200 protein-coding genes, 5 tRNA genes and 2 pseudogenes (1 of these 207 only partly in view) are annotated in these 225609 nt (G+C 72.9%); 118 read left to right on the top strand and 89 right to left on the bottom strand.

Going from position 1 to position 225609, the window contains the following annotated elements:
• A partial coding sequence (locus LY05_RS07050) for an integrase core domain-containing protein (protein ID WP_148922614.1) occupies positions 1–343 on the top strand: 343 nt, incomplete at its 5' end.
• On the opposite strand, the gene LY05_RS15115 is transcribed toward LY05_RS07050, so the two are convergent.
• A complete protein-coding gene (locus LY05_RS15115; RefSeq protein WP_170258874.1) occupies positions 327–482 on the bottom strand; it encodes a hypothetical protein in 156 nt (51 codons plus the stop codon). The genes LY05_RS07050 and LY05_RS15115 overlap by 17 nt on opposite strands.
• Positions 483–645: 163 nt before the next feature.
• Here LY05_RS15115 and LY05_RS07045 point away from each other — a divergent pair, with 163 nt between their 5' ends.
• From LY05_RS07045 to LY05_RS07025, 5 genes are all read left to right on the top strand, one after another.
• Positions 646–1005 carry a hypothetical protein gene (locus tag LY05_RS07045; protein ID WP_170258872.1) on the top strand — a complete coding sequence of 120 codons (360 nt, stop codon included), beginning with the start codon at positions 646–648 and terminating at the stop codon, positions 1003–1005.
• Positions 1006–1081: 76 nt separating this feature from the next.
• Entirely contained in the window at positions 1082–1639 is a 558-nt protein-coding gene (locus LY05_RS07040) for a cupredoxin domain-containing protein (RefSeq protein ID WP_148922612.1), read from the top strand.
• An 88-nt stretch (positions 1640–1727) separates the two neighbouring features.
• Positions 1728–3551, top strand: coding sequence for a copper resistance system multicopper oxidase (locus LY05_RS07035; protein ID WP_148922611.1), 1824 nt, complete (start codon positions 1728–1730; stop codon positions 3549–3551).
• 4 nt (positions 3552–3555) lie between these two features.
• On the top strand, positions 3556–4248 hold the full coding sequence (locus LY05_RS07030) for a copper resistance protein B (protein ID WP_072746052.1): 693 nt from the start codon (positions 3556–3558) through the stop codon (positions 4246–4248).
• A 484-nt stretch (positions 4249–4732) separates the two neighbouring features.
• Positions 4733–9526 carry a calcium-binding protein gene (locus LY05_RS07025; protein ID WP_148922610.1) on the top strand — a complete coding sequence of 1598 codons (4794 nt, stop codon included), beginning with the start codon at positions 4733–4735 and terminating at the stop codon, positions 9524–9526.
• Positions 9527–9828: 302 nt separating this feature from the next.
• On the opposite strand, the gene LY05_RS07020 is transcribed toward LY05_RS07025, so the two are convergent.
• The 6 genes from LY05_RS07020 to hisB all read right to left on the bottom strand — a co-directional run bounded on the left by LY05_RS07020 (position 9829) and on the right by hisB (position 13077).
• Positions 9829–9905 (bottom strand) — tRNA-Arg (locus tag LY05_RS07020).
• 55 nt (positions 9906–9960) lie between these two features.
• A complete protein-coding gene (locus LY05_RS07015) occupies positions 9961–10320 on the bottom strand; it encodes a phosphoribosyl-ATP diphosphatase (protein ID WP_072746050.1) in 360 nt (119 codons plus the stop codon).
• On the bottom strand, positions 10317–11075 hold the full coding sequence (gene hisF, locus LY05_RS07010) for an imidazole glycerol phosphate synthase subunit HisF (protein ID WP_072746049.1): 759 nt from the start codon (positions 11073–11075) through the stop codon (positions 10317–10319). The genes LY05_RS07015 and hisF overlap by 4 nt, the downstream gene beginning before the upstream one ends.
• Before the next feature lie 29 nt (positions 11076–11104).
• Positions 11105–11827, bottom strand: coding sequence for a 1-(5-phosphoribosyl)-5-[(5-phosphoribosylamino)methylideneamino]imidazole-4-carboxamide isomerase (hisA, locus tag LY05_RS07005; RefSeq protein ID WP_148922609.1), 723 nt, complete (start codon positions 11825–11827; stop codon positions 11105–11107).
• 21 nt (positions 11828–11848) lie between these two features.
• A complete protein-coding gene (hisH, locus tag LY05_RS07000; protein ID WP_072746047.1) occupies positions 11849–12490 on the bottom strand; it encodes an imidazole glycerol phosphate synthase subunit HisH in 642 nt (213 codons plus the stop codon).
• Entirely contained in the window at positions 12490–13077 is a 588-nt protein-coding gene (hisB, locus tag LY05_RS06995; protein ID WP_072746046.1) for an imidazoleglycerol-phosphate dehydratase HisB, read from the bottom strand. The genes hisH and hisB overlap by 1 nt, the downstream gene beginning before the upstream one ends.
• Before the next feature lie 140 nt (positions 13078–13217).
• Here hisB and hslV point away from each other — a divergent pair, with 140 nt between their 5' ends.
• Complete coding sequence (gene hslV, locus LY05_RS06990) at positions 13218–13793, top strand: ATP-dependent protease subunit HslV (RefSeq protein WP_148922608.1); 576 nt, start codon at positions 13218–13220, stop codon at positions 13791–13793.
• Positions 13794–13840: 47 nt separating this feature from the next.
• Positions 13841–15169, top strand: coding sequence for an ATP-dependent protease ATPase subunit HslU (gene hslU, locus LY05_RS06985; RefSeq protein WP_148922607.1), 1329 nt, complete (start codon positions 13841–13843; stop codon positions 15167–15169).
• Between the two features lie 487 nt (positions 15170–15656).
• On the opposite strand, the gene leuC is transcribed toward hslU, so the two are convergent.
• From leuC to LY05_RS06965, 4 genes are all read right to left on the bottom strand, one after another.
• Positions 15657–17072 (bottom strand): 3-isopropylmalate dehydratase large subunit, encoded by a 1416-nt coding sequence (leuC, locus tag LY05_RS06980; protein ID WP_148922606.1) that lies wholly within the window; start codon positions 17070–17072, stop codon positions 15657–15659.
• A gap of 246 nt (positions 17073–17318) precedes the next feature.
• Positions 17319–18002 carry a CE1 family esterase gene (locus LY05_RS06975; RefSeq protein WP_249041876.1) on the bottom strand — a complete coding sequence of 228 codons (684 nt, stop codon included), beginning with the start codon at positions 18000–18002 and terminating at the stop codon, positions 17319–17321.
• 641 nt (positions 18003–18643) lie between these two features.
• Positions 18644–19450, bottom strand: a complete 807-nt coding sequence (locus LY05_RS06970; protein ID WP_148922605.1) for a DUF2927 domain-containing protein — start codon at positions 19448–19450, stop codon at positions 18644–18646.
• Positions 19447–20619, bottom strand: coding sequence for a DUF2927 domain-containing protein (locus LY05_RS06965; protein ID WP_148922604.1), 1173 nt, complete (start codon positions 20617–20619; stop codon positions 19447–19449). Before LY05_RS06965 ends, LY05_RS06970 begins: the two co-directional genes overlap by 4 nt.
• Positions 20620–21461: 842 nt before the next feature.
• On the opposite strand from LY05_RS06965, the gene LY05_RS06960 reads away from it, so the two are divergent.
• The 7 genes from LY05_RS06960 to LY05_RS06930 all read left to right on the top strand — a co-directional run bounded on the left by LY05_RS06960 (position 21462) and on the right by LY05_RS06930 (position 29473).
• Positions 21462–22337: a branched-chain amino acid ABC transporter permease gene (locus LY05_RS06960; RefSeq protein ID WP_072746040.1), complete on the top strand. Its 876-nt coding sequence runs from the start codon at positions 21462–21464 to the stop codon at positions 22335–22337.
• 4 nt (positions 22338–22341) lie between these two features.
• Positions 22342–23442 carry a branched-chain amino acid ABC transporter permease gene (locus tag LY05_RS06955; RefSeq protein ID WP_072746039.1) on the top strand — a complete coding sequence of 367 codons (1101 nt, stop codon included), beginning with the start codon at positions 22342–22344 and terminating at the stop codon, positions 23440–23442.
• The gene (locus tag LY05_RS06950) at positions 23439–24227 is read left to right on the top strand and encodes an ABC transporter ATP-binding protein (RefSeq protein WP_072746038.1); all 789 of its coding nucleotides are present in this window, start codon (positions 23439–23441) and stop codon (positions 24225–24227) included. Before LY05_RS06955 ends, LY05_RS06950 begins: the two co-directional genes overlap by 4 nt.
• Positions 24224–25051, top strand: a complete 828-nt coding sequence (locus tag LY05_RS06945) for an ABC transporter ATP-binding protein (RefSeq protein WP_072746037.1) — start codon at positions 24224–24226, stop codon at positions 25049–25051. The genes LY05_RS06950 and LY05_RS06945 overlap by 4 nt, the downstream gene beginning before the upstream one ends.
• 14 nt (positions 25052–25065) lie before the next feature.
• Positions 25066–26931 (top strand): AMP-dependent synthetase/ligase, encoded by a 1866-nt coding sequence (locus LY05_RS06940; RefSeq protein ID WP_072746122.1) that lies wholly within the window; start codon positions 25066–25068, stop codon positions 26929–26931.
• Between the two features lie 25 nt (positions 26932–26956).
• Positions 26957–28114 carry an ABC transporter substrate-binding protein gene (locus LY05_RS06935; RefSeq protein WP_148922603.1) on the top strand — a complete coding sequence of 386 codons (1158 nt, stop codon included), beginning with the start codon at positions 26957–26959 and terminating at the stop codon, positions 28112–28114.
• Between the two features lie 396 nt (positions 28115–28510).
• Positions 28511–29473 (top strand): ChaN family lipoprotein, encoded by a 963-nt coding sequence (locus LY05_RS06930; protein WP_148922602.1) that lies wholly within the window; start codon positions 28511–28513, stop codon positions 29471–29473.
• Positions 29474–29481: 8 nt separating this feature from the next.
• Here LY05_RS06930 and LY05_RS06925 read toward each other — a convergent pair whose 3' ends face one another.
• Together LY05_RS06925 and LY05_RS06920 are read right to left on the bottom strand one after the other, a co-directional pair.
• Positions 29482–32313, bottom strand: a complete 2832-nt coding sequence (locus LY05_RS06925) for a calcium-binding protein (protein WP_148922601.1) — start codon at positions 32311–32313, stop codon at positions 29482–29484.
• A 140-nt stretch (positions 32314–32453) separates the two neighbouring features.
• Positions 32454–32711 (bottom strand): sulfurtransferase TusA family protein, encoded by a 258-nt coding sequence (locus LY05_RS06920; RefSeq protein ID WP_072746034.1) that lies wholly within the window; start codon positions 32709–32711, stop codon positions 32454–32456.
• Between the two features lie 137 nt (positions 32712–32848).
• Between LY05_RS06920 and LY05_RS06915 the strand changes: the two genes are divergently transcribed.
• Together LY05_RS06915 and LY05_RS06910 are read left to right on the top strand one after the other, a co-directional pair.
• Positions 32849–34486, top strand: a complete 1638-nt coding sequence (locus tag LY05_RS06915) for a hypothetical protein (protein ID WP_148922600.1) — start codon at positions 32849–32851, stop codon at positions 34484–34486.
• A 97-nt stretch (positions 34487–34583) separates the two neighbouring features.
• The gene (locus LY05_RS06910; protein WP_148922599.1) at positions 34584–35474 is read left to right on the top strand and encodes a cytochrome c biogenesis CcdA family protein; all 891 of its coding nucleotides are present in this window, start codon (positions 34584–34586) and stop codon (positions 35472–35474) included.
• 134 nt (positions 35475–35608) lie between these two features.
• On the opposite strand, the gene LY05_RS06905 is transcribed toward LY05_RS06910, so the two are convergent.
• On the bottom strand, positions 35609–35872 hold the full coding sequence (locus LY05_RS06905; protein ID WP_072746031.1) for a ribbon-helix-helix domain-containing protein: 264 nt from the start codon (positions 35870–35872) through the stop codon (positions 35609–35611).
• Positions 35869–36078, bottom strand: coding sequence for a DUF4169 family protein (locus tag LY05_RS06900; protein ID WP_148922598.1), 210 nt, complete (start codon positions 36076–36078; stop codon positions 35869–35871). Before LY05_RS06900 ends, LY05_RS06905 begins: the two co-directional genes overlap by 4 nt.
• Before the next feature lie 138 nt (positions 36079–36216).
• On the opposite strand from LY05_RS06900, the gene argC reads away from it, so the two are divergent.
• The 7 genes and pseudogenes from argC (at position 36217) to LY05_RS06865 (ending at position 44179) form a co-directional block, all read left to right on the top strand.
• The gene (gene argC / locus LY05_RS06895) at positions 36217–37248 is read left to right on the top strand and encodes an N-acetyl-gamma-glutamyl-phosphate reductase (RefSeq protein WP_072746029.1); all 1032 of its coding nucleotides are present in this window, start codon (positions 36217–36219) and stop codon (positions 37246–37248) included.
• A gap of 93 nt (positions 37249–37341) precedes the next feature.
• Entirely contained in the window at positions 37342–37797 is a 456-nt protein-coding gene (gene ccmE, locus LY05_RS06890; RefSeq protein WP_072746028.1) for a cytochrome c maturation protein CcmE, read from the top strand.
• Positions 37798–37837: 40 nt separating this feature from the next.
• Positions 37838–38299 (top strand): annotated as a pseudogene (locus tag LY05_RS06885) ((2Fe-2S)-binding protein); the annotation flags it as partial.
• 170 nt (positions 38300–38469) lie between these two features.
• Positions 38470–40743, top strand: a complete 2274-nt coding sequence (locus tag LY05_RS06880) for a xanthine dehydrogenase family protein molybdopterin-binding subunit (protein WP_148922596.1) — start codon at positions 38470–38472, stop codon at positions 40741–40743.
• A 135-nt stretch (positions 40744–40878) separates the two neighbouring features.
• Positions 40879–42864: a heme lyase CcmF/NrfE family subunit gene (locus tag LY05_RS06875; RefSeq protein ID WP_148922595.1), complete on the top strand. Its 1986-nt coding sequence runs from the start codon at positions 40879–40881 to the stop codon at positions 42862–42864.
• Positions 42861–43379, top strand: a complete 519-nt coding sequence (locus LY05_RS06870; RefSeq protein ID WP_148922594.1) for a cytochrome c-type biogenesis protein — start codon at positions 42861–42863, stop codon at positions 43377–43379. Before LY05_RS06875 ends, LY05_RS06870 begins: the two co-directional genes overlap by 4 nt.
• Positions 43380–43402: 23 nt before the next feature.
• A complete protein-coding gene (locus LY05_RS06865; protein WP_148922593.1) occupies positions 43403–44179 on the top strand; it encodes an enoyl-CoA hydratase-related protein in 777 nt (258 codons plus the stop codon).
• A 64-nt stretch (positions 44180–44243) separates the two neighbouring features.
• Here the strand turns inward: LY05_RS06865 and LY05_RS06860 are convergent, their stop codons facing one another.
• Positions 44244–45761, bottom strand: coding sequence for a pyridoxal phosphate-dependent decarboxylase family protein (locus tag LY05_RS06860; protein ID WP_211356286.1), 1518 nt, complete (start codon positions 45759–45761; stop codon positions 44244–44246).
• Positions 45762–46089: 328 nt separating this feature from the next.
• Here LY05_RS06860 and dapF point away from each other — a divergent pair, with 328 nt between their 5' ends.
• The 4 genes from dapF (at position 46090) to LY05_RS06840 (ending at position 50489) form a co-directional block, all read left to right on the top strand.
• Positions 46090–47025 carry a diaminopimelate epimerase gene (dapF, locus tag LY05_RS06855; protein ID WP_249041884.1) on the top strand — a complete coding sequence of 312 codons (936 nt, stop codon included), beginning with the start codon at positions 46090–46092 and terminating at the stop codon, positions 47023–47025.
• Positions 47022–48371, top strand: coding sequence for a tRNA (N(6)-L-threonylcarbamoyladenosine(37)-C(2))-methylthiotransferase MtaB (gene mtaB / locus LY05_RS06850; RefSeq protein ID WP_083581092.1), 1350 nt, complete (start codon positions 47022–47024; stop codon positions 48369–48371). The genes dapF and mtaB overlap by 4 nt, the downstream gene beginning before the upstream one ends.
• A 107-nt stretch (positions 48372–48478) precedes the next feature.
• Complete coding sequence (gene ftsY, locus LY05_RS06845; protein ID WP_072746020.1) at positions 48479–49570, top strand: signal recognition particle-docking protein FtsY; 1092 nt, start codon at positions 48479–48481, stop codon at positions 49568–49570.
• Positions 49571–49580: 10 nt separating this feature from the next.
• Positions 49581–50489, top strand: coding sequence for an EamA family transporter (locus LY05_RS06840; protein ID WP_072746019.1), 909 nt, complete (start codon positions 49581–49583; stop codon positions 50487–50489).
• Positions 50490–50669: 180 nt separating this feature from the next.
• Here the strand turns inward: LY05_RS06840 and LY05_RS06835 are convergent, their stop codons facing one another.
• The 5 genes from LY05_RS06835 to LY05_RS06815 form a co-directional block, all read right to left on the bottom strand.
• Entirely contained in the window at positions 50670–52151 is a 1482-nt protein-coding gene (locus LY05_RS06835) for a right-handed parallel beta-helix repeat-containing protein (protein WP_148922592.1), read from the bottom strand.
• Between the two features lie 172 nt (positions 52152–52323).
• Positions 52324–52764, bottom strand: coding sequence for a type II 3-dehydroquinate dehydratase (gene aroQ / locus LY05_RS06830; protein WP_148922591.1), 441 nt, complete (start codon positions 52762–52764; stop codon positions 52324–52326).
• A 10-nt stretch (positions 52765–52774) separates the two neighbouring features.
• Complete coding sequence (locus LY05_RS06825; RefSeq protein WP_148922631.1) at positions 52775–53575, bottom strand: ABC transporter substrate-binding protein; 801 nt, start codon at positions 53573–53575, stop codon at positions 52775–52777.
• A 50-nt stretch (positions 53576–53625) separates the two neighbouring features.
• Positions 53626–54465, bottom strand: a complete 840-nt coding sequence (locus LY05_RS06820) for an ATP-binding cassette domain-containing protein (RefSeq protein ID WP_170258870.1) — start codon at positions 54463–54465, stop codon at positions 53626–53628.
• Complete coding sequence (locus LY05_RS06815; protein WP_072746016.1) at positions 54458–55165, bottom strand: ABC transporter permease; 708 nt, start codon at positions 55163–55165, stop codon at positions 54458–54460. Before LY05_RS06815 ends, LY05_RS06820 begins: the two co-directional genes overlap by 8 nt.
• 674 nt (positions 55166–55839) lie before the next feature.
• Here LY05_RS06815 and LY05_RS06810 point away from each other — a divergent pair.
• The gene (locus tag LY05_RS06810) at positions 55840–56493 is read left to right on the top strand and encodes a class II aldolase/adducin family protein (protein WP_148922590.1); all 654 of its coding nucleotides are present in this window, start codon (positions 55840–55842) and stop codon (positions 56491–56493) included.
• A 397-nt stretch (positions 56494–56890) separates the two neighbouring features.
• On the opposite strand, the gene LY05_RS06805 is transcribed toward LY05_RS06810, so the two are convergent.
• Together LY05_RS06805 and LY05_RS06800 are read right to left on the bottom strand one after the other, a co-directional pair.
• On the bottom strand, positions 56891–57457 hold the full coding sequence (locus LY05_RS06805) for an ActR/PrrA/RegA family redox response regulator transcription factor (RefSeq protein WP_072746015.1): 567 nt from the start codon (positions 57455–57457) through the stop codon (positions 56891–56893).
• A gap of 115 nt (positions 57458–57572) precedes the next feature.
• Positions 57573–58211 (bottom strand): SCO family protein, encoded by a 639-nt coding sequence (locus LY05_RS06800; protein ID WP_072746014.1) that lies wholly within the window; start codon positions 58209–58211, stop codon positions 57573–57575.
• Positions 58212–59015: 804 nt separating this feature from the next.
• Between LY05_RS06800 and regB the strand changes: the two genes are divergently transcribed.
• From regB to LY05_RS06770, 6 genes are all read left to right on the top strand, one after another.
• On the top strand, positions 59016–60497 hold the full coding sequence (gene regB / locus LY05_RS06795; protein ID WP_148922589.1) for a sensor histidine kinase RegB: 1482 nt from the start codon (positions 59016–59018) through the stop codon (positions 60495–60497).
• Between the two features lie 99 nt (positions 60498–60596).
• Positions 60597–62954: a PAS-domain containing protein gene (locus LY05_RS06790; RefSeq protein ID WP_148922588.1), complete on the top strand. Its 2358-nt coding sequence runs from the start codon at positions 60597–60599 to the stop codon at positions 62952–62954.
• A 112-nt stretch (positions 62955–63066) separates the two neighbouring features.
• Positions 63067–63585: a MarR family winged helix-turn-helix transcriptional regulator gene (locus tag LY05_RS06785; RefSeq protein ID WP_211356285.1), complete on the top strand. Its 519-nt coding sequence runs from the start codon at positions 63067–63069 to the stop codon at positions 63583–63585.
• 180 nt (positions 63586–63765) lie between these two features.
• The gene (locus LY05_RS06780; protein WP_148922586.1) at positions 63766–65094 is read left to right on the top strand and encodes a helix-turn-helix domain-containing protein; all 1329 of its coding nucleotides are present in this window, start codon (positions 63766–63768) and stop codon (positions 65092–65094) included.
• Between the two features lie 100 nt (positions 65095–65194).
• Positions 65195–66316 (top strand): flavodoxin-dependent (E)-4-hydroxy-3-methylbut-2-enyl-diphosphate synthase, encoded by a 1122-nt coding sequence (gene ispG / locus LY05_RS06775; RefSeq protein ID WP_072746010.1) that lies wholly within the window; start codon positions 65195–65197, stop codon positions 66314–66316.
• The gene (locus LY05_RS06770; RefSeq protein WP_249041875.1) at positions 66313–66795 is read left to right on the top strand and encodes a DUF1499 domain-containing protein; all 483 of its coding nucleotides are present in this window, start codon (positions 66313–66315) and stop codon (positions 66793–66795) included. Before ispG ends, LY05_RS06770 begins: the two co-directional genes overlap by 4 nt.
• Here LY05_RS06770 and LY05_RS06765 read toward each other — a convergent pair.
• The gene (locus tag LY05_RS06765) at positions 66740–67084 is read right to left on the bottom strand and encodes a hypothetical protein (protein ID WP_148922585.1); all 345 of its coding nucleotides are present in this window, start codon (positions 67082–67084) and stop codon (positions 66740–66742) included. The genes LY05_RS06770 and LY05_RS06765 overlap by 56 nt on opposite strands.
• An 87-nt stretch (positions 67085–67171) precedes the next feature.
• On the opposite strand from LY05_RS06765, the gene prfA reads away from it, so the two are divergent.
• The 6 genes from prfA (at position 67172) to LY05_RS06735 (ending at position 74500) form a co-directional block, all read left to right on the top strand.
• Complete coding sequence (gene prfA, locus LY05_RS06760) at positions 67172–68227, top strand: peptide chain release factor 1 (protein ID WP_148922584.1); 1056 nt, start codon at positions 67172–67174, stop codon at positions 68225–68227.
• Positions 68224–69114, top strand: coding sequence for a peptide chain release factor N(5)-glutamine methyltransferase (gene prmC, locus LY05_RS06755; protein WP_072746007.1), 891 nt, complete (start codon positions 68224–68226; stop codon positions 69112–69114). The genes prfA and prmC overlap by 4 nt, the downstream gene beginning before the upstream one ends.
• 249 nt (positions 69115–69363) lie before the next feature.
• Entirely contained in the window at positions 69364–70140 is a 777-nt protein-coding gene (locus tag LY05_RS06750; protein WP_148922583.1) for a DUF4167 domain-containing protein, read from the top strand.
• A 131-nt stretch (positions 70141–70271) separates the two neighbouring features.
• Positions 70272–71471, top strand: coding sequence for a baeRF10 domain-containing protein (locus LY05_RS06745; RefSeq protein ID WP_148922582.1), 1200 nt, complete (start codon positions 70272–70274; stop codon positions 71469–71471).
• Positions 71472–71624: 153 nt separating this feature from the next.
• Positions 71625–72665 (top strand): glycosyltransferase family 2 protein, encoded by a 1041-nt coding sequence (locus LY05_RS06740; RefSeq protein WP_148922581.1) that lies wholly within the window; start codon positions 71625–71627, stop codon positions 72663–72665.
• Positions 72662–74500 carry an FkbM family methyltransferase gene (locus tag LY05_RS06735; protein WP_148922580.1) on the top strand — a complete coding sequence of 613 codons (1839 nt, stop codon included), beginning with the start codon at positions 72662–72664 and terminating at the stop codon, positions 74498–74500. Before LY05_RS06740 ends, LY05_RS06735 begins: the two co-directional genes overlap by 4 nt.
• 22 nt (positions 74501–74522) lie before the next feature.
• On the opposite strand, the gene LY05_RS06730 is transcribed toward LY05_RS06735, so the two are convergent.
• The 3 genes from LY05_RS06730 to LY05_RS06720 form a co-directional block, all read right to left on the bottom strand.
• Complete coding sequence (locus LY05_RS06730) at positions 74523–75098, bottom strand: hypothetical protein (protein WP_148922579.1); 576 nt, start codon at positions 75096–75098, stop codon at positions 74523–74525.
• Between the two features lie 8 nt (positions 75099–75106).
• Positions 75107–75544, bottom strand: a complete 438-nt coding sequence (locus tag LY05_RS06725) for a hypothetical protein (RefSeq protein WP_148922578.1) — start codon at positions 75542–75544, stop codon at positions 75107–75109.
• 46 nt (positions 75545–75590) lie between these two features.
• Positions 75591–75667 (bottom strand) — tRNA-Arg (locus tag LY05_RS06720).
• 121 nt (positions 75668–75788) lie between these two features.
• Between LY05_RS06720 and LY05_RS06715 the strand changes: the two genes are divergently transcribed.
• A complete protein-coding gene (locus tag LY05_RS06715) occupies positions 75789–77234 on the top strand; it encodes an aldehyde dehydrogenase family protein (RefSeq protein ID WP_072745991.1) in 1446 nt (481 codons plus the stop codon).
• Between the two features lie 426 nt (positions 77235–77660).
• Here the strand turns inward: LY05_RS06715 and LY05_RS06710 are convergent, their stop codons facing one another.
• The 3 genes from LY05_RS06710 to LY05_RS06700 are packed head-to-tail and all read right to left on the bottom strand — an operon-like array spanning position 77661 to position 80121.
• Positions 77661–78365, bottom strand: coding sequence for a gamma-glutamyl-gamma-aminobutyrate hydrolase family protein (locus LY05_RS06710; protein ID WP_249041874.1), 705 nt, complete (start codon positions 78363–78365; stop codon positions 77661–77663).
• A complete protein-coding gene (locus LY05_RS15365; protein ID WP_148922576.1) occupies positions 78362–79369 on the bottom strand; it encodes an amidoligase family protein in 1008 nt (335 codons plus the stop codon). Before LY05_RS15365 ends, LY05_RS06710 begins: the two co-directional genes overlap by 4 nt.
• A 20-nt stretch (positions 79370–79389) precedes the next feature.
• Complete coding sequence (locus LY05_RS06700) at positions 79390–80121, bottom strand: SDR family NAD(P)-dependent oxidoreductase (RefSeq protein WP_072745989.1); 732 nt, start codon at positions 80119–80121, stop codon at positions 79390–79392.
• A gap of 183 nt (positions 80122–80304) precedes the next feature.
• Here LY05_RS06700 and LY05_RS06695 point away from each other — a divergent pair, with 183 nt between their 5' ends.
• Positions 80305–82173 (top strand): PHA/PHB synthase family protein, encoded by a 1869-nt coding sequence (locus tag LY05_RS06695; RefSeq protein WP_148922575.1) that lies wholly within the window; start codon positions 80305–80307, stop codon positions 82171–82173.
• Between the two features lie 50 nt (positions 82174–82223).
• Here the strand turns inward: LY05_RS06695 and LY05_RS06690 are convergent, their stop codons facing one another.
• The 3 genes from LY05_RS06690 to fabI form a co-directional block, all read right to left on the bottom strand.
• Complete coding sequence (locus LY05_RS06690; protein ID WP_148922574.1) at positions 82224–83855, bottom strand: long-chain fatty acid--CoA ligase; 1632 nt, start codon at positions 83853–83855, stop codon at positions 82224–82226.
• 318 nt (positions 83856–84173) lie between these two features.
• On the bottom strand, positions 84174–84680 hold the full coding sequence (gene gpt, locus LY05_RS06685) for a xanthine phosphoribosyltransferase (RefSeq protein WP_072745986.1): 507 nt from the start codon (positions 84678–84680) through the stop codon (positions 84174–84176).
• A gap of 29 nt (positions 84681–84709) precedes the next feature.
• Positions 84710–85525, bottom strand: coding sequence for an enoyl-ACP reductase FabI (gene fabI / locus LY05_RS06680; protein WP_072745985.1), 816 nt, complete (start codon positions 85523–85525; stop codon positions 84710–84712).
• 267 nt (positions 85526–85792) lie between these two features.
• Here fabI and pdxH point away from each other — a divergent pair, with 267 nt between their 5' ends.
• Complete coding sequence (gene pdxH, locus LY05_RS06675; RefSeq protein WP_072745984.1) at positions 85793–86440, top strand: pyridoxamine 5'-phosphate oxidase; 648 nt, start codon at positions 85793–85795, stop codon at positions 86438–86440.
• A gap of 127 nt (positions 86441–86567) precedes the next feature.
• Here the strand turns inward: pdxH and LY05_RS06670 are convergent, their stop codons facing one another.
• The 4 genes from LY05_RS06670 to LY05_RS06655 form a co-directional block, all read right to left on the bottom strand.
• A complete protein-coding gene (locus LY05_RS06670; RefSeq protein WP_148922573.1) occupies positions 86568–87509 on the bottom strand; it encodes a lysylphosphatidylglycerol synthase domain-containing protein in 942 nt (313 codons plus the stop codon).
• Positions 87506–88330, bottom strand: a complete 825-nt coding sequence (locus tag LY05_RS06665; protein WP_148922572.1) for a class I SAM-dependent methyltransferase — start codon at positions 88328–88330, stop codon at positions 87506–87508. The genes LY05_RS06670 and LY05_RS06665 overlap by 4 nt, the downstream gene beginning before the upstream one ends.
• Positions 88327–89514, bottom strand: coding sequence for a glycosyltransferase family 4 protein (locus tag LY05_RS06660; RefSeq protein WP_170258868.1), 1188 nt, complete (start codon positions 89512–89514; stop codon positions 88327–88329). The genes LY05_RS06665 and LY05_RS06660 overlap by 4 nt, the downstream gene beginning before the upstream one ends.
• A gap of 142 nt (positions 89515–89656) precedes the next feature.
• Positions 89657–90547 carry a LysR family transcriptional regulator gene (locus tag LY05_RS06655; RefSeq protein WP_072745980.1) on the bottom strand — a complete coding sequence of 297 codons (891 nt, stop codon included), beginning with the start codon at positions 90545–90547 and terminating at the stop codon, positions 89657–89659.
• 350 nt (positions 90548–90897) lie between these two features.
• Between LY05_RS06655 and LY05_RS06650 the strand changes: the two genes are divergently transcribed.
• From LY05_RS06650 to LY05_RS06620, 7 genes and pseudogenes are all read left to right on the top strand, one after another.
• Entirely contained in the window at positions 90898–91986 is a 1089-nt protein-coding gene (locus tag LY05_RS06650; protein ID WP_148922570.1) for an ABC transporter ATP-binding protein, read from the top strand.
• Between the two features lie 76 nt (positions 91987–92062).
• A complete protein-coding gene (locus LY05_RS06645; protein WP_148922569.1) occupies positions 92063–93190 on the top strand; it encodes an ABC transporter substrate-binding protein in 1128 nt (375 codons plus the stop codon).
• 176 nt (positions 93191–93366) lie between these two features.
• The gene (locus LY05_RS06640) at positions 93367–94635 is read left to right on the top strand and encodes an ABC transporter permease (RefSeq protein WP_148922568.1); all 1269 of its coding nucleotides are present in this window, start codon (positions 93367–93369) and stop codon (positions 94633–94635) included.
• 20 nt (positions 94636–94655) lie between these two features.
• Positions 94656–95501 (top strand): annotated as a pseudogene (locus LY05_RS06635) (ABC transporter permease); the annotation flags it as partial.
• Entirely contained in the window at positions 95498–96286 is a 789-nt protein-coding gene (locus tag LY05_RS06630) for a hypothetical protein (RefSeq protein WP_072745975.1), read from the top strand. The pseudogene LY05_RS06635 and the gene LY05_RS06630, both read left to right, overlap by 4 nt.
• A gap of 20 nt (positions 96287–96306) precedes the next feature.
• Positions 96307–97320 carry a glycosyl transferase family protein gene (locus LY05_RS06625; RefSeq protein WP_148922566.1) on the top strand — a complete coding sequence of 338 codons (1014 nt, stop codon included), beginning with the start codon at positions 96307–96309 and terminating at the stop codon, positions 97318–97320.
• Between the two features lie 59 nt (positions 97321–97379).
• Positions 97380–97874, top strand: coding sequence for a GAF domain-containing protein (locus LY05_RS06620; RefSeq protein ID WP_148922565.1), 495 nt, complete (start codon positions 97380–97382; stop codon positions 97872–97874).
• 236 nt (positions 97875–98110) lie between these two features.
• Here the strand turns inward: LY05_RS06620 and LY05_RS06615 are convergent, their stop codons facing one another.
• From LY05_RS06615 to LY05_RS06600, 4 genes are read right to left on the bottom strand one after another with little or no spacing between them, the layout of a single operon-like run.
• Positions 98111–98887, bottom strand: a complete 777-nt coding sequence (locus LY05_RS06615) for an SDR family NAD(P)-dependent oxidoreductase (RefSeq protein WP_072745973.1) — start codon at positions 98885–98887, stop codon at positions 98111–98113.
• Complete coding sequence (locus LY05_RS06610; protein ID WP_072745972.1) at positions 98884–99924, bottom strand: phosphotransferase; 1041 nt, start codon at positions 99922–99924, stop codon at positions 98884–98886. Before LY05_RS06610 ends, LY05_RS06615 begins: the two co-directional genes overlap by 4 nt.
• Positions 99921–100499: a MaoC family dehydratase gene (locus LY05_RS06605; protein WP_249041873.1), complete on the bottom strand. Its 579-nt coding sequence runs from the start codon at positions 100497–100499 to the stop codon at positions 99921–99923. The genes LY05_RS06610 and LY05_RS06605 overlap by 4 nt, the downstream gene beginning before the upstream one ends.
• On the bottom strand, positions 100499–101317 hold the full coding sequence (locus LY05_RS06600) for an SDR family oxidoreductase (RefSeq protein ID WP_072745971.1): 819 nt from the start codon (positions 101315–101317) through the stop codon (positions 100499–100501). Before LY05_RS06600 ends, LY05_RS06605 begins: the two co-directional genes overlap by 1 nt.
• 119 nt (positions 101318–101436) lie before the next feature.
• Here LY05_RS06600 and LY05_RS06595 point away from each other — a divergent pair, with 119 nt between their 5' ends.
• The 4 genes from LY05_RS06595 (at position 101437) to LY05_RS06580 (ending at position 105649) form a co-directional block, all read left to right on the top strand.
• Positions 101437–102147: a TetR/AcrR family transcriptional regulator gene (locus LY05_RS06595; RefSeq protein WP_148922564.1), complete on the top strand. Its 711-nt coding sequence runs from the start codon at positions 101437–101439 to the stop codon at positions 102145–102147.
• Positions 102144–103382, top strand: coding sequence for an acyl-CoA dehydrogenase family protein (locus LY05_RS06590; RefSeq protein WP_170258866.1), 1239 nt, complete (start codon positions 102144–102146; stop codon positions 103380–103382). The genes LY05_RS06595 and LY05_RS06590 overlap by 4 nt, the downstream gene beginning before the upstream one ends.
• Before the next feature lie 153 nt (positions 103383–103535).
• The gene (locus tag LY05_RS06585; protein WP_072745969.1) at positions 103536–104567 is read left to right on the top strand and encodes a zinc-binding dehydrogenase; all 1032 of its coding nucleotides are present in this window, start codon (positions 103536–103538) and stop codon (positions 104565–104567) included.
• An 89-nt stretch (positions 104568–104656) separates the two neighbouring features.
• Positions 104657–105649 (top strand): NAD(P)H-dependent flavin oxidoreductase, encoded by a 993-nt coding sequence (locus LY05_RS06580; RefSeq protein ID WP_148922563.1) that lies wholly within the window; start codon positions 104657–104659, stop codon positions 105647–105649.
• A gap of 94 nt (positions 105650–105743) precedes the next feature.
• Here LY05_RS06580 and LY05_RS06575 read toward each other — a convergent pair whose 3' ends face one another.
• Positions 105744–106745 carry an MBL fold metallo-hydrolase gene (locus tag LY05_RS06575; RefSeq protein WP_249041872.1) on the bottom strand — a complete coding sequence of 334 codons (1002 nt, stop codon included), beginning with the start codon at positions 106743–106745 and terminating at the stop codon, positions 105744–105746.
• A 197-nt stretch (positions 106746–106942) separates the two neighbouring features.
• Here LY05_RS06575 and LY05_RS06570 point away from each other — a divergent pair, with 197 nt between their 5' ends.
• From LY05_RS06570 to LY05_RS06550, 5 genes are all read left to right on the top strand, one after another.
• The gene (locus LY05_RS06570) at positions 106943–108628 is read left to right on the top strand and encodes an ArnT family glycosyltransferase (protein WP_148922562.1); all 1686 of its coding nucleotides are present in this window, start codon (positions 106943–106945) and stop codon (positions 108626–108628) included.
• A 204-nt stretch (positions 108629–108832) separates the two neighbouring features.
• A complete protein-coding gene (locus LY05_RS06565; protein ID WP_148922561.1) occupies positions 108833–109930 on the top strand; it encodes a polyamine ABC transporter substrate-binding protein in 1098 nt (365 codons plus the stop codon).
• 4 nt (positions 109931–109934) lie between these two features.
• The gene (locus LY05_RS06560) at positions 109935–111080 is read left to right on the top strand and encodes an ABC transporter ATP-binding protein (protein WP_148922560.1); all 1146 of its coding nucleotides are present in this window, start codon (positions 109935–109937) and stop codon (positions 111078–111080) included.
• Complete coding sequence (locus LY05_RS06555) at positions 111077–111970, top strand: ABC transporter permease subunit (protein ID WP_148922559.1); 894 nt, start codon at positions 111077–111079, stop codon at positions 111968–111970. The genes LY05_RS06560 and LY05_RS06555 overlap by 4 nt, the downstream gene beginning before the upstream one ends.
• The gene (locus LY05_RS06550; RefSeq protein ID WP_148922558.1) at positions 111967–112794 is read left to right on the top strand and encodes an ABC transporter permease subunit; all 828 of its coding nucleotides are present in this window, start codon (positions 111967–111969) and stop codon (positions 112792–112794) included. Before LY05_RS06555 ends, LY05_RS06550 begins: the two co-directional genes overlap by 4 nt.
• Before the next feature lie 45 nt (positions 112795–112839).
• Here the strand turns inward: LY05_RS06550 and ilvN are convergent, their stop codons facing one another.
• The 5 genes from ilvN to glyA all read right to left on the bottom strand — a co-directional run bounded on the left by ilvN (position 112840) and on the right by glyA (position 118729).
• Positions 112840–113409: an acetolactate synthase small subunit gene (gene ilvN / locus LY05_RS06545; RefSeq protein WP_072745963.1), complete on the bottom strand. Its 570-nt coding sequence runs from the start codon at positions 113407–113409 to the stop codon at positions 112840–112842.
• A 98-nt stretch (positions 113410–113507) separates the two neighbouring features.
• The gene (locus LY05_RS06540) at positions 113508–115262 is read right to left on the bottom strand and encodes an acetolactate synthase 3 large subunit (protein ID WP_072745962.1); all 1755 of its coding nucleotides are present in this window, start codon (positions 115260–115262) and stop codon (positions 113508–113510) included.
• Between the two features lie 385 nt (positions 115263–115647).
• Complete coding sequence (ribD, locus tag LY05_RS06535; protein WP_148922557.1) at positions 115648–116823, bottom strand: bifunctional diaminohydroxyphosphoribosylaminopyrimidine deaminase/5-amino-6-(5-phosphoribosylamino)uracil reductase RibD; 1176 nt, start codon at positions 116821–116823, stop codon at positions 115648–115650.
• A gap of 4 nt (positions 116824–116827) precedes the next feature.
• On the bottom strand, positions 116828–117292 hold the full coding sequence (nrdR, locus tag LY05_RS06530; RefSeq protein WP_072745960.1) for a transcriptional regulator NrdR: 465 nt from the start codon (positions 117290–117292) through the stop codon (positions 116828–116830).
• A 138-nt stretch (positions 117293–117430) separates the two neighbouring features.
• Entirely contained in the window at positions 117431–118729 is a 1299-nt protein-coding gene (gene glyA / locus LY05_RS06525) for a serine hydroxymethyltransferase (RefSeq protein WP_148922556.1), read from the bottom strand.
• Between the two features lie 382 nt (positions 118730–119111).
• Here glyA and LY05_RS06520 point away from each other — a divergent pair, with 382 nt between their 5' ends.
• From LY05_RS06520 to dnaE, 9 genes are all read left to right on the top strand, one after another.
• Entirely contained in the window at positions 119112–119900 is a 789-nt protein-coding gene (locus tag LY05_RS06520; RefSeq protein WP_148922625.1) for an NAD kinase, read from the top strand.
• 103 nt (positions 119901–120003) lie between these two features.
• Complete coding sequence (locus LY05_RS06515) at positions 120004–121335, top strand: AI-2E family transporter (RefSeq protein WP_211356284.1); 1332 nt, start codon at positions 120004–120006, stop codon at positions 121333–121335.
• Entirely contained in the window at positions 121332–122114 is a 783-nt protein-coding gene (locus LY05_RS06510) for a P-loop NTPase family protein (protein WP_148922555.1), read from the top strand. Before LY05_RS06515 ends, LY05_RS06510 begins: the two co-directional genes overlap by 4 nt.
• A gap of 129 nt (positions 122115–122243) precedes the next feature.
• The gene (locus LY05_RS06505) at positions 122244–124427 is read left to right on the top strand and encodes an RNA degradosome polyphosphate kinase (RefSeq protein ID WP_148922554.1); all 2184 of its coding nucleotides are present in this window, start codon (positions 122244–122246) and stop codon (positions 124425–124427) included.
• A gap of 105 nt (positions 124428–124532) precedes the next feature.
• Positions 124533–126032, top strand: a complete 1500-nt coding sequence (locus LY05_RS06500) for a Ppx/GppA family phosphatase (RefSeq protein ID WP_072745955.1) — start codon at positions 124533–124535, stop codon at positions 126030–126032.
• Between the two features lie 341 nt (positions 126033–126373).
• A complete protein-coding gene (gene proS, locus LY05_RS06495; protein ID WP_072745954.1) occupies positions 126374–127711 on the top strand; it encodes a proline--tRNA ligase in 1338 nt (445 codons plus the stop codon).
• A 130-nt stretch (positions 127712–127841) separates the two neighbouring features.
• Complete coding sequence (locus LY05_RS06490; protein WP_148922553.1) at positions 127842–129170, top strand: ABC transporter permease; 1329 nt, start codon at positions 127842–127844, stop codon at positions 129168–129170.
• Positions 129163–129852 (top strand): ABC transporter ATP-binding protein, encoded by a 690-nt coding sequence (locus LY05_RS06485; RefSeq protein ID WP_148922552.1) that lies wholly within the window; start codon positions 129163–129165, stop codon positions 129850–129852. Before LY05_RS06490 ends, LY05_RS06485 begins: the two co-directional genes overlap by 8 nt.
• A gap of 61 nt (positions 129853–129913) precedes the next feature.
• Positions 129914–133390, top strand: coding sequence for a DNA polymerase III subunit alpha (gene dnaE / locus LY05_RS06480; RefSeq protein ID WP_148922551.1), 3477 nt, complete (start codon positions 129914–129916; stop codon positions 133388–133390).
• 3 nt (positions 133391–133393) lie between these two features.
• On the opposite strand, the gene LY05_RS06475 is transcribed toward dnaE, so the two are convergent.
• Positions 133394–133870 carry a YbjN domain-containing protein gene (locus LY05_RS06475; RefSeq protein WP_170258863.1) on the bottom strand — a complete coding sequence of 159 codons (477 nt, stop codon included), beginning with the start codon at positions 133868–133870 and terminating at the stop codon, positions 133394–133396.
• Between the two features lie 247 nt (positions 133871–134117).
• On the opposite strand from LY05_RS06475, the gene LY05_RS06470 reads away from it, so the two are divergent.
• Positions 134118–134687 (top strand): rhodanese-like domain-containing protein, encoded by a 570-nt coding sequence (locus tag LY05_RS06470; protein ID WP_148922549.1) that lies wholly within the window; start codon positions 134118–134120, stop codon positions 134685–134687.
• A gap of 244 nt (positions 134688–134931) precedes the next feature.
• On the opposite strand, the gene LY05_RS06465 is transcribed toward LY05_RS06470, so the two are convergent.
• The 6 genes from LY05_RS06465 to LY05_RS06440 all read right to left on the bottom strand — a co-directional run bounded on the left by LY05_RS06465 (position 134932) and on the right by LY05_RS06440 (position 144783).
• The gene (locus tag LY05_RS06465; RefSeq protein WP_148922548.1) at positions 134932–137016 is read right to left on the bottom strand and encodes an ASKHA domain-containing protein; all 2085 of its coding nucleotides are present in this window, start codon (positions 137014–137016) and stop codon (positions 134932–134934) included.
• Positions 137017–137726: 710 nt separating this feature from the next.
• Complete coding sequence (gene recO, locus LY05_RS06460) at positions 137727–138437, bottom strand: DNA repair protein RecO (RefSeq protein WP_072745947.1); 711 nt, start codon at positions 138435–138437, stop codon at positions 137727–137729.
• Between the two features lie 593 nt (positions 138438–139030).
• Positions 139031–140215, bottom strand: coding sequence for a serine hydrolase domain-containing protein (locus tag LY05_RS06455; protein WP_148922547.1), 1185 nt, complete (start codon positions 140213–140215; stop codon positions 139031–139033).
• A 29-nt stretch (positions 140216–140244) separates the two neighbouring features.
• Positions 140245–141174: a class I SAM-dependent DNA methyltransferase gene (locus LY05_RS06450; RefSeq protein ID WP_083581078.1), complete on the bottom strand. Its 930-nt coding sequence runs from the start codon at positions 141172–141174 to the stop codon at positions 140245–140247.
• 52 nt (positions 141175–141226) lie between these two features.
• Positions 141227–143539 carry a tetratricopeptide repeat protein gene (locus LY05_RS06445; RefSeq protein ID WP_148922546.1) on the bottom strand — a complete coding sequence of 771 codons (2313 nt, stop codon included), beginning with the start codon at positions 143537–143539 and terminating at the stop codon, positions 141227–141229.
• Between the two features lie 146 nt (positions 143540–143685).
• Complete coding sequence (locus LY05_RS06440) at positions 143686–144783, bottom strand: zinc ABC transporter substrate-binding protein (protein ID WP_282957555.1); 1098 nt, start codon at positions 144781–144783, stop codon at positions 143686–143688.
• A gap of 117 nt (positions 144784–144900) precedes the next feature.
• On the opposite strand from LY05_RS06440, the gene LY05_RS06435 reads away from it, so the two are divergent.
• The 4 genes from LY05_RS06435 (at position 144901) to LY05_RS06420 (ending at position 147553) form a co-directional block, all read left to right on the top strand.
• Positions 144901–145440 (top strand): Fur family transcriptional regulator, encoded by a 540-nt coding sequence (locus LY05_RS06435; protein WP_148922544.1) that lies wholly within the window; start codon positions 144901–144903, stop codon positions 145438–145440.
• Between the two features lie 92 nt (positions 145441–145532).
• Entirely contained in the window at positions 145533–146276 is a 744-nt protein-coding gene (locus LY05_RS06430; RefSeq protein ID WP_249041880.1) for an ATP-binding cassette domain-containing protein, read from the top strand.
• Complete coding sequence (locus tag LY05_RS06425; RefSeq protein WP_072745943.1) at positions 146273–147079, top strand: metal ABC transporter permease; 807 nt, start codon at positions 146273–146275, stop codon at positions 147077–147079. Before LY05_RS06430 ends, LY05_RS06425 begins: the two co-directional genes overlap by 4 nt.
• A 141-nt stretch (positions 147080–147220) precedes the next feature.
• Positions 147221–147553, top strand: a complete 333-nt coding sequence (locus LY05_RS06420; protein WP_148922542.1) for a hypothetical protein — start codon at positions 147221–147223, stop codon at positions 147551–147553.
• Between the two features lie 121 nt (positions 147554–147674).
• Here LY05_RS06420 and LY05_RS06415 read toward each other — a convergent pair whose 3' ends face one another.
• Both LY05_RS06415 and LY05_RS06410 read right to left on the bottom strand, forming a co-directional pair.
• Complete coding sequence (locus LY05_RS06415; RefSeq protein ID WP_072745941.1) at positions 147675–149057, bottom strand: dipeptidase; 1383 nt, start codon at positions 149055–149057, stop codon at positions 147675–147677.
• Positions 149058–149125: 68 nt separating this feature from the next.
• Positions 149126–149599 (bottom strand): tellurite resistance TerB family protein, encoded by a 474-nt coding sequence (locus LY05_RS06410; RefSeq protein WP_148922541.1) that lies wholly within the window; start codon positions 149597–149599, stop codon positions 149126–149128.
• A 269-nt stretch (positions 149600–149868) separates the two neighbouring features.
• On the opposite strand from LY05_RS06410, the gene LY05_RS06405 reads away from it, so the two are divergent.
• The 23 genes from LY05_RS06405 to LY05_RS06300 all read left to right on the top strand — a co-directional run bounded on the left by LY05_RS06405 (position 149869) and on the right by LY05_RS06300 (position 170059).
• Positions 149869–149945, top strand: a tRNA-Asp gene (locus LY05_RS06405).
• Positions 149946–150139: 194 nt separating this feature from the next.
• On the top strand, positions 150140–150505 hold the full coding sequence (locus LY05_RS06400) for an NADH-quinone oxidoreductase subunit A (RefSeq protein ID WP_072745939.1): 366 nt from the start codon (positions 150140–150142) through the stop codon (positions 150503–150505).
• Entirely contained in the window at positions 150496–151050 is a 555-nt protein-coding gene (locus LY05_RS06395; RefSeq protein ID WP_072745938.1) for a NuoB/complex I 20 kDa subunit family protein, read from the top strand. The genes LY05_RS06400 and LY05_RS06395 overlap by 10 nt, the downstream gene beginning before the upstream one ends.
• Positions 151051–151074: 24 nt before the next feature.
• Entirely contained in the window at positions 151075–151680 is a 606-nt protein-coding gene (locus LY05_RS06390; protein WP_072745937.1) for an NADH-quinone oxidoreductase subunit C, read from the top strand.
• A complete protein-coding gene (locus LY05_RS15110) occupies positions 151677–151850 on the top strand; it encodes a hypothetical protein (protein ID WP_170258853.1) in 174 nt (57 codons plus the stop codon). Before LY05_RS06390 ends, LY05_RS15110 begins: the two co-directional genes overlap by 4 nt.
• Positions 151850–153055, top strand: a complete 1206-nt coding sequence (locus LY05_RS06385; RefSeq protein WP_148922624.1) for an NADH-quinone oxidoreductase subunit D — start codon at positions 151850–151852, stop codon at positions 153053–153055. The genes LY05_RS15110 and LY05_RS06385 overlap by 1 nt, the downstream gene beginning before the upstream one ends.
• 9 nt (positions 153056–153064) lie before the next feature.
• Complete coding sequence (locus LY05_RS06380; RefSeq protein WP_148922540.1) at positions 153065–153289, top strand: hypothetical protein; 225 nt, start codon at positions 153065–153067, stop codon at positions 153287–153289.
• Positions 153290–154291 carry an NADH-quinone oxidoreductase subunit NuoE gene (gene nuoE, locus LY05_RS06375; RefSeq protein ID WP_148922539.1) on the top strand — a complete coding sequence of 334 codons (1002 nt, stop codon included), beginning with the start codon at positions 153290–153292 and terminating at the stop codon, positions 154289–154291.
• A 35-nt stretch (positions 154292–154326) separates the two neighbouring features.
• A complete protein-coding gene (locus LY05_RS06370; RefSeq protein ID WP_148922538.1) occupies positions 154327–155022 on the top strand; it encodes a hypothetical protein in 696 nt (231 codons plus the stop codon).
• 147 nt (positions 155023–155169) lie between these two features.
• Entirely contained in the window at positions 155170–155397 is a 228-nt protein-coding gene (locus LY05_RS06365; protein WP_072745932.1) for a DUF5337 family protein, read from the top strand.
• 1 nt (position 155398) lies between these two features.
• On the top strand, positions 155399–156694 hold the full coding sequence (gene nuoF / locus LY05_RS06360) for an NADH-quinone oxidoreductase subunit NuoF (protein ID WP_072745931.1): 1296 nt from the start codon (positions 155399–155401) through the stop codon (positions 156692–156694).
• Positions 156695–156699: 5 nt separating this feature from the next.
• Complete coding sequence (gene nuoG, locus LY05_RS06355; protein ID WP_148922537.1) at positions 156700–158697, top strand: NADH-quinone oxidoreductase subunit NuoG; 1998 nt, start codon at positions 156700–156702, stop codon at positions 158695–158697.
• Positions 158694–159227 (top strand): hypothetical protein, encoded by a 534-nt coding sequence (locus LY05_RS06350; protein ID WP_148922536.1) that lies wholly within the window; start codon positions 158694–158696, stop codon positions 159225–159227. Before nuoG ends, LY05_RS06350 begins: the two co-directional genes overlap by 4 nt.
• Positions 159227–160249 carry an NADH-quinone oxidoreductase subunit NuoH gene (gene nuoH, locus LY05_RS06345; RefSeq protein ID WP_072745928.1) on the top strand — a complete coding sequence of 341 codons (1023 nt, stop codon included), beginning with the start codon at positions 159227–159229 and terminating at the stop codon, positions 160247–160249. Before LY05_RS06350 ends, nuoH begins: the two co-directional genes overlap by 1 nt.
• Positions 160250–160261: 12 nt before the next feature.
• A complete protein-coding gene (gene nuoI / locus LY05_RS06340) occupies positions 160262–160753 on the top strand; it encodes an NADH-quinone oxidoreductase subunit NuoI (protein WP_072745927.1) in 492 nt (163 codons plus the stop codon).
• Between the two features lie 106 nt (positions 160754–160859).
• Positions 160860–161474 (top strand): NADH-quinone oxidoreductase subunit J, encoded by a 615-nt coding sequence (locus LY05_RS06335; RefSeq protein ID WP_072745926.1) that lies wholly within the window; start codon positions 160860–160862, stop codon positions 161472–161474.
• Positions 161475–161488: 14 nt separating this feature from the next.
• A complete protein-coding gene (gene nuoK, locus LY05_RS06330) occupies positions 161489–161809 on the top strand; it encodes an NADH-quinone oxidoreductase subunit NuoK (protein ID WP_072745925.1) in 321 nt (106 codons plus the stop codon).
• A 4-nt stretch (positions 161810–161813) separates the two neighbouring features.
• Positions 161814–163781, top strand: a complete 1968-nt coding sequence (gene nuoL, locus LY05_RS06325) for an NADH-quinone oxidoreductase subunit L (protein WP_072745924.1) — start codon at positions 161814–161816, stop codon at positions 163779–163781.
• Positions 163781–165337 carry an NADH-quinone oxidoreductase subunit M gene (locus tag LY05_RS06320; protein WP_072745923.1) on the top strand — a complete coding sequence of 519 codons (1557 nt, stop codon included), beginning with the start codon at positions 163781–163783 and terminating at the stop codon, positions 165335–165337. The genes nuoL and LY05_RS06320 overlap by 1 nt, the downstream gene beginning before the upstream one ends.
• Positions 165338–165352: 15 nt before the next feature.
• The gene (nuoN, locus tag LY05_RS06315) at positions 165353–166798 is read left to right on the top strand and encodes an NADH-quinone oxidoreductase subunit NuoN (protein WP_148922535.1); all 1446 of its coding nucleotides are present in this window, start codon (positions 165353–165355) and stop codon (positions 166796–166798) included.
• Positions 166799–166801: 3 nt separating this feature from the next.
• Complete coding sequence (locus tag LY05_RS06310) at positions 166802–167569, top strand: biotin--[acetyl-CoA-carboxylase] ligase (RefSeq protein ID WP_148922534.1); 768 nt, start codon at positions 166802–166804, stop codon at positions 167567–167569.
• Between the two features lie 21 nt (positions 167570–167590).
• A complete protein-coding gene (locus tag LY05_RS06305; RefSeq protein WP_072745920.1) occupies positions 167591–168367 on the top strand; it encodes a type III pantothenate kinase in 777 nt (258 codons plus the stop codon).
• Positions 168368–170059 carry a ribonuclease J gene (locus tag LY05_RS06300; RefSeq protein ID WP_148922533.1) on the top strand — a complete coding sequence of 564 codons (1692 nt, stop codon included), beginning with the start codon at positions 168368–168370 and terminating at the stop codon, positions 170057–170059.
• A 318-nt stretch (positions 170060–170377) separates the two neighbouring features.
• On the opposite strand, the gene LY05_RS06295 is transcribed toward LY05_RS06300, so the two are convergent.
• Positions 170378–171061: a GntR family transcriptional regulator gene (locus LY05_RS06295; RefSeq protein WP_072745918.1), complete on the bottom strand. Its 684-nt coding sequence runs from the start codon at positions 171059–171061 to the stop codon at positions 170378–170380.
• 238 nt (positions 171062–171299) lie between these two features.
• Between LY05_RS06295 and LY05_RS06290 the strand changes: the two genes are divergently transcribed.
• The 6 genes from LY05_RS06290 to LY05_RS06265 all read left to right on the top strand — a co-directional run bounded on the left by LY05_RS06290 (position 171300) and on the right by LY05_RS06265 (position 177349).
• A complete protein-coding gene (locus LY05_RS06290; protein WP_148922532.1) occupies positions 171300–172052 on the top strand; it encodes an SDR family NAD(P)-dependent oxidoreductase in 753 nt (250 codons plus the stop codon).
• A gap of 68 nt (positions 172053–172120) precedes the next feature.
• The gene (locus tag LY05_RS06285; RefSeq protein WP_148922531.1) at positions 172121–173119 is read left to right on the top strand and encodes a sugar kinase; all 999 of its coding nucleotides are present in this window, start codon (positions 172121–172123) and stop codon (positions 173117–173119) included.
• Complete coding sequence (uxuA, locus tag LY05_RS06280) at positions 173116–174282, top strand: mannonate dehydratase (RefSeq protein WP_148922530.1); 1167 nt, start codon at positions 173116–173118, stop codon at positions 174280–174282. The genes LY05_RS06285 and uxuA overlap by 4 nt, the downstream gene beginning before the upstream one ends.
• A 172-nt stretch (positions 174283–174454) precedes the next feature.
• A complete protein-coding gene (locus tag LY05_RS06275; RefSeq protein ID WP_148922529.1) occupies positions 174455–175447 on the top strand; it encodes a TRAP transporter substrate-binding protein in 993 nt (330 codons plus the stop codon).
• Between the two features lie 94 nt (positions 175448–175541).
• A complete protein-coding gene (locus tag LY05_RS06270; RefSeq protein WP_072745913.1) occupies positions 175542–176042 on the top strand; it encodes a TRAP transporter small permease in 501 nt (166 codons plus the stop codon).
• Positions 176039–177349, top strand: coding sequence for a TRAP transporter large permease (locus LY05_RS06265; protein WP_148922528.1), 1311 nt, complete (start codon positions 176039–176041; stop codon positions 177347–177349). The genes LY05_RS06270 and LY05_RS06265 overlap by 4 nt, the downstream gene beginning before the upstream one ends.
• 101 nt (positions 177350–177450) lie before the next feature.
• Here LY05_RS06265 and LY05_RS06260 read toward each other — a convergent pair.
• From LY05_RS06260 to LY05_RS06230, 7 genes are all read right to left on the bottom strand, one after another.
• Positions 177451–177526: transfer RNA gene (locus LY05_RS06260), tRNA-Ile, on the bottom strand.
• 35 nt (positions 177527–177561) lie between these two features.
• The gene (hslO, locus tag LY05_RS06255; RefSeq protein ID WP_148922527.1) at positions 177562–178581 is read right to left on the bottom strand and encodes an Hsp33 family molecular chaperone HslO; all 1020 of its coding nucleotides are present in this window, start codon (positions 178579–178581) and stop codon (positions 177562–177564) included.
• 235 nt (positions 178582–178816) lie between these two features.
• The gene (gene argF, locus LY05_RS06250; protein ID WP_148922623.1) at positions 178817–179746 is read right to left on the bottom strand and encodes an ornithine carbamoyltransferase; all 930 of its coding nucleotides are present in this window, start codon (positions 179744–179746) and stop codon (positions 178817–178819) included.
• A gap of 41 nt (positions 179747–179787) precedes the next feature.
• On the bottom strand, positions 179788–180990 hold the full coding sequence (locus LY05_RS06245) for an aspartate aminotransferase family protein (RefSeq protein WP_148922526.1): 1203 nt from the start codon (positions 180988–180990) through the stop codon (positions 179788–179790).
• A gap of 379 nt (positions 180991–181369) precedes the next feature.
• On the bottom strand, positions 181370–181633 hold the full coding sequence (locus LY05_RS06240; protein ID WP_148922525.1) for a hypothetical protein: 264 nt from the start codon (positions 181631–181633) through the stop codon (positions 181370–181372).
• 128 nt (positions 181634–181761) lie between these two features.
• The gene (locus tag LY05_RS06235; RefSeq protein ID WP_148922524.1) at positions 181762–183054 is read right to left on the bottom strand and encodes an NAD(P)/FAD-dependent oxidoreductase; all 1293 of its coding nucleotides are present in this window, start codon (positions 183052–183054) and stop codon (positions 181762–181764) included.
• Positions 183051–184442 (bottom strand): glutamine synthetase family protein, encoded by a 1392-nt coding sequence (locus LY05_RS06230; protein ID WP_148922523.1) that lies wholly within the window; start codon positions 184440–184442, stop codon positions 183051–183053. Before LY05_RS06230 ends, LY05_RS06235 begins: the two co-directional genes overlap by 4 nt.
• Before the next feature lie 98 nt (positions 184443–184540).
• Between LY05_RS06230 and LY05_RS06225 the strand changes: the two genes are divergently transcribed.
• Positions 184541–185299 carry a glutamine amidotransferase-related protein gene (locus LY05_RS06225; RefSeq protein ID WP_148922522.1) on the top strand — a complete coding sequence of 253 codons (759 nt, stop codon included), beginning with the start codon at positions 184541–184543 and terminating at the stop codon, positions 185297–185299.
• Between the two features lie 652 nt (positions 185300–185951).
• On the top strand, positions 185952–187169 hold the full coding sequence (locus LY05_RS06220; protein ID WP_148922521.1) for a DUF2333 family protein: 1218 nt from the start codon (positions 185952–185954) through the stop codon (positions 187167–187169).
• Positions 187170–187218: 49 nt separating this feature from the next.
• Here LY05_RS06220 and LY05_RS06215 read toward each other — a convergent pair whose 3' ends face one another.
• Positions 187219–188019 (bottom strand): TetR family transcriptional regulator C-terminal domain-containing protein, encoded by an 801-nt coding sequence (locus tag LY05_RS06215; protein ID WP_148922520.1) that lies wholly within the window; start codon positions 188017–188019, stop codon positions 187219–187221.
• Positions 188020–188169: 150 nt separating this feature from the next.
• Here LY05_RS06215 and aptA point away from each other — a divergent pair, with 150 nt between their 5' ends.
• The 7 genes from aptA to LY05_RS06180 all read left to right on the top strand — a co-directional run bounded on the left by aptA (position 188170) and on the right by LY05_RS06180 (position 196071).
• Complete coding sequence (gene aptA / locus LY05_RS06210) at positions 188170–189498, top strand: omega-aminotransferase AptA (RefSeq protein ID WP_148922519.1); 1329 nt, start codon at positions 188170–188172, stop codon at positions 189496–189498.
• Between the two features lie 12 nt (positions 189499–189510).
• The gene (locus tag LY05_RS06205) at positions 189511–190761 is read left to right on the top strand and encodes a Zn-dependent hydrolase (protein WP_148922518.1); all 1251 of its coding nucleotides are present in this window, start codon (positions 189511–189513) and stop codon (positions 190759–190761) included.
• A gap of 115 nt (positions 190762–190876) precedes the next feature.
• Positions 190877–192337, top strand: coding sequence for a dihydropyrimidinase (gene hydA, locus LY05_RS06200; RefSeq protein ID WP_148922517.1), 1461 nt, complete (start codon positions 190877–190879; stop codon positions 192335–192337).
• 12 nt (positions 192338–192349) lie between these two features.
• A complete protein-coding gene (locus LY05_RS06195) occupies positions 192350–193180 on the top strand; it encodes an ABC transporter ATP-binding protein (RefSeq protein WP_072745900.1) in 831 nt (276 codons plus the stop codon).
• A gap of 27 nt (positions 193181–193207) precedes the next feature.
• The gene (locus LY05_RS06190; RefSeq protein WP_072745899.1) at positions 193208–194083 is read left to right on the top strand and encodes an ABC transporter permease; all 876 of its coding nucleotides are present in this window, start codon (positions 193208–193210) and stop codon (positions 194081–194083) included.
• 95 nt (positions 194084–194178) lie between these two features.
• Positions 194179–195021 carry an ABC transporter permease gene (locus tag LY05_RS06185; RefSeq protein WP_211356289.1) on the top strand — a complete coding sequence of 281 codons (843 nt, stop codon included), beginning with the start codon at positions 194179–194181 and terminating at the stop codon, positions 195019–195021.
• A 60-nt stretch (positions 195022–195081) separates the two neighbouring features.
• On the top strand, positions 195082–196071 hold the full coding sequence (locus tag LY05_RS06180; protein ID WP_148922515.1) for an ABC transporter substrate-binding protein: 990 nt from the start codon (positions 195082–195084) through the stop codon (positions 196069–196071).
• A gap of 410 nt (positions 196072–196481) precedes the next feature.
• Here the strand turns inward: LY05_RS06180 and LY05_RS06175 are convergent, their stop codons facing one another.
• Entirely contained in the window at positions 196482–197213 is a 732-nt protein-coding gene (locus LY05_RS06175) for a GntR family transcriptional regulator (protein ID WP_148922514.1), read from the bottom strand.
• A gap of 80 nt (positions 197214–197293) precedes the next feature.
• Positions 197294–197548 (bottom strand): HP1242/YdcH family protein, encoded by a 255-nt coding sequence (locus LY05_RS06170; protein WP_148922513.1) that lies wholly within the window; start codon positions 197546–197548, stop codon positions 197294–197296.
• Between the two features lie 170 nt (positions 197549–197718).
• On the opposite strand from LY05_RS06170, the gene LY05_RS06165 reads away from it, so the two are divergent.
• Together LY05_RS06165 and cbiB are read left to right on the top strand one after the other, a co-directional pair.
• The gene (locus LY05_RS06165) at positions 197719–198489 is read left to right on the top strand and encodes a gamma-glutamyl-gamma-aminobutyrate hydrolase family protein (protein ID WP_072745895.1); all 771 of its coding nucleotides are present in this window, start codon (positions 197719–197721) and stop codon (positions 198487–198489) included.
• Positions 198490–198505: 16 nt separating this feature from the next.
• Complete coding sequence (gene cbiB / locus LY05_RS06160) at positions 198506–199411, top strand: adenosylcobinamide-phosphate synthase CbiB (protein ID WP_148922512.1); 906 nt, start codon at positions 198506–198508, stop codon at positions 199409–199411.
• A gap of 12 nt (positions 199412–199423) precedes the next feature.
• Here cbiB and LY05_RS06155 read toward each other — a convergent pair whose 3' ends face one another.
• Positions 199424–200179, bottom strand: a complete 756-nt coding sequence (locus tag LY05_RS06155; RefSeq protein WP_211356283.1) for a sulfotransferase-like domain-containing protein — start codon at positions 200177–200179, stop codon at positions 199424–199426.
• Positions 200180–200302: 123 nt separating this feature from the next.
• On the opposite strand from LY05_RS06155, the gene LY05_RS06150 reads away from it, so the two are divergent.
• Positions 200303–201499, top strand: a complete 1197-nt coding sequence (locus LY05_RS06150) for an acetate/propionate family kinase (RefSeq protein ID WP_148922511.1) — start codon at positions 200303–200305, stop codon at positions 201497–201499.
• Between the two features lie 199 nt (positions 201500–201698).
• Here the strand turns inward: LY05_RS06150 and rsmA are convergent, their stop codons facing one another.
• The 6 genes from rsmA to lptF all read right to left on the bottom strand — a co-directional run bounded on the left by rsmA (position 201699) and on the right by lptF (position 209559).
• Complete coding sequence (rsmA, locus tag LY05_RS06145; RefSeq protein WP_148922510.1) at positions 201699–202571, bottom strand: 16S rRNA (adenine(1518)-N(6)/adenine(1519)-N(6))-dimethyltransferase RsmA; 873 nt, start codon at positions 202569–202571, stop codon at positions 201699–201701.
• A complete protein-coding gene (pdxA, locus tag LY05_RS06140; protein ID WP_148922509.1) occupies positions 202568–203749 on the bottom strand; it encodes a 4-hydroxythreonine-4-phosphate dehydrogenase PdxA in 1182 nt (393 codons plus the stop codon). Before pdxA ends, rsmA begins: the two co-directional genes overlap by 4 nt.
• The gene (locus tag LY05_RS06135; RefSeq protein ID WP_170258861.1) at positions 203746–204714 is read right to left on the bottom strand and encodes a peptidylprolyl isomerase; all 969 of its coding nucleotides are present in this window, start codon (positions 204712–204714) and stop codon (positions 203746–203748) included. Before LY05_RS06135 ends, pdxA begins: the two co-directional genes overlap by 4 nt.
• Before the next feature lie 59 nt (positions 204715–204773).
• Positions 204774–207251, bottom strand: coding sequence for an LPS-assembly protein LptD (locus LY05_RS06130; RefSeq protein ID WP_148922507.1), 2478 nt, complete (start codon positions 207249–207251; stop codon positions 204774–204776).
• A 68-nt stretch (positions 207252–207319) separates the two neighbouring features.
• Positions 207320–208429 carry an LPS export ABC transporter permease LptG gene (gene lptG, locus LY05_RS06125; RefSeq protein WP_148922506.1) on the bottom strand — a complete coding sequence of 370 codons (1110 nt, stop codon included), beginning with the start codon at positions 208427–208429 and terminating at the stop codon, positions 207320–207322.
• Positions 208426–209559, bottom strand: a complete 1134-nt coding sequence (lptF, locus tag LY05_RS06120; RefSeq protein ID WP_072745887.1) for an LPS export ABC transporter permease LptF — start codon at positions 209557–209559, stop codon at positions 208426–208428. Before lptF ends, lptG begins: the two co-directional genes overlap by 4 nt.
• Positions 209560–210158: 599 nt before the next feature.
• On the opposite strand from lptF, the gene LY05_RS06115 reads away from it, so the two are divergent.
• Both LY05_RS06115 and LY05_RS06110 read left to right on the top strand, forming a co-directional pair.
• Positions 210159–211643 carry a leucyl aminopeptidase gene (locus tag LY05_RS06115; protein ID WP_148922504.1) on the top strand — a complete coding sequence of 495 codons (1485 nt, stop codon included), beginning with the start codon at positions 210159–210161 and terminating at the stop codon, positions 211641–211643.
• A 20-nt stretch (positions 211644–211663) separates the two neighbouring features.
• On the top strand, positions 211664–212215 hold the full coding sequence (locus LY05_RS06110; protein ID WP_148922503.1) for a DNA polymerase III subunit chi: 552 nt from the start codon (positions 211664–211666) through the stop codon (positions 212213–212215).
• Positions 212216–212409: 194 nt separating this feature from the next.
• Here LY05_RS06110 and LY05_RS06105 read toward each other — a convergent pair whose 3' ends face one another.
• From LY05_RS06105 to LY05_RS06090, 4 genes are all read right to left on the bottom strand, one after another.
• Positions 212410–213003, bottom strand: coding sequence for a retropepsin-like aspartic protease family protein (locus LY05_RS06105; RefSeq protein WP_148922502.1), 594 nt, complete (start codon positions 213001–213003; stop codon positions 212410–212412).
• A gap of 99 nt (positions 213004–213102) precedes the next feature.
• Complete coding sequence (locus LY05_RS06100; RefSeq protein ID WP_148922501.1) at positions 213103–215016, bottom strand: ABC-F family ATP-binding cassette domain-containing protein; 1914 nt, start codon at positions 215014–215016, stop codon at positions 213103–213105.
• Positions 215017–215061: 45 nt separating this feature from the next.
• Positions 215062–215538 carry a hypothetical protein gene (locus LY05_RS06095; protein WP_148922500.1) on the bottom strand — a complete coding sequence of 159 codons (477 nt, stop codon included), beginning with the start codon at positions 215536–215538 and terminating at the stop codon, positions 215062–215064.
• Positions 215535–216608: an acyltransferase family protein gene (locus LY05_RS06090; RefSeq protein WP_148922499.1), complete on the bottom strand. Its 1074-nt coding sequence runs from the start codon at positions 216606–216608 to the stop codon at positions 215535–215537. The genes LY05_RS06095 and LY05_RS06090 overlap by 4 nt, the downstream gene beginning before the upstream one ends.
• Before the next feature lie 687 nt (positions 216609–217295).
• On the opposite strand from LY05_RS06090, the gene ndk reads away from it, so the two are divergent.
• Entirely contained in the window at positions 217296–217718 is a 423-nt protein-coding gene (gene ndk / locus LY05_RS06085) for a nucleoside-diphosphate kinase (protein ID WP_072745881.1), read from the top strand.
• A gap of 96 nt (positions 217719–217814) precedes the next feature.
• Here ndk and purN read toward each other — a convergent pair whose 3' ends face one another.
• The 11 genes from purN to hisD form a co-directional block, all read right to left on the bottom strand.
• Positions 217815–218438, bottom strand: a complete 624-nt coding sequence (gene purN / locus LY05_RS06080) for a phosphoribosylglycinamide formyltransferase (RefSeq protein WP_148922498.1) — start codon at positions 218436–218438, stop codon at positions 217815–217817.
• A complete protein-coding gene (gene purM, locus LY05_RS06075) occupies positions 218435–219517 on the bottom strand; it encodes a phosphoribosylformylglycinamidine cyclo-ligase (protein ID WP_148922497.1) in 1083 nt (360 codons plus the stop codon). Before purM ends, purN begins: the two co-directional genes overlap by 4 nt.
• Positions 219518–219744: 227 nt before the next feature.
• Positions 219745–219820: transfer RNA gene (locus LY05_RS06070), tRNA-Phe, on the bottom strand.
• 97 nt (positions 219821–219917) lie between these two features.
• The gene (locus tag LY05_RS06065; protein ID WP_148922496.1) at positions 219918–220106 is read right to left on the bottom strand and encodes a DNA gyrase inhibitor YacG; all 189 of its coding nucleotides are present in this window, start codon (positions 220104–220106) and stop codon (positions 219918–219920) included.
• Between the two features lie 247 nt (positions 220107–220353).
• On the bottom strand, positions 220354–221448 hold the full coding sequence (locus LY05_RS06060) for a ribonuclease E/G (protein ID WP_148922495.1): 1095 nt from the start codon (positions 221446–221448) through the stop codon (positions 220354–220356).
• 151 nt (positions 221449–221599) lie between these two features.
• A complete protein-coding gene (locus LY05_RS06055) occupies positions 221600–222214 on the bottom strand; it encodes a Maf family protein (RefSeq protein WP_148922494.1) in 615 nt (204 codons plus the stop codon).
• 4 nt (positions 222215–222218) lie between these two features.
• Complete coding sequence (infA, locus tag LY05_RS06050; RefSeq protein WP_072745875.1) at positions 222219–222437, bottom strand: translation initiation factor IF-1; 219 nt, start codon at positions 222435–222437, stop codon at positions 222219–222221.
• Between the two features lie 117 nt (positions 222438–222554).
• Positions 222555–223322: a CDP-alcohol phosphatidyltransferase family protein gene (locus tag LY05_RS06045; protein WP_211356282.1), complete on the bottom strand. Its 768-nt coding sequence runs from the start codon at positions 223320–223322 to the stop codon at positions 222555–222557.
• Positions 223323–223667: 345 nt separating this feature from the next.
• Positions 223668–224111 carry an arsenate-mycothiol transferase ArsC gene (locus LY05_RS06040; protein ID WP_148922493.1) on the bottom strand — a complete coding sequence of 148 codons (444 nt, stop codon included), beginning with the start codon at positions 224109–224111 and terminating at the stop codon, positions 223668–223670.
• 1 nt (position 224112) lies between these two features.
• Positions 224113–224604 carry a UPF0262 family protein gene (locus LY05_RS06035; RefSeq protein ID WP_148922492.1) on the bottom strand — a complete coding sequence of 164 codons (492 nt, stop codon included), beginning with the start codon at positions 224602–224604 and terminating at the stop codon, positions 224113–224115.
• A protein-coding gene (gene hisD, locus LY05_RS06030) for a histidinol dehydrogenase (protein WP_148922491.1) crosses the window boundary here: on the bottom strand, positions 224601–225609 show its 3' portion. The gene runs 311 nt beyond the window's last position; 1009 of the gene's 1320 nt are visible here — the last part of the coding sequence; the start codon falls outside the window, past its right edge; the stop codon is at positions 224601–224603. Before hisD ends, LY05_RS06035 begins: the two co-directional genes overlap by 4 nt.

The following is a 225609-nucleotide window of genomic DNA, read 5'->3' as shown; positions in this document are numbered from 1 at the left end:
TCTGCCGGTGAAGGCCGTGCTGACGGACAATGGTCGCGAGTTCTGCGGCACCGAGAACCACCCCTACGAGCTCTACCTCGACCTGAACGACATCGAGCACCGCCGAACGAAGGTCCGCAGCCCCAAGACGAACGGCTTCGTCGAGCGCTTCAACCGCACTGTGCTGGACGAGTTCTTCCGGGTGAAGATGCGCGAGACCTTTTACGAGACCGTGGAAGCGCTGCAGGCCGACCTCGACGCCTGGCTGGTGCACTACAATACCGAGCGCCCGCATCTGGGCTACCGAAACCAGGGCAGACGCCCCATCGAAACCGTCATGTCATTCGTCAGTCAAGAAGGTTAAGAGAACACCTTATCGTTGCCGTCCAGGCGAGGGCCTCGATCTCGGCTCTCCCGAAGGCCAAGAAGGGGTGCTTGACGGCGATGCGGCGCTGGATCCCGGCGGTCTGGGTCTCGCGACAGGTCGGCAGGGACGCAAGCATGGCGGCTCCGGGCGAGATGTGCCGTGCAGGACCGCGGACATCTTCCGCCGCGCAATCCGGCCGCGCGCCGGGCGGCCGCCTTGCCCGCGCGGCGGGCGCGCCGCGGGAAGGGTGAGAAAAAATGTCCATCCTCCCTTGACCTTCCCCCCGCTGGAAGCCGCATATGTCGCGCATGTTCGTGCTGCGCCGTCTCGTTGCGATTCTCGTCCTCGCCGTCATGACCGCCTCCGTCGCGGCGGGCGCGGCGTTCGCGCATTCCGGCGCGCACGCCCCCCGACCGGCCCACGCGCATGAAGCGGCCGGCGCCGAGGATTGCGCCGGCGCGGCCTGCCGGGCGCAGGAGGCCGCGGATCATGCGCGCGACTGCGCGACGGCGGCAGGACACTGTCAGAACCTGCTCCTGCGCGGCGGCCCGGCGCTGCCGGCGGCGGCGAGGAAAAGGTCCTTGCCGCGCTGGCCGAGCGCCGACATGCATCTTTCCGGCACGTCGCCCGAGGCGCAGACCCCGCCGCCTCGAAGCTGACCTTGCGTCATTGCGCCCGCGTCCCGGCTCGGCCCGAGTCGCGGGAAGACAAGGTTTCAGCTTCAACGAGGACGACATGAACAAGATCCATCTTCTGCGCGCCTTCGCGGCCGCGCTTCTGATCGCGCCGACCGCGGGGCTTGCCGGCGGCGCGCATTCCGGCGGCCATGGCCACGGCGAGGCGGCGCACGGACGGCCCGGCAAGGCCTCGGCCGCCGCGCGCACCGTCGAGGTCGTGATGCACGACAACTGGTTCGAACCCGAGTCGATCCAGGTCGCGCCGGGCGAGACGATCCGCTTCAAGGTCCGCAACGCCGGCGAGTTCGTGCACGAGTTCAACATCGGCACGCCCGCCATGCACGCCGCGCATCAGGACGAGATGCAGATGATGATGGATCACGGCGTGCTGAAGGGGGACTCGATCGACATGAAGGCCGCGAAGGCCATGCAGGCAAGCATGGGGCACGGCATGCATGACGATCCCAACAGCGTGCTGCTCGCGCCCGGCGAGACGGGCGAGGTCGTGTGGACCTTCCCCGAACACATGGACGGGACCATCGAATTCGCATGCAACGTGCCGGGCCATTACGGCTCGGGCATGGTCGGCGAAGTCGAGCTCAAGCACGGCCGCTGAGGCGGCCAACTTGGTTGTCGCTCATCACGGCGCGGCGCCCCGCGACGAGACGCCGCGCCCATTCGGGCAAAAACAAGGAAACAAGCGCATGCTTCTTGCAGGCACGCTCCGGGCCGGCGCGCTCGGACTCGGCCTTGCCGCGACCCTTTCGGGGGCGGCCGCGGCCGGAACCTATGACATCACCGTAGATCGCATCGCGATCGACGCCGGCAAGTTCGTCAAGAACGGCATCGGCTACAACGGCAGCCAGACGCCGACGGTGCTTCGCCTCAAGGAGGGCGAGGAGGCGGTCATCAGGGTCACGAACAACCTGTCCGAAAGCACATCGATTCACTGGCACGGCCTGATCCTGCCCTTCGATCAGGACGGCGTGCCGGGCATCAGCTTTCCCGGCATCGCGCCGGGCGAGACCTTCGTCTACCGCTTTCCGATCAGGCAGGCGGGAACCTACTGGTTCCACAGCCATTCGGGCTTTCAGGAGCCCGACGGCGCGTTCGGCGCCATCGTCATCGAGCCCAGGGCGCGCGAACCCTACCGCTATGATCGCGACTATGTGGTGCAGCTGACCGACAAGCACCCGCACTCCGGGGGGCGCGTGTTCCGCAACCTCAAGATGATGCCGGACTACTACAACCGCAAGCAGCGGACGTTGCTCGACTTTCTTTCCGACGCCGCGGAACGGGGCGTTGGCGCGACCCTGGCCGAGCGGGCGATGTGGGGCGCGATGCGGATGATGCCCACCGACATCGAGGACGTGCAGGGCTATGTCCCGATGATCAACGGCAGGAGCCCGGAGGCGAACTGGACCGGGCTTTTCGAGCCGGGCGAGAGGGTGCGGCTCCGGCTCATCAACTCCTCGGCGATGACCTACTACGACGTGCGCATCCCCGGCCTGAAGATGACGGTGGTGCAGGCCGACGGCAACGACGTGCAGCCCGTCACGGTGGACGAGCTGCGCATCGCGGTCGCCGAAACCTACGACGTGATCGTGCGGCCGACCGAGGCGAAGGCGTATTCGATCCTCGCCGAGTCCATGGGCCGCACGGCGATGGCCCGCGGCACGCTGGCCCCGCGCGAGGGCATGGCGGAGGAGATCCCGCCGCTCCGCGAACCGCCGCTGCTGACCATGGCGGACATGGGCATGATGGAGGGCATGGACCACGGCGACATGGCCGGGATGGACCATGGCGCGATGGCGGGCGCGAGGAACACCGACACGCTGTCCGAGTCCGACGGAGACGAGATCATCGGCGGTCATCCGACGCCAATGGATGCGGAGATGGATCATTCCGCGATGAGCGGGAGCCACACGATGCCTGACGGCTCGCAGATGTCCGGCATGGATCACGGCTCGATGGGCGGGATGGATCACTCCTCGATGCCCGGCATGGGCGGCGGCGATCCGTTCTACGCCCCCGGCAGCGGACTGATCCCTGAAGCGGCGAACGGCGGCAAGTTCCTCTCCTACGCCGACCTGAAGGCCCGCAAGCCGCTCTATCCGGACCGCGAGGCGACGCGGGAGATCGAGCTGCGCCTCACCGGCAACATGGAGCGCTACATCTGGTCCATCAACGGCGTGAAGTACGAGGACGCCGAGCCGATCCGGCTGCGCTACGGCGAGCGGGTGCGCTTCAAGTTCGTCAACGAGACGATGATGAGCCATCCCATGCACCTGCACGGCATGTGGTCGATCCTCGACACCGGCTCGGGCGCGCTCGACCCCGCCAAGCACACCGTCAGCGTGGCGCCCGGAACCACCGTCTACATGGAGACCGAAGTGGACGCGCCCGGCGAATGGGCGTTCCACTGCCATCTTTCCTATCACATGGCCGCGGGGATGTTCCGAAAGGTCGTCGTCGAAGGCGGCCCGACGGCCAGGGCCGCGTTCCTCGACGCCGTGCATGGAGGTTGAACCGATGATGCGTCATGCCATGGCGGCCCTCGCCCTCGCCCTTTCGGCTGCGCCGGCCTTCGCCGAGCCCCTCGTCTGGGGCGTGCGCTTCGATCGGCTTGAACGCCGCGTCAAAGATGGGTCGGATCTGCTGGCCTGGAGCCTGGACGCAAGCGTGGGCTCGGACGAGCTCGAATTCGTCTGGCGGTCCGAGGCCGAATACGATCTGAAGGCCGACGCCTTCGAGCGGCTGAGGAATCAGGCCCGGCTCCAGGTTCCGATCTCGGCCTTTTTCGACGCGGCCGCGGGGGTCATGATCTCGACCCCCAGGGGGCCCGACAGGGCGTATGGGGTGCTCGGGGTGCAAGGCCTCGCGCCCCAGTGGTTCGAGGTGAACGCCGAGCTGTTCGCCTCGGATCGGCCGTTCGCGCGTTTCGAGGCCGAGTATGAGGGATTGCTGACCAACCGTCTCACGCTTGAGCCGGCCCTCGAGCTCGAGCTGCCGCTGGCCGATGACGAGTCCGTCGGCTTCGGCGCCTGGGGGCCGAGGCTCGAGATCGGGGCGCGGCTGCGCTACGACCTCGTGGATCGCCTGTTCTCGCCCCATGTCGGGCTGCATTACGAGCGCGTCTTCGGCAGGACGGCCGATCTGCGCGCCGAGGATGGCGAGGCGCGCGACGCGCTGTTCTTCGTGATCGGCGCCCGCCTGATGTTCTGATCCCGCGCCCCGGCGGCGCTGGCCGCCGGGGCGTTCGCGCGCGGGCTTCCGGGCCGCGCGGGCGGCGGCGGCCGTCGCGCGGCGATTCGCCGCCGCGGCCGTCCGGCGACATGCGCGCCGCCGTCATCCGCCCCGTCGCCTGCGCCGTCGCTTGCGCCGCCTGCGCCCGGATGCGGGGCGGTGGTCGCGCGGCGGTGACGCAGATGCCTCGCCAGGTCCGGCGTTCCGTTCAAGATCAAACGGATGCGCCGATCCGCTCGAGCGGATGCGCAACATGAACAGCGCGGTCGCGATTGCAATGAAAGAGCCGCACGCGCCAGTTCGCGCCTTTGAAACGATTCCATGTTCGATGATGAATAAATGGTTTCTGGTTGACACAAAGTGACCAAGACTGGTCAGATGCAAGGTATTGTTGCGTTGCGGATGCCGGCCCCTTTCGGTCGCCTTCGATCGGCGCAAATCGATTTCGAAGGCGGAGGGAAGGATGCCGCACCAGCAGGGCGCGCCGCACAACCAGATTCACGAATTGCGCTCCGAGCTCGACCACGCGGTCGGCAACGCCGACAAGCTGATCTCGGACCTCAACATCATCGGCAACATCGTCGGCGCGGTCGGGGCGGCGTCGGGCTCGCTCGAGCTGGCCCATGCGCGCATGACGGGCACGCTGCGGCGGATGGACACGATCGAGAAGGTCGCCTTCGTCCTGTCCAAGCTGCCCGTGGTGGGGCCGCTGGGAAGCGGGGTGCTGTTCACGGTCAAGCGGCTGGGCGACCCGCTGGACCGCAGCGTCGGCCTTCTGGATCAGCTCGAAACGCCGCTCAGCACGGTGAACTCGGTCATCGGCGGGATCGCGCTGACCATCGGAACGGTCAACGTCTCGACCGCCGGCGTGCGCAAGATCATGCAGGACAAGTCGGATCTGCTGACGCGCATGGTCGGCGAGGGGCTGCTGCAGGACGACCAGCGCCTGGGGGAAAGCGATCAGGGATGGTATGAGTTCCTCGACCAGGCGAACGCCGACTCGGACGACGCGCTGGCCGCCTCCGAGCCGCTGCGCGAAGAGCTGGCCGCGCTGGATTTCAGCGTCTATCTGGAGATCTACGCGTTCTTCTCGGGCGTGAACCGGATCTTCGACGACATCGACGCCGCGCTCGATCCCATCGCCCCCGCGCTGGACGAGATCGACCGCGCGCTCAAGCCGGTGGACTGGGCGTTCGAGGCCGCCAGCGACGTGATCGACCGCGTCGTCCGGCCGGTGGTGGACGCGGTCATGGAGGCCACGGGGCTGGACGATCTGATCGACGAGCTGTTCGCCCAGCTCAACCCCGCCGCCGACCTGATGAACGAGATGAAGCGCAATCTGGAGCGCATGAAGGTCGAGCTCGAGGCGCCGGGATTCGCCGACGACGTGCGCGACTTCTACGACGGGCTGCGCGCCGATCTGTTCCCCGACGACGTAGCCTTTCCCGCCATCCGGGATCTGGGCGCGCTGATCATGGAGAACCCCGACGGCAGCCTCGTCGTCGCCGGGACCGACGGCGACGACACGCTGACGGGCACGCCCCTGGACGACGACTTCGCCGGCTTCGGCGGCGACGACGACATCGACGGCCGCGGCGGGACCGACCGGCTGCTGCTGCTGCACCGGATTGAGGATTACCGCCTCAAGCTGCTGGGGGATCGGGATCTGGGCCAGCCGCTGCTGGTCGAGGTGGCGGCGCGGGACGCGGCGATCATGTCCGAGGGCGTGGACCGGGCCCATGACGTCGAGCTGTTCAACTTCGCCAATCCCGGGCTGGGCGACGTGCCATGGCAGGCGGTCCGGCAGTTCGTCTATGTGGACGGCGGCTCGGCCGACGCCGTGGGAAGCGCGGGCGAGGACTGGCTGTTCGGCGACGGGCGGGCGAACCTGCTCGAGGGGCGCGGCGGCGACGACCGCCTGTTCGGCGGGGCGGGGAACGACACGCTCAAGGGCGAGGGCGGCGACGACCTGGTCTATGCGGGCGACGGCGACGACCTGATCGTGGTCGGCGAGGGCGCCGATCAGATCTACGGCGGCGCGGGCGTGGACACGGTGGTCATCGACGCCGCCGCCGGCGCGACGGTCGATTTCGCCACCTCCGCGATCGACTACGGCGCGGGCGCGGCCGGCGCCATGCGCGACGTCGAGATCGTGCGCGGCACGCGATGGGCCGACGTCTATCTGGGCGCCGACGGCGCGCAAAGCGTGCAGACGGGCGGGGGCGCGGACCGGTTCCTTTACGCCGGCGAGGGCGACTCCTTCGCGCATCAGCCCACGCCCTGGGGCGACAGCCCGGACAACCTGCCGCTCATGTCCTTCCGCCTCGGCGGCTATGAGGGCGTGCGCGTCGAAGTGCGCGCCGACCCCTACGACGACGAGAACTCGCAGGCGCGCCACTCGGCCAAGGACGCGCCGAATCCGCGCTCCGGCGACTGGACGGTGACCAATGTCGACCGCTTCGAGGGCACCAATTACGGCGACGTCTTCTACGCCTACGGATTCGGCCAAGGCGCCACGCGCGATCGCATCATCTACGAGCGATACGAGCTGGTCGACGGCGACATGGTGTTCCGCTACGTCAAGAACGGCTCGATCTTCATGGGCGGCGCCGGCGCGGACGTGTTCTTCGCCGCCAAGGCGGGCAGCGTCTTCGACGGCGGCGACGGGTTCGACCTGGTCAACTACAACCTCGACAACATCCGCTATCAGGAGACGCACACAGGACAGGGCGTGCAGGGCGTCGAGGTGGATCTGAGCCTTGGCACGGCGAAAAAGCTGCAATTCAGCGGCGCCGGCGCCGAGACGCTGGCCGACCGGCTGATCGGCATCGAGGGCGTGGTGGGCACGCGGGTCGACGACGTGCTGATCGGCGACAACGGCGCGAACTACCTGTTCGGCGATGAGGGCGGCGACGTGATCCGGGGGCTTGGCGGCGCCGACTACGTCGACGTGACCGAGCAGATCGACGGCGACATCGACGCCGGCTCGGGCGACGACATCGTGGCCATGGGGTATGTCGAACGGACCCGCGTCGACGGCGGGGCGGGCTCCGACACGCTCGAGCTCAAGCCCGGCCAGGCCTTCCGCCTTGACGCCTGGCACGAGCCCGACGTGATGGAAGAGGCCGACGACCGAACCCAGAACGTCTCGGGCTGGGCCGTTAACCTGACCGAGGGCAGCGCCTCGTCGCAATTCATGCAGCCGGGCGACGCCGACCCCTTCACCCATGTCATGCCCGTTCTCAACTTCGAGAACGTGTTCGGGACCGAGCGCGACGACATCCTTCTGGGCGACGCGAACGCCAACACCCTGACCGGGCGGGGAGGGAACGACCGGCTTGAAGGCGGCGCGGGCGACGACGCGCTGGACGGCGGCGCGGGGTCGGACATTCTGATCGGAGGCGACGGCGACGACTTTCTTTCGGGCGGCGACGAGAGCGGCGTGATCTTCACGGACGATTTCGGCGATCCAAGCATCACGCGGCTGAAATTCTTCCACGGCGGCTGGAACGACTGGTTCAACCCGGCAGGGCCCATCGAGGTGTGGGAGGCCGTGGCCGACGACGCCGATCCTTCCGACAGCCCCGTCGGCGGAACCATCAGCCCGCCGGCCGTTCCGGGGACCGGGCGGCGCGGCGGCATCGTCGATATCGACGGCTATGCCTCGCCGATGGACCAGATCTATCGGACGCTCGAGACGCAGGTCGGCGGTCTCTATCGCGTCACTTTCGCGATGTCGGACAGGCGCTCGACCCCCTACCCGCATTACGATCCGGGCGAGAGCCTGGAGGTCAACCTCAATGACGCCAGCGTGCTGAACGATCCGACCCTTGCGCGCGTCATGCCGGACGGATCCCTGGTCAGGCCGACGGCGCCCGGCGTCAAGCCCGGTGCCAAGAGCGGGCTGCAATATCTGAGCAGCGCCGCCGAGGACAGCTGGACCATCTACCAGTTCGAATTCACGGGCACGGGCGAGGACAAGCTGGCCTTCGCCGAGGTGTCCGAATTCGTGGACGATCAAGGCCGCACGATTGCCCTGACCAGCGACGGGTATGGCCCTCTGCTGGGCTTCGTCACCGTCGAGAGCCTTGGCCATGTGGATGAACTGACCGGAGGCGGCGGCGCGGATGTTTTCGCGCTGACGCCCGATGGCGGCGAGGATCGGATAAGGGACTTCACCCCGGGCGAGGACAAGATTTCGCTCGCGGCCTTCGGTGCGGCGTGGGCGGATGTCAGCTTCGAGCGGTGGAACGAATTTCGATGGATGCCCGAGAGCACCCAGGTTCTGGTGCGCGGTCAGGTGGCGGGCCTGGTGGTCGGCATGCTGCCCGAGGAGCTGGGCCGCGAGGACTTCATCCTTGCCGAAACCCGCTCGGGGCAGCGCTCGGTCCAGGGCACCGAGGGCGACGACCTGATGGACGGCCGCGACCTGTTCGGCGAGGACGGCGCCGGCGTCGCCTTCGCCGGCGGCGCGGGCGCGGACGAGCTGCTCGGCACCGATGCGCCCGACCAGCTCGGCGGCGGCGCCGGCGACGACCTTCTGGACGGGCGCGGCGGCGACGACGGGCTCGAGGGCGGCGGCGGCGACGACCGGCTGAGCGGCGGCGCCGGCGCGGACCGCATCGAAGGCGGGCAGGGGCGCGACGCGCTGTTCGGCGGCAAGGGCGCCGACCAGCTGTTCGGGGGCAGGGGGGCCGACCGCGCCTTCGGCGGCGGCGGCGACGACGCGCTGAACGGGTGCGAGGGCGACGACCGCCTGTTCGGTCAGCTTGGCGGCGACACGCTGGACGGCGCCCAGGGCCGCGATCGCCTGTTCGGCGGCGACGGCAACGACCTCTTGCGCGGCGGCGACGGGCGCGACGCGCTTTACGGCGGGCGCGGCGCGGACGAGCTGCGCGGCGGCGCGGGCGACGATCTGCTGTTCGGCGCCGAGGGGCGCGACCTTCTGTTCGGCGGCGTCGGGGCCGACCGGCTCGAGGGCGGCGTCGGCGACGACGTCATGTCCGGGGGCGGCGGCGGCGACGTCTTCGTCTTCGCCGACGGGCATGGGCGCGACGTGATCACGGACTTCGCCGCGCGCAGCGGGGCCGAGAAGCTGGACCTGTCGGGCGTCTCGGCGCTCGGGACTCTCGCCGAGGCGCTGAGCGCCGCGCGCCAGACCGCCGACGGGGTGCTGATCGCGACGGGCGAAGGCGACTCGATCCTTCTGCAGGGGGTCAAGCTGGGCCAGCTGGACGCGTCCGACTTCCTGTTCTGACGCGCCGTCCCCGGGCGGGCGCCATGGCGGCGATCCGCGCCCAGGGCCTCGGGCGGCGCGACGGCGCCGGGGGCGGGGGAACGGCGCCTGGCCCCATGCCCGGCCTTTCGCGCCGTCTGAACCATGCTTGCGGCGGGGCTGCGGCGGGGCTTTCGGCGGGCGCGATTGCGGCCGAAGAGGCGGCGCCGCGCCTTGCCCGGCGCGCCGGCTCGCGCGCAGGGCATGGCGATGAGGGGCGTTGGAGGCGCCGCGCCGGGGCTCCATGGTCCGGGGCCGAGGGCTGGCGGTCGCGGGCTGGGAAGTGGCGGTCCCGACAGGATTCGAACCTGTGGCCTCTGCCTTCGGAGGGCAGCGCTCTATCCAGCTGAGCTACGGGACCCGCTGGCCGGATTTCTAGAGGCTCGCCCGCCCCGATGCAAGCGCGAAGCGGCGGCTCAGCGCGGCTTGCGCGCCGCCTTCTCGGCCACGCCAGACACCCCCTCGCGGCGCGCCAGCTCGGCCAGCACCTCGTCCAGCGCGACGTCGCGCGCGGCCAGCATCACCAGCATGTGATAAAGCACGTCGGCGCTTTCATAGACCAGGTTCGCGCGGTCGCCCGCGGCGGCGGCGACGATGGCCTCGACGGCCTCTTCGCCGAATTTCTCGGCGCATTTGCCCGGCCCGCGGGCCAGCAGCGCGGCGGTGTGCGAGACGGCCGGATCGGCGCCCTTGCGCGCGGCGATGGCGGCCTCGAGCCGGCGCAGCACGCCGGGCGCGCCCGCGCCGCCTTCGGGGGGGCTGGCGGGGGCGCTCATGGCCGCACCGGGATGCCGGCGGCGCGCATGTGCGCCTTGGCCTCGGCGATGGTGTGGTGGCCGAAATGGAAGATCGACGCGGCCAGCACCGCCGAGGCGTGGCCCCTGGTCACGCCCTCGACCAGGTGATCCAGCGCGCCGACCCCGCCCGAGGCGATGACCGGGATCGACACCGCGTCGGCGACGGCGCGCGTGAGTTCGAGATTGTAGCCCGCGCGCGTGCCGTCTCGGTCCATCGAGGTCAGCAGGATCTCGCCGGCGCCGCGCGCCTCCATCTCGCGCGCGAATTCGACCGCGTCGATGCCGGTCGGCGTGCGGCCGCCATGGGTGAAGATCTCCCACCGCCCGGGGGCGACGGTCTTGGCGTCGATGGCCACGACGATGCACTGCGCGCCGAAGCGGTTGGCGGCGCGCGAGATCACCTCGGGGTCGCGCACGGCGGCGGTGTTGAAGCTGACCTTGTCGGCCCCCGCCAGCAGCAGCTGGCGCACGTCCTCGGGGGTGCGCACGCCGCCGCCCACGGTCAGCGGCATGAAGCACTGCTCGGCCGTGCGGCGCGCCACGTCGAGCAGCGTGCCGCGATTCTCGTGGCTGGCCGAGATGTCCAGAAAGCACAGCTCGTCGGCGCCCGCCTCGTCATAGGCGCGGGCGGCCTCGACGGGGTCGCCCGCATCGACCAGATCGACGAAGTTGACCCCCTTAACCACGCGCCCGTCCTTGACGTCGAGGCAGGGGATGACCCTGATCTTCAGCATCCTTGCTCCTTGCGTGCGGCGGCGCGGCGTCAGGCGGCCAGATAGGCGGTGGCCTCGGCCGGGTCGATGCGCCCGTCATAGATCGCCCGCCCCGAGATCGCGCCGTCAAGCGGCGCGCCGCATTCCTTGAGCGCGCGCAGGTCCTCCATCGAGGACACGCCCCCCGAGGCGATGACCGGGATCGACACCGCCCGCGCCAGCGCCGCCGTCGCGGCCACGTTGGGCCCCTGCATGGCGCCGTCGCGCTCGATGTCGGTATAGATGATCGCGGCCACCCCCGCATCCTCGAAGCGCCGCGCCAGGTCCAGCGCGCTGACGTCGGTGGTCTGCGCCCAGCCCTCGACGGCCACCATGCCGTCGCGCGCGTCGATGCCCACGGCGATCCGGCCCGGGAAGGCCCGCGCCGCCTCGCGCACCAGCGCCGGATCGCGCACCGCGACGGTGCCCAGGATGACCCGCGCCAGCCCCTTCTCGATCCAGCGCTCGATGGCGGCCATGTCGCGGATGCCCCCGCCCAGCTGCGCCGGGATCGAGACCCGCGCCAGGATCGCCTCGACCGCCGCCGCGTTGACCGGCGCGCCGGCGAAGGCGCCGTTCAGGTCCACGAGGTGCAGCCAGCGGCAGCCGGCGGCCTCGAAGGCGGCGGCCTGGGCGGCGGGGTCGTCGCTGAAGACGGTGGCCTTGTCCATCTCGCCGCGCAGAAGGCGCACGCACTGGCCGTCCTTGAGGTCGATGGCGGGGTAGAGGATCATCGGGCGTCTCCGAAGGGGCGGTCAGGGCCGCCAGAGCAGGAAGTTGGCGATCAGCCGCAGGCCGGTGCGCTGGCTTTTCTCGGGGTGGAACTGCGTGCCGGCGATGTTGTCGCGCCCAACCGCGGCGGCCAGCGGGCGCCCGTGCACGGCATGGGCCAGCAGATGCGCGCCCTCGCGCGGGACGAGGTGATACGAGTGCACGAAATAGGCGTGGTCGCCCGTCGCGATTCCGCGCAGCAGCGGATGCCCGGGCGCGTCGAGGATGAGCTCGTTCCAGCCCATGTGCGGCACCTTGAGCGCCGGATCGCCCGGCTCGAGGCGCGTCACCTCGCCCGGGATCCAGTCGAACCCGTCGGTCGGGCCGTGCTCGAGCCCGCGCGTGGCCAGAAGCTGCATGCCCACGCAGATGCCCAGGAAGGGAACGCCGCCGCGCAGCGCGCGCTCCTCGATGGCCTCGCGCATGCCGGGCAGGGCCTCGAGCCCGGCCTTGCAGTCGGCGAAGGCGCCGACGCCGGGCAGCACGATGCGGTCGGCGCGGCGCACGGCCTCGGGGTCCGAGGTGACCGTCACCGCGCCGGCGTCCAGCTCGCCCGCCATGCGCGCGAAGGCCCGCTCGGCCGAGCGCAGGTTGCCCGAGCCGTAATCGATGATGACCGTCGTCATCACAGCGCGCCCTTGGTCGAGGGCACCGCGTCGCCCTTGCGCGGGTCGGGCTCGACCGCCTCGCGCAGGGCGCGCGCCACGGCCTTGAAGGCGGCCTCGGCGACGTGATGGGCGTTGAGGCCATCCAGCTTCTCGACATGGAGCGTCACGCCGCCGTTCATGGCGAAGGCGGTGAAGAATTCGCGCACCAGCTCGACGTCGAAGCTGCCGATCTTCGGCGCGCTGAAATCCACCTTCCACACCAGAAAGGGCCGCCCGCTCAGGTCCAGGGCCGCGCGCACCAGCGCGTCGTCCATGGGCAGAAGGCACGCGCCGTAGCGGCGGATGCCGCGCTTGTCGCCCAGCGCCTGCCGCAGCGCCTGGCCCAGCGCGATGCCCACATCCTCGACGGTGTGGTGGTCGTCGATGTGCAGGTCGCCTTCGGCGCGCACCGTGATGTCGATCAGCGAGTGGCGCGCCAGCTGGTCCAGCATGTGATCGAAAAAGCCGACGCCGGTGCGGTTGTCATAGGCGCCGGCGCCGTCCAGGTCGATCTCGACCCGGATGTCGGTCTCGGCCGTCTTGCGGGCGATCGAGGCTTTGCGCATGGGCGGTCTCCGTTTCGGACGGGGGGGTTATAGCGCCCGGCGCGGCGGCGCGCCAGTGCGCGCGGGCGCGCGGGCGCGCGGCGGCTGGCGCGGGCGCGCCCGAGGGCCTATATCAGGGGCCGACCCGCAGGAGGATGACGATGACCCAGTCCCCGACCGACGCCGCCCGCTGGCATGGCACCACCATCCTCGCCGTGCGCAAGGGCGGCGAGGTGGTCGTAGCCGGCGACGGCCAGGTGACCTTCGGCGACACGGTGATCAAGGGCTCGGCGCGCAAGGTGCGCCGGCTCAGCGCGCCGGGGGCCGACCAGGTGGTGGCCGGATTCGCCGGCTCGACGGCCGACGCCTTCACCCTGCTCGAGCTGCTCGAAAGCAAGCTCGAATCGCGCCCCGGCCAGCTGGCGCGCGCCTGCGTGGCGCTGGCCAAGGAGTGGCGCACCGAGAAGCGCCTGCGCAATCTCGAGGCGATGCTGATCGTCACCGACGGCGCCGACCTGTTCGTGGTCACGGGCGCGGGCGACGTGCTCGAACCCGAGCACGACGTGGCGGCGATCGGCTCGGGCGGCGCATATGCCCTGGCCGCGGCGCGGGCGCTGATGGACACGACGCTCGACGCCGAGGCGATCGCGCGCAAGGCCATGGCGATCGCGGCCGAGATCTGCATCTACACCAACGGCGCCCTGACGCTCGAGCGCGCGCGCCCGGCGGCCGACTGACGCGCCGCGCCCCGCGCGGGCGCCGAGCGCAGACGAACGGAGATCCGATGACCGACCTGACCCCGCGAGAGATCGTGTCCGAGCTGGACCGCTACATCGTCGGCCAGTCCGACGCCAAGCGCGCCGTGGCGGTGGCGCTGCGCGCGCGCTGGCGCCGGCGGCGCCTGCCCGAGCCGCTGCGCTCGGAGGTCACGCCCAAGAACATCCTCATGATCGGCCCCACCGGCGTCGGCAAGACCGAGATCAGCCGCCGCCTGGCGCGCCTGGCGCGCGCGCCCTTCGTCAAGGTCGAGGCGACCAAGTTCACCGAGGTCGGCTATGTCGGCCGCGACGTCGAGCAGATCATCCGCGATCTGGTCGAGGTGGCCCTGGCCGAGACGCGCGCGCGCCGCCGCGAAGAGGCCCGCCCCCGCGCTCGCCAGGCCGCCGAGGAGCGCATCCTCGACGCCCTTTGCGGCGCCGGCGCGCGCGAGGCCACGCGCGAGGCCTTCCGCCGGCGCCTGCATGCGGGCGAGCTCGACGCGCACGAGGTCGAGCTGGAGCTGGCCGACCAGGCCAACCCCTTCGCCGCGCTGGACCTGCCCGGCCTTGCCGGCGGTCCGGGGCAGGGCGGCGCGCCGGGGGGCATGGTCAATCTGGGCGAGCTGTTCGGCAAGGCGCTGGGCGGCGGGCGGCGCGAGCGGCGGCGCATGACCGTGGCCGAGGGGCTGGAGGCGCTGACGCTGGAAGAGGCCGAGAAGCTGCTCGATCACGAAAGCCTTTCGCGCGAGGCGCTCGAGGCCGCCGAGCAGGACGGCATCGTCTTCATCGACGAGATCGACAAGATCTGCGCGCGCGAGGGCGTCCGCGGCGCCGACGTCAGCCGCGAGGGCGTGCAGCGCGATCTTCTGCCCCTGATCGAGGGCGCGGCGGTGACCACCCGCCACGGCGTCGTGCGCACCGACCACATCCTGTTCATCGCCTCGGGGGCGTTTCACCTGTCCAAACCCTCGGATCTCCTGCCCGAGCTTCAGGGCCGCCTGCCCATCCGCGTCGAGCTGCGCGCGCTGACCGAGGAGGATTTCGTGCGCATCCTGACCGAGACGGACAACGCGCTCACGCGCCAATACGCGGCGCTGATGGCGACCGAAGGCGTCGAGGTGACCTTCGCGCCCGACGGGGTGCGCGCCCTGGCCGAGATCGCGGCCAAGGTCAACCGCACGGTCGAGAACATCGGCGCGCGCCGCCTGCACACGGTCATGGAGCGGGTGTTCGAGGAGCTGAGCTTCACCGCCCCGGACCGGCCCGGCCAGCAGGTGACGATCGACCGCGCCTATGTCGAGGCGCGCCTGGCCGACCTTGCCGATTCGTCGGATGTGAGCCGCTTCGTCCTGTGACCCGCGCCGCGATCCGGGCCCGAGCCGCCCGGGCCTGACGCGCGCGCCGAAATGACGGCGCCGGGGGCGGCCAAGGGGACGCCGCGGCGCCGGCAAGGGCCAGGAACGCGGGGGCCGAACGTCGCCGCCGACGAATGCGGCGCCGCCGCGTGAAAACGCCCGGGCCCGGCCTCGGGGCGGTCGGACCGGCGCGGCGACGGCCGGCGGGGGCGGCGGAGGCATGGCAGCCATCGGCCGCCCGTCCGGCGCAGGACGCAGCGCGCCGCCGGCCTGTCGCCCGCCGCAGGACGAACGCGCGGCCCGCGAACCGCCCCGGCGGGAGGCTGCACGTCGGCAGCGAGCAGACGCCGCCGGACGCTTGACGCCGACGGTCGTCAGACCCCGCCAGCCCCCTCCAGATGCAAGACGCCGCCGCCCGGGGGGCGGCGGCGTTGCGCGCGGATCGAGCGCGCCGCGCCCCGGGGGCGGCGGCGCGGGGCGGCCCGCGTCAGATCAGGTCGCGCACATCCGTCAGCCGGCCGGTCACCGCCGCGGCGGCGGCCATGGCCGGGGACATCAGATGGGTGCGCCCGCCGCGGCCCTGGCGGCCCTCGAAGTTGCGGTTCGAGGTCGAGGCGCAGCGCTCGCCCGGCTTGAGCTGGTCGGGGTTCATGCCAAGGCACATCGAGCAGCCGGCCATGCGCCACTCGAACCCGGCCTCGATCAGCTTCTGGGCGATGCCCTCTTCCTCGGCCTGGGCGCGCACGAGGCCCGAGCCGGGCACGATGATGGCGCGCACGCCCTCCTTGACCTTGCGGCCCTCCATGATCCGCGCGACCTCGCGCAGATCCTCGATGCGGCCGTTGGTGCACGAGCCGATGAAGACCGTGTCGATCTCGATGTCGGTCAGCTTCATGCCCGGCGTCAGGCCCATGTATTCGAGCGCGCGGCGCGCGGCCTCGACCTTGCCGCCCTCGAACTCCTCGGGATGGGGCACGACGCCGTCGATGGGCAGCACGTCCTCGGGGCTGGTGCCCCAGGTGACCACGGGCGCGATGTCGGCCGCGTCGATCTCTACGATCTTGTCGTAATGCGCGCCCTCGTCCGAGCGCAGGGTGCGCCAGTAGGCCAGCGCGCGCTCCCAGTCCTCGCCCTTGGGGGCGTGGGGGCGGCCCTTGACGTATTCGAAGGTCTTCTCGTCGGGGGCGATCAGGCCGGCGCGCGCGCCGCCCTCGATCGCCATGTTGCACACGGTCATGCGCCCTTCCATCGACAGCGCGCGGATGGCCGAGCCGGCGTATTCGATGACGTGGCCCGTGCCGCCCGCCGTGCCGGTCCTGCCGATGATCGACAGCGTGATGTCCTTGGCGGTGACGCCGGGGGCGGTCTCGCCCTCGACGCGGACCAGCATGTTCTTGGACTTCTTCTGGATCAGCGTCTGGGTCGCCAGCACGTGCTCGACCTCGGAGGTGCCGATGCCGTGGGCCAGCGCGCCGAAGGCGCCGTGGGTGGCGGTGTGGCTGTCGCCGCACACGATGGTCATGCCCGGCTGGGTCCAGCCCTGCTCGGGGCCGATGATGTGCACGATGCCCTGGCGGATGTCGTCGACGCCGTAATACTCGATGCCGTTCTCCTCGGCGTTGCGCTTCAGCGTCTCGACCTGGATGCGGCTTTCCTCGTTCTCGATGCCCTTGGCGCGGTCGGGCGTGGTGGGCACGTTGTGATCGGGCACGGCGACGGTGGCGTCGGGCCGGCGCACCTTGCGTCCAGCCATGCGCAGGCCCTCGAAGGCCTGCGGGCTGGTTACCTCATGCACCAGGTGGCGGTCGATGTAGAGCAGGCAGGTGCCGTCCTCGGCCTGATCGACCACGTGGTCGTCCCAGATCTTGTCGTAAAGCGTGCGAGGTGCGGAGGAGGATGTCATCGCGGAAGTCTCCGTGGCGGGGGGCGTTCCGGCGCGTCGTCTTGCGCCGATGCGTGCTGTTGCGGCCGCGGCCGCGCGCGCCCTGGCTGGCGCGCCCGTTCTCAGAGCGCGCGCGCGCTGAGCGCGGCGGCGTGGAACCGCCAGGGCAGCCGGACGCGATCCGATATGCGCAGGAACGAGAACATGCGCCTTATCTACGTCCGCGCCCGCCGCGCCGCAAGCGTCAAACGCCGCGCGGGGGCCCGCTCAGGGCGCGATCTCGCGCCCCTCGAACCAGTCCAGCGCCAGCGCCGCCCATTCGCGCGGAACGCGATGCCCGCCCGGGTGAAGCGCCAGCGCCAGCTCGCCCCCGGCCGCGCAGTCGCGCCAGCGGCGCAGCAGCAGCGCGCCGCGGCGGCCGAAGGCGTCGGGGGCGTCGCGCGCGCAGCCGAACGCGGCCCGCAAGAGCGCAAGCCCTCGGAACAGGTCGCCCTGAACCAGGCGTCCGCCCGCCACCGCCCGTCCCTCGAGCGGAACCACGCGGTCGCTCCAGCCATGGACGTGGAGCAGGCGCGTCGGTCCCGCGCAGCGCGCCGGCAACGGGCGCCAGAGCAGGCCGGCCACGGGCGCATGGGCGGCGAAGGCGCCGGGGCGGACGCAGGCCATGCGCCAGACCATCATGCCCCCGCTCGAGAACCCGGCCAGAAGCATGCGCCGGCGGTCGAGGCCGAATCGCGCGGCGGCGTCGTCGGCGAGCGCGCTCAGAAAGGCCGCGTCGTCCCGCGCCGGCGGCGCGCCGCGCGCGTTCCACCCCCCGCCGCGATCCCCCGCAAAGCGCGGCGCCCCCTGCGGGGCGATGAAGGCGAGGCCGCGCGCCAGAAACGCCTCGACCAGCGGGCGGTTGCGCATGACCGCCGCCGCGCGCCCGCCGTGGCCGTGCAGGAAGATCACGGCCGGGCGCGGCGCGCTCGGGTCCCGTGCGGGGCGGGGCGCTGGGTCGGCGGGCAGGGCGATGAGATACTCGCCGCCGGCCGCGACGCAGGGCGCGTCCGCCCGGCCGCATTCGGCGCCCGCCTGCGCGAGCGCCTGGGCGGCCGCGGCCAGCGCCAGCGCAGCGGCGGGCAGGATCGCGGCGCGCAGCCGTCGGGCAAGCGCGGCGAGGGGACGGCGCGGCGCGCCTGCGCATCCGGGGCGCGAGAGTGGGCGCGGCGCCCGTCCGGCCCCTTGCGGCGGGGCGGCGGCCGCGCCCGAGAGCGGGCCTGTCCGCACCCGAATCCTCATCCGAACGGTCGCGGCGCAGCCAGGGGCGGCGGGCGCAGGCGGGCTGGGCGGACGTCGCCCGCGCCGATCTGGCGCGGCGGCGGCGTCCGCGCCCGCGGGCTGGCCGTCCGTCGCGGCGCAAGATCGGCGCGCGCCGGCGCGCGGCCCGTCCGTTCGTTTCCCGTCGGCGATCCTGCGCGGCGAAGGCTTCGCCCCTTGCGGCCCCGCGCGCCCGAGGGCGGCGGGCTTCGGCGCCTTGGAGTGGGTTCGGCGCGGGCGCGCGGCCGCCGTCTGGTCGGCCTCGGTCGGGGCCAGGGCCCGGGCGCGCGCGCTCATGAGTGCGGCGCGGCGCCCGCGCGCGGCGCCGGGTCGAAGTCGCGCACGTTCTCGGTCATCCTCCGCACCAGGCGCAGCGCCTGCGCGCGCGGCATGCCCGCGCGCAGGGCAGGGCGGTAAAGAAGGCGCAGGAGCGCCGCGCGCGTCGGCCGGTCGGGAGGCGGCGAGACGCGCGCGAAATCCAGCCCGAGCGCGGCGCTCAGCCCGTCCTCGAGGCAGGCGGCGCGGGTCCGGGCGGGGGCCTCGGCCGCGACGCCGATCACCGCGCGCCCCAGCGCGCCGCGGGGCGCGCCGGGGGCCTCTTCGGCCAGCGACGCGCAGGGGCCTGCGCCGGGCGCGCCGCTCAGCCACCGGCCGAAGGACGAGGCGGCGGCGCGCGCGTCGCCCGTGGCCGCCATTTGCGCGGCAAGGGCGCGGCGCAGCTCGGGCGGCAGGACGAAGATGCGGATCTCGGCCTGTTCGCCATCGGCCGAGCGCAGGTCCAGTCGGGTCAGGCGGCGCAGGCGCGCCATGGCCGCGCGCGCGGCTTCGACATCCTGCGCCTCGGGCGCGCCATGGAAGGCGACGCGGGCGGGCCCTTGCCACTTGCGCAGCGTCTGCGCGGGCGCGTCGGCGCCGCGCGCGCCTTCGGTTCCGGCCGCCTCGGCATCGGCCCCGGTCGCCGCCGCGAAGGCTGCGAACAGCGCCGGCCCCTGGCGAGAAGCTTCGGGCGCGCCGCGCCGGGCGTATTGCCCATTCTGCGCCGTGCAGCCCGCGAGCGCCAGGGCGACCGCCGCCGCCAGCGTCGCGGCCCGGCCGGTCATGCGCGCGCCCTCGGCCCCGCGCCTGGGCGCAGCGCGGCGCCCGGCGCGGCCTGGGCGTCGAAACGCCGGGCGCCGAAATCCTGGGCGGCCCTATCGCGGGCGGCCGAATGGCGGGCGGGCGCGACCTCGCCGGCGGCCGCAAGCTCGGCGATGATGCGGCGCACGATGGGCATGCCCTCTTCGGCCGTCATGCCGTGGCGCAGCCGCGGGTCGTAGAGGATGCGCAGCAACAGCTCGTCATGCCGGGTGAGGGCCGCGAATTCCTGATCGTCGTTGAAGATCGAGGGCCGCGCCTCGGGGTCGTCGTTCACCAGCCCCAGGATCTGGGTCAGCTCCTCGTGAATGCAGCTCAGGCGCAGACGGCCCGCCGTCTCGGCCTTGATGGCGACGATGGCGCGCTGGTCGCGCCCGGGGCCCTCGCCGCGCCAGCCGACCTGGCCGACGCAAGGATAGCTGTCGTCGCGCGCCCAGGCGGCGATGGCGTCCATGTTGCCGGGCATGCCGGCGGCCAGGATTCCCGCGGCGCGACGCAGCTCGGGCCCCGCGATCAGGATCATGACCCGCGCGCCCTCGTCCTGCGCGTCTTCATCGGGCGCGCGGCCGCCCCGGGCCGGCGGCTGATCGGGCGAGGACGCGCCGGGCGCGGGCGTGTCTGGCGCGGACGTGTCTGGCGCGGGGCGTTCGGAAAAGCGCAGCCCGGTCAGCGCCGAGAGGCGCGCGGTCAGCGCGCGAAAGGCGCGGCGGTCGTCCTCGCGCACGCCGTCGCCGGTCAGCGTCCACGTCACCTCGCCGTCCCACTTGATGAGCTGCGTCGGGGTCGGCGCGGCGATCAGGCCCGGGCCGTCGGCGAATTCCTTGTGAAAGGCGATGCGCTCGAAATCGCGCGCCAGATCCTCGGCGTCGAAGGGCGCGTCGGCCGGGTCGCGGTCGAGCCTGAGCAGCCCCTGGCGCACATGCGCGCGCTCGAGCGCGGCGTAGCGGTCGGCCAGGCTCTGCGCGCATCCGCCCGCCAGCGCCGCCAGCGCCGCCGCGGCGCACAGCCTGGCCGCGCGCGACGAAAGGCGGGGCCTTGCCGGGCGGCGGGGCTGCGCCGCGCGGCCGGGCGCCGGGGCGCGGGCGGGCGCAAGGGCCGAAAGGGCGGCGCGGCGCCGCCTGGCTGGATGCGTCATCGTCGTCGACTCGCTTTGCGGCCCGGGCGCTGAGCCGAGGCGGGCGTTCAGGAAACATAGCGTCGCCGCGCCCGCGGCGCCAGCGCGCGGGGGCGCGGTGCAGGGCGAGGGGGCGGGGACCGGGGCGAGGGACCGGGGCGAGGGGCCGGGGACGGGCGCGCGCAGATGGCGGCCGAGCGAGCGGGGCGGGCGAGGGCGGCGGGCGAGGGGCGTGCGCGGCGCAGCGGCGCCGTCATGGGCCGGCGGCCACCGGGGGCGGCGCGGCGGGGCCTTGGCGCTTGCGGGGATAGGGTCGGCCGCCGATGGACGCGAAGCGGCGGAGGCCGGCCATCGGGTCGGGCCCGGCGGGGCGATGGCGGCCCCTCCTGCGCTCGGACGCGGGCAAGCGAGGCGTGCCGGGCCGCCGCCGCGCGGCGCGGGCAGGAGCGCGGCCAAGGGCATGCGCAACGCCGCATGAGGCGGGGGGCGCGGCGATGGGAACGCGCCAGGGGCCGCGGCTGGCGCGCCGCCCGGATCGGGCGGGGCGGGCGAGGGGGCGAGAGCGGGTCGGCGGCCAGCGCGCGCGGCGCACCGGGCGGCACATCGGGCGGCGCATCGGGCCGATCGCTTGACCGGCGGGCGGAAACCGCCCAACATGACGCCGAGGAGCAGGTTCAGGCGGCGGCGTCGCCGCCTTTGCACCGCCCGCGGAAGCGGCGCGCGCAAGAAACTGGCCGACGGGGCGGCGAAACCCTCTGGACGCGCGGCGCAACTTCGCTATCGTCTGACATGAACGCGGAACATCGTTTCGCAACACGAACGACCGCGGGGCCGGAACCCCGCGGCGCGACAGGGAGGAATGCGTGGACTTCTCGCAACTGCTCGTCGGCGGGATCGCCAATGGGTGCGTCTATGGGCTCGTGGCCCTGGGATTCGTGCTCATCTACAAGGCCACCGAGGCGGTGAACTTCGCCCAGGGCGACATGATGATGCTGGGCGCCTTCATCGCCCTCCAGGCGGTCAACGAGGATCGCTGGGGGCTGCCCTTCGCGCTCGGCCTTGCGCTGGCCGTGGTTCTGATGGGCGCGATCTCCTGGGCGATCGAGGTCGCGATCATCCGTCGCCTGTTCGGCCAGCCGCAATTCGCCGTCGTCATCCTGACCATCGCGCTGGGCTTCGTGCTGCGCTTCGTGGCCGGCGTGATCTGGGGGCACGAGCCGCAGACGCTGCAGACCCCCATGGCGGGGCGCCAGTTCGAGCTGGGCCCGGTCTCGGTCGGCTATGACGAGGCCTTCGTGATTCTCGCCACGGCGGCGCTGACGCTGCTGCTCTACCTGTTCTTCGCGCGCACCAAGCTGGGCATCGCCATGCAGGCGGCCTCGCAGAACCAGCTGGCGGCCTATTACGTGGGCGTGCCGGTCAAGCGCGTCTCGTCGATGATCTGGGCGCTGTCGGGGATGCTGGCGACGGTGGCGGGGGTGCTGTTCGCGGCCAAGGGCTCGATCGATCCCAGCGCCGGGCTTCTGGGCATCAAGGCCTTCGCGGCGGCGGTGATCGGGGGCTTCGGCTCGCTGCCGGGCGCGCTGCTGGGCGGGCTGCTGATCGGCCTGGTCGAGACCTTCGCCGCCCGCTACGGCGCGGCCGGATACAGCCAGATCGCGCCCTACGCCATCATGCTGCTGGTGCTGGTGCTGCGGCCCAACGGGCTGTTCGCCCAGTTCGCCCAGAAGAAGGTCTGACGGCATGAAGTTCCATTTCAAGACCTCCTACGAGCAGGACATCCGCATCTTCGAGGACCGCGCCAAGGCGGGCTGGTACGGGCTTCTGGCGCTGCTGGCGGCGGCGGCGCCCTACCTTCTGGACGAATACATGCTGGGTGAGCTGACGCTCATGCTCATCTGGGCGCTGGCGGGGCTGGGGCTGATGCTGCTGGCCGGGCACACGGGCCAGCCGAGCCTGGGGCATGCCGCCTTCCTGGCCTGCGGCGCCTACATGGAGGTGTGGCTGGCCGAGCGCGGCGTGCCGTTCCCGATCTCGTTCCCGCTGGCGGGGCTCTTCGCCGGCGTGGTCGGCGCGCTGATCGCGGTGCCGGCCCTGAAGATGAGCGGCATCTACCTGGCCATCGCCACCCTGGCGGTGGGGATCATCACCGAGGACGTGATCATCCTGCTCGAGGACTTCACCGGCGGCATCGGCGGCGTCTATGCGCCCTCGATCACGCTGCTGGGGACCGACATCGACCGCTACGCCGATGGCGGGCGGCCCTTCTACTGGCTGTGCCTGGCGGCGCTGATCGCGGTCAATCTCATCTACCTCAACATCCTGCGCTCGCCCACCGGGCGCGCCTTCGTCGCCATCCGCGATTCCGAGGTCTCGGCCCGCGCCATGGGCGTGAACGTGGCGCGCTACAAGACGCTGGCCTTCGGGCTGTCGTGCTTCTTCACCGGGCTTGCGGGGGCGCTGCTGGCGCATTTCCTCGGAGCGTTCAACTACGAAGCCTTCCTGGTGCTGATCTCGGTGCAGATGCTGCTGATGGTCACCATCGGCGGGCTCGGCTCGATCCACGGGGCGTATCTGGGCGCGATCGTGGTGGTGTTCCTGCCGCAGGCCATCGTGCGCCTGCGCGAGCAGGTCGCCGAGCTGATGGGCGCGGGCAACGCCTCGATCCCCGGCCTCGACACGGGCGTCTTCGCCCTGGTGCTGATCGCCTTCATCCTGATCGAGCCGACCGGCCTTTACGGACGCTGGCTCAAGATCCGCACCTTCTTCGAGCTGTTCCCGCTCTACCGCAAGGACATGTTCAAGCGGCACAAGAGCTTCCTCAAGACGGAGCGGATGAAATGAGCCTTCTTTCGGTCCGCGACCTGTCCATCTCGTTTGGCGGCGTCAAGGCCGTGGACGGCGTCAGCTTCGACGTCGAGGAGGGCGAGGTCTTCACCATCGTCGGCCCGAACGGGGCGGGCAAGTCGACCATCTTCAACCTCATCTCGCGCTTCTACCAGCCGACCGGCGGCAGCATCGTCTTCGACGGGCAAGACATCACGCGCATGCGGCCCGACCAGATCGCGCCGCTGGGCATCGCGCGCACCTTCCAGAACATCGAGCTGTTCGAGCACTCGACCGTGCTGCAGAACCTTCTGGTCGGGCGCCATTCGCGCCGGCGCACCCACTGGCTCGAGGACATGTTCTTCCTGCCGCGCGTGCGCCGCGAAGAGCTGCGCCACCGCCGCCGCGTCGAGGAGGTGATCGACTTTCTCGACCTGCAGCCCTACCGCGACAAGATGATCGCGGGCCTGCCCTACGGCGTGCGCAAGATCGTCGAGGTGGCGCGGGGCCTGGCCTCCCAGCCCAAGCTGCTGCTGCTGGACGAGCCCGCCTCGGGCCTTTCGGTCGAGGAGACGCAGGATCTGGTCTTCTGGATCCAGGACATGAACAAGGACATGGGGCTGACGATCCTGATGGTCGAGCATGACATGAGCCTGGTCAACCAGGTGTCCGACCGCGTTCTGGCGCTGGCCGACGGCCGGCCGCTGGCGCTGGGAACCCCGCAGGAGGTGCAGTCCGATCCGCGCGTGATCGAGGCCTATCTGGGCGCCCCGGACGACGAGAACGAAGGAGAGGCGGCATGAGCGCCCCGGTCGCGACTCCCGCTCGCCCGCAGGCCGCCGCCGCCGATCAGGCGCCGGTGCTCGAGCTGCGCAACGTCGAGTGCTTCTACGGCCCGATCATGGCCATCCGCGGCGTCTCGATCGAGGTGCCCAAGGGCCGCATCGTCACCATCCTGGGGGCGAACGGCGCGGGCAAGACGACGCTCATGCGCACGATCTCGGGCGTGATGGACCCAGAGAAGGGCGAGGTGCTGCTCGAGGGGCGCGTGATCTCGGGGCTCGAGCCCGACCAGATCGTGCGCGCGGGCGTGGCCCATGTGCCCGAGGGGCGCGAGGTGTTCCCCTTCCTCACCGTCGAGGAGAACCTGTTCATGGGCGCCTACACGCGCCGCGACGGGGCCGAGGCGATCCGCGCGGACATGGAGATGGTCTACGGCTATTTCCCCATCCTGCGCGAGCGGCGCGGCCAGCCGGCGGGCACGCTGTCGGGCGGACAGCAGCAGATGCTGGCCATCGGCCGCGGCCTGATGGCGCGCCCGCGGGTGATGCTGCTGGACGAGCCCTCGCTGGGCCTGTCGCCGCTGCTGGTCAAGGAGATCTTCGCCATCATCCGGCGGCTGAACCGCGAGCAGGGCGTGACCATGCTGCTGGTCGAGCAGAACGCCAACGTCGCGCTGCGCGCGGCCCATTACGGCTATGTGCTGGAGCTGGGGCGCGTGGTCATGGCCGGCCCGTCCGAGCGCCTGCTGGCCTCGGAGGACATCCAGGAATTCTACCTGGGCGGGCACGCCGGCGCCGCGCCGCGCGGCCAGAAGCGCTGGAAGCGCAAGAAGTCGTGGCGGTGAGAGGGATGAACGACATGACCCAGGCAACCCGCACGGACGCGGCCATCGCTCCCGACGCGCCGATCCTGGTGGACGGCTGCGACACCATCGCGCGGCTGTTCGCCCATCGCTGCCGCGTCAAGGGCGACGCCGTCGCCCACCGCGAGAAGGAGCTGGGAATCTGGCGCGAATTCTCGTGGAACGACTACTACGACAACGCGCGCCTGATCGGCCTGGCGCTGGCGCGGCTGGGCATGGAGCGCGGCGACGTGGTCTCGATCCTGTCCGAGGACCGCAAGGAGTGGCTCTACGTCGACATGGGCGTCGTGTGCATGGGCGGCGTGACCAACGGCGTCTACACCACCGACAGCGCCGAGCAGCTGGCCTATCTGGTCAACGACAGCGGCTCGCGCTTCCTGTTCCTCGAGAACGAGGAGCAGCTCGACAAGTGGCTCGAGGTGCGCGACCGCATGCCCACCCTGGTCAAGGTCATCGTCTTCGAGCGCGAGGGCCTGCGCGGCTTCTCGGACCCCATGGTCATGTTCCATGACGAGCTTCTGGGCCTGGGCGCCGAGGCGCTGCAGGACCAGCCGCGCCGCTTCGAGGAAGAGCTGGAAAAGGCCCGCCCCGAGGACACGATGATGCTCATCTACACCTCGGGCACCACCGGGCCGCCCAAGGGCGCGATGATCACCCATCGCAACATGATCTACCAGCTGCACGCCGGGCTCGAGATCCTCGACTTCCGCGAGACGGACGAGCTCTTGTGCTTCCTGCCGCTGTGCCATGTGCTCGAGCGGCTGGTCTCGGTCGAGTTCCCGCTGGCCGCGGGCGTGGTGGTCAACTTCGCCGAAAGCCCCGAGACGGTGTTCGACAACCTGCGCGAGGTCTCGCCCCACTCGTTCACCGCCGTGCCGCGCCTTTGGGAGAAGATCTACTCGCGCATCCGCATCATGCGCTCCGAGGCGACGGCCTTCGGGCGCTGGTGCTTCGACCGCGCGATCGAGACCGGGCTCGAGGCGGTGCGGCTGCAGGAAGAGGGCAAGCCGCTGCCGCCCATGCTGCGCCTGCGCCGGGCCTTCTGGGACTGGGCGGCGCTGCGCAACGTGCGCGCGCTGATCGGGCTCGACCGGGCGCGGCGGGGCACGACGGGCGCGGCGCCGATCTCGCCCGAGCTGATCCGCTGGTTCGGCGCGCTGGGGGTGCCGCTGCTCGAGGGCTACGGCATGACCGAGACCTCGGGCGTGGCCACGGCCAACACGCTCGAGGACAACGTGATCGGCACGGTGGGCAAGCCGCTGCCGGGCACCGAGATCCGCATCTCGCCCGAGGGCGAGATCCTGGTGCGCGGCCCGAACGTCTTCAAGGGCTACTGGAACAAGCCCGACAAGACCGCCGAAACCATCGACGCCGAGGGCTGGCTGCACACCGGCGACGTGGGCCGGCTGGGCAATGACGGCGCGCTGACCATCACGGGCCGGATGAAGGACATCATCATCACCGCGGGCGGCAAGAACATCACCCCCGCCGAGATCGAAAGCCGGCTCAAGTTCAGCCCCTACATCGCGGATGCGGTGGTGATCGGCGACCGGCGCAAGTATCTGACGTGCCTCGTGATGATCGATCAGGAGAACGTCGAGAAATACGCCCAGGACCGGCGCGTGCCCTTCAGCGACTTCGCCTCGCTGTGCGCCGCTCCCGAGGTGCGCGAGCTGATCGCGGCCGAGATCGCCGAGGTCAACAAGGCCTTCGCCCGGGTCGAGCAGATCAAGGACTTCCGTCTCATCGACGTCCTTCTGACGGCCGAGGACGAAGAGCTGACACCCACCATGAAGCTCAAGCGCGGCTTCGTGGAGAAGAAGCACAAGGCGCTGATCGACGACATGTATGGCGCGCAATGAGCGCAGGTCCAACGGGAGAACAAGCATGAAACGAATTTTCGCCGCAGCCGCGGCCGCCGCGCTGATCGCCGGGCCGGTCCTGGCCGAGACGCAGGGCGTGACCGACGACGAGATCGTGATCGGCTCGCACACCGATCTGAGCGGCCCCTTCGCCGCCTTCGGCGCGCCCGCCACCAAGGCCGCGCAGCTCTATTTCGACGAGGTCAACGCCAAGGGCGGCGTGCATGGCCGCAAGATCCGCTTCGTGGTCGAGGATCACGGCTACCAGGTGCCCAAGGCGGTGCAGGCGGTCAACAAGCTGGTCAACCGCGACAAGGTCTTCGCCATGCTGCTGTCGCTGGGCACGCCGCACAACCTGGCCGCGTTCAAGATCCTGGACCGCAAGGGCATTCCGAACATCTCGCCGCTGTCCTCGGCGCGGCAGATGCTGCAGGAGCCGGCCGATCTGAAGTTCGTGGGCACCTCGTCCTATTACGACGGCACGCGCGCGGCCATCGGCTACATGGCCGAGCATGAGGGCGCCAAGTCGGTGTGCACCATGTTCATCCCCTCGGACTTCGGCGAAGAGATCCACCAGGGCGCCAAGGACGAGGCCGCCGCGCGCGGTCTGACCTATGCGGCCGAGACCACGCACAAGCCCGACGAGGTCGATTTCGTCGGCGCGCTGGGCAAGCTGCAGGCAGCCGGCTGCGACACCGTCGCCGTGGCGCTGGGGCTCAAGCAGGTCATCACCGCCGTGGCCACGGCCAAGAAGATCGGCTGGAACGACGTCAAGTTCGTGGGCTCGTCCGCGGCCTTCCACACCGTGGTCGCCAAGGTGCCCGGCGGCGTGACCGAGGGCTTCTACGCCGGCGCCGGCTGGACCGATCTCGAGGGCCGCATGGACGATCCCGTCGTCGCCGCATGGGTCAAGTCCTACACCGAAGCGACGGGCGAAAGCTTCCCGGGCACGGGCGCGATGCTGGGCCGCTCGTCGGCCGAGATCTTCGTCAAGGCGCTCGAGAAGGCCGGGCGCGATCTGACCGTGGAAAGCTTCAAGGCCGCGATGGAGTCGCTCGAGGGCTACGACCACATCCTCGGCGCCAATTACAGCTACGGACCCGACAAGCACGTCGGCAACACGACCGTCTACATCTCGAAGGTCGAGGGCGGCAAATGGGTGGTGGTCGGCGAGGTCAAGTGACCGCCTGACCGCGACGCCCGGATCGGGGCCCGGCCGCAAGGCCGGGCCCTTCGCGTTCGGGGGGCCTTCGCGTTCGGGGGCCTTTCGCATTCGGGGGCCCTTCGCATTCGGGGGCTGGCGCGCGACCCCCGCGAGGCGCGCCGCCCTTCGTCCGACGCGCCGCGCCCGCGCGCCGCCGCCGCCCGAGGCGACGCGCCCGTGCGCCACGCCGCGAGCTTCGTTCGCCGCGGATCCGGCGCAGCCCACCCCGCCGCGGGTCGGAGCGCCCCCGCCGCCTCGCCCGTGCGCGCCGCGCAGCCGCAACCTTGCCGCCGCTCGCGACTCGCGCCGGCGCTGCGGCCGGAAGGGCGGACCGCGTTCTGGACAAGGCGCTGCGCCCGCGCCACCATCGCGCGCATGAAACCGATCGAGCAGACCCCGGCGTCGGCGGCGCGCGCGGCGCATCGGCCCGGGCGGCGCGCCGTTCTGGCCGGGGCGCTGGCCTTGTGCGCCTGCGCGCGCGCGCCGCGTCCGTCCCTCGGCGCGTCGGCCGCCGCCGGGGCCGCCGACGACGCGCTGCGCATCGAGGATCTGCGCGCAAGGCGTCGCCTGCCCGGCCTTGCGGCGCTGGCCGATCTTGCCCGCGGCGCGCCCTTGATCGTCGTCGGCGAGATCCACGACAACCCCGCGCATCAGCGCAACGCGGCGCGGCTGGCGCGCCTTTTGAACGTGGGCGCCGTGGCGCTCGAAATGCTGCCCGAGGGAGACGAGCCGCGCGCCGAGGCGCTGCGCGCGGCCGGGGCGCCTCGGGCCGGGCAGGAGGCGCCCGAATGGGCGCGCTACCTGCCCATCCTCGGAGCCGTTCCCGATGCGGCGGCGATCGGCGCCGGCGTCCCGCGCGAGAGGCTGCGCATGGCCGCGCGCCAGGGGGCGGCGGCCGCCTTCGGCCCGGATGCGGCCCGTTTCGGCCTGGACGCGCCGCTGCCCGAGGAGCTGGCGGCGCCGCTGCGCGACGAGCTGCGCGCCAGCCATTGCGGCCTTGCGCCCGAGCGGATGATCCCCGCCATGCTCGAGGCCCAGCGTCTGCGCGACGCGGCCTTCGCGCGGGCGCTGCTTCGCGCGCGCCAGGCGGCCGGCGGGCGCGCGGCCATGCTGGTGACGGGCGACGGGCATGCCCGGCGCGACCGAGGCGTGCCGCGGGCGCTGGCGCTGGCCGCGCCGGGGCTGCGGGTCTTCGTCATCGGCCAGTTCGAGGCCGCGCCCGGCTTCGGTCCGCCGGCCGGGGTCGGGGCGCTGTTCGACGCCATGATCCTGAGCGCGCCGGCGCCGCGCGCCGATCCCTGCGCGCAGCTGCGCGCGCGCGGCCCGATGCGCGGGTGAGGGCGGGATCAGGAGAACAGGAAATCGTCGGCGTGCAGAAGCCGGTGGTCGAGATCCAGCAGGACGATGACCACGTTTCCCGCCTCGATGATCGCGTCCTCGCCCTGCTGGCGGATGTCGAGCGCGCCGAAATCCGGGGCCAGCCCCTCGAGGGAGAGGACATCCTCTCCGGGCGTGAAATCGGCGATCGAGTCGCGTCCGTCGCCGCGGGCGAAGACGAAGACGTCCGCCCCCGCGCCGCCCAGCAGCAGGTCGGCGCCGGCCCCGCCGGCGATGCGGTCGCGCCCGCCGCCGCCCTCGAGCCGGTCGTTTCCCGCGCCGCCCCAAAGCTGATCCGCGCCGGCGCCGCCGGAAATCTGGTCGGCGCCGCCGCCGCCCCAAAGCTTGTCGTTTCCGCCGCCGCCCTCGATCCGGTCGCGGCCGCCGCCGCCCCAGGCCTTGTCGGCGCCGCCGCCGCCGGCGATGCGGTCGTCGCCGTTCCCGCCCAACAGCTGATCGGCGCCGGCGCCGCCCCACAGCGCGTCGGCGCCGTTCTTGCCGCGCAGCTCATCCGCGCCGCCGCCCCCCCACAGCTGATCGCTTCCGCCGCCGCCGTCGATCTGGTCGCGGCCGCCGCCGCCCCAGGCCTTGTCCGCCCCGGCGCCGCCGAAGATGGCGTCGTCCCCGGCGTCTCCCCACAGCTTGTCGGCGCCGCCGCCGCCGCGCAGCGCGTCGTCCCCGTCGCCGCCGCGGATCTCGTCCGCGCCGCCGCCGCCGCTCAGCGCATCGGCGCCGGCCCCGCCGGCGAGAACGTCGTTCCCGCCGCCCCCGTCCAGCGCGTCGTCGCCTGCGCCGCCGGTCAACGCATCGGCGCCCGCGCCGCCCTCGAGACGGTCCGCGCCGGCCCCGCCGGTCAGCGCGTCGTCGCCGTCGCCGCCGATCAGCGCATCGTCCCCGTCGCCGCCGTCGAGAACGTCGTTTCCCGCGCCCCCGTCCAGCGCGTCATCGCCCGCGCCGCCCGTCAGCGCGTCGGCGCCCGCTCCGCCGAACAACGCATCGGCGCCGTCGTCGCCGTCGAGCGCATCGTTCCCCGCGCCCCCGTCAAGGCGGTCGTTCCCCGCGCCGCCAAGCAGCGCGTCGGCGCCGTCGCCGCCGGACAGGACGTCGTCGCCCCCGCCGCCTTCCAGGCGATCCGCGCCGGCCCCGCCGTCGAGCGCATCGTTGCCGTCGCCGCCGAGCAGCAGATCGGCGCCGTCGCCGCCGTCCAGCTCGTCGTTTCCCGCGCCGCCGTCCAGTTCGTCATCGCCCGCGTCGCCGGCCAGCGAGTCGTCGCCCTCGCCGCCCGTCAGCCGGTCGTCCCCGTCGCCGCCCTCGAGAACGTCGCCCCCCGCGCCGCCGTCCAGCACGTCGTCGCCCGCGCCGCCCTGCAGAACGTCGGCGCCGCCCTCGCCGGCCAGCGAGTCGTCGCCCTCGCCGCCGATCAGCCGGTCGGCGCCCGCGCCGCCGAAAACCGCGTCGTTCCCCGCGCCGCCGTCGAGCTGGTCGGCGCCGTCGCCGCCCCAGAGGCGGTCGTCGTGATCCTCGCCCCACAGCTGGTCGTCGCCCGCCCCGCCCTTGAGCTGATCGGGGCCGGGGCCGCCCCAGATGCGGTCGTTCCCGCCGCCGCCGTCGATCACGTCGCCCGCCTCGGGGCGGAAGGCGATCATGTCGTAGCCGGGACCGTCGGCCCGCCCCGCGGTCAGCAGCACGCGGTCGTTGTAGACCAGCGCGCCCAGCCCCGACAGGGCCGCGCCGTCGCCCAGCGCCAGGCGGTCGCGCTCGACCAGGCGCAGATCCGCGAGCGCCTCGTAGACCGTCACCGTCCCGTCGGCGCGCGCGGCGAAGATCCAGTCGCGCCCCTCGAGCCGCGCATGAGCCAGGTCCGTCGCCGCCGGCAGGGACTGGATGCGCGTCAGCCGCCCCTCGGCGTCCAGCCGCCAGGCGGCCAGCAAGCCGTCCTCGCCCGCGGCATAGACCCCCGCCGCATCGTCGCGCGCGGCCACCGCAAGCCCCGAGGCCCAGGACAGTGCGAAGTCGGTCTCGGCGTCGTCGCGCGAGCGCATATCGGTCAGCGTCAGCCCCTCGGCGTCCACGCGCCACACGCTCAGCCCCTCGTCCCGGCGCGAGAGGGTGATGGCGTAGTCCCGCCCCGCAAGGCGCGCCGAGGCCATGGCGGCCACGCCGTCGAGGCGGCGCGCGGCGTCGTCCTCGTAGCGGGCGGCCTTGACCAGCGCGTCGCCCTCGAGCCGCAGCAGCGTCAGGCCCGGGCGCTCCCACCCGCCGACAAGGACGTGCAGCGCGCCCCCGATCTCGAAGGCGGCGAAGGCGCCGGGGTTGTAGAGGTCGAGGGTTTCGTCCATGTGCCGCGTGGCCACCAGCTCGGGGCGGCCGTCGGCGGCGATGCGCGACAGGCTGACCCCGAAGCCGCCGGTCAGCAGCATGTCCTGGCCCTGATGCTCGAAGGTCAGGATGCCGCGCGCGCCCGTCAGAAGCTGACCGTCGAAATAGCGCGCGCTTTGCGCGAAGACCTGGGTCAGGCGGTCGGCGGCGTCGACCATCCACACCCCGAGCCCGCCCGCGCCGGGATCGGCGCCCATGCCGTAGACGAAGGCCAGCCCGTCGCGCACGACGCCCTGGGCGCGGAAGGCGCCCTCGAGCACGCCGTCGGGCGCCTCGCGCAAGGCGGCAAGCTCGGCCAGCCGCGCGGGCGTCTGATCGGGGGCGAAATCGCCGTAGATCAGATCGTCGCCGTCGCCGCCGCGAATGCTCTGCGCCCCGGCGCCGCCGATCAGCGGCGCCGAAGGGTCCGACGCGCCCTGCATGACGCGCTCCCCTCACCCGTTTCACCCGGGGTCAGGATCGTCGCGGCAAGTAAACGGGCAAGTAACCGCCAAGAACTATCAGCGTTTACGCGTCGTGAAGTGGTAAAAGCGCGTAAAGTTAACGCGCAGGACTTGGTTATTTACTTAACGCGCTTGCGGATGCGCCAGGCGCGCCCGCCTTCGGGCAGCGGCGCGACGTCCAGCAGTTCGTGCCCCTGCTCGGCGCAGAAATGGGGCACGTCCACCACCGCGGCCGGGTCGTCGGACAAGAGCCGCAGCACCTGGCCGGGCGCCAGCGCGCCAAGCCGCTTGCGCGCCTTGAGCACGGGCAGGGGGCACAGAAGGCCGCGCGCGTCCAGTTCGGCGTCGGCTTCGGGCGCGGGGGCGGGCTTGTTCATGCGGATCTCCGATTCTCTGCCGGGCGGGGCGCAATGTTCGATCGGTAGCGCGCGGATGGGCGCGCGGGCAAGGCGCGGGCCTTCGCTTCGGGCGCGGGGGGCGATATGGTCCCGGCCGGCGAAAAGGGGGCTGGCGGATGAGCGGCTGGACGAATCGTGCATTGCTTGTCGGCGCGGGGGCGCTGGCGGTGGCCTGGGGCGGATGGGGCGCGCGCGCGCAGGCGCCGGCCGAGCCGCGCGCCTTCGTCGTCGCGGACGGGGCGCGAATCGAGGCCCCGCTGGCCGAGGCGCCCGGGGATGCGCGGCGCGGGGCGCAGATCTTCGCCGACCCCGCGCGGGGCGGCTGCGCCTATTGCCATACGGCCGGCGGGGCTCCCGGGCCCGGGGCGCGCGCCGCGGCGCCGCTGATCCTGCTTTTGCGCGAGCGCGGGCGTGCGGATGCGGCGGAGCCCGCGATCGCGCCCGCCGCGCCCGCCGACGACCCGGCCGCGCCCGCCGACGACCCGGCCGCGCCCGCCGACGACCCGGCCGCGCCCGACGACGACCCGGACGCGGCCGACGACACGGTCGCGCCCGCCGATCCCGCGCCGCCCGGCGATCCCGACCCCCGGGCGGCGCCCCTTCCCGCGCCGCGGCCCGCGCCGGGCGCGGACGAGGCGCCGCAAGAGAGCGATGTCGCGGCGGCCGAGCCGCAGGACGCGCGGCCGGGCCCGCCCCCGCCCCCGCCCGCTCCCGGCCCGGATCTGGCCGAGGCGGCGGCGCGGCTGTCCGACGCCGAGCTGCGGCTGGCGATCGTCAACCAGTCGGTGCGCCGTCCCGGTTCGGCCATGCCGGCCTATCACGAGATCTCGCCGGCGCTGGCCGAGCGGGCGCCGGACTTTCCGCAGCCCTGGCTTTCGGGCGCCGAGGTCGAGGATCTCATCGCCTTTCTCCGCGCCCGCGCAGGCGCCGTCGAGGCGGCGCGAGGCGCGGCCTCGGGCGGACGGGATGGCGGCGCGGGCGCCGCCGAGCCGGCGGGGGACCGTGAGGCCGAGGCCGCCGGGCGCGGCGTCGTCGGGCCGCAGGCGGACGCGCCCGCCGGCGATCGACCGGGCGCGAGCGGCGACGCTTCGGGCGACGACCGGCCGAGCGGGGATCGGGCGAGCGGGGGCGGGCGGAACGAGCGCCAGGCGAACGGGGCGCGGCCCGGCGGCGGGCAATCGACCGGGGAGCGGCCAGGCGACGACGCGCCGAGCGCGGGCCAGCCCGACGGGGGCCAACCCGGCGGGGGCCAACCCGGCGGGGGCCAACCCGGCGGGGGCCAGACGGGCGGGGGGCAACCCGGCGCGGACCAGTCGGATGGGGGCCAGCCCGACGGGGGCCAGTCGGACGGGGGGCAACCCGGCGCGGACCAGTCGGACGGGGGCCAGCCGGACGGGGGCCAGTCGGACGGGGGGCAACCCGGCGCGGGCCAGCCGGACGAGGATCACCCGAGCGGGGACCAGACGGGCGCGGCGCAGCCGGACGAGACGCAGCCGGCTGCAGCCCGGCCGGACGGGGATCAGCCGAGCGCGGATCGGCCGGAAGCGCGCGCGCCGGGGGCGGTGAGGCCGGAAGCGAGCGCGCCGGGGGCGGTCGGGCCGGGGGCGGTCGGGCCGGGCGGGGGCCGTGCAGGCGAGGCGCGGCCGGCCGGCGGCGCCGCGCCGGGGCCCGGCCCTTCGTCCGGCCTTGCCGAGCCGGCCGCGCAGGGCGCCGCGCCGGCGCCCGCGATCAAGGGCCGCGACACGAACAAGTGAAGCGCCGCGGCGCCGGCGCGCGTCGACGCGCGCGCGCCGGCGCGGTAGCAATGCCTGCGCGGCCCGCCGAGGCCGCGCGGCAAGAACGGAGCGAAGCATGGCGCAGATCGGAATCCTGACCGCCTTCATCGGCGGGCTGCTCAGCTTCCTGTCGCCCTGCGTGCTGCCCCTGGCGCCGCCCTATCTGGCGTTCATGGCCGGCACGACGCTCGACCGGCTGACGGGCGCCGGGGGCGTGGACGAGCGGGCGGCGCGGCGGGTGCGCATCTCGGCGGTGTTCTTCGTCGCGGGGCTGGCGACGGTGTTCGTGGCGCTGGGGGCGACGGCCTCGCTGATCGGGCGCGCGCTGGCCACGCACAAGGAGACCTTCTCGCTGCTGTCGGGGCTGGTGATCTTCGCCATGGGCGCGCATTTCATCGGCTTGCGGCGGGCGCCGGCGGCGGCGGCGGCGGTCGTGGCGGCGGCCGCGGCGCTCGCGCTGGGGCGCGGCGCGGATCCGGCCGAGTTCTGGGCCGACAATCGGGTCTGGATCCTGGCCCTGGCGGCGACGGCGGCGGCGCTGCGGCTGACGGGGTGGGAGCGCTTTCCCTTCCTGATGCGCGAAGCGCGGCTCGAGGCCGGCGGCGCGGCCGGGTCGTATCTGGGCGCCTATGTCATCGGCCTGGCCTTCGCCTTCGGCTGGACGCCGTGCATCGGGCCGATCCTGGGCTCGATCCTGTTCCTCGCCGCGCAGGAAGAGACGCTGCTGGCGGGGGTGACGCTGCTGATGGTCTACGCGCTGGGGCTGGGCGCGCCGTTCCTGGCGGCGGCGCTGTTCGTGCGGCCCTTCATGCGCTTCATGGCGCGCTTTCGCCGCCACCTGCACCGGGTCGAGGCGGCGATGGGCGCGCTTCTGGTGGCGGTGGGCGCGCTGATGGCGTCGGGGGGCTTCTCGGCGCTGTCCTTCTGGCTGCTCGACGCCTTTCCTGCGCTCGCCACGATCGGCTGAGCCAGCGCGCCGGGCGGACCAGGCCGGGCGGACCAGGCCGGGCAGCGCGGAAGCGAAAGCCAGGCTGTGATCGACCGGCCCCGCGCCCGGCGCCGCGGACCGGCTGCGTCGGCGCCGCGCGCCCCCGGGCGCGGTCAGTCCTCGGGGGCGGGCGCGGCGGCTTCGGCGCGGGCCAGAAGCTCGGCCGCCACCGCCTGGCGCAGCGCGCTGGCAAGGCCCACTTCGGGCGGGCGCTCGGCGTCGATGCGCGCGGCCAGCGCGTTGACCGACAGCGCCCGCGCGCGCGCCATGCGGCGCAGGGCCTCCCAGAACACCGGCTCGAGCGAGACCGAGGTCCGGTGCCCGCGCAGCGTCACCGAGCGCTTGCGCGCGGGCGCGTAGGGGGCGGGTGCGCTCATGCCTGGCCGGGGTCCTCGTCGTCGCCGGCCCCGCGGTCGAGGCGGTGCGCCTCGAGGCGGGCCTCTTCGAGCCGCGCGCGCGCCTCGCTCAGCCGCTTTTCGGCGGCGGGGCGGCCATGGGCGGCGGCGTTGGCGTCGGCGGCGCGGCGGCGCTCGTCGCGCGCGCGGCGCTTGCGGGCCTGGCGCAGGTTGATGATTCGGCTCATGGGGCGGCGCTCCGTGGCTGGCGATGCTGGCCCGCAGGATAGGACAGGCGCGCGCGCGGCGCAGCATCGGCGCGCCGCGATTGCCGGCGGCGCGCGGACGCGCTAACACCGCGGGCGCAACAGCCAACGGAGCGGATCATGAAGAAGGCCGAGGTCGCGATTCTGGGCGCCAGCGGATACACGGGCGCCGAGCTCGTGCGCCTGCTCGTCACCCATCCGGGCATGCGCATCGCCGCGCTGAGCGCCGACCGCAAGGCCGGCATGTCGATGGGCGAGGTGTTTCCTCATCTGGGCCATCTGGACCTGCCGCCGCTGCAGCGGGTCGAGGACATCGACTTCTCGGGCATCGAGCTGGTCTTCGTCGCGCTGCCCCACGGCACGACGCAGGAGGTCATCGCCGCGCTGCCGCGTCATGTGAAGATCGTGGACCTGTCGGCCGATTTCCGCCTGCGCGACCCCGAGGACTACGCGCGCTGGTATGGACACCCCCACCTCGCCCCCGAGCTGCAGAAGGAGGCCGTCTACGGCCTGCCCGAATTCTACCGCGAGCAGCTGCGCGCCTGCCGGCTGGCGGCGGGAACGGGCTGCTTCGTGGCGACGGGGCTCCTGCCGCTGGTTCCGCTGCTCGAGGCCGGCGTCATCGCGCGCGAGGACATCGTGATCGACGCCAAGACGGGCATCACCGGCGCGGGGCGCGGCGCGTCCGAGCGCAAGCTGTTCTCGGAGGTGACCGAGGGCGTGGACGCCTACAACATCGCCCGTCACCGCCACACGGCCGAGTTCGACCAGGAGCTGTCGCGCGCCGCCGGCGCGCCGGTGCGCGTGACCTTCACGCCGCATCTTCTGCCCATGAACCGCGGCATCCTGGCCACGATCTACGTCAAGGGCGACGCGCGCGAGATTCACCGCGTCCTCGACGAGCGCCACCGCCCCGAGCCCTTCGTGCATGTGCTGCCGCTGGGCGCCGAGGCGCCGCAGACGCGCCATGTGCGCGGCTCGAACCTGTGCCGCATCGGCGTGACGGCGGACCGGATCGAGGGGCGGGCGATCATCGTCTCGGTGCTCGACAACCTGGTCAAGGGCGCCTCGGGGCAGGCGGTGCAGGCGGCGAACCTGATGCTGGGCCTGCCCGAGACGACGGGACTCGAGGCCGCGCCGCTTTTCCCGTAAGAAGAGCGCACTTGAAACGCGGCCGCGCCGGCGCACATCCTGTCGGCGGGGCCCGCGCGCGCGGGGCCGCGCGTCAGGCAAGGAGCGGATCCGATGGCGATGACCCGGAAAAAGCGCCGCATCGCGTTGATCGCGGCGGGCATGGCGGCGCTGGCGGCGGCGGCGACGCTGGTCGGCGTGGGCATGCGCGACAGCATCGTGTTCTTCTTCAGCCCGGCCGAGATGATCGCCCGCGCGCCGGGCCCCGATCAGCGTCTGCGCGTGGGCGGCCTGGTCGAGGTCGGCTCGGTCGAGCGCGGGCAGGGCGAGACGGTGTCGTTCGTGGTCACCGACGGCGCGGCCTCGCTGCCGGTGCGCTTCAAGGGCGTGCTGCCCGACCTGTTTTCCGAGGGGCAGGGCGTGGTGGCCGAGGGGCGGCTGGTGAACGGCGTGTTCGTGGCCGACGAGGTGCTGGCCAAGCATGACGAGACCTACATGCCGCGCGAGGTGGCCGACGCGCTGAAGAAGCAGGGCGTGTATCGCGGGGCCGAAGAGGGCGGCGGCTCCTGAGCCGCGGGCGCGGCCGCCGCAGGGCAGGGAGGCAAGCCGCATGAAGATCGTGGTCAACGGCGTCGCGCGGACGCTCGAGGTCGATCCGCAGATGCCGCTCTTGTGGGCGCTGCGCGACCATCTGGGCGTTCTGGGGCCGAAATACGGCTGCGGCGTCGGGGCGTGCGGGGCCTGCACGGTCTGGATCGGCGGGGCGCCGGCGCGCAGCTGCGTGACCGCGCTCGAGGATGTGGACGCGCCGGTGACCACCATCGAGGGGCTTCCCGCCGCGCTCGGCGCGCAGGATCTGACGGCGGTGCAGCAGGCCTGGATCGACGAGCAGGTTCCCCAGTGCGGCTATTGCCAGTCGGGGCAGATCATGGCCGCGGCGGCGCTGTTGCGCGACGATCCCGCCCCCTCGGATGCGGCGATCGACGAGGCCATGAGCAATCTGTGCCGCTGCGGAACCTACCCGCGCATCCGCGCCGCGATCCGCCGCGCGGCGGCGATGCTGGCGCGCGCCTCTGCCGCGGGCGAGGGGGCGGCGGCGCCTGGGGCGGATCAGGCGGCCTCCGAAACGCCGCTCGCTCCCGACGCGCCTGCGGCCCCCGATGCGCCTGCGGCCCCCGACGCGCAAGTTGCCCCCGACGCGGTTCCGTCCGCGCCCGGGGGGCCCGCCGAGGAGCGTTGAGCATGGCTTTGGGCAAGACCACGCGCCGCGCCTTTCTGGGGCTGGGCGCCGTCGCCGCCGGCGGGCTGGCGCTGGGCTGGTGGCGGCTGACGCGGCCCTGGCCGAACCCGCTCGAGGACCGGCTGGGGCCGGGGGACGTCGCCTTCAACCCCTATGTCCTGATCGGCGCCGACGGGTCGATCACGGTCATCGCGCCGCGCGCCGAGATGGGGCAGGGCGTCAGCACCACCCTGGCGGCGCTGGTCGCCGAGGAGCTCGAGGTCGGCCTCGACCAGCTGCGGGTCGAGCATGGCCCGCCCGCCGGCGCCTATTTCAACGAGGCGATGCTGGCCGACTCGCAACCCTTCGCGCAGTGGGACCGCTCGTGGATGGCCGAGGCGGCGCGCGCCGCCGCCGCCGCCGCGGGGCGCACCCTGGGATTGCAGGTGACGGGCGGCTCGTCCTCGACCGTGGACGCCTTCGAGCGCATGCGCAAGGCGGGGGCGGCGGCGCGGGTCATGCTGATCGCGGCCGCGGCCGAGCGCTGGGGCGCGCCGGCCCATGCCCTGCGCGCCGAGCGCGGGCGGGTGATCGACCCGGCGAGCGGGCGCGCGCTGGAATACGGCGCGCTGGCCGAGGCCGCCGCGCGGCTGACGCCGCCGGCCGATCCGCCACTCAAGCCGGCCGGCGAGTGGCGCGTGCTGGGCCGTCCCGCGCGCCGGGTGGACATGCGCGCCAAGGTCACCGGCGCGCCCATCTTCGGCATCGACGTGACGCTGCCCGACATGCTGTTCGCGACCGTGCGCATGGCGCCGCGCCCCGGCGCGCGGGCGCGCTCGGCCGACCTGTCGGCGGCGCGGGCGATGGCGGGCGTGCGCGCGGTCGTGCCGCTGGACACGCCCATGGGGCATGGCTTCGGCGTCATCGCCCGCGACACCTGGACCGCCTTTCGCGCCGCCGCCGCCATCGAGGCCGAGTGGGAGGACACGCCCCATCCCGCCGACGAGGAGGCCCAGTTCGCGGCGCTGGCGCGCGGGCTCGAGGGCGAGGGGTTCGAGATGGGCGGCGCGGGCGACGCCCCGGCCGCCTTCGCCGCCGCCCCGCCGCAAGAGGTCCTGCGCGCCGAATACCGCGTTCCCTTCTTGGCGCATGCCTGCATGGAGCCGATGAACGCCGTCGCCCAGCTGGCGGGCGACCGTCTGCGCATCTGGGCGCCGACCCAGGCGCCGACGCTGGTGCAGGAGGTGTGCGGGCCGGCGGTGGGGCTGTCGGCCGAGGACGTCGAGGTCACCGTCACCCATCTGGGCGGCGGGTTCGGGCGCCGGGCCGAGGCGGACTTCGCCCTTTACGCCGCGCTTCTGGCCGCCCATGCGGACGGGCGCCCGGTCAAGGTCGTGTGGTCGCGCGAAGAGGACATGACCCATGACGCCTACCGCCCCGCGGCGCTGGCGCGGATGCGCGCGCATGTGCGCCGCGGCGAGGGGCCGCTGGCGCTCGAGATGCGCGTGGCCGCGCCGCCGGTGGTCAAGTCGGTGCTGGGGCGCACCTTTCCCTCGCTGCCGGCGGTCGGCCCCGACCGGCCGATCCTTGAGGGCGCCTTCGACCAGCCCGGCGCGCCCCTGCACGCCCGCTTCGAGGGCGTGCCCGTGGATCTGGGCGTGCCGGTGGGGTTCTGGCGCTCGGTGGGGTATTCGTTCAACGGCTTCTTCCACCAGTGCTTCATGGACGAGATCGCCCACGCCGCCGGGCTCGACCCGATCGAGATGCGGCTGCGGATGCTGTCGGGCCCCGACTTCGCCCCCGCGCGCAAGGCGCTGGAAGAGGTCGCGCGCATGTCCGGCTGGGGCGAGGCCGCGCCGGGGCGGGGCAAGGGCGTGGCCTTCACGCTCAGCTTCGGCGCCTGGGTCGCGCAGGTGGTCGAGGTCTCGGCCCGCCCCGAGGGCGTGCGGGTCGAGCGGGTGTGGTGCGCGGCCGATCCGGGGCTGGTCCTGGACCCGCGCAACTACGAGGCGCAGATGGCCTCGGGCATCGTCTTCGGGCTGAGCGCGGCGATGATGCAGAAGATCACCTTCGCCGATGGCGCGCCCGAGCAGAGCAACTTTCACGATTTCGACGCGCTGCGGCTGGATCGCTGCCCGCAGATCGAGGTGCGCCTTCTGCAGAACGCGCCGCGCATGGGCGGGGGCGGCGAGCCGGGCGTGCCTCCGGCCGCGCCGGCGCTGGGCAACGCGATCTTCGCGGCGACGGGGCGGCGGCTGCGCAGCCTGCCCTTCGGCGACGAGGTGGATTTCGTCTGACCGGCCGGGCGGCGCGCGGCGGCGGTCGCGGGCGCGGCTGCGGCGACATGCCCGCGCCCGGGGCGCCGCGCTGGCGCGCGCGTGAATTGCATAAGCGCCGGGGCGGCCTATGATGCCGCGGCAGGAGGAACGCTGATGATCGTCGAAATCGGCCATTTCGCCCTGATCCTGGCCTTCATGGTCTCGATCGTGCAGGCGACCGCGCCCATGATCGGCGCAAGCCGCGGCTGGGCGGACTGGATGCGCGTCGCCGAGCCCGCGGCGGCGCTGTGCTGGGCGCTGACCGCCACGTCCTTCGCGGCGCTGACCTGGGCGTTCGTGAACTCGGACTTCTCGGTCAAGCTGGCGGCCGAGCACTCGAACACCCTGCAGCCGCTGCTCTACCGGGTCACGGGCGTGTGGGGCAATCACGAGGGCTCGCTGCTGCTCTGGACGCTGATCCTGACCCTTTACGGGGCCATGGTGGCGGCCTTCGGCGGGGCGCTGCCGCCCACGCTCAAGGCGCGCACGCTGGCGGTGCAGGGGCTGATCGGCGCCGCCTTCTTCGCCTTCATGCTGTTCACCTCGAACCCGTTCGAGCGGCTGCCCAACCCGCCGCTCGACGGCGCGGACCTGAACCCGCTGCTGCAGGATCCGGGGCTGGCGTTTCACCCGCCCTTCCTCTACCTCGGCTATGTGGGGCTTTCGATGTCCTACAGCTTCGCCGTCGCGGCGCTGATCGAGGGGCGCGTGGACGCGGCCTGGGCGCGCTGGGTGCGGCCCTGGACGCTGGCGGCCTGGACGGCGCTGACCGTGGGCATCGCGCTGGGCAGCTACTGGGCCTATTACGAGCTGGGCTGGGGCGGCTGGTGGTTCTGGGACCCGGTCGAGAACGCCTCGTTCATGCCCTGGCTGGCGGCGACGGCGCTGCTGCACTCGGCGATCGTGGTCGAGAAGCGCGACACGCTCAAGAGCTGGACCATCCTGCTGGCGATCCTGGCCTTCACGCTCAGCCTCATGGGCACGTTCATCGTGCGCTCGGGGCTGCTGACCTCGGTGCACGCCTTCGCCTCGGACCCCACGCGCGGCGTGTTCGTGCTGGCGATGCTGGCGGCGGCTTCGGGCGGGGCGCTGGCGCTTTACGCCTGGCGCGCGCCGCAGCTGCGCGCGGGCGGCGTGTTCGCGCCCGTCAGCCGCGAAAGCGCGCTTGTGCTCAACAACCTGCTGCTGGCCGCGGCGGCGGGGGTGGTGCTGCTGGGCACGCTCATGCCGATGATCCGCGAATACTGGGACGGCGCCAGGATCTCGGTCGGCGCGCCCTTCTTCGAGCTGGCCTTCACGCCCTTCATGGTGGCGCTGGCGATCATCCTGCCGATCGGCGCGGCGCTGCCGTGGAAGCGCGGGCGGCTGGGCCGCACGGCGCGGCGCATGGCGCCGGCGCTGGCGCTGGCGCTGGCGGCGGCGGCGCTGGTGTGGGCGCTGCAGACCGGGCGCTCGGCGCTGGGGCCGGTGGGCGTGGGGCTGGGAACCTGGCTGATCGCCGGCGCGCTGGCCGAGCAGCTCGAGCGCGCGCGCCTTGGCCGCGCGCCGGCGGCCGAGACGCTGCGCCGCCTGCGCAACCTGCCGCGCGCGGATTGGGGCAAGGCGTTGGCCCATGCCGGGCTGGGGCTGAGCTTCATCGGCGTCAGCGCCGTCACCGCCTGGGAGGCCGAGCTGATCCGCACCGCGCGCCCGGGCGACAGTCTCGAGCTGTCGGGCTACGTCTTCGTCTTCGACGATGTGCGCCAGGTTCCGGGGCCGAACTACGTCGCGCGCCAGGGGGTGTTCCGCGTGTTCGAGGGCGGCGTCGAGACCGCGCGCCTGACGCCGGAAAAGCGCGTCTACACCGTGCAGCGCATGCCCACGACCGAGGCGGCGATCGACATGGGGCTGGCGCGCGATCTCTACGTGGTGCTGGGCGATCCGCAGGATGACGGATCCTGGGCGGTGCGCATCTATGTCAAGCCGCTGGTGAACTGGATCTGGATCGGCGCGCTGGTCATGGCGCTGGCCGGGCTGGTCAGCCTGTCGGACCGGCGCTATCGCGTGGGCGCGGCGGCGCGCCGGCCGGCGCCCGCGGCCGTCGCCGGAGCGGCGGAATGAGCGCGCGCCCCGCGGCGCGGCTGCGCGCGGCGGCGCTGGCGGCGCTGTGCGCGCTGGCGGCTTTGGGCGCGGCGCCCGGCCCGCTGGGGCCCGGGCCGGCTCTGGCCGTGCAGCCGGACGAGATGCTTGACGATCCGCAGCTCGAGGCCCGCGCCCGCGCCCTGTCCAAGGAGCTGCGCTGCCTGGTCTGCCGCAACGAGAACATCGACGATTCCAACGCCGACCTTGCCCGCGATCTGCGCATCCTGGTGCGCGAGCGCATCAAGGCCGGCGACAGCGACGAAGAGGTTCTGCGCTACCTTGTGGACCGCTACGGCGAATTCGTGCTGCTGCGCCCGCGCTTCTCGCTCGGCAACGCGGCGCTGTGGCTGGGGGGGCCGGCGATGCTGCTGCTCGGCGGGATCGCGGCCTGGCGTTTCGTGCGCCGCGCGGGGCGCGGCGGCGCCGAGGCCGGCGCCGCCGCCCCGCTGACCGAGGAGGAGCGTGCGCGCATTGCGCGCCTGCTCGAGGACTGACCGCCCCGCCAAGGAGCCTTCGGATGCGCTACGACGCCCTGCGCCACGAGATCGACGGCGACGTCGTCCGCCTGACCCTGGCGCGCCCTGCCGCCGGCAACGCGCTGAGCGCGCAGATGCGCGTCGAGCTGATCCATGCGCTGGCCGAGGCCCCCGCGCAGGGCCGCGCCGTGGCGATCGGCGCGATGGGGCGCGATTTCTGCGCGGGGCAGGATCTGGGCGGCGAGCCGGATCTGACCGAGGCGGATCTGGGCGGGCTTGCGCGCGAGGATTACGCGCCGCTTGCGCGCGCGATCGAGGAGTGCGCCGTGCCGGTGGTGACCATGGTGCGCGGCGTGGCGGCGGGCGCGGGGGCGGCGCTGGCGCTGGCGGCGGACATCTGCGTGGCGACGCGCTCGGCCAGCTTCGCCGAGCCGTCGCTGCGCGCGGGCCTGACGCCGATCATGGGCGCGAGCTGGCTCTTGCCGCGCCTGGCGGGGCGGGCGCGGGCGCTGGGCATGGCGCTTCTGGGCGATCCGGTTCCCGCGGCGCGGGCGCTGGAATGGGGCCTGATCTGGGAGATGACCGAGGATGACGCGCTCGAGCCGCGGGGCATGGAGATCGCCCGCCGCCTTGCCGCCGGGCCCGCCGAGGCGATCCGCCTGACGCGGGCGGCGGTGCGCGCGGGCGCCCAGTCCGACCTCGAGACGCAGCTCGAGCGCGAGGCGCGCGCGCTTCGTCAGGCCGGGCGCACGCGCGACGCGCTCGAGGGGCTTCTGGCGCTGCGCGAAGGCCGCCCGCCGCGCTTCGAGGGCCGCTGACGCGCCTGCGGGCGGGGATGTCAGGGCGCGCGCTCTCGGCCCGGGGCGCGTCTCGCCGCCCGGCTCAGCCGCCCTCGGCGCGCAGGGCGCGGGCGAAGGCGGCCGCGGCGCGGTCCACGTCCTGCGGGCGCGTCGCCCAGGAGCACACGCTGATGCGGATCGCCTTGCGCCCGCGCCAGGTCGTGCCGCCCGCCCAGGCCTCGCCCTCGCGCTGGACGCGGCGCATGACGGCCTCGGTGCGCGCGTCGTCGCCGCAGGCGACGAGAACCTGGTTGAAGACCACGTCGTTGAGCACCTCGAACCCCGCCGCGCGCAGCGCGTCTGCAAAGCGCAGCGCGTTGTCGTGCAGCGCGCCCAGCAGGGTCTCGACGCCCTCGCGGCCCAGAAATGCCAGCGCGGCCCACAGCTCGACCGCGCGCGCGCGGCGCGACATCTCGGGCGTGGTGCGCATGCCGTCGCGCTCGGCCGACCAGTGGATGTAGGCGCCGTCGGTCTGCATGGCGCCGATCAGCGCCTCGGGGTCGGCGCATAGCGCGATGCCGCAGTCATAGGGGGTGTTGAGCGTCTTGTGCCCGTCCACGGACCAGGAATCGGCCAGCTCGACGCCGCGCGTCAGATGGGCGAAGCGCCGCGTCGCCGCCGCCCACAGCCCGAAGGCGCCGTCGACATGCGTCCATGCGCCGGCGGCGCGGGCGCGCGCGCAAAGATCGGCGAAATCGTCGAACGCGCCCGAGTTCACGTTGCCCGCCTGCAGGATCAGGATGGTGCGCTCGTCCAGCTCGGGAACCAGGTCGGCGCGGATGCGGCCCTGCGCGTCGGCGGGCACGCGCTCGACATTGTCCAGCCCCAGCCCCAGCAGCTGCGCCGCCTTGGCGACGGTGCCGTGGGCCTGCTCGCCCGCCACCACGCGCAGCGCCGGCGCGCCCGCCAGCCCCTTGCGGTTGACGTCCCAGCCGGCCCGGCCGAGCAGCCGCCAGCGCGCCGCCGCCAGCCCCGCGAAGATGGCGGTGGACGAGCCCGAGACGAAGCCCGCCGCCGTTCCCCGCGGCAGGCCCAGAAGCTGGGCCAGCCAGGCTTCGACCGTCGCCTCGATGCGCCCCAGAACGGGCGAGATCACATGCAGCGCCGGGTTCTGGTCCCACACGTCGGTCAGCCAGCGCGCCGCCAGCGCCGGCGGCAGCGCCGAGCCGTTGACGAAGCCGAAATACCGCCCGCCCAGCTGCGCCACCGTCGCGGGCGAGCCGGCGCGGTCGAGAAGCTCGATCAGCGCCTCGGCGGGGGCGCCGCGCTCGGGCAGGGGGGCGTCGAAGGCGGCGAGCCCGGCCAGCGCGGCGTCGTCGGGAAAGACGCGCCGCTCCATGATCGTGTCCAGATAGGCGAAGGCGCGCGCGGCCGCGGCGCGAAACAGGCCCTTGTCCTCGAGCTGGGCGAACATGCGCGCGCGCAGCGCCTCTTGCGCGGCGGCGTCGGAGAGTTCGGGGGCGGCCGCGGCGTCGGCGATCGGGGGGCGGGGCGCTTGGGGCCGGGCCGGCGGCGCGTCGCTGCGCCGGGGGGCGGGGTGCTGCGGGCGCGGCGTGGTCATGGGCGATCCTCCGGTCTTGAGCGCGGACAGGCGCCTTTCTATCCGCCTTCGCCGCGCCGCGCGAGAGGGCGATGCGCGCCGCGCCCCAAGGTCGTCGCAAGCTTGCCGACGGGCCGGGGGCGGCGGTCGGGCGCATGGTTCCGGGCCGATCCCGCGGCGGCGCGAGGCGCGCGCGGGGGCGCGGGGGGCGCGGGGGGGCGGAAGCCGTCGCGCCGCGCCCGGCGCGCCAACGCCCGCGCGGTGCGGGGGCGTCCGAGCCGCGCGCATGTCGGCCATGCGTCGGCGGCGCTGGCGCCGGCGGGCGCGCGGTTGTATATGCTCGGCCATGATGAAGCCAGGGCTCGACCTTCGCCCCGTCCCGTTCCGCAAGATGCACGGGCTGGGCAACGACTTCGTGGTGATCGACGCGCGCGCGGGCGCCCCGCGCGTGACGCCGGCGCTTGCGCGCGCGCTGGGCGACCGGCATTTCGGCGTGGGCTTCGACCAGCTGGCCGAGATCCTGGACCCCGACCGCCCGGACGAGGCGGCGCGCGTCGTCTTCTGGAACCCCGACGGCGGGGTGGCGGGCGCGTGCGGCAACGCCACGCGCTGCGTCGCGCGGCTGCTGATGGAGGAAAGCGGCGCCGATGCGCTGATCCTGCGCTCGGAGCGCGGGCCGCTGGCCTGCCGCCGCCGTCCCGACGGGCTGATCGAGGTCGACATGGGCGCGCCCGTGCTCGACTGGACCGCGATCCCGCTGGCGCGGCCGGCCGACATCGACGCGCTGCCCATCGAGGGCGCGCCCTCGGCCGTGGGCATGGGCAACCCGCATTGCGTCTTCTTCGTCGACGACGCCGAGGCGGTCGCGCTCGAGCGTCTCGGCCCCGCCGTCGAGCGCCACCCGCTGTTTCCCGAACGCACGAATGTCGAGTTCGTCCAGGTCCTTTCGCCCGGCCGCATCCGCATGCGCGTGTGGGAGCGCGGGGCGGGCGTGACGCTGGCCTGCGGGTCGGGCGCCTGCGCGGCGGCGGTGGCGGCGGCGCGGCGCGGGCTGAGCGGCCGCCGGGTCGAGGTGCTGCTGGACGGCGGCGCGCTGCAGATCGACTGGCGCGACGAGGGCGTGGTCATGGCCGGCCCCGCCGCGCTGGTGTTCGAGGGGCGGCTGAGCCCGGAATTCCTGGCCGGCGCGCTTGGGGCCGGGGCGCCCGCCGGCGCGATTGGGGCCGAGGCGCCTTCCGGCGCGCTTGGGGCCGGGGCGCCTTCCGGCGCCGGGGGCGCGGCATGAGCGCCCCGCGCCCCGCGCCGCGCTCGGGCGCGGATCCGCTCGCCGCCCCGTCCGCGGCCGAAGGCGGCGCGCGCCCGCCCGCCCCTTCCGCGGCCCCGGTGTTCGAGACCTTCGGCTGCCGCCTCAACGCCTACGAGACCGAGGCGATGAAGAAGCTGGCCGCCGAGGCCGGGCTGCACGACGCGGTGGTGGTCAACACCTGCGCCGTCACCGCCGAAGCCGTGCGCCAGGCCCGCCAGCGCATCCGCAAGCTGCGGCGCGAGAATCCCGGCGCGCGGATCGTCGTCACCGGCTGCGCGGCGCAGACCGAGCCGCAGACCTTCGCCTCCATGCCCGAGGTGGACCTGGTGCTGGGCAACGCCGAGAAGATGGCCCCCGCCGCCTGGTCGCGGCTGAGCGCGCCGGATTTCGCGCCGCCCGAGGAAAAGATCCTGGTCGAGGACATCATGTCCGTGACCGAGACCGCCGGCCACCTGATCGACGGCTTCGGCACGCGCGCGCGCGCCTATGTCCAGATCCAGAACGGCTGCGACCACCGCTGCACCTTCTGCATCATCCCCTATGGGCGCGGCAATTCGCGCTCGGCGCCGGCGGGGCAGGTGGTCGAGCAGATCCGCCGCCTGGTCGATCAGGGCTACAACGAGGTGGTGCTGACGGGCGTCGACATGACCGGCTGGGGCGCCGATCTGCCCGGCCGCCCGCTGCTGGGCGAGCTGGTGCAGCGCATCCTGCGCCTCGTGCCCGACCTGCCGCGGCTGCGCATCTCGTCCATCGACTCGGTCGAGGCCGACCCGGCCCTGATCGAGGCCGCCGCTTCTGAGCCGCGCTTCATGCCGCATCTGCATCTGAGCCTGCAGGCGGGCGACGACATGATCCTCAAGCGCATGAAGCGCCGCCACCTGCGCGAGGACGCCATCCGCTTTTGCCAGACGCTGCGGCGCGCGCGCCCCGACATCGTCTTCGGCGCGGATCTGATCGCGGGCTTCCCGACCGAAACCGAGGCGATGTTCGAGAACTCGCTGCGCCTCGTGGACGAGTGCGGGCTGACCTGGCTGCATGTCTTTCCCTTCAGCCCGCGCAAGGGCACGCCGGCGGCGCGCATGCCCCAGCTGCCGCGCGCCGTGGTCAAGGAGCGCGCCGCGCGCCTGCGCGCCAAGGGCGAGGCGGCGCGCGACGCCTGGCTGGCGGCGCAGGTTGGGCGCGCGCACCGGGCGCTGGTCGAATCGCCCCGCATCGGGCGCGGCGAAAGCTTCGCCGAGATCCTGTTCCCCGAGGATCGCCCCGTCGGCGCCGTGGTCGAGGCGCGCATCGTCGGCGTGCGCGACGGGCGCCTTTTGGCAGCCTGAGCGGGGCGGGCCGGGCGCGCCCTTTTCTTGGCGCGGGGGGCGGGTTATGTGAAATCGCGCGCCGCCGGCGCCGGCCGCGGATCCACGGACCGCAGATCGGAGACCCCATGTCCTTCTTCAACAAGCTCAAGTCGCGCCTGTTCAAGTCGTCGTCCCGGATCGAGCAGGGGCTGGAGGCGATCGTCGAGGAGGGCGCCGCCCCCGAAGCCGAAGCCGGGACCGCCCCCGACGCCGCATCCCGGACCGCGCCCGACGCCGCATCCCGGACAGCGCCCGACAGCCCCCCCGCCGCGCCCGCGGCCGAGGCCGGCGCGAGCGCGCGCGGGGCGGGCGTTCTGGGCCGGCTGCTGGGCCGCGCCGCCGAGCCGCGCCGCGCGCTCGACGACGAGATGCTCGAGCAGCTCGAAGAGCTGCTGATCGCCTCGGACATGGGCGTCGAGACCTCGGCGCGGATCGTCGCGCGCATGGCCGAGGGCCGCTACGGCAAGCGCCTGACCGCCTCCGAGATCAAGCGCCTTCTGGCGGACGAGATCGCCCGCGTGCTCGAACCCGTCGCGCGTCCGCTGCGCCTGACGGGGGCGCGGCCGCAGGTGATCCTCGTGGTGGGGGTCAACGGCTCGGGCAAGACCACCACCATCGGCAAGCTGGCCAGCCAGTTCCGCCAGGCGGGCAAGTCGGTGATGATCGCGGCGGGCGACACCTTCCGCGCCGCCGCGGTCGAGCAGCTCCAGATCTGGGGCGAGCGCGCGGGCGTGCCGGTGCTGACCGCGCCCGAGGGCTCGGACCCCGCCTCGCTGGCCTTCGACGCGCTGGCCCGCGCCCAGGCCGAGGGCGTGGACCTCTTGATGATCGACACCGCCGGGCGGCTGCAGAACCGCGCCGACCTGATGGCCGAGCTCGAGAAGATCGTGCGCGTGCTGCGCAAGAGGGACCCCGACGCGCCCCACGATTCCCTGCTGGTGCTGGACGCGACGACGGGGCAGAACGCGCTGACCCAGGTCGAGATCTTCCGCGAGGTGGGCAAGGTCACCGGCCTGGTGATGACCAAGCTCGACGGCACGGCGCGCGGCGGCGTTCTGGTGGCGCTGGCCGACCGCTTCGGGCTGCCGATTCATGCGATCGGGGTGGGCGAGGGGATCGACGATCTTCAGCCCTTCGATCCCGACGAGTTCGCCCGCGCCCTGACCGGAGCGGAGTGACGCCGTCCCCATGCCGGCCGAGTGGATCCGCGCCATCGAGGGAACCGAGGCCGGCGCGCAGGCGGCGCTGGGGCTGGCGCTGCTGTCGGCGCTGGCGCATGCCGCCTTCGGCGCGCTGCAGAAGGGGCGGCACGATCCCTGGCTGACGCGCGGCGCGATCGACCTTTGCTACATGCTCATGGCGCTGCCGGCGGCGCTGTGGCTGGTTCCCCGGCCCACGCCCGGCCTGTGGGCGGCGCTGGGCGGCGCGTGGCTCATCCACACCGTCTACAAGCTGTTCCAGGCCATGGCCTATGCGCGCGGCGCCTACACGGTGGTCTATCCGGTGGCGCGCGGCGTCGGGCCGTTGGCGACGGCGGCGCTGGCGGGGGTCGTGTTTCACGAGTCCCTGCGCCCCGGGCAATGGGCCGGCGCGGCGGTGCTGTCGGGCGCGATCATGGCGCTGGCGGCGCTCAATCTGCGCCGGGCGGATGCGGCGGCGCGCGCCAGCATGGCGCCGGCGCTGGCGCTGGCGGCGCTGACGGGGCTGATGATCGCGGCCTACACGACCTATGACGCCTGGGGCGTGCGGCTGGCCGAAGATCCGTTCACCTTTCTGGCGTGGTTCTTCGTCATCGACGGCTGGGCGTTTCCCGCGCTGGCGCTGTGGCGGATGCGCCGGGGCGCCTGGCCGCCGCCGGCGCCGGGGCAGCTGGCGCTGCGCGCGCTGGCGGGGGCGGCGATCGCCTATGTCAGCTTCGGCGCGGTGATGCTGGCCACGCGGCTGGACAAGGTGGGCGAGGCGGCGGCGCTGCGCGAGACCTCGACGCTGTTCGCCGCGCTCATCGGCTGGCTGTTCCTGGGCGAGCGCGTGGGCCCTGCGCGCGCCGGGCTGATGGCGCTGATCGCTCTGGGCGCGGCGATGGTCGAGTTCGGCTGACCGCGCGCGAGGGGCGCGGGCGCCCGGGCCGGCCGCCGCGCGCCCCTCGCGCCCGCGCCGCGGTCCGGGCCCGGCGCGCACGCCGCCCGATCCGCCCCATGCCGCGCGGGCGGCAAAGGCGCCGCAAGGGGCCGAGCGCCCGCCCCGCGCCGCCTGCGCGGCCGGGGGCGCCTGCGCCCGCTAGCGCGCGGCGGCCGGTTCCGCCGACGGCGCTTGCGCCGCGACGTCTTGGCCGCGCACGATCACGCGCGCCGCCGGAAGCGGCGCAAGGCCGGGGGCGAGCTGCGCCGTGCCGAAATCGGGCCGGTGCAGCCACGGCGCAAGGCGGCGCATCATCAGATGCGCGTTTCCAAAGCCTCGCGCGCCCGGCGCATGGGCGTTGTCATGCACCGAGATCCTGTCCTCGGCGTCCTGGCCCAGCAGGAAATAGCTCCAGCGCGGCATGGCTCCGTCCCAGGTCACGTCCGGCAGCGGCGCGCCCAGCGCCTCGATCAGCAGGGCGGCGAGCGAGCCCTCTTCGACGCGCGGGGTCCCCGCGGGCGCGAACGCGTTATGATGCACATGCACCCGCGTGGGGAAGGCCGCGGCGGCCGAATCGTCGGCTTCGGGATGGGCCAGGATCAGGACGTTGGCGCCCCGGTTCTCGGCAAAGTCGTTCTCGAAGATCTCGACGTCGCGCACGCCGCCCAGAACCGCCAGCCCGGCGCCGGCCGGCGTCGGGGCGAGGGTCGGATCGGCGGCCGAGGCGGGGCGCCCGGCCGCGCCGGAAGCGCGGATGCGGTTGCGCAGCACGCGCGTGCGCCCCGCCCGCGGTCCCGCATCCCCGGCCCCCTCCGACGCGGCGCCGTCGGGTTCCTCGCCGTCCCCCGCGGCCGTTTCCGACCCGGCGCCTTGCGGTCCGGCGGCGTCGGGGCGCGCGGCGATCGCGATGCCGATCCGGTTTTCCGACAGCGCGTTGTCGACCACGTCCACCGCGCTCGAATCGAGCAGCGCAACCCCCGTCTGCGCGCCACGGATGCGGCTGCCGCGCAGCAGAACGTTGCGCGCGCGATCGATGCGGACGCCCGCACGCCACGGCCCTTCGACCGCGACGCCGTCGATGAGCGCGTTGCCGGCACGCTCGAGCACGATCCCGTCGGCCGGCGCGCCGCCCGCGCCGCGCGCGACGCGGATGCCGATGAGCGCGACGCCGTTCGCGCCGCGCACCCTCAGGGCGGCGGGCGCGGCGTCCTCGATGGCGAAGCCGCGCAGGATCGCGTCGTCGCCGCTCACCAGCAGCCCCGCCTCGCCCGCCTCCCGGCCCTCGAAGGACAGGATGGTGGCCCCGGCCCCCGCGCCTTCCAGCGTCGCGCCGTCGGCGCCCAGCGACAGGCCCCGCCCGAGCGCATAGCGCCCGGCCTCGAGCATGACCACGTCGCCGGGCCGCGCCGCCTCGAGCGCCGCCTGCAAGCGCTCCTCGGCCTGGGGGCCGGCGGGCACGCGCAGCTCGGCCCCGGTCGCGGCCAGGGCGGGCAGCGCGGCGAGGGCGGCGGCCGCGGCGCGCAGCGCGGCGGCGGCGCCGCGGCGGCGGATGCCGGGCGGGCGGGGCGCCGGGCGGCGCCGGGCGGGCGGTTCTGGCGGGGCGGCGCGGTCGGGCGGGGCGGTGGGCGGGGCGGCGGGCATGGCGGGCTCCGGTGCGGTCTGGACGGGCGCCGGGCGCGGCGCTGGGGGCCGGGCGGCGATCGGGCCGCGAGCGGGGCCGGCGCGGGGGCCGAGGCCGGGGCTGCGTCCGGCGCCGCGCGCGGCCCGGCTCCGATCAGGGCGCGCCCGCACCGCCGCTGTCAAGCCCGCCGGATCAGCCGCGCAACAGCGCGGCGACGCGCTCGAGCGCCAGCTCGTAGCCCTGCGCGCCGCATCCCGCGATCACCGCATCCGCGCGCAGCGAGACGTAGGAGCGGTGGCGGAACGGCTCGCGCTTGTGGATGTTGGACAGGTGCACCTCGACGACCGGGCCCTCGAAGGTCTCGAGCGCGTCGAGGATGGCGATCGAGGTGTGGGTGTAGGCCGCGGGGTTGATGACGATGGCCTGCGCCGTCTCGCGCGCGGCGTGGATGCGGTCGATCAGCTCGTGCTCGGCGTTCGACTGGGCGAAGTCGAGCGCAAGACCCAGCGCCTGGGCGCGCTCGCGGCAGGCGGCCTCGATGTCGGCCAGGGTCTGCGCGCCGTAGATCTCGGGTCGGCGGCGGCCCAGAAGGTTCAGGTTCGGGCCGTTGAGCACCAGAACGCGGGGGGTCATGCGGGGTTCCTCATCGGGTTTTCTCCTGCGGCTCGGCGGGGCGGAACAGCTGCGCGCCATGCACGCGCGCGCCGGCGATGGCCGCGCGCCCCTCGGCCGACAGCAGCCAGTCGATGAAGGCCTGTCCGGCCTTGGCGTTCACGTTCGGGCAGCGGGCGGGATTGACCAGGATGACGCCGTAATGGTTGAGCAGCCGCGGGTCGCCCTCGACCATGATCCGCAGATCGGCCTTGTTGGCGAAGGCCAGCCATGTGGCGCGGTCGGTCAGCGCATAGGCGCCCATGCCCGCGGCGGCGTTGAGCGTCGCGCCCATGCCCGCCCCCAGCTCGCGCAGCCAGCGGTCGGTCGCCGGGTCGGGGTCGAGCCCGGCCGCGCGCCAGAGCCGACGCTCGGCCTTGTGCGTGCCGCTGTCGTCCCCGCGCGAGGCGAAGGGCGCGCCGGCGGCCGCGATGCGGGCCATGGCGGCGGCCGCGTCGCGCATGCCGGCGATGCCCGCGGGGTCGGCGGCCGGCCCGACGATGACGAAGTCGTTGCTCATGAGCGGATGGCGCCGCACGCCAAGACCCTTGGCGACGAAATCCGCCTCGGCCCTGGGCGCATGAACCAGCACCACGTCGCCGTCGCAATTGGCCGCGTTGCGCAGCGCCTGCCCGGTGCCCACGGCCACGACCTTGACCTTGATCCCGGTGCGGGCCTCGAACTGCGGCAGGACCTGATCGAAGAAGCCCGAATTGGCGGTCGAGGTCGTCGATTGCACGATGATCTCGTCCTGCTCGGCGGCGGCCGCGGCGCCGGGCAGAGCCGCGGCCATGGCCGCCAGCGCCCCGAGCAGGGCGGCGCGAAGGGTCGGGGTGCGGGCGTTCACAGCAAGAGCCTGCCTTCCAGATAGGCCCGCCCCTCGGGCGAGGCGGGGCGGGCGAAGAATTCGCGCGCGGGGGTGCGTTCGGTCAGGCGTCCGTTATGCAGGAACGCGACCTCGTCGGCAACGCGCCGGGCCTGGCCGGCGTCATGCGTGACCACGAGCGCCGTGACCCCCTGGGCGCAGACCTCGCGGAGCAGCGCCTCGACCTGGGCGGTCGCGCGCGGGTCCAGATTGGCCGTCGGCTCGTCCAGCAGGAGCAGCGCCGGCGCGCAGGCCAGCGCGCGCGCCAGCGCCAGGCGCTGCTGCTCGCCGCCCGACAGCGCGCGGGCGGGGGCGTCGGCGCGATGCGTCAGACCCGCCTGCGCCAGCAGCGCCATGGCCCGGGCGCGCCTTGCGCGGCGCGGCGCGCCCGCCAGCGCCAGCGCATGGGTCACGTTGCCCAGCGTCGAGCGGCGCAGCAGCGCCGGGCGCTGGAACACCACCCCCACCGCCCCGCGCGGGGGCGTGGGACGTCCGGCCCATGTCGCCGCGCCCTCGTCCGGTGCGATGAGGCCGGCCAGAAGGCGCAGCGTCAGGCTCTTGCCCGCCCCGTTCGGCCCCATCAGCGCCAGCACGCCGCCCGGATCGAGCCGCAGCGTCAGCGCATCGACCGCCGCGCGTCCGCCGCGCCGCACGCTGACGCGATCGAGGCGCACCGGCCAGGGGTCGCGCGCGGCTGCGGCGCGGGTCGGCTCGGCGGGCCGGTCGGCGGCGCGGGCGCCGGCGGGGCGCCCGCAGGCGGGGCCGGACAGCGGGGCGGCCGCTTGCTCGGCCGCGGGCCTGGACGCGGGCTCAGACATGGGCGGCCCGCTCGGCGCGCGCGCGCAGCGCCATGGCCGCCAGGTTCACCGCCGCCGAGATCCCCAGCAGGATCATCCCCAGCCCCAGCGCCAGCGCCAGTTCGCCGCGCGCGGTCTCGAGCGCGATGGCCGTGGTCATCACCCGCGTCGCATGCGCGATGTTGCCGCCCACGATCATCACCGCCCCGACCTCGGCCGCCGCGCGTCCGAAGCCGGCCAGCGCCGCCGTGGTCAGCGCGAAGCGCCCGTCATGCAGCAGCGTCAGCGCCGTCGCCCAGCGTCCGGCGCCCAGGGCGCGCAGCGTTTCGTCATGCTCGGCATGCAGGTCGGCGATGGTCTGGCGCGTCAGCGCCGCCACCAGCGGCAGCGTCAGGATCGTCTGGGCGATGATCATCGCCGCGGGGGTGTAGAGCAGCCCCAGCGCCCCCAGCGGCCCCGAGCGCGACAGCAGCAGATAGGTCGCCAGCCCCACCACCACCGGCGGCAGCCCCATCAGCGCGTTGAGCAGCGCCGCCGCCGCCCCGCGTCCGGGAAAGCGCGCAATGGCCAAGAGCGCGCCCAGCGGCATGCCGACGAGGCACGAGATGGCCACCGCCGTCAGCGTGACGCGCAGCGACAGGCCGACGATCTCGGCCAGCTCGGGATCGCCCGAGGCCAGCAGCGCGAAGGCCGCGCCGAAAGCGTCCGTGAACTCCTGCATCCGGGTCCGTTTCCTCGGCGGTTTCGCCGCGCCCAGACTTCGCGCGGATCGCCGCGCCGCGCAAGGGGGCGGGCTTTCACCAGCCGGAAGGCGGGGCGCCGGGCCGCGCGCAAGGGCGACCACGCGGCGAGGCGCCGGCGCCCCCGTCCGGCCGTCCCTCGGGGTCGCGCCCGAACATCCCGCCAACGGCGCGCCTGACGCGCCGCGCGGGCTCGGTAAGATGGGGCGAATCGCAAGCCGTGCCAGCGCCGCACGCAGCGCCCTCCGCTCGCCGCGCGCGGGCGCGTCCGGCTAGGGTGATCGCAAGCCCCGTCGCATGGGCGGGGCTCGCGGCCGCGGCGGGTCGTTCGACGCTCCCCCTCGAAGCTTGGCCGAGCGGGCGCGACGCGATCGCCGCGCCGTCGGCGATCGCGGCGGCGCGACGGCCCCCGCCGCGCGGCGTCGCGTCGCCCGTTGCGGGCGCCCGCGCCGCCCCGCCCGGACCTGCGCCCGTCCTGCTGGCGCGCCGGCGCCGCATCGCGCCGCCGTCCCGTCGTTCCATCGCGCGGCGCAAGGGCGGACGGGCGGATGCGCGCCGCCCTTGCGCCTTGCGCGGGCTTGAGGCGCGCGCGCCGAACGGGCACATCTGTTCGGCCGCCCGCGGATCGGCCGGGGCATGACGCACGGAGCAGAGCTTGACCGACGAAGAAAGACGGCTGCGCGAAGAGATCATCGCCATGTGCCTGCGCTTCGAGGCGTCGGGCCTCAATCAGGGCACGTCGGGCAACGTCTCGGCGCGTTTCGAGGGGCGGATGATCGTCACCCCCTCGGCCACCCCCTACGCCGCCATGACCGCCGAGAGCCTGGCCTCGACCGCCCTCGAGGGGCCGCCCGCCTGGCAAGGGCCGCTGCCGCCCTCGAGCGAGTGGCGCATCCATCGCGACATTCTGCGCGCGCGCCCCGAGATCGGCGCCGTGGCGCATCTGCACCCGACCTACGCCACGGCCTTCGCCATGTGCCGCATGGCGATCCCGGCCGCGCACTACATGGTCGCGGCCTTCGGCGGAGACGACGTGCGCTGCGCCGGCTACGCGGTATTCGGGGGCGAGGCGCTGTCGCAAGCGGCGCTGCGCGCGCTCGAGGGACGCACGGCCTGCCTTCTGGCCAATCACGGCGTGATCGTGCTGGGCGAGACGCTGGCCAAGGCCGAATGGCGCGCGGTCGAGCTCGAGACGCTTGCGCGCCAGACCTGGGCGGCGATGCAGATCGGAACGCCCGCGGTGCTGAGCGCGGCGCAGATGGCCGAGGTGCGCGCGCGATTCGCCGGCTACGGCCTGCGCGAAGACTGACGCCCCCTTCGGCCCCGCCGCCGCCTGACGGCGCGAGGCGCGGCTTGGCGGCCGTGACGGCCTGGCCCGGCGCCGGCCGCGCCTTGCGCCGGCCAAGCGGCCGCCCTCGGCGCCGCGGCCGGACGCTCGGCCCGATCCGGGCGGCGGCGCAGCCCCCGGCCGGGCCGGGCCAGGATCCGGGGCGCAAATCGGGAGCGCAGCCCGGCGGGCGCATCATGGTGGGCGGATCTTGCCGGGCGGGCGGCGGCGCGGCGCGGCGCGCGGGCGGGCGCGCGCCCGGTCATGCCACGCTCAAGCGCCCCGGCGCGCGCGGCTTGAGCCGACCGCCGCCCATTCGCGGGCGGATCCGGGCGCCGATCCCGGACCTGCGCGGGGCGCGAGGGGCGCGCCGCCGCCTTCAGCGCGGCGAGCGCTTGGCCAGGATGCGCTGCAGCGTGCGCCGGTGCATGTTCAGCCGCCGCGCGGTTTCCGAGACGTTGCGGTCGCACAGCTCGAAGACGCGCTGGATGTGCTCCCAGCGCACGCGGTCGGCCGACATGGGATTCTCGGGCGGCGCGGGCTTGGCGTTCGGCTCGGCCATCAGCGCCGCCTCGATGTCGTCGGCGTCGGCGGGCTTGGACAGGTAGTCGGTGGCGCCGATCTTCACCGCCGCCACCGCCGTCGCGATGGCGCCGTAGCCGGTCAGGACGATGATTCGGCTGTCGGGCCGGGCGGCGCGCAGGGCCTCGACCACGTCAAGGCCGTTGCCGTCCTCGAGCCGCAGATCGACCACGGCGAAGGCGGGCGGCGCGGCGCGCACGATCTCCAGCCCCTCGGCCACGCTCTCGGCCATCACGGGAACGAAGCCGCGCCGCTCCATCGCCCGCGCCAGCCGGCGGCGGAAGGCTTCGTCATCGTCCAGCACCAGCAGGCTGCGGTCCTCGCCGGGCGCTTTGCCCGAGGCATCGGCCGTCGCTTCGCTCATCGCGCTCTCCGCCATTTGATATTACGCGTTGCGAATGGGTTTTAAGGCCTCGCGCGCGCAAGTCAAACGCCGGGGCGGGATCTTGCGCGGCCCAAGCCCCGCCCGGGCGAGGGGATCAGCCGCCCGCGCCGGGCAGGCGCTCGGCGAAGCAGGCGACGGCGTCGGCGATCTGCTCGGGGGTCGCGTCGCGGCGGAACACGTCCAGAAAGCCCACGCCGGGCGCCATCAGATAGGTGAAGGTCGAGTGATCCATGAGGTAGTCCTCGGGATCGTCGCCCGCCCGCGCGGCATAGACGCGGTAGGCCTTGCGCGCGGCGTCGATCTGCTCGGGCGACCCGGTCAGGCCGATCATGCGCGGATGGATGTTGGCGGCGAAGGCGCCGACGGTCTCGGGATCGTCGCGCTGGGGATCGATGGTGATGAAGACCAGCTTCGCGTCCACGCCCCGCTCGGCGAGGATGTCGAGCGCGTCGGCGTTGCGCACCGTGTCCACGGGGCACACGTCGGGGCAGTAGGTGTAGCCGAAATAGATCAGCGTCGGCCGGTCGATGATCTGGGCGTCGGTGACGGTGCGGCCGTGCGAATCGATCAGCTCGAACGGACCGCCGATGGCGGCGCCGCCGGCGGCGACCCGCGTGGTTCGGCACTGGGCGAAGGGATCGTCGCCGCGCGAGCCGAAGGCGAACCACGCGCCCGCGCCCAGCCCCAGCGCGACGGCGGCGGCGGCGATGATGGCGGCGTGGCGGCGGGACATGGCGGAACTCCTGAACTTTCCTGCGCGCCCGCGGGCTGCGCGGGCCTTGCGCCGCAGATATGGCGCCCGCGCGCCCGCCGCGCCAGCCCCCGCGACCCTCGGCCGCGACCCCGCGCCGCGCCGCCGACTCGAAGCGCCGTCGGCGCGAAGCTTGGCGAGGGCGCCCGCGGCGGCTGCGGGGCGGGCCCATGGGCGCCGCGATCTGGCAGGGCCGGGCGCCGACGTCGCTTCCCGTCCTCCGGCGCGCAGGCGCCGAGCGCGCGGCGCCGGGCAGGAGCGCGATTGGCCGGATGCGAGGGCGCGCCCGAGGGCCCGAATCGGGCATGGCGCGGGCGCATGGGCCGCCGCACGCGGCGGCGGGCGCTCGGACCGCCGATCGAGGCGCGGCGAATGCGGGGCGCATGGCTCATGCGCGCGGGCTCTCCGCGTCGGGCCGGCGGACCGGCTCGTTCTCGCGCGTGCAAGGCCCCTGCGCAGGGGCTGTTCGCAACCCGCAACGGCGCAACAGCGCAAGTCCTCGCCCCATGGCTTGCGCGCGGGCTCGTGCGGACGATCCGCCCGGCGCCCGCTCCATCGGCGCCGTCCGCGCGGGGAAAGCCCCGCTGCCGGCGAATGCGGCCGCCTCGAACTCGCGGCCGCGCCCTGTCCCACGACATGGCGCAGGGGGCGGCGGTCAAGCCTGCCCGCGCGGCCCGGGCGCGCCGACGGCGCGTCGCGCGGCGCTGGCCGAAGCGGCGGGTTTCGCGCGGCGCCGGTCGGGCGGTTCGTCTTTCGCGCCCGGCGCCGCGATGCTAAGTCAACGGGATGCATGCCGAACCCTCCTCCGCCGCATCGGCCGCCCCGGCCGCCGCGCCAGCCGACGCTCCGAGCGACGGCGGCGGCCTTCTGGCCCTTGCGGCCGCGCGCGGCGACTGGGTGCGGCTGCGCACGCTCGTCGCCCTGCGCTGGATGGCGGCTCTGGGGCAGGCGGCGGCGGTCCTGGTCGCCGATCTCTGGCTTGGGGTGCAGCTGCCGATCGGCGCCTGCGCGGCGCTGATCGCGGCCTCGGCCTGCGTCAACATCGTCGCGCAGGCGGTGCACCCGCGCAACAAGCGCCTGACCGAGCGCGAGACGCTGCTGTTCCTGCTGTTCGACCTGGCGCAGCTGGGCGCGCTGCTGATGCTGACCGGGGGGCTGAGCAATCCGTTCGCGGTGCTGATCCTCGCGCCGGTGGTGATCTCGGCCACCGCGCTGACGCTGGCCTCGACGATTCTGCTGGGCGCCTTCGCGGCGGGGCTGGTCACGCTGCTGGCGCTGGGGGCGCGGCCGCTGCGCCTGGCCGACGGCGCGACGCTGCAGTCGCCGCCGCTGATCGTCGCCGGCTCGTGGGTCGCGCTGATCGTGGCGATGGCGTTCCTGGCCGCCTATGCGCGCCGCGTCACGGCCGAGAACTTCGCCATGTCCCTGGCGCTGAGCGCAACGCAGGAGGCCCTCTCGCGCGAGCAGCGCCTGACCGCCATCGGCGGCCTCGCCGCCGCCGCCGCGCACGAGCTGGGAACCCCGCTGGCGACCATCAAGCTTGCCGCCAGCGAGCTTGCGCGCGAGCTCGACGACCGCCCCGATCTGCGCGAGGACGCCGAGCTGATCCGCGATCAGGCCGAGCGCTGCCGTCAGATCCTGCGCGAGCTGGCCCGCGGCGGCAAGGACGACACCCACATCCGTTCGGCCCCCGTCTCGGCCGTGATCGAAGAGGCCGCCGCCCCGCATGCCGATCGCGGCAAGCGGCTGGTCCTGCGCCTGCGCGGCCGCCCCGCCGGCCAGGGGCAGGACCCCGCGCAGCCGCTGGTGCGCCGCCGCCCCGAACTGATCCACGGCTTGCGCAACCTTGTGCAGAACGCGGTGGATTTCGCCGCCTCGACGGTCTGGATCGACGTCGACTGGGACGAAGAGACCCTGCGCATCGCCGTGGGCGACGACGGGCCGGGCTATGGCCCCGAGCTGCTGGGGCGGCTGGGCGATCCCTATGTGCGGCGGCGCGCCAGGCCCGCGGCGGCGCCGGCCGGGCGCGCGGGATACGAGGGCATGGGGCTGGGGCTGTTCATCGCCAAGACGCTGCTCGAGCGCACGGGCGCGCGCATCCATTTCGCCGACGCCGCAGACGCCGAAGCGCGCGCCCAGGCCCCGGCCGATCCCGAGCGCGGGCGCCCGACGGGCGCGGTGGTCACGGCGACCTGGCGGCGCGCGGCGCTCGAGGCGGCGCGCGGCCGCGCCGAGGACAATCCGCGTTTCGGCTTAAACAATATTTAACCACGATCAACATTCCTGTAGGTTGAGTGAACGTCGCCGCCCCGCCGCGGACGAGCAGAAGGAGGCGCGCATGCGCGCGGCCAGACGGTCGGACTTGTCATGATCTCGTCGTTCCCGAGCGAGGCCTTCGCCGCGCCCTGGCCCTGGGCGCTGGCAGCCGCGGCGGCGGCCGCGAGCCTGCTTGTCGCCCTCGGGCGCGCGCGAAGGGTCCGGCGAAGGGTTCCGCCGGCGCTGGCGAAGGCCGCGGCCGAAGGCGCCGCGACGTTTCGCCTGCGCGACGGCCGGGCGCGGGCGCTCGACGCGGCGGCGCGGGCGCGGCTGGGCTGGCGCGGGCGGCTGGGCCTGCGGCGGTCGGCGCCGGCGCGGGCGCTGTTCGCCGGGCTCTCGCCCGCCGATCCCGAGAACGCCCGCCCGCTCGAACGGGCGCTGGACGCGCTCGAGGAGGGCGGAGTCGCCTTCCGGCAGATGCTTCAGGACGAGGCCGGGCGCCTGTGGGAGCTGGCCGGGCTGACGGCCGGGGCGGGGGCCTATCTGACCCTGCGCGGCGCCGAGGGCGCGGCGCGCGAGCTGATCGCGCTGCGGCGCGAGGCGCGCGCCCTGCGCGAAGAGCGCGACCGCCTTGCCGCGATCATCGACGGCGCGCCGATCCTGATGTGGCGGCGCGACGCCGAGGGGCGGCTGATCTGGGCCAATGCGCCCTATCGCGCGCTTGCCGGGGCGCAGGACGGGACTCAGGACGGGGCGAAAGACGGGGCGCAGGTCGGGGCGCTGCGCGAGCTGCGCAGCGGCGATCCGCGCGCCGAGGGGCAGGGCGCCTTCCGCGCCGAGGGCCGGCGCAGCGCCTTCGAGCCCGCCACCGGGCGCCGGCGCTGGTTCGACGTGCGGCTGGCGCCGCAGCCCGACGGGTCCGAGCTGGGCTACGGCATCGACGCGGCGCCGATCGTGGACGCCGAAGCCTCGTTGCGCCGCTTCGTCGAGACGCTGACCGGCGCCTTCGCGAACCTTTCCGTGGGGCTTGCGATCTTCGACGCCGAGCGCCGGCTGGGGCTGTTCAACCCCGCCTTCGCCGATCTGATGGGGCTCGATCCCGCCTGGCTCGCCTCGCGCCCCGGCCTGTCCGACGTGCTGGTCCGCCTGCGCGAAAGCCGCGCGCTGCCCGACCAGGCCGATTTCGCCTCGTGGCGGCGCGAGCTCATGTCGCTGTTCGACGACCCCGCCGCCGCCGACTATGCCGAGATGTGGAACCTGCCCGGCGAGCGCGCGATCCGCGTGGTCGCCCGCCCGCATCCGCAGGGCGCGGTCGCCTTCCTGTTCGAGGACGTGACCGAGACCGCACGGCTCGAGCGCAAGTATCTGACCGAAGTCAAGCGCCGCCGCGCGACGATGGACCGCCTGGACGAGGCCGTGGCCGCCTTCGGTCCGAGCGGCGCGGCGCAGTTCGCCAATCCGGCCTTCGCCCGCGTCTGGGGCTTCCGCCCGGGCGACGAGGGCGCCCCCGCGCGGCTGTCGGACGTGGTCGCGCGCTGCCGCGAGCTTTCGCGCCCGCCGACCGACGGCGCGCCCGATCCGTGGGATCGTCTGCTCGAGATGATGGCGCGCGAGGACAGCCGCACCGCGTGGGCCCAGCGCATCGACCTGAAGGACGGGCGCGCGCTGCAGGCGCGCTTCGCGCCCCTTCCCGACGGATCGATCCTGACGGCCTTCACCGACATCACCGCCGCCGAGCGCGTCGCCGCCGCGCTGCGCGAGCGCAACGAGGCGCTCGAGGCCGCCGACGAGGTGCGCTCGGCGCTGATCTCGCAGCTGTCCGAGCGCCTGCGCCGGCCGCTCGGGGCCATCATCGGCGCCAGCCGCCTGCTGCTGGACGACGCGCAGGCGGCGCGGGGGCTCGACCAGCGCACCATCGGCTGCGTCAACGCGGTGGTGCGCGCCGCGGCCGAGGTCGAGGCCGTGATCCTTGGCGCGGGCGACATGGCCCCCGACATCTCGGGCGAGGCGGCGCAGGCCGAGCTGGGCGCGCGCCGCTGGGGGCCGGCCTTCGCCGCCCTGGTCGCGCGCGCCGAGCGCGCCGCCGCCGCGCGCGGGGTCAGGCTGGACGCCGAGGCGGCCGAGCCCGCGGCGGCCGCGGTGATCGGCGCCTCGGCGCGCTCGCGCCGCATCGTGATGAGCCTGGCCACCGCCGCCATCCAGAACACGGCCCCGGGCGGCGCGGTTCGCCTTGGCTGCGTCGTGACGCAGGACGGCGTCCGCGCCTGGACCGAAGAGCCCGCTTCGGGCGGGGGCGAAGATCGCGGCCTTGCGCACGAGCTCGCCTCGCGTCTGGCCGAAAGCTGCGGCGCGCGCATCGACGTCTCGACCGATGACGGGCGCACGCGCGTCTGCTGCGCGCTGCCGCGCGCCGAAATCGTCTCGCTGCCCTCGGGCGGCCGCCCCGAAGCGCCCGCCGACTCGGGCTGAGCGGCCGCGCCGAGCGGCGGCCTGGGGGGCGTCCCGCCTTCGCGCCGGTTAACCGCATGGCAACCTCGAACGCCGATGCTGCGAGACAAGGATGGCATCGAGGAGGCGACGCATGGGCTTTCCATCACGAGCCGCGCGCGCCGCGCCGGCGGCGCAGGCGGGGACCGGATCAGAGCACGGTCTGCGCTACATCGAACTTCTGGCGATGGTCGAGCGGCTCCATCGCCTGCTGCTGGACGTGGTCAAGGACGAATTCGAACGGCTGGGGCGCATCGACATCAACCCGGTCCAGGCGCTGCTGCTGTTCAACATCGGCGACGACGAGGTGACGGCGGGCGAGCTCAAGACGCGCGGCTACTATCAGGGGTCGAACGTCTCCTACAATCTCAAGAAGCTGGTCGAGGGCGGCTACCTGCATCACGAGCGCAGCCCCGTGGACAGGCGCTCGGTCCGCATCCGCCTGACGGCGAAGGGGCGGCAGGTGCGCGACGTGGTCGCCGAGCTGTTCGCCCGCCATTCGGCCGAGCTTCTGCAGGACGCCGAGCTGGGGGTCGATTCGCTGGGGCAGGTCGTGGCCGGGATGCGGCGGCTGGAGCGCTACTGGTCGGACCAGATCCGCTACATCTACTGAGACGGCGCCGGGCGCGATCGGGTTTGCGACAAGTTTTACCCGCCTCGCGCCCCGGCTTTGCTGCCCGAATCGCCTCGCTCGGGTATAACGGAGCGGAGCCGCGGCGGTTGCGTCGCCGCGCGCTCCTCTCTAGAAGGCGCCAGAACGCGCCCCGGTGCAGGTGTTTCGAGCAGGCCAGCGATGCCAGATCATGAGGTTCCGACGCTTCGGGGGTTCGATTCCTACGAGGTGAAACTCGGAGACGAACTGCGGGGACACCGGGCGTCGCTCGGCAAGTCGCTGCTGGACGTGCAGCGCGATCTGCGCATCCGCGCCGCCTATATCGACGCGATCGAGAACTGCGATCCCTCGGTGATCCCGAACAAGGGGTTCGTCGCCGGCTATGTCCGCGCCTATGCGCGCTATCTGCAGCTGGACCCGGACGAGGTCTACCGCCGCTTTTGCGAGGAAAGCGGCTTTCGCGGTCCGGCCGCCGCCGCGCGCCCGGCGGCGCCCGCCGGGCAGGGCGTTCTGTCGCTGGTGCGCGGGCGCGGGCAGGGCGACGCGGATTTCGCGCGCAGCCGCCTGGCCGCGCCGCTCGGCAGCGCGCGGCGCATCGGGCCGGCGGTGCCGCTTGGCGCGATCGCCTCGATCGCCGTGCTGGCGGCGCTGACCGCGGGTCTGGGCTACGGCGCCTGGTTCGTGCTGCAGGAGGTGCAGCGCGTGGCGATCGCGCCCTCGCCCGAGGCGCCCGCGCCGATCGAGACGCCGCCCAACATCGCCTTGCCCAGCCTGTCCTTCGAAGCCTTCGCCGAGACCCGCGCCATCCGCAGCGCCGAGCACGAGGCGGCGCTGGCCGCGCTTTACGCGCCGCGCGACATCTCGGCCCCGGACGTCGCCTTGCGCGACGGTCCCATCCAGGCCATCGACCCCGACGAGGCCGGCGTTTACGCGCCGGGCGTCCGCCCCTCGGCGCCGCGCGCGGCGCTGGCGGCGGCGACGCCCGCCGATCCGGCGTCATCGCCCGCATCCTCGCCCGCCGCCGCGCCGGCGCCCGGCGATCAGCCGGCCCTGTCGGCGTCGGCCTCCGGCGACCGGCCCGCCCCCGCGGCGCCCCCCGATCCCGCCGTCGAGCTGGTCTCGGCCGGGCCCGCCCAGCCGCCCGCCGCCGCGCAGGGCGCCGAGGGGCGCAAGGGCGTGTGGATCCTGACCGTCGACGATGCATGGCTGCGGGTTCGCGCGCGCGACGGATCGACCCTTGCCCAGCGGGTGTTCAAGCCGGGCGAGCGCTTCCGCCTGCCCGACGGCGCCGAAGGCGCCCAGCTGCGCGCGGGCAATGCCGGGGGGGTGTATCTGCAGGTGGACGACGTCATTTACGGCCCCCTCGGCCGTCCCGGCGGCGTGGCCAAGCGCGTCACGCTTGCGCCCGATGCGATCCGCGCCGCCTTCGCCCCGGTCGAGCGTCTGCCCGACCCCGGCGCGCCGCCTGCGCCCGCGCCCCGCGCCGAGGCGCGGCTGACGCTCGAGTGAGCCGCCCCGGGGCGCGAGTGGACAGCGCCGCGGGCGGGGCCTATATCGGTCGCCAGGCGCCGCCCGTCCCGCAGGGCGGCCGATCAGCAAGGGCCTGCGCATGAGCATCCGTCCCTGGCGCGACATCGCGCGACGCAAGAGCCGCAAGATCCGTGTCGGCAAGGTCGAGGTCGGCGGCGACGCCCCGATCTCGGTGCAGACCATGACCAACACCCCGACCGCCGATGTGCGCGCCACCATCGACCAGGTGCTGCGCTGCGCCGAGGCGGGCGCGGACATCGTGCGCGTCAGCTGCCCGGACGAGGAATCGACCGCCGCGCTCAAGGCCATCTGCAAGGCCAGCCCGGCGCCCATCGTCGCCGACATCCACTTCCACCACCGCCGCGCCATCGAGGCGGCGCGCGCGGGCGCGGCGTGCCTGCGCATCAACCCGGGCAACATCGGCTCGCCCGCGCGGGTGCGCGAGGTGGTGCAGGCGGCCAAGGATCATGGCTGCTCGATCCGCATCGGCGTGAACGGCGGCAGCCTCGAGCGGCATCTGCTCGAGAAATACGGCGAGCCGTGCCCCGAGGCCATGGTCGAGAGCGCGCTCGAGCATGCGCGCCTGCTCGAGGAGCACGACTTTCGCGAATACAAGATCTCGGTCAAGGCGTCGGACGTGTTCCTGACCGCGGCCGCCTATCAGGCGCTGGCCGACGCCACGGACGCGCCGCTGCATCTGGGCGTGACCGAGGCGGGGGGGCGCGTCTCGGGCGCGGTGAAGTCGGCGATCGGGCTTGGCAACCTGTTGTGGATGGGCATCGGCGACACGCTGCGCGTCAGCCTCTCGGCCGATCCGGTCGAGGAGGTGCGGATCGGCTACGAGATCCTCAAATCGCTCAACCTGCGCCATCGCGGCGTGACGATCATCTCGTGCCCCAGCTGCGCGCGCCAGGGCTTCGACGTGATCCGCACGGTGAGCATTCTGGAAGAGCGGCTGGCGCATGTGCACGCGCCGATCACCGTCTCGATCATCGGCTGCGTGGTCAACGGGCCCGGCGAGGCGCGCGAGACCGACATCGGCTTCACCGGCGGCGGCGCCGGGTCGGGCATGGTCTATGTGGCGGGCGTGCCGGATCACAAGCTGGAGAACGCGCGCATGATCGACCGCATCGTCGAGCTGGTCGAGCGCAAGGCGGCCGAGATGGAGGCGGCCCGCGCCGCGGGCGAGGCGGCCGAGTGAGGCGCCGCGCGCGCCTCGCCCTGGCCGCGCTGGCGGGGCTGGCGCTGGCCGCGGCGCTGTGGATGCGCCTTGTTCCCGACGACCCGGCGCGCTGGCATGTCGATCCGCTGAGCGCGCAGCGCACGGGCGCGCCGAACGATTTCCTTCTGGCGCCGCCCGGCGCGGCGGCGCCCGCGGACGGGCCGGCGCCGGTCTTCGCCGCCGACCCCGCCGCGCTGATGGCCGCTTTCGACGCGGTTGCGCTGGCGCAGCCGCGCACGCGGCGCATCGCCGGCGGCCCCGAGGCGCTTCACGCCACATATGTTCAGCGCTCGGCGCTCATGGGTTTTCCCGATTACGTCTCGGCGCGCGCGCTGCCCGCGCCGGGCGGCGCGGCGCTGGCGGTCTATTCGCGCTCGCGCTATGGGCGCAGCGATCTGGGCGTCAACGCGGCGCGGGTGGCGGATTGGCTGGCGGCGCTGCGCGCGCGGCCGCGCTGAAAGGCCCGGCAAGGGCCGAGGTCGGGCACAGGTCCGACACCTTGCGCCAGATGGGATTGTTCAGCGACATCTCGCAGCGGGCCAGAAAGCTCTTGCCGCCGACGGTCAGGCAGGCGGTCGCGCCCAGCGGCGCCTTGCGCCCGCGATTGGTGCAATAGCAGGGCGGGTATTCGTGCCCCGGCGCCGGCGGCGGCGGAACCCAGCGCGGCGCCTGGGCGGGCGCGGGCGCGGCCCCGCCCGCCGCTATCATCAGCGCCGCCGCGCCGCATATGCCAAGGTGCAGCCGCATGGCTCATCATGCCACGCGCGCGCGCGCCGGCAAATCCCCCTTGCGCCCGGGGCTTGACCCGCCGGCCCGGCCGCGCTCAATGGGCGCATGATCGCAGCCGAGAAGATCGACCGCATCCTGCGCCGCGCCGAAGAGCTGGAGGCGCGCATGGCCCAGGGCGGGGGCGACGCCGATTTCGCCGCGCTGGCGCAGGAATACGCCCGCATCCGCCCCGCCGCCGAGCAGGCGGCGGCCTGGCGTGCGCTGCGCCGCCAGATCGACGAGGCGCGCGCCCTGGTCTCGGACCCCGAGCTGGGCGCGCTTGCGCGCGAGGAGCTGGCCGCGCTCGAGGCGCGCCTGCCCGAGGTCGAGCGCGCGCTGCGCCTTGCGCTGGTCCCGCGCGACGCGGCGGACGAGCGCTCGGCCATTCTCGAGGTGCGCGCCGGCGCCGGCGGCGACGAGGCGGCGCTGTTCGCGGGCGACCTTCTGCGCATGTATCAGCGCCATGCCGAGGCCCGCGGCTGGAGCTTCGAGATCATCGACGAAAGCCCGGCCGAGCTGGGCGGCTTTCGCGAGGCGGTGGCGCTGGTCAAGGGGCCGGGGGTGTTCGCGCGGCTGAAATGGGAATCGGGCGTGCATCGCGTGCAGCGCGTGCCGCGGACCGAAAGCCAGGGGCGGATCCACACCTCGGCGGCCACGGTGGCGGTGCTGCCCGAGGCCGAGGAGGTCGAGGTCGACATCCCCGCCTCGGATCTGCGCATCGACACGATGCGCGCCTCGGGGGCGGGGGGGCAGCATGTCAACACCACCGACTCGGCGGTGCGCATCACGCACATTCCCACCGGGCTCGTCGTCACCAGCGCCGAGAAGTCGCAGCACCTGAACCGGGCGCGCGCCATGCAGGTGCTGCGCGCCCGCCTTCTGGACATGCGCCGGCGCGAGGCTCAGGCCGCCCGCGCCGCCGAGCGCAAGGAGCAGGTGGGCGGGGGCGACCGCTCGGAGCGCATCCGCACCTACAACTTCCCGCAAGGCCGCGTCACCGATCACCGCATCGGGCTGACGCTGCACAAGCTCGACCAGGTGCTGGACGGCGATCTGGACGAGCTGATCGACGCGCTGGCCGCCGCCGGCCAGGCCGAGCTGCTGGCGGGCGACGAGGCATGAGCGCCGCCCCCGATCGCGCCCCGACCCGGGCCGCCCTTCTGGCCGAGGGCGCGCGCCGCCTCGAAGGGGCGGGGATCGAGGGCGCGGCGCGCGACGCGCGGCTGCTGCTGCGCTGGGCGGCGGGGCTGGACGGCGCGGCGCTGGCCGCCCGGCTGGACCAGGCGCCGGCGCCGGACGAGGCCGCCCGCTTCCGCGAGGCCGTGGCCGCGCGGGCGGCCCGGCGTCCGCTGTCGCACATCACGGGCCGGCGCGTCTTCTGGGGGCGCGAATTCCTGGTGACCGGCGACGTTCTCGACCCGCGCCCCGAGACCGAGACGCTGATCGCCGCCGCGCTCGAGGGCGGGGCCTTCGCGCGCGCGCTGGATCTGGGGCTGGGCAGCGGGTGCATCCTGTTCACCCTTCTGGCCGAGCGCCCGGGCGCGCGCGGCGTCGGGGTCGAGCGCGAGGCGGCGGCGCTGGCGGTGGCGCGGCGCAACGCGGCGCTTGTGGGCGTCGAGGGGCGCGCGCGCCTTGTGCAGGGCGACTGGTTCGCGCCGCTGGGCGACGAGCGCTTCGACCTGATCGTGTCGAACCCGCCCTACATTCCCGCCGATGAGATGGACGCGCTCGCGCCCGAGGTGCGGCTGCACGAGCCGGCGGCCGCGCTCAGCCCCGGCGGCGACGGGCTGGACGCCTACCGGGCGCTGGCGGCGGGGCTGGCGGCGCATCTGGCGCCGGGCGGGCGGGCGCTGTTCGAATTCGGCGCCGGGCAGGAGGAGGCGGTGCGCGCCATCTTCGCCGCGCAGGGCTTCGGCGCGGCGCGCCTTCACCGCGACATGGACGGGCGCGCGCGCGTGATCGAGCTGCGCGCGCCCGCCGATGGCGCGCGCGGGCAAGATCGGACTTGAGCCGGCGCGAAAAAACCGTATAGCATGGCCCTGCTCACCGGCGGCGCTGGCGGAGGGGCGTTGCTTGCGCCGATGCAGCCGCGGTGGGCAAGCCAATCGCACAGGCGGATCAGACGAGCGGCGCGAGGCGCCCTTGCCCGCGAGATGAACGCGACATGGCCCGCGGCGCGACCCCCGGCGCGGGCGCCGACGGCTCCTCCGAGCGCCATGCGGAGCCGGTCCAGGTAATCGGGCAGAGACCGAGACAAGATGAGAGCATCGCAGAAACCGAACCGCAACCGCGGCAAGAACAACCGTCAGGGCAAGAGCCTGGGCAACGTCGCGAACCGCGTCTTCGAAAGCAACGGCCCCGAGGGGAAGGTGCGCGGCACCCCCCAGCAGATCATCGAGAAATACGAGCAGCTGGCGCGCGACGCCCAGACCTCGGGCGATCGCGTGATGGCCGAGAATTTCCTTCAGCACGCCGAGCATTACGCGCGTCTGCTGAGCGCGGCCCAGGCCGAGGCGCAGCAGCGCGCCGAGCAGCACGCCCAGCAGCATCAGCGTCCCGCGCGCGAGCAGCAGCAGAACCAGCAGCAGCGCCGCGATCCGGCCGAGGCGCCGCAGCCCGACGCCCCCGTCGGCGGTTTCAACGGCACGATCGAAGAGCCGCCCGCGCCCTCGGGGCTCGAAGTGGTCGAGCCCGCCGAGGCGCCCGTCGGCGCGGCCCCGAGCGGCGCGGCGGGCGGCGAGCAGCCCCAATCGCAGCCTCAGGCCGAGGGCCGCGGCCGCCGCCGGCGCGCGCCGCGCCGCGACGCCGCCCAGCAGGACGCCGCCCAGCAGGACGCCGCGCCCGAGCAGCCCGCCGAGCAGCCCGCAGCCGAACAGCCCGCCGCGAACGTCTCCGCCGAGGCGCAGCCCTCGGCCGAAGGCGAAGAGGCGCCGCGCCCGCGCCGCCGCCCCGGCCGGCCGCGCAAGAGCGCCCCGGCCGCCGAACCGCAGGGCGGCGAGGCCGCGCCCAAGGCGCCCGAGGATGCGGCGGGCTGAAGCGAAAGGTTTTTCCTGAAACCGATCATTGCGCCCGGCCGCCGCGTTCCTATTTGAGGGACGAGTCGCAAGGCCGCTCCCGGGCGGCCGCAGTCATCACACCAAGGACAACAGGAACGAGGAGGCGGAGCATGCTTCACAAGGACGACGTTGCGCGGATATTCGCCCAACTGGAAGAGGTCGAGGCGCCGGCGCTGACCGTCTACGCCGACATCGACCCCTCCAATCCCGACAATCGCGGCGGCGCCTGGCGCGCGCGGGTCAAGAACGCGCTCAAGGACATCGAACCCATCCACAAGCGTCCCGAGCATGGCCGCTCGCTGGCCGATGACGTGATCGAGGCGCTCTCGGCCGAGCGGCCCGAGGCGCGCTCGCTGGCCGTGTTCGCGCGACAGAACCATCTGGGCAAGACCAGCGTCCTGCGCATCGACCTGAACGTCGCCCTTCCGGTGGTCGATCTGCGCGAGGGCCGTGTCGAGGCGCGCTGGGGCGAGCCGTGGATCGCGCCGCTGGCGTTCGCGCTGGACGAGCATGAGCGCACCGCCGCGCTGCATGTCGGGGGCGGCCGCTGGCGCCTGTTCGAGATTTTCCTGGGCGAGGCGGCCGAGCGCGGCGACCTGCTGGCCCACGTCGCCGGCGAGGATTGGGCGAAGCTGCGCGAGGCGTCCGAGGCCATCCGCAGCGGGGCCGTGCGCGCCAGCGCCACGCCCGATCTGTCGGGCTCGAACAAGGACCACGCCACGGTCAAGCTGGAGCGCAAGAAGCGCGAGCTTTACGCGCGCTTCGGCCGCGTCCTTGAAAAGGCGCTGGCCGAGATGGGCGCCGGCCGGCTCGTGCTGATCGGCGACGAGGTCGAGACCGCCGTCGTCCTGGCGGCCGCGCCGCGCGGCGTGCGCGCGCGCGTCGCCGCCGTGCTGCCGAACCCGGCCGAGGACGCCGAACCCGACGCGGCGCTGATCCTGCGCCATGTCGCCCCCGCGCTCGAGAAGGCCGAGCGGGCGGCCGAGAACGCGCTGCTCGACGCCATTGCCGAGCAGCCGGGGGTGTGGGGGCTTGACCCGACGCTCGACGCGCTGCAGCTGGGCCGGGTCGAGGTGCTGGTCCTGCCCTGGGAATGCGAGGCCGAGGTCTGGCGCTGCGAGAACGGCATGCTGTTCGGCGCCGAGGAGCCCGCGCGCAAGATCTGCGAGGCCCCGCGCAAGGTGCGGCTGGCCGACCATGTGCTGGACCTGGCGGCCGAGCACGGCGCGCGCGTCGAATTCGTGCGCGGCGATGCGGCCGAGCGCCTGGCGCGCGAGTTCAAGGGCGCCGCGGCCCGTCTGCGCTGGTAAGGCGGCGCGCCGCAGGTTGATCCGCGGCAAGTTGCGTTGATGAAGGGTTGATCATCCGGGGGGCGTGGCGCATAAAGCGCCACGCCCTTCTTGCGTGCGCCGGCGGCGCGCGCCGCAGGGCGGGGCGTCGCAATTCTGGTCGGAGGGCTCGTCATGTCCGCTGTTTCGACGCAATCCGGGGCCTGGGCCAAGGGGCGCGCGCAGACGGGGCCGGTCTTCTCCTGCGTCATGACCATGTTCAACGAGGGGCCGCTTCTGCGCCGCGCCGCCGCCAACGTGCTGGGCCAGAGCCACGCGGCGCTGGAGCTGATCCTGGTCGATGACGGCGCCGACGACGCCACACGCGCCATCGCGCAGGAGATCGCCGCCGACGACAGGCGCGTCAGGCTGATCCGGCAGGCCAATGCCGGTCTTTCGGCGGCGCGCAACCGCGGGCTCGAGCATGTGCGCGGCGACTATGTCTGCTTTCTGGACGCCGACGACGCGCGCCCGCCCTGGGCCTTCGCGGCGGCGGCCGAGGTCATCCGCCGCGACGCGCCGGATCTGGCGCTGCAGCGCGGCGTGCTGTCCGAGGTCGACGGCGACATGCGGCGCTTCTACGACGCCGCGCATTTCGACCGGTTGCGCGAGCTTCTGGGCGAAAACCCGATCGAGACCGGCGCGGCGGAAGAGAGCATGGCGCGGGCGCTGGCGCATCTGATCGAGCCGCAGGCGGCCAACAAGTTCGTGCGCGTCGATTTCCTTCGCGCGCGCCGGCTGGGCTTTCCCAACGGGCGCGTCTTCGAGGACATGCTGTTCCACGCCATGGCGGTGGCGCAGGCGGCGCGGATCTCGATCATCCACGCGCCGGGCTTCGCGTATCACCGGCGCTACGGCCGCCCGCAGATCACCGCGTCGAGCGACGAGCGGCGCTTCGACGCGATCGCGGTCGCGCGCATGACCTTCGCCCTGCTCGAGCGCACCCCCAGCTTTGCGGATCCCTTGCGCCGCTCGGCCGCGGCCGCGGCGGCGCTGCGCCTCGTGCGCTGGTGCGAAAGCTGCGTGGGCCATCAACACCGCTGGAATTTCCGCATGGCCGTGCGGGCGGCCATGCGCGGGGTCGATCCGCGCTGGTCGGTGATCGCGGCCGACACGCCGCTTGCCCGGGCCGAGCTTGATGCGCTGCGGCGCTATGCGAAGGAGGTGTTCGCATGAATCTGATCCGGGGCAAGATCGCGAAGGGCCCGAAGGCGCCCAGCCTGGCCGAAACGTCGCTTGTTCGGATCGAGGCGTTCGGCCTTGCGCTCGATCTGGTTGCGCCCGCGGATGCGCGCTCGGCCGCCGATGCGCAGGCGCGGCTGCGGGGGGTCTACGAGCCGTTCCTGTGCACGCGCCCGGTCCCGGCCGAGGGGGTGGCCGTGGATGTCGGCGCGGGTTTCGGATCCTTCGCGCTGCCCTTCGCCGCCGCCTTCCCGCGTTGGCGGCTGTGGTGCTTCGAACCCTCGGACCTTGCGGCGGACCTGCTCGAGGAGAACCTGCGCAGGCTGGGGCTCGGGAACGTGACGGTGGTGCGCGCGGCGATCAGCGCGCGCGCGGCCGCGCCGGCCGAGCCCCTTGCGGCGCCCGATGCGCGGGCCTTGCAGGCGATGTGCCGGCCCGCGCCGTTCCGGCCCGATCCCGACCGGCCCGAGGCGGTCTTGCGCGCGCGTCCGACGGATGCCGAGGCGCGCGCTCTGCCGACGTTGCCGCCCGAGGCCATCGCGGCGCTCGAGCCCGATCTGCTCAAGCTGTGCGCCCCGTTCGAGGAACGCGGCATCGCCGAGCGGCTGGCCGGCGCCGACATCCCGATGCTGGTCGGCGCGGTGTGGGAGACCCCGCGCGGCGGCGCCGTTCTGGCGGGGCCGGGCCGCAAGGACGAGGTGTTCCTGCGCCGGGCGGGCACGCCCTGGTGCCTGCGCCGCGACGGCGTCGAGGGCGCGCGCGACGAGGCGCTGGACGTGGTGGTCGCCGCCTATGACGCGCGCGATTTCATCGGCGAGTGCGTGCGCTCGATCCTTGACGGGGCCGGCGACGACGTGCGCGTCATCGTCGTGGACGACGGCTCGCGCGACGGGACGGGCCAGCTGGTGCGCGCCGAATTCGCCGCCGATGCGCGCGTGCGTGCGCTGAGCAAGCCCAATGGCGGCTGCGCCTCGGCGCGCAACTATGGGCGGCTGCATTCGAACGCCCGCCACATCGCCTTCGTGGACGCCGACGACCTGGTCGAGCCGGGCTTCTTCGCGCGGCTTCTGGACCTGGCGCGCTGGACGGGGGCCGAGGTGGTGCAGGGCGGCTTCGCCCCCTTCGAGGAGGGCGATGAGGGCCGCGTCGTCACCCCCAGCTACGAGCGCGGCGCCTTCGACGATCTGCCGACCCAGCGCGCGGCCGGCCTCGATTTCCGTCTCGTGCCGCCGGCGCGTCTGCTGACGGGCCAGCCCACGATCTGGCGCCGGGTCTATCGGCGCGACTTCCTCGACAACAAGAACATCTGGTTCCCCGAGCACATCCGCGCCTTCGACGACCAGATCTTCCACATGACGACGCTGGCGCTTTGCCGCGAGGTGCCGCATGTGGAGGCGCTGCGGTATCTGTATCGCCAGCATCCGGGGCAGGACATCCGCCAGGGCGACGAGCGGCATTTCCATTCGCTCGAGATGTATCGCGCCACGCTTTCGCGCGCGATCAAGGAGGGCTGGCCCGACGCGAACCCGATCCTGCGCTCGTTCATGAACACCGTGCGCTGGTCTTGCGGCACGCTGCGCGCGGACCTGCGCGCCCCGTTCCTCGAAGGCGCGGCCGAGCTCTACGCCCTGGCGCGGCGCGCCTTCCCGCCCCAGACGTTCCACGGCGCCGAACCCGCCGCGAGCGGCAACGAGGATTTCGCGGCTCTGGTCGAAATGTTCCTGCGCCGCTTCCAGGGGCTGCCGGACCATCACGTCTGGATGTCGCTGGATTCGCCCTCGTTCCACCCCAACCTGATGCGCATGGCCGCCGCGACGGCGGCCGGCTGAGACGCGCCGGCCGCGGGCGCCGTCAGCCCGCCGCCGGGTTGCGCAGCCGCGAGAGAACCATGGCGGCCACCCGGGCCAGAGTGGCGGCGTCGGCCTCCTCGGGTCGCGAATCGAAGTCGGGCGGCGGAGGGGGCGCTTCGTGCGGTGGGAAGGGATTCTGGCTCACACCCAGGAACGTGCGGGCCGCCCATGCATTGGGCGCGGCGAAGCGACGACGCAGCGCCATGCGAGATGGCGCCGACAGGATGCCGGCGCGGGTGGTGTGCAGCCGATCCTTTTCCTTCAGGGCCATATCGACCAGATCGACGACGAATTGAGAACGGCCCCCGTCTTTCAGCTCGGCCGTCCCGTTCGTCAGGCGCAGGAATTCGAGCGCGTCCGGAGGAAGAGAGACCTTGTGCAGGACCGAGATTTCAGGCGGCGCAAGGCGCTCGGGCGGGACGAATCCGATCGCCTCGAAGAAATCGCCGACGATTCCGCGTCGGCTTCGGGCGACGGCATCGAAGATCCGCAAGCAGACGTTTGCCGGACCGAAGGTTTCCGCCCAAGGCAGCAAAATGCGCCTGGTTTCCAGAAAGAAAAGCGCTTCTTCGGCCACGTACCTGGTCAGGGGGTGCGCGTTTCGGCGGGAACCTCGTCCTTGACGAACTGGTTGTAGAAACTCTGCACGAACTGATCGGGGCTGCGCAGGTAAACGACGACGCGCACGTCGAATTTTTCGCGCAATGGCGCGAGCCGCGCCGGGTCCGTCGCCAGCGAGAACTCCTCCGAGCTGACAACGGCCAGCGGTTGCGGCGCCGCCTGCACCTCTTCCATCAGCTCGGGCCAGGGCGACAGCTCCTCAAGGCCGATGTCGGCGCGTGCGCGGTCGCGAAGCGCCTGGGTCAGCTTGAAGTGCGCGTTGTGGATCTGCCCTGCCTTGGGGTAGAGCAGGCCGCGCTCGCCGAGCAATTGGGCATTGCGCGCAAGCGTTCCCTGCAGATGGGTCGTCGCCGTCTTGTGCGTTCCGATATGCAGGACCAGCTTCTTGCGTGGGGAACTCATCTGCGCACCTCCTTGACCATTCGCCCGCCGCGCGAGGGCCGCGGAATGGCGACCCCTGCAGGACTCGAACCTGCAACCTGCTGATTAGAAGTCAGCTGCTCTATCCGGTTGAGCTAAGGGGCCTTGCGCGCATTTAGCGGCCGGCGCGGGGGGCGGTCAACCGCGGCGCGCTTGGCTCTTGCCTTGGCGGGCCGAATGGGGCGAGATCGCGGGCGACGGACGCTGACGCGCAAGGGAGCCTCGCATGATCGAGAAACGCGAATTCTACATCGACGGCCGCTGGACGGCCCCGGCCATCCCCGAGGATCTGGAGGTGATCGACCCCTCGACCGAAGAGCCCTTCGCCGTCATCTCGCTGGCCGGGCAGGCGGATGTGGACGCGGCCGTGGCCGCCGCGCGGCGCGCCTTCGACAGCTGGGCCTTCTCGACCCGGGCCGAGCGCAAGGAGCTGGTCGAGAACATCCTGGCCATCTACGAGCGCCGCGCCGAGGACATCGCCCACGCCATCAGCCGTGAGATGGGCGCCCCCATCGACATGGCGCGCGGCCAGCAGGTTCCGGCGGGCAGCTGGCACATCCGCAACTTCCTGACCGCCTTCGAGAATTTCGAGTTCGAACGCCCCCTGGGCCCGCATGCGCCCGAGGACCGCATCCTGCTCGACCCCGTCGGCGTGTGCGGGCTGATCACGCCCTGGAACTGGCCCATGAACCAGATCGCGCTCAAGGTCGTGCCGGCGCTGCTGACGGGCTGCTCCATGGTGCTCAAGCCCTCCGAGATCGCGCCGCTCTCGGCCATGATCTTCGCCGAGATCGTGCACGAGGCGGGCGCGCCGGCGGGCGTGTTCAACCTGGTCAACGGCGACGGGCCGGGGGCCGGCACGCAGATCTCGGGGCATCCGGACATCGACATGATCTCGTTCACCGGCTCGACCCGGGCGGGGATCGCCATCTCGAAGAACGCCGCCGACACGCTCAAGCGCGTGCATCTCGAGCTGGGCGGCAAGGGCGCCAACATCATCTTCGCCGACGCGGACGAGAACGCGGTCAAGCGCGGCACGCTGCACTGCATGAACAACACCGGCCAGTCGTGCAACGCGCCCACCCGCATGCTGGTCCAGCGCGAGATCTACGACGAGGCGGTCGAGATCGCCGCGCGCACGGCGCAATCGGTCAAGGTCGGGCCCGCTTCCGAGCCCGGCCGCCACATCGGCCCGGTGGTCAGCCAGGCGCAGTTCGACAAGATCCAGCGCCTGATCCAGATCGGCATCGACGAGGGCGCGCGCCTGGTCGCCGGCGGCCCCGGCCGCCCCGAGGGCTTCAACCGCGGCTGGTTCGTGCGTCCGACCGTCTTCGCCGACGTGAACAACCAGATGACCATCGCCCGCGAAGAGATCTTCGGCCCGGTCCTGTCGATCATTCCCTTCGAGGACGAGGAAGAGGCCATCGCCATCGCCAACGACACGCCCTACGGCCTGACGAACTACGTCCAGAGCCGCGACGGCGCGCGCCGCAACCGCGTGGCGCGTCGCCTGCGCTCGGGCATGGTCGAGATGAACGGCAAGTCGCGCGCGGCGGGCAGCCCCTTCGGCGGGGTCAAGGCCTCGGGCAACGGGCGCGAGGGCGGCGTCTGGGGGCTGGAGGAGTTCCTCGAGGTCAAGGCCGTCAGCGGCTGGGCCCCCGACGCCGACTGAGCGCGCGATCGCTCGCCCGCGGCGGGCGCCTGGCGCAAGCGGGCCGGTTCGCGGGGCGCGGGGTTGCGCGGGCGCGCATGACCGCCGAGGGCGGCCTGCCGGCGCCGGGACCGGGCGCCGCGCGGGCGGCCCGGGGCTTGCCGCCTCGGTCGGGCGCCCGCAGGGGCGGGGCGTGGCGGCGTGCGTGCGGGCCGTGCGCGCGGCGGCCGATAAGCGGGCCGCGGGCGCGCCCTGGCGAACGCATTGCGCGCCAAGCCGCGCCTTGCGGGCGAACGGGCCGGCGGCGCGCGCCGCGCCGATGCCGCGCCGAGGGGGCGCCATGACGAACGCATTGCGTGCCAAGCCGCGCCTTGCGGGCGGGCGAGCGGGTCTCGGGCGGGCCGCGCCGACCGGGCGGCGACGCCGCGCCGAGGGGGCGGCCGCGGGTCAGGCGCCCGTGGACGCGTGGGCGCGGGCGGCGTCGGTCAGCGCCGCGAACAGGCGCCGGTGCTTGCGCGCGTAGAACAGGAATTCCGGGTGCCACTGCACGCCGATGCGCAGCAGCCGCCCGCGATGCTCGACCGCCTGGACGATGCCGTATTCGTCCCGCGCCGCCACCCGCAGCCCCTCGCCCAGCCGGTCGATGGACTGGTGGTGCAGCGCGTTGACCACGATCGTCTCGTCGCCGATGATCCGCGCCAGCCGCGTGCCCGGCGCAAGGCGCACATGCTTGCGCGGCAGCGGCGTGCGCAGGCGCCGGGCATGGGGGTAGGCCTGGGCGATGTCCGCATGCAGCGTGCCGCCCAGAAACACGTTCAGCATCTGCGCGCCCCGGCAGATGCCCAGCACCGGCAGATGGCGCCGCCAGGCCTCTTCCAGCAACCGCAGCTCGAGCGCGTCGCGCTCGGGGTCGATGCACATGTCCGGCGCCGGCTCGCCGCCATAGAGCGTCGCGCCGATGTCGTCGCCGCCGCCCACGATCAGCGCGTCAAGCCCGCGCGCCGCCTCGGGCGAGAAGGGCGGCTCGATGCGGCGCGGGCGCGCGCCGTGCAGCCGCAGCGACAGCGCCGCGAAGGCCCACAGCGCCCAGCCGCGCCCGCGGCCCTTGGTCACGCCCACCACCGGGCGCCGAGGCGAGGGCGCCGCGCTCACAGCTCGTCCAGGATCGCGCGCGCATGCTCGACCCGGTCGAGCGCCAGCGGCAGGCGCGAATCCTCGATCCAGACGCGCGCGTGGCGGGCGATCAGATCGGGGCGCTCGGCCAGCCGCTCGACCGTCACCCAGCGGTTCCATTCGAGCGAAAGCGTCCAGTCGGGGTCGTCCACCAGCGCGTTGGGCAGGCGCCAGTGCCAGGTCGGGCGCGGGTTGATCTTCTCGTCCGGCAGGGCGCGGCGCACGCGCTCTTCGTCCAGATGCGCCAGCAGCGGCAGCAGGTCCAGCTCGCGGTTGCGGGTCGGGTTCCAGCGCAGGTAGTCGTCGATGAACCCCGCCGGCGAGGGCGCGTAGTCCGGGTCGAGGATCAGCCGCCCCCAGCCGGCCGGAAAGGGGCGCGCGAACATCAGGATGCGGCGCGCGGCGGTGGGCTGGATCTCGTCGCGCAGCCAGTCGCTCAGCAGCAGATAGGCGCGCGCGGCGCGCAGGATGTAGCCGACGCCCAGATCCGGCAGCTCGGGGTTCAGCTGCGCGCCCAGCGCATGCAGCGGCAGCTCCTCTACGCCGCGCGCGCCGGCGCGGCGCAGCGCCTCGCGCAGGGCCTCGAGGCGGGGGGCGCGGCTCAGCGGTATGGGCGGGCAGACCACCTCCATGGGCAAGAGCGCCTCGCCCAGATCGCCCAGGATCTTGCGCAGGCGCGGATCGCGCGCGCCGTCATGCGCCCAGCGAAAGTCCAGCTCGACCTCGAAATCGCCCGCCTCGGCGCCTTCGACCAGGGCGCGGTGCTCGGACAGCTGGCGCGCGCGCCCGCCGAAGACCCGCACCACCGCTTCGGCCGCCTCGGCCGCCGATAGGCCCGAGAATTCGAGCTCGACGCCCAGAAGGCGCTCGCGCCCGCCCTGGGCCAGAGGGCGCGGCGGCCGCAGCCAGCGCGCGGCGCCCGCGCCGGCGTCCTCGCGTGGGTCGGCGGGCAGCCAGGGGCCTTGTTCGCTCGTCTCGCGCATGGGGGTCCTTTCGCCGGGGCTCACCAGCGCTCCATCCACGGGCGCAGGTCCATCTCGAAGGTCCAGGCGTCGCGCGGCTGGACGTGCAGGCGCCAGTATTCCTCGGCGATGCTGTCCGGGTTCAAGAGCCCGTCCAGCGGGCGGCGGCTGGCGTGCATGTCGGGGAAGTTGTCGCGGATGAAGGCGGTGTCGATGGCGCCGTCCACGACCACATGGGCTACATGCACGCCCAGCGGTCCCAGCTCGCGCGCCATGCTCTGGGCCAGCGCGCGCAGGGCGTGCTTGGCGCCGGCGAAGGCGGCGAAGCCGGCCGCGCCGCGCAGCGAGGCGGTGGCGCCGGTGAAGATCATGGTGCCGCGTCCGCGCGCGGCCATGCGGCGGGCGGTCTCGCGCCCGCTCAGAAAGCCGGCGAAGCAGGCCATTTCCCAGATCTTGAAGTAGCGCTTCGCGTCCTGCTCGAGGATCGGGGCGGGAACGTTGGCGCCGATGTTGAAGACGAAGACCTCGATGGGGCCGACCTCGGACTCGATCGTCTCGACCAGCGCGCGCACCTCGTCCTCGCGCCGGGCGTCGGCGGCGAAGGGGCGCGCGCGCCCGCCCTCGGCCTCGATCCGCGCGACCAGGGGCGCCAGCTTGTCCGCCGAGCGGCGCACGGGGCAGGCGACGTAGCCTTCGCGCGCAAAACGCCGCGCCACCGCGCCGCCGGTGGCGTCGCCCGCGCCGATGATCAGCGCCGCGCCCTTGTCCGCCATTTTCTCCCCCCCGGTTCGTCCAGCTTGCCGCGCGCAGCTTGGCGCGAACGGGCGCGGCTGTAAACCGCGGCGCCGCGTCATGTTGCGCTGCGGCGCCAAGCGCCCTACCTGTTGCGGGCGGCGCGACGCCGCGCCCGGCCCGGGCGCGCGGCGCCGCCAGCGGATCGAGCCAGGGAGCCCGTCATGTCCGACCCCGCCAACGCCAAGCCCGCCCGCAGCGCCCGAGCCGCCCCCGCCGCCCGCGCCCCCGCCGGCGACGTTACGCCCCCTGCGCCCGAATTCGCGCCGCTGCCGGGGCCGGCGCCCCGGTCCGAGCCGGCCGACGGCGCCGAGCAGACCGCGCTGATGGCCGACCGCGCCTTTCGCGCGGGGCTTGCGCGCCTGACCGGGGGGCTGTCGCCCGCCGCCATGGCGGCCATCTGGTCGGACTGGGCGGTGCATCTGGCCGCATCGCCGGGCAAGCAGGCGCTTCTGGCGCACAAGGCGGGGCGCAAGCTGCTGCGTTTCCAGCGTTTCGCCCTGTCATGCGCGCTGACGGGCGGCGAGGGCGAGGCCTGCATCGCGCCTCTGCCGCAGGACCGGCGCTTTGCGCATGAGGGCTGGCGCAAGCCGCCCTTCAACCTGATGCAGCAGGCCTTCCTGCTGACCCAGCAATGGTGGTGGAACGCGACCACGGGGGTGCGCGGCGTCTCGAAGGCCAACGAGCGCGCGCTCGAGTTCGGCGCCCGCCAGGCGCTGGACGTGTTCTCGCCGGCGAACAACCCGCTGACCAACCCCGAGGTGCTCGAGCGCACCATGCGCGAGGGCGGCGCCAATCTGGTGCGCGGGGCGGCGAATTTCTGGGACGACTGGGCGCGCATGGTCTCGGGCAGGCCGCCGGCGGGCGTCGAAGCCTTCCGCGTGGGCGAGAACATCGCCTGCACGCCGGGCAAGGTGGTCTATCGCAACCGCCTGATCGAGCTGGTGCAATACGCGCCCGCCACCGACAAGGTGCGCCCCGAGCCGGTGCTGCTGATCCCGGCCTGGATCATGAAGGGCTACATCCTGGACCTGTCGCCGGAGAACTCGATGGTCCGGTGGCTGACCGAGCAGGGCTTCACGGTGTTCATGATCTACTGGCGCAATCCGGGCCCCGAGGACCGCGACCTGTCGATGGAGGATTACCGTCTTATGGGGCCCATGGCCGCGCTCGACGCGGTGCAGACCATCGTCGGGCCGGCGAAGGTGCATGCGGCGGGCTATTGCCTGGGCGGCACCTTGCTGGCCATCGCGGCGGCCGCCATGGCGCGCGAGGGCGACGACCGCCTTGCCAGCATCACCTTCTTCGCCGGGCAGACGGATTTCTCCGAGGCGGGCGAGCTGCTGCTGTTCATCAACGAAAGCCAGGTCAGCTTCCTCGAGGACATGATGTGGGAGCAGGGCGTGCTTTCGGCGGGGCAGATGTCGGGGGCGTTCCAGATCCTGCGCTCGAACGACCTGATCTGGTCGCGGATGATGCGCGAATACCTGATGGGCGAGCGCGCGCCCATGACCGACCTGATGGCCTGGAACGCCGACGGCACGCGCATGCCCTACCGGATGCATGCGGAATATCTGCGCAAGCTGTTCCTGAACAACGAGCTGGCGCAGGGCAAGTTCGAGGTCGAGGGACGCCCGGTCTGGCTGCGCGACGTGCGCACGCCCATCTTCGCGCTGGGAACCGAGACGGACCATGTCGCGCCCTGGCGCTCGGTCTACAAGATCCACAACCTCGCCGATGCGGACGTGACCTTTGCGCTGACCAATGGCGGGCACAATGCCGGCGTGGTCTCGGAGCCCGGGCATCCGCGCCGACGCCACCGCATCCGCACGACGCCCCATGACGCGCGCCGCCTGGACCCGGACGCCTGGATGGCGGCGGCCGAGCTGCGCGAAGGCTCGTGGTGGCCCAGCTGGGCGGCGTGGCTGGCCGATCTGTCGGGCGCGCCGGTCGATCCGCCGCGCATGGGGGCGCCGGGGGTCGACCCGGATGCGCTGCCCGACGCGCCCGGTAGCTATGTGCACATGAAATGAGCGACGCCCCGCCGCCCGGTCGGGGGCGGCGGGGCGCGCTGCGGGGCGGGTCAGCCCGTCAGGTGGTCGCGGAAGCGCTCGCGCAGCTCGGTCTTGAGGATCTTGCCCGTCGCGCCCAGCGGCATCGCGTCGATGAACACCACGTCGTCGGGCAGCTGCCATTTGGGCAGGACCTTGGCCAGATGCGCCATGACGCGCTCCTTGTCGGCGGGGTTCTCTTCGGCCGCGACGACGATGATCAGCGGGCGCTCGTCCCATTTGGGATGGGGCACGCCGATGACCGCCGCCTGCGCGACGCCCGGGCAGCCCATGGCCGCGTTCTCGACGTCGATCGAGCTGATCCACTCGCCGCCCGACTTCACCAGATCCTTGGCGCGGTCGACGATGGTGACGAACGAGTCCTCGTCGATGGTGGCGATGTCGCCGGTGTCGAGCCAGCCGGTCGAGGTCAGCGGCGATTGGTCGATGCCGTAATAGCCCGAGGCGATCCATGGCCCGCGCGCCACCAGCCGCCCCGAGGTCTTGCCGTCATGGGGCAGGGGGCGGTCGTTCTCGTCCACGATGTCGAGCTCGACGCCGAAGACCTGCCGGCCCTGCTTGGACTTGAGCGCCATGCGCGCGTCGAAGGGCAGATGCGCCTTCGAGGGCGGGATGGTGGCGACCGAGCCGACGGGGCTCATCTCGGTCATGCCCCAGCCCTGCATGACGTCGATGCCGAACTCGCCCTCATAGGCGGCGATCATGGCGGTGGCGGGGGCCGAGCCGCCGATCAGCGTGCGCTTGAAGCCGTTCGGGGCGCGGCCGCGCTTGCGCATCTCGGACAGAAGGCCGAGCCAGATGGTCGGCACGCCGGCGGCCATGGTCACGCCCTCGGCGTCCATCAGCTCGAACAGCGAGGCGCCGTCCAGGTTCGGGCCGGGCATCACCAGCTTGGCGCCGCCGATCATGCACGAATAGGGCAGGCCCCAGGCCATGACGTGGAACATCGGCACCACCGGCATCACGCTGTCGGTTTCGGCGATGTTGACGGCGCTGGGCAGGGCGGTGGCCATGGCGTGCAGCACGGTCGAGCGGTGCGAGTAGAGCACCCCCTTGGGGTTGCCCGTGGTGCCCGAGGTGTAGCACAGCCCGGCGGCCGAATGCTCGTCCAGCTCGGGCCAGGGATAGTCGCCCTTGTCCGCCTCCGCGGCCAGCAGCTCTTCGTAGTTGAGCATCTCGAAGGGCGCGTCGGCGCCGGTCGGCTGCGCCTCGGCCTCGGTCATGAGAATGACGTGCCGCAGCTTGGGCAGCTTGGGCCGCAGGGCGGCAACCAGCGGGATGAAGGTGCGGTCGATGAGCAGCACCTCGTCCTCGGCATGGTTCATGATGTAGACCAGCTGCTCGGGCGCGTAGCGCGGGTTCATCACGTGGCACACCGCGCCCATGCCCGAGATCGCGTAGTAGGCCTCGACATGGCGCTGGGTGTTCCAGGCGATGGTGCCGACGCGGTCGGCGCGCTTGACGCCAAGCCGCGCAAGCGCGTGCGCCAGGCGATGGGCGCGGTCGCGCATCTGGCGGAAGGTGGCGCGCGTGACGGGGCCCTCGGGGGTGCGGGTGACGATTTCCTGATGGGGGAAGACGGCGTTCGCGTGCTCCAGGATCGAAGAGATTCGGAGCTGGGTGTTCATCATCTGGCCGAGCATGTCGCGGCTCCTGCTTCGTCTTTGAGTTCGGCGCGCGGGCGACGTTGCGGAACCTTGTTCCGCGCCGCCTGCGTCGGGCGCACAATGCGCCAGTCGGGCGCGCGCCGCCAGAGAAAATCGCAAGGCCCGGCGGGGCGCAAGCGCGGCGAAAGCGCGCGAAGGGGCGCGCCTTCAGGCGTTGTTAACTATTTCAGGTCATAGTGGGACTCAGCCGGCGGTTTGGTGGTTTCCGTCGGCTGGACTCCTCCCTGTCAGACTGGCCGCGCCCGGCGCGGCCCTTTTTTTGGCGGCCCGACCGCGCCGGTCCGGCGTCGCCGCTCAGCGTCCGCGATAGGGCTCGACGTATTGCAGCGCCATGTCCCAGGGGAAGAAGATCCAGGTGTCCTGGCTGACCTCGGTGATGAAGGTGTCCACCTGCGCGCGGCCCTTGGGCTTGGCGTAGACGGTGGCGAAATGCGCCTTGGGGTAGAGCTTGCGCACCAGCTCCAGCGTCTTGCCGCTGTCGACCAGGTCGTCCACCACCAGCACACCCTCGCCGTCGCCCAGAAGCGCCGCGTCGGGGGCCTTGAGCACCTTGGCCTCGGTCTGGGTCTGGTGGTCGTAGGACTTGACGCTGATCGTGTCGACGATGCGGATGTCCAGCTCGCGCGCGACGATGCAGGCGGGCACCATGCCGCCGCGGGTGATGGCGACCACCGCCTTCCAGGCGCCGTCCTCGCCGGGGCCCTGCTTGTCCAGCCGCCAGGCCAGCGCGCGGCTGTCGCGGTGCATCTGGTCCCAGCTGACGTGAAAGCCCTTTTCGTGGGGAAGGCGGTCGGCGGCCATGGCGTCTCTCCTGCTGCGGCTGCGGGCGGTCACTTGCGGCCCTGGACCACGTCGATGTCGGGCGCGTCCTCGGCCTTCATGCCGACCACATGATAGCCCGCGTCCACATGGTGCGTCTCGCCCGTCACGCCCGAGGACAGGTCCGAGAGCAGATAGAGCGCGGATTTGCCCACATCCTCTTGCGTGACGTTGCGGCGCAGGGGCGAGTTGAGCTCGTTCCACTTGAGAATGTAGCGGAAGTCGCCGATCCCCGAGGCCGCCAGCGTCTTGATCGGCCCGGCCGAGAGCGCGTTGACGCGGATGCCCTTCGGACCCAGGTCCATGGCCATGTAGCGCACCGAGGCCTCGAGCGCGGCCTTGGCCACGCCCATGACGTTGTAGTGCGGCATGACGCGCTCGGCGCCGTAATAGGTCAGGGTCAGCATCGCGCCGCCCTCGGGCATCATCTTCTCGGCGCGCTGGGCGACGGCGGTGAAGGAATAGACCGAGACGTTCATCGTCAGCGCGAAGTTCTCGGGGCTGGTGTCGACGTAGCGGCCGCGCAGCTCGTTCTTGTCGGAAAAGCCGATGGCGTGGACCAGGAAGTCCAGCTTGCCCCAGCGCGCGCGCAGCGTCTCGAACAGCGCGTCGATCGAGCCGGGCTGGGTCACGTCGCACTCCAGCACCAGGTCCGAGCCCACCGACTGGGCCAGCGGCGTCACGCGCTTGCCCAGCGCCTCGCCCTGATACGAGAAGGCCAGCTCGGCGCCCTGCGCGGCGCAGGCCTGCGCGATGCCCCACGCCAGCGACTGCTTGTTCGCCACGCCCATGATAAGGCCGCGCTTGCCCGCCATCAGTCCAGCCATGCCCCTGCTCCTGTCGCTTTTCGGGTGCGGAGCAATTAGGCCATATCGCGCGCAGCATCAAGCCCGGCCGCGGCGCGGGGGCGGGGGCCCTGGCGGCGCGGGCGCGGCGCAGGGTCCGGCGAAGGCCGCGGGGGCGGAGCGCTCCGCAGGGCGCGCGCCGGGCCGGGGGCGCAAGCGGGGCGGGGGCGTTGCGGGGGTCGGGCGGGGGCGTTGCCGCGCGCGGCGCGCGCGCTATGCTGCGCCGGCAGCAACCGCAGGAGCGCGCCCATGACCCAGCCCCCCCGCATCATCGAGACCGAGCCGCGCGGCGGCATCTTCGCCGGCGACGATCCCTTCGCGCTGGCCGCCGCGTGGCTGGCCGAGGCGGAAAGGACCGAGCCGAACGATCCCAACGCCATGGCTCTGGCCACGGCCGACCCCGACGGCATGCCCGATGTGCGCATGGTGCTGCTCAAGGAGATCGAGCCCGCCGCCGAAGGGGGCGCCTTCCTGTTCTACACCAATTACGGCTCGGCCAAGGGGCGGCAGCTGGCGGCCAATCCGCGCGCGGCCTTCGTCATTCACTGGAAGACCCTGCGCCGCCAGATCCGCGCCCGCGGTCTGGTCGAGCGCGAGGAGGGCCCCAAGGCCGACGCCTATTTCGCCTCGCGCTCGCTGGCGTCGCGCGTCGGGGCATGGGCCTCGCGTCAGTCCGAGCCGCTGTCCTCGCGCGCGCATCTGATGGCCGAGGCGGCCAAGGCGGGCGCGCGCTTCATGGGCGCGCCGCCGCGCCCGCCTTTCTGGGGCGGCTTTCGCATCCGCCCGCTGCAGATCGAGTTCTGGGCCGACGGCGCGCACCGCCTGCATGACCGCTTCCGGTGGACGCGGCAGGATCCGCTGTCGCAGGAATGGACGGTGACGCGGCTCAATCCCTGACGGGCCATGGCGGGCCTTGGCGGGCCTTGACGGGGCCCCGGCGGGGCCTTGATCCGGGCGCCGGATCCTGCTTCGGGCGCGCATCGGGTTCGGCCCCGCGCCGCCTCGCCCGGCTGCGGGCCGGCGCCTATCGGGCGCGCAGTCCCGCGCGCAGCGCAAGGCCCAGCGCGCAGGCCAGCGCATCGCCCAGCATCGACGCCGCGCGATGGGCCAGCGCGCAGGCCAGCGCCGCCGGCGCGCCCACGCTCGGCCCCAGCGCCAGCACCAGCGCCGCCTCGCGAACGCCCGCCCCGCCGGGCGCGCCGGGCGTGATCATGCCGACGAGCCACGCGCCGGCGAAGGCGGCCATGGCCGTCGGCGCGTCCATCGCCGCGCCCGTCGCCCTTCCCGCCGCCTGCAGCGACAGCCCCAGCAGCGCCAGCACCGCAAGCTGAAGCGCGGCGAAAGCGGCCAGCCGCCCGGGCCGCGCCCGCCCCAGCGCCGCACGCAGGATGGGGGCGAGGCGCGCCCCCATCCACACCGCCCCCGCCAGCAGCGCGGCCGCCAGGGCCCCCGCGCCCCACGCCCAGCCGCCAAGCCCCTGCGCCTGATCGAGCAGCTGCGCCGCGCCGCCCGCCTGCGCCGCCAGCGCGGCGCGCAGACCGGGCAGGGCGGCCGCGCCCGCCAGCGCCGCCGCCAGCGCCAGCGCCGCGCTCAGCGCCAGCTCCAGCGCCATCGCCGCCGCCGCCAGGGGCGCGGGAACGCCGTCGCGCAGCGCAAGGCCCGCGCGCCCGGCCAGATGCAGAACGTTGCCCGGCAGATACTTGCCGATCTGCGCCGTCAGGAATTGCGACCAGGCGAGGCGTCGCCGCGCCCCGGCGCCGGTTGCGATCAGGATCTGGCGCCAGCCCTCGGCCGCGCAAAGCGTCGCCGCCAGATACAGCCCGACCGAGGCGGCCAGCGCGCCCAGAACGCGCGGATCGCCCGGCGCGATGGAGGGCATCGCGTGCAGGCCCTGGCGCAGCGCCCAGAGCGCGGCGCCGAGCGCCGCCGCCGCGCCGAGCAGCCGCGCCGCGCGCCCCGCCCTCATGGCTTGCGCGCCACGGCCAGATAGCCGTTTCCAAGGTCGGTTCGCAGGAATGGACGCTGCGCCAGCGTCGCCGCGCGCATGGCCAGCGAACCCGGCCACGAGGCCAGCAGCGGCCAGATGCGCGTTTCCGCCCTGCGGTCGGCGCCGCTGCGCAGCGTCAGCGTCTGCGGATCGGCCTCGGCGCGGTCCGGCTTCGCCAGCTGACGCGCGTAGACGCGATGGCGCAGCGGCTCCATGAGATTGGCCAGCGGAAAGCCGTAGCTCTCGATCCGCTCGACCCGCAGCCCCGCGCCTTCGATCAGGGCGCGGAAGCCGGGCCGGCGATAGCGCCGCACATGGCCCGCCCAGACGTCGGCCGGCCCCCACAGCTCGGGGCGCGAGGGGACCGACAGCAGCGCAAGCCCGCCGGGGCGCAGCATGCGCTGCCAGGCGCGCAGCGCGCCCAGATCGTCCTCGACATGCTCGAGCACCTCGAAGCAGCACAGCACGTCGAAGGCCTCGTCCCAATCGGGCGCGGGCTCGGCGCGGATCTCGACGGGGCCGCCGGGCGGGTTCATGGCCCTTGCCAGGGCGCGCGCCTCGGCCGAGCGCTCGAGCCCCGCGCCGCGGTGACCCATCTGCGCCAGCTCGCGCAGCAGCGCGCCGGCGCCGCAGCCGATGTCGAGGATGCGCGCGCCCTCGCGCCCGCGCAGCGCGTGCAACACGCGATCGCGCCGCAGCAGATAGCGCGGCGCCGGCGTCCAGCCCAGATGCGCAAGCGCCGGTCCGTGAACGGGGTGGAAGGTCGGGCCGGCGGCGGCGCCGCTCTGCTCGCTGGTCATGTCCTGGCGCTCTGCGTCTGGTCTTCGCGTTCGCGGGCGCGCGGCGCCCGGGGCAGGATGAGCCGCGCCGCCTGCGTGCCGATCGCCTCGGGCGAGAAGACGCGCGCGGCGCGTTCCGAGGGCTGGGGCAGGCCGCGCGCGGCGAGGCGGTCGATGGCGTCGAGCAGCGCCTCGGGATCTTCGGGCGCGGCGGCCTCGAGGCCCGGCTCGGGGCCGATCGCGGCCGCCAGCTCGCGCAGCGCCGGTCCGTCGCGCGTGACCACCGGGCGCCCGGCGGCCAGGGCCTGGTGCACCTTGTTGGGCGTCACGCAGCCCGCCTTGCCCGAGCCGCCGAAGACGCCGAGGCAGATGTCGGCGCGGCGCATCTGCTCGATCAGCTCGCGATAGGGAACCCACTCGCGCCAGCGCACATGCGCCGCGCCTGCGCCCGCGCGCGCCAGCGCCTCGCGCACCAGCCCCTCCTGCTGGCCGCGGCCGATCAGCGTCCAGTCATGCGCGGCGCCGCGCTCGGACAGCGCCGCGCGCAGGATCGTCTCGACGCCGTGCAGCGGAATCATCTGGCCGTAGAACAGCAGCCGCAACCGCCTTGCGGCCGGCGGGGGCGGCGGCGGCAGGCGCGGAAAGGCCGCCGGCTCGGCGCCGACGGGCACATGCGCCAGCGCGCCCGGCGGCAGGTCCAGCAGCCCTTCGATGCGGCGCGCATGCGCGGCCGTGTCCACGAAGACCACGTCGGCCAGCCGCGCCCCCGCGCGCTCGAGCGCGCGCAGCAGCCGCCCCGCCGCCGAGCGCGGTCGCGCCAGGGCGCGGTCATGGGCGACTGCGTCGTGCAGCGACAGGAACATGTCCCAGGCCAGCCGCGCCCCGCGCAGGCGCGCCAGCAGCGCGGCAGGCAGCACGTCGAACTGGCCCATGTATCCGACCAGAACGGCGTCATGCGCGGGCGCGCGCGCATAGCGCGCGGCCAGAACCGGCCAGGCCGCCGCCATGCGCGCAAGGCGCAGCGCGCGCGCCCGGCGGGGCAGGACGCTCTTGTCCTCGACGCCCTCCCAGACATGGGCGACGATCTCGATCACCTCGACGCCCTGGGCGCGCAGCCCTTCGACGAGGATGCGCGTGCGCGGCTTGCCCAGGTCGCAGGTTCCCCACAGAACCACGCGCGGCGGGCGCGGCGCGGCGGCGGTCATCGCCCGGCCTCGGTCATCGTCCCGCCCTGGTCGTTGCGCAGCCCCGGTCATCCATCGCCCCGCCCGTCTCGTCGCCCCGTCATCGCCCCGCCCATCTCATCGCCCCGTCGTCGCCCCGTCATCGCCCCGTCGCCGGGCAGCCTCAGTCATCGCGCAGCCGCTGGGCCAGAAAGTCGACGAAGGCGCTGAGCTGCGGCGGCGGGAAAGGCCCCGCGGGGCGGACGGCATAGGCGGCCGCCGGCTCGGGGCGGCATTCGGGCAGCACCTCGACCAGCCGCCCGGCCGCCAAGGCCTCGGCGATGATGAAATCCGGGCTCAGCACGATGCCCAGCCCCGCCTCGGCCGCCAGCGCCAGGGCGTCGCCATTGTCGGCGACCAGACGCCCGCGCGCGCGCACCTGCCGCTCTTCGCCGCCGGGGCCGCGCAGCCGCCAGCTGGCGCCCGTCGCCTGATGGGCGTAGCGCAGAAGCTGGTGATCGGCCAGGTCCTCGATGCGGCGCGGCACGCCCGCACGCGCCAGATACTCGGGCGAGGCCGCCAGCAGCAGGTCGACCTTGCGCAGGCGCAGCGCCTTGAGGCTGGAGTCGGGCAGGCGGCCGATGCGCACGGCCATGTCGAAGCCCGCCGACACCAGCTCGACGAAGCGATCGTCGAGCGACAGCGTCAGCGTCACCTCGGGGTTCTGGCGCATGAAATCGGCGACGGCCGGCGCCAGCACCCGCAGCCCGAAGCTGACCGGCGCCGAGACGCGCAGCTCGCCGCGCGGCGCGCCGTGCAGCGCGGTGACCATGCGCTCGGCCTCTTCGGCCTCTTCGATCACGCGGCGGGCGCGTTCGTAGAAGGCGGCGCCGATCGCGGTCGGCGCCACGCGGCGCGTGGTGCGGGTCAGCAGCCGCGCGCCCAGCCGTTCCTCGAGCGCGGCGACGGCCTTGGACACGGCCGATTTCGAGACCCCCATGCGCCGCGCGGCCTCGGTGAAGCCGCCCAGTTCGACCACGCGGGCGAAGGCCTCCATCTCGCTCAGACGGTCCATGGACGATGCGGCGTCATGCGCGCTCCGCGTGAAGGGTGGGCGGAAGATCGGCGAACGCCTTCAGAACCGCATGTTTCGCGGGCGGGGTCAATGCGGCGCGCGCTCGCGCGGCGCCGGGCGGCGGGCCGTCGGGCGCAACGGCGCGACGCGCGAAACGCGCCGGGCATCTTCGCGCGCCGCGCGAAGGCGGCGCGGCGCGTCGTTTTACAGCCTTCGAATGTCGTTCAACGCCCTTGTAACCCCCCGCCGCGACGTGTTTAGCTTGCGCCGATGACGTTCCGGCGCCCGCCGGCGCAAGGGGCGCGCGACAAAAACGACAACAAACGACAACGAAGAACAGGGAAGGTCATATGACAAGCGCCGACGACGCCTTCGTCGTGTTCGATCACGTCCAGAAAAGCTATGACGGCGAGACGCTGGTCGTCAAAGACCTGAATCTGAACATCGGGCGCGGCGAGTTCCTGACCATGCTCGGCCCGTCGGGCTCGGGCAAGACCACCTGTCTGATGATGCTGGCCGGCTTCGAGACCGCCACCCATGGCGACATCCTGCTGGACGGGCGGCCGATCAACTCGGTCCCGCCGCACAAGCGCGGCATCGGCATGGTGTTCCAGAACTACGCCCTGTTCCCGCACATGACGGTGGCCGAGAACCTGGCCTTCCCGCTCGAGGTGCGCAAGATGGGCCGCGCCCAGATCGAGGAGAAGGTCGCGCGCGCGCTCGACATGGTGCAGATGTCCGACTTCGCCAGCCGCCGCCCGGCGCAGCTGTCGGGCGGTCAGCAGCAGCGCATCGCCGTGGCGCGCGCGCTGGTGTTCGACCCGCCGCTGGTGCTGATGGACGAGCCGCTGGGCGCGCTGGACAAGCAGCTGCGCGAGCAGATGCAGTTCGAGATCAAGCACATCCACGAGCGTCTGGGCGTGACGGTTGTCTATGTCACCCACGACCAGTCCGAGGCGCTGACCATGTCGGACCGCATCGCCGTGTTCAACGACGGGCGCATCCAGCAGCTGGACGATCCGGCGACGCTGTACGAGAAGCCGATGAACAGCTTCGTGGCCCAGTTCATCGGCGAGAACAACAAGCTCGACGCCACCGTCGAGGCGGTCGAGGGCGAGCTGTGCCTGGTGCGCTTCGACAATGGTGAGACGGCGCGCGCCCTGGCGGTGAACATCGCCGGCCCCGGCTCGCGCACGCGGCTGTCGATCCGCCCCGAGCGCGTCGAGATCGGCGCCAAGCCCGACTTCAACTCGGTCGAGGCGCGCGTGCTCGAGCTGATCTATCTGGGCGACCACATCCGTTGCCGGATGGAGGTGCACGGCAACACCGACTTCATCGTCAAGGTGCCCAACGCCTCCGAGCACGCGGCGCTGACGGTGGGCGAGGTGACGACGCTGTCCTGGCGGCCCGAGGACTGCCGCGCGCTGGACGCGGAATGAGGAATCCGGCGCGCCGCGCCTTGCCGCGCGGCCGCGTTGGTTATCGAAGACCACAACGACAAACGGGAGTTATGTCATGAATCTCAAGACCATGCTTGGCCTTGGCGCGGCCGCCGCGGTGTCCGCCGCCGGCTGGGCCGCGATGGCCGAGGACATGCCGCCTTGCGAGAACTGCGCCAACGAGATGACCATCGTCTCGTGGGGCGGCGCCTATCAGGAATCGCAGCGCAAGGCCTATGTCGAGCCCTACAAGGCCATGAACCCCGGCGTGAACGTCATCTGGGACGAGAGCTCGGCCGAGGCCGTGGCCAAGATGCGCGCCATGGCCGAGGCGGGCAACATCACCTGGGACGTGGTGGACGTGGTGGCCTCGGATGCGATCCGTCTGTGCGACGAGGGCCTGGCCATGCCCATCGACCCCGACACCCAGCTGGCGCCCGCGCCCGACGGCACGCCCGCCTCGGTCGATTTCGGCGACCTTCTGGTGACCGAGTGCTTCATCCCGCAGATCGTCTACTCGACGGCGGTGGGCTACCGCACCGACATGGTGTCCGAGCCGCCGACCTCGATCTGCGCGATCTTCGACCTCGAGAAGTATCCGGGCAAGCGCGCGCTCGAGAAGCGGCCGATCGGCAACCTCGAATGGGCGCTCTATTGCGACGGCGTCGCCAAGGAGGACATCTACGACGTCCTCGAGACCGAAGAGGGCCAGGCCCGCGCCTTCGCCAAGCTCGACACCATCAAGGACCACGTGATCTGGTGGACCGCCGGCGCCGAGACGCCGCAGCTGCTGGCCGACGGCGAGGTCGTGATGGGCTCGACCTACAACGGCCGCCTGTTCGCGCTGATCGCCGAGCAGAAGCAGCCCGTGGGCATGCTGTGGGACATGCAGGTGTTCGATCTTGACGGCTGGGTCATCCCCGCCGGCCTGCCCGAGGACCGCAAGAACCGCGCCCTGCACTTCGTGCGCTTCGCCACCGACACGCAGCGTCTGGCCGACCAGGCCAAGTACATCGCCTACGGCCCGGCGCGCAAGTCGTCGGCTCCGCTGGTCGGCAAGCATGCCGAGCTGGGCATCGACATGGCGCCGCACATGCCGACCAACCCGGACAACGCCAAGAACACGCTGCTCTACAACTACGAGTGGTGGGCGGATTACCGCGACGATCTGGACGCCAAGTTCCAGGCCTGGCTGAGCCAGTGAGCCGCGCGCGGCCCGTCTTCCGGGCGGGCCGCCGCCGATGACGCGCGGGCGCGGCGGCATCCTTCGCCGCGCCCGACCCCGCGCCCCCCGGGGCGGCCCGCATGGCGGACCGCGCCGAGGCGCGCGACGCCCCAGTGGTGGCGCCGATCGGAAACAAGCAAGCGAGCGAGGCGAAGATGAGCGACGCGAGCGCGAATGGCGGGCCGGTCCTGGCCGCGGACGGAACGCCGCTGAAGGTATCGCTGCGGCGGGCCGAGCGGCGGCTGCGGCTGCGCGCCTTTCTGCTGACGGCGCCGCTTCTGGGCTTCATCCTGCTGACCTTCATCGCCCCCATCGGCGACATGCTGTTCCGCTCGGTCGAGAACGAGATCGTCGCCGACACGCTGCCGCGCACGGTCGAGGCGCTCAAGGACTGGGACCCGGCCAGCGGTCAGGCCCCCGACGAGCCGGTGTTCCGCGCGCTCTACGAGGATCTCAAGGTCGCCGTCGCCGAGAAGAAGCACACCCAGGTGGGCCAGCGGCTCAACTACGAGAAGTCGGGCATCTCGTCGGTCTTCCGCAAGACGGGCCGGCGGATCAAGCGCATGGACCCCGACAAGCCGCTCAAGCCGCAATTCGTCAACGCCGACAAGGACTGGGGCGACGTCGAGACCTGGCGCGTCATCAAGCAGTTCTCGCCGCGCTTCACCGACGGCTACTTCCTGGCTGCGCTCGACATGCAGCGCGACGCCCAGGGCGTTCATCTGCGAGACGAGAAGGACCGCATCTATCTGACGCTGTTCTGGCGCACGATCTCGCTTTCGGCGGTCATCACCGGCATGTGCCTGCTGCTGGGCTATCCGGTGGCGTGGCTGCTGGCGAACCTGCCCGCGCGCACCTCGAACCTCCTGATGATCCTGGTGCTGCTGCCGTTCTGGACCTCGCTTCTGGTGCGCACCTCGGCGTGGAAGGTGCTGCTGCAGCAGCAGGGCGTGATCAACGACCTGCTGGTCGGGATCGGGCTGATCGACGACGCGCACCGGCTGGCGCTGATCAACAACCAGACGGGCACGATCATCGCCATGACGCACATCCTGCTGCCCTTCATGATCCTGCCGCTCTATTCGGTGATGAAGACGGTGCCGCCCAGCTATGTGCGCGCGGCCAAGAGCCTTGGCGCCAACGACTGGACCGCCTTCTGGCGGGTCTATTTCCCGCAGACCATCCCGGGCATCGGCGCGGGGGCGATCCTGTGCTTCATCCTGGCGATCGGCTACTACATCACGCCCGAGCTGGTGGGCGGCACGTCGGGCACCTTCATCTCGAACCGCATCGCCTACCACATCTCGGTGTCGCTGAACTGGGGGCTGGCCGCGGCGCTGGGTTCGCTGCTGCTGATCCTGGTGCTGGCGCTCTACTGGGCCTACGACAAGATCGTCGGCATCGACAACGTCAAGCTGGGCTGAGGAGACGGACCATGAGCAAGCTCCCCCCCTACGCGACTCCGCTGCAGCGCGGCTGGCACTACGCCTTCCGCTTCATCTGCGCGCTGATCTTCCTGTTCCTGATCATCCCGATCCTGATCATCATCCCGCTCAGCTTCAACGCGCAGCCCTTCTTCACCTTCACCCCCGAGATGCTGCGCTTCGAGGCGTCCGGCTACAGCCTGGATCACTACCGCGACTTCTTCACCGACTCGGGCTGGCAGAACGCGCTGCGCAACTCGTTCTCGATCGCGCCCATGGCCACGCTGCTGTCGGTGGCCTTCGGAACGCTGGCGGCGATCGGGCTCAGCTCGGGCAAGATGCCCTTCAAGGGAACGATCATGGCGGTGCTGATCTCGCCCATGATCGTGCCGCTGATCATCTCGGCCGCGGGCATGTATTTCTTCTACTCGCGCATCGGGCTGCAGGGCACCTATTGGGGCGTGGTGCTGGCGCATGCGGCGCTGGGCACGCCCTTCGTCATCATCACGGTCACGGCGACGCTGGTGGGCTTCGACCGCTCGCTGGTGCGCGCGGCGGCCAATCTGGGGGCGGGGCCGGTGCGCACCTTCTTCAAGGTGCAGATGCCGCTGATCCTGCCGGGCGTGGTGTCGGGCGCGCTGTTCGCCTTCATCACCTCGTTCGACGAGGTGGTGGTGGTGCTGTTCGTCGGCTCGGCCGGGCAGAAGACGCTGCCCTGGCAGATGTTCACGGGCCTGCGCGAGCAGATCAGCCCGACCATCCTGGCGGTGGCCACGATCCTGGTCACGCTGTCGGTCATCCTGCTGACGGTGCTCGAGCTGCTGCGCCGCCGCTCCGAGCGTCTGCGCGGCATCACCCCCTCGTGAGTCGGGCGCGCCGCGCGCTCGGGCTTGCGGCCGCGCTGGCGCTTCGGGCCGCGGCCGCGGCGGCGGGCTGCGCGCCCGCGCCCGAGGCCGAGCCGCCCGCGCGGATCGAGTTCTTCGCCTGTCCGGGCGCCTATGAGGCCCAGCTTCTGCTGCTGCCCGAGGACGCCGACCTTCTGGGGCGCCCGCCGCCCGGCGCGGTCGAGGCGGCGGGCGCCTACACCGCGACCGACCGGCGCGCGGGCGGCAAGCCCAAGCCGGTGGGCGTGTTCATCCGCAAGGGCCGGCGCGTCAGCCTCGAGCTTGCGCGCATGGACGGGCTGGCGCTGATCGGCGCGGACGGCGCGCTGCGCATCGCGCAGGTGCGCGCCGTGCCGCTTGGGGGGCGCGTGCACGACCTGTCCACGCTGGCCGGGCGCGTGGCTTTCGCGCGCGCGGCCGAGGGGGCGGGCGCTTCGGCGATGCAGTCCCATCTGCTCATCCGCGAGGGCGCGCTGGACCTGCGCCCGGCCGAGGACGCGCCGCGCGCGCGCCGCCGCATCCTGTTCCAGCGCGCCGACGGGGCGGTGGGGCTGTGGAACAGCGGCGCGCCGCTGACGCTGCACGAGGCTGCGCTGGCGCTGGCGGCGCAGGCGGCGCCGCGCATGGCCTTGAATCTGGACGCCGGATCGCATGATTACTGCCTGGCGGCCGAGCCGGGCGGGGCGGTGCGAATCTGCGGCGCCGTCGGCCCCGAGGCCGCCGGGCGGCTGAGCAACGCGCTGCGTCTGGCCCCCGCCCGCCCGTAGCCGCAGGAGCCGAACGCGCCATGACGACCGGACGATCCGACGAAGACGACGCCGCCTTTGCGGCGCATGTGCGCGCGCTGGGGCGCGGGCCGGGCCGCGCGCGCCATCTGACCCGCGCCGAGGCCGCCGACGCCATGGCGCGCATCCTTGACGGCCGCGCCGCGCCCGAGGCGGTGGGCGCGCTGCTCATGCTCATGCGCTACCGGGGCGAGAACGCCGACGAGATCGCCGGCTTCGTCGACGCCATGCGCGCGCGCGCGCGCTCCTGGACGGGTATCGGCGCGACGCTGGACTGGCCCTCCTACGCGGCCGGGCGCACGCGCGGGGCGCCGTGGTTCGTGCTGGCGGCGCTGCTGGCGGCGCGCGGCGGGGCGCGGGTGTTCATGCATGGCTACAACAGCCACATGAGCCACCCCCTGCACACGCGCGCCGCGCTCGAGGCGCTGGGGATCGCGCCGGCGGGCACGCCGGCCGAGGCGGCGGCGGCGCTGGCGGCCGACGGCTTCGCCTACGCGCCGCTCGAGGCGATCGACGCCGAGCTCCTGCGCGTCTTGCGCCTGCGCGAAAAGCTGGGCCTGCGCTCGCCGGTGAATACGGCGCTCAAGCTGTTCGATCCGGCGGGGGCGGGGGGCTCGGTGCAGGGGGTGTTCCACCCCTCCTACCGCGCCTTGCAGCAAGAGGCGGCGGGGCTTCTGGGCGCGCGGGCGATGATCGCGGTCAAGGGCGGCGGCGGCGAGGCGGAGCGCGTTCCGGCCAAGGCGGTCGAGCTGTTCCGCCTGCACGAGGGGCGCGCCTTCGAGCAGAGCGCGCCGCCGCTGATCGAGGCCCCCCCGCGCCGCCATGCCGAGCCCGAGCCTTCGGTCGCGCGGTTTCTGGCCGTCTGGCGCGGCGAGGAGGAGGACCCCTACGCCGCGGCGACGGTGGCGGGCACGGCGGCGCTGGCGCTGTTGTCGGCGGGTCTGGCGCCCGATCTCGAGGCGGCCGAGGCGCGCGCATGGGCGCTGTGGCGCGCGCGCATGGACGAGGCGGCGTGAGCGCGACGCAGGCGAGCGCGCACATGGATGGGCGCGCGCATGCAAATGGGGGCGAGAGCATGGACAAGACCGAGATCTGGCGCGAGACGCGCGCGCGCATCCGCGCCCTGACCGAGGGCGAGGAGGACGTGGTGGCGCTGATGGCCACGGTGGCGTGCGAGCTGTTCCACGCCTTCGACGGCTGGGACTGGGTGGGTTTCTATCGCAACGTCGGGCGCGAGACGCTCAAGATCGGCCCCTATCAGGGCGGCCATGGCTGCCTGACCATCCCGTTCTCGCGCGGGGTGTGCGGGGCGGCGGCGCGCACCGGGCGCACGCAGGTGGTGGACGACGTGGACGCCTTTCCGGGGCACATCGCGTGCTCGTCCTCGACGCGCTCGGAGATCGTCGCGCCGGTCTTCGACGGGTGCGGCGCGCTGCTGGGGGTGCTGGACGTGGACAGCGACCGGCCGGCCTTCTTCGACGATCAGGACCGCGCCGAGATCGAGGCCATGCTGGCCGAGGTCTTCGGGCGCCTTGGCGCGGGCTCGGCGGACGGCCGGGCGGCGGGCTGAGGGACGCGGGCGCCTCGGCCGCCTGCAGCGGAAGTCAGGGCGCCGCGGCATGTCGAGCGCGGGCCGAGCGAAGCGCGCCCGGCGGCTGGCCGGAAAGATGGCCGAGCAACCGCGCCGCGGTCTCGCAGGGCCGGATTGGGTCGGGGGGTCGTCGCGCCGGGCCTCGGCCGCGCTTCGCTGGTCCGCGCCAGGGCGCGAAGGCGGGGGCCGCGCGGCGCGGCCCCTGCGCATCGGCGTCAGATGGCGGTGATGCCGCCGTCCGGCGCCAGGGTCTGCCCGGTCATGAAGCTGTTGGCCGGATCGGCGGCGAACAGGATGGCCGGGATGATCTCGGCCGGATCGGCGACGCGGCGCATGGGCACGCCGCGCGTCAGGCGACGCTCGGCCTCGGCCTGGTCCTCGCCGCTCAGCAGGCCGGCCTCGACCATGGGCGTGCGCGCGAAGGCGGGGCACACGGCGTTCACGCGCAGCCCGCGGCGCGCGTTCTCGGCCGCGGCCGAGCGCGTCAGCCCCACCACCCCGTGCTTGGCCGCCGAATAGACCGAGATGGTCGGCGCCCCCGCCAGCCCCGCCACCGAGGCGATGTTGACAATGGCCGCGCCGCGCCCGGTGCGCGCGGCATGCGCGGTCATGGCCGGGATCTGCGCCTTCATGGCGTAGAACACGGCCAGGAGGTCGATCTCGATCACGGCGCGCGCGTCCTCGTCCGAGATGTCCTCGAGCCGGGCGGCGGGGTGGGCGATGCCCGCATTGTTCACCGCCACGTCGAGGCCGCCGAAGCTGTCCTCGGCCAGGGCGACCAGGTCGCGGTGCAGCGCGGGATCGGCAACGTCGCCGGCCAGCGTCACGCATTCCGCGTCCAGCGTCTGGGCCAGCGATTCGAGCGGCGCGGGCGCGCGGTCCGACAGGACCAGCCGCGCGCCTTCCTCGGCGAAGGCGGCGGCGGCCAGGCGGCCGAAGCCCCCCGTCGCGCCTGTGATGAGGACGGCCAGGCCGTCGAAACGCTTCTTCATGAATCCTCCCTGATGCAGTCCATGGCCAGCGCCGCCAGGCGCGGCACGTTCTTGCCGATCTCGAGCGCCCTTTCGGGGTTCGAGGCGTTGCCGTCGAGCGCGCGCTTGTAGACGCCCTGCAGGATCGCCGCGAGGCGGAAGAAGCTGAACGCAAGGCAGAAGGTCCAGTCCGGGATCTCGGCGATGCCGCGGCGCCGGCAATAGGCGGCCACGTATTCGGCCTCGGTGGGAATGCCCGTGGCGGGGCCGCGCTCGACGCCCGCAAGCCCTCGGAAGCCCCCCTCATGGGGCAGGCGCCACTGCATGCATTGATAGGCCAGATCGGCCAGGGGGTGCCCCAGCGTGGACAGCTCCCAGTCCAGCACCGCGATGACGCGGTTCTCGTCCCGGGCGAACATCATGTTGTCCAGCCGGTAGTCGCCATGCACCAGCGAGACCTGCCCGTCATCCTCGGGCACATGCCGCTCGAGCCAGGCGATGAGCGCGTCCATGTCCGCGATCGGCTCGACCGCCGAGGCCCGGTATTGCTGCGTCCAGCGCCCCAGCTGGCGCACGAAATAGCTGCCCGGCTTGCCGAAATCGGCCAGCCCGGCGGCCTCGACGTCGACGTCGTGCAGCGCCGCCAGCGTCGCGTTCATGGCGTCATAGATCTCGGCCCGGTCGCGCGGGGTCATGTCGGGCAGGGCCGGGTCCCACAGCACGCGCCCGTCGAGATGCTCCATGACGTAGAACATGCGCCCGATGGGGTTGTCCTCGGGGGCCAGGAACAGCGCGCGCGGCACGGGCACGTTCGTGCCCTCGAGCGCGCGCATGACGCGGAACTCGCGATCCACCTGATGGGCCGATTTGAGCAGCTTGCCCGGCGGCTTGGCGCGCAGCACGTAAAGGCCGCTGTCGGCCTCGAGGCGGAAGGTGGGGTTGGACTGGCCGGTGGGGAACTTGACCGCCGCGCGCAGGCCGCGGAAGCCGGGGATGTTGGCCTCCAGATACGGGCCCAGCGCCGCGACGTCGAGCGTGGCCGCGGGATTCGCGCTCATGCCTTGTGCCCCAGCGTGATGTGGCTCAGCCAGCGGGCGATCATGGCCGGGCGCCCGCCCGCGGCCACCTCGGCGCCCTCGATCTCGACCACCGCGTCCCAGGCGATGATGAGCGCGCCGGGCTTGCGCGTGACCTCGGCCAGCGAGATGCGCCCGCGCACGCGCGCGCCCACGGGCACGGGGGTCAGGAAGCGCGCCTTGTCCACGCCGTAGTTCAGGCCCAGCGTGGCGCCCTCGATGCGCGGCGTGACCTCGTAGCTCATGGCCGAAAGCAGCGACAGCGTCAGGAAGCCATGCGCGATGGTCCCGCGCAGCCCCGCCTCGCGGCGCGTGCGCTCGGGGTTGACGTGGATGAAGTTGCGGTCGTCGGTGGCGACGGCGAACATGTTCACGCGCTCCTGCGTGATCTCGATCCAGGACGAGACGCCGATCTCCTTGCCCTGGGCGGCCATGAGCTGCTCGACCGTCCAGACGGGGGCGGGGCGCTCGCGCGGGTCGAAATCCTGGATCTGCGTCATATCGTGCTCCATCGCGTTGGGGTGCGGCGCGGGCGCGCCGAGGCTTCCGTCGTGCATCAGTCCCTCCCGAACAGATCGCCGCCGGTGTGCACGCCGATGCCGCCGTCGAGCGGCAGGATGGCGCCGGTGACGTAGGCGCCGGCCTTCGAGCACAGAAACAGCGCCGCGCCCTGCACGTCCTCGGGGCGGCCGATGCGGCCCAGCGGCACGCCGGCGGCGACGCGGGCGGCCTTCTCGGCGTCGCCGGTGGCGAAGGCGGTCATGCGCGACTGGAAGGGGCCGGGGGCGAAGGCGTTGAAGGTGATGCGCTTGTGCGCCAGCTCCTTGGCCAGGATGCGCGTCAGGTGATGCACCGCCGCCTTCGAGGCCGAATAGGAATACGCGCCGTCGCCGATGGGCCAGGCGCCCATGACCGAGCCCAGATTGATGACGCGCGCGGGGTCGTCGTCGGTGGCGGCCGCGTCCAGAAGCGGCAGCAGCGTCTGCGTCAGGTGGAACAGGCCCGCGACGTTCACGCGCATGACCTTGTCCCAGGCGTCCCAGGGGAACTGGCCCAGCGGGGCGCCCCAGGACACGCCGGCGTTGTTGACCAGGATCGGCAGGCGGTCGGTGCGGCGCGCGACCTCGGCGGCCAGGTCGGCCACGCCCTGCTCCGTGCCCACGTCGCCGCCGAAGCCCTCGACCTTGCCCGGGTGGCCCAGGGCGTTGATCTCTTCGGCGACGCGGGCGCAGTCCTCGCCCTTGCGCGAGGCGATGAGCACCCGCGCGCCGCCCGCCGCCAGGCCCTCGGCGATCATGCGGCCGATTCCGGTCGCGCCGCCGGTGACCAGCGCGGTCTTGCCGGCCACGCCGAACATGTCCTCGAGATAGCTCATGCGTTCCTCCCTGAGAGCGATCGTCGTTTCGCGTCGCGGTCCGTCGTTCTGCGGACTGGACAACATACCGGGTAGTATGTAGCGTGAGTCGCGTCAACGCAACCGCCATCGGAGCCCGCATGACCCCCGCCGAACCGGCCGCCGGCGCAAACGCCCCCGACAGCCCCGACGCCGCCCGCGCCGAAGCCGCGGGCGGGCGCGAGGGGGCGCGGTCGCCGCGCGAAGAGGTGCTGGACGCCGCGGCGCAGTGCTTCATGGAAAAGGGGTTCGGCGCCGCCTCGATCGACGACGTGGCGCGGCGCATGGGCGCGACCAAGGGGCGGGTCTATCACTGGTATCGCTCGAAGCTGGACCTGTTCGTGGACGTGGTGCGCTACTCGCTCGAGCTGATCCACGACCAGACCGCCGCCGCGGCCGCGGCCGGCCCGCCCGAGGGGCGCATGGCGCGGATGCTGCGCGCGCATCTGCGCTCGATCCTGCGCGACCGGCCCTATCACCGGGTCGCGCTGCAGGGCGTGGACCTGCATCTGCGCGCCGCCACCACCCCCGAACAGCGCGAGGCCCTGGCCGGGCTGATCGCCCTGCGCGACAGGCACCAGCGCCTGTTCGAGAAAGCCATCGCCGAGGGCGTCGAGCTGGGCCTCTACGCCCCCTGCGACGTGCCGCTGACGGCGCGGACCATGCTGGCCGCCGCCAACGGCGCCGTCTTCTGGTATCGCCCGCGCGAGGGCGAGACCGAGGCCGACCGCAACGAACTGATCGAAAAGATCGCCGCCTATTGCCTGCACGGCCTGCACGGCCCGGCGGCGGAAAAGGGAGAGAAAGCATGAGCATGGATCTGGGCATGACCGAGCGGCTCAAGCCGCTGCACGCGCGCGTCGCCGCCATGGTGCGCGACGAGATCGCGCCCGCCTCGGAGGAATTCCTGGCCGAGGTCGGCAAGAACGGCGACCGCTGGTCCTTCACCCCGCGCATGACCGAGATCCTCGAGGGGCTCAAGGCCAAGGCCAAGGCCGAGGGGCTGTGGAACTTCTGGCTCACCAATTCCGAGAACGGCTGGGGCCTGACCACCGTCGAATACGCCTATCTGGCCGAAGAGATGGGCAAGGCCCATCTGGGCGCCGAGACGTTCAACTGCTCGGCCCCCGACACCGGCAACATGGAGGTGCTCGAGCGCTACGGCTCGCCCGAGCACAAGGAGCGCTGGCTCAAGCCGCTGCTCAACGGCGAGATCCGCTCGGCCTATCTGATGACCGAGCCGGGGGTGGCCAGCTCGGACGCGACCAACATGCGCATGTCCTGCGTGCGCGAGGGCGACGAATACGTCCTCAACGGCGAGAAGTGGTGGTCCTCGGGCGCGGGCGATCCGCGCTGCAAGGTCTACATCACCATGGTCTACACGCCCGATCCGAACCGGCCCAAGCACCAGCAGCATTCGATGATCGTGGTGCCCGCCGACACGCCGGGCATCACCAAGATCCGCGCCATGCAGGTCTACGGCCATGACGACGCGCCCCACGGCCACCTGCATCTGAAGTTCGAGAACGTGCGCGTGCCGGTCGAGAACCTGCTTCTGGGCGAGGGCCGCGGCTTCGAGATCAGCCAGGGGCGCCTCGGCCCGGGGCGCATCCATCACTGCATGCGCGCCATCGGCCAGGCCGAGGCCGCGCTCGAGCTGATGATCAAGCGCTCGCTCACCCGCGAGGCCTTCGGCAAGCCCCTCTACCAGCTGGGCGCCAACTACGACATCATCGCCGAGTGCCGCATGGAGATCGAGCAGGCGCGCCTTTTGTGCCTGAAGGCGGCGTGGATGATGGACCAGGGCGACGCGCGCGCCGCCGCGCCGTGGATCAGCAAGATCAAGGTCGTCGCGCCGCGCGTCGCGCTCAAGGTCATCGACGAAGCGGTGCAGATGTTCGGCGGCGCCGGCGTCAGCCAGGAAACCCCCCTGGCCGACATGTGGGTGCATGTGCGCACGCTGCGCCTGGCCGACGGCCCCGACGCGGTGCACCGGCGCCAGATCGCGCGCGCCGAGCTGCGCAAGCATACCCAGCAGAAGGTCTGAGCGCGGCGGGGGCGGCCCCGCCCGCCCCGGTCCCGCGCCCCAGTCCCCCGTCCCGGTCCCGCGCCCCGGCGCGCCCCGCCCCAGGCGGTTCGGCGCGCCGGGGCCGACGCGCCGACGCATCCGGCGCGCATTCAAACAGGAGAAGACACGCCCATGACCATTCCCCAGACGATGAAGGCCGTCGTCCAGCTGCATGACGGATATTCGGGCACGGCCACGGGCCCGACCCTGGACGACGCCGCCCCCTTTCTCGAGCTGCGCGAGATTCCCGTGCCCCAGCCCGCCGAGGGGCAGGTGCTGATCAAGGTCGCGATGGCTTCGGTCAATCCCTCGGACATCCACTTCATCAAGGGCGAATACGGCCAGCCGCGCGTCAAGGGCGCGCCCGCCGGCTTCGAGGGCTGCGGCACGGTGGTGGCGGGCAAGGGCGCCTACGCCGAGTCGCTGGTGGGCCAGCGCGTGGCCTTCGTCGCCACCCATTCGGGCGCCTGGGCCGAATACGCGCTGACCGACGCCTCGGCCTGCATTCCCGTGCGCCCCGACCTGCGCGACGAGGACGCGGCCGCGCAGATCGTCAACCCGCTGACCGCCATGGCCATGTTCGACATCGTGCGCGAGGACGGCGCCGAAAGCTTCGTCTTCACCGCCGCCGGCAGCCAGCTGGGCAAGCTGGCCATCGGGCTTGGGCGCGACCACGGCATCCCGGCCATCGCCACCGTGCGCCGCGAGGCCCAGGCCGAGGCGCTGCGGGCGCTGGGCGCGGCCGAGGTGCTGGTCACCACCGCCCCCGATTTTCACGAGCGTTTCGCCGCCGTCGCCGCCGCGCGCAAGCCGCGCATCCTGCTCGACGCTGTGGGCGACCAGAACAGCGCCGACATGTTCTTCGCCATGCGCAGCGGCGCGCGCTGGATCACCTACGGCAAGCTCTCGTCCGAGGCGCCGCGGCTGACGCAGATGGGCCAGTTCATCTTCATGAACAAGCGCATCGAGGGCTTCTGGCTGACGCGCTGGATGCAGTCCACGCCCATGGAACAGCGCATCAAGGTCGTGCAGGAGGTGCAGGAGCGCTTCGCCACCGGCAAGTGGCGCACCGACGTCAGCGCCAGGCTGCCGCTCGATCAGGTGGTCGAGGGCCTGGCCGAAGCGTTGCGCCGCCCCGACGGCAAGGTGATGATCACGCCCTGAGCGCGCCGCGCCCGCGGGCCTTCGGGCCCGCGCGCCATCCGCACGCCCCGCGCCGCGCCCGCCGGCGCCGAACACAGGAGACCTTGCGCATGTCGCTGCCGCCCATCTTGCAGAATCTGAGCGTGCCCATGGTGGCCTCGCCGCTCTTCATCATCTCGAACCCCGACCTGGTGATCGCCCAGTGCAAGGCGGGGGTGGTGGGCTCGTTCCCGGCGCTGAACGCGCGCCCGGCCGAGCAGCTGCACGAGTGGCTCGAGACCATCACCGAAGCGCTCGACCGCCACAACCAGGCCAACCCCGACAATCCCGCCGCGCCCTTCGCGGTGAACCAGATCGTGCACCGCTCGAACGACCGGCTGATGCATGACGTCGAAGCCTGCGTGAAGTTCAAGGTTCCGATCGTCATCACCTCGCTTGGCGCGCGCGAAGAGGTGAACGAGGCCATCCATTCTTATGGCGGCATCGTCCTGCACGACGTCGTCAACGACAAGTTCGCCCGCAAGGCGATCGAGAAGGGCGCCGACGGGCTCATCGCCGTGGCCTGGGGCGCGGGCGGGCATGCGGGCACGCTGTCGCCCTTCGCGTTGGTGTCCGAGATCCGAGAGTGGTTCGACGGGCCGCTGCTGCTGTCGGGCGCCATCGGCACCGGCGCGGCGGTGCTGGCGGCGCAGGCGATGGGGGCGGATCTGGCCTATGTCGGCTCGCCCTTCATCGCCACCGAAGAGGCGCGCGCCTCGGACGCCTACAAGCAGGGCGTGGTCGCCGGGCGCGGCGAGGACATCGTCTACACCAACCTCTTCACCGGCGTGCATGGCAACTATCTGCGCGCCTCGATCGAGGCGGCGGGGCTCGATCCCGACAACCTGCCGCAAAGCGATCCGTCGAAGATGAACTTCGGCTCGGGCGGCAACACCAAGGCCAAGGCCTGGAAGGACATCTGGGGCTGCGGGCAGGGGATCGCCCCGGTGCGCGAGGTGCTGCCGGCCGCGCAGCTCGTCGCCCGCTTCAAGCGCGAATACGAAGAGGCCCGCGCGCGCCTGTGCCTGGGCGCCGCCCCCGCGCGCGAGCGCGCCGCCGAATAAGCGCCCGCAACAGGCGCCCGGAACGCGCGTTCCGAGCAGGCGCCGCGCAGGCGAAGCGGGCGGGCGCCCGGGCATGGCTCGGGCGCCCGGGCGCTCACTCGGGCCAGCGCCAGAGCGCCGGCAGGAAGCGGAAGCCCTCGCCCTCGCGGATGATGTGGCCGACGCCGGGGAAGGGGAAGTGGTAGCCGACCACCACCAGCCCCTCGTCGGCGGCGCGCGCCAGAAGGGCGCGGCGCGTGCGCGCGGCCATTTCGCGGTCGGCGTCGAAGCCGAAATGCCAGTCGGGGCGCTCGACGCTGATGAGGGCGTGATTCATTGCGTCGCCCAGCGCCAGCAGCCCCGCCCCCGAGGGATCCTCGACCAGCAGCGACATGTGCCCGGCCGTGTGCCCGGGCGTGGCCACGGCGCGCATGCCCGGCGCAAGCTCTTCGTCCGGGGCGATGTCGGTCAGCTGGTCGCCCAGCGCTTCGATGGCGTTGCGCGCCCCGACGACGAATTGCTGCATCTGCGGCTCGACCCGGTCGATCAGCCCCTCCTGCATCCAGAAGGCGCGCTCGTCGGCGCCGATGCGGTGCTGGGCGTTGACCATGAGCGGCTCGTCGAAATCGTCCATCGCGCCCCAGATGTGGTCGGGATGGGCGTGGGTGACGAAGACGTCGGTCACCTCGTCCGGCGCGAGGCCGGCGGCCTGCATGTTCCGCGTCAGCCGCCCCGCCGTGGCCTGCCAGCGCGAGCCCGAGCCCAGATCGACCAGCGCTACGCGCTGCCCGCGGCGGATGACGACGTGGTTGGTGTGCGCGTAGTTGGTCTGCGCGTCCAGATGGTGCGCGGCCAGATAGGCGGCCACCTCCTCGCGCGGGGCGTTGACGCCCAGCAGCGTCGTCGGGGTCTTGAGCGCGCCGTCCGAGCAGATGGTGATCTCGGTCTCGCCCAGCATGAAGCGGAACCAGCCTGGCGCCTGATCGGCCGGAGCCGGGCCGAGCGCCAGCGCGCGCAGCGGCGCGGCCAGGGACAGGGCGGGCGCCAGGGCGGCAAGGCGCAGAAGGTCGCGCCGCGACGGGGCGGCGGGGCGAAGCATGCGTCGGGCGTCGGTCATGCGCGGTCCTTTCTCTGGGCGCGCCGGGCGGGCGCGCGGGGCTGCGTTCATTCATACAACGGAATGTCTGGGCGCGCCACCGCCGCCCGCCATCCCCGCGACCCCCGCGCGCCTTGCGTCGGGCGGCGGCTCGGGGCAAAGCTGCGCGCGGGCGGCGCGGCGCGGGCGCGGCGCCATGGTCAGCGTGGGAGCGGCGCATGAGCGAGCAAGGCGACACCCCTCGGTCCGGCGGTCCGGCGGCCGGTTCCGGCGGGCGCGGGCGCGCCGGCGCAAGATCCGGCGCGCGGGCGGCGGCGAAGGGCGGCGAGAAGGGCGGCGAGAAGGCGCCGGCCAGGGGGGCGGCGAAGGCGGGCGCGCGCGGCCCCGCGAAAGCGCGCCGCAAGAGCCCGCCCGGCGCGCCCGGCGCCGATGACCGGCGCTGGTGGGGGCGCGCGGCTCTGCTGCTGCTCGGGGTCTTCGCGCTGCGCCTTGCGATCAACGCCCTGGGCATCGTCCCGGTTCATTTCGACGAGGCCCAATACTGGGTTTACGCCGAGGCGCTGGACCTGGGCTATTATTCGAAGCCGCCGCTGACGGCCTGGCTCATCCGCCTTTCGACCGAGCTGCTGGGGCTTTCGGATTTCTCGCTGCGCTTCTTCTCGCCCGTCGCGCATCTGGCGATCGGGGCGCTGATCTTCGCCGCGGCGCGGCGGCTTTGGGATGCGCGCACCGGGTTCTGGGCGGCGGCGCTCTACACCGCCGCGCCGGGGGTTTCGGTGTCGGCCATGCTGATGACCACGGATCCGCCCATGATGGCGGGCTGGGCGCTGGCGCTGTGGGCGCTGACGCGGGCCATGACCGCGCAGGGCCGGGGCGCGCTGGGCTGGTGGGCGCTGGCCGGGCTTGGGCTGGGGCTGGGGCTGCTGGCCAAATACACCGCCATCGCCTTCGCCCTGTCGGCGCTGGGCTACGCGCTGTTCGCGCGCCAGGGGCCGGCGGATCGACGCGCGCGCATGGGGGCGGCGGCGATGGCGGCGACGGCGCTGGCGGTTCTGGCGCCCAATCTGTGGTGGAACGCCACGCATGGCTTCGCCACCATCGCGCATCTGTCCGAGAATGCCGAGCTTGCGCGCGCCGGCCTGCGCCCCGGCAAGCTGGCCGAGTTCCTGGCCGCGCAGCTTGGGGTGTTCGGTCCCGTGGCCTTCGCGGCGTTGCTGGCGGGGCTGTGGCGGGTGGCGCGCGCGCGCGGCTGGCGCGGCGACTGGCGCGCGCGGCTTGCGGCGTGGATGAGCGCGCCGCTTCTGGCGGCGATGTGCGTGCAGGCGCTGCTCAGCCAGGCCAATCCCAACTGGGCGGCGCCGGCCTATGTGGCGGGCGCGATCCTGGCCGCGCGCTGGCTGCTCGAGCGCGGCTGGTCGCGGGCGCTGCGCGCGCATCTGGTCATCGGCGCCGTCGCCGCGGCGGCGGTGCTGGCGGCCGGGGCGCTTTACGATCTGGCCGGCCCGTCGCTGCCGCGCCGCTTCGATCCGTTCAAGAAGATGCGCGACGGCGCGCCCTTGTGCGAGCGGGCGCTGACCGCGCTCGAGGAGGAGGGCGCCGACGCCCTGGCCTCGAACGACCGCCGCCGCCTGTCCGAGTGCATGTATCTGGGCGGGCTGGGGCTTGCGGACATCGCCGTGTGGGACCCGGACGGCGCGCCCTCGAACCATTTCGAGATGACCTCGCGGCTCGAGCCGGGGGATGGGCGCGTCATGGTCCTGGTCATCCAGAACCCCGAGCAGGCCGCGCGCATCGCCCGCCGCTTCGCCCGCGCCGAGCTGTGGGAGGAGGGGGCCTTCCCCACTCATGCCGATCGTTCGGTCGCTTACGGCATCTGGATCGTGCAGGGATTTCGCGGCTACTGACGCCGCCGGCGTGATCACGTTCGGGGCGTGCGTGATCACGAAATCGGCCTTCAAGGGCAGTTTCGCTTTGCCGCAGCCGCGCGCGCGCGGCTATTGTCGGGGCCTGAGGCCGGGCGCGGGGGCGCGCAGCGATTCGTCCCCGCCCGGCGCAGCGCGCGGCGGGCGCCCAAGGATCCGCCCGCGCCGATGACAGGAAGGTGAAGCATGAAGTCGCATCTGGCCCGCATCTCTCCGTTCATCCTCGCCCTGGCCGCCGCAGGGGCGCAGGCCGAGGAGGAGAAGGTCCTCAACGTCTACAACTGGTCCGACTACATCGCCGAAGACACGATCGCCAAGTTCGAGGCCGCCACCGGCATCAAGGTGACCTACGACGTCTTCGACTCGAACGAAGTGCTCGAGGCCAAGATGATGGCCGGCAATTCGGGCTACGACGTGGTCGTGCCCACGGGCGATTTCCTCCAGCGCCAGATCGCCGCCGGCGTCTACATGAAGCTGGACAAGTCCAAGCTGCCGAACCTGCGCCACATGGACCCCGAGATCATGGCCAAGGCCGCGGCGCACGATCCGGGCAACGAGCATTCCGTGGTCTACATGTGGGGCACCACCGGCATCGGCTACAACGTCGGCAAGGTGGCCGAGCGGCTGGGCGATGACGCGCCGACCGACAGCTGGGCGCTGGTCTTCGACCCCGAGAACGCCGCCAGGCTGGCCGATTGCGGCATCACGCTGCTCGACGCGCCGACCGAGATGATCCCGGCGGCAATGAACTATCTGGGCCTCGATCCGCAGTCGAAGAAGAAGGAGGACATCGAGGCCGGCGCCGAGCTTCTGATGAAGATCCGGCCCTATGTGCGCTATTTCCACTCGTCGCAATACATCACCGACCTCGCGAATGGCGACGTGTGCCTGTCGGTCGGCTGGTCGGGCGACGTGTTCCAGGCCCGCGACCGCGCGGACGAGGCCGGCAACGGCGTCGAGATCGCCTATGTGATCCCCAAGGAGGGCGCGCTGATGTGGTTCGACAACCTGGCCATCCCGGCCGACGCGCCGCACCCGGACAACGCGCACAAGTTCATCAACTTCATCATGGATCCGCAGATCACGGCCGACATCACCAACTACGTCTGGTATGCGAACGCCAACAAGGACTCGCTGGCTTATGTCGACCCCGAGATCCTGGCCGATCCGGGCATCTTCCCGCCCGAGGAGGTGAAGGCGCGCCTTTGGACCGCCGTCGCCTATGACGCGCGCACCGACCGGATCGTGAACCGCGCCTGGACGCGGGTGAAGACCGGGAACTGACCCGATGAGCCAGACCGCCGCCGCCCCCGCGGCGGCGGCCGCCGGCCGGGACCGCGCCGACGGCCGCCCCTTCATCCGCATCAGCGGGGTGACCAAGACCTTCTCGGGCTTCGTTGCGGTCAACGACCTGACGCTCGAGGTGCGCGAGGGCGAGATCTTCTGCCTTCTGGGCGGCTCGGGATCGGGCAAGTCCACGCTCTTGCGCATGCTGGCCGGATTCGAGACCCCCGACCGCGGGCGCATCGAGATCGACGGGCAGGACATGACCGGCGTGCCGCCCTGGGCGCGGCCGGTGAACATGATGTTCCAGTCCTACGCGCTGTTTCCGCACATGAGCGTGGCGCGCAACGTGGAGTACGGCCTGCGCCAGGACGGCGTGCCGCGCGCCGAGCGCGCCGAGCGCGTGGCGCGGATGCTGGAGCTGGTCAAGCTGACCCCCTTCGCCGACCGCAGGCCCGCGCAGCTGTCCGGCGGCCAGCGTCAGCGCGTGGCGCTGGCGCGCGCGCTGGTCAAGCGGCCCAAGGCGCTGCTTCTGGACGAGCCGCTGTCGGCGCTGGACAAGAAGCTGCGCGAAGAGACGCAGTTCGAGCTGCTCGACATCCAGGAAAAGCTGGGCACCACCTTCATCGTCGTCACCCATGACCAGGAAGAGGCGATGACCCTTGGCGACCGCATCGGGGTCATGGACGCGGGCGAGCTGATCCAGGTGGACGCGCCGCGCGATCTTTACGAATACCCCCGCAACCGCTTCATCGCCGAGTTCGTGGGCTCGGTGAACATCTTCGAGGGCCGCGTGGTCGAGGACGAGGCCGATCACGTCCTGCTGGGCGACACCGATCTGGGCGCCGAGATCTTCATCCATCACGGGCTCAGCTGCCAGATGGGGCAGACGCTGTGGGTCGCCGTGCGCCCCGAGAAGATGCGCCTGACCGCCGCCCGCCCCGACGACGCGCGCAACGCCGCGCAGGGCGTGATCGAGGACATCGCCTATCTGGGCGGCCTCACGCATTACCGCGTGCGCCTCGACGGGGGCAAGACGGTGCGGGTGACGCGCGCCAATGTCGAGCGCCGCCACGCCGACGGGCTGACCTGGAACGACCGCGCCTGGATCAGCTGGCCGCCCGAGGCCGGCGTGGCGCTGACGTCATGAGCGCGCCGCGCCGCCGCGCCCCGCTGGCGCGCATGGGCCGGGCGCTGGTCGCGCTGGCGCCCATGGCCTGGCTGGGGGTGTTCTTCCTGATCCCCTTCGCCGTGGTGCTGCGCGTCAGCCTGGCCGAGCCCGCCATCGCCCGCCCGCCCTTCACCGACATCTGGGAATGGGCCGACGGGGTGCTGACGATCATCCTCAACTTCGGCAACTACCTGTTCCTGATCGAGGACCCGCTCTACTACACGGCCTATCTCAACTCGATCTGGATGGCGGCCAGCGCCACGCTGATCTGCCTCGTCATCGCCTATCCGATGGCGCTGGCGATCGCGCGCGCCGCGCCGCGGCGGCGGCCGATGCTGCTGATGCTGGTGGTGCTGCCGTTCTGGACCTCGTTCCTGCTGCGCATGTATGCGCTGATCGGCCTGATGGCGCCGACCGGCTTCGTCAACACGGTGCTCGGGGCGCTGGGCCTTGAGCCCATCGTCATGCTTCAGACCGATTTCGCCGTCTATGCGGGCATCGTGACCGGATACATGCCGCTGATGGTGCTGCCGCTTTACGCCACGCTCGAGAAGCTGGACGATTCGCTGCTCGAGGCCGCGCACGATCTGGGCGCCGGCCCGACGCGGGCCTTCCTGACGGTGACGCTGCCGCTGTCGGCGCCGGGCATCGCGGCGGGCTGCCTTCTGGTCTTCATCCCGGCGGTGGGCGAATACGTCATCCCGGCGCTGCTGGGCGGGCCCGATCAGCTGATGATCGGCAAGGTGCTGTGGACCGAGTTCTTCAACAACCGCGACTGGCCGGTGGCCTCGGCGGTGGCGATCGCCATGCTCGCCTTCCTGGCGCTGCCGATCATGTTCATCCGCAACGCGCTGGGGGTGAAGGAATGAAACGCCGCGGATGGGTCGTTGCGACGGGGGCCGCGCTGGGCTTCGCCATGCTCTACGTCCCCATCGTCATCATGATGATCTACAGCTTCAACGCCTCGAAGCTGGCCAGCGTGTGGGGCGGCTGGTCGGCGCGCTGGTATGGCGAGCTCATGGCCAACGACCAGGTGCTGGAGGCGGCGTGGATCTCGGTCAAGGTCGGGGTCATGGCCGCCACGGTGGGCACGGTCTTCGGCACGATGATCGCCTATGCGCTGAGCCGCTTCGGGCGTTTTCGCGGGCGGCTTCTGCTGGCGGGCATGGCCACGGCGCCCATCGTCATGCCCGAGGTGGTGACGGGTCTGTCGCTGCTGCTGCTGTTCATCATCATGGAGACGAATTTCGGCTGGCCGGCCGGGCGCGGCGTGGACACGATCGTGATCGCGCACGCCACCTTCTGCATGGCCTTCGTGGCGGTGATCGTGCAGGCGCGCATGGCCGACATGGACGAAAGCGTCGAAGAGGCGGCCATGGACCTTGGCGCCCGCCAGCCCTGGGTGTTCTTCGACGTCACGCTGCCGGCGCTGGCGCCGGCGCTGGTGTCGGGCTGGCTCTTGAGCTTCACGCTCAGCTTCGACGATCTGGTGATCGCCAGCTTCGTCAGCGGGCCGGGGGCCTCGACGCTGCCGATGGTGGTGTTCTCGAAGGTGCGTCTTGGGGTCTCGCCCGAGATCAACGCGCTGGCCACGCTGATGATCGTGGCGGTGGCGGCGATCCTGGCCGCGACGATGCTGCGCGGCGGCGTGCGGCTGAGCGCGCGGCGCGCGCCGCCGCCGGACCAGCTCTGAAGCCGGGCCGGGGCGGGCGCGTCGCGCCGCTCCGGCCCGGCCGGCTCACATGCCCTTGGGGCCGCGCGTGATCGCCGCGACGCCGGTGCGCGCCACGTCCACCAGACCCAGCGGCGCCATCAGCTCGACGAAGGCGTCGATCTTCTCGGGCGCGCCGGTCAGCTCGAAGACGAAGCTTTCCAGCGTGGTGTCCACCACATTGGCGCGGAACACCTGGCTCAGGCGCAGCGCCTCGACGCGGGCCTCGCCGGTGCAGGCGACCTTGACCAGCGCCATCTCGCGCTCGACGGCGGGGCCCTCGGTGGTCAGGTCGTGCACGTCGTAGACCGGCACCATGCGCGCCAGCTGGGCCTTGATCTGCTCGATGACCGCCGGGGTGCCGGTGGTGACGATGGTGATGCGCGAGCGGTGCGAGACATGGTCGGTCTCGGCCACGGTCAGGCTTTCGATGTTGTAGCCGCGCCCCGAGAACAGGCCGATCACCCGCGCCAGCACGCCGGCCTCGTTCTCGACCAGAACGGCGAGGGTGCGGCGCTCTTCGCCCTCCTTCAGGGCCGGGCGCAGGTTGTAGGCCGAGTGCGAGGACGAGCCGCGCTTGATGCGAAGAGCGTTCATGTCGTGTCGATCCCTGGCATGGCCGCCGGCGCGGCCGCGATGCGAAAAGGCCCCGGTCGGGGCGCCAAGGCGGGGCGGCGCGCGGCCGCCCCGCGCGGTCAGACGAGCACGGCGCCGCCGGCCTCGATCGCGCCCTCGGTGGCGGCGTCGCCCAGCAGCATCTCGTTATGCGCCTTGCCCGAGGGGATCATGGGGAAGCAGTTCTCGTGCTTCTCGACCACGCAGTCGAAGATGACGGGGCCGGGATGGTCGAGCATCTCGCGGATGGCGTCGTCCAGGTCGGCGGGGTCGTCGCAGCGGATGCCCTTGCAGCCGAAGGCCTCGGCCAGCTTGACGAAGTCGGGCAGGGCCTCGGACCAGCTGGCCGAGTAGCGCTCGCCATGCAGAAGCTGCTGCCACTGGCGCACCATGCCCAGGCGCTCGTTGTTGAGGATGAACTGCTTGACCGGCAGGCGATACTGCACGGCGGTGGACATCTCCTGCATGTTCATCATGAAGCTGGCCTCGCCCGCCACGTTGATGACCAGCGCGTCGGGATGCGCGATCTGCACGCCGACCGAGGCCGGCACGCCGTAGCCCATGGTCCCGAGGCCGCCCGAGGTCATCCAGCGGTTGGGCTCTTCGAAGCCCAGGAACTGGGCGGCCCACATCTGGTGCTGGCCGACCTCGGTGGTGACGTAGCGGTCGCGGTCGGCGGTCAGCGCCTGCAGGCGCTGCAGCGCGTATTGCGGCTTGATGATCTTGTCCGAGTTGCGGTAGCGCAGGCACTGCACCGAGCGCCACTCCTTGATCTGCCGCCACCAGTTGTCCACCCGGTCGGCGCGGGTGCGCGCGCCGCGCTCGCGCCAGAGCGCGATCATGTCGGCCAGCACGTTCTTGACGTCGCCCACGATCGGCACGTCGACGAGGATGTTCTTGTTGATCGACGAGGGGTCGATGTCGATGTGGATCTTCTTCGATCCGGGCGAGAAGGCGTCGGTGCGGCCGGTGATGCGGTCGTCGAAGCGCGCGCCGATGCAGATCATCACGTCGCAGTCATGCATGGCCATGTTGGCCTCGAAGGTGCCGTGCATGCCCAGCATGCCCAGCCAGCCCTTGCCCGAGGCCGGATAGCAGCCCAGCCCCATCAGCGTCGAGGTGACGGGAAAGCCGGTCTCGTCCGCCAGCTCGCGCAGAAGGCGGCTGGCTTCGGGGCCCGAATTCACCACGCCGCCGCCCGAATAGATGATGGGCCGCTGGGCGTTCTCGATCAGCTCGACCGCCTCGCGGATGCGCTCGGGGTCGCCCTTGACGCGCGGCGCGTAGGGCAGGCGCGGGGCCTTGTCCGGCTTGACGTAGGGCGCCATGGCGAACTGCACGTCCTTGGGGATGTCGATCAGCACCGGGCCTGGGCGGCCATGGGTGGCGACGTAGAAGGCCTGATGGATCACGCCGGCCAGGCGCGCGGTGTCCTTGACCAGCCAGTTGTGCTTGGTGCAGGGGCGGGTGATGCCGACGGTGTCGGCCTCCTGAAAGGCGTCGTTGCCGATCAGGAAGGTGGGCACCTGTCCGCTGAGGCAGATGATGGGGATCGAGTCCATCAGCGCGTCGGTCAGTCCGGTGACGGCGTTGGTGGCGCCGGGGCCCGAGGTGACCAGCAGCACGCCGGGCCGCCCGGTCGAGCGCGCATAGCCCTCGGCCGCGTGCGCGGCGCCCTGCTCGTGGCGGACCAGGATGTGGCGGATGTCGTTCTGCTTGAACAGCTCGTCATAGATCGGAAGGACCGCGCCGCCCGGATAGCCGAACACGGTGTCCACGCCCTGATCCTTCAGGGCCTGGACGACGATCTGGGCGCCGGTCATTTCGCGGGACATCGCTCTTCTCCGTATGCTGTCCGTCGATGCGGGCCGGTCGGCCGGTCCGCGCGGTGGCTGCGTGTGGAGCCCGCCGCCGCGTCGCGCGGCCAGGCGGGCGTTCGGGGCCGGGCGGGCCATGGGGCGGCTCGGCGCGGGACACAAAAAAACCCCCGGCGGGGGGCATGCGCGCGACGGGGCCGGACGGGGTCACGTCCGACGGTCAGCGCGCCAGCGTCCAAGTACGAGACGATCCATGATCCGATCCTTTCCGATGCGCCGATCGTTACCACAGCGCGCGGCGGGGTCAAGAGCGCCGGATGCGATTTTGCGCCCTCGCGCGGAATTTTCGTGCGGCAAGGCGTCGCCCTGCGCAACAAAATCCATCGCGGCGCCCGGCGGCGGGTCATTCGCCGTCGCCGCCGGCCGAGTCGCGCCGGCGCCAGCGCGTCAGCACGTCGGCGCCCAGCCGCTCGTGCGAGACAAGCTCGAAGCGCGGCGCGTCGGCCAGCGCGGTCAGCGCCAGGGGCCCCAGCGCCGGGCGCGCATCCGCGCCCAGCGCCGCGCCGGCGTGGAACCAGGCCAGCTCGTCGGCCAGGTCCTGGCGGATCAGCGCCGCGGCCAGCGCGCCGCCGCCCTCGCACAGCACCGAGTTGAAGCCGCGCTCGGCCAGCGCGCCCAGCGCCGCGCGCAGGTCTAGGCGCCCGTCGGCGCCGCGCGCGACGGGCACGGTCTCGACCCCCAGCGCGCGCAGCGCGGCGGCGGTCTCGGGCGCGGCGTCGGGGCCGTGCAGCGCCAGCACGCGGCGCGCGCGCGCCGCCCGCGCAAGGCGCCCGTCCGGCGGCATCCGCAGCCGCCCGTCCAGCGCCACCGCCGCCGGGCTGGCGTCCTCGAGCCCCGGCAGCCGCACGTCCAGCGCCGGATCGTCGGCCAGCAGCGTGCCCGAGCCGATCATCAGCGCATCCGCCTCGGCGCGCATCAGATGCGTGCGCCGGCGCGCCTCGGGGCCGGTGATCCAGCGGCTTTCGCCCGAGGCCAGCGCGATGCGCCCGTCAAGGCTGGCCGCCATCTTCAGCGTCACCAGCGGGCGCCCGGCGCGGTGGCGCATGAGAAAGCCGGCGTTGAGCGCCTCGGCCTCGGCGCGCAGCACGCCCGTCTCGACCGTGATCCCCGCCGCGCCGAGGCGCGCCAGCCCCTTGCCGTTCACGCGCGGGTCGGGATCGCCCGTCGCCGCGACCACCCGCGCCACCCCGGCCGCGATCAGCGCATCGGCGCAGGGCGGGGTGCGGCCGTGATGGGCGCAGGGTTCGAGCGTGACATAGGCCGTTGCGCCGCGCGCGGCCTCGGCGCCGCCCAGCGCCGCCGCCTGGTCCAGCGCCACGCGCTCGGCATGGGGGCGGCCGCCGGGCATGGTCCAGCCGCGCCCGATCACGCGCCCCTCGCGCACCAGCACGCAGCCCACCGCGGGGTTGGGCGCGGCGCGGCCCAGCGCCCGGCGCGCCAGCGACAGCGCCGCGCGCATCCAGCGCCGGTCGGTCTCGGGGTCGGGGGGCGTGGGGGCGGAAGCCGCCGGGGCGGGCATGCGCTCAGTCTTCCGCGGCGGGGGGGCGCAGCTCGGCCACGAAATCCTCGAAATCGTCGGCCTCCTGGAAGTTCTTGTAGACCGAGGCGAAGCGCACATAGGCCACGGTGTCGATGCGCGCCAGCGACTCCATGACGATCTGGCCGATGGCCTCCGAGGGGATGTCGGTCTCGCCCAGGCTTTCGAGCCGGCGCACGATGCCCGAGATCATCTGGTCAACGCGCTCGGGCTCGATCGGGCGCTTTTGCAGCGCGATGCGGATCGAGCGGGCCAGCTTGTCGCGGTCGAAATCCTCGCGCCGGCCGTTCTTCTTGATCACGGTCAGGTCGCGCAGCTGGACGCGCTCGTAGGTGGTGAAGCGGCCGCCGCAGGCGGGGCAGGAGCGGCGGCGGCGGATGGCGGCGTGGTCCTCGGCCGGACGGCTGTCCTTGACCTGGCTGTCGGTGTTTCCGCAGAAGGGGCAGCGCATTTGTGGTCCTTCATCCTCGATCGGGCGCAGCCACTATAGGCGCCCGGCAAGGTCTTGGGTAGGGCGCGCGCGCAGGCCCGAGATGCGGCCCCGCGCCGCCCGGCCTCCGTAGGGGCGCGGCGGCGCGGGGCCGGGCGTTCAGAGCCCGGGATAGATCGGGAAGGCGCGGCACAGCGCGATCGCCTGATCGCGCACGCGCGCCTCGACCTCGGGGTCGCCCTCGGGGCCGCGGGCGGCGACGCCGTCGATCACCTCGACGATCATGCGGCCGATGGCGCGGAACTCGTCCTCGCCGAAGCCGCGGGTGGTGCCGGCCGGCGTGCCCAGGCGGATGCCCGAGGTGACGGTGGGCTTTTCGGGATCGAAGGGGATGCCGTTCTTGTTGCAGGTGATGTGCGCGCGCCCCAGCGCCTTTTCGGCGTCGGCGCCGGTCACGCCCTTGGGCCGCAGATCGACCAGCATCAGATGCGTGTCGGTGCCGCCGGTGACGATGTCGAGCCCGCCCTTCATCAGCTCGTCGGCCAGGGCCTGGGCGTTGCGCACCACCTGCGCGGCGTAGTCGCGGAACTCGGGGCGCAGCGCCTCGCCGAAGGCGACGGCCTTGGCGGCGATCACGTGCATCAGCGGCCCGCCCTGCAGACCGGGGAAGATGGCCGAGTTGAACTTGCGCGCCAGCTCCTCGTCATTGGTCAGGATCATGCCGCCGCGCGGGCCGCGCAGGGTCTTGTGGGTGGTGGTGGTGGCCACATGCGCATGCGGGAAGGGCGAGGGATGCTGCCCGCCGGCGACCAGCCCGGCGAAATGGGCCATGTCCACATGCAGCCAGGCGCCCACCGAATCGGCGATCTGGCGGAAGCGGGCGAAGTCGATGCGCCGCGGCACGGCCGAGCCGCCCGCCACGATCACCTTCGGCTTGTGTTCGCGCGCCAGCGCCTCGACCTGGTCGTAGTCGATCATGCAGTCCTGCGGGCGCACGCCGTAATGGACCGCGTTGAACCACTTGCCCGACTGGTTGGGCCGCGCGCCGTGGGTCAGGTGCCCGCCCGAGGACAGGTCCATGCCCAGGAAGGTGTCGCCGGGCTTCATCAGCGCCATGAACACCGCCTGGTTGGCCTGGCTGCCCGAATGGGGCTGGACGTTGGCGTAGGCGCAGCCGAACAGCTTGCGCGCGCGCTCGATGGCCAGGTTCTCGGCCACGTCCACATGCTGGCAGCCGCCGTAGTAGCGCCGGCCCGGATAGCCCTCGGCGTATTTGTTGGTCAGCACCGAGCCCTGCGCCTCGAGCACCGCGCGCGAGACGATGTTTTCCGACGCGATCAGCTCGATCTCGTCGCGCTGGCGCGTCAGCTCGGCGGCCACGGCGGCGGCCAGTTCGGGGTCGCGCTCGGCCAGGGGCTGGGTGAAGAAACCGGAATCGCGGGCGGTGGCGTCCGTCATGGGCGTGTCTCCTGAACAGTCGGCGAAGCCGCCTTCGGGCGGCGCCGGGTCTGTTTAGCGGCCCCGGGCCGCGTTGTCTCGCGCCGGATGCGGCGCCTGGCGGGTCGGGGGCGAAGCGTCGCGCCGGGGGCGCCGCCGATGAGGGGCGCGCGTTCGCGATCGGCGGCGCCGCGCCGCGATCGGCGTCATCGCGTTCTTGAAGCCTCGGCCCGCGCGGGCCATTCTGCGCCCCGCGCCGGGCGGATCGGCGCCGGCCGCCGCCCGGCGCGCGGCCTGGCGATTCGCGCGCGGCCCGCGCGGGGCGGGGCGGCGGCGCGCGCAAGGAGAGCGGGATGTGAGCGCGAGGGCGGATGAGATGGACGTCGGCGCGGGCGGCGCGCCCATGCCCGAGGGGGGCGCGGCGGCGCGCGGCTTCGAGCGGATCAGCTTCCGCGCCAGCGAGGCGCCCGCCGCCCGTCGCGCCTTCCGCGCCCTGACCGAGCGCTACGGCCAGGCGCCGCTCGAGGAGGCCGACGTCATCGTGGCGCTGGGCGGCGACGGGCTGATGCTGCAGACCCTGCACGAGACCGAGGGGCTGAACCTGCCCGTCTACGGCATGCACCGCGGCACGGTGGGCTTTCTGATGAACGACTACTCGCCCGACGGGCTGATCGCGCGGCTGCGCCGGGCCGAATCGGCGCGCATCAACCCGCTGCGCATGACCGCCGTCGATCTGTCGGGCCGCGCGCATGAGGCGCTGGCCATCAACGAGGTCGCGCTGTTCCGCCAGCGTCATCAGGCCGCCAAGGTGCGCATCCTGATCGACGGGCAGGAGCGCCTGGCCGAGCTTGTCTGCGACGGGGTGATGGTGGCCACGCCCGCGGGCTCGACGGCCTACAACTACTCGGCGCATGGGCCGATCCTGCCCATCCATGCCGACGTGCTGGCGCTGACGCCGGTCTCGGCCTTTCGCCCGCGGCGCTGGCGCGGCGCCATCCTGCCCAAGGCGGCGCAGGTCACGCTCGAGGTCATCGAGCCCGGCCGCCGCCCGGTCTCGGCCACGGCGGACAACGCCGAGGTGCGCGACGTGGCGCGGGTGCATGTGCGCATCGAGCCGGCGGTGACGCACGAGCTGCTGTTCGACCCCGGCCACGGGCTGGAAGAGCGGCTGATCCGCGAGCAGTTCGCCTGAGCCCCGCGCCCCGCTTGCATCGCGCGCGCGGCCAAGGCACGAACGGGGGGCGGCGCGCGCGGGCGCGCCGGGGGGGCCACGGGGCCGTCACGGGAGGCGAGGCATGGCGCTGAGCGCGGCGCAGCAGGCGAAATGGTGGCTGGGCGGGCTGGCGGCGACGGTGGCCGCGGCCTGGGCGCTGTCGGACGTGCTGACGCCGTTCCTGGCCGGGGCGGCGCTGGCCTATTTCCTGGACCCGATCGCCGACCGGCTCGAGGCGCGCGGGCTGAGCCGGGCGCTGGCCACGGCGCTGATCACGCTGTTCATGGCGCTGGCCTTCGTCGCGGCCATGCTGGTGCTGATCCCGGCCATCGCCGACCAGGCGCGAAAGCTGGTCGAGGCCATGCCCGCCTATGCCGAGGCCCTGCGCGCCTGGATCGAGACGAACAGGCCCGAGCTCTTGGCCGAGGGCGGCGTGCTGCAGGAGGGGTTCGACGCCTTTCGCCGCAACCTGAACGAGTGGAGCGTGAGCGCGCTCAAGAGCGTCTGGTCGGGCGGGGTGGCGCTGATCGATTTCGTGATGCTGCTGCTGGTGACGCCCGTGGTCGCCTTCTACCTGCTGCTGGACTGGGACCACATGGTCGCGCGGCTGGACGAATGGGCGCCGCGCGATCATGTCGGCACGCTGCGGCGCCTGGCGCGGGACATGGACCGGGTGCTGGCGGGCTTCGTGCGCGGGCAGCTGACGGTGTGCGCCATTCTCGGGACCTTCTACGCGGTCGGCCTGTCGGCGGCGGGGCTGGATTTCGGGCTGATGATCGGCGTCTTCGCCGGCCTCATCAGCTTCATCCCCTTCGTCGGCTCGATCCTGGGCGGGGCCATGGCGCTGGGGGTCGCGGTGTTCCAGTTCTGGGACGCGCCCGAGATGATCGCCGTGGTTGCGGGGGTGTTCGTCCTGGGGCAGGCGATCGAGGGCAACGTGCTCACGCCCAAGCTGGTGGGCGGCTCGGTGGGGCTGCATCCGGTGGCGCTGATGTTCGCGCTTAGCGCCTTCGGGGCGCTGATGGGCTTCACGGGGCTGCTGATCGCGGTGCCGGCGGCGGCGGCGATCGGCGTGCTGGCGCGCTTCGCGATCGAGCAATACAAGGCCGGGCGGCTTTATCTGGGCCGCGCGGCGCTGGCGCAGGGGGCGCCCGAGCGCGCGCTCGACATCGCCGAGGACGAGCTGCGCGCCGCGGCCGAGCGGCTGGCGCGCGCGGCGGCGCTGGCGGCCATGGCGGGGGCGCAGGCGGGGGCGCAGGCGGGGGCGCAGTCGGGGGCCGGGGGCGGCGGGGCCGAGAGCGGCGCCGGGGCCGGGGGCGGCGCCGAGGGAACGCCCCGCGCCGGCCAGCCCGCGCGCCCGGGCCAGGCGCGCAAGGGCGCGCCCGGCGCCGATGATGCGGAGCCGGAGGCATGAGCGCCCCGCGCCTTGGCCGTCAGCTGGCCCTGGATCTGCCCATGCGCGCCGCGCGCGGGCGCGAGGCGTTCTTCGTCTCGCGCGCCAACGCGGCGGCGGTGGCGATGATCGACGGCTGGCGCGGCTGGCCCGGCGGGCGGCTGGCGCTGATCGGTCCGCAGGGCTCGGGCAAGACGCATCTCGTGCATGTCTGGGCCGAGGACAGCGGCGCCGAGATCCGCCGCGCCGCCGATCTGGCGAACGAGGACCCGGTCGCGCTGGCCGAGGCGGGCGCGGTGGCGGTCGAGGACGCCGACCGCATCGCCCAGGCGCCCGACCCGCGCGCGGCCGAGGCGGCGCTGTTTCACCTGCACAACCGCCTGGCGGCGACGGGCGGCGCCTTGCTGGTGACGGGGCGCGAGGCGCCGGCGCGCTGGGCGCTGCGCACGCCCGACCTGGCCTCGCGGCTGCAGGCGCTGGCGCTGGCGCGGCTTGCGCCGCCGGACGACGCGCTGCTCGAGGCGCTGATCGTCAAGCTGTTCCGCGATCGGCAGGTCGACATCTCGGCCGCCGTGCCGGGCTTTCTGGCCGCGCGGATCGAGCGATCCTTCGCCGCGGCGCAGGCGGCGGTGGCGGCGGTGGACCAGGCGGCGCTGCGGGCGCACCGGCGCATCACCCGCGCCCTTGCGGCCGAGGCGCTGGGCCTGACGCCCGAGCCCCCCTGCGCCGAGACGCCGGAAGAGGCCGCCGAGCCCGCCGCCGCGCCGGAAGAACGGCCGCCGCGGGCAGGCCGCGGCTGAGGCCGGCCGCGTCCGGGCCGGCCGGCGGCGCGCGCCGCCGCCCAGGGATCGGCCCGCCGGCGCTGACGCGCCCGCCGCGCCATGCTAGAACCCGCCGAGCCCCGCCACGCCTGCGACGGAAGACAGCCCATGCGCGCCGATTTCCTCAACCACCCCTGCGCCCCCGAGCCCGAGCGGATCGTCGCCTTCGATCACGCCTCGCCCGCGCGCTTCTTCAATCGCGAGCTGAGCTGGATCGACTTCAACAGCCGCGTGCTGGAAGAGGCCGAGAACCGCCGCCACCCGTTGCTCGAGCGCGTGCGCTTCCTGTCCATCTCGGGCTCGAATCTGGACGAGTTCTACACCGTGCGCGTCGCGGGCCTGCGCGGCCTGGTGCGCGGCGGGGTCGAGACGCGCTCTCATGACGGGCTGACGCCCAGCGAGCAGCTCGAGCGCATCGACGCCGCCGCGCGCGTGCTGATGGACCGCCAGCAGGCCGTGTGGGACGAGCTGCGCCGCGAGCTGGCGCGCGAGGGCATCCGCGTGCTGGCGCGCGCCGATCTGACCCAGGCCGACATCGACCGCCTCGAGGACCGCTTCATCCGCGAGGTGTTCCCCGTGCTGACGCCGCTGGCCATCGACCCGGCGCATCCCTTCCCCTTCATCCCCAACGAGGGCTTCGCCCTGGCGCTGCAGCTGCGCCGCGTCGAGGACGGCGAGACGCTGGACGCCATCCTGCCCGTGCCCCAGCAGGTGCGCCGCTTCGTGCGCCTCGACGGCGGGCGCTCGGACGTCATCCGCTTCCTGCCGCTCGAGAAGCTGATGCAGCTGTTCCTGGACCGGCTGTTCCCGGGCTACGAGATGGTCGGCCACGCCGCCTTCAAGGTGCTGCGCGACAGCGACCTCGAGGTCGAGGAAGAGGCCGAGGACCTGGTGCGCGAATTCGAGGTCGCGCTCAAGCGGCGCCGGCGCGGCGAGGTGATCCGGCTGAAGATCGCCGCCGGCGCGCCGCGGCGGCTGAAGGAGATGATCGCCGACGAGCTGGGCGTGGCGCGCGAGGAGGTCATCGAGATCCCCGGCATGATCGGCATCAAGGACCTGTCCGAGCTGGTCATCAAGGACCGGCCGGACCTGCTGTTCCCGCCCTATGTGCCGCGCGTGCCCGAGCGGGTGAAGGACCACAACGGCGACATCTTCTCGGCCATCCGCCAGAAGGACATGCTGCTGCACCATCCCTACGAAAGCTTCGGCATCGTCGTCGACTTCCTGCGCCAGGCGGCGCGCGACCCGGACGTGCTGGCGATCAAGCAGACGCTCTACCGCACCTCGAAGGACAGCCCCATCGTCGCCGCCCTGTGCGAGGCGGCCGAGGACGGCAAGTCGGTCACCGCGCTGGTCGAGCTCAAGGCCCGCTTCGACGAGGCCGCCAACATCCGCCAGTCGCGCCAGCTCGAGCGCGCCGGCGCGCAGGTGGTCTACGGCTTCATCGACTGGAAGACCCATGCCAAGGTCTCGATGGTGGTGCGCCGCGAGGGCGAGCGGCTGGTGATCTATACCCATTGGGGCACGGGCAACTACCACCCCATCACGGCCAGCATCTACACCGATCTGAGCCTGTTCACCTGCGACGAGGCCCTGGGCCGCGACGCGGCGCGGCTGTTCAACTACGTCACCGGCTACGCCGAGCCGGTCGGGCTCGAGGATGTGCGCCTGTCGCCCAAGACGCTCAAGCGCCACATCCTGATGGGGCTCGAGCGCGAGATCGCCCATGCGCGCGCCGGCCGTCCCGCGCAGGTCTGGGTCAAGCTCAACTCGGTCATCGAGCCCGAGGTCATCGACGCGCTCTACGCCGCCTCGCAGGCGGGAGTGAAGATCGACATGGTGGTGCGCGGCATCTGCGGCGTCCGGCCGGGCGTGCCGGGGCTGAGCGAGAACATCCGCGTCAAGTCCATCGTCGGCCGCTTTCTGGAGCATTCGCGCATCGTCTGCTTCGGCGCCGGCCACGGCCTGCCCAGCCCGCGCGCCGAGGTGTGGATCAGCTCGGCCGACTGGATGGGGCGCAACCTCAACCGCCGGGTCGAGGCGCTGGTGCGCATCAAGAACCCCACCGTGCACGCCCAGATCCTCGAGCAGGTCATGGCCGCCAACCTGCGCGACGAGGCGCAAAGCTGGGTCCTGCAGCCCGACGGCGCATGGGTGCGCGCGGCCCCGCCGGCGGGCGAGACGCCCTTCAGCTGCCACGAGTTCTTCATGCGCCATCCCTCGCTGTCGGGGCGCGGGCGCGCCGGCGCCGAGGACGCGCCGCGGCTGATCGAGCCCCCCGCCGAGGGCTGAGGGGCGCGCGCGGCGACGCGCCGCTTGACCCGCGCCGCGGCCCATGTCACCCCCAGCCCTGGTTGCGACGAAACAGGACGGGGCCCCGGCCCCGGGAGACAGCGCATGACCCAGTCCTCCCGACGCATCGGCGTCGTCGATGTCGGCTCGAACTCGGTGCGCCTGGTGGTGTTCGACGCCATGACCCGCAGCCCGGCCTACTTCTTCAACGAAAAGGTGCTGTGCGGGCTGGGCGCGGATCTGCACGCGACGGGGCGGCTTTCGGTCGAGGGGCGCGCGCGCGCCATGGCCGCGATCCGGCGCTTCGTCCTGCTGGCGCGGCTGATGGGGGTGCGGGCGCTGGACGGAATCGCCACCGCCGCGGTGCGCGAGGCCGCCGACGGCGCCGCCTTTCGCGACGAGGTCGAGCGCGAGACCGGCCTGCGCCTGCGCATCGCCTCGGGCGAGGACGAGGCGCGGCTGGCCGCGCAGGGCGTGCTGCTGGGCTGGCCGGGCGCCGACGGCGTGGTGGCCGATCTGGGCGGCGCCTCGCTCGAGCTGGCGCGCGTGGGCGAGGGGCGCGTGGGCATGGGCCGCACCTTTCCGCTCGGCCCGCTGCGGCTGGCGGGGGTGCAGGGCGGGGCGGCGGCGCTGGATGCGGTGATCGACCATGCGCTTGCCGATGCGCGCGCGATTCTCGACCCCGCTCCCGAGCGCCTGTTCCTGGTCGGCGGCGCCTGGCGCGCCCTGGCCAAGATCCACATGACGCGCGAACGCTACCCCCTTCAGGTGCTGCACGAATTCGAGCTGCCCGCCGAGGTCATGCTGGCCACCGCCGAGCGCGTGGCCGAGGAAGACCCCAAGGCGCTGGCGCGGCAGATCTCGGCCTCGGCGGCGCGGCTTGCGGTCACGCCGCTGGGCGCGCGGGTGCTGGCGCGGCTGATCCGCGCCGCCGCGCCCCGGCGCGTGGCGGTCTCGGCCTTCGGCCTGCGCGAGGGCGTGCTCTACGAGCATCTCGACCCCGCCCAGCGGGCCGAGGATCCGCTCCTGTCGGCCGCGCGCGACATGGAGCGCCGCCAGGCCCGCTTCCCCGGCTTCGGCGACGAGCTGGACGCCTGGGTGCGGCCGCTGTTTCCCGACGCCTCGCCGGCGATGTCGCGGCTGATCACGGCGGTGTGCCTGCTCAGCGACGTGGCGTGGAACAGCCACCCCGACTATCGCGACCTGGCCTGCCTCGAGACGGTGTATCGGGCCAACATCTCGGGCGTGACCCATGCCGAGCGCGCCTTCATGGGCGCGGCGCTCGGCTATCGCTACAAATCCGCGCGCAGCCGCCGCCAGGCGACCCCGGCGGCCGAGCTGCTGACCGCAGAGCAGCTTGCGCAGGCCAGGGTGCTGGGCCGCGGCGTGCGCCTGGGGGCCATGCTGGCGGCCTCGGCGCCCGGCGTGCTGCCGCGCGTCGCGCTCGAGCGCGCGGACAAGGCGCTGCGTCTGCGGCTGCCCGAGGATCTGGCGGATCTGGCCGGCGAGGTGGTGCGCAAGCGCCTGGCGGCGGTGGCGCAGTCCCTGAAGCTGGCTCCCGAGATCGCGATCGGCGCCGCGCAGGCGCAGCCGGCCGAAGGCTGAGGCCCCGCGCGGCCGGGCGTTCCCTTGCCCGACGCGGCCGCGCGCCGCGGGCCCGGGCGCCGCAAGATCCCGGCCCGAACAGAAAACGGTCCGCTGATCGCGGACCGTTCCCCCCTAGACTTGAGCCAAGATGCGTCTTTGTCGCGCCGGCGGAAGGAAGATCGCGCAGATCTTCCGCCAATGCAAGCCCGTCATGCGCCAGGCGCAAGGCGGCGCGCATCCGCCCCGGGCCCGGCGCGCCATTGCGCGCGCGCCGCGCATCGCCTACACCAAGCCCCGGCCGCGGGCTCGCGCCCCGCGCGCCTCGGCCCAACTTCCGCGCTGCTGGAGAGACGACGCTCATGCGCCTGACCCGTTACTTCCTTCCCGTCCTCAAGGAAACTCCCGCCGACGCGCAGATCGCCTCGCACCGGCTCATGCTGCGCGCGGGCATGATCCAGCAATCGAGCGCCGGCATCTATTCCTGGCTGCCCATGGGCTACAAGGTGCTGCGCCGCATCGAGCAGATCGTGCATGAAGAGCAGCAGCGCGCGGGCCATCTGCCCATGCTCATGCCCACGCTCCAGCCCGCCGAGCTGTGGCGCGAGAGCGGGCGCTACGACGCCTACGGCCCCGAGATGCTGCGCATCCGCGACCGCCACAAGCGCGACCTGCTCTACGGCCCGACCAACGAGGAGATGATCACCGACATCTTCCGCACCCATGTGTCGAGCTACCGCCAGCTGCCGCTGACCCTCTATCACATCCAGTGGAAGTTCCGCGACGAGGTGCGTCCGCGCTTCGGCGTCATGCGCGGGCGCGAGTTCCTGATGAAGGACGGCTACAATTTCGACCTGACCCCCGAGGACGCCATCCACGCCTACAACCGGCACATGGTCAGCTATCTGCGCACCTACGAGCGCATGGGTCTCAAGGCGATTCCCATGCGCGCGGCCTCGGGTCCGATCGGCGGCGACGACACGCATGAATTCCTGGTCCTGGCCGAGACGGGCGAGTCCGAGGTGTTCTACGATTCCGCCGTCGAGGATCTGACGCTGGGCGATCGGGCCATCGACTATGACGACCGCGCGCAGCTGGCCGCGATCCGCGAGGAATGGACCGCCCCCTATGCGCGCACCGACGAGACGCATGACGAGGCGCTCTTCGCCCAGGTGCCCGAAGAGCGGCGCCGCTCGGCCCGGGGCATCGAGGTGGGGCAGATCTTCTACTTCGGCACGAAGTATTCCGAGCCCATGGGCGCGCTGGTGACCAACGAGGCGGGCGAGCGCGTGCCCGTGCACATGGGCTCGCACGGGATCGGCGTCAGCCGCCTTGTCGGCGCGCTGATCGAGGCCCATCACGACGAGCGCGGCATCGTCTGGCCCGAGGGCGTGACCCCCTTCGGCGCGGGCATCGTGAACCTGCGCCAGGGCGACGCGGCCGCCGACGCCGCCTGCGAGGACCTTTACGCGCGCCTGAGCGCGGCCGGGGTGGACCCGCTTTACGACGACCGTTCCGAGCGCGCCGGCGCCAAGTTCGCGACCATGGACCTGATCGGTCTGCCCTGGCGCGTGACGGTGGGGCCGCGCGGGCTGGCCAACGGCGTGGTCGAGCTGACCGAGCGGCGCACCGGGCGCAGCGAGGAGATGACCCCCGACGCGCTGGTCGCGCGCCTGGCGCAGATCTACGCGGCGCGTTGACGGCGGCGGGCGCGATGGGCGGGGCGATGGCAGGGGCGGGCGCCGACCCGGCGGCGGGGGCGCGGGGAGCGCGCCGCGCGGGGCTTCGAGCCCCCCGCGGCGCGGCCGCCCGGATGGGCGGCGGCGCGCCATGAGCGGCCGCGCGCCCGAGGGGGCGACCCGCGCCACGGCGCCCTTCTCGGCGCATGAGTGGCTGATTGCCTGGCGTTTCCTGCGCGCGCGCCGCGCCGAGGGCGGGGTCTCGGCGATCGTGTGGTATGCGCTTGCGGGCATCGCGCTGGCGGTGGGCACGCTGATCGTCGTCATGGCGGTGATGGTCGGCTTTCGCGAGGAGTTCACCAGCCGCGTTCTGGGCGCCGAGGGGCATGTCAGCGTCTATCCGGTGACGCGCTGGGAGAATGGCCGCGCCGAGCGCGCGCTGCGCGACGCCGGCGCGCTGGCCGCGCGCATCGCCCGGATCGAGGGGGTGACCCATGTCGCGCCGGTGGTCGAGGCGCAGCTTCTGGCCTCGCACGGTCAGCGCAACGCGGGGGTGATCGCGCGGGGCATGCGGCTGGAGGATCTGCGCGCGCTGCCCTGGATCGCGCGGCCCGAGGCGGCCGCGGGCGCGCTGGACGACGTGACGGGCAAGGCGGTGGCCATCGGCGAGGGCGTGGCGCGCGAGCTGGGCGTGCGCGTGGGCGACGAGCTGGCGCTGATCCTGCCCAACGGCCTTGCGACGCCCTTCGGGCTGGCGCCCAAGCAGGGGATCTTCCGCGTCGCCTACATCTTCCGCATCGGGCGGGCGGATGTGGACCGCACGCGGCTCTACATGCCGCTCGAGACCGCGCAGGATTTCTTCAACCGCGGCGACGCGGCGGATCTGATCGAGGCGCAGGTGGCGCGCCCGCACGAGCTGGGCTCGCGCAAGGCGCCGGGCGCGCTGGACGCGGCCATTCAGGCGGCGGTGGGGGCCGAGGGGGTGGTGTGGACGTGGAAGGACGCCAACGGCGCCTTCCTGTCGGCCCTGGACATGGAGCGCGCGACGATGTTCATGATCCTGTCGATGGTGGTGCTGATCGCGGCGCTCAACATCGTCTCGGGCCTGGTCATGCTGGTGCGCAACAAGCGGCGCGACATCGGCGTGCTGCGCACCATCGGCCTGTCGCAGGGGGCGGTGATGCGCGTGTTCTTCCTGTGCGGCGCGGGCGTGGGCGTGGCGGGCACGGCGATCGGCGTCGCGCTGGGGGTGCTGTTCGTCATCTACATCGACCCGATCTTCGACCTGGTGAACGGCGCGCTGGGCGGCGGCGTGTGGGATCCGCAGGTGCGGGTGCTGTCGCGTTTCCCGGCCGAGCTGCGCCTGTGGGACGTGAGCCGGGCGGCGGGGCTGGCGCTGACGCTCAGCTTCCTGGTGACGCTGGGCCCGGCGCGGCGCGCGGCGCGGCTCGATCCGGTGGAGGCCCTGCGCGATGAGTGAGGCGCCCGCCCTCAGGCTGACCGGCATCGCGCGCACCTATGCCAGGGGGCTGCCGGGCGAGGTGCGCGTGCTGAGCGGGGTGGATCTGGAGGTCGCCCCCGGCGAGACCGTGGCGCTGACCGCGCCTTCGGGGGCGGGCAAGTCGACGCTGCTGCACATCGCCGGCCTGCTCGACCGGCCCGATTCGGGGCGCGTCGAGATCGGCGGCCGCGACGCCGGCGCGCTGGGCGAGCGGGCGCGCACCGCGCTGCGCCGCGACGCGATCGGCTTCGTCTATCAGTTCCACCACCTGCTGCGCGAGTTCACGGCGCTCGAGAACGTCATGCTGCCGCTTCTGGCCGCGGGCCAGGGGCGCCGGCGCGCGCGCGAGCGCGCGATGGCGCTGCTCGACGCCGTCGGCCTGGCGGGGCGCGCGGCGCACCGGCCGGCGCAGCTTTCGGGCGGCGAGGCGCAGCGCGTGGCCATCTGCCGGGCGCTGGCCAACCGCCCGCGCATCCTTCTGGCCGACGAGCCCACGGGCAATCTCGACCCCGACACGGCCGAGCGCGTCTTCGCCCTGCTGGCCCGCCTTGCGCGCGAAGAGGGGCAGGGCGCGCTGATCGCCACCCACAACATGGAGCTGGCCGCGCGCATGGACCGCGCGCTGCGGCTCGAGCGCGGGCGCCTGGTTCCCGCCTCCTGAGCGGCGGCCCGCCCGGCATCGGCTCTGGCGGCGGCGGCGCGCGGCTTGGTAAGGTGAGGCCATGACCGCGACCGACGCCCCCCGATTCATCCACCTGCGCGTGCACTCGGCCTACTCGCTGATCGAGGGGGCCATCCACGTCAAGGCGCTGCCCAAGCTGTGCGCCGAGCGCAACATGCCCGCCGTGGCCGTGACCGACACGGGCAACCTGTTCGCCGCGCTCGAATTCTCTGAAACCATGGCCAAGGCGGGCATCCAGCCGATCGTCGGCGCGCAGCTGGCCCTGGCCTTCGAGAAGGCCGAGCGCCCGGGCGACCGCGACCCGGACCCGCTGCCCATCGTGCTGCTGGCGCAGAACGAGACGGGCTATCTGAACCTGATGGCGCTGGTCTCGTTCAGCTTTCTCGAATCGGGCGACGCCGCGCCGCATGTCACGCTCGACCAGCTCGCCGAGCGGGCCGAGGGGCTGATCTGCCTGAGCGGCGGCCCGCTCGGCCCGGTCGGCGCGCTGATCCGCCGCGGCCGCCGCGCGCAGGCGCGCGCGCTGCTCGAGCGGCTGGCCGAGATCTTCCCGGACCGCCTCTATGTCGAGCTGCAGCGCCATGGCCCCGGCCCCGAGCAGGGCGGCCCGCTGCGCACCCCCGAGGAAGAGGCCGCCGAGCCCGGCCTGGTCGCCCTGGCCTACGAGCTGCGGCTGCCGCTGGTGGCGACCAACGACGTCTATTTCGACACGCCCGAGATGTTCGAGGCCCACGACGCCTTCATCTGCATCGCCGAGGGCGCCTATGTCACGCAGGAGAACCGCCGCCGCCTGACCCCCGAGCACCACTTCAAGACGCAGGAGCAGATGTGCGCGCGCTTCAACGATCTGCCCGAGGCGGTCGAGAACACCGTCGAGATCGCCCGCCGCTGCGCCTATCGCGCGCGCACGCGCAAGCCCATCCTGCCGCGCTTCGCCGACGACGAGGTGCAGGAGCTGCGCCGCCAGGCCAATGAGGGGCTGCAGGCGCGCCTGGCGGTCGTGCCCCACGCCGCCCCGCCCGAGGAATACCAGAAGCGGCTGGATTTCGAGCTCGACATCATCGAGCGCATGGGCTTTCCGGGCTATTTCCTGATCGTCGCCGACTTCATCAAGTGGGCCAAGGATCACGACATCCCCGTGGGGCCGGGGCGCGGCTCGGGCGCGGGCTCGCTGGTGGCCTGGGCGCTGACCATCACCGATCTCGACCCGCTGCGCTACTCGCTGCTGTTCGAGCGCTTCCTGAACCCCGAGCGCGTGTCGATGCCCGATTTCGACATCGACTTCTGCATGGACCGGCGCGAAGAGGTCATCGCCTACGTCCAGCAGAAATACGGCCGCGACCGCGTGGCGCAGATCATCACCTTCGGCGCGCTTCTGTCCAAGGCGGCGGTGCGCGACGTGGGGCGCGTTCTGCAGATGCCCTACGGCCAGTGCGACCGGCTGTCCAAGATGATCCCGGTCGAGGGGGTCAAGCCGGTCTCGATCAAGCGCGCGCTCGAGCAGGAGCCGCGCCTGCGCGAAGAGGCCGCGCGCGAGCCGGTGGTGGCGCAGATGCTCGACTACGCCGGCAAGCTCGAGGGGCTGCTGCGCAACGCCTCGACCCATGCGGCGGGCGTGGTCATCGGCGATCGGCCGCTGCACGAGCTGGTGCCGCTCTACCGCGATCCGCGCTCGGACATGCCCGCCACCCAGTTCAACATGAAATGGGTCGAGCAGGCGGGGCTGGTCAAGTTCGACTTCCTCGGCCTCAAGACGCTGACCGTGATCCAGGGCGCGGTGAACCTTCTGCGCAAGCGCGGGGTCGAGGTCGACATCTCGCGCATTCCCATCGACGACCCCAAGACCTACGAGCTTTACGCCTCGGCGCAGACGGTGGCGGTGTTCCAGGTCGAAAGCGCCGGCATGCGCGAGGCGCTGCGGCTGATGAAGCCCACCTGCATCGAGGACATCGTGGCGCTGGTGGCGCTCTATCGCCCCGGCCCGATGGAGAACATCCCCAAATATTGCGCCGTCAAGCACGGCAAGGAAAAGCGCGAATCCATCCACCCCCTGATCGACCACATCCTGGAAGAGACCCAGGGCATCATCGTCTATCAGGAGCAGGTGATGCAGATCGCCCAGGTCATGGCCGGCTACAGCCTGGGCGGCGCCGACCTGCTGCGCCGCGCCATGGGCAAGAAGATCAAGGAGGCGATGGACGCCGAGCGCCCCAAGTTCATCGAGGGCGCGCGCAAGAACGGCGTGCCCGAGGCCAAGGCGCGCGAGGTCTTCGACCTGCTCGAGAAATTCGCCAATTACGGCTTCAACAAGTCCCACGCCGCCGCCTACGCGCTGGTCAGCTACCAGACCGCATGGCTCAAGGCCAACCACCCGGTCGAGTTCATGGCCGCGGTGATGAACTGCGACATCCACCTGACCGACAAGCTGGCCGTCTATCTGCGCGAGGTGAAGCGGCTGGGCATCGAGGTGGTCCCGCCCGACGTCAACCGTTCGGAGGTGGGGTTCGCCGTCGAGGATGGGCGCATCCTCTACGGCCTGGCCGCGCTCAAGAACGTGGGCGCCGACGCCATGCGCCTGATCGTCGAGGCGCGCGCCCAGGGCGGCCCCTTCGCCGACCTGTTCGACTTCGCCCGCCGCGTGGACCTGAAGAAGGTCGGCAAGCGCCCGCTCGAGAACCTGGCGCGCGCGGGCGCCTTCGACGCGCTCGAGCGCAACCGCCGCCGCGTCTTCGAAAGCCTCGAGCGCCTCGTCGCCTGGTCCGCCGCCGTGGCCGAGGAGCGCGCCTCGAGCCAGTCCTCGCTGTTCGGCGAGGCGGGCGAGGATCTGCCGCCCCCGCCGCTGGCGCGCACCGACGACTGGCTGCCCACCGAGCGCCTGACGCAGGAGCAGGCGGCGGTGGGCTTCTACCTGACGGGCCATCCGCTTGACGACTACCGCGGCGCGCTCGAGCGTCAGCGCGTGATGACCTATGCCGAGCTGGCGCGCAAGGCGACGGGGGCGGGGCTGACGGCGCGCATCGCCGGCACGGTGCTGGGCCGGCAGGAGCGCATGAGCGCCCGCGGCTCGCGCTTTGCCTTCGTGCAGCTCTCGGACCCGACGGGGATGTTCGAGGCGACGGTGTTCTCCGAGGCGCTGGCGCAATACCGCGACATTCTCGAGCCCGGCTCGAACGTGGTGCTGACCGTCGAGGCCCATGCCGAGGGCGAGGACGCGGTCAAGCTGCTGGTGCGCGCGGCGCAGCCCATAGATGCGGCCGTGGCCGGGGGCGCGTCGATGGGGCTGCGGGTGTTCGTCAACGATGCCGAGGCGCTGCCGGCCCTGCGCGCCCGCCTTGAAGAGGCCCGCGCTGCCGCGCCGGCCCGCGGCCGCGCGCGCGGGCCGGTCAACCTGGTGCTTCTGGCGCCGGATCTGCCTTGCGAGGTCGAGCTGGCGCTGCCGGGCGAATACCCCCTGTCGCCGCAGGTCGCCGGGGCGATCAAGGCGGCGCAGGGGGTGGTCGAGGTCGAGGAGTTCTGACCCTCAGCGCCAGCCCAGATGGCGCTTGAAGTCGGCCAGCAGAAGCGACCACAGCGCCAGCGAGTTCTCGAACGTCGCCTGCGAGACGCCGCCATTCTTCATGTTCACGTCCATGCGCAGAAAGGCGTCGCCCTTGTCGGTGGACACGGCGCGGGCGAATCGCTTGCCCAGGTTCCACTCGTTCACCTTGGCCGCGGTGATGGGGCTCTTGTTGCGAAAGCCCGAGCTGAACTGGATCGACTTGCAGTCCTGGCCGTTCGCGCAGCCGTAGAAGAAGACCGTGAACTTCTTGCCCTCGGCGGCGGATTCGATCTTGGGCGCCCCTTTCGAGGTCGCGCCCAGCTCGGCCTTGTAGCCCTCTTTCTGAAGGATCTGGGCGATGCGCCAGGGATTGTCCGCCTCGACATTGGCGGCGCCCGCGCCGCCCAGCGGCGCAAGAGCGACGGCGGCCGCCAGGGCCGCGGCGCGAAGGTGGTTCATGGCTCGCATCCTTTTCGGGCCACGCGGCGCGCCATGCGCATGGCGGTTTCGTTGACGGAGGCATCGAAGCAAGGACGCACAACCCAACGCGGCGCAGCCCCCAATGCGGTCCGTTCATCATGGCCGATTTGGCGGGGGCGCGCAAATCTTGCAGCCGGGCGTGGCGGATTCGTAAAAAACGATATATGAATGTGAAATTGGCAACGATGCGCGCCGCCCGCAGAGCGCGCCAGGGGAAGGAAACGCCATGCGCCACATCGCAAGCTGTCTGATCGCCGCCGCAGCCCTCGTCGCGACGCCCGCCGCCGCAGACGCGCCCGAAAAGCTCGACATCCTCAAGGGCGTGAAGTCGGTGGTGGTCCAGACCGAGGACGGCCCCGTCGAGATCACCCGCGTCATGACCGATTGCGCGCTCAACGCGGGCTGGCTTCAGCCGCTGGTTCCGGTCGAGGGCGCGCATCCGGCCACCGAGATCGAGGTGCTCGAGGCGCTGAACGATCCCGACTGGGTCGTCGTCGACATGCGCACCATCGAATGGCGCGTGAAGGCGACCATTCCCGGCTCGATCCACATTCCCTACACCGAGGTCGCGCAGAGGCTCGACGAGCTGGGCTGCGCGCGCGCGGGCCAGGGATGGGACTGCGCCAAGGCCCGTCACGTCGTTGCCTTCTGCAACGGCCCCGTCTGCCCGCAAAGCCCGACCGCGCTGCGCGCCATGGCGCGCGAGGGCTTTCCGCCCGAGCGCATGCACTACTATCGCGGCGGCATGCAGGACTGGCTGGCGCTGGGCCTGACCACGGTCGAAGGCGCCTTCTGAGCGCGCGCCGCGCCGCGCCGCCGTGCCTGCGCCGCGCCCGTCGCGGCGGCGCATGCCTGGCGCGGGAGTGCAGGCTGCGCCTGATCGCGCAAGCGCCGCCCCTTGTCGGCGCCCTGCGCTGCGCGGCCCTGCGCCGCCCCTTGTCTCTGAACTGCACCTGACCGCGCTCGAAGGCGGCTTTCTGACGCGACGCGCGGCGCAGCCCTGCCTACGCCGCGCCGGGCGCTTGCGCGGGCCCGCGACGTCAGCCGCGCGGGCGCCGGCGCCGGCGGCGGCCGCCCTCGCTGCCGCCTTCGCCATCGGCGCCGGCGCCGAAGCGCGGATTGGGCAGCGTGACCGCCTTGGCCAGCTCGGGATAGGGCGCGGCCTTGTTGGGAATGGCGATCGCGTTGACGAAATGCTCCTGAAAGCGGGGCTCGACGGCGGTCTCGACTTTCTCGATCCGGCGCACCACGGTCTCGATCTCGCGCCGCGCGGCGGCGTTGAGCAGCGCGATGCGCGCGCCCGTGCCCGCCGCGTTGCCCGCCGAGGTGATCTTCTCGACCGGGCAGTCGGGCGTCATGCCCAGCACCAGCGCGTGCAGCGGCGAGATATGGGCGCCGAAGGCCCCCGCCAGCACCACGCGATCCACCTTCTCGACGCCCATCTTGTCCATCAGCAGCTGCGCGCCGGCGGTCAGCGCCGCCTTGGCCAGCTGGATGGCGCGCACATCGGCCTGGGTGACCAGGATGCGCGGCCCGCCCTCGGCCGAGGCGTCGTGCAGGACATAGGCATGGGTGCGCCCGTCGGGCACGCAGCGCGCGCTGCCCGTCGCCTCGGCCGAGCCGATGGCCCCGTCCTCGTCGATGATGCCGGCCATGCGCATCTCGGCCACCGCCTCGATGATGCCCGAGCCGCAGATCCCCGTGACCGACCGCCCGTCGAAGTCCGGCGCGTCGGACCACAGATCCGAGCCGATGACGCGAAAGCGCGGCTCCTTGGTCTGCGGGTCGATGCGCACGCGCTCGATCGCGCCCGGGGCGGCGCGCTGGCCGGCCGAGATCTGCGCGCCCTCGAAGGCCGGCCCCGTGGGCGACGAGCACGCCAGCAGCCGGCGCCGGTCGCCCAGGATGATCTCGGCGTTGGTGCCCACATCGACGATCAGCACCAGGTCGTCGGACTGGTGCGGCGCCTCGGACAGCACCACCGCCGCCGCATCCGCGCCCACATGCCCGGCGATGCAGGGCAGGATGTAAAGGCGCGCGTCGGGGTGCATCTCGAGGTCGATCTCGGCGGCCCAGAGCTCCATGGAATCCGAGGTGGCCAGGGCGAAGGGCGCCCAGCCCAGCTCGCGCGGGTCGATGCCCAGCAGCAGATGGTGCATCACCGGATTGCCGACGATCACCCCCTCGAGCACCGCGCCGCGGTCGGCGCGCGCCTCGGCGCAGAGCTGGCCGATCAGGGCGTTGAGGGCCTCGCGCACGGCGCGGGTCATCTCGGCCGCGCCGCCGGGGTTCATCATGGCGTAGGAGACGCGCGACATCAGATCCTCGCCGAAGCGGATCTGCGGGTTCATGAGCCCCGACGAGGCCAGCACCTGGCCGCTGGCCAGATCGACCATGTGCCCGGCGATGGTGGTCGAGCCGACGTCGAAGGCCACGCCCAGGATCGGCCCCTCGTGATAGCCGGGCCAGACCTGCATGATGCGCGCGCCGCCGGTCTGCGCGCCCTGATGGACGGCGACCGTCACCTTCCACTCGCCCGCCCGCAGCGCCGCCTGCAGCCCCTGCAGGGTGCGCAGATCGCCCTGCGCATGCGCCAGGCCCCACTGTTCGGCCAGCGCGTCGCGCAGGCGCTCCATGTCGCCCTTGGGGTTGTGCATGTCGGGCTCGGGGACCTCGACGTAGTAGAGCCGCGTGGCGGGGTCGAGCACGATCTCGCGCGCTTCGGCGCGCTTGCGCACCACCTGCTTGTGGACCTGGCTTTCGGGCGGCACGTCGATGACCACGTCGCCCATCACCCGCGCCTGGCAGCCCAGGCGTCGCCCAGGCGCAAGGCCGCGCTTGGCGCGGTAGCGCTCCTCGACCTGGTTCCAGGGGCTGAGCGCGTCCTCGCGCACCTCGACGCCCAGCTTGGGGAAGGCGCCGAAGCTGGGCGCGACCTGGCATTTCGAGCAGATGCCGCGCCCGCCGCAGACCGAATCGAGATCGACGCCCAGCTGGCGCGCCGCCGTCAGGATCGGCGTGCCCAGCGCAAAGCGTCCACGTTTGCCCGAGGGCGTGAACACGACCAGCGCGTCCTGGGCGCGAGCCTTGTCCTGCGGGGCGTCGGGATCGGCGGGGGCGGTCATGCGTGATTCCTTCCTGCGTGGGGTCGGGCGCGCGGCGGGCGCGCGAGGGCAGATGTAGCGTCATCGGGGCCCGAGGAACAGGCGCGAAGCGGCGGAACGGGGGCGGAATTCGTCGAGCCTGCGGGCGGCGCGCGCGGTCTGGCCCCGGCGGCGGGGCCGGGGCCGGGCTGCTGGGGCCGGCCTGCCTCCGTCGCGCGCCCCTGGGGCCGGGCGGCGCGCGGCGGCCCCTTGGCTGCGCTTCCCCGCGGCGGCGGGTGAAAGGAAGATGCGCGGCGTTTCGGCCTGGCGGCGCGCCCGCCCGCCCGCCGTCGCGCGAAAAGGGCGGGCGGATGCGGCTGGGCTGCGCCTGTCCCGCGGTGCGGCGCCTGGTCGGGGCCGGGCGCCGCCGGGTGAGAGGGACGCGCGGCGGGGCCGTGGGCGGGCTGCGCCCCTTGGCGCGCCGCTGGGCGAGAGGGATGCGCAGCGGCGGCTTGGCCGGGTTGCGCCGCCTGGCGCGCGGCGGGCCGGCAAGGGCGCGCGGCGCCTCGCCGCTTCGCGGTGGGCGGATGGTTGCGAAGACGATTGCGAATCCGGCCGCCTTCGCATCGGCGCCGAGCCTGTCGCCCATGCCCCGCGGCAAGCGGCGCGGCCCACGGGCCATGCGCCCGCCGGGGGGCTCGTCAGGCCCCCGGCGCCGCGGCGCCTGCGGCGGGCCGTGCGGCGCCTGCGCCTCAGCCGGCGGCGAAGATCTGCGCAAGGCGCGCGCGCGCCGGCGGCAGGCCCTTGTGGCCGAAGGCCGCGGCGGCGTGCGCGCCCAGGAAATGCCCCGTCACCCGCAGCCCCTCGGCCGCGTCGCCTCCGGGCAGGCCCAGAAAGAAGGGCGGCAGCGGCAGCAGCCGATCGGCCCAGGGCGCGCCGGCCGCGCGCGTGACCGCTCGTCCCGTGCGCGGCGAGATCCAGGCCAGATCCTCGCGCGCGCCGGTCAGCGCGCAGCGCTCGAGGTCGAGGCCGAATCCCAGCTCGGCCAGCAGCGCCAGCTCCCACGCCGCGTAGCGGCGCGGCCAGTCGGGATCGGCGCCCAGCGCGTCGGCCATCTCGATCGTGCGGGCGTAAAGGGCCGGGTGCGGCTCGCGCTCGGGCAGCCAGCGCAGCAGCGCCGCCGCCGCCTGCATCGCCGCAAGGGCGCGCCCGTCCGACATGATCGCCGCCGCGCGCGAGCGGATGAGCTCGGCGCGATAGGTTCCCGTATGGCTTTCGAGCCGCGCCCGCCAGACCAGGTCCAGCTGCGCGCCGGGCTGCAGCAGCGGCGCCATGCGCCGCGAGCCGCCCCCGGGCGCGACGCCCGCATGGCGGCCATGGGCGGCGGTGAACGCCTCGAGCAGCGCGCCCCCCTCGCCAAGGCGGCGCACCGTCAACAGCATGCCTTCGTCCCGCCACTCCATGGAGCAGGGTTAGCGCGCCCGGGCGCGCGGCGAAAGGGCCGGCGCGGGGCGGCGCGCGCGACAGGCGGCGCGGGCGCTCGCGCCCGGGCAGGCGCAAGGCGGCGATCGGGCAAGAGCGGCGCGCCGCCCCCGGCAAGGGGCGCCGGCGCGCCCTCGGGACAAGGCGCGCGGCGCAAGGGGCGGCGCGGGCGAGGGCGCCGGCGCCTGCGGGCCCGCCGGGGATGGCCGGGGACGGTCGGGAAAGCGCCTGCATTCGGGGCCCGCGCCGTCTCGGCGGCGTGGCGGCCCGCCTTGCGGATCGGCGAGATGCGGCCGACGCCCCGGCCAGCCTTGCGGGTACGCGAGATGCGGCAAACGCCCCGGCCCGCCCTGCGGGTTGGCGAGGCGCCGCCGACGCCTCCGGCCCGCCTTTGCGGGCTGGCGAGATGCGGCAGGCGTCCCGGCCCGCCCAGCGGGTTGGCGAGATGCCGCCGACGCCCCGGCCAGCCTTGCGGGTCCGCCTGATCCGGGCGGGCCGCGGCCCGTCTTGCGGGCTCGCCGGGCCCGGGCGGCGACGGCCCCTTGCGCGGCCGGGGCGTGGGCGCCTTGCGCGCTCAGGTCAGGGCGGCGGTCAGCATGGTCTGGAAATCCTCGCTCGCGCCCGGCCAGTCCAGGTTCTGGGCCATGACCAGCGCGTGCAGGCCCGATGCGGGATCGACGGTGAACCAGGTCTCGGCCGCGCCGGACCAGCCGAACTCGCCCTCGACCGCCAGGATGCGCCGCCCCTGCGGCCCCAGCGCGCGGCGAAAGCCCAGTCCGAAGCCATAGCCGCCCAGCCCCGGATGCGCGCTTTCATCCAGGATCTCGAGCCGCAGGGGCAGGAAGCGCTCGGGCACGTGATTGGCCGTCATGTATTCGAGCGTCCGCCGCCCCACCAGCCCGGGCTGCGGTCCGCGCCCCATCGCCAGGCGCAGCAGCGCGCCCGAGAAGCGCGCGTAATCCTCGAGCGTCGAGAACAGCCCGTGCCCGCCGCGCGCGAAATCCGGCCGGTCGGCGGGATAGGCGCGCGAGACGTCGATGACCCGCGCCGCGCCCGTTTCCTTGTCGCGGCCCAGATGCATGCCCATGATCCGGCCGCGCTCGGCCTCGGGCACGAAGTAGCCGGTCTCGGCCATGCCCAGCGGCCCCAGCACCCGCCGGCGCAGGATGTTGGGCAGGGGCTCTTGCTCGATTTCCTCGAGCAGCGCGCCCAGCACGTCGGTCGCCGCCGAATAGCGCCAGCCGCAGCCGGGCTCGAAATCCAGCGGCAGCGCCGCCAGCGCCCGCACCGCCTCGCGCAGCGGCACGGCGGCGTCGAGAAAGCCGGTGGCGGCGAACTCCTTCTCGAGCGGCTCGCCGCGGAAGCCGTAGAACAGCCCCGCCATGTGCGTGAGCAGGTGCAGCACCGTGATCTGCCGCTCGGCCGGGCGCAGCGCGCCGTCGGGGCCGCGCACCTGCATGCGGGCGAATTCGGGCAGCCAGCGCGCGATGGGCTCGTGCAGGCGCAGGCGGCATTCCTCGACCAGCTGCATGGCCGCGATCGAGACGATGGGCTTGGTCATCGAATAGATGCGGTAGATGGGCGCCGCGGGCATGGGCGCGCCGCCGATCTCGCGCGCGCCGGCGCGGCCGGCGTGCAGGGGCGCGCCGTCGGGGTCGGCGATCAGCCACTCGATGCCGCCATAGCGGCCGCGCGCCGTCCAGTCGGCCATGCGCGCGTCGAGAAGCTCCAGCATGCGGCGGTCAAGTCGCGGGGTCATCGGGGTCTCCTTGGCGGATGAAAAGGGGATCAGCCCTCGCGGCGGGCGAGAAACAGCTGCCCCGGCTCGGGGCGGCCCTCATTGGTGCGCACGACGATGTCCTCGACATGGAAGGGGCTGAAGCCCGCTTCGGCGAGGGCGGCGCGCAGGTAGGATTCGCGATGCGCATAGCGATGGTTCGGCGCCACCAGCCAGCCGCGCTCGGGGGCCAGATCGGGCGGCGGCGTTTCGGTGGTCAGCGCCAGCACCGCCCCCGGCGCCGCGACCGCCGCCGCCGCCTCGAGCAGCGGCGCCACGTCGCCCATGTAGGGCAGCACGTCGGTCGCCACGATCAGGTCCCATTGCGACTCGTCCTCGGGCGCCTCGTCGGGGGCGCGCAGGAACTCGACCGCCTCGCCCATGTAAAGCTCGTCATACGCGCCGCGCTCGTCGGCCAGCTCGAGCATCCCGGCCGACAGGTCCACGCCGTCGATGCGCGCGCACAGGTCGCGCAGCGCCTCGCCCGCAAGCCCCGTTCCGCAGCCCAGGTCCAGCATGCGCGCATAGGGGCCCGGGGCCAGCCGCTCGAGCCGGTCGCGCAGCAGCATCGGCGCGCGATAGGACAGCGCCCCCACCAGCGCGGCGTCGAAGATCTCGGCATGCTGGTCGAACAGCGTCTCGACATAGGCCGGCGGCGCGCCCGGCGGCGGATCGGCGCGGCCGATGGCCGCAAGGCGCACCGAGACGCCGCAGCGGTCGGCCGGATCGAGGCGCAGCGCCTCGCGGTAGAAGCGCGCGGCCTCGTCCGGCGCGCCGCGCTTCTCGGCCGCCAGACCCGCCTCGTAGGCGCGCGCCAGGGCCTCTTCGTCGACGGGGGGCGGGACGGCGCGGTCGGGCGGGCCCTCGGCGCCGGATTCGGCCTGGGCCTCGCGGCCGGCTTCGCGGCGGGGATCGTCGGGTCCGGAGCGGGGGTCGGTCATCGGAAGGTCCTTCGCGTGCGCGCGGCGGCGCGGCGGGCGGCGCGACGGCCGCTCATTCGCGCGCCCCTGCGGCGGGTTCGCCCGCCCCGGCCGGGGCGGGGTCGGCGTAGCCGTAGCGGTCGTCGGGGCCGTCATAGGCGTAGATCAGCTCGGCCTCGGACGGGACGGGGGCGATGGCGCGCATGCCCGAGCGCTTGTCGCGCGGGCCGGCGGGATAGCGCATGACGCGCGCGCGCACGGGCCGGCCGAGGGCGTCGCGCGCCTCGATCAGCGCGCCGTGGCGGGTGTAGTCCTGCACCCGCCCGTCGGCGAAGCTGCGCCGCCAGCCCAGCGGCCGGCCCCGTTGGTCGTAAACGTAGTCGTCGCGCCAGGCGCGCAAGGGGTGCAGCATCGGGTCGGCGTAGCGCTCGGCCAGCTCGTCGGCGTCGTATTCGACCGACAGGATGCGCCCGTCCTCGGCATAGACGCGCTTCTGCCGCGGCGGGAAGGCGATCGAGATGAACGAGGGCGCGCCGTGCATGGCGCCGTTGTCGGCGAAGACGCCGATGTCCACGCGCTGGCCGTCCATGTCGGGCCGCCCCGGAGGGGGCACGCGCTCGTGCCAGGCGACGACGATCTCGGCGCGCGTTCCGTCCGGGTCGAGCGGGACGATGCGCACCTTGTCCGGGTCGCCGCGCAGCAGGACCCACTTGAAGCGCAGCTTGCGCCCGTTCGGGTCGCGCGTGTCGGCGGCGCTGACGATCATGCGCCGCTCGCGCGCCGTGCCGCGGAAGATCCGCGCGATGGCCGAGGGCGTGTCGAAGAGCCGCTCGCTCAGCCCGTCGCCGAACAGCTCGACGCCCGGGGCGGGGGCGCTTTCGCGCTCGACGCGCAGGCGCGTCAGGGGCGGCAGCGCGTCCATGGCGATGGCCTGGGCGCGCCCGGCGATCTTGAGCAGGTTGAGCGAGTCGCCCTCGAACACGGTCGGGTGGGCGCGCCCGCTCAGATAGTCGTCGATGGTCGAGACGTGATTCTGCCCCCAGCGGATCAGCAGCTGCAAGGTCGGGCCGATCAGCCCCTCGCGCCGCGCCAGGGCCTTGGTCTGGGGGCGCAGCGCCGCCAGGGCCGCGGCCAGGGCGCGCAGCAGCGGCCGGTCCGAACCCGACGAGCCCTGGCTGATCAGCATGTGCGGCGTGTTGGCCGGAAAGACGTCGCCCCAGAAGGGATCGTGGTCCCTGTGCTCGGGATGGACGTAGAGCTGGTTCGACTCATAGGCCTGCGCCGCGCGCGCGGCGCCCTCGGGCTCGGTCATCGCCAGGCGCGGCATCGAGCGCCAGAAGGCCCCGGATGTGCGCGCGGTGGACGAGTTGCCGATGGTCGGCGCGCCGAAATCGGCGGGCTTGCGGGGCGAATAGTCGAACATCGCCGCCCGCGCCGCCGGCCCGTAGCGCGTGCGCGTCAGCTGCGGGAACATGTCGAGCGGCAGGCGCGAGTGGTCGCGGTCGAGGTTGTCGTAAAGATCGCCCGCATTGCCCGCGGCGCGCCCCTCGGCGAACAGGCGGTTGACGAGCCTGGCCGTGCGGGCCGCCGCGCCCTGCGGGTCGCCGCGCACGATCATGGCGGGCGCGCGCGGGGGCGGGGGCGGCGGCAGCGCCAGCGCGTAGCGCACCAGGTGCGCCTCGCGGTCATAGGCCGCGTTGGCCGCGTCGAGGCGCAGCTCCTGACCCTCGGGGCGGGCGGCGACGGGCGGCGGCGGCGCGCGCAGCGCCTCGGGCGGCGGCGGCGAGTCGAGCAGCGCCAGGATCGGCGTCATGCGCGCATCCCTGGCAAGCGCGGCGAAGGGCGGCCAGCCCTCGATCGTCTCGCGCCCGCGCAGGCCCAGCCTGGCGGCGGCGGCCAGGCTTTCGAGCGCGCCCTCGGCGTCGCCGCGCGCGGCCAGCAGCATCGCGCGGCTGCGGTGCAGGGCCTGCATGCGCGGATAGCGCGCCAGCATCGCCTCGAGGATGCGCAGCGTCGCCGCGTCGTCGCCCGCCTCGAAGGCGCGTGCGACGGCGCGCAGGCGCTCGAAATAATGCCATTGCTCGAAGGCGTTCATCTGCTCGGGACGCAGCGCCTGCGCGGGCGGCGCGAAGTCCGGCGCGACGTCCGCCGCGTGCGCGGGCGCGGGGCGCGCGCTGGGGGGCGGCGCGCCCTGCGGCGCCGCGGCGGGGCCCGCGCCCTGCGCCGCGGCGGGGGCGCGCTCTTGCGTCGGGGGCGCCTCGGCCGCGCGCGCGGGCAGGGCGGCCAGAAGCGCCGCCGCCGCGGCCAGCGCCGCGCGTCGGGCAAGGGCGCGGAGGGCCGGATGGCGGATCGGCGGGCGGCGTCGGGCGGTGGCGGAGCTGCGCATGCGCCGAACTCTAGAAGGCCCGCGCGCGCGCGGCAATCGGCCATGGGCGGCGCGCCGTCCGCCGCAGGGCCCATGGGACCGCGCGCGGCGGTCGAGGCCGGCCTTATCCCCGGCGCATGTCGGCCGCGCCGCGATCGGCGCGCCGATCAGCCCGCTTCTGGGGCGAGGCAGGCGCGCAGATCCCGCGCCAGCCCCTCGATCAGCGCGGGGTAGAGCCCGGGTCCCGGCGCCAGCCCCGCGCCCAGCGGGTCCAGGCTGGCGGCGCGCGCGCCCGTTCCCTCGATCAGCGTCGCCACCAGCCTTGGCGGGAATTGCGGCTCGGCGAAGACGCAGCGCGCGCCCGTCTCGCGGATGATCCGCCGGATCCGCGCGACCTGCCGCGCGCCGGGCTTGCGCGCGTCGCCCGGCGAGACGGCGGCCGCGGCGGCGATGCCGAAACGGCGCTCGAAATAGCGGTAGGCGTCGTGGAAGACGATGTAGGGACGCCCGCGCGCGGGCGCGACGATCTCCTCGACCCGCGCCGTCAGGGCCTCGAGCTCGACGGCGCCGGCGGCGGCGTTGGCCGCATAGCGCGCGGCGTTCTCGGGGTCGATGCGCGCCAGCTCGGCCGCGATGGCCTGAAGCCACAGCTTCGCCGCCGCCGGGTCGAGCCAGGCGTGCGGATCGGGCGCGAAGCCCGGCGCCGCGCCATGGCCCGGGCCGGCGCGATCGTCGCCGCGCGCTTGCTCGTCATGCCCGTGCCCGTCATGGTCGTGGTCGTGGTCGTGGTCGTGGTCGTGGTCGAGGTCGCCATCGCCGCGCGCTTGGCGCCCGCCTGCGTCGCCCCCTGCGTCGTCATGGCCGTGATCATCATGGCCGTGATGGGCGTGGCCCTGCGGCGCGGGCAGCAGCGGCAGGCCGGGCACGTCCAGCAGGGTCAGACGCCGCGCCTGCGGGGCGAGCGCGTCAAGCGCCTTCGCCATCCACGGCGTCAGCGCCGGCCCGACCCAGATCACCAGATCCGCCTGCGCCAGGCGTCGCGCGTCCGAGGGCCGCAGCGCCGCGTCATGCGGCGAGGCGCCGGGGGGCAGGATCAGCTCGGGCGCGCCCACGCCGGCCATCGCGCGCGCCGCAAGCGCGGCGATGGGCGGAATGTCGGCGGCCACGCGCGGCGGCCCGGCCAGGGCGGCGGGCGCAAGCAGCATCAGGGCCGCCGCCAGCCTCAGGGCCGGTCGCGCAGGGGGGGCGGGGGGCGTTCGCGTCATGGCGGCTCTCTTTCCTTGGCGTGCGTCATGCGGCATGGCGGCCCCGGAGGCGGGGTCTTGCGGCCGCGTGCGGACGTCATTAAAAGGAAATGAGATAACATTTCAAGTTGGAACGCCATGCCCGCCTCGCATCCCCCCGCAGGCGCGCCCCCCGCGCGCTCGGCCGCCTTTCGCGCTCATGACCACGAGGCCTGCCGCGCGGCCGCGCTGCGCGCCGCGCAGGCGGCCTGCGCGGGTTCGGGCGCCGGGCGGCTGACGCCCGCGCGCCGGCGCGTGCTCGAGATCCTTCTCGAAAGCCACGCCGCGCTCGGCGCCTACGAGATTCTCGACCGCCTGCGCGACGAGGGGCGCAACGCCCGCCCGCCGGCGGCCTATCGCGCGCTGGATTTCCTGGTGGCGCAGGGGCTGGTGCATCGGATCGAGCGGCTCAACGCCTTCGTCGCCTGCGCCTTTCCGGGGCGCGATCATGCGCCCGCCTTCCTGGTGTGCCGCGCCTGCCGCCGCGTCGCCGAAACCGCCGCGCCCGGCGCGGTGGCCGAGCTGGACGCGGCGGCCGGGCGGGCGCGATTCGCGCTCGAATCGCTCTCGCTCGAGGCCGAGGGCCTGTGCCCCGAATGCGCCCCGCGCCAGGACCCGCGCCAGGAGGAAAGGCCGTGACCGCCCCCCGGAGCGCCGCCCCGAGCGCCCCCCCGAGCGCCCGCGTGAACGCCCCCGCGCGCCAGCCCGCGGCCGCGCGCGAATCGGCCCCGCTGATCGCCGCGCGCGGCGTTTGCGTGCGCATCGAGGGGCGGACCGTTCTGCGCGACGTGGATCTCGAGATCCGCCCCGCCGAGATCGTCACCATCCTGGGCCCGAACGGATCGGGCAAGACGACCCTTCTGCGCGCGCTGATCGGCGCGCTGACGCCCGATGCGGGCGAGATCCGCCGCAGCCCGGATCTGCGCGTGGGGCATGTGCCGCAGCGCCTGTCGCTGGACCGGACCATGCCGCTGACCGTCGATCGCTTTCTGGCGCTGTCGGGGGCGCGCCGCGCGGCGCGTCAGCAGGCGCTCGAGCGGGTGGGGATCGGCGGGCGCGCCGGGGCGATGATGGCGGCGCTGTCGGGCGGCCAGTTCCAGCGCGCGCTGCTGGCGCATGCGCTGTTGCGGCGGCCCAACCTGTTCGTGCTGGACGAGCCGACCCAGGGGCTGGACCAGCCCGGAGTCGCCGCCTTCTACCGCCTCATCGAGGATCTGCGCCGCGAGACGGGCGCGGCGGTGCTCATGGTCTCGCATGATCTGCACGTGGTCATGAGCGCCTCGGACCGCGTGATCTGCCTCAACGGGCATGTGTGCTGCTCGGGCGCGCCGCATGTGGTGGCGCGCGCGCCCGAATACCGGGCGCTGTTCGGGCTGGGCACGCAGGGGGCGCTGGCGCTTTACCGGCACGAGCACGATCACAGCCACGCCCATGACGGGCCGGCCCCGGCGCGCGAGGAGGCGCCGCGCGAATGAGCTTTCTGGACGATTTCATGGCCCGCGCGGCGCTCGCCGGCATCGGGCTGTCGCTGGCGGCGGGGCCGCTGGGGTGCCTGGTGGTGTGGCGGCGCATGGCTTATTTCGGCGACGCGGTTTCGCACGCGGCGGTGCTGGGCGTGGCGCTGTCCCTGCTGAGCGGCGCGGCGCCCATGGCCGGGGTTCTGGTCATGGCGCTCCTGATGGCGGCGCTGGTGGCGGCGGGGCCCGAGCGGCTTCTGGCCATGGACGCGATGCTGGGCGTCGCCTCGCACGCCGCGCTGGCGCTGGGGCTGGTGGCGGTGACGCTGCTCGAGGGCGTGCGGGTCGATCTGATGGGCTACCTCTTCGGCGACATACTTGCGGTCTCGCGCGCCGATCTCGTCGCGATCTGGGCGGCCTCGGCGCTGGCGGCGGCGGTGCTGGCGGCGCGTTGGCGGCGGATGCTGCTGGCGACGTTGAGCGAGGATCTGGCGGCGGCCGAGGGCGTTTCGCCAAGGGTCGAGAAATGGTGGCTGGCGCTGGCGCTGGCGCTGCTGACGGCGGCGGCGATCAAGGTGGTGGGCGCGCTCTTGATCACGGCGCTCTTGATCATGCCGGCGGCGGCGGCGCGCACGCTGGCGCGCTCGCCCGAGACGATGGCGCTGGGCGCCGCGGCGGCGGGGGTGGCGGCGACGCTGGGGGGGCTGCGGGCCTCGTGGCTGTGGGATGCGCCGGCGGGCCCGGCGGTGGTGACGACGGCGGCGGCGATCCTCGCGCTTCTGGGCGCGGCGCGCGCGCTGCTGGGCCGGCGCGCGGGCTGAACCTGCCGAAAGGAGGGCGGCCGGCGCGCTCGCCCGCCGCCTCCGGCCCGTTTCATGGCCCCCGCGCGCCTTGGGTGCGGTTGCCAAGCGCCCCGCGGCGCGCCAGATTTCGCCGCGCTAGAGCGAACGAGCGAGGCCGCAATGAACGACAAGCCCCCGGCGAGGACCCCGCCCGCGCGCGGCGACGATCCGCTGGATCCGCGCGGGTTGATCCGCGAGGCCTATCGCATCGAGGGCGTCACCATCGAGGATTGCCGCGCGATCTTCTTCGACTGGGCGCTTGGCCGTTCCGAGGCCGAGGGCTCGCCCGAAGCCGTGGCGGCGCTGCTGGCGCGGCACGGGCCGGGCAATGAGGACCATCCCATGACCGCGATCCTGCGCGCGGGGCTGGAAGAGGCGCGCGCGCCCGTGCGTCGCCGCGGCGGCCGCCGCGCAAGGGCCTGCGCCCCCGAGGGCGGCCGCAAGAAGGGCTGAGCGCCGGGGCCGACGGCCCCGCGCGCTCCGGCGCGGCCGCCGGCGATTCCCCTCGGTCGCTTCAGGCCCGGCGACGCAAGCAAGCCCGTCGCGCCGATCCGGGCGCCGCGGCCGCGCCGCCTCAGGCCAGCCGCTCGAGGATCCGCACCCAGCTGCGGATGCCCTTGTGAAAGCTGCGCAGCTCGTATTTCTCGTTCGGCGAGTGGATGGCGTCGTCGTCAAGGGCGAAGCCGATCAGCATCGACTCCATGCCCAGGATGCGCTGGAAATGCCCCGCCACCGGGATCGAGCCGCCGCCGCCGATGAAGGCGGCCTCGTTCTCCCACTCGTCGCTCAGGGCCTGGCGCGCGGCCTCGAAGGCGGGCAGGGCGGCGTTCATGACGCTGGCGCGCGAGGCGCCGTGCTCGACGAACTCGACCGTGCAGTCCTCGGGCAGGCGGGCGCGCACATGCGCGCGCAAGGCCTCGCGGATGGCGTGCGGGTCCTGATCGCCCACCAGCCGGCAGCTGACCTTGGCCGAGGCGCGGGCGGGGATCACGGTCTTGAACCCCTCGCCGACATAGCCGCCGAGGATGCCGTTGAACTCGCAGGTCGGCCGCGCCCACAGCTGGTTGAGCACGGGCTGGTCCTTCTCGCCGGCGGGCGCGCGCAGGCCGACCTCGCCCAGGAACCGTTCGGCCGAAAAGTCGAGCCGCGCCCACTGCGCCGCGATCTCGGGCGGAACCTCGGGCACGCCGTCGTAGAAGCCGGGCAGGGTCACGCGGCCGTTCTCGTCATGCAGGTCGGCGAGGATGCGCGCCAGGACGCGGATCGGGTTGATCGCGGGACCGCCATACATGCCCGAATGCAGATCGCGCGAGGGGCCGTGCAGGATGATCTCCTCGCCCATCAGGCCGCGCAGCATGGTGGTGATGGCGGGCGTGCGCGCGTCCCACATGCCGGTGTCGCAGATCAGCGCCAGATCGGCCTTCAGCTCGTCGCGGTTGGCCTCCATGAAGGGCGTGAGCGAGGGCGAGCCCGATTCCTCCTCGCCCTCGAGCATGATCGAGACGTCGACCGGCGGCGCGCCCGCGGTCTCGATCCAGGCGCGGCAGGCCTCGAGAAAGGTCATCAGCTGGCCCTTGTCGTCCGAGGCGCCGCGCGCGCGGATCAGCTTCGAGCCGTCGTCGCGCGTCTCGATGCGCGGCTCGAACGGGTCCGAGCGCCATTCGGACAGCGGATCGACGGGCTGCACGTCGTAATGGCCGTAGAACAGCACGCGCCGCCCGCCGGGCGCGCCGCGCCAATGGGCGACGACCATCGGATGGCCGGCGGTCGGGCGCAGCTCGGCCGCGAAGCCCAGCGAGGCCAGCTCGTCGACCAGCCAGCTTGCCGCGGCGTTCACGTCCCCCGCATGGGCGGGGTCGGTCGAGATGGAGGGAAAGCGCAGCAGCGCGAACAGGCGCTCGAGCGCGGCGTCGAGATTCGCATCGGCGCGCGTCAGCGCGTCTTGCAGGCGGGACATGGGCGTTCTCCTTGCGAGTCGGTCATGGGCGCGAGCCGGCCGTGGGCGCGACTCGGCAATGGCGGGGGTCAGGATCCGGGCCCGGGGCCGCGCGCGTCCGGGCCGCCGGCGGCCTCGGCCCTGCGGCGGGCCAGCGCGCCGTCCTGGTCGGACACGCCCAGAAGCGCGCAGACCTGCCGCGCCAGCGCATCCTCTTCGGGGGCGCGGCGTCCGTCGGCCAGGATGACGCGCCACAGCGCCTCGACCAGCGCGGCGCGCTCTTCGTATGGCGTGGCGTTCTTGAGCGCGCGGGTGAATCGCACCGTGTCGGGGGCTTCGCGCTCGATCTCCTCGGCCTGGCGGGTCAGGGCGCGGGCGGCGGCCTGGTCCAGCCCGTGGCGCGCGGCCAGGGCGGCGGCGACGGCGCGGCGCTCGTCCTCGTCGAACACGCCGTCGGCGCGCGCCGCGCGCACCAGCAGCGCCGCCAGCGCCACGCGCCCGTCCTCGGGCGGCAGGGGCTGCGCCGCGCGTCCGCTCAGAAGATCGAGGATCGACTTGAACATGGCGCCCTTTCCTTTCTCCTCGCATCCGCCGCTTCCGGCGACCATCGCGCCGCGCCGGCGCCGATGCAAGGGCCCGGCATCGAGGGGCGGCATCGAGGGGCGGCGCGGCGGGACGATCGGGGCGCGGGCGGGGCGCGGGCGGGGCGCGGGCGGCGGGCGTCCCGGGCGGGGCGAATTTCCGCGCGCGGGGGCGACATCGCCTCTTGACGCCCGCGCGGGGCGGCCCTAAAACCCGCCCCACATCGGGCCGAGGCCCGGTGTCGGCGGCTGCGGTTGTAGCTCAGTCGGTTAGAGTGCCGGCCTGTCACGCCGGAGGTCGCGGGTTCGAGCCCCGTCAACCGCGCCACTCTCTTCGCTCCCCCTCTGTCGTCCGGCACGTCCGCCCCCGCCCCGCGCCCGTCTCCCGCGCGAGCCCTTCGGGCGCAACATCGCCCCGCGCGCGAGGGCGCGCTTGGTTGACCTTGCCCGCGGGCGGGTTTAGAAGCGCCGCAGGTCTTGAAACGCAGGCGTTCGGGACCGTTGCCAGCCGGAGGGCCCCTGATGGAAGACCTTCTTCGCGAGTATCTCCCGATCCTGATTTTTCTGGCCCTGGCGGTGGCGCTGGGCCTGGTGCTGATCCTGGCCGCGGCGGTGCTCGCGGTGCGCCGCCCCGACCCCGAGAAGGTCTCGGCCTACGAGTGCGGCTTCAACGCCTTCGACGACGCGCGCATGAAGTTCGACGTGCGCTTCTACCTCGTCTCGATCCTGTTCATCATCTTCGACCTCGAGGTGGCCTTCCTGTTCCCCTGGGCGGCGGCCTTTCCCGACCATGGCGAGCTGGCCTTCTGGTCGATGATGGTGTTCCTGGCGGTGCTGACGGTCGGCTTCGCCTACGAGTGGAAGAAGGGAGCCCTGGAATGGGAGTGACGCCGCAGTCCGCCTCGAGCGCCGCGCTGTCCGTCGCGGCCGGCCCCGACAAGGAGGCGATGACCCGCCGCCTGTCCGACGAGCTGGCCGACAAGGGCTTTCTGCTGACCAGCGCCGAGGACCTGATCACCTGGGCGCGCACGGGTTCGCTGTTCTGGATGACCTTCGGCCTGGCGTGCTGCGCGGTCGAGATGATGCAGACCTCGATGCCGCGCTACGACGCCGAGCGGTTCGGCTTCGCGCCGCGCGCCTCGCCGCGCCAGTCGGACGTGATGATCGTCGCCGGCACGCTGACCAACAAGATGGCCCCGGCGCTGCGCAAGGTGTATGACCAGATGCCCGAGCCGCGCTACGTCATCTCGATGGGCTCCTGCGCCAATGGCGGCGGCTACTACCACTACAGCTACTCGGTGGTGCGCGGCTGCGACCGGATCGTGCCGGTGGACATCTACGTTCCCGGCTGCCCGCCCACGGCCGAGGCGCTGCTCTACGGCATTCTCCAGCTGCAGCGGAAGATCCGCCGCACCGGAACCATCACGCGCTGAGGCCGAACCCCGGAGGCACGCATCATGAACGAGGCGCTCAAGGAAATCGCCGAACTGGTCGCCCAGCGCCAGCCCGACGCCTTCGTCGCGTCGCGCATCGAGCGGGGCGAGCTGACGATCACCGTCGCGCTCGACCGCATCCCCGAGGCGATCCGCTTCCTGCGCGACGACGCCTCGTGCCGCTTCACCACGCTGGTGGACATCTGCGGCGTGGACTACCCCGAGCGCGAGAAGCGCTTCGAGCTGGTCTATCACCTTCTGTCCATGCACCAGAACCTGCGCGTGCGCGTGAAGGCGCATGTGCGCGAGGGCGAGATCGCGCCCTCGATCGTCGACATCCATCCCTCGGCCAACTGGTTCGAGCGCGAGGCGTTCGACATGTTCGGCATCATGTTCTCGGGGCACCCGGACCTGCGGCGGATCCTGACCGATTACGGCTTCACGGGCTATCCGCTGCGCAAGGACTTCCCCATGACCGGCTATGTCGAGGTGCGCTACGACGAAGAGCTCAAGCGCGTCGTCTACGAGCCGGTCAAGCTGACGCAGGAATACCGGCGCTTCGACTTCATGTCGCCCTGGGAGGGGGCCGAATACATCCTTCCCGGCGACGAGAAGGGGGCGGGCGCGTGATGGAGGGCCTGCTCTACATCGTCATGGCGGCGCTGGTCGTCATCCCGATGTTCAAGCTGCTTCCCGGCTACGGGATCAACCCGCTCTGGGCGCTGATCTGCGCGATCCCGCTCGGGCTGATCGTTCTTCTTTGGGTCATGGCCGCGCGCGCCGACCGGAGGGCTTCGTGATGGACGGACAGGATTTCCGCGCCGCCGAGCAGCGCATCCGCAACTTCAACATCAACTTCGGCCCGCAACACCCTGCGGCGCATGGCGTTCTTCGCATGGTGGTCGAGCTGGACGGCGAGATCGTCGAGCGCTGCGACCCCCATATCGGCCTGCTCCACCGCGGCACCGAGAAGCTGATGGAGGCGCGGACCTACCTTCAGAACCTGCCTTATCTGGACCGGCTCGACTACGTCGCGCCGATGAACCAGGAGCACGCCTGGTGCCTGGCGATCGAGAAGCTGGCGGGGGTCGAGATCCCGCGCCGCGCCTCGCTGATCCGCGTGCTCTATTCCGAGATCGGGCGCATCCTGAACCATCTGCTCAACGTCACCACCCAGGCCATGGACGTGGGCGCGCTGACCCCGCCGCTGTGGGGCTTCGAAGAGCGCGAGAAGCTGATGGTGTTCTACGAGCGCGCCAGCGGCGCCCGCCTGCACGCGGCCTATTTCCGCCCCGGCGGCGTGCATCAGGACCTGCCGCAGGATCTGATCGACGACATCATGGCCTGGACCGAGGAGTTCCCGCAGGTTCTGGACGATCTCGAGGGGCTGCTGACCGACAACCGCATCTTCAAGCAGCGCAACGTGGACATCGCCGTCGTCTCGAAGGAAGAGGCCCAGGCCTGGGGCTTCTCGGGGGTGATGGTGCGCGGCTCGGGCCTGCCCTGGGACCTGCGCCGCGCCCAGCCCTACGAGCTGTATGACGAGTTCGACTTCAAGATCCCCGTGGGCAAGAACGGCGACTGCTACGACCGCTATCTGTGCCGCATGGAGGAGATGCGCGAAAGCGTCAAGATCATGCGCCAGGCGATCGAGAAGCTCGACGCCTGCAAGGGCGAGGACGTGCTGGCGCGCGGCAAGATCGCGCCGCCGCGCCGCGCGCAGATGAAGACCTCGATGGAGGCGCTGATCCATCACTTCAAGCTCTACACCGAGGGCTTCCACGTGCCCGCCGGCGAGGTCTACGCCGCGATCGAGGCGCCCAAGGGCGAGTTCGGCGTCTATCTGGTCTCGGACGGCACGAACAAGCCCTACCGGGTCAAGCTGCGCGCGCCGGGCTATGCGCATCTGGCGGCCATGGACCACATCGCGCGGGGCCATCAGCTGGCGGACGTGTCGGCGATCATCGGCTCGCTCGACATCGTGTTCGGCGAGATCGACCGATGAGCGCGGCGGATGGACTATTGCGAGAAATGGCGTCTGGCGGGGCTTGCGATCGGGCTTGCGCCGTTCGTTCTGGCGCTGTTCGCGGGGACGGCGGCGGCGCGGTGGCCCCGGCGCTTTCTGGCGGGGGCGGCGCTGGCGGCCGCGGCGGTCGTCGTCACGCTTGCGGCGACCCGGCCCGCTTCGCTGATTCTCTGGAACGGGCTGCGGCCCGCGATCTGTGACAGGATGGATTGAATGCTTCGCCGCCTTCATCACGAACAGCCCGACAGCTTCGCCTTCACCCCCGCCAATCTGGAATGGGCGAAGAAGCAGATCGCCAAGTATCCCGAGGGCCGCCAGGCCTCGGCGATCATCCCGCTCCTGTGGCGCGCGCAGGAGCAGGAGGGCTGGCTGACCCGGCCGGCGATCGAATACGTCGCCGACATGCTGGGCATGCCCTACATCCGCGCGCTCGAGGTCGCGACCTTCTACTTCATGTTCCAGCTCCAGCCGGTGGGCAGCGTGGCGCATGTGCAGGTGTGCGGCACGACCTCGTGCATGATCTGCGGCGCCGAGGATCTGATCGCCGTCTGCAAGGAGAAGATCGCCCCCAAGCCGCACCAGCTGTCGGCGGACGGGCGCTTCTCGTGGGAAGAGGTCGAGTGTCTGGGCGCCTGCGCCAACGCGCCCATGGTGCAGATCGGCAAGGATTTCTACGAGGATCTGACGGCCGAAAGCTTCGCCGCCATTCTCGACGCCTTCGCCCGCGGCGAGGTTCCGCGCCCCGGCCCGCAGAACGGTCGCTTCGCCGCCGAGCCCAAGGGCGGGCCCACGACGCTGATCATCCCGCCCGAAGAGCGGCAGGCGGCCAACGCCTCGGTGGCGCTGGCGCTGGCCAAGGGCGACACGATCGCGCGCATCACCGGCGAGGAAGAGGCGTCGCCCGCGGCCGCCGCCGAGGGCGAAGCGCCCGAGCTGATGTCGGCGCCGCCCGCCGAAGGGGCCGATGACCTGAAGAAGATCAAGGGCATCGGGCCGAAACTTGAGAAAATGCTGAACGATCTGGGCGTCTATCTCTACCGCCAGATCGCGGCCTGGACGCCCGCCCATGCGGCCTGGATCGACTCGCGCCTCGAGGGCTTCAAGGGCCGCGTCGCGCGCGACGAGTGGGTGGCGCAGGCGCGCACGCTGGCCGAGGGCGGCAAGACCGAGTTTTCCGAGCGGGTCGAACGCGGCGAGGTTCCCTCGAGCGAGTGACGGCAAGCGGCGCGCGGCGCCAGAAAGGCACGACGATGAGCGACGAGAAGGAACAGGCTGCGCGCCGCTGCGGGCGCAACGGACTGGCCGCCGCGGCGCTGGGCGCGGCGGCGGCGGCGTGGCTCGTCGGCGGCGGCGTCGCGACCAGCGTCGGGATCTTCGTCGTCGCCTTCGTCGTTCTGGCGCTGCTGGCGCGGCGCATCTGCGCGGCGCGCGGGGCGACGCGCGCGGCCGCATCGCCGCCGATCGGCGCGCAGAATTCGGGCGCGCGCGCGGCGTCCGCGCCCGCTGCGGGCGGCATGAGCGGCGCGCAGGAGGCCTCCGCGCCGGGCCAGGGCGCAGACGCCCAGGCCGCGCCCGCCGAAGCCGCGCCTGCTGAAACGGCGCCCGCCGAAGCCGCGCCGGCGCAGCAGGCGGCCCGGGCCGCGGGCGCCGCGTCCGCGACCGGGGCGGGCTCGGGTTCCGGCATGGGAGCCGACGCGCAGCCCGATGCCGAGCTGGCCGCCGCCCATGCGGCGGCCGAGGCCGAGGCCGCGGCGCGGGCCCGGGCCGAGGCGGCGCGCGCCGCCGCGCAGCTGGCCGGCGCGGCCGGAGCGGCCGCCGCCGCGCCGAGCGCCGCCGCCGCGCAGCCCGCGGACCCCGAGCTTGCGGCCGTTCATGCCGCGGCCGAGGCCGCCGCGCGCGCGCGCGCCGAGGCGGCGCGGGCGGCGCAGGCCCTGTCGGGCGGCTGAGGGCGCGGGGCGGAAGACATGCCGGGCCGCGCCCGCCGGGGCGCGGGCGGGGCATGGTCGGCGGCGCGGGCGGGCCATCGGGCGCGACGCGGCCCGGCCGGTCGGGACCATCGGGGCGGCGACGCCCGAAGGGAAGGCGAAGACGAGATGCAGGCGCAAGAGGCGCGCAAGGCGAAGGTCAGGCTGGCGAGCGTCGTCATCGTGGCGGCGTTCCTGTCCTGGATGGGCGTCAGCCTGGCGGGCGGCGCGCTGGGGCTGCCGGCGCGCTACGCCTTCCTTGCGGACATGCTGTGCCTTGCCGCGCTCGGTTGGGCGCTGTGGACGCTGTTGAGAGTCTGGCGCGCCGACGGCGCGGATGCCGGGGAAGGAAAGTAGGATGCTCGCGGATCAGGATCGCATCTTCACGAACATCTACGGGATGAAGGATCGCTCGCTGAAGGGCGCGCGCGCGCGCGGGCATTGGGACGGCACCGCCGGCCTGATCGCCAAGGGGCGCGACTGGATCATCCAGGAAATCAAGGACTCGGGCCTTCGCGGGCGCGGCGGCGCGGGCTTTCCGACCGGGCTGAAATGGTCGTTCATGCCCAAGGAGAGCGACGGGCGCCCGCACTATCTGGTCGTCAACGCCGACGAATCCGAGCCGGGAACCTGCAAGGACCGCGAGATCATGCGCCACGATCCGCACACGCTGATCGAGGGCTGCCTGATCGCCGGCTTCGCCATGGGCGCGCATGTCGGCTACATCTACATCCGCGGCGAGTTCATCCGCGAGCGCGAGGCCCTTCAGGCCGCCATCGACGAGGCCTACGACGCCGGCCTTCTGGGCCGCAACGCGGCCGGCTCGGGCTGGGATTTCGACCTTTACCTGCATCACGGCGCGGGCGCCTACATCTGCGGCGAGGAGACGGCGCTGCTCGAAAGCCTCGAGGGGCGCAAGGGCATGCCGCGCCTCAAGCCGCCCTTCCCGGCCAATGCGGGCCTTTACGGCTGCCCGACCACGGTCAACAACGTGGAAAGCATCGCCGTGACGCCCACCATCCTGCGCCGCGGCGCGGCCTGGTTCGCCGGCTTCGGGCGGCCGAACAACTCGGGCACCAAGCTGTTCGCCATCTCGGGGCATGTGAACAATCCCTGCGTGGTCGAGGAGTCGATGTCGATTCCGCTGCGCGAGCTGCTCGAGCGCCACTGCGGCGGCGTGCGCGGCGGGTGGGACAACCTCAAGGCGGTGATCCCCGGCGGCTCGTCCGTGCCGCTTCTGCCCAAGTCGATCGCGGACGAGGCGATCATGGACTTCGACTGGCTGCGCGAGCAGCGCTCGGGCCTGGGCACGGCGGCGGTGATCGTGATGGACAAGTCCACCGACGTCATCAAGGCGATCTGGCGGCTGTCGAAGTTCTACAAGCACGAGAGCTGCGGCCAGTGCACCCCCTGCCGCGAGGGCACCGGCTGGATGATGCGGGTGATGGACCGTCTCGTGCGCGGCGAGGCCGAGATCGAAGAGATCGACATGCTGCTCGACGTCTCCAAGCAGGTCGAGGGCCACACGATCTGCGCGCTGGGCGACGCGGCGGCCTGGCCGATCCAGGGCCTGATCCGTCATTTCCGCGACGAGATCGAGGACCGCATCAAGGCGAAGAAGACCGGCCGCGCAAGCGCCGTGGCGGCGGAGTGACCATCATGACCGACCTTCGGAAGATCGAGATCGACGGCAAGGAGATCGAGGTGGATGGCGCGATGACCATCCTCCAGGCCTGCGAGGAGGCCGGGATCGAGATCCCGCGCTTCTGCTATCACGAGCGGCTGTCGATCGCGGGCAACTGCCGCATGTGTCTGGTCGAGGTGGTGGGCGGCCCGCCCAAGCCGGCGGCCAGCTGCGCCATGCAGGTGCGCGACCTGCGCCCCGGTCCCGAGGGCCAACCGCCCAAGGTGCGCACCAACTCGCCCATGGTGAAGAAGGCGCGCGAGGGGGTGATGGAGTTCCTGCTCATCAACCACCCGCTCGACTGCCCGATCTGCGACCAGGGCGGCGAGTGCGACCTGCAGGACCAGGCCATGGCCTATGGCGTGGATTTCAGCCGCTATCGCGAGCCCAAGCGCTCGGCGCTGGACATGGATCTGGGGCCGCTGGTGGCGACCTGCATGACGCGCTGCATCTCGTGCACGCGCTGCGTGCGCTTCATCACCGAGGTCGCCGGCGTGCCCGAGCTGGGCCAGACGGGCCGCGGCGAGGACAGCGAGATCACCTCGTATCTGGGGCGCATGCTGACCTCGGAGCTGCAGGGCAACGTGATCGACCTGTGCCCGGTGGGGGCGCTGACCTCGAAGCCCTACGCCTTCACCGCCCGCCCGTGGGAGCTGCGCAAGACCGAGAGCATCGACGTGATGGACGCGCTCGGCTCGAACATCCGCGTGGACGTGCGCGGGCGCGAGGTGATGCGCATCGTGCCGCGCAACCATGACGGCGTGAACGAGGAATGGCTGGCCGACCGCTCGCGCTTCCTGTGGGACGGGCTGCGCCGCCAGCGCCTGGACCGGCCCTATGTGCGCCGCGCGGGCAAGCTCGAACCCGCCAGCTGGGACGAGGCCTTCGCCGCCGTGGCCGAGGCGGTCAAGGGCCGCAAGGTCGCGGGCGTGGCGGGCGACCTGGCGCCGACCGAGGCGATGTTCGCCCTGCGTCTGCTGGTCGAGGGCCTGGGCGGCGCGGTCGAGTGCCGCGTGGACGGCGCCAAGCTGCCGGCCGGCAACCGCGCCGCCTATGCGGGCACGGCGCGCATCGAGGACATCGACGCCGCGCGCCGCATCCTGCTGATCGGGACCGACCCGCGCCAGGAGGCGCCGGTGCTGAACGCGCGCATCCGCAAGGCCTGGCTCAACGGCGCCGAGATCGCGCGCATCGGCGCGCCCTCGGATCTGACCTATCCGGTCGCGCATCTGGGCGAGGGCGCCGAGGCGCTGCGCGCCGCGCTGGCCGAGGACTCGGGGCCGACGCTGGTGATCGTGGGGCAGGGCGCGCTGACGGGCGAGGACGGCGCCGCGGTGCTGGCGGCCGCGCAGCGCCTGGCGGCGCGCGAGGGCGGCGGCCTTCTGGTGCTGCACACGGCCGCGGCGCGCGTGGCGGGCATGGATCTGGGCCTGACGACCGAGGGCGGTCTGGACGAGGCGCTGTCGGCCGAGGTGATCTTCAACCTCGGCGTGGACGAGATCGACATGCCCGACGGCGCCTTCGTCGTCTATCAGGGCAGCCATGGCGACCGCGGCGCGCATCGGGCCGACGTGATCCTGCCGGGGGCGGCCTACACCGAGGAATCGGCGATCTTCGTCAACACCGAGGGCCGGCCGCAGCTGGCCAACCGCGCCAACTTCCCGCCGGGCGACGCGCGCGAGAACTGGGCCATCCTGCGCGCGCTGTCGGGCAAGCTGGGCCAGCCGCTGCCCTTCGACACGCTCCAGCAGCTGCGCGCGCGCATGTTCGAGGCGGCGCCGCATCTGCGCGCCATCGACCTGGTCGCGCCGAACGAGGGCCCGCTGCTGCCCGAGGGCGAGCTGCGCACGCCGGTCTTCCGCAGCCCGGTGCGCGACCACTATCTGACGAACCCGATCCTGCGCGCCTCGGCGCTGATGGCCGAGCTCAGCCGGCTCAAGCGCCAGCGCGAGACGAAGGCGGCGGCGGAATGAGGCCGGGCCGAGCGACATCGGGGCGCGCGCGCGCCGGCGCGGCGGCGCTGGCGGCGCTGGGCGCGGCCGAGGCGCGGGCGCAGATCACGCCCGACGATTTCGCCGCCTTCCTGTCGGCCCCGCGCGAGGTGCGCGCGGCGCGCCTTGCGCCCAGCGCGCGCGGCGAGGACGGGCGCGAGGTGGTGTCCGTCGCCCTCGAGGCGGCGTTCGTCGTGGCCGGCCTTTCGGACGACAAGGCGCGGGCGCTGGCGCAGACCATGCCCTTCGCGCTTGCGCGCTGCGTGGCGGCCGACTACGCGGTCGAACGCGGCGCGGCGCAGCTGCGGACGCTGGGCGGGCGCATGTCGGCGCGCGAGAGCGCGCTGAACGGCGCGCGCGCGGTCGAGACGGCGGCGCGCTATGGCTTCGCGCTTGGCCCCGCGACGCCGGCCGAGGCGGGCGCGGGCGCCTTCGACGCGGCGCTGATGGCGCGCGACTGCGCCGCCAACGCATCCATTCCCAAATACGACGTCATCGGGGGACCCAAGTGATGGAGACCGGTTTCTGGAGCGCCTACGCCTGGCCGGGCATCGTGATCCTCGCCCAGTGCCTGCTGGTGCTCGTGCTGCTTCTGGTGGCGCTCGCCTTCCTGCTTTACATGGACCGCAAGGTCTGGGCGGCGGTGCAGCTGCGGCGCGGGCCGAACGTGGTGGGCCCGTTCGGGCTGCTGCAAAGCTTCGCCGACTTCCTGAAGTTCGTGTTCAAGGAGATCATCGTCCCGGCGGGCGCCGACAAGACGGTCTTCTTCCTGGCGCCGCTGATGAGCTTCGTGCTGGCCGCGATCGCCTGGGCGGTGATCCCCTTCGCGGATGGCTGGGTGATCTCGGATCTGAACGTCGGCATCCTCTACATCTTCGCGGTCTCGTCGCTCGAGGTCTATGGCGTGATCATGGGCGGCTGGGCGTCGAACTCGAAATACCCGTTCCTGGGGGGGCTGCGCTCGGCGGCGCAGATGATCTCCTACGAGGTCTCGATCGGCCTGATCATCGTCGGCGTGCTGATCTCGACCGGCTCGCTGAACCTGACCGAGATCGTGCGCGCGCAGGACGGCGCCTATGGCTTCCTCAGCTGGTATTGGCTGCCGCATCTGCCGATGGTGCCGCTGTTCTTCATCTCGGCCCTGGCCGAGACGAACCGCCCGCCCTTCGATCTGCCCGAGGCCGAATCCGAGCTGGTGGCCGGCTATCAGGTCGAGTATTCCTCGACGCCCTACCTGCTGTTCATGATCGGCGAGTATCTGGCCATCGTGCTGATGTGCGCGCTGGTGACGATCCTGTTCTTCGGCGGCTGGCTCAGCCCGGTGCCGGGGCTGCCGGACGGGGTGTTCTGGTTCGTGGCGAAGGTGACGCTGGTGTTCTTCCTGTTCGCCATGGTCAAGGCGATCGTGCCGCGCTTCCGCTACGACCAGCTGATGCGGCTGGGCTGGAAGGTTTTCCTGCCCATGAGCCTGGGCTGGGTTGTGATCGCGTCGATGCTGGCCCATTACGGCGTTCCCGGCTATGCGCGCTGGTAAGGAGAACTGGTGATGGCTTTGACGCTCAAGCGCGCGGCGCGCTCGTTCCTTCTGCTGGACTTCATCGAGGGGTTCCGGCTGGGCATGAAGTATTTCTTCAAGCCCAAGGCGACGGTGAACTATCCGTTCGAGAAGGGGCCGCTTTCGCCGCGCTTTCGCGGCGAGCACGCGCTGCGCCGCTATCCCAACGGCGAGGAGCGCTGCATCGCCTGCAAGCTGTGCGAGGCGATCTGCCCCGCCCAGGCGATCACGATCGAGGCCGCGCCGCGCGAGGACGGCTCGCGCCGCACCACGCGCTACGACATCGACATGACCAAGTGCATCTATTGCGGCTTCTGCCAGGAGGCGTGCCCGGTGGATGCGATCGTCGAGGGGCCCAACTTCGAGTTCGCCACGGAAACCCGCGAGGAGCTCTTCTACGACAAGCAGAAGCTGCTTGAGAACGGCGAGCGCTGGGAGGCCGAGATCGCGCGCAATCTCGAGCTGGACGCGCCCTATCGGTGACGGCGCCGGCGGCCCACGCCGCCGGCCATTCGCAACGACATGCGCCGCCCGGCGGCGCGCAGCAACCAAGACGCCGCGACGCGGCGGCGCATGAAAGGAAGGGGACATGGCGGTAGCGACCCTTGCGTTCTACCTCTTCGCCTGCACGGCGGTCGCGGCCGGGGCGCTTGTCGTCCTGTCGCGCAACCCGGTGCATTCCGTGCTCTGGCTGATCCTGGCCTTCTTCTCGTCGGCCGGGCTGTTCGTGCTGATGGGCGCCGAGTTCGTGGCGATGCTGCTGGTCATCGTCTATGTCGGCGCGGTGGCCGTGCTGTTCCTGTTCGTGGTCATGATGCTGGACGTGGACTTCGCCGAGCTGAAGGCGGGCATGGCCGAGCATCTGCCCGTGGGGCTTCTGATCGGCGTCGTGCTGCTGACGCAGCTGGCGCTGGCGCTGGGCGGCTGGGCGTTTTCCGACGCTGCGCCCGCGCTGCGCGAGGCCCCGGCCGAGGCGGTCGGGCAGGTGCACAACGCGCGCGCGCTGGGGCGTCTGATCTATGACGACTACGTGTTCCTGTTCCAGGCGGCCGGCCTGATCCTGCTGGTGGCCATGGTCGGGGCGATCGTGCTGACGCTGCGTCACCGCGAGGGGATCAAGCGGCAGGACGTGCTCAAGCAGATCCACCGCGAGCGCCACGAGGCGGTCGAGCTTCTGGACGTCAAGCCCGGCCAGGGCATCTGAGGGGAGAACCGATCATGGAATCCGCTGCGGGCGTGGGCCTGGAACATTACCTGACCGTCGCCGCGATCCTGTTCGTGACCGGGATCTTCGGCATCTTCCTCAACCGCAAGAACGTGATCGTCATCCTGATGTCGATCGAGCTGATGCTGCTGGCGGTCAACATCAACTTCGTCGCCTTCTCGACCCATCTGCAGGATCTGGCGGGGCAGGTCTTCACCCTGTTCGTCCTGACGGTGGCGGCCGCCGAGGCGGCGATCGGGCTGGCCATTCTGGTCTGCTTCTTCCGCAACCGCGGCACCATCGCGGTGGAAGACGTCAACGTGATGAAGGGCTGAGCGCATGACCACGTTCATTCTTCTCGCGCCGCTGGCCGGCGCGCTGATCGCCGGCTTCGGCCATCGCCTGATCGGCGAGCGCATGGCGATGATCGCGCCGACGGCCATCGTGTTCGTCTGCGCCGCGCTCAGCTGGATCACCTTCTTCACCTACGACGCCCATCACGGCGCCGAGACGACGACGCTGTTCCGCTTCCTCGACTCGGGCACGCTGGGGGCCGACTGGTCGGTGCGCCTCGACACGCTGACCAAGATCATGCTGGTGGTGGTCACCTCGGTGTCGTCGCTGGTGCACCTCTACTCGATCGGCTACATGGAGGAGGATCCCTCCAAGCCGCGCTTCTTCGCCTATCTGTCCTTCTTCACCTTCGCCATGCTGGCGCTGGTGACCTCGGACAACCTGGTGCAGATGTTCTTCGGCTGGGAGGGCGTGGGCGTCGCCTCGTATCTGCTGATCGGCTTCTGGTTCAAGAAGCCCTCGGCCAACGCCGCGGCGATGAAGGCCTTCATCGTCAACCGCGTGGGCGATTTCGGCTTCGCGCTGGGCATCTTCGGCATCTACTACATGGTCGACAGCATCGCCTTCGACGACGTGTTCGCCGCCGCCCCGACCCTGGCCGAAAGCTCGATCGCCTTCCTGTGGCGCGAGTGGAACGCGGCCGAGCTTCTGGCCTTCCTGCTCTTCATCGGCGCCATGGGCAAGTCGGCGCAGCTGTTCCTGCACACCTGGCTTCCCGACGCCATGGAGGGTCCGACCCCGGTCTCGGCGCTGATCCACGCGGCGACGATGGTCACGGCGGGCGTGTTCCTGGTGTGCCGCATGTCGCCGCTCTACGAGCATGCGCCCGGCGCGCTGACCTTCGTGGCGGTGATCGGCGCCTCGACGGCGTTCTTCGCCGCGACGGTCGGGCTGGTGCAGAACGACATCAAGCGCGTGATCGCCTATTCGACCTGCTCGCAGCTGGGCTACATGTTCGCGGCCGCGGGGGTGGGCTTCTACCAGGCGGCGATGTTCCACCTGTTCACCCACGCCTTCTTCAAGGCGCTGCTGTTCCTTGGCGCGGGCTCGGTCATCCATGCGATGCATCACGAGCAGGACATGCGCCGCTATGGCGGCCTGCGCGCCAAGATCCCGGTCACCTTCTGGATGATGATGCTGGGCACGCTGGCCATCACCGGCGTCGGCATTCCCTTCTCCTACGACCTTGTCGGGCTGCCGATCGGCTTCGCGGGCTTCGTGTCGAAGGACGCCATCATCGAGGGCGCCTATGCGGGCCATTCGGGCTACGCCTTCTGGCTGCTGGTGATCGCGGCGGCGATGACCTCGTTCTACTCGTGGCGGCTGATGTTCATGACCTTCTACGGCAAGCCGCGCGACAAGAAGCGCTTCGAGCACGCGCATGAAAGCCCGCGCGTCATGCTGATCCCGCTCTACGTCCTGGGCGCGGGCGCGGTGCTGGCGGGCATGGTCTGGTATGGCGACTTCATCGGCCATCATGCCGAAGAGTTCTTCGGCGCCGCCATCGGCATGGCCGAGCACAACCACATCCTGCACGACGTGCACGAGGTTCCGGCCTGGGTGAAGCTCGCGCCCTTCGTGGCGATGCTGCTGGGGCTGGGCGTGGCGATCTGGTTCTACATCCTGAACCCGTCGCTGCCCGGGCGCCTGGCCGAAAGCCAGCGCGGGCTGTATCTGTTCCTGCTCAACAAGTGGTATTTCGACGAGATCTACGACTTCCTCTTCGTCCGCCCGGCGATGCGGCTTGGCCGCTTCCTGTGGAAGAAGGGCGACGGGGCGGCGATCGACGGCGTCGTGAACGGGGTCGCGCTGGGGATCGTGCCGGCGCTGGCGCGGCTCGCGGGGCGGCTGCAGTCGGGCTACGTCTACCACTACGCCTTCGCGATGCTGATCGGCGTGTCCCTGCTGATCACCTGGATCTCGGTCACCGGCGTTGCCGGAGGAGCGCACTGATGCCCAACATTCTTTCGCTGGTCACCTTCCTGCCGCTGTTCGGCGCGCTGGTGCTGATGCTGGCGCTGCGCGGCGACGACGAGGCCGCGCGCGGCAACGCCCGCATCGTCGCGCTCCTGACCACCACGGCCACCTTCCTGCTGAGCCTGGTGATCCTGACCAATTTCGACCCGTCCGATCCGGGCTTCCAGTTCGTCGAGGAAGGCGAGTGGATGTTCGGCCTGACCTACAAGATGGGCGTGGACGGCCTGTCGGCGCCCTTCGTGATGCTGACCACCTTCCTGATGCCGCTGGTGATCCTGGCCAGCTGGAAGGTCGAAGAGCGGGTCAAGGAATACATGGCCGCGTTCCTGGCGCTCGAGACGCTGATGATCGGCGTCTTCTGCGCGCTGGATCTGGTGCTGTTCTACCTGTTCTTCGAGGCGGGCCTGATCCCGATGTTCCTGATCATCGGCATCTGGGGCGGCAAGGACCGCATCTACGCGGCGTTCAAGTTCTTCCTCTACACCTTCCTCGGCTCGGTGCTGATGCTGGTGGCCATGGTCGCGATGTATCGCGACGCGGGCACGACCGACATCGCGCGGCTGCTGTCGCACGAGTTCTCGGCCGGTCCGATCGAGATCATGGGCTGGCAGATCATGGGCGGCATGCAGACGCTGCTGTGGCTGGCCTTCTTCGCCTCCTTCGCGGTGAAGATGCCCATGTGGCCGGTGCACACCTGGCTGCCCGACGCGCATGTGCAGGCGCCCACGGCCGGTTCGGTGGTGCTGGCGGCGATCCTGCTCAAGATGGGCGGCTACGGCTTCCTGCGCTTCAGCCTGCCCATGTTCCCCGTCGCGTCCGAGCTGATGCGCGACTTCGTGTTCTTCCTGTCGGTGGCGGCCATCGTCTACACCTCGCTGGTGGCGCTGATGCAGGAGGACATCAAGAAGCTGATCGCCTATTCCTCGGTCGCGCACATGGGCTTCGTGACCATGGGCATCTTCGCGGCCAACCGCCAGGGGCTGGACGGCGCGATGTTCCAGATGATCAGCCACGGCTTCATCTCGGGCGCGCTGTTCCTTTGCGTCGGCGTGATCTACGACCGCATGCACACGCGCGAGATCGCCGCCTATGGCGGGCTGGCGGTGCGCATGCCGGTCTATGCGACGGTCTTCATGCTGTTCACCATGGGCAATGTGGGCCTGCCGGGCACGTCCGGCTTCGTCGGCGAGTTCCTGACCATGGCCGGGGCGTTCCAGGTCTCGACCTGGACGGCGTTCGGCGCGGCGACGGGCGTGATCCTGTCGGCGGCCTATGCGCTGTGGCTCTATCGGCGGGTGGTGTTCGGCGACCTGATCAAGCAGAGCCTGGCGGGCATCGCCGACATGGACCGGCGCGAGAAGTTCATCTTCGCGCCGCTGGTGGCCTGCACGCTCTTGTTCGGCGTCTATCCGAGCCTGGCGACCGACTGGTTCGGCGCCTCGACCGAGGCGCTTGCGCGCCAGGTCGAAGAGGCGCGGACCGCCTATCACGAGGCCGCGCCGAAATCGGCGCTCGCCGCTCTCCAGCATTGATGGGACGAGACGAACATGCTGAGCGCTGATCTTTACGTCGTTCTTCCCGAGGCCCTGCTGGCGCTGTTCGCCATGGCGGCGCTGATGGCCTGCGCCTTCGGCGGCCAGGACCGCTGGGCGTCGGGGCTGACCTGGCTGACGGCCGCCTTCTTCGCGCTGCTGGGGCTGATCGTGAGCTTCCGCGACGGCGGGCAGGAGGCTTTCGGCGGAGCCTTCGTCTCGGACGGCTTCGCGCGCTTCGCCAAGGCGCTGATCCTGTTCTCGGCCGCGGCCGTGCTGGCGCTGTCGGAAAACTACCTGCGCCGGCGCCGGATCCTGAAGTTCGAGTATCCCGTGCTCATCGCCATGGCCACGCTGGGCATGATGGTGATGGTCTCGGCCGGCGATCTGATGAGCCTCTACATGGGGCTCGAGCTGCAGTCGCTGTCGCTTTACGTCGTCGCCGCCTTTCGCCGCGACAGCGTGAAGTCCACCGAGGCGGGGCTGAAATACTTCGTGCTGGGCGCGCTCGGCTCGGGGCTGCTGCTTTACGGCGCGTCGCTGATCTACGGCTATGCGGGCGCGACGCGCTTTGCGGGCATCGCCGAGGCGGTGCATGAGGGCGGCCTGTCGCTGGGCCTGCTGTTCGGCGTCGCCTTCCTGTGCGCGGGGCTGGCCTTCAAGATCTCGGCCGTGCCCTTCCACATGTGGACGCCGGACGTCTACGAGGGCTCGCCCACCGCGGTGACGGCCTTCTTCGCCACCGCGCCCAAGGTCGCGGCCGGCGCGCTGTTCGCGCGGGTTCTGTTCGACGCCTTCGGCGAGGTCTCGGCCGAGTGGCGGCAGATCCTGGCCTTCCTTGCGGTCGCGTCGATGTTCCTGGGGTCGATCGCGGCGATCGTGCAGACCAACATCAAGCGCCTGATGGCCTATTCGTCGATCGCCCATATGGGCTTCGCGCTGATGGGCCTCGCGGCGGGCACCCAGCAGGGGGTCGAGGCGCTGCTGGTCTATCTGAGCATCTATGTCGCCATGAACGTCGGCGCCTTCGCCTTCATCATGTGCATGGAGCGCGACGGCGCCCCGGTGACCGGCATCGGCGATCTGGCCGGGCTGGCGCGCACGCGGCCCGGGCAGGCGCTGGCGGTGTCGGCGCTGATGTTCAGCCTGGCGGGCGTGCCGCCGCTCCTGGGCTTTTTCGGCAAGTGGATGGTGTTCGTCGCCGCGGTCGATGCGGGGCTGGCGCCGCTGGCGGTGGCGGGCGCCGTGGCCTCGGTGATCGGCGCCTTCTACTACCTGCGCATCGTCAAGATCATGTATTTCGACGAGCCGGGCCTGTCGCTGACCGGGTCGATGCCCTTCGCGCACGGGCTGGCGCTGACGGCGGCGGCGCTGGTGATGTCGCTGGGCTGGGCGCCGGGGCTGAGCGGCTTCGGGGTGCCCGAGCTGGCGGCCACGGCCGCGGCGGCGCTGTTCAACTGACGCATGAACTGGCCCGAGGGCGTCGGACGCCTGATCCTGGACGAGATCGACAGCACCAACGAAGAGGCTCGCCGCCGCGCCCGTTCCCGCGCGGCGGCGGGCGGCTGGGACGGCCGTCCGCTCTGGATCATGGCGCGCCGCCAGCTGGCCGGGCGCGGGCGGCGCGGCGCGCCGTGGACGGCGCCCGAGGGCAACCTCAACGCCACGCTGCTGATGCGGCCCGAGGCGCCGGCGGCGCAGGCGGCGCTGCTCAGCTTCGCGGCCTGCCTTGCGGTGGCCGAGCTGCTCGACGCCCATGCGCCGGGCGGGCGCGTGGCGCTCAAATGGCCCAACGACGCGCTGCTCGACGGCGGCAAGGTGGCGGGCGTTCTGCTTGAAAGCGAGGGCGCGGGGCCGCGGCTGGACTGGCTGGCGATCGGGGTGGGGGTCAACCTGGCCGCGCATCCCCAGCTGCCGCCCGAGGCGCGCGGCGCCTTCCCTCCGACCAGCCTGCGCGCGGCGGGCGCGATTGCGCCGCGGCCCGAAGAGGCGCTCGAGATCCTGGCCGCCGCCTTCGCCCGGCGCGCCGCGCGCATGGCGCGCGAGGGTTTCGCGCCGATCCGCGAGGAATGGCTTGCGCGCGCCGCGCGGCTGGGCCAGACCATCGAGGCGCGCCTGCCCGGGCGCGTCCTGCGCGGCGTGTTCGAGGATGTGGACGGCGAGGGCGCGCTGGTGCTGCGCACCGGCGACGGGCCCGTGCGCATCGCCGCCGCCGAGGTGCATTTTCCATGACCCGGGCCTGAGGGGCGAGCCATGCTCTTGACCATCGACGTCGGAAACACCAACTGCGTGTTCGCGGTGCATGACGGCGAACGCTTCGTGGCCGACTGGCGCTGCGGCACCGATGTGCGGCGCACGGGCGACGAATACTTCGTCTGGCTTGACCAGCTCATGCGCCATGCGGGGCTGACGCCCGAGGACGTGACCGATGTGGCGCTGTCCTCGACCGCGCCCAGGGCCATCTTCAACCTGCGCGTCCTGTGCGAGAAATATTTCGGCGCGACGCCGCTCATCGTCGGCCGCCCGGGCTGCGAGCTGGGCATCGAGGTGCGGGTCGATCCGCACACCCGCGTCGGCGCCGACCGCCTGGTGAACGCCGTGGCGGCGCATCGCAGCTATGAGGGCGAGCTGATCGTGGTCGATTTCGGCACCGCCACCACGCTTGACGTCGTCGCCGCCGACGGCGCCTATGAGGGCGGCGTGATCGCGCCCGGGGTGAACCTGTCGCTGCGCGCGCTGCACGAGGCCGCCGCCGCGCTGCCCGAGGTCGAGGTCGCGCGGCCCGAGCGCGTGGTGGGCACGAACACCGTCGCCTGCATGCAGTCGGGCATCTACTGGGGATATGTCTCGATGATCGAGGGGCTTTGCCGGCGCATCATGCAAGAGCGCGGCAAGCCGATGACCGTGATCGCCACCGGCGGTCTGTCGCCGCTTTTCGCGCGCGGCGCCGCGGCGATCGACCACGTCGATCGCGACCTGACGCTTCGCGGGCTGGTCGCGATCCATGAATTGAACAAGAAAGGCCGTTGAATGGCTGGAAAGAAAAAGACCGAAGCCACGAAGGACGACGATCTGGTTTTCGTCGCGCTCGGCGGCGCGGGCGAGATCGGCATGAACATGTATCTCTACGGCGCGGGCCGGGGCGCGAAGCGGCGCTGGATCATGGTCGATTGCGGCGTCAGCTTCGGCGACATGGAGACGAGCCCGGGCATCGAGATCATCATGCCCGACCCCGCCTTCATCGCCGAGCAGGCCGACAAGCTCGAGGGCATCTTCATCACCCACGCGCATGAAGATCACGTCGGCGCGCTGGGGCGGCTGTGGCCGCGGCTCAAGGCGCCGATCTACGCCCAGCCCTTCACCTCGGAGATCATCCGCCGCAAGTTCGAGGAGGTGAGCCTGTCGCAAAAGCCCATCAAGACCGTGACCGGCGGCACGGTGGCGGCGGGCCCGTTCCAGGTGCGCTTCCAGGCGGTGACGCACTCGATCCCCGAGGCCGCCTCGCTGATCATCGACACGCCCTCGGGGCGCGTCGTGCATACGGGCGACTTCAAGGTCGATCACACGCCGCAGATGGGCGAACCCTTCGACCTTGACGCCTTCCGGCGCCTTGGCGACGAGGGCGTGCACGCCATGGTCTGCGACAGCACCAACGTCTTCGCCCCCGGTCGCGGCGGCTCGGAGGCCGACGTGCTCGAGCCGATCGCCGAGATCCTGCGCGAGAACGAGGGCGCGGTGGCCGCGACCACCTTCGCCTCGAACGTCGAGCGCCTGCGCACCATCGCCGTTCTGGCGCGCGATGCGGGGCGCAAGACCGTTCTGGTCGGCCGCGCCATGAACCGCATGATCGAGACGGCGATCGAGACCGGCCTGCTGACCGATTTCCCGCACACGCTGACCGAGGACGAAGCCGCCGATCTGCCCCGGCGCGAGGTGCTCTACCTGGTCACCGGCAGCCAGGGCGAGGGGCGCGCCGCGCTGGCGCGCATCGCCTCGGGCACGCATCCGACGGTGTCGCTGCGCGCGGGCGACGCGGTGATCTTCTCGTCCAAGACCATCCCGGGCAACGAATCCTCGGTCTATCGCATCTACAACATGCTGGCCGAGCAGGGGGTGCGCATCTATGACGAGGAAAACGGCCGCGTCCATGTCTCGGGGCACGCCCGGCGCGAGGATCTGAAGGTGATGTATGACGCGCTGCGTCCGCGCATCTCGATCCCCATGCATGGCGAGCACCGCCACCTGGTCGAGCACGCCGCCTTCGCCGAGTCGCTTCAGGTCGCCTCGATCGCCGCGCCCAACGGCACGATGGTGGCGCTGGCGGGCGACCGGCCGCGCATCGTCGATCAGGTTCCCACGGGCAAGCTCTATCTGGACGGCTCGGTCATCATCGGCGCCACCGACGGCGTGGTGCGCGAGCGGCTGAAGATGGCCCGCCAGGGGCATGTCGCCGTCAGCCTTGTGCTGGACGAGAAGGGGCAGCTGCTGGCCGATCCCGAGATCGCCGTCAGCGGCGCGCCCGAAACGGCCGAGGGCTGGCCCGCCCCGCTCGAGGATCTGATCTACGAGGCGGTGGACAAGGCGGTGGACTCGGCGCCCGCCAACCGCCGCTCGGACGAGCAGATCGAAGAGCTGGCCACGCGCGCCGCGCGCCGCGCCTGCATGCGCTGGTGGGGCAAGAAGCCGGTCGTGTCGGTGATGATCTCGCGCCTCGAGGACTGAGGCGCCGCCCTTGCCGCGCGCCGGGCGGGCGCATCGCCGGCGCCCGGCCCGCGCGCGGGCAGGCGAGGGCCGTCCTTCGCCGGCGCGGCGGCGGTCGCCGGCGCCCGGCCCCCGCGCGCGGGTCAGGACGATGATCTGTTGCCGCGGCGTTTTCCGCTCAGGCCCCGCGCGCGCGGGCCGGGGGCGGGCGAGCATCGCCGCTGCGCCCGGCGGCGGATCGACCCGCTCGCCGCGCGGGCGCGGGGCGGAGCTGCGACGACGACATGCGGGCGCTGCGCCGGTCCGGTCCCCGCGCGCGGGCCAAGGGCGCGCGGCCGCTCAGTCCTCGAAATAGGCCGGGTGCTGCTTCTCGATCGCGTTGATGGTGTCGTCAAGGCGCGTCAGGTGCAGCTTGCCCGCCGCCACCGCGCCCTCGGCGTCGCCCGCGATGACGCGCGCGGCGATCTCCTCGTGATCGCCCAGCAGCATGGGCATGCGGTCCTCGCGCGACAGTCCCAGCACGCACAGCCGGTCCACCTTGGCCTTTTCGGCGGCGATGGCGTCATAGGCGAAGGGCACGCCCGCCACGCCGCACAGAGCCTGGTGGAAGGTGTAGTCGAGCTGCGCGAAGCGCCGGTAATCGCCCGCGCGCAGCGCCGCGCGCTGCTCGTCCAGGCTTCGCTCCAGGGCGCGCCTGCCCTGCGCGTCGCAGCGCGCGGCGGCAAGGCGCAGCACCTCGGCCTCGATCGCGGCCCGGATGAAGCGCGACTTGCGGATGCCCAGCCGGGAAAAGCGCTTGATCTCGGTGGCCCTCTGCGGGCGAATGACCACGAGGTCCAGGTTCTCGAGCCGGCTGAACGCATCGCGCACCGGCTGGCGCGAGACGCCGAGCCGCGCGGCGATCTCGGCTTCCGAAATCCGGTCGCCGGGTCGGAGCTTGAGCGAGAGGATCTCGTCGTGAAGCGTGTCGAACACGTAGTCGACGTTGGTCCTGCGCTCGGGCAGTCTCGAAGCCGTCACCATTCCGCTGGTCGCCTTTTCTCCGGTTCTTCCAGGCTCCGCCGCGTCCTGCGCCGCGGAGCGATCGCGGATGCGGGGAGTATCCCTTGAAACGTCCGCCCGCGCAAGCCGAGCGCCGGCCCCGCAATAACCGACTAGCATACTAGCGGCACCTGCGCTAGCGTGCCGCCGACCCGCAAGCCGCGCGATTCACATCCCGCGGCGCAGGGAGGGGTTCTGCGAGCGAAGGAAGGACGGCAGGATGAGAAAGCTTGAGGACAAGGTCGCCATCGTCACCGGGGCCGGGCGCGACATCGGGCGCGCCTGCGCGCTGAAGCTGGCCGAGGAGGGGGCCTGCGTCGCGCTCAACTATCACAGCCCCGCCAGCGGCGAAGGCGCGCAGGCCGCGGTCGAGCGGATCCGCGCCGCGGGCGGGCGGGCCTTTGCGCTGCAGGGCGACCTTTGCCTTGAAGAGGGCGCAGCCGCCCTTGTCGCGCGCACGGTCGAGGAGTTCGGCCGCGTCGACATCCTGGTCAACAACGCCGGCGGCCTGATCGCGCGCAAGAAGATCCCCGACATGCCGCTCGAGCACTGGAACGCCGTGATGACGCTGAACGTCACCTCGGCCTTCCTGATGGTCCGCGCCTGCCTGCCGCACATGAAGACGGGCGCGATCGTCAACATCGCCAGCCAGGCCGGCCGCGACGGCGGCGGCCCCGGCGCGGTCGCCTATGCGACGGCCAAGGGCGCGGTGATGACCATGACCCGCGGCATGGCCAAGGAGTTCGGCCCCCATATCCGCGTCAACGGCATCTGCCCCGGCATGATCGACACGGACTTCCACAACATCCACACCGCCCCCGAGGTGCGCCGCTTCGTCGAGAACGCCGCCCCGCTCAAGCGCCAGGGGCGGCCCGAGGACGTGGCCAACATGGTCGCCTTCCTGGCCGGGCCCGACAGCGATTACGTCACCGGGGCCAATGTCGACATCAACGGCGGCATGCTGATGAGCTGATCCGCGGCCGGCCGCCTTCGCGCGGCCGGCGGCGTCGCCACTCCATGCGGCAAATCCGGGCCCGGCCGATGATCTTCTTCGACGCACCATCCGCGAACGCTCCCGCACGGCGCCTCGTCTCGGTCGGCGAGTGCATGCTCGAGCTTGCGCCCGACGCGCGGCCCGGGCTCTTGCGCAAGGGCTTCGCGGGCGACGCCTTCAACACCGCCTGGTATGCGCGGCGGCTGCGGCCCGACTGGGCGGTGCGCTTCGCCTCGCGCGTCGGGCAGGATCGGCCCTCGGACGAGATGCTGGCCTTCATGCGCGCCGCCGGCATCGAGACCGGGCATGTGCTGCGCTGCGCCGCGCGTTCGATCGGGGTCTACATGATCTGGCTCGAGGCGGGCGAGCGCAGCTTCTCGTATTGGCGCGAGCGCTCGGCCGCGCGGCTGCTGGCGCAGGAGCCCGACGCGCTCGACCGCGCCTTCGCGGATGCGGACCTTGTGTATCTGTCGGGCATCACGCTGGCCATTCTCGAGGGGCCGGGGCGCGAGAACCTGTTCGCCGCGCTCGAGCGCGCGCGCGCGCGCGGCGCGGCGGTTGCGTTCGATCCCAACATCCGCCCGCGCCTGTGGCCCGACGCCGCGCTCATGCGCCAGAGCGTGATGCGCGCCGCGGGGCTGGCCGACATCGTGCTGCCCTCGTTCGACGACGAGGCCGCCGCCTTCGGCGACCCGGACCCGCAGGCCTCGGCCGCCCGCTACGCCGACGCGGGGGCGCGGATCGTCGTCGTCAAGAACGGGGGCGGTCCGGTGGCCCATCTGTGCGAGGGGCGCGCGGGGCGCACGGCGCCGCCGCCGGCCGGGCGCATCGTCGACACCACTTCGGCCGGCGACAGCTTCAACGCCGCGTTCCTGGCCGGGCTCGATCACGCGGCCGACATCGAGACACGCATCCTCGCCGCGACGCGGGTCGCCAATCAGGTCATCGCGCGCAAGGGCGCGCTGGCGCCGGTGGATGCGGGGCGCTGGCGGCGCGATCTGGGCATGCCCGAGGGCGCGCCCGCCATCGACGGAGGGGAGCAATGAAGGAGACATGGCGCTGGTTCGGGGATTTCGACCCCATCACGCTGGATGAGATCGCGCAGACCGGCGCGCAGGGCATCGTCACCGCCCTGCACGAGATTCCCTATGGCGAGGTCTGGCCGCGCGAGCGCATCGCCGCCTGCCGCGACCGCCTGGCGCGGGCGGGGTTCACGTGGGACGTGGTCGAGAGCCTGCCCGTGCATGACGCGCTCAAGGTCGGCGAGGGCGCGCATGACGCGCGTTACGCCAACTACCGGCAGTCCCTGGCCAATCTGGCCGCCGAGGGCGTGCGCACGGTGTGCTACAACTTCATGCCGCTGCTGGACTGGACGCGCACCGATCTGCGCGCGCCCGTCGCGCGCGGGGGCAGCTGCCTGCGCTTCAGCGCGCCGCGCATGGCCGCCTTCGAGATCCACATGCTGGGCATGGAAGAGGCGCGCGCGCGCTACGCCCCCGAGGCCGTGGCGGCGGCCGACGCCTGGATCGCCGCCGCCGGCCAGGCCGAACGCGACGCGCTGCTCGAGGCGATCATGGCCGGGCTGCCCGGCGCCTTTCCGCGCTACGACATCGCCGGGCTCAAGGCGGTTCTGGCCGATCGGGCGGGTCTGACGTGCGACGACCTGCGCGCCAACTTCAAGCGCTTCATCCGCGAGGTCGCGCCCGCCGCGGCCGAGCTTGGCGTGCGTCTGGCGATCCATCCGGACGACCCGCCGCGCGACATTCTGGGCCTGCCGCGCATCGTCTCGAGCGCCGAGGACATCGCCTGGATTCTTGGCGCCGAGGACTCGCCCTCCAACGGGCTGACGCTGTGCTCGGGCTCGCTGGGCGCCTCGGCGCGGAACGACGTGCCCGCGATCGCCCGCGCCTTCTCCGAGCGCATCCATTTCGCGCATCTGCGCAACGTGCGCCGCTTCGCCGACGGCTCGTTCGAAGAGGCCGCGCATCTTGAAGGCGACGTCGATCTGCCGGCGACGGCGGCGGCGCTGCTCGAGGCCGAGCGCGCGCGCGGCGAAGAGATCCCCTTCCGCCCCGATCACGGGCACGAGCTGCTGGACGACGCTTCGCGCGGCGCGCAGCCGGGCTATTCGCTGATCGGGCGCATGCGCGGGCTGGCCGAGCTGCGCGGCCTTCTCGCGGGGCTGGAATGGGCGCGCGGGGCGGCGTGAGGCGCTTCCAATTGGGATACTAGTATGTTAAAAAACTGACGCAATGCAGGGCCGACCAGGTCGGCGCAGCGCGCGACTCGACGCAGGGTGGGCGCCGCGCCGCCGGACCCCGCCCGCCGAAGACCATGCCGCCGGGGGTTCCGGCGCAACCATGCGAAGGGAGGAGACACGCATGACCATCTTCAAGAAGGCGACCCGCCTTGTTCAGGGCGCCATGCTCGCCGCGGCGGTCGCCGCGCCGGCGGCCGCGGCCGACATGACGCTGCGCGGCGCCAGCATGTTTGACGAAGAGCATGCCTTCACCAAGACGCTGCGCGAGTTCGAGCGCCTGGCCACGGAATACACCGGCGGCGCGCTGGACTTCGACCTGCGCCTGAACGGCGAGCTCGGGGTCGAGAAGGACTACGTCACCTATCTCAACCAGGGCGTGGCGGTGGATTACGCCATCATGGCGCCGTCCAACATGGCCACCTTCGCGCCCTCGGCGCCGCTGATGGACATGCCCTTCCTGTTCCGCGATCCCGAGCACTGGAACAAGGTCCTGTCCAGCGACGTGCTCGCCCCGCTCGAGCGGCAGCTGGCCGAGAAGGCCGACATCATCGTGCTGGGCTATGCCGGCGGCGGCGTGCGCAACCTGGTTTCGCGCAAGCCGATCCGCAATCTCGAGGACCTCAAGGGTCACCGCATGCGGGTGATGGGCGCGCCCATCCAGGCGCGCATCTTCAAGGCCCTTGGCGCCGCGCCCGCCGCCATCGCCTACAACGAGGTCTACAACGCCATCCAGACCGGCGTCATCGACGGCTTCGAGAACGAGGCGGCCAGCATCCAGAACCTGCGCTTCTACGAGGTCGCGCCCTACGTCACGCTGACCAGGCACACGATCACCGTGCGTCCCCTGGTCATGAGCGGAACCGCCTGGCGCAAGCTGACCCCCGAGCAGCAGGAGGCCGTCAAGCGGGCCGGCCGCGAGGCGGGCGCCTTCGGCCGCGAGCTGGAATCGCGCGAGGACGGGATCAAGCTCAAGCAGATGGCCGATGCCGGCCAGATCGAGATTCTCGAATTCGAGAACCGCGACAAGCTGCTCGACATGGTCAAGCCCGTCCAGGACGCCTATGCGCAGGAGCTGGGCGCGTCGGATCTGCTGGCGGCGATCCGGGGCATGTGACCTGCGGGCGATGACGGCGCCCCGCCCGCGCGGCGGGGCGTCGTCGCATGTCGCAAGGCGGCGGCGCGCATGGCGCGGCGTTGGGGAGGAAAACATGCTTGGTGTTGCGCTTGAGCGGTTCTGCGCCGCGCTGCGGGGGCTTCTGGCCGTCCTCGTCGGCGCGCTGGCGGCGCCGGTGGCGATGCAGGTCATCGCCCGATACACGGGGTTGATCCCGAACTATCTGTGGACCGAGGAGCTGGCCACGTTCCTGTTCATCTGGGTCGTGATGATCGGCTCGATGGTGGCGGTCTGGGACGGCACGCATTTCGACGTGCGCGTTCTGCCCGACGCGCGCGGGCCGCTGGCCTCGCTGCTGCAGGACGGCTTCGTGCTGGTCTGCGTGTTGGCCTTCGGGCTGATGGTGGCCTGGTACGGCGTGGACTACGCGCGCTTCGGCGCCAATCAGCGCTCGATGATGATGGGCGCGAACAAGATCTTCACCCATGTCTCGGTCCCGATCGCGGGCGCCGTCTGGGCGATCTTCGCCGCCTGGCGGCTGAAGGAGCGCATCGACGCCTGGCGCCGGTCCCAGCCGCGGAGCGCCGTGCGATGATCCTGTCCACAGTCACGGCCAGCGCGATCCTGTTCGGCGCCTTCGCCTTCCTCATCCTGATGCGCGTGCCGGTCGCCTTCGCGCTGGGCCTTGCGACGGTTCCGGTGGTGCTGCTCGACATCCGCCTGACGCCGTTCATCGTGCTGGACCGGATGTTCCAGTCCTACAACTCGTTCATTCTTCTGGCGGTGCCGTTCTTTCTTCTGGCGGCGAACCTGATGAACTCGGGCAAGGTCACCGACCGGCTGATCGATCTGGCGCGGGCGATGACCGGCTGGATGCCGGGGGGGCTCGGCCATGTGAACGTGGCGGTCTCGATGCTGTTCGCGGGCATTTCGGGCTCGTCCACCGCGGATGCGGCGGGCTGCGGCAAGATCCTGATCCCGGCCATGGTCAAGGAGGGCTACGACCGCCGCTTCTCGGTCGCGATCACCGCGTGCTCGTCGGTGATGGGCGTGATCATCCCGCCCAGCATCCTGATGGTGGTCTGGGGCGGCGTGATGCAGATCTCGGTCGGCGCGCTGTTCCTGGGCGGCGCCACGCCCGGCATCCTGATCGGGCTGGCGCTCATGGCGACGGTCTACGGCTACGCCAAGGTGCGCGGCTATCCGACCGCGGGGCGGCCGACGCTGGCCGAGTTCCGGCGCGCGCTGCGCGGCGCGATCCTGGCGCTGATGACGCCGCTTCTGGTGATCGGCGGCATCGTCGGCGGCGTGGTCACGCCGACCGAAAGCGCGATCATCGCGGCGGGCTATGCGCTGTTCCTGGGCATGTTCGTCTACCGCACCGTCGGCCTGCGCGACCTTGGCGCGGTGCTCTACGACACGGGCCGCTTCGCCTCGATCTCGCTTTTCGCCATCGGCACGGCCTCGGCCTTCGGGTGGATGCTGGCCTTCTTCAACGTGCCGCGGCTGCTGGTTTCGACGGTGACGGCGATGGAGCTGAGCGCCTTCGGCGTGGCGCTGATGATCGCCGGGCTGTTCCTGCTGTTCGGCCTGTTCATCGACGCGATCCCGGCGATCATCATTCTCGGCACGGTGCTGATGCCCGTCGCGCAGTCGGTGGGAATCGACCCCATCGTCTTCGCGATCATCGGCATCATCTCGCTGGCGTTCGGGCTGGTGACGCCGCCATACGGTCTGTGCCTGCTGATCTCGGCGGCGATCGGGGGGGTGAACGTGGTCTCGGTGCTGCGCGACGTGGCGATCATCCTGCTGCCGATGCTGCTCATCCTGCTGCTGGTGATCGTGTTTCCGCAGCTGGCGCTGTGGCTGCCGCAGCTGCTGATGCCCGACGCCTTCCAGTAAGGCGCGCCGAGATCCGGGCGCGGCGCGGCCCTGCGGGGCCGCGCCGTCGCGCATGCGCCGGCGCGCATGGCCGGGGCATCTGGGGGGATCTTGGGGGGATCTGGTAGGCCCGGAGGGATTCGAACCCCCAACCAAACCGTTATGAGCGGTCTGCTCTGACCGTTGAGCTACGGGCCCGGCGCGCGATGCTTAGCGCCCGCCGGGCGGGGCGGTCAATGGCCGCCTGAGCGCGCGCCCAGCTCTTCGGGGGCGAATTCGTAATGCGCGCCGCAGAACTGGCAGTCGGCCGTGACCTTGCCCTCGGGCGTGGTCATGGCGGCGATCTCGTCGGGCGAGCAGCCGGCAAGGGCCTCGACCACCCTCTCGCCTGAGCACGAGCAGCCGAAGCGCACCGGCTGGACCGGGTAGACGCGCGGGGTCTCTTCGTGGAACAGGCGCCAGAGCAGGGCCTCGGGGGTGACGTGAGGGCCGATCAGCTCGTGCGCGTCCACGGTGTCGAGCAGCAGATTGACGCGGTTCCAGTCCTCGCCGCGGCCGGCCATGTCGGCGACGCCCTGCGCGGTCATCAGCCCGTCCGCATCGGCCTCGGGGCGCGCTGCGCCGGCGCCGCCCTCGGCGGGCAGCTGCTGCAGCATCACCCCGCCCGCGCGCCATGCGGGCTGCCCGCCGGGCGCCGATGCCAGCGCCGAGACGATCTCAAACCGGGTCGGGATCTGCTCGGACTGGGCGAAGTAGGATTGCGCGCTGGCCGCCAGCGAGCCGCCGGCCAGGGGCGTGATGCCCTGATAGGGGGTCGTGCCGGGGCCCTGGTCGATGAGGATCGCGAACACCCCTTCGCCCAGCTGCGCAAAGCCCGGGGCCGAGGGATCGACAGCCTCGGGGTCGAAGCTGGCCCAGGCGCGCATGCGCGCCGGCGCGCCCTCGGTCTCGGGGGCGTAATAGTCGGTGGCGATCAGGCGGATGGGGCCGCTGCCGCGGATCTGAAGGCTCAGCTTCCAGCGCAGCTTGATGGTCTGGCCGATCAGGGCGGTGAGCATCGCCGCCTCGGCCGTCAGGGCGCCGACGGCGGGCGGGTAGTCGTGCTGGGCCAGCATCCGCGCCAGCGACTCGTCCAGCCGCGCGACGCGGCCGCGGATGTCGCTGCGGTCGAGCTGAAAGGGCAGCACGGTGTCGTCGCCGGCGCCGAGGGGGCGGGCGACGGCCGCGCCCGCGTTGTCGTCATGTGTGCTCATGGGCTGCGCCTCCGGCGCGCTTGCAGGCCCGGCGCGGGCGCCGGGAAAGGAAAGGGACGGGGCCGCGTCGCCGCGCGCCGCCGCTCGGCTCTTGAGATAGTGCGTCGGACGGGCCGGCGCAAATCGCCCGCTTCGGCGCGCCGAGGCGCCGCTCGCAACGGGCGGGCGGGGCGAGGCGGCGGCGCGCCATGCCCCCCTGGCGCGCGGAGATGGGCGCGCGGCGCCCGCCCGGGGCTCAGAGCGCGCCGAGGCACCAGCGCATCACGGCCTTCTGGGCGTGCAGACGGTTCTCGGCCTCGTCGAAGATGACCGAGCGCGGGCCATACATGACCTCTTCGCTGGCTTCCTCGCCCGGATGGGCGGGCAGGCAGTGCAGGAAGATCGCATGCGGCGCCGCCAGCTCGACCAGCGCCGCGTTGACCTGGAAGGGGCGCAGCATGGCGTGCCGCTTCTCGCGCGAGCGGTCGGTGTCGCCCATGCTGATCCAGGTGTCGGTGGCGACGACGTCCACGCCCGAGACGGCCTCGCGCGGATCGCGGGTGACGTGCACGTCGGCGCCGCGCTCGGCCGCCCAGGCCAGCACGTCGCGCGGGGGCGAAAGCGGCTCGGGGCAGGCGATGCGCAGCGCGAAGCCGAACTGCGCCGCCGCCTCGATGAACGAGGCGCACATGTTGTTGCCGTCGCCCACCCAGGCGACGGTGCGTCCCTTGATCGGGCCCAGCTGCTCTTCGATCGTCATGACGTCGGCCATCAGCTGGCACGGATGCGAGGCGTCGGTCAGCCCGTTGATGACGGGAATCGCGGCGTGGCGCGCCAGCTCAAGCAGCTTTTCGTGCGGGCCGGTGCGGATCATCACGATGTCGAGAAAGCGGCTGAGCACGCGCGCGGTGTCGGCGATCGACTCGCCGCGGCCCAGCTGCATCTCGGCCGAGGACAGCATGAGGCCTTGCCCGCCCAGCTGGCGGATGCCGACGTCGAAGCTGACGCGCGTGCGCGTCGAGGGCTTCTCGAAGATCATGCCCAGGATGCGCCCGGCCAGCGGCGCGCCCTGGTCCGTCGCGCCGCGCGGCAGCCCGGCGCGGGCGGCCTTGGCGGCGTGGGCGGCGTCGATCATGGCGCGCAGATCCTCGGGCGCGACCGCGTGCAGGTCCAGGAAATGCCGCATCCCGGCGGGCAGGGCGGCGTCGAGGGGAGCGAAACGGGACGTCATGCGCGCGCCTCCTGATCCGTTGCTTCGGCGGCCTCGAGCGCGGCGGCCGCGGCGTCGAGCCGCGCAAGGCCCTCGTCGATCTCTTCGTCGGCGATGATGAGCGGCGGCAGCACCCGCGCCACGTCCTGCGCGGCCGGCGCCACCAGCACGCCCGCGTCGTATCCCGCCGCGACCAGGCGCCCGACCGGCACGCGGCATTCGAGCCCCAGCATCAGCCCCATGCCGCGCACGCCGCCCAGAACGGCCGGATGGCGCGCGGCCAGCGCCTCGAGCCCGGCGCGCAGGCGCCGGCCGGCCTCGGCGACGCGGTCGAGGAAGCCTTCGGCCAGCACCTCGTCCATCACCGCGCAGCCCACGGCGCAGGCCAGCGGGTTGCCGCCATAGGTGCTGCCATGGCTGCCGGCGGTCATTGCGGCGGCGGCCTCTTCCGTGGCCAGCAGCGCCCCCAGCGGGAAGCCGCCGCCGATGCCCTTGGCCACGGTCATGATGTCGGGGCGGATGCCGTAATGCTCGTGCGCGAACAGCTTGCCGGTGCGCCCGACGCCGGTCTGGATCTCGTCCAGGATCAGCAGCGCGCCGCTCTCGTCGGCCAGCGCGCGCAGCCCTTGCAGGAACGCGGGATCGGCGACGCGCACGCCGCCCTCGCCCTGAATCGGCTCGACCAGGATCGCGGCGGTCTGCGGCCCGACCAGGGCGCGCGCGGCCTCGAGATCGTTCCAGGGCGCGTGGTCGAAGCCGGGCATGAGCGGGCCGAAGCCCTCGACCATCTTGGGCGCGCCCGAGGCGGCGATGGCGCCGGTGCTGCGGCCGTGGAAGCAGCCCTCGAAGGTCAGGATGCGCGTGCGCTCGCGCTCGCCGGCGGCGTGGGCGCGGCGGCGGGCCATCTTGATCGCCAGCTCGATCGTTTCGGTTCCCGAATTGGCGAAGAAGACGGTGTCCGCGAAGGTCGCCTCGGTCAGCCGGCGGGCGAGCCGCTCCTGGTTCGGGATGCGGTAGAGGTTCGAGGTGTGCCACAGCCGTCGCGCCTGCGACTCGAGCGCGGCGACGAGGCGCGGATGCGCGTGCCCCAGCGCGTTGACCGCGATCCCGGCGCACAGGTCCAGGTGGCGGCGGCCGCTTTCGTCGATGAGCCATGGGCCGCTCCCCTCCACGAAGGACAGGGGCGCCCGCGCATAGGTCGGCAGGACGGGCGAGATCACCGTTCGGGCTCCTTGTCCGGCCTGCTCCGTCGCCCCGCCCGCGCGGCCGGAACGCAGGACGGAACGGGGTTTGTCACGCGCTTGCGCGCAAATGTCAAACCCCTTGGCGCGGGCGCCGATCAAGGTGCGGCGAAGGCGGGCGGCGGGGGCGCGGAGCGCGGCGCGGCGGCTTCTCAAGCCGGGGCCGCGGGCGGACCTGGCGGCGGCTCCGGCCCCTTCGACGGCGCAGGATCGTGCGATGCGCACGCTGCCGGGCACAGGCCAGTCGCCGGACTCATGACCGCCTCGCCGAAGGCCCCAACCTCCGCGCGATCCGCGCGAGGCCGGGCGCCGTCGCCCCCCGCGCCGCGGCGTGGGTCGGAACCCCGGCGCCGGGCCCCTAGCGCCGGGCGTCGGCCGAACCTTGCCAGCCGCCGCGCCATTGCGGATCGGCCGGCGCCTGCGGCGCGGCGCGCATCGCCGCCCTGCGGCCCGCGAAGGCCGCCAGCGCCGCGAAGAGCTGCCCCAGCGCCCACACCCCCCCGACGGCGCCCAGGAACTCGATTCGCCCGCTGAGCAGCCACAGCGCCGCGAAGAAGGCGGCGCAGGCGGCGCCCGTTCCCAGCGCCAGATTGCGAAAGAAGAGCGGCCAGTCTTTCATCATGCTTCCCCTCATCCGCGGCCGCCCCCGCGGCCGCTCACCCCGTCGGACAGCATAGGGCGCAGGCATGAGCGCGCCGTAAAGGGAAGCGGTTAACGGGCGCCGCCCCGCGCCGGGCCGCGCCCGCGGCGTCAGAGCATGTCGCGCAGCCGCGCGAACAGCATCGCCGCCACCAGCGTGGGCCGGCGCAGGAGCGCCCCGCCGGGGAAGGGCGGCGCGGGCAGGCGCGCCATCACGTCGAAGCGCCGGCGATCGCCGTTCAGCGCCTCGGCCAGCAGCTGGCCGGCCATCGTGCCCATCGCCACCCCCGAGCCCGAATAGCCCGAGGCGTTGAACACGCCGGGCCGGACCTCGGCGAAGAAGGGCAGGCGGGTCATGGTGATTCCCAGCGTCCCGCCCCAGCCGAAATCGATGCGCGCGTCCGCCAGCTGCGGCAGCACCTTGAGCATGCGCCGGCGCACATAGCCCTTGATGTCGCGCGGGAACGCGTCGCCATAGCTTTCGCCGCCGCCGAACAGCATGCGCCCGTCCTCGGAGAAGCGGAAGTAGTTCACCACGAAGCGGCTGTCGGCCACCGCCTCGCCGCCCGGAATGATCGCCCGCACGCGCTCGGGCGGCAGGGGTTCGGTGGCGATGATGAAGTTGTTGATCGGCAGAACGCGCGCCGCCGCCTCGGGCAGCAGCCGGCCCAGATAGCCGTTGCACGCGACCACGATCGTCTCGGCGCGCAGGATCCCGTCCTCGAGCCGCACCGCGCCGTCCTCGATGGCCAGCGCCTCGGTCGTCTCGTGAAGCCGCGCGCCCGCCGTCATCGCCGCCCGCGCCAGCCCGCGGGCATAGTTGAGCGGGTGCAGATGGCCCGCCTCGCGGTCGCGATAGCCGCCGTGATAGCCGCGCGCGTCCAGCGCGGCGCGCATCTCGTCGGGCTCGAGCCATTCCAGGCCCTCGTAGCCGTAAACCTTGCGCATGCGCTCGACATGGGCGCGGGCGGGGCCGTCGAAGCGCCGCCGGTGATTGGGGTGCAGGATGCCGTCGCGCCAGGCGCAGTCGATGCCGTGGCGCGCGATCAGCGCGCGCACCAGCCGCGCCGCGTCGCGGCCGATCTCCCACGCGGCGCGGGCGTCGTCGGGGCCGAGCATGCGCTCGATCTCTTCCTGCCACAGACGCTGGCCCACCGCCACCTGGCCGCCGTTGCGCCCCGAGGCGCCCCAGCCCACGCGATGCGCCTCGACCAGCGTCACCTGCGCGCCGCGCTCGGCCAGGTGCAGCGCCGTGGAAAGGCCCGTGAAGCCGCCCCCGATCACGCACACATCCGCGCGCGCCTCGCCGCGCAGGGGGGGCAGCTCGGGAAAGGGGGCGGCGCTGTGCGCATACCACGAGGGCGCGTGGCGCCCGCGCGCGTCGTTCCGGTGCAGAAGGCTCATACGTTCAGCAGGAGATGCTCCCGCTCCCATGGGCTGATGACGATCATGAACTGCTCGTGCTCGAAGCGCTTGAGCGCGACGAAGAGCTTGACGAAATCCTCGCCCAGCAGCCGCCCGAGCGGCGCGCACTCCTCGAGCAGGTCCACCGCCTCGAGCAGCGAATAGGGCAGGTCGCGCTCGTGGTCATAGGCGCCGCCCTCGACCGGCGGGCGCGGGGTCAGCTGCTCCTCGATGCCCAGCAGCCCCGCCGCCAGCGAGGCCGCGATGGCCAGATAGGGGTTGGCGTCGGCGCCGATGACGCGGTTCTCGATGCGCCGCGCGTCGGGCGCGCAGCGCGGCGCGCGCAGGCCGGTCGAGCGGTTGTCGTAGCCCCATTCCAGGTTCACCGGCGCCGACATGAATTTCACCAGGCGCCGATACGAGTTCACATAGGGCGCGATCAGCGCCGTCGCCGCGGGCAGGTATTTCTGCATCCCGCCGATGTAGTGGGCGAACAGCGGCGAGGCCTCGCCCCCCTCTTGCGTGAAGATGTTGCGCCCCTGCGCGTCCAGCACCGACTGGTGCACATGCATGGCGCTGCCCGGCTGGCCGGCCATGGGCTTGGCCATGAAGGTGGCGTAGCAGCCGCAGCGCAGCGCCGCCTCGCGGATCAGGCGCTTGAAGAAGAACACCTGGTCCGCCAGGCGCAGCGCGTCGCCATGCATCATGTTGATCTCGAGCTGGGCGGCGCCGGCCTCCTGGATGATGGTGTCGATTTCCAGCCCCTGCGCCTCGGCGTAGTCGTAGATGTGCTCGATCACCGCGTCGTATTCGTCCACCGCCGAAAGCGAGAAGGCCTGGCTGCCCGTCGACTGCCGCCCCGAGCGGCCCACCGGCGGCTCGAGCGGATAGTCGGGGTCGGTGTTGGGCTTGGTCAGGTAGAATTCCAGCTCGGGCGCGATCACGGGCGTCCAGCCGCGCGCGGCGTAGGCGTCCAGCACCCGGCGCAGCACGTTGCGCGGGGCGAAGGGAATCGGCGCGCCGTGGCGGTCGACCACGTCGTGGATGATCTGCAGCGAGGCCTCTCCCGCCCACGGCACGGCGCGCGCGGTGGCGATGTCGGGAACCAGGGTGATGTCCCCGTCCGAGTGCAGCTCGGGATGCGGCGCCTCGGCATAGTCGCCGGTGATGACGGCGAAGTAGATCGAGATCGGCAGCCGCACCTCGCTTTCGCGCAGGAACTTGGCCGCGGGCATCACCTTGCCGCGCGCGATGCCGGCGAAGTCGGGGGTGACGCACTCGATCTCCTCGACCTTGAAGGCGCGCACCCAGTCGCGCAGGGCCTCGATGTCCGGCGGCTCCAGATGCGGAGACACCGAGAGGCTGATCTGGGGCTGGGCCTTGGTCATGACATGCTTTCCGTTCGCGAATTTTCCGTCGCGGCGCTGGCGTTCGGCGGCGACGGGCATATATTGCCCGCGTTCGGCGCAAAGGAAAGGGCGGCCCGATGCTGATCGGCATTCTCGAGACTGGCGACGTCGCGCCCGAGATGCGCGCGCGTCACGGTGGCTTCGCGGACATGTTCCGCCGATTGCTGGCGGGGCAGGGCTTCGCCTTCCGCGTCTGGCGCGTGGTCGACGGGCAGCTGCCCGCCGACCCGGCCGAGGCGGATGGCTGGCTGATCACCGGTTCCAAGCACGCGGTCTATGACGATCTGCCCTGGATCGAGCCGCTCAAGGATTTCATCCGCCGCGCGGCGGCGGCGCGCGCGCCCATGGCGGGCATCTGCTTCGGCCACCAGATCATGGCCGAGGCGCTGGGCGGCAAGGTCGAGAAGTCCGAGCGCGGCTGGGGCATCGGCCCGCAGACCTATGACAGCGTCGAGGCCGGGCGGCCCATCACCATCCTCGCCTCGCATCAGGATCAGGTGACGCGCAAGCCGCCCTCGGCCGAGGTCGTCGCCTCGTCCGAGTTCTGCCCCTATGCGGGGCTGGTCTATCGCGACGCGCCGGCGATCAGCTACCAGCCGCACCCCGAGTTCCGCCGCGAATTCTCGCGCGAGCTGATCGAGACGCGGCGCGGCACGGTCTACGACCCCGCCCTGGCCGACGCCGCGCTGGCGCGGATGGACGCGCCGCTGGATTCGGATTGGATGGCGCGGCGCATCGCCGATTTCTTCCGCGCCCATGCCCGCCCGGCGCGCAACGGGGCCGGGGACGAGGCCGGCGCGAAACAGGGCGCCGCCGGCGGCCGGGCCGCGGGCTGAGCGCCGCAGGCGGCCAGGCGCCGGTTGGCGACAGGCGTCCGACGCGGCCGGGCGCCGGATGGGGCGGGATGCGCGACATCGTCGCGCCGCCTCGCGCCGGGCCGCCCGGGCGGGCGAATCGCGCCGGGCCCGCGCGCGGCAGAGGTTCGGCGCGGGCCCGCGGCCGGAGCCTGGCGCAGGCCTCGCCGCGGCGTGGCGCAGGGCCTGGCCGGTCGCGCCGCGCAAGCGCGGCGCGCAGGAGAATCGCCTTCAAGGCCGGGCGTTGACCGGCGGCGCCCACCCCATGAAGCCGGGCGACATGCGCCGCGCCGGGGCCAGAGCGGGGCGGCGCGCAAGAAAGGCGCGCCATGGGCCGGGCTTTGGCGCCCACCGCCGCCCGCCATGGAGCCGGACGGCATGCGTCGCGGTGCGGTGCGCGCAGGGCGGCGCGCAAGGGAATCGCGGCGAACGGCGCAGCGCGCCTTCGCGCGCCGCCGGCCGCCATGGTCCCGCGGGCCGTGCGCCGCGCCGGCATCCGCGCGGCGCGGGGGCGGCGCGGCGCTTGGTTCGCGCCGGGCGCGGCGACGCGCGCCTTGGCGCACGCCGCGCCAGCGCGTAGGAATGCGGGCAAGAGGGCCCGACGCATGGGCCGCGCAAGCACGGAGACAGGGCCATGACCGCCATCATCGACGCCATCATGGAGTTCTGGGACTGGCTCCTTCGCGTGCTGGGGCTGCGTCGGCGCGCGCCGCTGGGCGTGCCGCCCGAAACCCGGCCCGAGGGGCGCGCGCGCGGCCTTGCGCGCCGCGCGCCGGCGCTGATCCTGCTGGGGCTTGTCCTGTGGCTTGGCGCGCTGATCTGGAACTTCGGCTGGCTCAGGGCGGGCGATCTGTCCTACCCGCAGGCGGTGCTGGCGGCCACGGGCGCGCCGGCGGGGGTCGCGCCGGGCGCCGGGACGGGCGACGCGGCCGACGCCGCCGAGCCGGCCGACGCCGACGCGTCCGGCGCGGCGCGGGTCTGCGCGCCCAGCCGCGCCGTCGCCATGCAGGCGGCGCTCATCGACATGATGGTCAATCAGGACGTGTGGGCGCCGGCCTCGCCGCTCTACAAGGCCGGGGTGTTCTGGCTGATCGACTGGGAGGACACGCCCTGGTTCGACAACAAGGCCGCCTTCCAGCTGGGAGTGCTGGACGTGCTGCGCGCCTTCGCCATCGAGCTGCGCGACTCGCTGGGGCGCGTGCGCGGCACCTCGGCCCCGCATCAGGATCTGATCGGCGCGCAGTCGCGCCTGCAGATCAGCGAACGGGCCTGGGTGCTCAACAGCCCGCTCGACCGCGACAACGCGCTGGTGGCCACCACCACGGCCGCCGGCTCGTATCGCGGCGCCATCCGCTCGTATCTGCGCTACAACCAGGCGCTGGCCGACTGCGCGGCGGTGTATGACGCGCGCGCCGACAATCTGCGCGTGGTGATCGACCGCATGAGCAAGCTCCTGGGCGGGATCACGGACCAGCTGTCCAAGCGCTCGCGGGGGACGGTCTACGACCCGCGTCTCGACCGCTTCGTGCCCGGGCCGGGGAACAATCGCGGCTGGTTCGATTTCCGCGCCGACAACCTGTTCCACCGCGCGCGCGGGCAGATGTTCGCGCTGCACGGGCTGATGCAGGCGCTGCGCGAGGATTTCGCGCAGGTGGTCGAGCGCCGCGACCTGGTCGAGCTGTGGGACCGGCTCGAGGCGCATGTGGCCGAGGCGGCCGCGCTCGAGCCGCTGATCGTCTCGAACGGGCGTTCGGACGGTCTGATGATGCCCAACCACCTGGCCGCCATGGCCGAGGCCATCTACCGCGCCCGCGCGAACATGGTCGAGCTGCGCGACGTCATCGACCGCTGAGGCGCGGCGCCCGCAAGGGGGCGACGGCGCGCCTTGGCCGCGGGCGCGGTCACGCCTCGCCCTCGGCGCCGCCGGTCCGCGGGGCGGGCCCGGCGCCCGGCCCGGCATGGGGCTTCGCGTCCGGTTCGGGGGCGAGGCCCTTCAGGAAGAGCGTTTCGAGAAACCGCGCGGCGTCGTGATAGTGCCCGTCCGAGTCGGGCGAGACGTCGAGCAGCGCGCGCACCTGCGAATCGAAATCGGCGTAGTGCTGGGTCGTCGCCCAGATGGCGAAGATCAGGTGCATGGGATCGACCGGGCGGATCTTGCCCGCCCGCGCCCAGCCCCGGATCACCTCGGCCTTCTCCTCGACCAGCGCCTTGAGCTCGCCCTTGATGTGCGCCGTCATCGCCGGCGCGCCCTGCATGATCTCGCCCGCGAACAGGCGGCTTTCGCGCGGGCGGTCGCGCGACATCTCGAGCTTGCGGCGGATGTAGGCGGCGATCTCGCGCATCGGGTCGCCCTCGGCCGACAGGTCGCGCAGCGGCTCGAGCCAGGCGTCGAGCAGGCTGGTCAGCAGCGCCTCGCGGATGTCCTCCTTGCGGCGGAAGTAGTAAAGCAGGTTGGGCTTGGACATGCCCGCGCGCTCGGCGATCTGGTCGAGAGTCGCGCCGCGGAACCCGTAGGCCGAGAACACGTCCAGCGCCGCGGCCAGGATCTTGCGCTCGTTCTCGCGCTGGATGCGGGTGCGCCGGCGCGTGCGCGCCGCGCGCGGGGTGGGGGCGTCGGCGGCGGGGGGCGCCTTCTTGCGTGCGCGCGCCCTGGCGCGGGGGGGCGGGGCGGGCGCGGGGCGGGCGTCGGTTTCGCGCGTCATGCGGGGCTCCGAATGGCGTATTTTTTCGTCTTGACCGCCCAAGCGGCCGTGCTAGCGTGAATTTTGACCAGACGGTCAACGCGACCGCAAGAACAATCCGAAATCGGGGCCGCGCGCAGCGCCGCGGACCCCATGACAGGGAGCCGAACCATGTCGGATCGCAGCGCCTCCGCGCCCAACGACCTGCGCGCCTTCTGGATGCCGTTCACGGCCAACCGGCAGTTCAAGAAGGCGCCGCGCATGTTCGTCGCCGCGCGCGACATGCACTACACCACCTCGGACGGCCGCCAGGTGCTGGACGGCACCGCCGGGCTGTGGTGCTGCAACGCGGGCCATTGCCGGCCGAAGATCACCGAGGCCATCCAGAAGCAGGCCGCCGAGCTGGACTACGCGCCCGCCTTCCAGATGGGCCATCCCAAGGCGTTCGAGCTGGCCTCGCGGCTGACCGAGATCGCGCCCGAGCCCTTCGAGCACGTCTTCTTCACCAACTCGGGTTCGGAAAGCGTCGAGACCGCGCTCAAGATCGCCATCGCCTGGCACCGGGCGCGGGGCGAGGGCGCGCGCACGCGGCTGATCGGGCGCGAGCGCGGCTATCACGGGGTGAATTTCGGCGGCATCTCGGTCGGCGGCATCGTCGCCAACCGCAAGCATTTCGGCGCGCTGTTGACCGGGGTGGACCACCTGCGCCACACGCATCTGCCCGAGAAGAACGCCTTCACCCGCGGCCAGCCCGAACACGGCGCCGAGCTGGCCGACGACCTGGAGCGGCTGTGCGCGCTGCACGACCCCTCGACCATCGCGGCGGTCATCGTCGAGCCCATGGCCGGCTCGACCGGCGTGCTGCTGCCGCCCAAGGGCTACCTGCAGCGCCTGCGCGAGATCTGCGACCGGCACGGCATCCTGCTGATCTTCGACGAGGTGATCACCGGCTTCGGGCGCCTGGGCTCGCCCTTCGCGGCGCAGCATTACGACGTCATGCCCGACCTGATCACCACCGCCAAGGGCCTGACCAACGGCGTCATCCCCATGGGCGCGGTGCTGACCACCGCGCGCATCCACGACGCCTTCATGACCGGCCCCGAGCACATGATCGAGCTGTTCCACGGCTACACCTATTCGGGCAACCCGATCGCGGCGGCGGCGGGGCTGGCGACGCTCGAGACCTACCGCGACGAGGCGCTGCTGACCCGCGCGGCCGAGCTCGAGCCCTACTGGCTCGACGCGCTGTTCTCGTTGCGCGGCCTTCCGCATGTGATCGACATCCGCGGCCAGGGGCTGATCGGCGCGGTCGAGCTCGAGCCCATCGCGGGCGAGCCCACGCGGCGCGCCTTCTCGGCCTTCCTCAAGGCCTACGAGAAGGGAATCCTGATCCGCACCACGGGCGACACCATCGCCATGTCGCCGCCGCTGATCATCTCGAAGGCCCAGATCGACGAGCTGATCGGCACGCTGGGCGACGTGCTCAAGACGCTGGACTGAGGAGAGCAAGCCATGGCCGCACCCGGAGAGAACCTGCGCATCAACGCCGACCGCCTGTGGGACTCGATCCACGAGATGGCCAGGATCGGCCCCGGCGTCGCCGGCGGCTGCAACCGCCAGACCCTGACCGACGCCGACGCCGAGGGCCGCGCCCTGTTCAAGCGCTGGTGCGAGGAGGCGGGCTGCCAGATGGGGCTCGACCAGATGGGCAACATGTTCGCCATGCGCCCGGGAACCGACCCCGACGCGCTGCCGGTCTATGTGGGCTCGCACCTCGACACCCAGCCCACGGGCGGGCGCTATGACGGCGTTCTGGGCGTGCTGGGCGGGCTCGAGCTGATCCGCACGCTCAACGATCTGAACATCCGCACGCGCCATCCCATCGTCGTCGTCAACTGGACCAACGAGGAGGGCACGCGCTTTGCGCCCGCCATGCTGGCCTCGGGCGTGTTCGCGGGCGTGCACGATCTGGACTGGGCCTATGAGCGCACCGACGCCGAGGGCAAGCGCTTCGGCGACGAGCTCGAGCGCATCGGCTGGAAGGGCGACGAGCCGGTGGGCGCGCGCAAGATGAAGGCCTTCTTCGAGCTGCATATCGAGCAGGGCCCGATCCTCGAGGCCGAGGGCAAGGACATCGGCGTCGTCACCCACGGCCAGGGGCTGAGCTGGACGCAGGTCACCGTCGTCGGCAAGGAGGCGCATACCGGCTCGACCCCCATGCCCATGCGCAAGAATGCGGGGCTGGGCATGGCGCGCATCCTGCAGCTGGTCGATGAGATCGCCTGGTCGCACAAGCCCCATGCCGTGGGCGCGGCGGGGCATGTCGAGGTGCACCCCAACTCGCGCAACGTCATTCCCGGCAAGGCGGTGTTCACGGTCGATTTCCGCTCGCCCGACAAGGCGGTGATCGAGGACATGGAGAACCGCCTGCGCGAGGGGGCGAAGAAGATCTGCGACGAGATGGGCCTTGAGGTCGCGTTCGAGAAGGTCGGCGGCTTCGATCCGGTCGAGTTCGACAAGGATTGCGTCGCCGCCGTGCGCCGCGCGGCCGAGCGGCTGGGCTATTCGCACATGGACATCATCTCGGGCGCGGGGCACGACGCGTGCTGGATCAACCGCGTCGCCCCGACCGCCATGGTCATGTGCCCCTGCGTGGACGGGCTGAGCCACAACGAGGCCGAGGAGATTTCGAAGGAATGGGCCGCGGCGGGGGCCGACGTGCTGTTCCACGCGGTGGTCGAGACGGCCGAAATCGTCGAATGAAGGCGCGGCTCGCCCCTCGGGGCGGGCCGTTTCCGCGTCCGGCGCCCAAGCCGCGCGCCGCGGCGCATCAACCCAAGAACAAACGCGCAAGACGCGACAACGCAGGGGGCATGTCATGAGCAAGGTCATCAAGGGCGGAACCATCGTCACCGCCGACCGCAGCTGGAAGGCCGACGTGCTGATCGAGGGCGAGAAGATCGTCGAGATCGGCGAGAACCTGAAGGGCGACGAGGTCATCGACGCCTCGGACGCCTACGTCATTCCCGGCGGCATCGACCCGCACACTCATCTGGAGATGCCCTTCATGGGCACCACCGCGGCCGAGACCTTCGAGTCGGGCACCTACGCCGCCGCCGCGGGCGGAACGACGATGCTGGTCGATTTCTGCCTGCCGGGCGAGGACGGCTCGCTTCTGTCGGCCATGGACGAGTGGGACCGCAAGTCGGCCCCGCAGATCTGCGTGGACATCGGCTATCACATGGCCGTCACCGACTGGAACGAGCGCATCTTCGAGGAGATGCCCGAGGTCGTGAAGCGCGGCGTCAACACCTTCAAGCACTTCATGGCCTACAAGGGCGCGCTGATGGTGCAGGACGACGAGATGTTCGCCTCGTTCAAGCGCTGCGCCGAGATCGGCGCGCTGCCGCTGGTCCATGCCGAGAACGGCGACATCGTCGCCGAGCTGCAGCAGAAATACCTGGCCATGGGCGTGACCGGCCCCGAGGGGCACGCCTATTCCCGCCCGCCCGAGGTCGAGGGCGAGGCCGCCAACCGCGCCATCATGATCGCCGACGCGGCGGGCGTGCCGCTCTACATCGTCCATGTCAGCTGCGAGCAGGCGCACGAGGCCATCCGCCGCGCCCGCCAGAAGGGCATGCGCGTCTATGGCGAGCCGCTGATCCAGCACCTGACGCTGGACGAGACCGAATATTTCAACAAGGACTGGGAATACGCCGCGCGGCGCGTCATGTCGCCCCCCTTCCGCGACAAGTCGCACCAGGACAGCCTGTGGGCGGGGCTCATGGCCGGCTCGCTGCAGGTGGTGGCCACCGACCACGCCGCCTTCACCACCGAGCAGAAGCACATGGGCGACGGCGACTTCACCCGCATCCCCAACGGCACCGGCGGGCTCGAGGAGCGGCTCTCGGTGCTCTGGACCAAGGGCGTCGAGACGGGCCGCCTGACGCCCGAAGAGTTCGTGGCCGTCACCTCGACCAACATCGCCAAGATCCTCAACATCTACCCGCGCAAGGGCGCGGTGGCCGTGGGGGCGGACGCCGACGTGGTGGTGTGGGACCCCAGGGCGCGCAAGACCATCTCGGCCGCCACGCAGAAGTCGATCATCGACTACAACGTCTTCGAGGGGATGGAGGTGACGGGGCTGCCGCGCTTCACCCTCTCGCGCGGCGAGGTGGTGTGGTCGGCGGGACAGAACGTGCCGCCGCGCCCGGGGCGCGGGCGCTTCGTGCCGCGCCCGGCCTTCCCCTCGGCGCACAAGGCGCTGTCGAAGTGGAAGGCGCTGACCGCCCCGCGCAAGATCGAGCGCGACCCGCGCAACATCCCCTCGGGCGTCTGAGGAGGGGGTCCCGTGCAAGCGCAAGCCAGCCGGACCGCGGCGGCGTCGGACGACGCCGCCTCCCGCCCCGCCGTGATCGAGGCGCGCGGCCTCTCGCTCACCTTTCCGGCCGATGACGGGCCGGTGCACGCGCTGTCGGACGTCGATCTGACGATCCGCAAGGGCGATTTCGTCTCGTTCATCGGCCCCTCGGGCTGCGGCAAGACGACCTTCCTGCGCGTGATCGCCGATCTCGAGCAGCCCACCGCGGGCGAGGTGCGCGTCAACGGCATGACCCCGCGCGAGGCGCGCCTGGCGCGCGCCTATGGCTACGTCTTCCAGGCGGCGGGGTTGTATCCCTGGCGCACCATCGCGGCCAATGTGCGCCTGCCGCTCGAGATCATGGGCTATCCGCGCGAAGAGCAGGAAGAGCGCGTGCGCCGCACGCTCGAGCTGGTCAACCTGACGGGCTTCGAGCGCAAGTTCCCCTGGCAGCTGTCGGGCGGCATGCAGCAGCGCGCCTCGATCGCGCGCGCGCTGGCCTTCGACGCCGACATCCTGCTGATGGACGAGCCCTTCGGCGCGCTGGACGAGATCGTGCGCGACCATCTCAACGAGCAGCTGCTCAAGCTGTGGGCCAAGACGGACAAGACCATCGGCTTCGTCACCCACTCGATCCCCGAGGCGGTGTATCTGTCGACCCGCATCGTGGTGATGAGCCCGCGCCCGGGGCGGATCATCGACGTGATCGAGTCGACCCTGCCGCGCGAGCGGCCGCTCGACATCCGCGAGACGCCCGAATTCCTGGAAATCGCCCATCGCGTGCGCGAAGGGCTCAAGGCGGGGCACAGCTATGAGGACTGAGCGGCGGCCCGGCCGGGAGGCGGCGCGATGAGGCGCGCGGCGGGCGATGCGGGACCGGTGCTGTGCGTGCTCATGGCGATCCTGGTCCTTTGGTATGCGGCCGCGGCCGCGCTGAACCTGCAATGGGAGCGCGACCAGGCCGAACGCGCGGGGCGCGCCCCCTCGCTGACGCAGATGCTGAGCGCGGCGATGAGCCAGGACCGCCCGGTCCTGCCCGCGCCGCATCAGGTGGCGGTCGAGATCTGGAAGACGACCGTGGACAAGAAGATCACCTCGAAGCGCAGCCTGGTCTATCACTCGTGGGTCACGCTCTCGGCCACGTTGCTGGGCTTCGCCATGGGCACGCTGCTGGGCGTGCTGCTGGCGGTGGGGATCGTGCACAGCCGCGCGCTGGATCTGAGCCTGATGCCGTGGATCATCGCCTCGCAGACCATCCCGATCCTGGCGATCGCGCCGATGATCATCGTCGTGCTCAACGCGGTCGGGATCTCGGGGCTGCTGCCCAAGGCGCTGATCTCGACCTATCTGAGCTTCTTCCCGGTGGCGGTGGGCATGGTCAAGGGGCTGCGCAGCCCGGACGCCATGCAGATGGACCAGATGCGCACCTGGTCGGCCACGACGGCGCAGACCTTCTGGAAGCTGCGGCTGCCCAGCTCGATGCCCTATCTGTTCGCCTCGCTCAAGGTGGCGGTGGCCGCCAGCCTTGTCGGCGCGATCGTGGGCGAGCTGCCGACCGGCGCGGTGGCGGGCCTAGGCGCGCGGCTGCTGGCGGGCAGCTATTACGGGCAGACCATCCAGATCTGGTCGGCGCTGGTGACGGCCTCGATCCTGGCCGCGGCGCTGGTGGCGATCGTGGGGGCGATGCACCGCAGGGTGCTTCGGCGGATGGGGGCGGCGGCATGATCGGACGAATCGCGCAGCTTCCCCCCCTGCCGCTGGCCGCGGCCGCGGCGGCGCTGGCCTGGCTGGCGCTGGGCGCGGCGCATGCGCCCGCCGGCATGCCGCCCTGGGGCTGGGCCGCGACGCTGGGCGCCTGGGCCTGCGCCTGGGCGCTGGTCGAAAGCCTGGCGCGCAGCGGCTGGCGCCATGCCGGGCTGGCAGCGCCGGCCGTGTTCGGGCTGACCGTGCTGTTCTTGTGGGAGGCGGTCACCCGCGGCGCGGGCGTGCCAGCGGTTCTGCTGCCGCCGCCCAGCATGATCGCCGAGCGCATCGCCGACAGCTGGCACATCCTGTGGGCCGACTTCTCGCAGACCTTCCTCAAGGCGGTGCTGATCGGCTACGCGCTGGGCTGCGGCGCGGCGGTGGCGACGGCGCTGCTGATCGACCGGTCCGAGTTCCTGCAGCGCGGGCTTCTGCCCGTGGGCAACATGGTCGCGGCGCTGCCGATCGTGGGCGTGGCGCCGATCATGGTCATGTGGTTCGGCTTCGACTGGCCCTCGAAGGCGGCGGTGGTGATCATCATGGTCTTCTTCCCCATGCTGGTGAACACGGTCGAGGGCCTGAAATCCGCCGAGCGCATGCAGCGCGACCTGATGCGCACCTATGCGGCCGGCTACTGGCAGACCATGGGCAAGCTGCGCCTGCCGGCCGCGGCGCCCTTCATGTTCAACGGGCTGAAAATCTGTTCGACGCTGGCGCTGATCGGCGCCATCGTGGCCGAGTTCTTCGGCACGCCCACCGTGGGCATGGGCTTTCGCATCTCGACCGAGGTGGGGCGCATGAACCTGGACATGGTGTGGGCCGAGATCGCCGTGGCGGCGCTGGCCGGCTCGGCTTTCTACGGCGCGATCGCCCTGATCGAAAGGGCGGTCACGTTCTGGCATCCGTCGCAAAGACGCTGAGCAAGGCGCGCAGCGGCGATACGACAAGAACCACAGGGAAACGACAAGGAGGTATATCCCATGCGCAATTGGATCGCGGGAGCCGCGGCGTCGGCCATGGCGCTGGCCGCGGGCCTGGCCCAGGCGGCCGACCAGGTGACGCTGCAGCTCAAATGGGTCACCCAGGCCCAGTTCGCCGGCTACTACGTTGCCGCCGACAAGGGCTTCTACGAGGAAGAGGGGCTCGAGGTCGAGATCAAGCCCGGCGGCCCCGACATCGCGCCGCCGCAGGTGATCGCGGGCGGCGGGGCGGACGTCATCATCGACTGGATGCCCTCGGCCCTGGCCAGCCGCGAAAAGGGCGTGCCGCTGGTCAACATCGCTCAGCCCTTCAAGCGCTCGGGCATGATGCTGGTGTGCCGCAAGGATACGGGCATCAAGAGCCCCGAGGATTTCCGCGGCAAGACGCTGGGCGTCTGGTTCTTCGGCAACGAGTATCCGTTCCTGGCCTGGATGGCGCGGCTGGGCATCCCCACCGACGGCAGCCCCGAGGGGGTGCGCGTGCTCAAGCAGGGGTTCAACGTCGATCCGCTGCTGCAAAAGCAGGCCGACTGCGTCTCGGCCATGACCTACAACGAGTATTGGCAGATCATCGACGCGGGCCTCAAGCCCGAGGAGCTGGTTGTCTTCAAGTATGAGGACCAGGGCGTGGCGACGCTCGAGGACGGGCTTTACGTGCTCGAGCAGAACCTCAAGGATCCCGCCTTCCTCGATCGCATGGTGCGCTTCGTGCGCGCCTCGATGAAGGGCTGGAAATGGGCCGAGGCGCATCCCGACGAGGCCGCGGACATCGTGCTCGAGAACGACGCCACCGGCGCCCAGACCGAAAAGCACCAGCGGCGCATGATGCGCGAGGTGGCCAAGCTGACCGCCGGCTCGAACGGCGAGCTGGACCCGGCCGATTACGAGCGCACGGTGGACATCCTGCTTTCGGGCGGCTCGGACCCGGTCATCACCCGTCGCCCCGAGGGCGCCTGGACGCATGCCGTCACGGACAAGGCGCTGAAGTGACCGCGCAAGCCTGACGCCGGCGGCGCCCCCGCATGATCGGGGGCGCCGCCTTGTTTTCCGCGGGCGCCGAGCGGAGCGCCGGGGGGCGCCCATCGCCCGCCTTCCCATCGCCCGCCTGCCCGTCGCCCGCCTGCCCATCGCCCGCCGGCCCGTTGGGCCGCCCCGACGTCGAAACGCCGCTTGCGTGCGGGTCCGGCCGACGCGCGCGGCGTCGTCGCGCTGGGGGCTTGCGGTCCGCCCGGCGGGGCATGAGCGGGCGACAGGGCGCGAGGCGGCGAGGCGCGGGCTTGTCGTTCAAGCTCCGGCCCATCGAAGGCGCCGCGATTTGCGCAGTCCGCAACGCCCGGTTAGCCGCGACGCGCAAACGCCGCCGCCATTCGGTGCGGGCGCGCTCGGCCTGGGCCGCAGGTTCAGACGCCGGCGGCCGCGTGGGCGTCGATTCCGGCGCCGTCCTCGGATTCGTCGAACCAGTCGGGGCGCGCGGCCCTGGCGGCCGGCAGAAGGCGCAGGACCCTGCGCAGATGGCGCCGCAACGTCGCCTCGGCCAGGTCGGCGTCGCCTGCGGCGATGGCCTCGGCCAGCGCCTCGTGCTCGGCCAGCGCGGCGTCGCGCGGATCTTCGGGGCGGCCGGCGATGAAGCGTATGCGCTCGGTCTGGGACTTGGCCGCCGCGCAGGGCGGCCACGCATGGATCGCGCCCAGAGCGCGCGCCAGCTCGCGATGCATGGCGCGGTCCAAGGCGAGAAATCCCTCCTCATCCGCCGCCTTGCGCTGCTCGGCGATCTGGCGCCGCATGCCCATGACGATGGCGGCGCGCACGACTTCGGGCGCGCCGGCCGCGCGGCGCACGAGCGCCGCCTCGATGGCCTCGCGCGCGAAGCGCATGGCGCGGATGCGCTGCTCGGAAAGAAGGCGCACGAAGGTGCCGCGCTGGGGGCGGACCTCGAGCAAGCCTTCATAGGCCAGGATGATGAACGCCTCGCGCACCGGCTGGCGGCTGCACCCATACTCGGCGGCGATCGCCCATTCGGACAACCGCGCGCCGGGCTCGATCTCGAGCCGCACGACGCGGTCGCGCAAGTCGCGCCTGAGGCGTTCGGATGTTGCGCCGCCCGCCGCGGCGTCGTCGGTTTGCGGGAGCATGGCGCGTCCCTTTCCGTTGGGCGACCTCGATACCACATTCAGGCCGCCGGAGAAAGGGAAACGCGCCCCCTGCGCTCGGCTCAGACGGCGTCCGCGGCGTCGCGCTTGAGAATCGCGCGGATCTCGTCCAGAAGCGCCAGGCGCTCTTTCTTCAGCGTTTCCAGGGCCATGTCGTCCATGGGCTCGACCAGGGCCTCGGCGCGGTGAATGGCGCGGTTGAGCTCGTGATAACGCTCGGCCAGCCGGGCGAAGTGGGCGTCCGACAGCTTGAGCGCGTGGATGCGCTCGGCGAATTCCGGCAGCTCTTCGTGCAGCTCGTGGGGGACGTGGGTCATGGATCGCTCCTTGTTGCGATGCGAAAGCGTCTTGCCCCCTCGCTAACGCCCCGGCGCGCGCCGCGCCTTGCGCTGGATCAAGCGCGCTCGACCTTGGGCGCGCGGCGGCCTATTGTCCGCCGGGGGCGGGCGCCGGGCCCGCCGCGACGCCGAAAAGCAGGAAGCCGCGCATGCCTTCGCGTTCTGACCGCAAGCCCGTGATCGGGGTCATCTGCAACGCCCATCTGATCAACGACCAGTATCCCGTCCAGGCGGCCGGCGAGATCAACCTTTCGGCGGTCGCCGAGGCCGCGGGGGGGCTGCCGCTGATGGTGCCGGCCATGCCGGGCGCGGTCGATCTCGACGCGCTGCGCGAGGTCTGCGACGGGTTCGTGTTCACCGGCGGGCGGCCGAACGTGCATCCCTCGCATTACGGCATGGCCGAGACCGAGGCCCACGGCCCCTTCGATCCGGCGCGCGACGCGGTGACGCTGCCGCTGATCCGCGCCTGCGTGGCCGAGGGGCGGCCGATCTTCGGCATCTGCCGCGGCTTTCAGGAGATCGCCGTCGCCTTCGGCTGCACCCTGCATCCCGAAATCCGCGAGCTGCCCGGGCGCATGAACCACCGCATGCCGCCCGAGGGCACGCTGGAAGAGAAGTTCGCCCTGCGCCACAAGGTGCTGCTGTCGCCCGGCGGCCGCTTCGAGCGGCTTCTGGGCAAGCGCGAGGTGATGGTGAACTCGCTGCACGGGCAGGGGATTCTGGACGTCGGCGAGGGCATCGTGGTCGAGGGCCGCGCCGAGGACGGCACCATCGAGGCGCTGGCGGTGCGCGACGCGCCCGGTTTCGCGCTTGCCGTGCAATGGCATGCCGAGTGGCGCGCGGCGCAGGACCCGGTCTCGCGTCCCTTGTTCGAGGCCTTCGGCGAGGCCGCGCGCGCCTTCGCCGCAGCCCGCCGCTGAGCGGGCGCGCGGCGCGATGCTGTGGGCGGCGCTGATTCTGGACGCGCTGCTGGGCGAGCCCGAGGCGCTGTGGCGGCGCGTCCCCCATCCCGCGGTTCTGATGGGGCGGATGATCGACGCGCTCGAGCGCCGCTGGAACCGCCCGTCCGATCCCGAGCCGGTCCGGCGCGCCCGCGGCGCGGCGGCGGTGCTGGCGGCGACGGGCGCCTGGGCGGCGCTGGGCGCGCTGGCCGCATGGGCGCCGGGCGGCTGGCTGTGGCAGACGCTGGGCGCGGCCGTGCTGCTGGCCCAGCGCAGCCTGGTCGATCATGTGCGCGCGGTGGCGCGCGGGCTGCGCCAGGGCCTGGGGCCGGGGCGCGCGGCGGTGGCGATGATCGTCGGCCGCGACGTGCGCGCGCTGGACGAGGCGGGCGTGGCCCGCGCCGCGATCGAGAGCGCGGCCGAGAACTTCTCGGACGGCGTCGTCGCGCCCGCCTTCTGGTTCGCGGTGGCCGGTCTGCCGGGCATGGCGGCATACAAGGCGCTGAACACGGCGGATTCCATGATCGGTCACCGCAATGCCCGCTTCGCGGCCTTCGGCTGGGCGGCGGCGCGGGCCGACGACGTTGCCAACTGGATCCCGGCGCGCCTGTCGGGGGCCGTTCTGTGTCTGGTCGGGGGCGGGGCGCGCGGCTGGCGGGTGATGCTGCGCGATGCGCGCCTGCATCGCTCGCCCAACGCGGGCTGGCCCGAGGCGGCGATGGCCGCGGCGCTCGGGGTGTCGCTGTCGGGTCCGCGGGTCTATGACGGGCGCCTGAGCGACGAGCCTTTCGTCCACCCCGAGGGGCGCGCGCCCGCGGCGGCGGACGTCGAGCGGGCGGCCGACATGCTCTGGCGTGGCTGGGCGGTCCTGCTGGTCGCGGCCGTGGCGCTTGGGATCTGACCGCGCGGCGGCCTAGAGCGCATGCGCGCGCAGCGTGCGGTAGGCCGGGCGGCAGGCTTCGGCCAGCTCGGCGGCGTCGTCGCTCAGCTCCGCCGGCGGGGCCGAGGGGCCGACGAAGCCGGTCGATTCCTCGAGCGCATCATACCAGAACGCGCCCCACGGCCCTTCATAGGCGCGCCGGCCCGGCGCCCAGCTGAGCATGCGCTCGTCAAAGGTCAGCCCCACCCGCGCGCACAGCGCGCGCAGCGCGCGCTCGGGGTCCGCGCGCAGATCCTCGGCGTCGATGACGGGGCAGGCGCGGCCCAGAATGTCGGAGGCGCGCTCGAACATCTCGAGCTGCTGGTGGATGCCCAGCTCCCACAACTCCGGCACGATGCCCTTGGCCACGTAGCTGGCCAGGACGCGCGCCGGATCGCGAATCAGAAACACGTTGGTCAGCGCGTCGGTCCACTCCAGATCCGCGCCCTCGGGCAGGTGGCGCGTCATGTGCTTCTGGTAGATCAGCCGCGCCCCCGGCGCCGGGGCGAGGCAGCGCGCGATGGCGCGGTCAAGCGCGGGCTCGCCCTCGGCGAGGATGCGCTCGCGCATGGGATGGCGCGCGCCGGTGCGGGCAAGGAAGGCGGCGTAAAGGGGCTCGTCCAGCACCACGCAGCCGGGCAGCTGCGCAAAGCTGCGCATCAGCGGCGCGGCAAGGCTGCGCGGCCCGGACCAGACCGCAAGGCGCAGGGGGGGCTCGTCATTGGGGGCGGAATGGGCGGTGGGCGTCACCCGTGGGCTCCTTGTCGTTGCGCGCTCGCGCCAGATGCCCCGCCCGCGCGCCGGGCGCAAGAGCGATCGGCATGACGGCCGCCGCCGCGGCTGCTAGAAGGGCGCGAAACAGGGAAGGGGTTCATGACGCTCATCACGCTCAATGCGGGGTCGTCCTCGCTCAAATTCGCGCTGTTCGAGGCGCGCCGGCCGCCGCGGCTTGTCCTGCGCGGCGAGGTGTCGCGCCTGGACGAAGCGCCCGAGCTGCTCTTGCGCGCCGCCGACGGGCGCGAGCTGGCGCGCGGCGCGCTCGCCCCGGCCGGGGCGGGGGCGGGGGGGCAGGCCGCCGCGCTCGGGGCCGCGCTGGAGGCGCTGCGCCGGGCCGCGCCCGAGGCCATGGCGCAGGTGCGCGCGGTGGGGCACCGAATCGTGCATGGCGGGCGCGACTTCGCGGCCCCGGCGCTGCTGGACGAGGCGGCGGTGCGCGCGCTCGAGGCCCTGATCCCCTTCGCGCCGCTGCACCAGCCGCACAATCTGGCCGCCGTGCGCGCCGCCCGCGCCGCCTTTCCCGAGGCGGCGCAGGTGGGCTGTTTCGACACCGCCTTTCACCGCGGCCGCCCCTTCGTGGCCGAGACCTACGCCCTGCCGCGCGAATGGCACGCGCGGGGCGTGCTGCGCTATGGCTTTCACGGCCTCAATTACGAGCACATCGCCCGCACCCTGGCGCGCGAGGCGCCCGAGCTGGCGCGCGGGCGCGTGGTGGCGGCGCATCTGGGGGCGGGGGCGTCGGCCTGCGCGATTCGCGGCGGGCGCTCGGTCGCCAGCTCGATGGGCTTCACCGCGCTGGACGGGCTGGTGATGGCCACGCGCTGCGGGCAGCTCGACCCGGGCGTGGTCCTGCACATGATCGGCGCCGAGGGCATGAGCGTCGATGAGGTCGAGGCCCTGCTCTACAAGCGTTCGGGTCTTCTGGGCCTGTCGGGGCTGAGCGGCGACATGCGCCGCCTTCTGGCGCCCGACGCCCCCGCCCAGGCGCGCGAGGCGGTCGCGCATTTCGCCCTGCGCGCGCGGCGCGAGATCGCCGCGCTGGCGGCCGAGATGGGCGGCATCGACGCGCTGGTCTTCACCGGCGGGGTGGGCGAGCGTTCGGCCCCCGTGCGGGCCATGATCTGCGAGGATCTCGCCTTTCTGGGCGTCGCGCTCGACAAGGAGGCGAACGCGGCCGGGGCGGCGCGCATCGGCGCGCCGGGCGCGCGGGTGCAGACGCTCGTGATCCATGCGGACGAGGAATCGGTGATCGCCGACGCCGCGGCGCGGCTTTGCGCCATGGCGAAGGGCTGAGCAGGCGCGCGGGGGGCGCGAGCGGACCGCGCCCGCGCGCGAGGCGTCGATGCGGCCCCGAGCAGGCCCGCGGGGGCGCGAGCGATCGGGCCGCGCGCCTGGATGGCGCCGGCCGCGCCGCGGGCCGCGGGCCGTGGGGCGGGCGGGGCCTTGCGGCGTCCGGGGGCGGGCCCGGGAGAACGAAGGCCCGGGCGCCCGGTCAGCCGCGGGCCGTCTCGCGCGCGCGCAGCGCGCGGGCCAGGGCGCAGAAATCGGCGATGTCCAGCGCCTCGGCGCGCAGGGTCGGATCGATTCCGGCCTCGGCGCACATCTCGGCGGCGTCGGGGCGCAGGGTGCGCAGGCTCTGGCGCAGCATCTTGCGGCGCTGGCCGAAGGCGGCGGCCGTGACGCGCGCCAGCGCGTCGGGCTCGGCCGGGTGGCGCGGCGCGGGCAGGGGGCGCAGATCGACCACCGAGGACCACACCTTGGGCGGCGGGGTGAAGGCGCGCGGCGACACGTCGAAGGCGATGCGCGCCTCGGCCCGCCATTGCGCCAGGACCGCCAGGCGCCCGTAGGCCTTGGCGCCGGGGCGGGCGACGATGCGCTCGGCCACCTCGCGCTGGAACATCAGCGTCAGCCCCGACCAGCCGGGCGGCCAGCCGCCGCCGCGCCGCTCGGGGGTCAGCCAGCGCACCAGCAGCTCGGTGCCCACGTTGTAGGGCAGGTTGGCGACGATGCGCCAGGGCGCGTTCAGACGCGCCTCGGGATCCAGTTCCAGCGCGTCGCCGTGCACAACCTCGAGCCGGCCGGGCCAGCGCCGGGCGATCTCGTCGAGCGCCGGCAGGCAGCGCGCGTCGCGCTCGACCGCCACCACGCGCCGCGCGCCCTCGGCCAGAAGCGCGCGGGTCAGGCCGCCGGGGCCGGGGCCGATCTCGAGCACGTCGCAGCCCGACAGATCGCCCGCCGCGCGCGCGATGCGCCGCGTCAGGTTCAGATCGAGCAGGAAGTTCTGCCCCAGCGCCTTCTTCGCCGCCAGCCCGTGGCGCGCGATCACCTCGCGCAGGGGCGGCAGCCCGTCCTCGGCCAGGGTCATGAGCGCGCGTCCCCGGCTCCGGGCGCCGAGCCGCGGTCCGGGCGCGTCGGCGCGCCGGACCCCGCGCGCCGCGCCGAACCCGGCCCCGAACCCGGCCCCGAGCGCGTTCCCGCATCGGGTTCCCCGTCCGCGCCGTCCAACCCGTCTTGCGTCGCGTCCTCGGCGGCGGCGCGGCGCGCGCGCGCCATGGCGGCGGCCATGCGCAGCGCCCCGATCAGGCTGCGCGCCGAGGCGACGCCGCGCCCGGCGATGTCGTAGGCCGTGCCGTGATCGGGCGAGGTGCGCACGATGGGCAGGCCCAGGGTCAGGTTCACGCCCTCGTCGAAATCCAGCGTCTTGAACGGGATGAGCGCCTGGTCGTGATACATGCACAGCGCCGCGTCCCAGCGCGCGCGCGCCGCCGGGTGGAACATCGCGTCGGCCGGCAGCGGGCCGGCGATGTCAAGGCCCTGCGCGCGCAGCCGCTCGAGCGCGGGGGCGATGAGCTCGATCTCTTCGCGGCCCATGGCGCCGCCCTCGCCGGCATGGGGATTGAGCCCGGCCGCCGCCAGGCGCGGCGCGCTCAGGCCGAAATCGCGCCGCAGCGCCTGATGCGCGTGCAGCGCCGCACGCTCGATGGCCTCGGCGCTCAGAAGCGCGGGCACACGCGCCAGCGGCTCGTGGATCGTCACCGGCACCACCCGCAGCGTCGGGCCGGCCAGCATCATCGTCGGCGCACTCGCTCCGCACAGATCGGCCAGGAATTCGGTGTGGCCCGGAAAGGCGAAGCCGGCCCCGTCCTTGAGCGCCTTCTTGTTGATGGGCAGCGTCGTCACCGCCGAGGCGGCGCCGCTCAGCGCCAGGCGCACGGCCTCTTCGATCCAGGCGATGACGCATGGCGCGTTGGCCGGATCGGGGCGGCCGGGCCGCGCCGGCGCGGCCATCGGGCGGTGCAGCACGGGCAGGGCGCGGGCGAAGACCGCCGGCGCCTCGGCAAGCTGGGCGATGCGCGCGCAGGGGGCGCCCTGCGCCTCGAACAGCGCGGCGTCGCCGATCGCGGCGAAGACGGGGCCGCCGGCGGCCGAGAGCGCGCGCCAAGCGGCGGCGGCGATCTCGGGGCCGATGCCGGCCGGATCGCCCCCGCTAACCGCGATCGGGGGCGGGGCGCCGCCGGGCCGCGCGTCCTCGGCGGGGGTCATTTGCGCTCGATATGCGCCTGCGCGCGCAGCTCCTGCAGGCGGCCTTCGGCATAGCGCTGCAGGCGCTGCTCGAGCAGGTTCTGGCGGATGCGTTCGCGATCCTCGGGGGTCAGGTCGATCTTCTGCTCCTCGCGCCCCAGGACGGTCAGCAGCACGACGCCGCCCGGCACGCCCAGCGGGCGGGTGACCTTGCCCGGCTCAAGCTGCGCAAGCTCGTCCGCCAGGGCGGGCGGCAGGCGGTCCGAGGGGACCTTGCCCATGCGCCCGCCGCGCGCGGCGCTGGGGGTGCGGCTGTGTCGGCGCGCAAGGGCGGCGAAGTCCTCGCCGGCGTTGATGCGCGCGGCCAGCTCCTCGATGCGCGCGAGCGCCGCGTCGCGATCCTTGCCGGCGGGCAGGCCGATCTCGCCCAGATCGTAGACCACGCGGCGGTCCAGCCCCTGATCGGCGATGGCGTCGTTCAGCTCGGCCTCGGAGACCTCGGCGCGCGGGCCATAGTCGCGGCGGATGAGCGAGGCCCAGGCGATCTGGGTCTCGATCATCTCTTCGAGGGCGCGGCGCGAGACGCCCGCCTTGCGCAGCTGCGCGTCGAGCCGGGCGGGGTCGAGCCCGGCGCCGCGGGCGAAGGCGGCCAGCGCGGCGTCGAGGTTCTCGGCCGGCACCTGGATGCCCGCCGCGCTCGCCGCCTCGCGCTTGAGCGCGTCGTCGATCAGCGAGTCGAGCGCGCGCTCGCGCAGCTCGGCCTCGTCCGCGCCGCGCGCCGCGCCCGTCAGGCGCAGAAGGCGCATGCGCTGGTCGAGGTCGTAATTGGTGATGGCCTTGCCGTTGACGAAGGCGACGGTCTGGAAGGCGGCGCGGGGCGCGCCGGCCCCGGCGGTCTGGGCGGCGGGCCCGGGGCCCGGGGCGGCCAGCGCGGCTGCGGCGACGAGCGCGGCGGCGAGCGCGGCGCGCAGGCGAGTGAATGGCATCGGATCTTCCCGTTTCGGCGCCGCCGGGCGGCGCGGTTGGTCGCTTGACCTGGTTTGGCCTATCGGATGCGCGGCGCGCAAGTCCCCTGGACGGGGCCGGGCTCGGCGCCGCCGCCCAGTCCCCACAGGCGCAGGCGCGCGCCGAAGAAGGTCGCGGCCGGCGCGTCGTTCGACGAGGTGAAGCGGCGCCCGGCGTAGAATTCCACATCCACGCACTCGTTTCGATAGCCGATGCGCCCCAGCGCGCGCACCCAGTCGCCCGCCTGCAGGTCGCGCCGCGCCTCGCCGCCGACGCTCCATGCGCGCGTCAGCGCGTAGCGCGCCGAGACGGCGGCCTCCTGGCGGTCGTCGGGCGTCACCGAGTCCTTGGCCAGATAGACGTGATAGGCGTTCAGCTGCAGCCCGCGCCAATCCGCGCCCAGGTAAAGCTCGTTGCGGCGCAGCTCGAGGTCGTCGGTCACGCGCAGGCGGTTGTCGATCTTGAACGCGCCGGGCAGGAACAGCGACCAAGCGCCGACGAAGTCGGATTCGCGCTTGTTCAGGCCCTGGCCGCCGGCGAAGCTGTCGATGGCGCGCGCGCGCAGCACCCGCCCGCCCGAGGCCGAGAAGGACGCGCCCGAAGGCGTCGCGACGCTGTAGCGCAGGCCCAGATTCATGCGCGGGCCTTCCTCGAAGCCGTCGTCGCCCGCATGGCGGCGCAGCGAGAAGAGCGAGGTCTCGTCGAACTCGGTCAGCACGCTGTCCTCGTTGGGCAGGCCGTCGTCGTCGGCATAGGGCGCGGCGATGAGCTGCGCGATCGGCTCGAGGATGTGGGTCGCCGCGCCGAAGGGGCCGTCGGCGCCGTCATGGCGCGCCAGCGGCCAGCGCGCCTCGACCGCGGCCATGGGCGCGAAGCGGGCGGCGTCGTCGGCCCCGTCGGCGCCGTCCGCCACGCGCCAGACGTCGCCGCGCGCCGAGACATGGGCCGCCAGGCTCAGCCCGGTGACGGGCTCGACGCCGCGCCGCTCCCATTCGAGGCCAAGGCCGATGCGCGCCGTGTCCTGCCCCGCCGTGCGCCGCAGCGCGTAGCCCGACAGATCGGCCGAGATCACGCCGCCCAGAACCCCCTCGTCCCAGCTGCGCCGGCCCTCGAAGGCGGGCAGCGCCATGGGGATCTGGCCGAAGGGCTCGTCGTCGCGCAGGCTCTGGAAGCGCACGGCCGAGGCCTCGGCATAGCCCTGCGCGTCGCCGTGGCGCAGGTAGGCCTCGGAGGTCAGGCGGTCCTTCTCGGAATACCCGTAGCGGCGCAGATAGGCGTCGTCCGAGGCCATGGCCAGCTGGAAGCCCGCCTCGGCGCCCGATCCCAGCGCGAACAGCCCGGCGCCGTCCAGATGGCCGCGCAGGCGGCTTTCGCCGTCGTAATCGTTGTGCGTGACCGAGCCGGCCAGGCGCAGCGCGCCGCGCGCATAGGCGCGGCGGTGCTCGCCCTCCAGCACCACGCCCTCGTCCGAGGTGACGAAGGCGGTCAGCGTGGCGTCGGACGAGTCGTCGATCACCCAGTGCCAGGGCAGCTTGACCGCATGGCCCAGGATCGAGCTTTGCAGATAGTCCGGGGCCAGAAAGCCCGTGGCGCGCTTGCGGTCCGGGTCCGGGTGGCGGAAATAGGGCGTCCAGGCCACCGGCACGCCCAGGATGTCGAAGGTGGCGTCCTCGTAATGGACAACGCCTTCGCGCTCGTCATGGACGATGCGCCGCGCGCGGATGCGCCAGAGCGGGGTGGGGTCCTCGGGGCAGACGGCGCAGGGGCTGAACACCGCGCGCGAAAGCACGTTGAAGCGCCCGTCGATGCGCCGCGCGGCGCGGGCGGCGAAACGCGCATGGGCGCCGAGCGAGGCGCGCGCGCCGCGGATCAGGCCCTCGCGCAGCTGCGCGTCCAGATCGGCAAGATCCGCGACGATGACCGCGCCCTCGGGGCCGCGCAGCGTCACCTCGCCCTCGGCGCGCACACGGTCGGCGCGCGCGTCGTAGATGATGCGCTCGGCGGTCAGGGTGCGCGCGCCGTAATGGACCTCGACCGCGCCCTCGGCGATCAGCAGCCCCGCGGCGTTGTCGTAGCGCACGCGATCGGCCGAAAGGGCCACCGGCGCGTCGGGATCGGGCGCGACCGAGGCCAGGGCGCGCGAGAGGGGGCCGCCCCCGGACCCGGCCGCGTCCGCGTTCGGGGCGGAGGCCGCCTGGGCCGCGCGGGCGGGGGCCGAGAGGTTCTGCGCCACGGACGCGAACGCGGCGCCGCCCCGCTCGCCCGCCCGCCGCGCGGCGCGCGGGGCGCGGGCGGGAATCGGGCTGGCCTCGGGCGCCGGCCTTGGCGCAAGCGCGGCGCCGGGCGCCTCGGGGCGCGGCGCCGGCGGGGCCAGGCGCAGCGGCGCGCCGGGGCCGCCCGCCGCGGCGGCCTGCGCGCTCAAGCCGGCGAGGATCAGCGGCGCGCCAAGCGCAAGCGCGCGCGCCAGCGGCGCGGCGACGGCGTACGGGCGGAGGAAGGGCTGGGGCGATCTGCGCAAGCGGGCGCTCCTTGGGCTGCGATCCAACGCGTTGGGGGCGCGGCGCGCGGGCCGCTGTCGATCCCGTTCTAGCCGTCTTCCAGATGCAGCAGCAAGCCGCTCGCGATCAGGATCATCGCCACCGGCGGCGCCCAGGCCGCCAGAACGGGCGCGATGGCGCCGATCGAGCCGAAGGCCTGCGCGACGTTCGACAGCAGGAAATAGCCCAGCCCCGCCAGCACCGCGCTCAGCGCCATCCAGCCCAGCCCGCCGAAGCGCGCATGGCGCATCGAGAAGGCCGCGCCCAGAAGCACCATCGCCGCCATCAGCACCGGCTGCGCCAGCTGCGAGTGCCAGTGCATGCGGTGGCGGTCGGCGGCGAAGCCGGCGGCCTCCATCATGTCGATGAAGGCGGGCATGTCCCAGAACGAGATCGTCTGCGGCGGCGAGAAGCTTTCGAGGATGCGCTCATGCGTCAGCTCGGTCTCGATGCGCATGTTGGCCGCGCGCGTCTCGGCCGGCGGCGCGTCGCGGCGCAGGGGATCGAAGCGCCAGGCGCGCACCTGATGCAGCCGCCAGGCGCCGGGCTCGAGCACGGCGCGCGCCGCCTCGATGCGCGCCGCCAGCCGGTCTTCATGGTCGAAGCGGAACACGCTCACATCCCACAGCTGCGCGCCCGTGCGGTCGGCGCGCCAGGCGCGGATCACCTCCTGCCCCTGCGCGCTGCGCTGGCGCAGCCACAGCCCCTGCGGCGAGATGGACAGGACCGAGGCGGCCTCGTCGAAATAGCGGGCCTTGAGCGTCTCGAAGCGTTGCAGCGCGCCGGCCGCGATGGGGTTGAGCAGCGCGAAGGACGCCGCCCCGATCACCGCCCCCGCGACCAGCGTCGGCGCCGTCAGCCGCCAGGCCGAGACGCCGGCCGCGCGCGTGACCACCAGTTCGGAGCTGCGCGCCATCGAGGCGAAGCACGCCATGGCCGACAGGAGCGTGACGAAGGGCAGGATGGTCAGGATCAGCGAAGGCGCGTGCAGCGCCGCCAGCAGCAGCACCTGGTCGAAGGTCGCGCCGCTGTTGGCGCTCTTGCGCAGAAGCTCGACCGTGTCGATCAGCATGACCAGCAGGAACACCGTTCCGCAGGCCATGGCGAAATAGGCGCCGAAGCGCCGCGCGACGTAAAGCGAGAGGGTCGAGAAGATCATGCCTCGCCCCCCGCTTCGGCCCCGCGCGCCGCCGCGCCGCGCGGGCGCGGCAACCCGCGCGAGAGCGCCGCCAGCGCCAGCGCCGTCGCCAGGATCGGCGGCGCATACATCAGCGGCCACAGATCGGCCTGGCCGCTGACCGCCGACTTCGCCGCCACGCCCGCCAGCCGCGTCGCCGCCGCCAGCGCCAGCGCCGCCGCCAGGCGCTTGCCGTATCCGCGTCGCCGCCAGCCCGGCCCGAGCAGCGCCGCCAGCCCCACAAGGGGCAGCGCGACGGCGTAGAGCGGGGCGGAAAGCTGCTCGTGCCCCTCGGCCACGAACTTGTGCGGCGGACGGCCCTGCAGGACCTCGGCCGAGGGGGCGACCAGCTCCCAGGCCGGGTATTCCGAGGGCTTGCGCCGCCGCTCCTGCGCGCGGTCGGCGAGCTGGCCCAGATCGTAGACCAGGCGCTCGAAGCCGAGAACGGTCAGCTCCTTCTCGCCCGGGGTCAGGCGCTGGGCGGCGCCGTTGAACATCACCAGGCGCGGCCCGTCCTCGGTGCGGATGAGCGCGGCGCCTTCGGCGGTGTAGGTCACGCGCGCCTCGGGGTCGCGGTCGTCCTGCACGAACAGCCCCGCCATGCGCCCGGCGCCGTCCACGCGGCGGATGTAGACGGTCACGCCCTTGGCCGGATGCAGGAACTGCCCCTCGCGCAGCAGCGCGCCGGCAAGGTCGGCCTGAAGGGTGGCGATGCGCTCGCGCATCTCGCGCGAGGCGGCGGGCGCCAGCTGCAGCGTGATGACGAACATCGCCGCCATCACCAAGGCGCCGAAGGTCGCCACATGGCGCGCAAGGCGCAGCGGGCTCATCCCCGCGGCCAGCATGACCACCAGCTCCGATTCCAGGAACAGCCGGTTGACGGCGTAGAGCGCGCCGGCGAAGGCGGCCACCGGCAGGACCATGCTCATCACCGCCGGCAGCAGCAGCAGCGTGAACTCGGCGAAGATCGCGGCGGACTGGCCGCTCGAGACGACGGTCTCGATGACCTGCAGCGACTGGGTCAGCCACACCACGCCGAGAAAGATCAGCGAGAACATGCCGAACGGGCCCAGGATCTGCCCGATCACGTATTTGCCGATGACGCTGCGCATCCTCGCTCCGCACTTGCCTGCCGCGCGGGGCGCGGGGCCCCGGACGGCGCGACAATCGCCCGTCGCGCGCCCCGGCGCAAGCGCCGGCGGCCCTTGCGCCCGCGCAGCGGCGCCCGGTCGCGGGGATGCGGCCCGCGGGCCGGGGGCGACCGCGCCCATGGGCGCGCCGCCCGATGGCCGGCGGCGCGGGCCGGCGCCGGCCGCGGGACGCGCCGACCGGATGGCGCGTGCGCCCCCCTCTGCGCCGCGGCCCCAGCCGGAGCTCGGGGCCGATGAACGCGCGCCGAAGCCCCCCGGCGCCTGCGCCGCACCGGAGCCGTGGGCGCGCGCCGCTTCGCCGCCTCCGCCGGGCTGGGAGGCGGCCTAGCGCCGCGCCGGCGTCCAAGGTCGCGCCAGCCGGGCGAATGCCGATGCGCGCCGCGCGCATGGGCCGCGCCGATGGGCGCTGGACGCGCCGCGCGCGCGCCGTTACCTCTTGATCGCGAAACCTGATCCCGAAACCGGGCCCCGGCCGCGGCGGCGCCGACCTTCGACCGCCGCCCGCCCGCCCGCCGATCCGCCGGCCGCCCCGCGCGGCCGCGCCCGAACCGGAGACATCCATGACCGCACCCGTCGAGATCGACTTCATCGCCGAAGACCCCTCCGCCGTCGCCGAGGCCGAGGGCGCCGTCGTCGTGCTGGCCGCCGGAACGCGGCTTCTGCCCGCGGCGCAGGCCGCCGACAAGGCGCTGGACGGCGCGCTGTCGCGGCTCGTGGCCTCGAAGCGCTGGAAGGCCGAAGCCGGCGGCTCGGCGACCATTCCCTTCCCGCCCGGCATGAAGGCCGAGGCGCTGACGCTGGTCTCGATCGGCGAGTCGACCGACGCCCACGCCGCGCGCAAGGCCGGCGGCGCCGCGGCGCGGGCGCTGGGCGGGCGGCGCGGCGCGGTGTTCGCCGGCGGCATGGGCGACGCCGAGCTGACGGCCGAGCTGGCCTTCGGCCTGGCTCTGCGCGGCTATGATTTCGACGTCTACAAGACCGCCTCGGGCGACGAGGACGAGGACGACGCCCCCGAAGGCGTCGTCCTGGCCTGCGACGCGCCCGAGCAGACCGCCAAGGCCTCGCGCCCGCGCGCGGCGCTGGCCGAGGGCGTGTTCTTCGCCCGCGATCTGGTCAACGAGCCGGCCAACGTCCTGACGACCGAGGATTTCGCCGCCCGCATCGCCGCCATGGCCGAGCTGGGGCTCGAGGTCGAGATCCTGGACGAGCCCGAGCTCGAGCGGCTGGGCATGCGCGCGTTGCTGGCGGTCGGGCAGGGCAGCGCCTCGCCCTCGAAGGTGGCGGTGATGCGCTGGCCGGGCGGCGGCGACGAGGCGCCGCTGGCGCTGGTCGGCAAGGGGGTGGTGTTCGACACCGGCGGCATCTCGATCAAGCCCGCGGCCGGCATGGAGGAAATGACCATGGACATGGGCGGCGCCGCCGTCGTCGCGGGCGTGATGCGCGCGCTGGCGCTGCGCGGCGCCAAGGCCAACGTGGTCGGCCTGGTCGGCCTGGTCGAGAACATGCCCGACGGCAAGGCGCAGCGCCCGGGCGACATCGTGCGCTCGATGAAGGGCGACACGATCGAGGTCATCAACACCGACGCCGAGGGGCGCCTCGTGCTGGCCGACGTGATGTGGTATGCGCAGCAGCGCTTCCGCCCCGCCGCCATGATCGACCTGGCGACGCTGACCGGGGCGATGATCGTCGCGCTGGGCCACGAGACGGCGGGCTATTTCAGCAATGACGACGCGCTTGCCGGCGCGCTCGAGGCCGCCGCCCGCGCCGAGGGCGAGGCGATCTGGCGTCTGCCGCTGGGGCCGGCCTATGACAAGCTCATCAAGTCGCGCCTCGCGGACATGAAGAACACCGGCGGGCGCGCGGCGGGCGCGATCACGGCGGCGCAGTTCCTGCAGCGCTTCGTGCAGAAGGGCACGCCCTGGGCGCATATCGACATCGCCGGCGTCGCGCTGAGCAAGGAGGCCCGCGACCTGCATCCGCGCGGCGCCAGCGGCTGGGGGGTGATGACGCTCGACCGCCTGGTGCGCGCGCGCGAGAAGGGCTGAGCGGCGAGCCGCCGCGCGCCATGGCCGAGGTCTGGTTCTATCATCTGACCGTCCGCGCGCTCGAAGACGCGGCGCCCGAGATCCTCGAGCGCTGCGTCGCGCGCGGCTGGCGCGCCACGGTGCGCCTGGGCTCGGAGGCGCGCGCGGCGGCGCTGGACGATCGGCTGTGGACCTACGACCCCGAATCCTTCCTGCCCCATGGCGGCCCGGGCGAGGGCGATCCCGCGACGCAGCCGGTCTATCTGACGGCGGGCGACGAGATCCCGAACGATCCGCAGCTGCTGATGCTGGCCGACGGCGCCCAGGCCTCGATCGACGAGATGGCCCGCCATCAACGCACCGCCATCCTGTTCGACGGCCGCGATCCCGAGGCGGTGGCGCGCGCGCGCGACGCCTGGCGCGCGGCGACGGCGGCGGGGCTGGCGGCGGTCTATTGGGCGCAGACCGAGGACGGCCGCTGGACGCGCCGCGCCGCCTCGCCCGCCGGCGGCGCGGCGGCCGCGAACGCCGCGCCGAAGGCGCAAGTGCAGCAGGATCGCGAGGCGGACAAGGGCGACGCGAACCAGAGCTAGGGGGCGTCGGGGCGACCCCGCGCGGCGTCAGGGCCGCGGCGCGGGTTGGCCCGGGCGGGCCGATCCGGGGGCAGATCAGGGGGCGCGGATCCTGGCGGGCCGATGGCCGGGCGCCCGCCGCCGCTTGCCGCGACGCCGGCGAAGCGGCGGGCCGCCCCGGCCTACGCCGGGCGGTCGGGAAGCCGAGGGGCCGGTCAGGGAACCAGCGTCAGCGTGTCGCCCTCGATGCTCACCCGGCTGAAACGAGACAGCACGCGCATGCCCATCAGCGAGCTGAAGAGCTGCCCCTCGTTCACATGCGCGGGCACGTCGCGCAGCACATGCGGGCCGATGCGCAGCGTCTCGATGCGCACGGGGGCCGTGCGCACCACGCCGTTCGCGGTGCGCGCGCGCCCGCTCCAGGTCAGCGCGTCGACATCCAGCCCCGCGCGGCGCGCATCGCGCATCGTCAGCACAAGGCCGCTCGCGCCGGTGTCGAGCAGGAAGGTCACGGGCGCGCCGTTGACCTCGGCGGCGATGCGGAAATGCCCGTCCGCGCCGCGCCGCAGCGTCAGCGCGCCCGCCTCGGCCGGCGCGGGCAGGTCGGGGCGCAGCGCCGCGATCAACGGCTCGCGCAGCGCATAGAGCAGCGCCAGCGTCAGCAGGATCGCCGCCCAGGCCAGCCCGTCGCGCGCCAGCGACGACAGCCGCCGCCGTCTGCGCAGGATCAGGCCCGCCAGCAGGGCCCCGCCCAGCAGCGCCAGGTAAAGGATGCGCGCGGCCGCGTCCGCGTCGATCTGCGCCGTCATTTCGCCCTCCCGGCCCGCCCTCCCGGCCCGCCCTCCCGGCCCGCTCGCCGGGCCCGTCCGCCGGGCCCGCTCGCGTGGCCCGTCCGTCTGGCCCGGCGCTCAGCCGGCCTCGGCCCTGCGCTCGGCCTCCTCGAGGCGCTCCTGCGCGTCCATCCACAGCGCCTCGGCGCGCTCGAGCGCCTCGAGGATCTCGCCGCGCTTGATCTGCAGCCGCTCGACCTCGCCGCCCGCGCCCAGGGCGCTGTCGTTCATGTAGAAGTCCGGGTCCATCAGCCGCGCGTCGATGCGCGCGCGCATCTCCTCCAGCTTGGCCACGCGCGCCTCGCAGCGGCGCACCTCGTCGCGCAGGGGGGCGAGGGCGCGGCGGGCCTCGGCGGCGGCGCGGCGGGCCTCGCGGCGCCGGTCGGCCTCGGCCGCGGCCCGCGCGCCGCCCTTGCCGCCCGAGGCGCCGCCGCGCTCGGACAGCAGCAGGCGGCGATAGTCGTCCATGTCGCCGTCGAACTCGCGCACCGCGCCGTCGCGCACCAGCCACAGCCGGTCGGCCACGCTTTCGACCAGATGGGGGTCGTGGCTGACCAGGATCACCGCGCCCTCATACTCGGCCAGCGCCTGCGCCAGCGCCTGGCGGCTTTCGATGTCCAGATGGTTGGTCGGCTCGTCCAGCACCAGAAGATGCGGCGCGTCGAGCGCGCACAGCAGCATGGTCAGCCGCGCCTTCTGCCCGCCCGACAGGCGCGCGACCTCGGTCTGGGCCTGGGCGGCGTCGATCCCGCCGCGCGCGAGCAGCGCGCGCAGCCGCGCGGGCGGCTCGTCGGGGCGCAGGCGCTGCAGGTGCTGAAGCGGCGTCTCGTTCAGCCTCAGCTCGTCCACCTGATGCTGCGCGAAATAGCCCACCCGCAGTTTGGGCGCGCGGCGCAGCTCGCCCGACAGCGGCGCCAGCCGCCCGGCGATCAGCTTCGAGAGGGTCGACTTGCCCTGTCCGTTCGCGCCCAGCAGCGCGATGCGGTCGTCCTGGTCGATGCGCAGCCGCAGCCCCCGCAGCACCGGCGCGCCGTCATAGCCGGCGGCCACGTCCTCCATCGCCAGCAGCGGCGGCGGCAGCTGGTCGGGCGAGGGGAAGACGAAGCCGCGCACCTCGGTCTCGACCACCGCGGCGATCGGCTCCATGCGCTCGAGCATCTTGAGCCGCGCCTGCGCCTGGCGCGCCTTGGACGCCTTGTAGCGGAACCGGTCCACGAAGGACTGGATGTGCGCGCGCTGGGCCTCCTGCTTGCGGGCCATGGCGGCGGTCTGTTCGAGCTTGAGGCGGCGCTCGCGCTCGAACTGGTCGTAGCGCCCGCCGTAAAGCGTCAGCTTGCGATGCTCGAGATGCAGGATGTTCTGCACCGCGCGGTTCAGCAGCCCGCGATCATGCGAGATGACCAGCGTCGTGGCCGGATAGTTCGCCAGGAATCCCTCAAGCCACACCGCCCCCTCGAGGTCGAGATAGTTCGTCGGCTCGTCCAGCAGCAGCAGGTCGGGGCGCGAGAACAGCACCGCCGCCAGCGCCACGCGCATGCGCCATCCGCCCGAGAACTCGGCGCAGGGGCGCGCCTGGGCGGCGGCGTCGAAGCCCAGCCCGTTCAGGATCGCGGCGGCGCGCGCCTCGGCCGAATGGGCGTCGATGTCGGCGAGGCGCGTCTGGATGGCGGCGATCTCGGCCGGGTCCTGCGCGACCTCGGCGCGGGCCAGCAGGGCGGCGCGTTCGGCGTCGGCGGCCAGCACGGTGTCGAGCAGGCTGTCCGCGGTGGCGGGCGCCTCCTGCTCGACGCCGCCGATGCGCGCGCCGCGCGGAACCTCGATCTGGCCCGCGTCGGGCGTCAGCTCGCCGCGGATCAGGCGGAACAGGGTCGTCTTGCCCGCGCCGTTGCGCCCGACGACGCCGACCTTGCGGCCCTCGGGGATGACGGCCGAGGCGGCGTCGAACAACGGGTTCCCGGCAAGCGAGAAGGACAGGTCGCGAATCACCAGCATGGCGCGGATTTAGCCTGCCCGCCGGGATTCGGAAAGCGCCGCCGCTCAGCCGCCATGCGCCCCCATCTCGCCCGCGCGCTCGAGCGCGATGTCCGTGCGCGACAGATGGTGCCGGTAGCGGCGCCCGTCCTTGAGATAGGTGGTGACCTCGATGAAGGTCTCGGGGCCCTGGGCGTGCATCATCGCGTGCGAGCTGAGAAAGTTGTAATGCCCGGCGCCGCCCTGGGCCAGGGCGGCGGTGACGGGGCGGCTGTCCCACAGCTGGCCGTCGCGGAACCATTCGATCGTGCCGCGCATGAGCGTGCCCTCGGCCTCGGTCACGCGCAGCACCGCTTCGCCCCCGCGCCCGCCCGGATCGACCGGAACGAAGGGGCCGCGCCACTCGCCCAGCATCAGATGGGTGGTCTGGGGCGTGACGCGCACCATGTGCACGGGCGGCGGCGGCGGGGCGCCGCAGGCGGCGGCCGCGGTCAGCGCCGCCAGCGCAAGGGCCGCGGCGCGGCGGGCGGGAGGCATGGTCATGGGCGTGCTCCGTGTCTGGCTCGCGCCTCGGCGGGCGCGGGATCGCTGAAGAAGGGCAGGCGCGCCAGCGCGCCCTCGAGCGCATTCGCCAGCGGCGCGCGCCAGCGCAGCTCGATCAGGCGCGACAACGCCAGCGCCAGCGCGAAGGTGCCCGCCGCGGCGGCGGGAACCGAAATCCGTTCGAGGCCGGCGGCGTTCAGCTCGCGGATGATGACGAGGCCGATGTTCTGGTGCGTCAGATACCAGGTGTAGCTGGTCAGCCCGATCAGCGTCAGCGGCGCGGCGCCAAGCCGGCGCCCGCGCCGCATCGTCGCCGCGGCCAGCGCCATCAGCGCCGCAAGCGGGGCCTCGACGCCCGCATAGCGGCTCGAGATCATCGCGCCGCCCAGCGCGATCGCCAGCGCCGCGAGGCGCAGGCGCGGCCCCGTCTCGTCCCAGCGCCAGAGGATCAGCCCGAACAGGAACATGGCCGAGTAGGGAAAGATCAGCGCCCGCCGCGCCAGCGGCTCGGACAGCGCCTCGGCCCCGGCGCCGGCCAGCGTGAACAGGCACCAGAAGATCAGCCCGCCGCGCGCGCCCAGCCGGAAATGCGCCAGCGCGAGAAGAACGTAGAACTGCAGCTCGACGATCAGGCTCCAATAGGCCCCGTCCACATGCGGAACCAGCGGCGACAGCGCGTTGAGCCAGAGCATGTTCGCCAGCGCCTGCCAGAGCTCGGGCGTGCGCCCGGGCAGCGGGAAGGCCCAGCAGACCGCCGAGGTCAGCGCGACCGCGGCCGCATAGGCCGGCCACAGCCGCGCCAGCCGCAGCGCCACGAAGCGCGCCGCCGTGCGCGCGCGCGCCAGCGTCGAGGCGATGCAGAAGGCCGAGACGACGAAGAACAGGTCCACCCCCAGCCATCCGGGGAACGAGAACCCCCGCGGCGCCGAGAAGCCCAGATAGGTCCAGTCCCAGCGGTCGAAATAGTGATAGACGACCACCATCGCGATGCCCAGCGCGCGCAGCGCGTCCACGCCAGGCCAGCGCGCGCCCTGCGTGGCTTGGCGGGTCGGCGGCGCGAGGGCGGGCATGGCGGCTCCGGCTGCTGGGGCTTCGGCTTGGTCCTAGCCGCCCGGCGGCGCGCGGGTCAAGCGCGGCGGCCGGTCCCGGGCGCGATCGTCCGCCCCCACGGGCGGATGGGCGCCTCTGCGCGGGGCCCGCGCCTTCGCGATCCGCCGCGGCGCGCGCGCCCGGGCGGCGGGGCGTCGGACATGCTGCGCGCGCGCTCCCGCCGGGCGAGGCGACGCCCCCGACGGCGTGGATGGCGGGTTGAGCGCCTTGGCGGTCGCGGGGCGGGCGCGGGAGTCGGACGGCCGGAGGCGGCGGCGCCGCCAGGGGCGCCCCCGCCGGCGCGGATGCGGGGTTGTCGCCCTTGCGGCGCGCGCCCGAACGCATGACGCGCCCCTTGCGCCCCTTGCGCCCCTTGCGCCGCTTGCGTCGGGCGCCCGGGGCCGGACGTGGCCGTGCAGGGCGCGACGCGCCCCCGCCTTCGCGGAAGGCGGCGCGGCATCGCCGCGATGCGCGACGGCCATGCCGACGCCCCCGCCGCCGCCGATGGCGGCCCCGCGCGCGCCGTTTCCCCGGCGCGCCGCGCGCCCTTCCATGCGCCGCGCCGACATGCTATCGGGCGCGCGGAGCTTGCCGGTCGGCCCCTCGCCGCCCGCGCATCGACGTCCGCGCGCCAAGGCGCGCTCAACACCCGCCGAAAGGAAGACCACATGGCCATCGAGCGCACGCTCTCGATCATCAAGCCCGACGCCACCCGCCGCAACCTGACCGGCGCCATCAACGCCAAGTTCGAGGCCGCCGGCCTGCGCATCGTGGCGCAAAAGCGCATCAAGCTGACCAAGGAGCAGGCCGGCAAGTTCTACGAGGTGCACAAGGAGCGCCCCTTCTACGACGAGCTGTGCGAGTTCATGTCCTCGGCCCCCGTCGTGGTGCAGGTGCTCGAGGGCGAGAACGCCATCGCGCGCAACCGCGAGGTGATGGGCGCGACCAACCCCGCCGAGGCCGCCGAGGGCACCATCCGCAAGGAGTTCGCCCTGTCGATCGGCGAGAACTCGGTGCATGGCTCGGACGCTCCCGAGACCGCCGCGGCCGAGATCGCCTTCTTCTTCTCGCAGCTCGAGATCGTGGGCTGACGCAAAGACCGATAAAGACCGACTCCAAGGCCGTTTCGGGCCGCGAAGGGCCGCTCCCGGCAGGGAGCGGCCCTTTTTCGCGGCGCGACGGCGGGCTCAGTCGTCCTGCAGCATCACCGGCGTGCGGTCGCCGGCCGCGAAGCGGCGCAGCACGAGCGGATAGAGCCGATGCTCGAGCCGCCGCACCCGCGCGGCCAGAAGGTCGGGCGTGTCGCCGGGCAGGATGGGCGTGCGCGCCTGGCCAAGGATGGGGCCGTCGTCGAGCTCGGCGGTCACCTCGTGCACGGTGCAGCCATGCTCGGCGTCGCCCGCCTCGAGCGCGCGCTCATGCGTGCGCAGGCCCTTGTGTCGCGGCAGCAGCGAGGGGTGGATGTTCAGCATCCGCCCCTGCCAGCGCGCGACGAAGGCGGGGGTGAGGATGCGCATGAAGCCGGCAAGGCAGATCAGCTCGGCGCCCGCTTCCTCCAGAGCCGCGTGCAGCGCGGCCTCGAAGGCGGCGCGGTCGCCGCGATAGGGCTTGTGATCGACCGCCAGCGCCGGCACGCCGCGCGCCGCGGCCTTGGCCAGCCCCGCCGCGCGCGGATCGTTCGACAGCACCAGGACGGGCGTCGCGGGATGCTCGGGGTCGACCGCCGGGTCCATCGAGGCCAGCAGCGCCTCCATGTTCGAGCCCGTCCCCGAGATCAGGATCGCGACGCGCCGCCTGGCCTGCGCGCTCATGCCAGCGCCCCCGACCAGCGCAGCCCCGCCTCTTCCGAGATCACGCCGATGCGGTGCGCGCGCGCGCCCTCGGCCTCGAGCGCGGCCAAGACCGCGGCGACGGAGTCGGGCGCGACCACCAGCGTCATGCCGATGCCGCAGTTGAAGGTCTTGAGCGCCTCGGCCGGATCAAGCGCCGCCGCATCGATCAGCCAGCGGAAGACCGGCGGCAGCGGCCAGGCGTCCAGCGCGATGTCCGCGCCCAGCGTGGGCGGCAGCACGCGCGGCAGGTTCTCGATCAGCCCGCCGCCCGTGATGTGGGCCAGCGCCCGCACGCCGCCCGCGCGCATGGCCGCCAGCGCCGGGCGCACGTAAAGGCGGGTGGGCGCCAGCAGCGCCTCGCCCAGGCTGCGCTCGGGGTCGAAGGGGGCGGGCGCGTCCCAGCTCAGCCCCTCGCGCGCGACGATGCGGCGCACCAGCGAATAGCCGTTCGAATGCACGCCCGAGGATTCGAGCCCCAGCACCACGTCGCCCGGCAGGCAGGGCGCGGGCAGGACCTGGTCGCGCTCGACCGCGCCGACGGCGAAGCCGGCCAGGTCGAAATCGCCGTCGGGATACATGCCGGGCATCTCGGCCGTCTCGCCGCCGATCAGCGCGCAGCCGGCCTCGGCGCAGGCCCGCGCGATGCTCTCGACCACGCGCGCGCCGTGTTCGACCGACAGCCGCCCGGTGGCGAAATAGTCCAGAAAGAACAGCGGCTCGGCGCCCTGGCAGACCAGATCGTTCACGCACATCGCCACCAGATCCTGGCCCACCCCATCGACGCGGCCGGTGTCGATGGCGATGCGCAGCTTGGTGCCGACGCCGTCCGTGGCCGCGACCAGGACCGGATCGCGATATCCCGCGGCCTTGAGGTCGAAGAGCGCGCCGAAGCCCCCCAACCCCGACATGGTTCCCGGCCGCGCCGTCGCGGCGGCGGCGGGCTTGATGCGCTCGACCAGCGCGGCGCCGGCGTCGATGTCGACGCCCGCCTCCTTGTAGGTCAGCGGACGCCCCGCGCCGCGGGCGCCGGAGGCGGAGTGTGCGTCGTCCTTGCTCATTGGGCTCGCTCCTGATGCTGGCAGGCGTCCTGCGCCAAGGCCCCGGCCGCGGCGGCTCGTCCCGCGCGGCGCGTGGCGCGGTCATAGCGCGCGGGGGCGGCGGGGGACAAGGCGCCTTCCGCGCGCCAGCGCTTCGGGCGAAGCCGCGCGGACGGAGCCAAGAGCAAGCGGGGCTGCGCGCGCAGGGGCGGCAAGGTCGGGCGCATCGGCGATGTTGCGAAGATGAGTGGTGCCCGGGGGCGGATTCGAACCACCGACACGCGGATTTTCAATCCGCTGCTCTACCAACTGAGCTACCCGGGCGGCGCGGCTTGCCGCTGGTGGGGCGGTGTTTAGGGGATGAATCGGCGCCTGTCCAGAGGGATTTTGCGCGCCGCGTCCAAGGCCCCCGGGGGCGCGCTCAGTGATCGTCCTCGGGCGCGGGACGGGCGGGCGCCGCCAGCTCCTGCGCGTCGGGATCGTCGCTTTCCTGCGCCGGGATCGCATAGGCGCCCGAAAGCCAGCGCCCGAGGTCCACATCCGCGCAGCGGCGCGAACAGAAGGGGCGGTAGCGGGGCGAGGTCGGGGCGCGGCAGATCGGACAGCTCATGGCGAAGATGTATGCGTCCGCGCCCCGCGCGGCAAGGCTCGGCGCCGCGCGCCGGCGCCCGCCCGGGGGTGCGGGGCGTCCGTCCTCGCGCGGCGGCGGCCCCGGCGCCCCGCATCCGTGATCGCCGGGCCTTGCGGCCGTATCGGCGGGGGGAGGGGGCGACCGCATCGGCGGGGGCAGGGCCGGCTCGGGCGGCGCGCGTCGTCGGCGCCGAGCATGCGGCCCCCGCGCGGACGAGGCGCGCGGTTCAGCGCCGCCCGCGCCCGCGCGCCGTGCGCTCGAGCGGGGCGCGCAGCAGCTCGGCGATGGGGCGGCGCTCGCGCTTGCGAAGCAGCTCGAGATTGCCCAGCGGCGTCCAGCCGGCCACGGTGGTCTCGACCGGATCGCTCTTGAGCGCGCGCTTGAGCGCCGCCTCGAGCTTGGGCCGGTCGCGTTTCGAGCACGGCGCCGCGTCGACCGTTATCTGCCCGCCCAGCCCGCGCAGGCGCAGCTGGCGCGGCAGGTCCTCGAGCGCGGCCAGATTGGCCTTGAGCGCCGAGGCGGGCGAGAAGTCCGCGCCCGTGTTGACGTCCACGCAGACCATGGCCGCGGTCGGTTCGATGGTCATCCACGCGCCGCCGGGCAGGGGGACGCGGGGCGAGAGCAGGGCCTCGATCTGGTCGAGCAGGCCCAGATCGTCGAACAGCCCCGAGTCGCCGCGCAGCACCCGCTCGGGCTCGGGATCGACCCAGTCGCGCCAGGCCAGAACCTCGGCGTCGGGGGCGGCGACCAGCTCGGCGGGCGCGTCGGCGGGCGCGCCCTCGACCAGCCGGGCCAGGGCGGCCAGCTCTTCGACGTCCTCGGCGATCTCGGCCTCGGCGGCGCCCTCGGCGGCGGTGCGCACCACCAGCCCGGCGGATAGCCCCGCGCGCTCGAGCGCCTCTTGCGCGATGCGGGTCAGGCGGGCGCGCTCTTCGGGGTTGCGGATCTTGCGCGCCACGTTCAGCCCCGGCGCGTGGGGCGTGACGATGGCGTAGCGGCCCTTGAACAGCGGCTCGGCGCTGACGGGCACGGCCTTGCCCGGCTCGGCGTGGCGCGAGATCTGGACGGCCAGCCAGTCGCCCGCGCGCAGCCCCTTGACGCCCTTGAGGAAACCCTCGCGCCCCTCGCCCAGATCGACGAAGACCGCGCCCATGGCGGGCGCAAGGCGGGTGACGCGGGCCATGTGGATGGCGCCGGGGCGCGGGGTCGGGTCGTCCTCGGGCGGGTCGATCAAGAGGTCGATCAGGCGGCCCCCTTCGGTCAGCGCCGCCATGGCGGGCAGGTCGGGGTCGTCGAGAATGACGATGGCGCGGCCGTTCATGGGCGTCTCTCCGGTCTTGGCGCGCTCCGGGCGCGGCGCCTGGCTCTGGCGGCGGAGCGCGGGGGCGTTCTGGTCGTGGGCGCCGCTGGCGCGGGGCGGGGCTTGGCGGGGCAGGGCTTGGCGGGGCGGGGCTTGGCGGGGCAGGGCGGCGTCAGGCGGCGGCGCGGCCCGGATCGGGCGCGATGCCGGCGGCGGCCAGCATTCCGGCGGTTTCGGTCAGCGGCAGGCCGACGACGTTGGTGTAGGAGCCGTTGATCGCCGGCACGAACATCGCCGCCGCGCCCTGGATGGCGTAGCCGCCCGCCTTGCCGCGCCACTCGCCCGAACGCAGATAGGCGGCGATCTCGTCCTCGCTCAGGCGCTTGAAGCGCACCTGGGTCTCGACCCGCCGCCGCCACAGCCGCGCGCCCCGGCGCAGCGCCACGGCGGTGATGACCCGGTGGCGCCGGCCCGAGAGCAGGCGCAAGAAGCGCTCGGCCTCGGCCGCGTCCTCGGGCTTGCCCAGGATGCGCCGGCCGACGGCGACCACCGTGTCGGCGGTCAGCAGCGCGTCCTCCGGCCCGACGCGCGCGGCCAGCGCGGCGTTCTTTTCAAGCGCCAGGCGCAGCGCATAGGCGCGCGGCAGCTCGGCGCGGGCGGGGGTTTCGTCGATCTCGGCGGGGATGACGGCGTCGGGCGCGACGCCGATGCGCGCAAGCAGCTCGAGCCGGCGCGGCGAGGCCGAGCCGAGCACCAGCCTCGGGACCGTGGGCCGCTCGGCGCTCAAGGCGTCACTTGAAGCGGTAGGTGATGCGGCCCTTGGTCAGGTCGTAGGGGGTCATCTCGACCTGCACCTTGTCGCCCGCAAGCACGCGGATGCGGTTCTTGCGCATCTTGCCCGCCGTGTGGGCGATGATCTCATGGCCGTTCTCGAGCTGCACCCGGAAAGTCGCGTTGGGCAGAAGCTCGACAACGACGCCGGGGAATTCGAGGGTCTCTTCCTTGGCCATGCCTGCTCCGTCGTCTGGTCGGCGCGTCGTCGCGAACGAAACGCCCGCCCGGAGAACGCGCCGGGCGGCGACGGCGGTATGGCCCGATTGCGCCGCGAATGCAAGAGGGCGCCGCGTTCAGTCCTCGGAAGGGTCGGGCTGAAGCGAGCGCCAGGCCGAGATGGCGACGAAATAGAGCGAGCTGGCCACCCACAGCGCGAAGACCAGCGGGTGCGCCTCGCGCGCCTGCGCGGCGTGCGGATCGACCAGCACGAGCCGCAGCGTGGTGGCGAACCACAGCACCGTCATGGGAATCGTGACCGGGCGCATGGCGCGCACGCGGAACGGGTGGACGTATTTGAGCGGCACGAAGGTCAGGACAAGGCAGGCGGCGATGACCGCAAGGTTCGTCCACGGTCCGGTCTGCATGATGTGAAAGGCCAGCACGACGATGTTCCACACCGCCGGAAAGCCCGAGAAGTAATAGTCCGAGGTCTTCACCCCCTGATTGGCGAAGGTGTAGAGCGACACCAGCATGACCGCGGCGGCGGTGGCGGTCTCCCACCCCTGCGGGACGAGGTCGAACCAGTAGATCATCATCGCCGGCACCGCGACGTAGGTGAAATAGTCCACCACGTTGTCCAGCGTCGCGCCGTCGAACTGGGGCGTCACCTCGCGCACGCGCGCGCGCCGGGCCAGCGTGCCGTCGATCCCGTCCACGAACAGCGCCAGGCCCAGCCACATGAAGACCGCCACGCGGTCGCCTTCCAGAATCGCCAGAAGCGCCAGGAAGCCAAGCACGATTCCCGACGCGGTGAAGGCGTGCACCGCCCATGCGCGGGCCATCTCCTTGCGCGAAGGGGGCTGGCCGGGGCGGTCGCCGTCGTTCATCGCAGTGCTCTCCATGGGTGGGCTCCGTTGCGCGGCGCGCAGGTCGCCGCGGCGCGACGATACAGGCGCGCGCGCCCCGCTGGCAAGCGCAAGGGCGGGCGCGGGTCGGGCGGCGCAGGCATTGGCAAGGGCCTGTCCGGGCGCGGCCCGCGGCGGGGTTGAGGCGGGGCTGTCGCGCCCGCTCTCGCGCGCGAACCGGTTCCGACCGCGCCGCCCCGCCGACCAGCCGCCCCGCCGGCTGGCCGCCCATCCCAGGCCCCGGCGCGAAGCCGCGCCTGATTCCGGGGTCCCGCCCTTGCGGCGCGGGCGTCGCTCCCCCGCGCGGCGAAGGGTCCGCTCGTCGGCGCCCGTCCGGGCGGGTCAGAAGGGCGGAAAGCGCGCGCGGATGCGGGCGATGATCTGATCGCGGGTCATGCGATAGGCCGCCAGGCGCTCGTCGCGGGTGCGGCCGATGCCGGTCGGGTCCAGAACGGGCCAGAACTCGACCTCGACCGCCGACCAGCGCGCGCGCTCGAGCGCGGCGCGCTTGGCCGCCGGCGAGAGGGCGACGATCAGGTCGTATCCCTCGGCCTCGCCCAGCGCCTCGAGATCGTCGAGGCTGCGCGCGCGATGGCGCGACAGCTCGACCCCGATCTCGGCGCAGACCGCGATGGCGAAGCCGTCCACCTCCATGTCCGCGCGCACCCCGGCCGATTGCACGAAGACCTTGTCGCCGTGCAGCTTCTTCATGATCCCCTCGGCCATGGGCGAGCGCACCGCGTTGTGGTCGCAGCAGAACAGCACCGAGGAGGGAAGCTGCGCCATCTCAGCCCTTGAAGTGCAGGACGCAGATCAGCGTGAACAGCCGGCGCGCGGTGTCCATGTCCGTCTCGACCTTGCCCTCGAGCCGTTCGAGCAGGATTCGCGAGCCCTCGTTGTGGATGCCGCGCCGGCCCATGTCGATGGCCTCGATCTGGCTGGGCGGCAGGCGCTTGACGGCGTCGAAATAGCTTTCGCAGATCTGGAAGTAGTCCTTGATGATCTGCCGGAAGGGCGACAGCGACAGGTGGAACTGCGCGGCGGGCGCGTCCGTCTCGTCGCGCACGTCGAACACCAGCCGCCGCTCGCGGATGCCCAGGCGCAGGCGGTAGGGGCCCGGCGGCGCGCCCTCGCGCGGCAGGGCGAAGCGGTTGCTCTCGAGCAGATCGAAGATCGCCACCTCGCGCTCCTGGCGCACCTCGGGGGTGGGGGCGGGCAGGCCCTCTTCCTCGAGCTCGACGGCGATCAGGCGCTCGCGCTCGGCCTCGGGGGCGCTCATCGCCCGCTCTCCTCGGCGCGGTTGAGGGCCTCGAGCCGCGCCGCCACCGACAGCCCGTGCGCCTCGAGGCTTTCCGACTGCGCCAGCGTGCGCGCCGCCGGGCCGATGGCCGCCAGGGCGCCGGGGCTCATGCGCGCGATGGTGGTGCGCTTCATGAAGTCCAGCACCGACAGCCCGGACGAGAAGCGCGCCGAGCGCGCCGTCGGCAGCACATGGTTCGGGCCGCCCACATAATCGCCGATGGCCTCGGGCGTCCACGCGCCCAGGAAGATCGCGCCCGCATGGCGCACCTTGGCCGCCAGCGCGTCGGGGTCGGCCACGCACAGCTCCAGATGCTCGGGCGCGACGCGATCCGACAGCTCGGCCGCGTGGTCAAGGTCGCGCGCCACGATCACCGCGCCGAAGTCGCGCCAGCTGGCGCGGGCGATCTCGCGCCGCTCGAGCGTGGCCAGCCGCGCCTCGACCGCCGCGGCGGCGGCGCGGGCGAAGGCGGGGTCGTCGGTGATGAGGATGGCCTGCGCGCTTTCGTCATGCTCGGCCTGGCTGAGCAGGTCGAGCGCGATCCAGTCCGGGTTCTGCGCCCCGTCGGCGATGATCAGGATCTCGGACGGGCCGGCGATCATGTCGATCCCGACCGTGCCGAAGACCCGCCGCTTGGCCGCCGCGACCCAGGCGTTGCCGGGGCCCACGATCTTGTCGGTCGGGCGGATCGGCCCCGCGCCCCAGGTCAGCGCGCCGATGGCCTGGGCGCCGCCCACGCGGAACACCTCGTCCACGCCGGCCAGGCGCGCGGCCAGCAGCACCAGCGGATTGACCTGCCCGTCGGGCGTGGGCGCGCACATGGTCAGCCGCCGCACCCCCGCCACGCGCGCGGGGATGGCGTTCATCAGCACCGAGGAGGGATACGAGGCCAGCCCGCCCGGCACGTAAAGCCCCGCCGAGTCGACCGGCGTCCAGCGCCAGCCCAGCGTCGCGCCGGCGCGGTCGGTCCAGCTTTCGTCGCGC

The organism is Oceanicella actignis (assembly GCF_008124525.1).
Taxonomy (GTDB): Bacteria; Pseudomonadota; Alphaproteobacteria; order Rhodobacterales; family Rhodobacteraceae; genus Oceanicella; species Oceanicella actignis.
This window is presented reverse-complemented; position numbering and strand designations above follow the sequence as displayed.

Coding starts and splice junctions, on each gene's coding strand:
- LY05_RS06875 (WP_148922595.1), top strand. CDS start 40,879: ATGATCGTCGAAATCGGCCATTTCGCCCTGATCCTGGCCTTCATGGTC.
- ispG (WP_072746010.1), top strand. CDS start 65,195: ATGAGCATCCGTCCCTGGCGCGACATCGCGCGACGCAAGAGCCGCAAG.
- LY05_RS06220 (WP_148922521.1), top strand. CDS start 185,952: ATGACCGCCATCATCGACGCCATCATGGAGTTCTGGGACTGGCTCCTT.
- LY05_RS15365 (WP_148922576.1), bottom strand. CDS start 79,369: ATGCGCGAGACGAGCGAACAAGGCCCCTGGCTGCCCGCCGACCCACGC.
- LY05_RS06825 (WP_148922631.1), bottom strand. CDS start 53,575: ATGGCCGCGGCTCTGCCCGGCGCCGCGGCCGCCGCCGAGCAGGACGAG.
- LY05_RS06865 (WP_148922593.1), top strand. CDS start 43,403: ATGCGCTACGACGCCCTGCGCCACGAGATCGACGGCGACGTCGTCCGC.
- LY05_RS06445 (WP_148922546.1), bottom strand. CDS start 143,539: ATGCGCAGCTCCGCCACCGCCCGACGCCGCCCGCCGATCCGCCATCCG.
- LY05_RS06205 (WP_148922518.1), top strand. CDS start 189,511: ATGGCCGCACCCGGAGAGAACCTGCGCATCAACGCCGACCGCCTGTGG.
- LY05_RS07015 (WP_072746050.1), bottom strand. CDS start 10,320: ATGAGCGCCCCCGCCAGCCCCCCCGAAGGCGGCGCGGGCGCGCCCGGC.
- leuC (WP_148922606.1), bottom strand. CDS start 17,072: ATGACATCCTCCTCCGCACCTCGCACGCTTTACGACAAGATCTGGGAC.
- LY05_RS06905 (WP_072746031.1), bottom strand. CDS start 35,872: ATGAGCGCACCCGCCCCCTACGCGCCCGCGCGCAAGCGCTCGGTGACG.
- rsmA (WP_148922510.1), bottom strand. CDS start 202,571: ATGACCCTGGCCGAGGACGGGCTGCCGCCCCTGCGCGAGGTGATCGCG.
- LY05_RS06215 (WP_148922520.1), bottom strand. CDS start 188,019: ATGACGCGCGAAACCGACGCCCGCCCCGCGCCCGCCCCGCCCCCCCGC.
- LY05_RS06300 (WP_148922533.1), top strand. CDS start 168,368: ATGGCTGGAAAGAAAAAGACCGAAGCCACGAAGGACGACGATCTGGTT.
- LY05_RS06660 (WP_170258868.1), bottom strand. CDS start 89,514: ATGACCGCCGCCGCGCCGCGCCCGCCGCGCGTGGTTCTGTGGGGAACC.
- LY05_RS06285 (WP_148922531.1), top strand. CDS start 172,121: ATGATCTTCTTCGACGCACCATCCGCGAACGCTCCCGCACGGCGCCTC.
- dnaE (WP_148922551.1), top strand. CDS start 129,914: ATGACCGCGACCGACGCCCCCCGATTCATCCACCTGCGCGTGCACTCG.
- ccmE (WP_072746028.1), top strand. CDS start 37,342: ATGGCGATGACCCGGAAAAAGCGCCGCATCGCGTTGATCGCGGCGGGC.
- LY05_RS06670 (WP_148922573.1), bottom strand. CDS start 87,509: ATGAGGGCGGGGCGCGCGGCGCGGCTGCTCGGCGCGGCGGCGGCGCTC.
- LY05_RS06570 (WP_148922562.1), top strand. CDS start 106,943: ATGAGCGAGCAAGGCGACACCCCTCGGTCCGGCGGTCCGGCGGCCGGT.
- nuoI (WP_072745927.1), top strand. CDS start 160,262: ATGGCTTTGACGCTCAAGCGCGCGGCGCGCTCGTTCCTTCTGCTGGAC.
- LY05_RS06955 (WP_072746039.1), top strand. CDS start 22,342: ATGAAGTTCCATTTCAAGACCTCCTACGAGCAGGACATCCGCATCTTC.
- ftsY (WP_072746020.1), top strand. CDS start 48,479: ATGTCCTTCTTCAACAAGCTCAAGTCGCGCCTGTTCAAGTCGTCGTCC.
- LY05_RS06740 (WP_148922581.1), top strand. CDS start 71,625: ATGTCCGCTGTTTCGACGCAATCCGGGGCCTGGGCCAAGGGGCGCGCG.
- hisF (WP_072746049.1), bottom strand. CDS start 11,075: ATGCTGAAGATCAGGGTCATCCCCTGCCTCGACGTCAAGGACGGGCGC.
- uxuA (WP_148922530.1), top strand. CDS start 173,116: ATGAAGGAGACATGGCGCTGGTTCGGGGATTTCGACCCCATCACGCTG.
- aroQ (WP_148922591.1), bottom strand. CDS start 52,764: ATGACCCCCCGCGTTCTGGTGCTCAACGGCCCGAACCTGAACCTTCTG.
- purN (WP_148922498.1), bottom strand. CDS start 218,438: ATGAGCGCGCAGGCCAGGCGGCGCGTCGCGATCCTGATCTCGGGGACG.
- LY05_RS06060 (WP_148922495.1), bottom strand. CDS start 221,448: ATGAACGGCCGCGCCATCGTCATTCTCGACGACCCCGACCTGCCCGCC.
- LY05_RS06395 (WP_072745938.1), top strand. CDS start 150,496: ATGGGAGTGACGCCGCAGTCCGCCTCGAGCGCCGCGCTGTCCGTCGCG.
- LY05_RS06380 (WP_148922540.1), top strand. CDS start 153,065: ATGGACTATTGCGAGAAATGGCGTCTGGCGGGGCTTGCGATCGGGCTT.
- LY05_RS06640 (WP_148922568.1), top strand. CDS start 93,367: ATGAGCGACGCGAGCGCGAATGGCGGGCCGGTCCTGGCCGCGGACGGA.
- LY05_RS06600 (WP_072745971.1), bottom strand. CDS start 101,317: ATGAGCTATCTCGAGGACATGTTCGGCGTGGCCGGCAAGACCGCGCTG.
- LY05_RS06170 (WP_148922513.1), bottom strand. CDS start 197,548: ATGACCCACGTCCCCCACGAGCTGCACGAAGAGCTGCCGGAATTCGCC.
- LY05_RS06065 (WP_148922496.1), bottom strand. CDS start 220,106: ATGAGCTGTCCGATCTGCCGCGCCCCGACCTCGCCCCGCTACCGCCCC.
- prmC (WP_072746007.1), top strand. CDS start 68,224: ATGAGCGCCGCCCCCGATCGCGCCCCGACCCGGGCCGCCCTTCTGGCC.
- LY05_RS06575 (WP_249041872.1), bottom strand. CDS start 106,745: ATGACCGACGCCCGACGCATGCTTCGCCCCGCCGCCCCGTCGCGGCGC.
- LY05_RS06440 (WP_282957555.1), bottom strand. CDS start 144,783: ATGACGCGAACGCCCCCCGCCCCCCCTGCGCGACCGGCCCTGAGGCTG.
- LY05_RS06190 (WP_072745899.1), top strand. CDS start 193,208: ATGAGGCGCGCGGCGGGCGATGCGGGACCGGTGCTGTGCGTGCTCATG.
- ilvN (WP_072745963.1), bottom strand. CDS start 113,409: ATGAACGCTCTTCGCATCAAGCGCGGCTCGTCCTCGCACTCGGCCTAC.
- LY05_RS06400 (WP_072745939.1), top strand. CDS start 150,140: ATGGAAGACCTTCTTCGCGAGTATCTCCCGATCCTGATTTTTCTGGCC.
- LY05_RS06045 (WP_211356282.1), bottom strand. CDS start 223,322: ATGGAGAGCACTGCGATGAACGACGGCGACCGCCCCGGCCAGCCCCCT.
- nuoL (WP_072745924.1), top strand. CDS start 161,814: ATGACCACGTTCATTCTTCTCGCGCCGCTGGCCGGCGCGCTGATCGCC.
- LY05_RS06590 (WP_170258866.1), top strand. CDS start 102,144: ATGAGCATGGATCTGGGCATGACCGAGCGGCTCAAGCCGCTGCACGCG.
- nuoG (WP_148922537.1), top strand. CDS start 156,700: ATGACCGACCTTCGGAAGATCGAGATCGACGGCAAGGAGATCGAGGTG.
- LY05_RS06035 (WP_148922492.1), bottom strand. CDS start 224,604: ATGAGCGCCCCCGAGGCCGAGCGCGAGCGCCTGATCGCCGTCGAGCTC.
- proS (WP_072745954.1), top strand. CDS start 126,374: ATGCGCCTGACCCGTTACTTCCTTCCCGTCCTCAAGGAAACTCCCGCC.
- LY05_RS06040 (WP_148922493.1), bottom strand. CDS start 224,111: ATGGCGCAGCTTCCCTCCTCGGTGCTGTTCTGCTGCGACCACAACGCG.
- LY05_RS06225 (WP_148922522.1), top strand. CDS start 184,541: ATGCTGATCGGCATTCTCGAGACTGGCGACGTCGCGCCCGAGATGCGC.
- nuoN (WP_148922535.1), top strand. CDS start 165,353: ATGCTGAGCGCTGATCTTTACGTCGTTCTTCCCGAGGCCCTGCTGGCG.
- LY05_RS06540 (WP_072745962.1), bottom strand. CDS start 115,262: ATGTCCCGCGAAATGACCGGCGCCCAGATCGTCGTCCAGGCCCTGAAG.
- LY05_RS06305 (WP_072745920.1), top strand. CDS start 167,591: ATGCTCTTGACCATCGACGTCGGAAACACCAACTGCGTGTTCGCGGTG.
- LY05_RS06970 (WP_148922605.1), bottom strand. CDS start 19,450: ATGACCGGCCGGGCCGCGACGCTGGCGGCGGCGGTCGCCCTGGCGCTC.
- LY05_RS06490 (WP_148922553.1), top strand. CDS start 127,842: ATGAGCGGCCGCGCGCCCGAGGGGGCGACCCGCGCCACGGCGCCCTTC.
- nuoE (WP_148922539.1), top strand. CDS start 153,290: ATGCTTCGCCGCCTTCATCACGAACAGCCCGACAGCTTCGCCTTCACC.
- LY05_RS06860 (WP_211356286.1), bottom strand. CDS start 45,761: ATGACCACGCCGCGCCCGCAGCACCCCGCCCCCCGGCGCAGCGACGCG.
- LY05_RS06920 (WP_072746034.1), bottom strand. CDS start 32,711: ATGAACAAGCCCGCCCCCGCGCCCGAAGCCGACGCCGAACTGGACGCG.
- LY05_RS06935 (WP_148922603.1), top strand. CDS start 26,957: ATGAAACGAATTTTCGCCGCAGCCGCGGCCGCCGCGCTGATCGCCGGG.
- LY05_RS06110 (WP_148922503.1), top strand. CDS start 211,664: ATGGCCGAGGTCTGGTTCTATCATCTGACCGTCCGCGCGCTCGAAGAC.
- LY05_RS06785 (WP_211356285.1), top strand. CDS start 63,067: ATGGGCTTTCCATCACGAGCCGCGCGCGCCGCGCCGGCGGCGCAGGCG.
- LY05_RS06235 (WP_148922524.1), bottom strand. CDS start 183,054: ATGAGCCTTCTGCACCGGAACGACGCGCGCGGGCGCCACGCGCCCTCG.
- LY05_RS06745 (WP_148922582.1), top strand. CDS start 70,272: ATGCTTCACAAGGACGACGTTGCGCGGATATTCGCCCAACTGGAAGAG.
- LY05_RS06700 (WP_072745989.1), bottom strand. CDS start 80,121: ATGGCGGACAAGGGCGCGGCGCTGATCATCGGCGCGGGCGACGCCACC.
- LY05_RS07045 (WP_170258872.1), top strand. CDS start 646: ATGTCGCGCATGTTCGTGCTGCGCCGTCTCGTTGCGATTCTCGTCCTC.
- LY05_RS06335 (WP_072745926.1), top strand. CDS start 160,860: ATGGCGGTAGCGACCCTTGCGTTCTACCTCTTCGCCTGCACGGCGGTC.
- LY05_RS06580 (WP_148922563.1), top strand. CDS start 104,657: ATGTCGCTGCCGCCCATCTTGCAGAATCTGAGCGTGCCCATGGTGGCC.
- LY05_RS06385 (WP_148922624.1), top strand. CDS start 151,850: ATGGACGGACAGGATTTCCGCGCCGCCGAGCAGCGCATCCGCAACTTC.
- LY05_RS06450 (WP_083581078.1), bottom strand. CDS start 141,174: ATGACCGACCCCCGCTCCGGACCCGACGATCCCCGCCGCGAAGCCGGC.
- nuoH (WP_072745928.1), top strand. CDS start 159,227: ATGGAGACCGGTTTCTGGAGCGCCTACGCCTGGCCGGGCATCGTGATC.
- recO (WP_072745947.1), bottom strand. CDS start 138,437: ATGGAGTGGCGGGACGAAGGCATGCTGTTGACGGTGCGCCGCCTTGGC.
- LY05_RS06105 (WP_148922502.1), bottom strand. CDS start 213,003: ATGACGGCGCAGATCGACGCGGACGCGGCCGCGCGCATCCTTTACCTG.
- LY05_RS06565 (WP_148922561.1), top strand. CDS start 108,833: ATGAAGTCGCATCTGGCCCGCATCTCTCCGTTCATCCTCGCCCTGGCC.
- LY05_RS06295 (WP_072745918.1), bottom strand. CDS start 171,061: ATGGTGACGGCTTCGAGACTGCCCGAGCGCAGGACCAACGTCGACTAC.
- LY05_RS06550 (WP_148922558.1), top strand. CDS start 111,967: ATGAAACGCCGCGGATGGGTCGTTGCGACGGGGGCCGCGCTGGGCTTC.
- LY05_RS06435 (WP_148922544.1), top strand. CDS start 144,901: ATGCCCGCCTCGCATCCCCCCGCAGGCGCGCCCCCCGCGCGCTCGGCC.
- LY05_RS07040 (WP_148922612.1), top strand. CDS start 1,082: ATGAACAAGATCCATCTTCTGCGCGCCTTCGCGGCCGCGCTTCTGATC.
- LY05_RS06835 (WP_148922592.1), bottom strand. CDS start 52,151: ATGCCCGCCGCCCCGCCCACCGCCCCGCCCGACCGCGCCGCCCCGCCA.
- LY05_RS15115 (WP_170258874.1), bottom strand. CDS start 482: ATGCTTGCGTCCCTGCCGACCTGTCGCGAGACCCAGACCGCCGGGATC.
- LY05_RS06945 (WP_072746037.1), top strand. CDS start 24,224: ATGAGCGCCCCGGTCGCGACTCCCGCTCGCCCGCAGGCCGCCGCCGCC.
- LY05_RS06950 (WP_072746038.1), top strand. CDS start 23,439: ATGAGCCTTCTTTCGGTCCGCGACCTGTCCATCTCGTTTGGCGGCGTC.
- ribD (WP_148922557.1), bottom strand. CDS start 116,823: ATGCCCGCCCCGGCGGCTTCCGCCCCCACGCCCCCCGACCCCGAGACC.
- LY05_RS07035 (WP_148922611.1), top strand. CDS start 1,728: ATGCTTCTTGCAGGCACGCTCCGGGCCGGCGCGCTCGGACTCGGCCTT.
- nuoK (WP_072745925.1), top strand. CDS start 161,489: ATGGAATCCGCTGCGGGCGTGGGCCTGGAACATTACCTGACCGTCGCC.
- LY05_RS06230 (WP_148922523.1), bottom strand. CDS start 184,442: ATGACCAAGGCCCAGCCCCAGATCAGCCTCTCGGTGTCTCCGCATCTG.
- LY05_RS06555 (WP_148922559.1), top strand. CDS start 111,077: ATGAGCGCGCCGCGCCGCCGCGCCCCGCTGGCGCGCATGGGCCGGGCG.
- LY05_RS06815 (WP_072746016.1), bottom strand. CDS start 55,165: ATGCAGGAGTTCACGGACGCTTTCGGCGCGGCCTTCGCGCTGCTGGCC.
- LY05_RS06840 (WP_072746019.1), top strand. CDS start 49,581: ATGCCGGCCGAGTGGATCCGCGCCATCGAGGGAACCGAGGCCGGCGCG.
- LY05_RS06100 (WP_148922501.1), bottom strand. CDS start 215,016: ATGCTGGTGATTCGCGACCTGTCCTTCTCGCTTGCCGGGAACCCGTTG.
- LY05_RS06500 (WP_072745955.1), top strand. CDS start 124,533: ATGACCCAGTCCTCCCGACGCATCGGCGTCGTCGATGTCGGCTCGAAC.
- LY05_RS06930 (WP_148922602.1), top strand. CDS start 28,511: ATGAAACCGATCGAGCAGACCCCGGCGTCGGCGGCGCGCGCGGCGCAT.
- hslO (WP_148922527.1), bottom strand. CDS start 178,581: ATGAGCACACATGACGACAACGCGGGCGCGGCCGTCGCCCGCCCCCTC.
- lptF (WP_072745887.1), bottom strand. CDS start 209,559: ATGCGCAGCGTCATCGGCAAATACGTGATCGGGCAGATCCTGGGCCCG.
- LY05_RS06800 (WP_072746014.1), bottom strand. CDS start 58,211: ATGTCCCGCCGCCACGCCGCCATCATCGCCGCCGCCGCCGTCGCGCTG.
- regB (WP_148922589.1), top strand. CDS start 59,016: ATGCATGCCGAACCCTCCTCCGCCGCATCGGCCGCCCCGGCCGCCGCG.
- LY05_RS06320 (WP_072745923.1), top strand. CDS start 163,781: ATGCCCAACATTCTTTCGCTGGTCACCTTCCTGCCGCTGTTCGGCGCG.
- argF (WP_148922623.1), bottom strand. CDS start 179,746: ATGCGGCATTTCCTGGACCTGCACGCGGTCGCGCCCGAGGATCTGCGC.
- LY05_RS06725 (WP_148922578.1), bottom strand. CDS start 75,544: ATGAGTTCCCCACGCAAGAAGCTGGTCCTGCATATCGGAACGCACAAG.
- LY05_RS06645 (WP_148922569.1), top strand. CDS start 92,063: ATGAATCTCAAGACCATGCTTGGCCTTGGCGCGGCCGCCGCGGTGTCC.
- LY05_RS06655 (WP_072745980.1), bottom strand. CDS start 90,547: ATGGACCGTCTGAGCGAGATGGAGGCCTTCGCCCGCGTGGTCGAACTG.
- LY05_RS06915 (WP_148922600.1), top strand. CDS start 32,849: ATGAGCGGCTGGACGAATCGTGCATTGCTTGTCGGCGCGGGGGCGCTG.
- LY05_RS06365 (WP_072745932.1), top strand. CDS start 155,170: ATGCAGGCGCAAGAGGCGCGCAAGGCGAAGGTCAGGCTGGCGAGCGTC.
- LY05_RS06940 (WP_072746122.1), top strand. CDS start 25,066: ATGACCCAGGCAACCCGCACGGACGCGGCCATCGCTCCCGACGCGCCG.
- LY05_RS06390 (WP_072745937.1), top strand. CDS start 151,075: ATGAACGAGGCGCTCAAGGAAATCGCCGAACTGGTCGCCCAGCGCCAG.
- nrdR (WP_072745960.1), bottom strand. CDS start 117,292: ATGCGCTGCCCCTTCTGCGGAAACACCGACAGCCAGGTCAAGGACAGC.
- LY05_RS06695 (WP_148922575.1), top strand. CDS start 80,305: ATGTCCGACCCCGCCAACGCCAAGCCCGCCCGCAGCGCCCGAGCCGCC.
- hydA (WP_148922517.1), top strand. CDS start 190,877: ATGAGCAAGGTCATCAAGGGCGGAACCATCGTCACCGCCGACCGCAGC.
- LY05_RS06650 (WP_148922570.1), top strand. CDS start 90,898: ATGACAAGCGCCGACGACGCCTTCGTCGTGTTCGATCACGTCCAGAAA.
- argC (WP_072746029.1), top strand. CDS start 36,217: ATGAAGAAGGCCGAGGTCGCGATTCTGGGCGCCAGCGGATACACGGGC.
- LY05_RS06610 (WP_072745972.1), bottom strand. CDS start 99,924: ATGAGCGCGAATCCCGCGGCCACGCTCGACGTCGCGGCGCTGGGCCCG.
- prfA (WP_148922584.1), top strand. CDS start 67,172: ATGATCGCAGCCGAGAAGATCGACCGCATCCTGCGCCGCGCCGAAGAG.
- LY05_RS06560 (WP_148922560.1), top strand. CDS start 109,935: ATGAGCCAGACCGCCGCCGCCCCCGCGGCGGCGGCCGCCGGCCGGGAC.
- LY05_RS06350 (WP_148922536.1), top strand. CDS start 158,694: ATGAGGCCGGGCCGAGCGACATCGGGGCGCGCGCGCGCCGGCGCGGCG.
- fabI (WP_072745985.1), bottom strand. CDS start 85,525: ATGGCTGGACTGATGGCGGGCAAGCGCGGCCTTATCATGGGCGTGGCG.
- LY05_RS06410 (WP_148922541.1), bottom strand. CDS start 149,599: ATGTTCAAGTCGATCCTCGATCTTCTGAGCGGACGCGCGGCGCAGCCC.
- LY05_RS06880 (WP_148922596.1), top strand. CDS start 38,470: ATGGCTTTGGGCAAGACCACGCGCCGCGCCTTTCTGGGGCTGGGCGCC.
- LY05_RS06370 (WP_148922538.1), top strand. CDS start 154,327: ATGAGCGACGAGAAGGAACAGGCTGCGCGCCGCTGCGGGCGCAACGGA.
- LY05_RS06910 (WP_148922599.1), top strand. CDS start 34,584: ATGGCGCAGATCGGAATCCTGACCGCCTTCATCGGCGGGCTGCTCAGC.
- LY05_RS06415 (WP_072745941.1), bottom strand. CDS start 149,057: ATGTCCCGCCTGCAAGACGCGCTGACGCGCGCCGATGCGAATCTCGAC.
- LY05_RS06735 (WP_148922580.1), top strand. CDS start 72,662: ATGAATCTGATCCGGGGCAAGATCGCGAAGGGCCCGAAGGCGCCCAGC.
- LY05_RS06765 (WP_148922585.1), bottom strand. CDS start 67,084: ATGCGGCTGCACCTTGGCATATGCGGCGCGGCGGCGCTGATGATAGCG.
- LY05_RS06135 (WP_170258861.1), bottom strand. CDS start 204,714: ATGCCATTCACTCGCCTGCGCGCCGCGCTCGCCGCCGCGCTCGTCGCC.
- LY05_RS07025 (WP_148922610.1), top strand. CDS start 4,733: ATGCCGCACCAGCAGGGCGCGCCGCACAACCAGATTCACGAATTGCGC.
- LY05_RS06510 (WP_148922555.1), top strand. CDS start 121,332: ATGAGCGCCCCGCGCCTTGGCCGTCAGCTGGCCCTGGATCTGCCCATG.
- lptG (WP_148922506.1), bottom strand. CDS start 208,429: ATGATCTTCTCGACCCTCTCGCTTTACGTCGCGCGGCGCTTCGGCGCC.
- LY05_RS06425 (WP_072745943.1), top strand. CDS start 146,273: ATGAGCTTTCTGGACGATTTCATGGCCCGCGCGGCGCTCGCCGGCATC.
- LY05_RS06870 (WP_148922594.1), top strand. CDS start 42,861: ATGAGCGCGCGCCCCGCGGCGCGGCTGCGCGCGGCGGCGCTGGCGGCG.
- LY05_RS06925 (WP_148922601.1), bottom strand. CDS start 32,313: ATGCAGGGCGCGTCGGACCCTTCGGCGCCGCTGATCGGCGGCGCCGGG.
- LY05_RS06470 (WP_148922549.1), top strand. CDS start 134,118: ATGCGCCACATCGCAAGCTGTCTGATCGCCGCCGCAGCCCTCGTCGCG.
- LY05_RS06275 (WP_148922529.1), top strand. CDS start 174,455: ATGACCATCTTCAAGAAGGCGACCCGCCTTGTTCAGGGCGCCATGCTC.
- LY05_RS06420 (WP_148922542.1), top strand. CDS start 147,221: ATGAACGACAAGCCCCCGGCGAGGACCCCGCCCGCGCGCGGCGACGAT.
- ndk (WP_072745881.1), top strand. CDS start 217,296: ATGGCCATCGAGCGCACGCTCTCGATCATCAAGCCCGACGCCACCCGC.
- LY05_RS06780 (WP_148922586.1), top strand. CDS start 63,766: ATGCCAGATCATGAGGTTCCGACGCTTCGGGGGTTCGATTCCTACGAG.
- infA (WP_072745875.1), bottom strand. CDS start 222,437: ATGGCCAAGGAAGAGACCCTCGAATTCCCCGGCGTCGTTGTCGAGCTT.
- LY05_RS07030 (WP_072746052.1), top strand. CDS start 3,556: ATGATGCGTCATGCCATGGCGGCCCTCGCCCTCGCCCTTTCGGCTGCG.
- LY05_RS06665 (WP_148922572.1), bottom strand. CDS start 88,330: ATGACCAGCGAGCAGAGCGGCGCCGCCGCCGGCCCGACCTTCCACCCC.
- LY05_RS06455 (WP_148922547.1), bottom strand. CDS start 140,215: ATGACCCCGCGACTTGACCGCCGCATGCTGGAGCTTCTCGACGCGCGC.
- mtaB (WP_083581092.1), top strand. CDS start 47,022: ATGAGCGCCCCGCGCCCCGCGCCGCGCTCGGGCGCGGATCCGCTCGCC.
- LY05_RS06820 (WP_170258870.1), bottom strand. CDS start 54,465: ATGTCTGAGCCCGCGTCCAGGCCCGCGGCCGAGCAAGCGGCCGCCCCG.
- LY05_RS06175 (WP_148922514.1), bottom strand. CDS start 197,213: ATGCTCCCGCAAACCGACGACGCCGCGGCGGGCGGCGCAACATCCGAA.
- LY05_RS06585 (WP_072745969.1), top strand. CDS start 103,536: ATGACCATTCCCCAGACGATGAAGGCCGTCGTCCAGCTGCATGACGGA.
- LY05_RS06620 (WP_148922565.1), top strand. CDS start 97,380: ATGGACAAGACCGAGATCTGGCGCGAGACGCGCGCGCGCATCCGCGCC.
- LY05_RS06625 (WP_148922566.1), top strand. CDS start 96,307: ATGACGACCGGACGATCCGACGAAGACGACGCCGCCTTTGCGGCGCAT.
- LY05_RS06165 (WP_072745895.1), top strand. CDS start 197,719: ATGCCTTCGCGTTCTGACCGCAAGCCCGTGATCGGGGTCATCTGCAAC.
- LY05_RS06240 (WP_148922525.1), bottom strand. CDS start 181,633: ATGATGAAAGACTGGCCGCTCTTCTTTCGCAATCTGGCGCTGGGAACG.
- LY05_RS06965 (WP_148922604.1), bottom strand. CDS start 20,619: ATGACGCATCCAGCCAGGCGGCGCCGCGCCGCCCTTTCGGCCCTTGCG.
- LY05_RS06605 (WP_249041873.1), bottom strand. CDS start 100,499: ATGCACGACGGAAGCCTCGGCGCGCCCGCGCCGCACCCCAACGCGATG.
- dapF (WP_249041884.1), top strand. CDS start 46,090: ATGAAGCCAGGGCTCGACCTTCGCCCCGTCCCGTTCCGCAAGATGCAC.
- pdxA (WP_148922509.1), bottom strand. CDS start 203,749: ATGACCCCCGCCGAGGACGCGCGGCCCGGCGGCGCCCCGCCCCCGATC.
- LY05_RS06090 (WP_148922499.1), bottom strand. CDS start 216,608: ATGCCCGCCCTCGCGCCGCCGACCCGCCAAGCCACGCAGGGCGCGCGC.
- LY05_RS06475 (WP_170258863.1), bottom strand. CDS start 133,870: ATGAACCACCTTCGCGCCGCGGCCCTGGCGGCCGCCGTCGCTCTTGCG.
- hslU (WP_148922607.1), top strand. CDS start 13,841: ATGACCGACCTGACCCCGCGAGAGATCGTGTCCGAGCTGGACCGCTAC.
- LY05_RS06465 (WP_148922548.1), bottom strand. CDS start 137,016: ATGACCGCCCCCGCCGATCCCGACGCCCCGCAGGACAAGGCTCGCGCC.
- hisH (WP_072746047.1), bottom strand. CDS start 12,490: ATGACGACGGTCATCATCGATTACGGCTCGGGCAACCTGCGCTCGGCC.
- LY05_RS06690 (WP_148922574.1), bottom strand. CDS start 83,855: ATGCTCGGCCAGATGATGAACACCCAGCTCCGAATCTCTTCGATCCTG.
- LY05_RS06485 (WP_148922552.1), top strand. CDS start 129,163: ATGAGTGAGGCGCCCGCCCTCAGGCTGACCGGCATCGCGCGCACCTAT.
- hisB (WP_072746046.1), bottom strand. CDS start 13,077: ATGCGCAAAGCCTCGATCGCCCGCAAGACGGCCGAGACCGACATCCGG.
- LY05_RS06595 (WP_148922564.1), top strand. CDS start 101,437: ATGACCCCCGCCGAACCGGCCGCCGGCGCAAACGCCCCCGACAGCCCC.
- LY05_RS06805 (WP_072746015.1), bottom strand. CDS start 57,457: ATGAGCGAAGCGACGGCCGATGCCTCGGGCAAAGCGCCCGGCGAGGAC.
- aptA (WP_148922519.1), top strand. CDS start 188,170: ATGTCGGATCGCAGCGCCTCCGCGCCCAACGACCTGCGCGCCTTCTGG.
- nuoF (WP_072745931.1), top strand. CDS start 155,399: ATGCTCGCGGATCAGGATCGCATCTTCACGAACATCTACGGGATGAAG.
- LY05_RS06790 (WP_148922588.1), top strand. CDS start 60,597: ATGATCTCGTCGTTCCCGAGCGAGGCCTTCGCCGCGCCCTGGCCCTGG.
- hisA (WP_148922609.1), bottom strand. CDS start 11,827: ATGATCCTCTACCCCGCCATCGACCTCAAGGACGGCCAGTGCGTGCGC.
- LY05_RS06150 (WP_148922511.1), top strand. CDS start 200,303: ATGACGCTCATCACGCTCAATGCGGGGTCGTCCTCGCTCAAATTCGCG.
- LY05_RS06290 (WP_148922532.1), top strand. CDS start 171,300: ATGAGAAAGCTTGAGGACAAGGTCGCCATCGTCACCGGGGCCGGGCGC.
- LY05_RS06615 (WP_072745973.1), bottom strand. CDS start 98,887: ATGAAGAAGCGTTTCGACGGCCTGGCCGTCCTCATCACAGGCGCGACG.
- LY05_RS06115 (WP_148922504.1), top strand. CDS start 210,159: ATGACCGCACCCGTCGAGATCGACTTCATCGCCGAAGACCCCTCCGCC.
- LY05_RS06715 (WP_072745991.1), top strand. CDS start 75,789: ATGATCGAGAAACGCGAATTCTACATCGACGGCCGCTGGACGGCCCCG.
- LY05_RS06270 (WP_072745913.1), top strand. CDS start 175,542: ATGCTTGGTGTTGCGCTTGAGCGGTTCTGCGCCGCGCTGCGGGGGCTT.
- LY05_RS06515 (WP_211356284.1), top strand. CDS start 120,004: ATGGCGCTGAGCGCGGCGCAGCAGGCGAAATGGTGGCTGGGCGGGCTG.
- gpt (WP_072745986.1), bottom strand. CDS start 84,680: ATGGCCGCCGACCGCCTTCCCCACGAAAAGGGCTTTCACGTCAGCTGG.
- glyA (WP_148922556.1), bottom strand. CDS start 118,729: ATGACGGACGCCACCGCCCGCGATTCCGGTTTCTTCACCCAGCCCCTG.
- purM (WP_148922497.1), bottom strand. CDS start 219,517: ATGAGCAAGGACGACGCACACTCCGCCTCCGGCGCCCGCGGCGCGGGG.
- LY05_RS06900 (WP_148922598.1), bottom strand. CDS start 36,078: ATGAGCCGAATCATCAACCTGCGCCAGGCCCGCAAGCGCCGCGCGCGC.
- LY05_RS06520 (WP_148922625.1), top strand. CDS start 119,112: ATGCCCGAGGGGGGCGCGGCGGCGCGCGGCTTCGAGCGGATCAGCTTC.
- LY05_RS06310 (WP_148922534.1), top strand. CDS start 166,802: ATGAACTGGCCCGAGGGCGTCGGACGCCTGATCCTGGACGAGATCGAC.
- hslV (WP_148922608.1), top strand. CDS start 13,218: ATGACCCAGTCCCCGACCGACGCCGCCCGCTGGCATGGCACCACCATC.
- LY05_RS06265 (WP_148922528.1), top strand. CDS start 176,039: ATGATCCTGTCCACAGTCACGGCCAGCGCGATCCTGTTCGGCGCCTTC.
- LY05_RS06185 (WP_211356289.1), top strand. CDS start 194,179: ATGCCGCCCTGGGGCTGGGCCGCGACGCTGGGCGCCTGGGCCTGCGCC.
- LY05_RS06750 (WP_148922583.1), top strand. CDS start 69,364: ATGAGAGCATCGCAGAAACCGAACCGCAACCGCGGCAAGAACAACCGT.
- LY05_RS06180 (WP_148922515.1), top strand. CDS start 195,082: ATGCGCAATTGGATCGCGGGAGCCGCGGCGTCGGCCATGGCGCTGGCC.
- LY05_RS06095 (WP_148922500.1), bottom strand. CDS start 215,538: ATGACCATGCCTCCCGCCCGCCGCGCCGCGGCCCTTGCGCTGGCGGCG.
- cbiB (WP_148922512.1), top strand. CDS start 198,506: ATGCTGTGGGCGGCGCTGATTCTGGACGCGCTGCTGGGCGAGCCCGAG.
- pdxH (WP_072745984.1), top strand. CDS start 85,793: ATGACCCAGCCCCCCCGCATCATCGAGACCGAGCCGCGCGGCGGCATC.
- LY05_RS06505 (WP_148922554.1), top strand. CDS start 122,244: ATGCGCGCCGATTTCCTCAACCACCCCTGCGCCCCCGAGCCCGAGCGG.